Origin of the sequence: Gaetbulibacter aquiaggeris (genome assembly GCF_044003965.1) — a bacterium.
GTDB classification, from domain to species: Bacteria; Bacteroidota; Bacteroidia; order Flavobacteriales; family Flavobacteriaceae; genus Yeosuana; species Yeosuana aquiaggeris.
The window spans coordinates 173,014-355,151 of sequence record NZ_JBAWKC010000005.1; the positions used below are offsets into that span (position 1 = coordinate 173,014).

The window sequence follows — 182,138 nt, forward strand, 5'->3', positions numbered from 1 at the left end:
TTTTTAATATCATTAAAATCTAAAGTAACGGCCTGTTTTTGTGGTAATCTGTCTTGATATTTTTTAACCGCTTTTGTCAATTCTACTTCATCAATCGGTTTTAATAAATAGTCAATGCTATTCAGTTTAAAAGCCTGCAGTGCATACTCATCAAAAGCCGTGGTAAAAATAACAGCACTTTTTATATCAATGGCTTCAAATATTTCAAAAGATAAGCCATCACTTAATTGAATATCTAAAAAAATTAAATCAGGATGTTCATTATTATTAAACCATTGAATACTTTCTTCTACAGAATGCAACATAATTTCTGTTTCCAAATTCAAAGCTGTTAACATACGCTGCAAGCGTCTTGCTGATGGTTTTTCGTCTTCGATGATGATTACGTTCATTGTTTTAACTATTTTTTGCATTAGCAATTAATACTTTATCCTTTTTAGAAGTTCTCAAAAAAGAGTGAACTAAAGGCATACCCCAAAAAGGGAATACCAAAAATATTATTGCCAGTTCTTCTTATCATTATCCATAAACTCCTTGATTTTGCGCTGTTCCCAGTTTTTACCAAACATGAAATCGGGACCAAATACACTAAAAAAATGAAAAAATAATCCTATTCCCCAAAAAATGGGTGTTAAAAAGTTCCCGAAACTCCAGAAATTCCCATTGGCTCTTCCTATCATTAAAATCAGAAATATATTGACGATGACATAGGATGCTAAATGCCAATAAAAACCTATAATTTTTTTGACCTTTTTTTGAGCTCTTATATAAGCTTCTTGACGATAAAAATCGTTTTGACTTTTGTTGTCTTTCTTGCTTATATCTTGATTATCTGTGTTATAATTTGTCATAACTTTAAGTTTTAAGTATTGATATTACGGACTATTGCCATCGTTTTTGTTCTTCTTCCTCACGCATAAATTGTTCTATTTTACGTTGTTCCCATTTCTTGCCCAAGAATCCGTTATTCACAAATACATGATAAGCGTGAAATGATAAGCCCATACCCCATCCAAATACGGGAAACCAAAACCATTGAAATTCCCAAGAAGTTTTATAGTTTATGAAAATTAGAAATGGAATCACCAAAATATAAGAGATCAAATTGTAGTAAAATCCTTTTAATTCTTCCACTTGTTTACGGGCTTTAATATAATTGTCTTCCATGTTGTTGTTTGATTGTGTGCTCATAATTTTAAATTTTTATTTCCAACGTGTATCTTGATTATCATCAGTACCCATATATTGTTTTATTTTACGTTCTTCCCAATTACGTCCAAAAACACCTTCACTGAAATATACTTTAAAAGCATTGATGATGATACCTATGCCCCAACCAATCATTGGGAACCAGAACCATTGAAAACCCCAATACGTTTTATAATTAATATAAATTAAGAAGGGAATAACTAGAAAATATGAAATTATACCATAATAGAATTCTTTAAGGTCATCAATATGCTTACGTGCCCTTAAATAACTATCGTCTATTCGAGAGGTTGTATCTGTTCTCATAATTGATATTTGTTTAGTAAGCATTGGAATTGCCACCGAAAAACTGTTTGTATGTTGATTGATATATACATTCTTGTTTGATAATAAATTGTAGCGTTGTTTTATGTTTTCTAAACCCACACCGCTACTCTTTTTTACTATTTTTTTAGGTTGTAAATTATTTTCAACCACTAAATTGCCATTATCCTCATAAATCTTAATATGTAAAGGCTTGCTCGTTGTTACCATGTTGTGCTTTACGGCATTTTCTAATAATAGCTGCAAAGACAAAGGCACTACTTTACTTTCAGGATTTGTGGCACGATCAGGAATTTCAAAAACAATACTGTCTTCAAATCTCATTTTAAGTAAAGACATATAGGTTTTAGCAAACTCCAACTCTTCATCTACGGTTACTAATTCTTTACTTTTTTGCTCCAGAACATACCTATACACTTTGGATAAAGAGGTTGTGAATTTTTGTGCATTTTCCGGATTTTCTTCAATTAAGCTGGTTAATACATTTAAACTGTTAAAAAGAAAATGAGGATCTAATTGATTTTTTAAAGCATCAAATTTAGCACTGGCTGTTCCGGCAATGACTTTCTGCTCTTTTATTTTATTTTGCTGATACTTGTTGTAAAAGTAAACGAAATGAAAAATAACTACGATGGTTAAGGTTATCCATAATCCAAATTGATAATATTTAAATTTTTCATGTGTGATAAATTCTGTAAACGTTTTACCATTAATGGTCATGGCTGTAAATCCACGTAGAAGAAACAACCCAATCAAGGTTATAATAATCGAACCTACTATTCCAATTAAAATTCGTTTAATCCTATCTTCTTTTTTCCATTTAAGGTGTTCTAAATACTCAAAATAGTACATGTTGGAATACCCTAAAACAAATGAATACAATTGATAGAAGCCAAAATCTATTAAAAAGTCATTGATATTATTATAATCAAATCCCCCAGATAGCAAGTTTCCTATTACAAAAACCGAACATCCAATAATAAAAGTGACAATGATATTTTTAAAAGATTTTGTCATAATATTCTTATAATAAAATAATAATTACTCTTTACAAGATTCTAAAAGCATATCAATTCTTTCTTTACCCCAATTAGGGTGAAATGGCGTTTCAGGTTTAAAGTTAGCAAAAAGATCTAAAGCTCTTTCCAGATCTTTACAAAATGGTTTAGTATCTTGTCCAAAATACTTCGCTCCTCCAATGCCCCATTCTGCCTTACAATAAACTACACGCGGATTACTAGGAGCAATTTGTTCTGCCTGTGCATAAATAGCTTCTACTTTAGGTGACATAGTCATTCCGTAAGCAGCGCCATCATAAGCTACCCAAGCAGTATATAATAAAGCCTGAAGCACTAAAATCTCAGGATTATTCTTTGAAATAGCCGTCGCATCATTAATTAAATCTTGTGCTTTCTTTAATTGAGCCGTTAACTTTTCTTCATCCTTTAACCCAAAGCTATTTACAATATTTACTTGAGCCGCGTAATAAGCAGGTAACCAATTATCTGGTTCTGCATTTGCAATTCGTTCAAACATATTGGATGCTTCTACTGGGTTATTGCCTCCCCAAAGTTCAAAGGCTTTTTGCATACCTTTTTCATAATTCGACTGAGCACTTATAAAGCTAGTTGCAAATGCTACTAAAATGATAACTAATTTTTGCATAATGATTGTTTTTAAATTATAGAACAAATATCCACTTGTTAACTGATAATTTAAAAAGAGATTAACCGAATTGTCAATTTTAAAGGACGAGATGTGAATTTTAAAAGGAAATTAAAAAGCCAGCTTAAAATCAAAGTATGATTTAAGTTGGCTTTAATAAAACGAGTGATATAAACTCTAATTCCTTAAAAAATTCTAACTTGCCATTAATCTAAATACTATTGGCACACTATAAGGCACTTTTACAGGTTTACCTCTTTGTTTACCTGGAATCATTTTAGGCAGTAACTTAATAATTCTTTCTGCTTCTTGCTCTAAAATTTTATCTGGACCTCTAGAACGAATACTAGATACAAAACCATCTTGATCAATTACAAATATTATAAAGACTTTACCTTGGATCCCAAGATCTAAAGCTGGTTCTGGATATTTAAAATTTTTGGCAACATGTTCTTCCATTTTTAATTGGAAGCAATTTCTTTTCTCCGTTTTAGATCCATTTTCACAACCAGGAAAGACAGGAACATCTTCAATTACAGAAAAAGGTACTTCAACATCCTCATCCACTTCTTCTACAGAAACATCTGCAACGGCAATAACTGGTGCAATTTTATCATTTTGATTTGACTCTGTACTTTCTATTATTGTTTCTTCAATTTCAACAACATCTTCAACAATTTTTATTGATTCTTGAATGGCAATTGGCGGTGGCGGCGGTGGCGGGGTATTAATATTAACAATAGGTATTTCTTCTTCAAATTCCTCATCCATATTTAGAATATCAATTGCAACGTCCTTTTTATCATAAGTTTTATATTCTAATAACTGCCAAGAAGCAAACAACATGATATTAAGCCCAATAGCAAAATAAAGACTACTATTTCTTCCAATTTCAACTTGTGGGTTTTTCTTAGATTTCATGACTCTAAGGCTTAGATATATAACATAAAGTTAACTCAAATAAATGTGAAAAAATATGATTTTTGTCATGTATAAAAATGGCTATAAAGCCTTATAATCCTTTCAAATACAGATGTTTTGGCAATTAAATTTTCATTTAAAAATTTAGAAATAAAATTTATAATTTATCCAATTGATTGCTCTTTTTATCTGAACTAATAGTCCAGAAAAAGCCTACAAAAAAGAACTGATCTGCAGCAGGTTGTAAAGCCCGGCTTTCAAAAACCCTATTAGCATTAGTAGTATTAGCATATTGATAGCCATTTATATTTTTAAAACCTAATACATTGTTCACAGAAGCATATAATATTTTTTGCGGACTTATTAAGTAGGCCCAGTTAATACTTAAACTGTTATAGGCTTTGGTTTTTTCATTTAAAAAACCTGATGTATTGGGATTGGTATAGGTTCTTCCTGACGCAAAAGCATAACTAAACCCAACTTGACTTCTCCAGTCATTAATCCAATACTTCCCAACAATAGATAAATTATGTGTATTGGCAAAATTAGGCTGCGCCTCAACTGGATAATTTCTATAATCACGTTTCGTATCTAACAAAGAATAACTCACCCAGTAATCAACATTTTTTATACTTTTACTATCTCGCCAGAACAGATCAATACCTTGCGAAAAACCGTAACCGCTGCTATTATAGTTACTATCATATTGAGTATATTCTGTATCATATTTCACTAAATGTTTATAGTCTTTGTAATAGGCTTCAGCTCTAAATATTTTGCGGTCAGCATTATATTGGTAGTTCAAAATATAATGTGAGGTGTTTTGCGCTCTCAAATCTTGATTAAACTTTAAAATGTCACTTGAAGGATTTTGATAAAAATTGCCATAAGCCAAAGATAATTGACTGCTTTTTGAGGTTTTATAGGCCAGTGAAAGTCTAGGTGCCAGATCAAATGATTTAAACAACTCACTATAATCTGTTCTTAACCCTGCTTTAAATGCTATTTCTTTTGATAAAAATATGTCTGCCTCAACAAATGTGGCTGCAATATTATTATCATATCCATAAATTTCTTGATTTGGATTTGTATCTGAAAATTTCTCTTCAAAATGAGAGGCTAAATATTCAGCACCAAAATTTAGTTTAAATCGATTACTAAAGTGCTTTTTAAATTTTAACTTGGCATGAATCCCTGTTTCACTATCATTAATAATCATATCAATGATGCTTAAGTCATTATTTCCAATGGTGTAACTTAATCCTCCAAACATATTCCAAGTATCATTTAAAGCGCCTTGATATGACCCATTGAAGTACAAATTATTATTCTTTAATTTAAAACTAACGCCTTCAGGTTCATTAATATCTTCCTGAATTAATTCAAAATTGGTGTTATCATAAGCTGTATACAGTTTTAATAAGCCTGAATTATATTTTTTACGATACACTGCTTCACCCGAAAACACTTCAAAAGGTTTAATCCAATTATTTCGATTAGGAAATATCTCATTATAAGGAGCCAAATTAATATAAGAACCGTTGACACTTAAGCTACTATTATTCCATTTTTGAGTATTTCCAAGGGTTGCTCCAAGACTCATTATACCAATATCTGTTTTATCTTGATCTGGTTCATCAATAGTGTTTAACAATAATACACTTGATAATGCCTGACCATATTCGGCAGAATAACCTCCTGTTGAAAAAGTAATACCATCAAATAAAAACGGAGAATACCTGCCTCTTGCAGGTGCATTATTAGTTGTAGGTGTATATGGAGTAAATACCCTTATACCGTCTATGAAAATTTGAGTTTCATCTGCTTCACCACCACGCACAAACAACCTACCATCTTCAGCAACGGTAGTCGTTCCAGGAAGTGTTTGTAAAGCACCTACAAAATCGCCTAATGCGCTTGCCGTTGTAACAACATCCAAAGGTTTTAATACATTTACCTTACTATTATCGCCGGCTTGAAAAGTACCTGCAGAAAGCACTACCGCATCCAGCGTATTTACATCTTCTCTAAGTTTAACCACTAAGTCTTTCATGAATTTCACATCACCAACCATAGTAAATGTTTCAAAAGAAATATAAGAGACTAATAAGGTTTGAGACCCTGTCTCACTTGTTTTAAAATAAAAACCCCCAGTGTCATCAGTGGTACTTCCATCGTACGTGCCTTGCAAATACACATTGGCTCCTGCAATGCAAAGGCCCTTTCCATCTAAAACTTTTCCACTAATTATTGAAGATTGAGCTATTATTTGGCTTGATATGTTTAAAGTGAAAAATAATAATAGTGTTTTCATATTGTAACAAATTGGTTTGTTCGTTTTGATTGATAAGATAAAATTGAACAAAAACTGTTTTATGAAAAACTAATAATAACCGAACTGTAAAATTTTAATGATGAATTGAATATATTTGAAATTATGAGCAAAACACAAAACAAACCAGTCATCCTCTTTTCAATAATTTACAGCATTATTTTAATCTTTGAATTGATTTTTGATAACACTGAAAGTTTAAAATATTGTCATTACCTCTCTAAACCTCTATTGGTTTCCTCTCTTATTATCTTTTTTTTACAACATAATCGGCACAAGGATACTCAAACAAAACAATTAGTTGTATCAGCCTTAATATTCTCTTTGTTAGGGGACATCCTTTTGATGTTTACAGAAATGAATAGCTTATTTTTTATAGGTGGTTTGCTGTCGTTTTTAACAGCTCATGTTATGTATATTTTGGTCTTCTTAAAAAAGAGAAACATTGCTAAAAAAGGGCTGAAATTTATGCTGCCTTTATTGGTTTATACCATTGGATTATTTTATTTGTTAAAAGACGGATTGGGTGATTTATTCATCCCCGTTATAATTTATATGTTTGTTATTTTAATAATGGTTACCACGGCCTTTTTACGTGAAGGAAGTGTTTCAAAAAACAGTTATATTTTAGTTTTTTTAGGTGCTGTTTTTTTTATAACTTCGGATAGTTTATTAGCTCTTAATAAATTTTATAATCCATTACCATTATCCGGAATCTGGATTATGACAACTTATTCCATCGCTCAATTATTAATCGTTATAGGACTTAAAAAGCAATAATAGACAAAATCTATACATTAGACTCATGATGTTTATTATCAATATTTTAAAATAGATATAATAAACCTTTAGTTTAATTAAATTAATGTATAAATAATTAATATGATCTGTTGTTAATTGTAAATTACTTTTAACAAAAAAATACTTTATTTTTACTGAGTTGTAACGTTTTAATTCAATCCGCTACTTACATTATAACTAACTAATCAAATTGAATAAAGAACTAGAACATAGTTTTGTTGAATTGCTTGAAAAGCATCAAAATATCATTCATAAGGTGTGTAGATTGTACACCAATAATTATGATGCACATAATGATTTATTTCAAGAAATAACCATTCAATTATGGAAGGCATATCCTAAATTTCGTGGTGATTCTAAATTCAGCACATGGATGTATCGCGTTGGTTTAAATACCGCCATAACCTTATATAGAAAATCAAAACGTTCAATAATTACGCAAGATTTTGACGGTATTGAATTTAGAATGAAAGCTGAGGATTATGATAATACTGAAGAAGAACAATTAAAAACCTTGTACAAAGCCGTACATGAATTAAATGATATTGAAAAAGCTCTAATCTTTCTTTACTTAGAAGATAAAGATTATAGAGAAATAAGTGAAACAATGGGTATTAGTGAAGTTAATGCACGTGTGAAGATGAGTAGAATTAAAACTAAATTAAAAACCATACTTAATCCGTAAGCCTATGGATGAATTAGAATTATTAAAAAAAGATTGGAGGAAGCAAGACGCCACTTATAAAAAGCTTTCTGCTAAGGAGATTTACCCTATTTTACAAAAGAAGTCTTCTTCTATTGCAAAGACATTATTTTATATTAGTATTGGTGAATTAGTGTTTTGGATATTAATAAATACCATCCCCTATTTTTCATCAGACAGTTATAGAGAACGCCTGGATGCGGTTTACAGTAATGAGTATGTTTTTGCAGGATTAACCCTTATAAGTTATGGGGTCATTCTTCTATTTATCTATTTATTATTCAAATCGCATAAAGCCATCTCCGCTACAGATAATGCAAAAAAATTAATGGAGAGCATATTAAAAACCCGCAGAGTTATTAAATATTATGTTATTTATAATTTAGTTATGGCGTTTATTTCAATGGTTATAGGTACGTATTTCGCCATTATACATGACCCTAAGTTGGCAGATTCTATATCACATTTTAATAACAAACAAATGTCAGTGGCTTATGCCATTGTTATAGGCGCTACAGCATTGCTCATTCTTTGTATTTGGATTTTTTATAAACTTTTATATGGACTATTATTAAAACGCCTTAACAGAAATTATCAGGAACTTAAAAAATTAGAATTCTAAGTTTTCCACCTCAATAACATCTCCAATATTCATTTTATTTAAATGGATATCCCCTACCCTTACTCTAACCAAACGCAACGTTGGATAACCTACCGCAGATGTCATTTTGCGCACCTGCCTATACTTTCCTTCATTTAAAATAAGTGAAACCCATGATGTTGGCCCATGCCTGTCATCCCTTATTTTTTTTGAACGGGTTGGAAAGTCTGGATCTGTCTCCAATTTAAAAGCCTTACAAGATTGGGTGATATATTTTATCCCTTTAAAGCCTATTTCAACACCTCTCTTTAAGCCTTCTATAGCTTCTAATGTAATGTCTCCATTAACCTGAGCATAATATTCCTTATCTACTTTTTGACCGTTTACAACATCACTCATTTTACCATCAGTTGTTATAAGCAATAATCCTTCAGATTTTTCATCTAATCTGCCAATTGCCATAGCATTTTCGGGAAAATCATACAAATCACCCAAAAATTTTTTCTTTTGTTCCTTTTTTGCATTGGTATAAAACTGACTCAAATACCCATAAGGTTTGTAAATAATAAAATGTCTATGAGTATTTTTAGATTGTTCCATTTAAAATATTAATAATAAGATCCTTTGTGGCTTTTTGTCCGTTCATTTTCCTTCTAACATCATCAAAAGATATTCTAAAATCACAACCTTCTTTATAATGACTGCATCCGTAAGCGGCATTTCCTTTCACAATAGTGCCTGTTTTACATTTCGGGCAATTTAGTTGATCTGGCTTGGATTTTACAACTACCTTTATAGGTTCTAATATAAGCCTATAATGGTCATCAAAACGAATCAAGCCATCCACATTGCCGGAATCTGTTTTAAAATCCTTTAAATTAACTGTAGACCCTTTTTGAAGCAATCTAATATATTGTTTCTCAGAAATTTTTTTATCATGAAAGCTAAAAGGCAGCACAAAATTACAACCTATTTTATAAGCACTGCAACCATAAGCCAGTTTTCCTTTAATAAGTTGCCCTTGTTTACATTTGGGACATTTCTCGCTTAAAATACCAACAGCTTTTTTATTAAGAATTTTGACTTCCTTATTTTTTGTTGATTGCTCATAGGAAATATTAGCCCCTTTCGTTTCGCTTCTAACCTCATACACCAAGTTTTCAACCATTTGCTTCATATTGTTTATAAATGCATTAACACTGAAATCGCCCTTTTCAATATCCTTTAACTGCTTTTCCCAAGTACCTGTTAATTCAGCCGATTTCAATAACTCATTTTGAATGGTATCAATTAATTGTATACCAGCTGATGTTGGCAACACTTGCTTTTTATTTCTAATAATATATTTACGTTTAAATAAAGTTTCAATAATATTTGCTCGTGTAGACGGGCGCCCAATACCATTCTCCTTCATGAGTTCACGCAACTCATCATCATCCACCTGCTTACCAGCCGTTTCCATGGCACGCAATAAAGAGGCTTCTGTAAACTGATTGGGTGGTTTGGTTTCCTTTTCCAAAAAAGAAGGTTCATGGGGTCCTTTTTCACCTTTCACAAAAGCAGGTAATATATTGGGTTCTTTTTCTTTGTTATCAGAACTTTCAAAAACAATACGCCATCCTTTTTTTAAAATTTCCTTACCAGTTGTTTTAAATACAACTTGGGCAGCACTTCCAAAAACCGTAGTATTTGACACCAAACAATCATCATAAAATACCGCAATAAAACGTTTTACAATAATATCATAGACTTGCTGCTGATTGTATTGCAATCTTGATTGCATACCCGTTGGAATAATGGCATGATGATCTGTTACTTTTTTATCATTAAAAACTTTAGATGATTTTTTTATTTTTTTACCTAAAAGTGGCTGAGTTAAATTGGAGTAATTGGTCAATTTTTGAAGTATTCCTGATACTTTAGGGTACACGTCGTTTGGCAAAAAGGTGGTATCAACTCTAGGATAGGTTACAAGCTTTTGCTCATATAAAGTCTGAACAATTTTAAGTGTTTCATCTGCCGAAAATCCAAATCTGGTATTACAATATACCTGCAGACCCGTTAAATCAAATAATTTTGGTGCAAATTCATTGCCTTTCTTTTTCTCAATGGCATCTATTTGAAAATCGCTTTCTTTCACTTTGTTAGCCAAAACCTCTCCATCTTCCTTTTTTAAGAAACGTCCTTCTTCATAACTAAACAAGGTCTCACGATACAATGTTTGCAATTCCCAGTATGGTTTCGGCTTAAAATTCTCTATTTCTTTAAACCTATTAACTACCATGGCCAAGGTTGGTGTCTGTACACGACCAACAGATAAAACTTGCTTATATCCGCCATGTTTAACCGTATATAATCTGGTAGCATTCATACCTAGTAACCAATCACCTATCGCTCTTGAAAACCCAGCATGGTATAAATTATCATATTTTTCTGAAGGCTTTAGATTTTCAAATCCTTCCTTAATCGCTTCTGTAGTTAAAGATGAAATCCATAAACGCTTTACTTCACCTTTATAATTGGCTTGATGCATGACCCAACGCTGTATTAACTCCCCTTCCTGGCCAGCATCACCACAGTTAATGACTAATACAGCTTTATCAAACAAACTTTTTACAATTTTAAATTGCTTTTGAATGCCCGAATTGGCCACTATTTTGGTTTCAAACCTTTCCGGTAGCATGGGTAAGTTATTCAAATCCCAGCTTTTCCAATGCGGTTTATAATCATTAGGCTCAAACAGTGTACACAAATGTCCAAAAGTGTAAGTTACGGCATATCCATTACCTTCATAATACCCATCATGTTTAGTATTAGCCCCCAAAACAGACGCTATTTCACGAGCAACACTAGGCTTTTCTGCAATACAAACTTTCACTTATTCTCTTTTAATTTATGACTTGCAAAATAGGAATTTAGACCTGATTTTTATAGGGGAATTGCCAGGAGTTATTAACGATTCTAAATGGGTAAAATAAATTCTCTTTTGTGCTTAAAAAAACAAAATAGTATTTGAAAGACTATCTATCTTTTTTTCCACTCGCGCATTTTATTGAGGGCCTCTAAAGCTTCAAGTTCTTCCTGAGGAACAACTTTTAAAAAAGAAGGATGTTGTTCAATGGCAAACTCTATTTTTTTTACAATTTCTTCAGTCGTATCATTATCATAATCAATTTCTAAGGGCGCTTTAATTTCCATAGATTGTAAAATGTTTTTCTTCTTTATTCTAAGTCCTTTTTTATCAAAAGAGCGTCTGAATCCGTCGATCACAATAGGTATTACAATTGGCCTATAGCGTTTAATAATATGAGCCGTTCCTTTTCTAATAGGTTTAAATGGCGTAGTAGTTCCTTGTGGAAACGTTATAACCCAACCATCATCTAACGCCTTTCCTATATTGGAAATATCACTCATTTTTACCTGCCTGTTTACATCTTTTCCTTCAGCCCTCCAGGTGCGTTCTATACTTATGGAGCCGACGTATGCCAATATTTTTGGTAACAAACCCGCTCTCATAGTTTCTTTTGCAGCTACATAATAAATATTAAGTTTAGGATTCCATAAATAACCAACATTTTTAATGGAATCTACACGTCCACTAAGACTGGCGTTAAATACGTGAAACATAGAAACCACATCAGCAAAATAAGTTTGATGATTGGATATAAACAACACATTAGTATCAGGTAAGTTTTTTATTATTTCAGAACCTTCAATATGCATTTCGTTAAAACCCCGAAAACGTCTATGTGTAAGTACACCTAAGATTCTGATGAGCCATTTTTTTAAAATGAGAATGTGTCCAAAAGGATTTCGTTTAAGCAACGCCATAAATCACGCTTCAATTAGTTAGTTTTTACAAATGTAATAAAACTATAAATTACAACACTTGTTTTAATAAGTCTTTAATTTCACTTAAAATCATTGCAGTTGCTCCCCAAACAACATGCCCATTTAATGAAAACGCAGGCACCTCAACCTCAACTTTATAGGAAGTTGACACTCTTTTTGAAATGACCATGTTATCATCAATAAAATGACCCAATGAAATCTCAATAATAGCTTCAACTTCACTTTCATCTTTTACAAACCTTGGTGTTTTATTTGAAAATCCTAAATACGGCTGTACATAAAAATTGCTTGGAGGTATATAAACTTCTGTCAGTGGAGATAAAACTTCAATATCATGAACGGGCACACCTATTTCTTCAAAGGTTTCTCTAAGAGCAGCATGTTCTAATGAATCATCATCAGGTTCTAGTTTACCACCAGGGAAACCAACCTGAGCTGAATGTACGCCTTCATAACTTTTTCTGAGAATTAAAACCAAATATGTTTTTTGAAATACATCAGGATAAAAAAGAGCCAATACACCGGCCCTTTTAGCAAATTTTATAGCCTCCTTATTTTTTTCTAAAAGCTCCAATCTAAAAGGTGGAGCCATTTTAAACTGAGATACTTGCGCTGGTAGCGGTATATTTTTTACTTTTGAAATTCTAATTAAAAATTCATCAAAATTCATTCTATGAGAATTGTATGGCTATTGGTTGTATTCATTTTACTTTTAAATTGTGAAGATAAACAAACTAAAAACAAAATTAAGCAAGAGAATACTGAAACAGGAATAGAAAATAAAGAAGTTAAAACAGAAACAGATGAGGACAATTCTAAACCTTATCCTGTTTTAGATGGTTTACAAAACGCTATGGAATTCTTTTTAGAATATGATAAGAAACATAAAGAAAATAAAGTGCGGCTAACTACTGATTTTGGTTCTATTGATATTTTATTGTTTAATGAAACTAAATTTCACAGATCTAATTTTATCTATCTTACAAAAAGAGGCTATTTTAACAATACACAATTTTACAGAGTCATTAATAACTTTATTATTCAAGGCGGTAACAGTGATGATAAAAAAACGGCTAACAAAAGAGCAGAAATTGGAAGATACCTGTTACCAACTGATACCAATCGAGGTTTTACCCATGAAAGAGGGGTTATTTCTATGCCAAGTGGTGAAATTGACAACCCTTACAAATTAGCGTCTCCTTTTGAATTTTTCATCATACAGCAACAAGGTGGATCTCATTTTCTGGATGGTGATTATACGGTTTTTGGCAAAGTAATTGCAGGCATGGATGTCGTTGATAAAATTGCTGCAGTAAAAACTGATGAAGCCGACTGGCCACTGCACAATGTATTTATTAGAAAAGCGGAAATAATCAATTAATCTTTATAAATAGTTGGTAATCCAATTTTGAATTTTACAGCCAATATTCTTATTAGAATAACTATTCCAGCTGACAGCAGAAAAACAAAATTATCATCTAATGGAAACATTCTTACCAAAAAGTAAGTGATTCCTCCAACAATACAGGCAGTAGCATAAATTTCCTTCCTGAAAATGACCGGTATTTCATTGCTTAAAATATCACGAATAACACCTCCAAAAGAAGCCGTAATAGTACCCAAGGCAATACAAATAACCGGATGAAGACCTGCATGAATTCCCTTTTCAATACCAACAACTGTGTACAATCCTATCCCAATAGTATCAAAAAGAAAAAGTGAGGTTCTTAAGTAATTAATATAACTTCTAAAGAGCATTGCAAAAATGGCAGATCCCAAAATAACATAGGTATAGGTGATATCTTGCATCCAGCTCACGGGCGTTTGACCTATTAAGATATCTCTAAGAGTACCTCCACCTACGGCCGTGACAAAACCAATAATTAAAATACCAAATAAATCCATTTTCTTATTTATGGCTACAAGAACACCTGAAATGGCAAAAGCAATAGTTCCTAAAATATCAATAGTATAAAACATGCTTCAAAATTAAATGAATATTTTATAGTCCTAAAGATTAAACAAAAAAATAATATATCAACTTATTGAAATTTACTTGTGTGATTAATCAAACATTTAATCTATTATTAATACCTTTTATCATAAATTTTATTGATAGTTTTTGTATTTTTATAGTCTAAATTCATGCTCATGACTATAACACAGTTATCATACGTATTAGCGGTTGCAGAACACCAAAATTTCACCAAAGCAGCTGAAAAGTGTTTTGTCACACAACCCACTTTAAGCATGCAAATTCAAAAACTTGAAGACCAGTTGGATATTTTAATCTTTGACCGTTCTAAAAAGCCTATTGAACTTACCGATGTTGGAAGAAAAATTGTAACACAAGCCAGAAACATTGTCAATGAATCCTATAGAATACAAGATATTGTAGATCAACAAAAAGGATTTATTGGAGGCGAATTTAAATTAGGGATCATACCTACTATTATGCCTACGCTTTTACCTATGTTTTTAAAATCTTTTATTAAGAAACATCCAAAAGTAAAGCTTAAAATAGAAGAACTAACTACTGATGAAATAATATCAAGAATCAATGACGGCCATTTAGATGCTGCCATTGTATCTACACCATTAGAACTTGACACCATCAAAGAACGCGTATTATTTTATGAGCCCTTTGTGAGTTATATACCAAGTAGCCACCGATTACACCAAAATATAAAAATTGAAGTATCTGACTTAGACCTTAATGATATGTTACTACTTGAAGATGGTCACTGTTTTAGAGATGGTGTAATCAACCTTTGCAAAGCTTTTAAAAAGAATACTGAAGAGAAATTCCAAATAGAAAGTGGTAGTATTGAAACTTTAATAAAACTTTCCAACGAAGGATTAGGTATGACCCTTCTACCATATTTACATACCCTCGATATCAAAGAGAATGAAAAACAAAATTTACATTATTTTAAAGACCCAACTCCCGCAAGAGAAGTCAGTATCATTTATCATAAAAGTGAATTAAAGATGCAAATTATTGAAGCTTTACAAAGCGTCATATCAGGCATCATAAGAGGCGCCATCGCATTTCAAAATGTAGAAATCATTAGTCCATTAGCAAAATAAAAAAGAGCGACTAATAGTCGCTCTTTTCTTTATGCATTTAAATAAACCAAAGATTGATTTAATTCGGGGTTCTGCTGCACGAGACTAAGAATAAACAATTTTAATTCTTCAATCTCATAAGGCAATAATCTTTGAACTGCCTTTTGTACTTCTTTACAGAACAAACTTACATCAAAACTAACTTTATGAAGTATTGTTTTGGTGTACTCTAACATTGCTCTTGCCATAATTTAACTATAGGTTTTTGGTTGAAAAAATTTACTAAAGTATAACTATTTTTTAGGCGGATTAATTAAATTAATAACTCGAATTTAAGAAAAATATTGTTACTAATCTAAGTTTAAACAAAATATTAACTGTTAAAATCTGTTATCTCCATCAATTAGATTTCCCAGACCTCCAAGTATACTGCCTTCTCCTTTTTGTTTACCACCTCCTTGAGGGGCTGATGCCAAAACGCGACCAGCTAATCGGCTAAATGGTAAAGACTGAATGTAAACTGTTCCGGGGCCTTGCAGTTTGGCGAAAAATAATCCCTCACCTCCAAAAATGGTATTTTTAATACCTCCAACAAATTCAATATCATAATCAACATCTTGTGTAAAACCGACAATGCATCCTGTATCAACCCTTAAAGTTTCACCACGTTGAAGAACTTTCTTTGCCATGGTGCCTCCAGCATGAACAAACGCCATTCCGTCTCCTTCTAACTTTTGCATGATAAAACCTTCACCTCCAAAAAGTCCGCGTCCTAAACGTTTACTAAATTCTATACCTATGCTCACACCTTTTGCGGCGCATAAAAAAGCGTCTTTTTGACAAATAAATTTACCTCCAAAATCTGTTAAATCAATAGGAATAATTTTTCCCGGATAAGGAGATGCAAAGGATACTTTTCTTTTTCCAACTACATTGTTATAAAAAGCAGTCATAAATAAACTTTCTCCAGTAAGAATTCGTTTTCCGGCTCCTAAAATAGAGCCTAAAAAACCTTCATTTTTAGTTGACCCATCTCCAAAGATAGTTTCCATTTTAATACCATCATCCATCATCATAAAACTGCCGGCTTCGGCAACTACCCCTTCTTGAGGATCAAGTTCAATTTCTACATACTGCATCTCTTCACCATACAGATGGTAATCTATTTCATGTGCATTCATTATTTTAAGTTTATTTGTTAATCTGCTTATTTGTTGATGTGATTATGATTTCGTTACAAAAAAAATATTGTTCAACTTTTAATATCTAGTTTTTAACCTTAATACTCCATTCAAAATTGAAGGTAGACACCACAATACCCTCTTCATTTAGACCTACAGATTGCATCCAAAAGGTTTGTCCTTCACCTGTTGCAATTGTTTTTTTAAGAGCATCATCTATGAGATGACCATCTTTACAAGTAAAGGTGATTTTACCAACCGCCTTTTTAGTAAAAGAAGCGTTATTTGAAGTAACTAACATTGAAATGCGCTTACCAGATTCTTGTATTTTTCCAATAATTAAAGCGCCAGTTGAAAACTCTGCTGCCATGCCTTGCACGGCCCAAAACATAGACTTAAAGGGATTTTGATTAATCCATCGATGCCTGACAGTTACAATACTCTTATCATTATCAATAAACCTGGTTCTGACTCCACATAAATAAGCCGAAGGCAATTTAAATATGGTGTAAGCATTTAGTTTTCTTGGTGTTATATTCATTATATGTTTTTGAATTTTTGACTAAATTATTGAAAATAAATGACATTACCATTTGTTAAATTTATGTTAAATTTTAGTACTATGTGTTACATAATACCTTCTTTTAGCTATATATTTGCATAGGATATTATTATATACTTTGAAATCATGTTAGACAATCATCAAAAAAACATCGCAACCTTTATTCATTTATCAACCTTTAGTAGGTTTATCATTCCGTTAGGGAATTTTATTGGTCCTATTATTCTGTGGGTAAGTAATAAAGATAAATCTGAGTTTGTAGATGCTCATGGAAAGCAAGCTATTAATTTTCAAATTAGTATTTTACTGTACGCCATCATTTTGGGTACCATTAGCATTCCATTTTTCATCTTTAACCTATTTAGTGGTTTTGACTTTATTGATTTTCATGGTTTACATGATTTTCATCTTAACATTGGCAAGCCTTCTCCTCTATTGTATATAGGAGGTGCTTTAGGAGGTCTAGCTATTTTAGGTTTTGTTTTAGAACTGGTATTTATCATTAAAGCGAGTTTAGAAGCCAGAGATGGTGAATTATACCAATATCCTTTTACTATTAATTTCATCAAATAATCAATCATAAATCAATCAAAAAATGAACAGTTTTATAATATTTAAACGCTTTAGAACATGACACGAGCATTGTTAAAATCATCAATCATTCTAAATGTCTTAAATGCGAACTGCATAAGACCTTTAAAAAACATTATCAACGACTTATGAAAATAGAAAACACAAAAGCACAAATGCGTAAAGGTGTGTTAGAATACTGTATACTCTCGGTCTTAAAAGATGAAGATGCGTATGTAGCAGAAATTTTAGACACTCTTAAAGACGCCAAACTGCTTGTTGTAGAAGGAACCATTTATCCGCTACTAACAAGACTTAAAAATGCCGGTCTCCTTAATTACAGATGGGAAGAATCCACCTCAGGACCGCCAAGAAAATATTACGGTTTAACAGAAACCGGAAAACTTTTTCTAAAAGAATTAAATACCACATGGAGCGAATTACAAAACGCCGTTAATCTAGTAACCAGAAAAAAAACAACAAAAAATGAATAAAACAGTCAACATAAATTTAGCAGGTATATTTTTTCATATTGATGAAGATGCGTACTTAAAATTACAGCGCTATCTTGAGGCTATAAAACGTTCATTTACAGATTCTCAAGGTCGTTCTGAAATTATATCAGACATTGAAGCTCGTATTTCAGAACTTTTTAGTGAGCGTGTAAAACACGACAAGCAAGTTATTGGAAATAAAGAAGTTGAAGAGGTTATTTCAATCATGGGCCAACCAGAAGATTATTTGGTTGACGACGAAATTTTTGAAGACGAACCAAAAACGACATATAAAACAAAATCGGCTCCTTCTAAAAAACTTTTTAGAGACACTGACAACTCCTATATTGGCGGCGTCGCTTCCGGCTTAGGTCATTATTTAGGCATAGATGCTGTCTGGATTCGTTTAATCTGGTTATTATTAGCCATTGGTTCTGGTGGAACCTTTATATTCATATACATTCTCTTCTGGGTTTTAGTACCAGAAGCCAGAACGACTGCAGATAAACTTACCATGACTGGTGAGCCTGTAAATATTAGCAACATCGAAAAAAAAATCAAAGACGGGTTTGAAAGTGTTTCTGAAACCGTAACTGATGTCGCCAAAAATGTGTCTGAATCTGTTTCTGGCGCTGCAAAAAATGTTTCTGATGCCGCAAAAAAAGTAGATCTAAAAAAACAAAGCAGTAACATAAAGTCAAGCTCAAAGTCTTTTTTTGATACTCTTGGAGACATAATTATGTTCTTTTTTACGGTGTTTGCAAAATTTGTTGGCATCATTCTTATGATTACCGGAGCCTCAGCTTTAATAGCATTAATAATAGGTTTGTTTTCATTAGGAGTTACTAATATTCTTCATATACCTGGATTAGACTTTGTAGAAATGGCTAATGCTGGCGACACCCCAATTTGGTTAGTATCCCTACTTGCATTTTTCTCAGTAGGTATTCCATTCTTTTTCCTTTTCTATTTAGGATTAAAAATACTGGTTAACAACCTAAAATCAATTGGTAATATCGCGAAGTTTACCTTATTAGGAATATGGATTTTATCCTTTATAGGGCTTATTATAATTGGAATAAGACAAGCCAGTGAACATGCCTTTAATGAACGTGTTACAGAAAAGCAAGAGTTCTTTATAGCCCCTAATGACACCTTACACATTAAAATGGTTAATAATGATAAATATGGCAGTCTTTACAGAAACCATCAATCATTTAAATTTGGTAATAATGAAAAAGGAGAGAGAATTATTTATTCGTCTGATATCGATATTATTGTAAAATCCACAACAGATTCAATTGCTTCTATAAGTATTGAAAAATCTGCCGATGGAAGAGATTATGACAAAGCCATTGAACGTGCAAATAACATTAGTTACAGTTATACTATCAAAGGCAATGACATTTTATTGGATAGTTATTTAATGACTAAAGCAAAAAACAAATTCAGTGATCAAGAAATTGATATCATTTTATATCTGCCAGAAGGCATTATTGCTAACTTTAATACCAATACCAGGAACTTCTTAAATAATCGTATTTATGATGATAATATTGTATCCTCAAAACATGTGAATCATTTTCTAAAAATTAAGACTGATGAGGTGGATTGTTTGGATTGTCCTGTTGAAATTGATATTGATATTGATCATGAAGATGACGGCATTATTATTAATAAAGAAGGTATAGACATTAAGGTAGACAGCAGTAGTTTACGAATTAATAAAAACGGACTAAAAGCTAACAGTCCTGCTGTTAAAGTTAATATTGACAATAATGGCATTCAAATAAAATCAGACGAGAACTAATTCAACAATTCATCAACTTAAATCAACAACTCAGTTATTTATGTTTCCTGTTATTTTAGAGAACATAGATATTTGGATAAGTAATAAATCAAAAAACTAACAATCATGACAACACTAATTAAAATTCTTGTAACCTCTTTATTAAGTTTATCACTTTTCTCATGTAATTTTGATATGAATTTTACTGGAGTGAAGGGAAATGGTAATATTCAATTAGAAAACCGTACCCTTAACCAATCATTTAATACCATTAAAGCCAGCCAAGGACTTGAAGTTTATGTAACACAAGGAAATGAAGAAAGCATTGTTATTGAGGCTGATGAAAATCTGCTTGAACTCATTAAAACTGAAGTTAAGGATAATGAATTACGTATTTATGCAGAAAAAAATATTGGCTATGCCGCTTCAAAAAAAATCATGGTAACCTTCAAAGAGGTTTCGAAAATTACTTCAACCAGTGGTAGCGATGTAATTTCAACTAACACCATTACTTCAGATTATTTAGAATTAAATACCTCAAGTGGTAGTGATATGAAACTTACTGTAAATACCTCAACACTGCATTGTAATTCAAGTAGTGGTAGTGATTTAAAACTATCTGGCAATACAGAAAAATTAGTTGCAGATGCTTCAAGCGGAAGCGATATAAAAGCTTCAGAATTAATGGCTGTTTCCAGTCAGGTTAAAGCCACAAGTGGCGCAGACATCACTGTAAACACCGCCAAAGAGTTAACTGCAGATGCGAATAGTGGTGGAGACATCAAGTATTATGGAAATCCTGATATAATTAATAAAACGGATTCCCATTCTGGTAGTATTTCCAAACAATAATCAACCTGATTACCAACCCATAAAAAAGCTGAAATTAAAACTTCAGCTTTTTTATTAAGCAATATGTCGGGATGACAGGATTTGAACCTGCGACCACACGGCCCCCAGCCGTGTACGCTACCGGACTGCGCCACATCCCGTTTATAATTTCTGTTTTCAAAGAAAACACTTTTCTGTAAATTGTAAAAATAAAAACCAAAGCATTTCTATGCTTTGGTTTTACCAAAGTAAACTATATTTTAATTGTAAGTTGAAGTAGATACCTCAAAATTTGAATCTTTAGCAGCTAAATAGCGTTCTGCATCTAAAGCCGCCATACAACCAGTTCCAGCAGCTGTAACAGCTTGCCTGTAAACATGATCTGCTGCATCACCAGAAACAAAAACACCATCAACATTTGTTTTAGAGGTGCCCGGTTTATTGAGAATATACCCTGTAGCATCTAAATTAAGGTAGTCCTTAAAAATGTCCGTATTAGGCTTATGCCCTATGGCCACAAAAAAACCAGTAGCCGGAATTTCATGCTTTTCATTTGTTTGATTATTAAAAACTCTAACCCCAGTAACCACTTGTCCATCTCCTAAAACCTCATCCGTTTCAGTGTTAAATAAAATTTCAATATTTGGTGTTTTTTTTACGCGTTCAGACATGATTTTTGAAGCTCTGAATTCATCTCTTCTCACAATCATAGTCACTTTTTTACAAAGTTTAGAAAGATAATGAGCTTCTTCACAAGCTGAATCTCCAGCACCAACAATAACGACCTCTTGATTTCTATAGAAAAATCCATCACAAACCGCACAGGCTGAAACACCTCCACCCAATTTTAAATATTTTTGTTCAGAATCTAATCCTAAATATTTAGCAGTAGCCCCTGTAGAAATAATAACCGTTTCACAATGAATCTCTTTAGTATCATTGACCCATACTTTATGAACATCTCCTGAAAAATCAACTTTTGTCACCCAACCATCTCTAATATCAGCATCAAATCTTTGAGCTTGCTGTTGTAATTCAATCATCATTTCTGGCCCAGTAATTCCATTTGGATATCCAGGAAAATTTTCAACTTCATTAGTTGTAGTCAGCTGTCCTCCTGGTTGCATCCCTTGATATAAAACAGGACTCATGTTGGCTCTAGCAGCATAAATGGCGGCGGTATATCCAGCTGGTCCTGAACCAATAATTAAACACTTCACTTTCTCAATAATATCTCCCATAATAAAATTTTATTTAAACTATAACAAAAGTAGAATTTTTATAGGAATACTTACCTTCAATTTATCAAAACTTACTATCCATTTATAATAACTTCTTATACATTTAGTTATTCACTTTTTTTTTGTAAATTAGATATCATTCAACCATAAAATTCTATTATTATGAAAACCATTTTACTCTTCCTTAGCTTAGCATTTATTGTTTCATGTAAGAACAATTCTGAAACCAATATGGATAAAAATGATATGAACACTCCAACCAAAGAATTAACTATAAAAGGAGCCTGGAAACAGATTAGTTTTTATAATTATGCTGATAATATGGTAACAGATACCATTATCGCATCAGAAGCAAACAAACAAATTAAAATGTATTCAGACACAAAGGTGATGTGGAGCAGATTTAGAGACTCTGATACATTAGACTGGTTTGGGTATGGCGATTATACCATAGGCGATAGTACTTTAACTGAAATAATAGATTACGGATCAAAAGCCATGAATGAAGCCATTAAAAAAGAAAGAAAATTCACATTTAAATTAATTTTAGACGAAGATAAATTTTCCCAGATTCAAGTAGATGAAGAGGGTAATCTTATTTATGCCGAAAATTATGTAAGAATTGAATAATTAAGAATTATAATAATTCACTTATTAATTTTGCATGAGTGATCCTTTTCCCTTTATTGCCGCATTAATTGCGTCCATTTTACATGTTATTACTGGCCCAGATCATTTAGCTGCAGTGATTCCATTCGCTATCGAATCGAAAAAAAAAGCCTGGAAAATAGGATTATTTTGGGGTATTGGTCATTTGATGGGAATGTTAGCTATTGGGATTTTATTTTTAATATTTAGAGAACTTATTCCCGTCGAATCCATTTCTGCTTACAGCGAACAATTAGTTGGAATGGTGCTTTTACTCATAGGCGCGTGGTCTTTTTACAAAATATTTAAAGAAGAAAAAAAACACAAACATTTGCACGTACATAGTAATCATACTGTTGCTATTCATAAACATGAGCATGCCCATCATCATGAAACTTCGCACCATCACACACATAATCATCAATTAAAACAGAGTAGTTTTGCCTCATTATCTATTGGCTTTTTACATGGCCTAGCAGGAATTTCACATTTCTTGCTCTTTATACCTGTTGCCAGTTTCAAAAGTCAAATAGATTCAATTTCCTATTTAGTTGGGTTTAGCTGTGGAATTGTTTTGGCAATGACCTCTTTTGCTTTACTTATAGGCAGTATTACTTCATTTAGTAAAAATGAACATAATGACACCTTGTTCAAAGGAATTAGGTTTTCAGGGGGGCTTTTCGCAATAATTATAGGTTTATATTGGCTATTTCCTTAACAAATTCGTGGCAACTGTTCGCCAATTAAAGGGCTCACGATTCTCTTACCACCAATGGCACTTTTCATGACCACTTTACCCGGATGTTCCTGAGTTATTTCTCCAATATAAGCAGCATTTTTACCTTTTGGATCCTTTTTCATAAAATTCAAAACATCATCACAAATTGAAGCATCAACAATAACCATAAAAACACCTTCATTAGCAACATACAATGGATCCAACCCTAAAATTTCACAAGCCGCAGCCACTTGTTTCTCTAATGGAATCTTATCTTCATAAATGACAACCCCTTTATGAATATCCTGAGAAATTTCTGATAAAACACTGGCCACACCTCCTCTGGTTGGGTCTCGAAAAAGATGAATTTTATCTCCAAATTCATTAATCAAATCATTCACCAAAAAATTAAGGTTCGTGGTATCACTGACTATGGTTGATTCAAACTCTAAACCTTCTCTTTGTGACATAATAGCCATTCCATGTTGCGCAACAAAACCATTGAGAAGTATTTTATCCCCATTTTGAATGTGCACAGAAGCAATTTTAGCTTTAGGGTTTACCTCTCCAAAACCTGTTGTGTTAATAAATATTTTATCGCCTTTACCTCTTTCTACTACCTTAGTATCTCCAGTTATTATTTGAACGCCACTTTCATCAGCCGCTTTTTTTATGGAATTAACAATGGCTGCAAAATCCTCAACTTTTAAACCTTCTTCAACAATAAACGCTAATGATAAATATTTTGGCATAGCGCCGCACATAGCAACATCATTTACAGTACCATTAACGGCTAATTCACCAATATTTCCTCCTTTAAAAAAAATGGGAGAAACCACAAAACTATCTGTTGAAATGGCTATTCTCCCATTAATATTAATTATTGAACCATCATGTTTTTGGTCTAAATATGGGTTGCTGAATGATTTGAATATAATTTTATCCAATAAGTCACGTGTCATTAATCCGCCACTTCCATGGCCAAGTTGTATCGTCTCAAATCCTAATTCTTCCTTTTTCATTATTATTCTGCCATTAAATTACTTGAAAAATGATAGTATGCAGCACAGGCTCCTTCTGAAGATACCATTGGTGCACCTAATGGATTAGATGGTGTACATTTTTTACTAAACTGATCACATTGATGTGGTTTTTTTATGCCTTTTAAAATATCTCCTGCAATGCAATTAGGGTTTTCAGGCACTTTAATATGACTGATGCCAAATTTTAATTCAGCATCAAAACTTTTGAATTCCTTTGTTAAAACATATCCACTATTGGGAATCTCTCCTATTCCTCTCCATTCTCTCGCGCCTACTTCAAATACCTGATGAATAACTTTTAAGGCAGCTTTATTACCCTCTTCTTTTACAACTCGGGAATATTGATTTTCAACCTCATAAATTCCCTTTTCCAATTGATTCACCGCCAAATATATTCCTTGAACCAAATCAAGTGGCTCAAAACCTGTTATTACTATTGGTATTTTATATTTTTCAGCAAGCGGATAATACTCTTTATAACCCATAATAGCACAAACATGCCCTGCACCTAAAAAGGCATTGATATTACAGAACTTATCGTCTAAAATAGCTTCCATAGCAGGAGGAACCAACACATGGGAAACTAATATAGAATAATTTTTAAGTCCTTCTTTTTGCGCGTGTAAAACAGAAAGTGCATTGGCTGGTGCTGTCGTTTCAAAACCTACTGCAAAAAACACGACTTCCTTATCAGGATTATTCTTTGCTATTTTTACTGCTTCAATAGGTGAATATAGAATTCTTAAATCTCCGCCGTTAGATTTGGCTTCCAATAAACTTTTTTTACTTCCCGGAACTCTAATCATGTCACCAAAAGAACAGACGATTACCCCATTTTCTACAAGCTCAATGGCCTTATCAATCAAATTTAAAGGCGTTACACACACAGGACAACCAGGTCCATGAATCATCTGAACATATTCCGGCAACAATTCAAGAATACCATTTTTTACTAATCCATGGGTTTGTCCACCGCAAATCTCCATGATTTTCCATGGCTTAGTCGCTGCTTTATGGATCAGGTCTAAATAACTTTTGGTTGCCTCCAAATTTCTATATTCAGTTAAATACTTCATTTATCACTACATTTTAAATAGTACATAATCTGGCCAAAAGAGATGTTTTCATCATTAGGAGCTAAGTTTATGTTAAGATATAATTTATATTCCTTTTCTCCTATTTCTTTAATCATATCTATGAGTATTGTATTTTGAAAAACACCACCACTAAAGGCAATATGCTTATAATGGTATTTCATAGCAAATTGAAAAACTAACGAGGCTAAAGTGTAAAAGAAATTAATAATTATGTTTTCTTTTGAATTACCCTTTTTAAAATCCAAATACAGATTATGAAATAAATCCGTAGTAGGAATCATACCATTGTCTAAAACTGAAGCATAAATAATACAATCATTTATATTATAATCATGTATATGATTTTCCAATAAAATAGCAGCTTCGCCTTCATAGGTATTTAAATCGCAAACCCCTAATAAAGAAGCAACGGCATCAAACAATCTACCAACAGAGGATGTTTTTAATTGATTTTTAAGTTTCAATTTTTGATAAATTTCTAATTCATGCACTTCAAACTTATTCTCCAGAAGATTTTTCATTTCCGGACTTGACAAAGAGACCAATGACAATCTTGGCTCTTTTGACATTTTATCTCCGGCAAGCCAATCAAAATATTCAAAATGAGATATCCGTAATATTTTATTTGAATGGTATTCAAAAAATTCTCCACCCCAAATGTGTCCATCATCACCATACCCAGTGCCATCCCAAATAACTCCCAAGACAGGTTCCTTGGAATCAAATAAACTATGCTCTTCCAATACGCTGGCAAAATGTGCTTTGTGATGTTGAATTTTATATAACGGAATATTTAATTTTACAGACAAGTCCTGACCGTATAGAGTACTTTGATAACCCAAATGGGCATCCACTAAAAGAACTTCTGGTATTTGTTCAAATACCTCTATAAAATTTAAAGCGGTATGTGTAAAACGCTGATAAACATCAAAATTATCCAGATTTCCTATATACTGACTCAAATAAACATAGGAATTAGGAACGTAAGCAACGGTACTTTTTAAATGCGCCCCTAAAGCCATGATTTTCTTATTGGCTTTGATAGAAACGTTAAATAAATTAGGAGCATACCCTCTGGATCTGCGGAATATAATTTCTGAATTATTTTTTTTACTCAACTTTACAACGGAATCGTCCTGTGGATGCACAATTTTTAAATGGTGGTTTAAAAAATAATCTGCCATATGGCTTAGCTTTAAAAAGGCCTCATCAAAATCACTTATTATTGGTGAGCCATGAATGTTCCCGCTAGTTGCTACAATAGGAAACTTTAACTGGTTAGATAATAACTCCAATATGCCTGAGTATGGTAACATAACGCCCAGTTGACTTAGACCTGGAGCAACTGCCTTTAAATTAATTTTACCGTTATAACTAATTGAATCAATGATGTTTATCGGTCTTTCAACAGATTTCAGACTTTCTTCCTGTTCAGGACTTATGACTAATTCACGCTTTAAATGACGCATGGAAGGATATAAAATAGCAAATGGTTTGTTAGGTCGTTGCTTTTTATGCCTTAGTTTTTGAACGGCGCTTTCATTTTCTGCATTACAGCACAATAAAAACCCGCTGGTATTTTTTACGGCGATAATATTTCCTTCTTCTAAAAGCAAAGCGACTTTATAAAATAAATCCGCCTTTTGAACTTTAATATGTTGACCTAAATTGTCTATTAAATACAAATTGATGCCACAGGTAGGGCATGTATTTGTTTGGGAATGAAATCGCCTGTTTGCAGGATTTTTATATTCTTTTTGACAGGCTTCACACATGGGAAATTCATCCATACTTGTATGATTTCTTTCAAAAGGAAAAGTTTCAGTGATCGCCCAACGCGGACCACAATTGACACAGGTAGTAAAAGGATAGACAAAGCGCCTGTTATCAATATCTTTGATATCTTCCTTACAATCATCACAAATAGCAAAATCTGGTGTCAGTATTAAATTAAGTTGACCTTCCTTTTTTGAAGGAACTATATTGAAATCATTAATAAAAATGGACTGAATCTCGGTAATTTTACGCTCTTTAATTTTGGCAACTGGTGGTGGAAAATGAACTAATCTATCATAAAATTTTTTAACGGATTGGTCTGAACCCTGAACAAAAATAACCACACCATTTTCATTATTGGAAACAGATCCTTTTAATGAAAAATCCTTAGCTAAATTATACACATATGGCCTAAAACCTACACCTTGTACTTGTCCGGAGATAAGAATTTTATAGGTTTTCTGCATAAATGTGTTTGATAATCATAAACTTATTTTATCTGAAGATGCAAATTTTTAGCATGTTCATAAATTCTATCAATCAATTCAGGGATTATAGCTTCTACTTCTGCATTTAATTCTATAGTCATTGGATTCATTTCTTCTATTGAAACCGTGAACAAATGGATGTCGGGTACTTTATCCATAAGATACACCGCCTCCACCATGTCTTTTAACCCCACATCATGAACACTTAATGCCGAAGGAAAATCAGACGCGAATTTAGGACGAATTAAAGAAATAGTACCTGCTGGTTTGCCATCCATAGTAGCATCCACAAAAATAATGGTAGGATACACCTGAAAACAACTTAATAATAAAAAACCACCAGTACCTCCATCAAGAATATCTACATATTCTGGAAGTTCCTGCTTTGCCATTTCCTGAATAATGTGCACACCAATACCTTCATCTCCCATTAAATAATTACCAACTCCCATTACTAAAATACTATCCGATTTATCTTTTTCAAAAAAATAGGAGTCACTGCTTATTGCAACAGGTGTTCTTTCTGGAATTTTCATCTGTCTATGTTTCTTGCTTTAGAGGTTAGATGTTATGCTATTTATAATTATTTTCTTAGGTTTAAATTTATTGAATTGGCATTTCATATAATAAAGTAAAAAATAAATTCATTCAAATCCAAAATTGTATGTCTTTGAATGAATTTAAGATTAATTATTTAAATCAATTTGATTTAGAAGCTACAATTCCTTTTTCATCTTTAATTTCTACTTCTTGTTCAGCATGGGCTTTTTTCATCCGCTCATCAGAAACAAACTTATAACCTCCAAATATAGAAGACACTTCGCCTCTTCCTTCTAACCAATCATGATAAAAGACCAAATAAACATGAACCATTGCAAAGAAAATAAAAATCCACATGCTTGTATGATGAATACTTCTAACTAAAAAATCGCCACCGAAAAGTGGAATTACCCAAGTAAACATTTTGGGTAACCACCAGGACGCCATATCGCCATATAAGGCAAAACCTGTTGCTATTTGAACTAAAGCTAAAACAAACATGACTAAATATGAAAGCGTGGCTACGCTGTTATGTCCAATACTAATTTTAGTAACATCTTCTACCTTCTCATTCATTAGCAGGATATCAATTTTCATAACATGCCAAAAATTATTCCAGTTCTTTTTAGTAAACGGCCAAAACGCTCTCCAACTTGCGAATCTGTTGCCCATAAATGACCAATAAACTCTCAATATTAAAACGAATAAAAATATGTAAGCCGCGGTAAAATGCAAAAATCTAATAATGCCAAAAGAATGTAAATTTGTTGCTTCTGAACTAGATAAAATAGCTGGTGGATTGGCAATAATAAAGCCTGTAACAACCAATACAAAAAGAGCTAAAACATTTAACCAATGAAAGATCCTGACTGGTAATTCCCAGACGTATACACGTTTAAAATTTGTTATTTTTTTCATGATCCTTTTTGTTTAGCTAAATTTCACAACTACCGGTATGTTGAACTCTAGAAATGTGATTACCATGTTCATCATATAAATGCACTGCACAAGCCAAACATGGATCAAATGAATGTATGGTTCTAATAATTTCTAATGGTAATTCTGGGTCTGCAACAGGAGTTCCAATTAAACAAGACTCATAAGCTGAACGTTCTCCTTTTGGATCTCTTGGAGAGGCATTCCAGGTTGTTGGTACCACTTGCTGATAGTTCTCAGTTTTTCCATCTTTAATTTTAATCCAATGTGCTAAAGCACCTCTTGGAGCTTCCATATAACCCACTCCTTTTGCTTCTGATGGCCAAGTGGAAGGTTCCCAATTTTCAGTGTTAGCCATTCTCTCATCACCATTTTTTATGTTACTAATTAAGGTATCATAAAATTCCATAGTCCAATTAGCAACTAATTGCGTTTCAATACCGCGAGCTGCTGTTCTTCCTAACGTAGAGAAAAGGGCATCCACAGGAACATTTAAATGTGCTAAAGCAGCATTTACGGCTTCTTGTATTTCCTTATTACCTCTTCCATAGCCTACTAAAAGTCTAGCTAAAGGACCCACTTCCATAGGCTTACCTTTCCATCTTGGTGTTTTTACAAAACTGTACTTTTCGTCAACATTCAAATGCTCATATGGTGGTTTTGGACCAGAATATTTAATATTGGTTTCTCCTTCCCATGGATGTCTTCCAGTATCTTTTCCCTCAGCATAATTATCATACCAGGAATTATTTACAAATTCCTCAATTTCATCACTACTTCTATGGTTAACATCCAGAACATTGGACAAGTCATTATTTAAAATAACACCTTGTGGGAATTTAAAATTAGATTGGTCAGCATAGCCATTAACTGGGAAATCACCATATGACATGTAATTACCAAAACCTTTTCCAATGGCGCCCCAATCTTTATAGAACGATGCAATAGCCAACAGATCAGGAATATATACTTGCTCAATAAAGCGTTTTCCTTCATCAAGAAGCGATTTAACCATGGCCAATCTTTCTGCATTAATACCTCCTGGGTTTTCAGTATTAATAGCGCAAGCCATTCCACCAACTAAATAATTTGGATGTGGATTTTTACCTCCAAATATGGTGTGGACTTTAACAATTTCTTTTTGCCATTCAAGTGCTTCCAAATAATGAGCCACTGCCATTAGATTGACCTCAGCAGGTAATTTCATTTGAGGATGACCCCAATAACCGTTTGCAAAAATTCCTAACTGCCCACTTTCAACAAATTTGGTGATGCGTTTTTTAATATCTGAAAAATATCCTGGTGAGCTTTTTGGCCAATTGGATATACTTTGTGCTAATTCTGATGTCTTTTGTGGATCAGCTTGTAAGGCATTTACAACATCAACCCAATCTAAAGCGTGCAAGTGATAAAAGTGAATGGTATGGTCATGCATATACAAAGCACCTTCCATAATATTTCTTACCATTTCGGCATTTGGTGGAACCGCAATACCTAAAGCGTCTTCTACCGCTCTTACTGATGTCAACGCATGTACAGTGGTACACACACCACAAGTTCTCTGCACAAAAGCCCAGACATCTCTAGGATCTCTTCCCTTAACAATTTCTTCAATGCCTCTTACCATGGTACTGGAGCTATAGGCATCTACTATGATTCCATCTTTAATTTCTGCTTCTATTCTTAAATGACCCTCAATTCTGGTAACAGGATCAACTACTATTCTATCTGCCATAATTCTAATTTTTAAGAGTCAATATTTTTTTCGTTTGATATACCTCGATTAATTCTGCTTGTTAATTCTTTCCTTTTAGAAATGTTGGCTGCAATAGCATGTACAGCTAAGCCACCCGCTAAAATACCTGCTCCAACTTTTCCTATATCATCGGCCAGTCCTTCCTCATGTAGCCCCGGAACTTTGGTTAATCTTTCATAGAATGGTCCATTATCCCAGAAATTTGCTTCACTACAACCAATACAACCATGTCCTGACTGAATTGGATAACTCACACCATTATTCCATTTAATGGTTCCACATGAATTGTAAGTCATAGGTCCTTTACATCCTAACTTATAAAGACAATACCCGTCTTTAGCATTTTTGTCATCAAATGTTTCAGCAAACAATCCGGCATCATAATATGGTCTTCTATAACAACTATCATGTACTCGTTTTGCATAAAATGCTTTTGGTCTTCCTAATCGATCTAATTCTGGTAATCTACCAAAAGTGACTAAATGCACAATAACTCCGGCCATCACTTCCCCAATTGGAGGGCAACCCGGAACTCGTATAATTGGTTTATTTTTTATGATTTTATGAATTGGTGTGGCGTTTGTAGGATTTGGTCTTGCTGCCTGTACACAACCATTAGTTGCACAACTACCCCAAGCAATAATAGCTTTAGCTCCTGCCGCAGATTCAATTAATAAATCTTTAGCTGATCTTCCTCCAATACAACAGTAATTACCATCATCGCCCATAGGCACAGAACCCTCAACACAAAGAATATACTCACCCTTGTATTTTTCCATGGTGGCTTGTTTAGCAGCTTCTGCTTGATGTCCTGAAGCAGCCATTAAGGTTAATGTATAATCTAAAGAAATTTTATCAAGAATAATATCTGCCACAATTGGGTGGTCAGAACGAATAAAAGATTCGCTGCAACAAGTACACTCTTGGAAATGTTCCCAAATTACTGGTACCCTGTGTGTAGTTTCAAGAGATTTTGCCACTTGACCAACCATAGAGTTTTCCAATCCCATATAGGCAGCAATATAGGTGGCAAACTTCATGAAATCTCTTCTACTATAGCCCTGTTTTATTATGCTCTCATAATAAGTTTCTCTTAATTCGTTGTTTTTAGCCATAATGAAAAATTAGATTAAAAAAAATGAGATATTCTATATTTTAAAAAGAATGAATTAAAACTAGAAAATCATTCTAAGAAAAAACATGACATTTGTCATATTATTAATTCTTGTAAATATTTATTATTGTTTTATATATCAATAAGTTAAACTCTAAAAAATATTAACTAAATGCATGAATTATCGATAGCGTTGGGTATAGTTGATATTGCTGAAAAAGAAATAAAAAAAGCTAGAAAAAATAAAGTTGAATTCATTGAACTTGAAATAGGCACTCTGGCAGGAATTGAATTTGATTCTTTAGAGTTTATTTGGCCAGTAGCGGTTAAAAACACCGTTTTAGAAGGTGCTGAAAAAAAAATTAATATTATAGAAGCGGAAGCAAAATGCGGAGAATGTAATCATATTTTTAAAGTTGAAAAAATTTATGATTCTTGTCCTGAATGCAACAGTTACCTTAAAGGCATCATTAAAGGTAAGGAGCTCAGAGTAAAATATTTAGAAGTGTCATAATTTCATCAAAACAATAAGTTAATCGTATTTATTAAAAAATTAAAATAAACTCTTATGTGTGGAACTTGCGGTTGTGGATCAGAAGAAAACGGTGTGACCATTCAAAATCCTAAAGATGTAAAAACTCATGAACATCACCATCACCATGATCACGACCATGACCATTCTCACAGCCATGACCATGAACATAGTCATTCTCATTCTGACAATCATCATCATAAAACGGTTATAGATCTTGAGCAAGATATTTTGCAACATAATGATGTTATGGCGGCCAGAAATAAAGGTTATTTTGAAGCTAAAAATATATTTGCCTTAAATTTAGTAAGTTCCCCTGGTTCGGGAAAAACATCCATTTTAGAAAGAACTTTAACCGATTTAAAAAATGAAAAATCATTTTATGTCATAGAAGGAGACCAGCAAACCTTGAATGATGCCAATAGAATTGATGCTTTAGATATTCCTGTGATTCAAATCAATACAGGAAAAGGTTGCCATTTAGAAAGTGATATGGTTTATGAGGCCGTTAAAAAATTAAATATAAAAGACAACTCTATTTTAATGATTGAAAATGTGGGCAACCTAGTTTGCCCATCTATGTTTAACTTAGGTGAAAATAAGCGTGTGGTAATAATCAGTACCACTGAAGGAGAAGACAAACCCATTAAATATCCTGACATGTTTCACACCTCAGATATTTGCATCATAAATAAAATAGATTTATTACCTTACTTAAATATTGATATTGAAAAGTTAAAGTCCTATGCTTTACAAGTGAATCCTAAATTGAAATTTTTTGAGGTTTCTGCGACTACGGGTGAAGGCATGGAAGCTTGGTATAAGTGGCTAAAAGAAAATTAATTCAAAACAAAGTAATCATGTGTCTTTCAATTCCAGGAAAATTAATAGAAATAACAGGTCAGTTAGATGAAACATTTAGAACAGGAAAAGTATCTTTTGATGGCGTTATTAAAGAAGTGAGTCTTACGCTTGTTCCGGAAGCAAAGGTAAATGACTATGTGATGGTGCACGTTGGCGCCGCTATTAGTGTTGTGGATGAAATTGAAGCTAAAAAAACTTTTGACTTATTAAAGCAATTAAATGAATTGCAGGATTTAGATCCCCCAGAACTAAATTGATACAGTAAAAAAAACATTTTCTGATATTTTCCATTTTACGAAGAATACAAAGAATTTTTCTTAATAAAAGCCTGAGCGTTTCAATTTCTCAGGCTTATTTGTTCTATATCATTAAAATTTTCTTTTCTTAATTCTTTTTAAGCAAATCTTAAGGTAACTTTAATAGTTTTTTGAAATTAAAAAATAATTTTTGCATCATGAAGATATTAATTGTTGAAGACGAAACAGGAATCTCCAATTTTCTAAAACAAGGCTTGGAAGAAGAATCATACTCTGTGGATGTTGCTGACAACGGAAAAACAGGCTTAGAACTTGCTTTGTCTGGTATTTATGATTTGCTACTATTAGACTGGATGCTCCCAGGTATGAGTGGTATTGAAATTTGTCATGAATTTAGAAAAACATTTAATGAAACACCCATAATATTTTTAACGGCAAAAGACACCGTGGATGAGACCATTTTCGGACTACAATCTGGTGCCAATGATTATATTAAAAAGCCCTTCCACTTTGATGAGCTTTTAGAACGTATTAAAGTACAGTTAAGAGCAAAATCCGTAGAACATTCTACATTTACAATTGGAAATATTACCTTGAATATTAAAACACATAGAGTTTTTAAAGCAGATGAAGAGATTATGCTAACTCAAAAAGAGTTTTCTTTATTAGAATATTTGTTAAAAAATAAAGGAGTCGTTTGCACCAGAACTAGTATTATTCAAAATGTTTGGGATATACATTTTGATTATAATACCAGTGTTATTGATGTATACATCAATGCGTTAAGAAAAAAACTGAAGTTAAATCCACAGGAAGATTTTATTCAAACCATAAGAGGTATTGGATATATTGCTGAAGAATTATGAAATTAAGTTTTAGAAATAGAATTGCTTTGAATTATATGATAGCTACTGCCGTCATTATGGCCATCATATTTAGTGTTGTTTTTTTTATAGTTCAAGAAACCATGTATCAAAATATAGATAATAATTTAAATTTTGAAGCATCAAAACATTCTGGTGAAATAAAAATAATTGGTGAGTCTATTCAATTTATTAATAAAGCAGAATGGGAAGAAGTTGAACATAAAGAGATTCAAATAAATCCCATTTTTATTCAGATAATTGATGTTAATGGCAAACTAATGGATAAATCACCCAACTTAAAAAGTGATGTTTTACCATTTAAAAACATCAACGAATACGGCACTCATTTTAATACCAATTTAAAGGACCAAACTATACGGCAAATTCAAAAACCTATTGAAAGCAATGGTGTAACTAAAGGTTATATGTTGGCCGCTATGACCCTGGAACCATCCATGATGGTTCTAAATAAATTAAGAAACACTTTATTAATTTCCTATTTAGTAATGCTTTGTGGTCTGTATTTTATTTCCAGATATCTTGCTGGAAGGAGTATTATACCTATTAAAAATATTACACAAACCACTAACAGAATTACCAAAAATAATTTAAATGAACGTGTTGAACTGCCGGTTTATAAAGACGAATTATATGATTTATCCTCGGGCATCAATCAACTTTTACAACGCATTGAAAATGCCATTGAAAGAGAACGTCAATTCACATCAGATGCTTCACATGAGTTACGAACGCCACTTGCTTCCTTAAGAGGCACATTAGAAGTATTAATTAGAAAGCCAAGAGAGATAAAGGAATATGAAGAAAAAATAACTTATAGCCTTACAGAAATAGATAGAATGACTGAGACCACAGAACAATTATTATTGTTAGCCAGATTAGATGCTAACAACAATGAATTGAATAAGATACTAATTTCACTACCTTCTCTTATTAATGAAATTTTAGTTAGATATGATAAGGATATTCTTATAAAGAATTTAAAAGTTGAACTCCAAATACAAAATAAAACTGAACTTTTAGTTCCAAAATACCATGCCAACCTCATATTGGATAATATTATTAACAATGCCATTAAATATTCAAAGCATAACCAATCTATTATCATCCAAATAATATCCATAGACAACAGCATTCTTTGTAAGATAAAAGATGAAGGCATTGGCATAAAACACGAAGACATTCCAAATGTCTTTAATCATTTTTTTAGATCTGAAGCATTAGAGCATAAACACATTTCAGGAAATGGTTTAGGACTTTCTATTGCACTGAAATCAGCTGAAGCCATTAATGCAATTATCAGCTTAGAAAGTGAACCCAATGCCGGAACTACTTTTAAAATTAATTTTTTAAGCAAATCTTAAGAAATAAATAATAATTTTAAAAAAAAATATTCTTTATTTGCATCATAATTTAAGAGATCATTAATTTTTTAATTAATTTAATTTCTTAAACGGTTGGTTAGGTTCGGGGTGGTTCCCGAACCTTTTTTTTGATTGTAAGTCAACTTCTCCATTTTAAGCAAATCTTAAGGCACTGATTGGATAAATCTTAGTTATACATTTTAAATTTGTAATGTAATTAAATACACCCAGAAATGTTAGAAAAAATTATCCAGTATAGCATTCACCATAAACTTATTGTTTTGCTTTTCACTGCAGGTATTATTGGTTTTGGTTTTTACTCACTAACAAATATTCCTATTGGTGCAGTGCCAGATGTTACTAATAATCAAGTTCAGGTCATTACTACTTCAAGAAATTTAGCTACTGAAGATGTTGAGAAGTTTTTAACCTATCCGGTAGAATTAGAAATGGCCAACTTACCAGGTGTAAAAGAAATTCGTTCAGTTTCAAAATTTGGCTTATCAGTTGTTACAGTGGTGTTTGAAGATAATATTGGGACTTACTTACCAAGACAACTTATTGCAGAAAAAATAAAAAATGCTGAAGAAAAAATTCCTACTGGATTTGGAACCCCTTTTATGGGTCCTGTTTCAACTGGACTTGGAGAAATTTATCAGTATATCATCAATGTTGACCCTAAATATAAAGACAAGTATTCATTAACCGACGTTCGCACCATTCAAGACTGGATTATAAAACGACAACTATCAGGCATTCCTGGAGTAGTTGAAGTAAATACTTGGGGAGGTCATTTAAAACAATATGAAGTCGCCTTAAACCCTGAACGATTAAGAGCCATGAATGTGTCTATTTTTGAAGCGTTTGAAGCGTTGGAGAAAAACAACAGTATCGCTGGTGGTGGTTATATAGAAAAATTAAATGAAAGTTATTTTATTCGTGGTGAAGGTTTAGTTAATTCTTTAGAAGATATTGAAAACATAGTAGTTACCACTAGAGAAAATGTACCAGTTTACATAAAAGATATCGCAAAAGTCGGGTTTGGTTATGCCAATCGTTTCGGTGCTATTACCGGGAATGGTGAAGGAGAAAAAGTGCTTGGTCAGGTAATGATGTTAAAAGACGCCAATTCAAATGCCGTCATCAATGCTGTTAAAGACCGTGTTAGTGAAATTCAATCTTCATTACCTCCGGGAATAAGTATCAATCCTTTTTTAGAACGAAGTGAATTGATTGCAAAAACAACTACCACCATTGCAGAAAACTTAATACTAGGTTGTTTAATCGTCATCTTTGTGGTGGTTTTACTGCTAGGAAATATACGCTCTGGCTTGGTGGTTGCATCGGTTATTCCATTATGTTTACTTTTTGCCTTATCACTCATGTACCTATTTGGCGTAGATGCAAACCTTATGAGTTTAGGTGCTATTGACTTTGGTATTATTATAGATGGCGCTGTAATTATTGTAGAATTCATTGCGTTTAAAATAACAAGTCAACGAGCTCAAGTTTTATCTCTTCCAGAAAATGAAAGACAAGGATTAATTGATAAAATCACCTATCAAGGTGCAACCAAAATGATGAAATCGGCAGTTTTTGGTCAGTTAATCATCATCATCGTTTTTATACCCATATTATCGCTAGTCAATGTTGAAGGAAAAATGTTTAGACCTATGGCCTTGGTGTTCTGTTTTGCACTAATTGGCGCCATGATTTTATGTTTTACATATATCCCTGTAATGGCCTCATTATTCATTAAACCTTCAAATCCAGAAAAGAAAACCATTTCTTCGAGACTCATTACATTTCTTGAAGAGAAATATCAACCCACCATTTCATGGGCTCTTCACAATAAAAATTTGGTACTAAGTCTGTCGGTATCATTGTTATTACTCACCGCATTTTTGTACTCTAAAATGGGTGGTGAATTTGTACCAACCTTAGATGAAGGCGATTTCGTGATTCAGCCTATCCTTAAAACAGGAACCTCTTTAACCAAAACAGTTGAAGCCACCACCAGAATGGAAAAAATACTGTTAAAATTCCCAGAAGTGGAACAAGTAGTAAGCCGCATTGGAGCTGCCGAAGTTCCTACTGACCCAATGTCTATGGAAGAAAGTGATGTGATTATTAAATTAAAACCAAAGGGCGAATGGGTCTCTGCTCAGACTAAAGATGAATTAGCTGACAAATTTAAAGAAGCTCTGTCTGAAATTCCCGGAGTGGACTACGAATTCACACAACCTATTGAGATGAGGTTTAATGAACTTATTACTGGGGTTCGTGCCGATTTAGCCATTAAAATTTTTGGTGAAGATCTAGATGTTCTCTACGAGAAAGCACTTGAAGTAGAAAAAGCGATTCAAAATGTAAAAGGTGCTGCTGATATATCAGTTGAAAAAACAGCTGGATTACCCCAAATGTCCGTTAAGTATAAAAGAAAAAACATTGCTAAATACGGTCTAAACATTCAAGATTTAAACAAAATAATTACAATGGGATTTGCCGGAATGCCTGCCGGTACTGTTTTTGAAGGCGAAAAACAATTTGATTTAGTTGTGAGATATGATGAAAAGCACCGAAAGGATATTCAAAATATTGAAACAGCATCAGTATTACTTCCAAATGGTTATAGCTTACCTTTAAGTGAATTTGCAGACATAAGCTATACTAAAGGACCGGCAAAAATTTCAAGAGACAATACAAAACGGCGTATCGTTGTTGGTGTAAATGTTAGAAATCGTGACTTAGAATCTGTTGTGAAAGATGTTCAAAACATTATTGATAAAGAAGTAAAACTTCCTGTAGGTTATACTGTAAGTTATGGTGGGCAATTTGAAAATCTTAGAACTGCTTCTGCGAGATTAAAAGTAGCCGTACCTATTGCTCTTATTTTAATATTTGTACTCTTATATTTCGCTTTTGATTCAGTGAAAGAAGCCTTAATTATATATAGCGCCATTCCACTATCAGCTATTGGTGGTGTACTACTTCTCTACTTTAGAGATTTACCATTTAGTATTTCTGCTGGTGTTGGTTTTATAGCGCTATTTGGTATCGCGGTTTTAAATGGCATTGTATTAATTGAAGAGTTTAAAGAACTTAAAGCACATGGAATTACCAACATTAATAAACGTATTCTTATGGGAACAAATAACAGATTAAGACCTGTTTTACTTACAGCCGCCGCCGCCGCACTAGGTTTTCTACCAATGGCTATTTCAACCTCAGCTGGTGCAGAAGTTCAACGTCCGTTAGCAACGGTAGTTGTTGGAGGACTTATTAGCGCAACCGCATTAACCCTTGTTGTCTTACCGGTTTTATACGCTATGTTTGACAGAAAAGGGCATGTACCAAAAATAAAAAACAAGGCCTTACCTTTATTAGTTCTTTTATTTTTACCCTTTTTCAGTATCTCTCAAACTAAAGAAATTACAGCAGAGCAAGCGATTGAAATAGCATTAGAAAACAATAACATGCTAAAAGCTTCTGCTAATAAAGTAACCCAATCTAAGCAATTAATGGGCACAGCTTATAATATTGATAAAACTCAGGTTTATTATCATTATGATGAAAATAATATTGCAGAAAACGGACAACCTTTAAAAGTATTTGGCGTGAGTCAGTCCATTCAATTTCCAACAATTTATGGTACACAAAGAAAGGCTGAAAAACAAAAAACAAAATTATCGTTTCAGGAATACAATATCAATGAACGTTTAGTCAAGAAGGAGGTCTATAAAGCCTACTACAATGTGGTTTATTCAAGTAATGTGGTAGAGCACTATAAATATTTGGACAGCCTTTATAATCAATTTTCTAAAGCAGCAAATAAACGTTATGAGGTAGGAGAAACCAATTTGCTTGAAAAACTAACTGCTGAAACCAAACAAAAAGAAATTTCCTTGCTTTTTTTACAAAGTAAAGAAAACGTAACCAAAGCTTACACCCTATTGAATGAATGGCTTCAATCTGATTCTACTTATATGATTTCACAACATCTATCTCCCTTGTTAGAACTTAAAACCTGGAATACCCCAGAACATCCTGGTTTACTTTATTATGAAACTGCAAAAGAGTTATCTCAAACAACCCTTTCATTAGAAAGACAACATCTTTTACCTGATTTAAATTTTTCGGTTTTCCAGGGTACAAATAATGGATTAAATGCTCAAAATTATTCAGGCTTTCAAGCTGGTATATCCATTCCTTTATGGTTTGGTGCCAATACATCAAAAATAAATGCTGCAAAAACACAGACCATGATTATTGACAATGAATATGAAAATTTTAAAATTCAGCTCAATTCAAAATATAAAAGTTTGCTATCAGATCTAAAAAAATATGAAGAGGCTGTTAATTATTATAACACAACTGGTCAAAATTTATCAAAACAACTAAACCTAAATGCCTCCAAAGCTTTCCTAAATGGTGAAGTTGATTTTCTGCAATATGTACAACTTTTAGAGAGCGCCACAAAAATTGAGATAAATTATTTACAGAATCTCTTTGATTATAATTCAACCATTTTAGAATTAAACTATTTAACTTATTAATCATGATAACCATGTTCAACAACTTTAAAAATATAATATCATTAATAGGATTCCTTATAATCGTCTCAGTAAGTCTTGTTTCTTGTAATTCAAAAAATAAAGAAGATGTTATTACTATTGAAACTTCTGAATCTTCAGAAAAAGATATGATAACCATTACAGATGCTCAATTTGTTTCGTCAGAAATGGAACTGGGTAAAATAACAAAACATGAATTTATCACGTCTGTAAAAGCTAACGGTATGTTTGATGTTCCACCAGAAAACAAAGCCACTGTAAGTGCTTATTTTGCGGGTTATGTTAAAAATATTTCTCTATTACCCGGAGATATTGTTAAAAAAGGACAGGTCTTATTTACACTGGAAAACCCTGAATACATTCAAATTCAGCAAGATTTTTTAGAAGCTAAATCCAAATTAAATTATTTGAAAGCCGACTATGAAAGACAAAAAACCTTAGTAGCCGATAATGTTACCTCACAAAAAAATTATTTGAAAGCTGAATCAGACTATAAGGTAACTCTAGCTCAATATCAGTCTTTACAAAAGAAATTAAGTTTGATGAATATTAACTCAAATACTTTAACAGGTGATTCCATTAGGTCTATCATGAATGTAATGTCCCCTATTTCGGGTATTGTAACCTCTATTGAAGTTTCAAAAGGAATGTTTTTAAACCCGTCAGATATTGCAATGACCGTAACTAACACAGACCACTTACATTTAGAATTAAAAATTTTTGAGAATGATCTTCCGTTTGTCAAAGTAGAACAACCTATTAAAATACATCTTCAAAATAACTCAAGCCAAGTATATAATGGAAGCGTTCATTTAATCAATAGAGCTATTAATCCAACAGAAAGAACTATTGATATTCATGGTGATTTAGAAAATCCAGATGATGCTAAACTATTTGCCCCAGGCATGTATTTAGAAGCAGATATTATAACTTCAAGTAATGTATTTGATGCGCTACCAACCGAAGCAGTCATTAATTTTGAGAACACTAATTATGCAATATTAAAACAAAATGTTACCTCATTTAAAAAAGTACCTGTTCAAATAGGGCAATCTTCAAATGGATTTATTCAAATTTTAAATGCTAACGACTTTGATCCTAATTCTGAGTTTATTACAAAAGGTGCATTTAACTTAATAACAGAATAGTCATTTAACCCCATAAGTATTAATAAAAAAACCAAACATTAATATGTTTGGTTTTTTTGTAAGGTTGACAATATTTGTTAAATCAATATCTTATTTGGTTAGACTTCCGCTAAGTGCTATTTTTTCACGCTTATCCTCGATGACCTGAGAGACATATTTTCCGCGGATAGCGTGTATCCAATTTTTTGCCCGGGCATTGAGTTTAAAATCATCAGTCATCATACGACCTCTTGACACTAAAATACCCATATCGGCCCCTTCATAAATATAATCCCCTTTCTTGGAAATATGTAAAAAGAAGGCCTCATTTTCAGTCTCAACGGCTCTTCTATGGGTATCCATTCGGTCAAATTGTATGTGTCCGTTATCGAACATTTTATAAATACCGGAAGCTGGAGCTTCTGAGACATACTCTATAGTATCTTCAGTATGTTTAACAATCAATTGGCTCCATCCATCTATGTTTTCTTGTCTTGCCCATCTCTCATTTAACTCTTTAATGTTTAAGTCATAATCTACATCCATCCATTCTAAAATGTGGAATACAAAAAGAGGTGCATCTGCTAAAGCAAAAACAGCATGGTTAGTTATAGAACTTGCTCCCGTTACCCTAGGATTTAATTCTCCTAAATATACTTCTCCATTATCCTGATCGATTAAAAAATCCAGTTCAAAATACCCCTTGTAGCCTTCTTTTCTTAATTGATTACCGAAAAGTTGCGTGTATTTTATGGCTTTTTCACGTATTTCAGGATTAAATGCATTAGGATAAATTTCATTACCACACCAACCGCCTTTGTAAGGAGTCAATTCTTTAAAACCAACAAGTTCTGTCATTAAAGGAGCTACAATGGTACCATGTCTTGTAACGCAGGCCTCAATAGCCGAGCCTTTGCAATTGATGCGTTTCATTACTTTAACTTCCTTCTCTTTGACAATTTCCTCTTCATATTTTTTAAACTCTTCTTCGTTGGAAATAAAAAAAGTGGTATGACCGGAATCTCCGAAGGGTGTCTGAATCACTAAATCGGTTCCGAGTGATTTTGACACTTTATTCAAGTGAGTATAATCTGTTACAGGAGTTAATACATAGGGCACACAAGGTACACCTGCTTTTTCAGCAATACGGTTGGTATTTACTTTGTTGTCCATTAACGTACGCATCTTGGCTGTAGGGAACATGATCTGTAATCCTAATTTTTTTGCCAGCTTCTCAGTCTTTTCGTCAAACATTAGAAACATGGCTTTACCTGTATTCTTACCTTTTTTTCTTGTTTTTAAATAGTCTTGAACTTCTGGGTGTTGAAGTAGGTAGTTGTTTATATCTTCAATACAAGTAAACTCATCATGGGGAATTTCTTCTTTTGGTGAGAAAACATTAGGATGCTGACCATCAAAACATTCGATATGACAGATAAATTTAAAGCCCTTAATCCATTCATCTGCACCTAACATATTGAAATTGGTAGCACTAATAAAATATAAAGGCACTTCGTTTTTATAAAAATATCTTCTTATATCTGGGACGCCATTAAGTGCTTCGGTTTTTGATGCCTTTTTTACAGGCGTTATTTTTTTGCTAATTGGTTTTGCGGTTTTTTTTGTGTCTATTGTTTTTTTAGTAGTCATGTAAATATTTTTCAATGATTAAATTAATTAATTTTTCTTTTTCCCAATGGACATGCCACCCATTGCAGTGGTAATCTTATGTCTGTTCAATACCTTTTCACTGAATACTCTAAGACCCAAATCGGAACGGTAGCCATGAATTTCACTTACATCGAGTACTGTCATAAAATTGATAATTTCTTCGCTTACCACCTGTCCAGGGACTAATACTGGAAAACCTGGTGGATAGGGAATTACGAATGTTGAAGCAACCAGATTTCTTCCTGTTTCCATTTTAGATAAACATTCCTTTAAGGGTATATATTCATAATTTTCTTCATCGTACGCCAGGAAATAGGCTTCTCGCAAATCACCTCCAGGAACTCCTGGTACAGCTTGAAAGGAATGATGGAAATAGCTAAAATCCGGTAATGGTGGAACCTCTTTTGTTAAAGAATGTATTCTATTATCCCGAATTTCCCTTTCCTTGTTGTTCAAGGCCCTGAACTCATCATCCAATTCATCTGTAATTTTTAAAAGGGCATTAATAAGATAAGTGATACTACCTCTGGTAGTTCCAATATTCGTCATAAATAATACCGTGTTACGAGATGTTTTGTTAATCTGGATATTGAATTTATCCATTAAATATTTGTTTTTGAAAGTATCACCATCAACACCTGTTTTTCCTATATATAAGGTGATTTTGGTAGGGTCTAAAACAAATTCATCTTTCTCCCAAGCTTCGTCCATACGGTTCCAACCTTCATGTTTGGTATAGTATTCTTTAAGTCCGGTTTGACGAAATTTATTTGGAATAAAATCTTTCACCGTCAAAACATCAAAGTATTTACTCAATTGAGGATTATCGTTTACCTTGGCGCGAAGCACCATGGCCATTTCAATACTCTTTTCAACCAGCTCAAATCCTTCAAGTTGCACTTGCCGTCTGCCTACATCTAATGATGCTAACATTTGGTAGTTTGGCGACGTAGACGTGTGCGTCATGTAGGCTTCAAGAAAGGTGTTTTCTGTTTTTCTACGAAAATCTTCATCCCAAATATGAATCATAGAGCCTTGTCTAAAACTACTTAAAGTCTTATGGGTACTTTGGGTGGCATAGACACGTACTCGAACCTTATCAGGATCAGGTAATGAGGATTGGTCTCCATTTTTCAATCCTTTTATATGCTCATTGTACTGCTTTCTATAATGGGTACTTTTATATTTTTCATAAAGCTTGTTTGCAGTGAACATGCCGGTTCGTTGCCTATAATTATATGCAAATCCTGCAAAAGCAAACCAAGCTTCATCCCATAAAAAAACCATATCTGGTTTAATGGCAAGAACTTCTTCCATAACACGCTCCACATTATATACAAGACCGTCAAAAGTACAGTTGGTTAACAGTAACATCTTCACCTTGTCCAGTCTTCCTGCTTCTTTTAATTTTAGTAGTTTGGTTTTAATCTGTTCTAAAGGAACTGCCCCATACATAGAATATTCTTCAATAGGGTAGGAATCCAAATATACTGGATAAGCACCTGCCAAAACCAATCCGTAGTGATGTGACTTATGACAATCTCTATCAACAAGTACCACATCATGAGGTTTAACCAAGGCTTGCATAACTATTTTATTGGCTGTTGATGTTCCGTTGGTCACGAAATAGGTGTATTGAGAACCATAGGCATCGCTTGCCATCTCTTGGGCTTTTTTAATTGGCCCAGTGGGTTGTAACAAGGAATCAAGTCCACCTGTTGTAGCCGATGTTTCCGCCAAAAACATATTGCGACCGTAAAAATCGCCAAAATCATGGATCCATCTTGATTTGAAAACAGAATTTCCACGAGATATAGGCATCGCGTGAAATACTCCTGTTGGCTTTTGACTATATTCAACCAAGGCAGAAAAAAAAGGAGTATTATATCGTTCGGTGATACCATGCATGATAGTTAGATGAAGTTCCTGTATATCTTCTGATTGATAAAAGATACGTCTGAAACCTGTAATGGTATTGTCTTTTAGATGTCCAAGGGAAGAATCAGTAACATAATAGGTGTCTAACTCGGGCCGCAGTTGTTTTGCCAACTCACCAATGATTGGACCGAGATCGGTTTCCGGTTTTGATGAAAAATCATGCTTATTAATTTCTTCGATATATGGTTTTATAAGCGGTGTAATTAGCTCTGAGTGGTAAGGCGGGGCATAACGCACTACAACTGCTTGGATATTATGATTAAAAAGTAAAGTAATCATGGCATCCTGAAAAGAACGTTGCACTACAACCCCATAACTGAACTTGTCGTTTGGAGTCTGTAGGTTTCTTAAATTATGCTTCAATTTATATTCCTCCTCTTTGGAAATATTGTCCACAAACAAAACCTCAAAATGATTTTTTCTAATATTAGTATGTTGCTCATAATCCTCTGCAGTCTCCGCATTTTGTTCATCAAAATCAATCAAGTCAGGTTTGCTTTTATAACTGTCTCCTAACAATTGTCTTGTAGTTTGGGCTACTAAATGAGATAGAGAGGCAAATTCATGACTAGAAAAGGCATTTTCGAGTTTCTGTAACCGCTCTTTTCCTGGGAATGCGAAAAAGCACTCCACTACTTTTAGATCCTTTATTAACTCCTTAATATTTATTTTATGTGCTTTTTCATTCGTAGACCCTTTATAGCAACGGGTTAGTTCAGAGGTTTCCATCTTCAGTTTGTTCCAAAAATCAACCCGAAGCTGTCCGATGTTATAATAAGGAGCACTTTTTGTTTTATTTTTAATCACGTTTAATTTTTTGAGTGTAAAGCCAGTTTGTTTCCTTGAGAATCGATAAAAATGGCAAAATAGCCAGCATCTATACTAATGAGGGTTTTTGGCATTACTATGCGTCCGCCTACCTCTTCAACTTTATTTAACACGTTGTTGAGATCTTTCCCTCCGTTTAAATAGATCAATGGGCCTGTATCAGAAGGAATTGATCCAGGAGCTACAATTACGGCTCCGCCAATACCTGATGTCACTGGAAAAAAGGCCATAGCATTTACATCGGTTATCTTTTGAGCCATATCAATCCCAAATATATGGTTATAGAAATGTACTGCTTGTTTAAAATCAATCGCAGGTATTTCGAACCAACTCACATAATCTTTAATTGCTGTTCCGTTCTTATTTTTACTCATTGGAATTCCACCCATATTTTTTGTTTTAAATTATACCATCCCCTTTATAGTGGATGGGCGTGCTTTGATGCTCTAAAGCGTTTTCTTTGATTTTTAATTCTGTAATTTTATCAAGTCGCGAAGGCTTGATTAGAGGGCCTAAAGAATCTAGATAAGGAGTGGGAATATTGGGTTGATAGATACCAAAATGACTTGATTTCAAATGGTCTCTAAAACTTTTTAAAGGTTGTCCCAAACGAAGTATCCCTAATTCGCGACTTCTTTTTGCTCTTTCAATATTCAATTCAAGCGGAATAATTTCCTCGGTCCCTTCAGACTGGTGCAATATCCGTCCATCAGGTCCGCAAACAATTGAACGTCCGCAACCTCCTGTATCCAAACCATTAACATCAAAGAAATAGCATTGGTTAATTGAAGCCATGGCTCTTACAATTGAAAGTTCAATCTCTCTATCGATAGTTCCTGACATAGTAGGATGCATAATCACTTCCGCACCCATTGTGGCTAACGTACGAATGGTTTCAGGAAACCACATATCATAACAGATAGATACTCCAAATCTTGCTACATTAGGTACGTCAAACACGCAGTAATGCTCTCCCGGTGTCACACCTGTTTCATAAGGATAAAAAGGAAACATTTTGCGGTAACGAGTTACTATTTCTCCTTTGGGATTGATAACCGTAGCCGTATTGTAAATTTTGTCCTCACTTTTTTCAAAAATGGAGCCAGGGAGCAGCCATATTCCATACTCTTTGGCTTTGGCTTGCATTTCTGCTTCAAAATTATTAGGAATGGGTTGTGCTGTATGGGTTAATGGCCCGAAAGCACAAAGTTCACTAAACATAATCATCTCTATCCATGGATAGAGATTCATGGTTATATCAATTTTCAGTTTCATCATTTCCACGTTGGAAGCGACAGCTGATACTTTCATTTGTATTCCTGCAATTGCGAATGGTCTCATAATTATTTTTTTGTAGCTTTTTTAATTTCGTTTTCTAAAATTGTCATTCCCTTATCTAATTGCTGTTGGGTTATTACGAGGGGTGAAAGTATTCTAATAATATTTTTATGCGTTCCTGCACTCAACATGATCAAGCCGTTTTCAAAACAGCCCTCTACCACTCTTGAACATAAATCAGCATCCGGTTGACTAGGATCATTATTTTTTACAAACTCGATTGCGATCATGGCGCCAATGCCTCTGACATCACCAATTTCAGGACAGACCTTCTTCAAATTTTTCAAACGCCCCTTAATAGTCGCTCCTAACACCTTGGCTTTTTGATTAAGATGAATCTTTTTCATGTATTTGATGGTAGCCAAAGCGGCAGCACAACAAACAGGGCTACCTATATAGGTACCGCCAATAGAGCCTGGAGCCGCAGTGTCCATTACCTCTGCACGACCTACGACAGCTGCAATGGGAAGACCCGACCCCATAGATTTAGCATAGGTACTTATATCAGGCTGTACCCCATAATGTTGCCAGCTGGCCCAGTGTCCTGTTCTACAGAAACCACTTTGTACTTCATCCATAATGAGCATAATTCCATGCTCGTCGCAGAATGCTCGCAGTCCTTCTAAATATTTTTGAGGTATGGGGTTAAACCCGCCCTCCCCTTGTATAGGTTCTACAATAATAGCGGCAACACTTTTTACATCGACCAAATTAAGGGCACTTTCATGCAGTCGTTTGAGTTCATCCTTGACAAAGGCCGATCCTCCCCTAGCCCCTTTATAACGGTATACATTTGGAAAAGGAAGCCTATACACTTCAGGAGCAAATGGACCACAATCGTATTTATAGCCTATCTTGCTAGTCAATGTCATGGCCATCATAGTACGCCCGTGATAAGCTCCTGTATAACAAATAACAGCAGGTCGTTTCGTTGCTTGCCTTGCTATTTTTATAGCATTCTCTATTGCTTCTGCCCCGGTACTAACCAGCATTACCTTTGTTTTTTCACCGTGGGGCAAAATTTTAGCCAATTCCTCACATAATTCAATGTACGGTTCATAGGTAACCACATTAAAACTAGTATGCAGATACTTTCCTGCCTGTTCCCTAATCGCCGCAACAACAGGTTCCGGGCAATGTCCGGCATTTACTACTCCAATCCCACCGGCAAAATCGATAAGTTCTCGCCCATCAGCATCAATAATAAGTGCTCCTTTGGCTTCCTTTACTGTAGCAGTGTTAAATACACCCACACCATTGGCCACAGACTCCTTTCTTCGATTAAGAAGTTCCTGTGATTTAGTTAATTTTTCTGTCATTTAAAAAAATCTGTTTTTTTATAGGTTAACTTAAATAATATGGGTTTATGTCTATTTACCCGATTTATAAAAATTATTATCCTTTTTTACAATATTAATAGACTCACAATTTTTTCAGAACCTCCTATAGGATTTAAAAAATGGATCTCAATATTTGGGATTATTCCCAATAAGAAAATACATTAACCACAGGCTTTATTGTCTTGGTTCTTTTTTTTTTATAGATTTATAGAGATGGATATCTATGTAAGTTGTGAATAATAAATGTGATAATGTAACTTACTTCTAGGTCTCAATATAAGTAATTATATATGTTAGAACAGCTACCTAGGTACCACATGGATTAAATTGATCACAAATTATAGCAATGATTTTCAAAAATTAAGAAAGGTATTTTTCTTCAGCGATGGAAATTAGTATTTTTAGATTCTTTACCTTTATTTTTTTTCTGCTCACTGAAATAGCACCACAACGTTTCATTTCTTGAATATGCCTGCTAACAACCGATCTGGTAGTACCAATAAGGCTTGCAATCTCATCATTTGGCAAGTTGTTTATTAATTGCAATTTATTTGTTTTTCCATTGATATTTTTAAGTAGCAAGTTGGCCAAACGCACCAGGGTGCTGTGCAAAGTAACATCAGTAGCGACGTCCATAAGTTGTCGCATGCGCTCACCTAAATAATACAAAATTGTCTTGTGCATGACAGGATATTCATTAATCCATAGCCTCATTTGTTCCATTGGGATTTTTAATACTTCCAATTTCTCTAAAGCTTCCCAATAAACATCGTGTGGTTTAGAATCTAATAAGGAAAGCACATCAAAAACATCTCCATTAGACAAAATAAATACAGTATGCTCTCTGCCTGTTTCGGCATTGGACTTGAACACTTTTAGCTTACCAGAAACAATAAAATAAAAGGTGGTCCCGACTTCTATACTACTTTTAAAGTTTTTTGTTTTCCAATGCTCATTCGTCATTTGGCTTAAAAGTTTTTGCAGAGACTCCATACTGGAATCCTTTAAAAAAGAGGAATTTGTAAGGGCTATTAAATATTTTTGGTAATGAATATCTTGAGGTGTCATTAAATCGAATAAAACCAAAGATACTTAAATTTAACAAGAACCATAAATTATGTAAATAATGAGGAAAATATTAAATAAACTTAGAGTCCTAAAAACAAAAAACACTGCTAATTATATCTTTAACAGTGTTTCACTTTAATCTTAAAGTTAGTATGTCGGGGTGGCAGGATTCGAACCTGCGACCTCCTGCTCCCAAAGCAGGCGCGATAACCGGGCTACGCTACACCCCGATTAAAAAAACGCTCATTTTATAATAACAAAACGTTCTCTTAAACAGAGTGCAAATATAATTTTTTTATATTATTGAAACCTACATATTTCAGTTATTTTTCAATAAAAATCACTTTACTTGTTATTAAATATTTAACAATATTTTTGTTCTAATTGAACCTTTTAAATATTAAAAAATAAGTTTTAAACGATTTAATTAACTTTCCAATTAACTAACTTTGTAAAGTAGATAAAAAATGTTTTTATGCTCATTATAGGAATTGCTGGTGGCACAGGTTGCGGAAAAACAACCGTTGTAAACAAAATAATAAACGAACTTCCCGAAGGTGAAGTTGGGGTGATCTCACAAGATTCCTATTACAAGGACACATCACATTTAAATTATGACGAACGAATAAAAATTAATTTTGACCATCCTAGATCTATTGATTTTGAACTTTTAGTAGAGCATTTGAAAGCATTAAAAATAAATACGCCGGTAAACCAACCCGTATATTCTTTCGTTAAACATAATAGAACCGGAGATACCGTTTTAACACATCCAAGAAAAGTTATGATAGTTGAAGGTATTTTAATTTTTACAAATCCTGAATTAAGGGAAATGTTTGATATCAAATTATTTGTGCATGCTGATACTGATGAGCGTTTAATCAGACGATTAAAGCGCGATATTTCAGAACGCGGCAGAGATCTTGACGAAGTTTTATCACGATATCAAATGACACTCAAACCAATGCATGACCAGTTTATTGAACCCATGAAAGAATATGCAGATATGATCATACCTAATAACAAGCATAATACAGTGGCTATTGATATTGTGAGATCTATTATAACTCAAAAACTATAAATGTCCATTTTTAATTATAAATCAAGGTTTTTAAAACCGTTCAAAAATGTGTTTATCCTCATTTTATTTGTTTTTATTGTTTGGATGCTTTTTTTTGACGCCAATTCCTATCTCATTCATCATGAATTAAATTCAGATATTGATGCTTTGGAAACCGAAAAAGAGTATTATCATAAAGAAATTGAAAAAGACAAAAAAGCAATAAAAAAATTAAGTACAGAAGAAGGACTTGAAAAATTTGCACGCGAAGAATATTACATGAAGCGTGACAGTGAAGAAATCTTTATTATTGAATATGAAGACAGTTTAAAAACAAAAGATAATGAGTAAATTATTATTTAATGAATTTGAAGCTGTGACATCAAAACAGTGGAAACAAAAAATACAATTTGACTTAAAAGGCGCTGACTATAATGAAAATCTCATATGGAAAACCAATGAGGATATTGATGTAAAACCGTTTTATCATTCAGATGAGTTCAAAGAGCTGCCTGCCATTTCAAATACCAAAGCTACCCAATGGCACATTTGTCAGTCAATCTTTGTTGCTGATGCCAATAAATCAAATAAAAAGGCCATCAATGCCATTGGACGAGGTGCTGAAAGCATCAAATTTATCATCCCAAGTGAGACCATTTCCCTTACACAACTCATTCAAAATATTGATACTACATCAATCTCTCTTTATTTTGAATTACAATTTCTGTCAGACAAATACCTCCTGCAGTTTAAAGATCTTATAAATAATGAAAACCTGTTTTTTTATATCGATATTATTGGAAATCTGGCAAAAAATGGCAATTGGTTTAGTTCCTTACAAGAAGATCATCAAAAATTTGAAACAATAGTCAATCAAATTAACACAATTAGTGTTGATATGTCTCTGTATCAAAATGCAGGAGCAAATATGGTACAACAATTGGCTTATGGGTTATCACAAGCCAATGAATACTTAAATCACTTTGATTCCAAACTTGGGAAAGACAAGAAACAGTCTATAAAAATACTTTTTAAAGTTTCTGTGGGTACTAATTATTTTTTTGAGATTGCAAAACTGAAAGCTTTAAGAATTTTGTGGAACACTTTAGCCCCAGAATATGGGTTTAACTCACAATGCCATATTGTAGTTACGCCAACTAAACGCAATAAAACGCTCTATGATTACAACACAAATATGTTGCGCACTACCACAGAATGCATGAGTGCCATTTTAGGTGGCGCCAATACTGTTTGTAACTTAGCATATGATGCCGTTTATCATAAAGACAATGAATTTGGAGAGCGAATAGCACGTAATCAGTTATTAATTTTAAAACACGAAAGTTATTTTGATAAAGTCAATAACCCATCTGATGGTACTTATTATATAGAAAGCTTAACAAATCAATTAGCAGAAAAATCTTTAGAACTTTTTAAAAATATTGAAGCAAATGGTGGCTTTCTTAACCAGCTTAAAGAAGGCACCATACAAAGAAAAATAAAAGAGTATGCCGCTAAAGAACAACAGCAGTTTGATGAAGGGAAAGAAATATTGTTAGGAAGTAATAAATACCCAAATCCCAAGGATACAATGAAGCAGGAACTCGAACTCTATCCTTTTGTAAAAATAAATCAAAGAAAAACCTTGATTGAGCCAATCATTGAAAAAAGACTAGCTGAAAAACTAGAACAAGAACGATTAAAAAAAGAAGATTAAAATGACAACAAAATTTTATTTTATTATTTTATTTATTCTATGTTTTGCAACCAGTTGCAAAAAGGAAAACACCTTCAAAGAATACGAGTTTGCTGACAAGCCAGCTGTTTTAGAATGCAACAACTTAAACTCAAAACTATATAATGAAGCACTTTATAGTTTTGAAAATGACATCTTAAACTTTTATGGTAAAGACAAAAAAAGTTTATTATTGGCCTATTCGCAGTTTATTAGATTATCTGTTTATGGTAGAGTTAATTATAAAAACATAGTTTCAGAACACACATTAAAAGTATTTGAAGCTTTAAAAAACGAATCTGAATTGTGGAATTTGAACAACGCTTCTAGTCATTTAAATTACAATAGTGCTTTAATGAATTGTATTGCTCAAAACATAACCAATCCTAACTTAAAAACGACCCTAAACGCTCTGCTTTCTACTAACAGCATGAGCCCTAAATTATTTGGAGTTCCTTTATCTACTAATTATAGCACAACATTAAGCGATAAATATTTAGCCTCATATGTTGCTTTTGAATTGTTTTATGCCAAACTTTTTGATGTCGATTTTTCACAGGTTGAGAAAGAAAAACAAAAAGTAGATTTCAATATAACTCAGTAAAAAAGCGCCTTAAAAGATGTCAAGAAAAAATCTTCAACATATTACTTTAAAACATCAAACAAAAAAAGGAAAGAGTTTAACACAAAACGCCTTTTTAACTGCTGAAACTATCAATTTAAAGTCTACATATACTCCTGAAGATTTAAAACCAGTGGAGCATTTAAATTTTGGAGCTGGTATTCCGCCATTTCTTCGTGGGCCTTATGCCACTATGTATGTGCAAAGACCCTGGACCATTCGTCAATACGCAGGCTTTTCAACTGCTGAAGACAGTAATGCCTTTTATAGAAGAAATTTGGCTGCCGGGCAGAAAGGATTATCTGTGGCTTTTGATTTAGCCACTCATAGAGGTTATGATAGTGATCACGAACGTGTTGTTGGTGACGTTGGAAAAGCGGGCGTTGCGATTGATTCTTTGGAAGACATGAAAATTCTTTTTGATCAAATTCCACTGGATAAAATGTCTGTTTCTATGACTATGAATGGGGCCGTTCTGCCAATCATGGCTTTTTATATTGTTGCAGCAGAAGAACAAGGTGCAAAACAAATAGATTTATCAGGTACGATTCAAAATGATATTCTAAAGGAATTTATGGTGCGTAACACTTACATCTATCCGCCTACTCCTTCAATGAAAATTATTTCAGATATTTTTGAATATACCAGTAAAAACATGCCGAAATTTAATAGTATTAGTATTTCCGGTTACCATATGCAAGAAGCTGGTGCTACCTGTGACATTGAGTTAGCTTATACTTTGGCAGATGGATTGGAGTATATTAGAAAAGGGCTCGATGCCGGTATGGATATTGACACCTTTGCACCGCGCTTATCTTTCTTTTGGGCCATAGGAATGAATCATTTTATGGAAATTGCCAAAATGCGGGCAGCGCGCATGCTTTGGGCTAAGATCGTGAAGCAATTTAATCCCAAAAATGAAAAATCTCTTATTCTTCGAACCCATTGTCAAACCAGTGGCTGGAGTTTAACAGAACAAGATCCGTTTAATAATGTTTCAAGAACCTGTATTGAAGCTGCTGCTGCGGCTTTTGGAGGCACTCAAAGTTTACACACCAATGCATTAGATGAAGCTATTGCTTTACCTACTGATTTTTCAGCCCGAATAGCAAGAAATACTCAAATTTATTTACAAGAAGAAACTAAAATTACTAAAACGGCTGACCCTTGGGCTGGAAGTTATTATTTAGAAACCTTAACGCATGAAATTGCTCAGAAAGCCTGGTCCCTTTTAGAAGAAGTAGAAGAATTAGGTGGCATGACCAAAGCCATTGAAGCAGGTATCCCCAAATTACGTATTGAAGAAGCTGCTGCCCGAAAACAAGCCAGAATAGATTCTAATCAAGACATTATTGTAGGCGTCAATAAATACAGGCTTGAACAAGAAGACCCCATACAAACGCTTGAAGTAGACAATCAAACAGTGAGAGCACAACAAATAGAACGGTTAAAAAGCATAAAGGCTCTTCGTAATACTGATAAAGTAAATGCTGCCCTGGCAAAATTAACTGAAGCAGCTCGTTCAGGAAACCAAAATTTATTAGCTTTAGCTATTGAAGCAGCTAGAGAAAGGGCCACTCTTGGTGAAATTAGTGATGCCCTTGAAGTTGTATTTGGTAGATATAAAGCACAAATTAAATCATTTAGTGGCGTGTATAGTAAAGAAATAAAAGACGATGCATCCTTTCAAAAAGCGAGAGCACTTGCTGATGTTTTTGCAGAGCAAGAAGGCAGAAGACCTCGTATTATGATTGCTAAAATGGGGCAAGATGGCCATGACCGGGGTGCCAAAGTAGTAGCTACAGGTTATGCCGATGTTGGCTTTGATGTTGATATTGGTCCGTTATTCCAAACACCACAAGAAGCTGCCAAACAAGCAGTGGAAAATGACGTACATATTTTAGGAGTTTCCTCTTTGGCCGCAGGTCATAAAACTTTGGTGCCACAAGTTATAAAGGAACTTAAAAAATACGGTAGAGATGATATTATGGTCATAGTGGGTGGTGTCATTCCAAAACAAGACTACCAGTTTTTATTTGATGCCGGAGCAATTGCTGTATTTGGCCCTGGTACTAAAATTAGTGAGGCAGCTATAAAAATACTGAAAATCTTAATAGATTAAATAAAAACTAAAAAGGCCAGTTTGCTGCAGCAAACTGGCCTTTTATATTAAGATTAGATTTACTGTAATTAATCTTTTTTTAACTCTTGTTAAATTCAAAATTTTCAAAATATCTAACATTTAGTTACTATAAAAAAACAACTTTAATGTTAACAAGTTGGATTTTTATTCCTCATAAATAATTGTATTTTTACCAATCATAAAACCAAATCATTAATGGGTAAAATCATTGCAATTGCCAACCAAAAAGGTGGTGTAGGAAAAACAACAACATCCATCAATTTAGCCGCCTCATTAGGCGTTCTTGAAAAAAAAGTCTTATTAATAGATGCTGACCCTCAGGCAAATGCAACTTCCGGATTAGGAATAAATGTTGACACCGTTGAATTAGGAACTTATCAGCTTCTAGAGCATTCCAATACAGCAAGAGAAGCTATAATAACTACCGATACTCCTAACTTAGATATCATTCCGTCTCATATTGACCTAGTCGCTATTGAAATTGAATTAGTTGATAAAGATGAAAGAGAATATATGCTAAAAAAAGCATTAACTGAAGTGAAAAATGACTATGATTTTATTATCATAGACTGTGCGCCTTCTTTAGGATTGCTTACTTTAAATGCTTTAACGGCTGCTGATGCCGTTATTATTCCCATACAATGTGAGTATTTTGCTCTGGAGGGTTTAGGAAAACTTTTGAATACCATAAAAAGTGTGCAAAAAATTCATAATCCTGATTTAGATATTGAAGGTTTATTGTTAACGATGTATGACTCCAGATTACGATTATCAAATCAAGTGGTTGAAGAAGTTCAAAAACATTTCAACAACATGGTATTTCAAACTATTATACAACGAAACGTGCGTTTAAGTGAAGCTCCTAGTTATGGTGAAAACATAATTAAATATGACGCGAGTAGCAAAGGTGCTACAAATTACTTAAGTTTGGCAAAAGAAATTATCAATAAAAACTCTTAAGAGATTATGGCTAAAGCAAATAAGAAACAGGCTTTAGGTAGAGGCTTATCAGCACTATTAAAAGACCCTAGTAACGACATTCAATCTGTACAAGACAAGAATGCCGATAAGGTGATTGGTAATATTGTTGAATTAGATATTGATTCTATTGAGGTTAACCCGTTTCAACCAAGAACCAATTTTAATGAAGAAACTTTACGGGAATTAGCTTCATCTATAAAAGAACTTGGTGTTATACAACCTATTACTGTTCGAAAATCAGGATTTAACAGGTACCAATTAGTATCTGGCGAAAGACGATATAGAGCCTCAAAGCTTATTGGTTTAGAAACAATTCCTTCATATATAAGAATTGCAAACGACCAAGAGTCTTTGGAAATGGCCTTGGTTGAAAATATACAACGCCAAGATCTAGATCCAATTGAAATTGCACTGTCTTATGAGCGTTTAATTGAAGAAATTAAGCTGACTCAAGAACAAATGAGTGAACGAGTAGGTAAAAAACGCTCAACAATATCAAACTATCTGCGTCTTTTAAAATTAGACCCTATTATTCAAACAGGGATGCGGGATGGCTTTATTTCTATGGGGCATGGCCGTGCTATCATTACTATTGAAGACCAATCTGTACAACTTGATATTTATGAAAATATTCTATCGAATAAACTTTCTGTCAGAGAAACCGAAGAATTAGTCAGAAACATTAATAATCCTGGAGAAGCTAAGACTGCTCCAAAAAGAGAAACTGTTTTAAAAGTACCAAATTATATTCAAGAAGGGATAAAAGAATTTTCCGATTACTTTGGACATAAAATAGACGTTAAAGTTTCTAAAAATGGCAAAGGCAAAATCTCCATTCCATTTCATTCAGAAGAAGATTTTAATCGTCTCAAAAAATTAGTGGAAGGTGCTAAATAAATTATTCATAGTCAATGTATTGTGTTTTCTTTGTTGTGTTTCCATTTATGGCCAAGACGATGAACAAGAAAAAAAAAGTGATACATTAACTGCTGAGATAATAACTGAGGTTTCTGAACCAATTAATCCATTATCTCCGGCAAAAGCGGCGTTTTATTCAGCCGTCTTGCCTGGTTTAGGGCAAGCCTATAATAAGAAATATTGGAAAATACCAATTGTATATGCTGCCTTAGGTTCTGGTATTTATTTTTATACTTCTAACAACAAAGAATACAACCGATACAGAGATGCCTATAAAAGGAGACTTGCTGGTTTTGAAGATGATGAATTTTTTAACAGAGTAACTTTAGACGGATTGCAGCGTGCCCAAAAATTTTATAGAAAAAATAAAGAAATATCGCTATTAGTAACCATTGGTTTATATGCACTAAACATCATTGATGCCAATGTGGATGCCCATCTACTTCAATATAATGTAAACGATAATTTAACCTTAGTACCTCATTTTAAAGTAAATGAACTCGATGCTAAAAGTGATGTTGGATTAACGCTAAATTTTAAATTTTAAATAATGAAAATTGCTTTACTTGGTTACGGAAAAATGGGTAAAACCATTGAACAAATAGCGATACAACGCGGGCATCAAATTGTTCTCAAAGTAGATAAAGATGACCGTGATTATGACATTACAAAGGCAGATGTTGCTATTGATTTTAGTATTCCTTCAGTAGCATTTAGTAATATATCCAATTGTATAAATAATCAAATACCTGTTATTTCAGGAACTACGGGATGGTTAGAAGATTATAACAAAGCCGTTACTCTTTGTAAAGAAAAACAAGGTGCTTTCATTTATGCTTCAAATTTTAGTCTGGGAGTGAACATTTTTTTTGAGCTGAATAAAACCTTAGCACGTATGATGTCTAACCTTAAACAATATAAAGTAAGTGTGGAGGAGATTCATCATACTCAAAAATTAGATGCTCCAAGTGGTACGGCCATTACGTTGGCTAATGATATTATTAAAGAACATTCAAATTACAAAGAATGGAAACTTGAAGAAAGCGATAAAGATGCGATCAATATTACAGCCAAACGCATAGATGATGTTCCCGGTACGCATGCTATTACTTATGAGAGCGAAGTAGATACCATAACTATTGAGCACGTAGCTCATAACAGACAAGGTTTTGCCTTAGGAGCTGTTGTAGCTGCTGAATGGATTATGGGTAAAACAGGCGTTTTTACAATGAATGATGTGTTAAATATTGGTTAAGTTTTTTATAGAACGTAACATTTAATGGCAAGAGACCTCTAACAATAAAAAATTATAATTATGACACTAATACAATGGTTTATATTTTTCTTGGTAATCCAAGGCATTCATGGTTTAGGAACTTGGAAATTATACACAAAAGCGGGTAGACAAGCCTGGGAGGCATTTATTCCAGTTTACAATGCGGTCATACTGATGAAAATAATAAATAGACCTTGGTGGTGGACCATTTTATTATTTCTTCCAATTGTAAACCTTATTATGTTTGCAGTTGTTTGGGTTGAAACAGCAAGAAGCTTTGGGAAAACCTCAAATATTGATACTATTTTAGCAGTAGTAACTTTAGGTTTTTATAATTTCTACCTTAATTATGTAGCAGATTTAAAATATGTAGACAACAGAAGCTTACATCCTAGAACAGGTTTAGGAGATTGGATCAGTTCTATATTATTTGCTATTGTAGCGGCGACAATTGTACACACCTATTTTATTCAACCATTTACCATTCCCACCTCTTCTCTAGAAAAAACCTTATTGGTTGGCGATTTCTTATTTGTCAGTAAGTTTCATTACGGAGCCAGAATACCTATGACAACCATTGCTGCTCCTATGGTCCATGATACCATTCCTGGATTAAAAATAAAATCATATGTATCTGAATATGAATTCCCCTATACTAGGATTCCTGGTTTTCAAAAAATTAAACACAATGACATCGTTGTTTTCAATTGGCCAGTTGATACCATGCTAGATATGAGACATACCGATAAATTTTACTATAAACCTATTGATAAAAAAACCAACTATGTTAAGCGTTGTGTCGGACTTCCAGGAGATTCTTTAGAAGTCAGAAATGGTTATGTATATATTAATGGTAAACAAAATGTTTTACCCGAAAGGGCTAAACTTCAGTTCTCCTATATGATTGAGACAAGAAATGGTCCTTTTAATAATTATCAATTGGCAAGCAGATATAATATTACCGATTTCCCGCAGTATAACCAAGATAGATCTGTAAGCTATTTTCCAGCGATTACTGATGACGATTTAAATAAGTTCAAAAATCACCCAAACATTAAAAGTATTACACCTTTAAAGGAAGAAAAAGGAAAAAGAGATCCAAATATTTTTCCACAGAATCCTGATTATGATTGGAACAATGACTTCTTCGGACCTCTTTATATTCCACAATCAGGCAAGACCATTGACATTAATTTAAATGTATTACCACTTTATAAACGCGTCTTAACAGCTTATGAAGGTAACACCTTAGATATCCAAGGAAATCAAATTTTAATTAATGGGAAAGTTACAACCACTTATACTTTTAAAAAAGATTATTACTGGATGATGGGTGATAACCGTCATAACTCTCAAGACGCACGAGCCTGGGGGTTTGTGCCGTTTGACCATGTTGTTGGTAAACCCGTTTTTGTTTGGATGAGTTGGAACACCAACGGTAAAGGATTTGACAAAATACGTTGGGAACGATTATTTACAACGGTAGGTGGCAGCGGACAACCGGTTTCGTACTTAATTCCCTTTTTAATTGTTGTTGCAGGATGGACTGGCTTTAATAAATGGAGAAAATATAAAAAAGAAAACGCTTAAGTGGCAAATGATTCTTAGAGAAGAAAGTAAGAAGATTAATTAATAAATGAATATTTTAATACATCCAACATACTTTCCTAATATTGCTCATTTTGTGGCTATTGTAAAGGCTGATAAGTTAACTTTTGAGTATGATGATAATTTTGTAAAGCAAACTTACAGAAACAGAACCTACATTTATGCGGCTAACGGAAAATTGCTGTTAAATATTCCTGTGGTTCATTCCCAGAAAGACCGAAAGAAATATAAAGATGTGAAAATTTCACAAGAGACCAGTTGGCAAAGTCACCATTGGAAATCATTACTTTCAGCCTATAGCACCTCCCCGTTTTTTGAATATTATCAAGATGAACTTATTTATTTATTCAAAACCAAAACAAAGTATCTTTTAGATTTTAATTTAAATTGTTTTGAAGCGATTTGTGATTGTTTACAGTTTGATTCAGGGTATTCAAAAACGGACGATTATCAAAAAATAGTTAAAGATACAACTGACTTCAGATATTTAGTTAATGCAAAAATTGAAGACCCTCAATTTGAACCTTACTCACAAGTTTTTGATGACAAACATGGTTTTATAAATAACTTAAGTGTTTTAGATTTGTTGTTTAATGAAGGTCCTAATGCCCTTAGCTATTTAGAATCACAATCTACCTCCATTATTTAATGTTTCAAACGATACTTCATTATGGTAGCCATGCTTTAATTCCTTTAGCAGTCGCTTTGATTGCCTATAAAAATATCTGGTTTAAAGCTTCTTTAATAATGCTTTCAGGTTTATGGATAGATCTGGATCATCTTCTTGCAAATCCCATGTTTGATCCCAACAGATGTAGTATTAATTTTCATCCACTACATACTTATACAGCCATCACTGTTTATATATTGCTTTTGCTTCCTAAAAAAACAAGGCTTATTGGATTAGGCTTAGTAATTCATATTCTGGCCGATACTATTGATTGTTCTTTAATGTGAAAAATATATTACTCCAAACTAAGTGAAGTCATGATGGGATAATGATCAGACAAATGATCATCATAAGTCTTAAATTTATTTACAACGAAGGAATCATCGGCAAAAATAAAGTCGATTCTTACCGGGAAAAACTTAAAATCATAAGTCCTGCCAAAACCAGCACCTGCTTCTTTGAAGGTGTCATTTAAATTACCTTTAATTTTTCTATAAACATAAGAATAGGCCGTATTATTAAAGTCGCCGCAAATAATCATCTTATACGGGCATTGTCTTTTATGAAGCAGAAATAATTCAGACTGAAATTGTTGTCTTTTAAAGGTGGTTCCTGCCAGCTTTAAAAGACGTTCAGAGCCTTCTTCTTTGAGCTTTTCAACGTCAGTATCAATTTTCAAAGATTCCAAATGGATATTATAAATTCTAAAAGTATCTTTATTTTTTACTACATCTGCATATATAGCATTGTTAGCTGTGTTAGGAAATTCAATAGATCCTGAATTTATGATAGGATAGTGTGATAAAATAACCTGACCGTGTCTTGTTGATTTACCGGAGAGCTTTTCATATCGGTATTTAAAAAAGGAGAAATCAATTCTAGAATTTGGATGGTATTCCTGAATACATAAAATATCTGGATTTTCAGATTTAACAAAATTAACTATCTTGAAATCAATATCTTTTTCTTTGATCCAATCATATAAATTAAATAATCTCACATTAAAGTTCATCACCGTAATAGGGTTATCAATCTTAATGTCATTTGAAGTTGAAAACTTATATAAAGAACCATGAAAAACATACCCAATAAAGAGAACTAAAAGAGACAACAACAATTGCCTTTTTATTTTGATTAACCAATATAAAAAAAACAGAACATTGAGCAGAATAAGCAAGGGAACACCCAGACTTAGAACGGAAAGAAAAGAAAATGTTTTTGGCGGTAAGAAAGGCAAAATTAAAGATAAAAGAAGCACTGTAGCAATTATTGCATTAAAAACAAATACAATCTTATCAAATAAATGCAGCTTCTTCATATAATTTATTTACCAGCCCTAAATAAAAATTCCTTTTCTTCAGAAGACAAACTATCATAACCACTTTTACTTATTTTATCTAAAATGATATCAATTTTCTTTTGGTTATTAAAGGTGTCAAAATCTTGTTTGGTATATCCGCCAACTTTTGACTTATTTTTATGTACTGTTTTTAACGGTGCCTTTTTTGACGACTTAAAAAATCCTACAAACGCGTCCATCCAACGTTCAAACCCTTTTCCAATATCATTCCCTTTTCTAAATTGAATAGCATAAAAATACCCTAAGGCCGCACCTCCAATATGAGCTAGATTTCCACCTGCATTGTTTCCAAAAAGGCCTAAAACATCCAATATAACAATACCTAATCCAAAATACCAAAGTTTTAAATTAAAAGTAAAAAACCGAATTTCCTTATTAGGCAAATAGGCACATATAAAAATTAACAAAGCTCTAACAGAAGCCGAAGCACCCACCAATCTATTGCCTGTCAAAAACACTTGAGGAAACAAACTGTAGCAAAGCATAAACAAAAGCCCACCACTTATCGCGCCTAAAAAATAAACGTTTAATGCTAGTTTTGGACTGAATAAATTAAGAAATAATTGTCCGATAACATAAAGCCACAGCATATTAAATAAAATATGCAGAAAATCATAATGCACAAATGCATAGGTTATTAAAGACCATGGTTTAAAAATGAAATCAGAAAACTCACTTGGTAATTCAAACCACATTAAACTAGATTGCTTGACAACTTCTTGAGGTAATTGCAATAATAGTCCTAACAGAAATACTACGACATTAACAACAATAATCTTTTCAAGGACATTAAGTTGTGATAATTTTGATTTTATATCTTGAGTAAGGGTCATTAATACCAACGATTTTTGTTAAACTGGTTCTTTTTCCAGTACCACATGATAAAAAATCCAGTCAATGCTCCTCCAACATGCGCCATATAGGCCGTATTGCTTGGACTGAAGAATGATTGACCTGTAATACCGGAAATTAAATCTAATATAATGATACCTGGAATAAAATATTTTGCCTTTATAGGGATTGGCAAAAAGATCATCATCAATTTAGCTTCAGGATTCATCATCCCAAAAGCCACTAATATACCCATAATACATCCTGAGGCCCCAACCATAGTGGCATTAAATATGGGGAAAATCTTTTGAAGATCTGCAAACTGAGCTTGAGTGACGCCTTTTACAACCTCATTATTAGAAAGCATATGAGTTATTTCATCTGCTGTAATTCCAGAACTTATAAGGTTTTCATAAGAAGGTAAAAAATTAAAATAATAATAAGCCACCTGCAAAGCTACTGCTCCTAACCCTGCAGAGATATAGATAAATAAGAACTTCTTCCCTCCTAAATACTGCTCAACAGGTGTACCAAACATCCAAAGAGCGAACATATTGAACAGGATATGTGTTACACCACCATGCATAAACATATGTGTGATGATCTGCCAGAATTCAAAGGCTGGATTTTTAGGAAAATGAAGGGCGAATAAATCATAAAACAAAGTGCCATTTCCTATAGCCAATGTTCCTATAAACATTAGCACATTAATAATTAATAAATGCTTAACTGTATCTGATATTCTCATCATATCTAAATAAATTTTTTATCTAATTCATCAACACTCATGGTCACAAAGGTGGTTCTATTAGCAGGAGACACATTGGGTTCTTTACATGCAAACAACCTATTAACTAAATGCTCTTGCTCACTTTTTTTTAAAGCTTGACCATTTTTTATTGCCAAACTTTTAGCCAATGATTTTGCTAATAAATCAGTAATACTAAAATTACTATCGGGCACTTCATTTTCAACATCACAAATCAATTGTTCCAAAATAATTGAAACTTCACTTTCGGGTATACTTATTGGTACGCCAGAAATTTCAACAGTTTCATCAGTTAGGTTGGAAAATATAAATCCTGTATATTCCAAATCCTCTTTTAACTGCTTAATTATTTCAATCTCCTGTATTGAAAAATGAAGTTGCAAAGGAAATAATAATTGTTGGCTTGAGGCCCCTTTTACAGTCAAATTCTCCAAAAAATCTTCATATAAAATTCGTTGATGCGCTCGATGCTGATCCATAATCAACATGCCTGATTTAATAGTGCTTACAATATACTTATTATGAAGCTGATACGTTGTTTGCCCGCTATCTATGCTTTTGTCATCCACAAATAATGATTCCGAATGATGATCACTTTCAAAATGGACTTCACTAAAATCATGTTGTGTTTTTGTGCCTTTTGATTCTAAACCTACATATAAGCTTTCCCAACTTGACGTTGGTTCCTTCCTATAAGATGAAGGTTTTACCAAGGTGTTTCTTTCTTCATGAAAAGGGTTAAAACTCCTGTCTACTTCAATAACAGGTGTATCACTTTCTTTTTGATTGTAATTATAAGGTGTATCAAGATTCGGATCGCGCTCAAAATCCAAAACAGGTGCTATATTAAATTGCCCTAAACTATGTTTAACGGCTGAACGCAATAAAGCATATAATGTATGTTCATCATCAAACTTAATTTCAGTTTTTGTAGGATGTATATTGATATCAATACTTTGTGGATCTACATTTAAGTTTAAAAAATAGCTGGGATACCATCCGTTTTTTAACAACCCATCAAAAGCCGAAGCAACCGCATGATTTAAATAGGCACTTTTTATAAAACGATCATTCACAAAAAAATACTGTTCACCCCGTGTTTTCTTAGCAAATTCAGGTTTCCCAACAAATCCTGATATTTTCAATACCTCCGTGTCTTCCATAACAGGCACCAATTTTTCATTGGTCTTGTTTCCAAACAGATTAACTATACGTTGTCTTTGATTACTAACTGGCAAATTAAAAGATTCACTCCCATTATTATAAAAAACAAATGAAATATTAGGATGTGCCAAAGAGACTCTGTGAAATTCATCAATAACATGACGTAATTCTACAGTATTTGATTTTAAAAAATTTCGTCTAGCCGGTATATTAAAAAATAAATTTTTTACAGAAATAGAGGTGCCTTTGGGCGTAACCACTACTTCTTGCGATACAATCTCGCTTCCTTCAATAACTATGCTGGTTCCTACTTCTTCCTGTGGCTGTTTTGTTTTTAATTCCACATGGGCAATAGCAGCAATACTTGCCAATGCCTCCCCACGAAATCCTTTGGTGTGTAAATGAAATAAATCTTCAGCATTTCTAATCTTTGAAGTGGCATGCCGTTCAAAACTCAACCTTGCATCAGTAGAACTCATACCCTTCCCATTATCAATCACTTGAACCAACGTTTTACCGGCATCTTTAATAATCAGCTTAATAACTGTAGCTTCAGCATCAATGGCATTTTCAAGTAATTCCTTAACTACAGAGGAAGGTCTTTGTACAACCTCTCCAGCTGCAATTTGATTTGCTACATGATCTGGTAATAATTGTATAATGTCAGCCATTTATTGTTTTGAAAAGAAAATTGACAAATCAAAATCAATGATAAATAGAAACACTAAAATAAGAATGCATATTATAAAAAGAATTCTTCTATTAGCGGCATAATCAGGGTTACCTTTCAAATCATCAAGCGCATTATTTATTTTAGTTTTTAATCCGTTATTGCTACCAACTGTTTTTCTGAAATCATCAAACTTATGTTTAATTTCAAACGGATTCCCTTCTCCTTTATCATCAAAATGACGAGGTGTATAGCTGAATTTTTTATTTTTTCTTAATTTGAATAGTCCCATAATAACACGTATTAAGTTAATTAAACTTAATATCCAAAATATACATGCATATTAGAATTAAGGCCAAAATTAAAATCAAAAAGGGTAAGGAAAGCCCTTTTTTTATTTTGCGATTACTTAGCCCTTGATTACTCCTCCATTTTGAACCAAAATCTCTATTCTTAGCAAATTCCTTATCCTCAGCATTTAATTCTGTGTCTTTAGAAAATCTAGGTCTATAACTAAATGATTTATTTTTTCGAGGTTTAAACAAAATCTATCTATTGCATATCTTTCAAAAATACTTAAAAATAGACAGAAAGCGCAAAATGAATTGCCAAAAATTGTTAACAAACACTACGAATAATTGGAGATTGAAGGGAGCCTTCAAATCAATTTTAACTACATGTTTTTACGTAATTCAGCCATTTTTATGGCAGCAACAGCAGCTTCAGTTCCCTTATTACCATGCTTTCCTCCAGAACGGTCAATAGCTTGCTGAAGATTATCATCTGTTAGTACACAAAAAATAACAGGTGTTGGATCTAAAACATTGAGATCCTTAATGCCTTGAGAAACGGCTTCACAAACAAAATCAAAATGCTTAGTTTCACCTTGAATCACACTACCTATAGCTATCACGGCATTCACCATTTGCTTTTGCATTTTCTTGCACCCATAAACAAGTTCAAAGCTACCAGGAACATTCCAGCGAACTATATTGCTTGGTAAGACACCATGTTGAATTAAGGTTTGATAAGCACCGTTATAGAGTCCTTCTGTTATGGATGGGTTCCATTCTGAAACAACAATCCCAAACCGAAATTTATTCGCGTTTGGGATTGTTGTTTTATCATAGTCTGATAAATTATGATTTGCCGTAGCCATATATATTAATACTTATTAGCCAATACTTTTGCTTTACCTAATAAGACTTCTACCATGTCCATTTCTGACGCATTTGGATATTTTTCCTTTATAGTTTCAAAATAAGTCAATGCCTTTTCTGCTTTACCTAACTCTAAAGCTAAGGTTCCTGCCTTATACAAATACATAGGTGTTGTATAGTCGTTATCACGCATTTTAGCCGCTTGTTCATAATAATCTAAAGCATCATCCAATTGATTTAATTGCACAAATGCATCTCCAATATTTCCTTTAGCCAATGGTGCCAATATTTCATCATCACTAGAAAATTTATTCAAATGCTCAATAGCTTTTTTATAATCTTTCAATCTTAAATAAGCAGTTCCAGCATAATAATTAGCTAAATTTGCCGCTGGTGTCCCACCGTATTCATCAATAATGTCTAACATACCGAATTTACCTTCTCCCCCATTTAAAGACAATGTAAATAAGGAGTCCTTTTCAACGCCGTTAACTGCTTGATCAAAATATTTCTGGGCTTGAAACATATCATTCATTGCATTTGCCTGTTTTGGTTTTGCAATAAATTCTGAATATCCTAAATATCCCAGAACAACCGCTGCAACCAAACCAATAATAACAAAAATGTATTTTTGATTCTTTTCAACAAAAGCTTCTGTTCTTGAAGCGGATTCATCAAGTTTATTAAAAACTTCAGCAGTAGTTGAACCTGTTTCAATATTATGTTCCTTTTCTCCTTTATTTTTTCCTTTGTATCCTCTTTTATTATAAGTGGCCATATATTCTTTATTAATGCGGTGCAAAAATATAATTTTTCTTCATAAATTAAAGGTTATTTATTTGTTATTTTTGAATAATTTGCACGGTCTTTTATTTCAATTACAATTAAAAAAGACTTTAAGTTACTTTTTGTATGATTTTAAAATCACTTTCATTACTTAATTATAAAAATTTTGATAGTAAAATATTCACTTTCAATGATAAAATAAACTGTATTGTCGGAAATAATGGTATTGGAAAAACCAATGTACTTGACGCTATTTACCATTTATCTTTCGGGAAAAGCTATTTTAATCCGGTTGCTACACAAAACATAAAACATGACGCTGACTTTTTTGTGATTAATGGTGATTATTTAAAACATAATCATCCAGAAAAAATTATCATTAGTCTAAAACGCGGACAAAAAAAAATAATTAAGCGCAATGGTAAAGAATATGAAAAATTTAGTGAACATATTGGTTTTTTGCCCTTAGTAATAATATCACCTGCCGACAGAGATTTAATTATTGAAGGGAGTGATACCCGGAGAAAATTTATTGATAATGTGATTTCACAAAGTAATAAAGCATATTTAATAGATTTAATTAATTACAATAAGATTCTTGCACAGCGCAATGCGTTATTGAAATATTTTGCTTTGAATCACACCTTTAATGCGGATACCTTAGAAATTTATAATAATCAATTAACCGATTATGGAACTAAAATCTTTAAAAAGCGTGAAGACTTTTTAAAAGAATTTATTCCCATTTTTAAATCTCGTTACAAAGCAATAAGCAATGGCTATGAAGATGTAAGTTTAGTGTATCAAAGTGATTTATTTGATAACAGTTTAGATATTCTGCTTAAGAATCAAATCAATAAAGATAAAGCCTTGCAATATACTAGTGTGGGTATCCATAAAGATGATTTACATTTTAATATTGAGGAACATCCAATAAAAAAGTTTGGTAGTCAAGGACAGCAAAAATCATTTTTAATTGCACTCAAATTCGCTCAGTTTGATTTTATTAAGCAGCAAAGTGGAGATGACCCTATATTGCTTTTAGATGATATTTTTGACAAATTAGACGAACAACGTGTTTCGCAAATCATTAAATTAGTAGATGATGAAAATTTTGGACAAATTTTTATCAGTGACACGCATGCCGACAGAACTGAAAATGCTATTAAACAAGTACTTCAATCCTATGAAATTTTTAAACTTGAATAATTATGAAGCGACTGTTAATCTTTCTGTTTATTATTATAAACATAGGCTGTCAAAAGAATAATGAAAGTTATATTAAACACTTAAACGGTTATTGGGAAATTGAAAAAGTCCTATTACCTTCTGGAGAAGAACATGTTTATAATTACAATGAATTTATTGATTATTTTAATGTTAGTGATAGTTTAAAGGGCTTTAGAAAGAAATTAAAACCTGCTTTAAATGGTACTTTTGAAGGCTCAAATGATTCTGAAGAGTTTGTTATCAAAATAGAACAGGATAGTTTAAATATTTATTATCAAACCAACTTTTCAAATTGGAAAGAAACTATTTTATTCGCTAATGAAAAAGAATTAAAAATTATTAATGCTGATAGGAATATTTATATTTATAAATCATATAAGCCTATAAACTTAAACTAATGGCAAAACGCAATAACGATCATGTAAGTATTTCTGATGCTCTTAAAGAATTTGTTCAAACCAATAAATTAGAAACCGGGTTAAATAAAGTTAACGTTGCTGATGCTTGGGCTAAACTAATGGGAAATGGTGTAAACCATTATACAACTGCTGTGCAGCTGGAGAGAAATACATTATACGTGCAGCTTAGTTCAAGTGTACTTAGAGAAGAATTAAGCTATGGTAAAGAAAAAATCATTACCCTATTAAATGAAGAATTAGGAAAAGAAATTATTAAAAAACTGATATTGCGATAATTACTAATAAAAATAAAAATCTAATTATTATAAATATCTTAATAAATAGTTTATCTTTGTCACTTAATTTTTATAATATTTAAACAATGAGTAAAGGTACAGTAAAATTCTTCAACGATTCAAAAGGTTTTGGATTCATTATTGAAGATGGCAACAACAAAGAACATTTTGTACACATTTCTGGATTAATCGATGAAATTCGTGAAGGTGATGCAGTAGAATTCGATTTGCAAGAAGGCAAAAAAGGACTGAACGCAGTAAACGTAAAAGTAATCTAATATATACTTTGACATTTTACAAGTTAGAAGCCTATCCAAGTGATAGGCTTTTTTTTTGGTTCTAATTTTACAAAATAGAAAAGCCTGCAACTACGTTACAGGCTTTTTATAAGTTTTAAAGTTTAAAAATTAAAACATCTCTCTTCCTGAGAAATGAAAAGCACCTTCTATAGCGGCATTGTCATTACTATCACTTCCATGTACTGCGTTCTCACTGATTGAATTTGCAAATAATTTACGAATAGTTCCTTCAGCTGCATCAGCTGGATTTGTTGCTCCTATTAAGGTTCTAAAATCTTCAACAGCATTTTCCTTTTCCAAAACGGCAGCTACAATTGGTCCTCTTGTCATATATTCAACTAATTCTCCAAAAAACGGACGCTCTTTATGAATAGCATAAAATGCTTCTGCATCATGTTTTGTCATTTGAGTTAGTTTCATTGCAACAATTCTAAATCCTGAAACTGAAATTTTTTCTAATATAGCACCAATGTGTCCTTTTTCAACAGCATCTGGTTTTAGCATCGTAAATGTTCTATTTGTTACCATGTGTAATTTTTAATTTAATCTATTTTTTAATAACGTATTCTATGCTTTTAAGAAAACTAAGAAATCAACCCTTTGTTAATTTTCGTGCAAAAGTAATGTATTTCTTATTATAAACAAGTTTATCCAATTTTAAAAAATTGTATATTCGCTACCTATGACACAGACAGAAATTGAAAAAATAAAAAAATTATTAGCTTCTCCAAAAAACATTGTAATTGTTCCTCATAAAAATCCAGATGGTGATGCAATGGGTTCAACTGTAGGATTATATCATTATTTAAAACAACACAACCATGATGCCACGGTAATAAGTCCCAATGACTATCCAAGTTTTTTAAAATGGATTCCAGGCAACAACCAGGTATTAATTCATGATTATCAAACAGAAACAAGTAATGATTTAATAGAAAAAGCAGACCTTATTTTTACTCTTGATTTTAATGCTTTACATAGAACTGGCAACATGGAAGCCGTTTTAGAAAAAAGTAAGGCCATTAAAATCTTAATAGACCATCATCAAGCTCCAGATAATTATGCCCAATACATCTATTCTGATGTGGGTATGAGCTCGACATGTCAAATGGTTTACCAATTTATTCATATGCTGGGAGATACCCATCTCATTGATTCAAATATAGCAACCTGCTTATACTTAGGGATTATGACAGATACTGGTTCTTTTAGATTTCCGTGCACCACAAGTAATACCCATATTATTGTGGCCGATTTAATTGAAAAAGGAGCCAACAGTGCATATATACATAATCAAGTTTACGACACCAACAGCTATGAAAGACTCCAACTGTTAGGTTGTGCCTTAAATAATTTAAAGGTTATTTATGAATTAAGAACTGCCTATATTACATTATCTCAAGATGAATTAAATAAGTATAATTTCAAAAAAGGTGATACTGAAGGTGTTGTAAATTACGGCCTATCCTTGGAAAATATAGTTTTTGCTGCTATTTTTATTGAAGATAAACAAGAAGGTATTATTAAAATTTCATTGCGTTCAAAAGGCAACTTTTCAGTAAATGATTTTTCTAGATTGCATTTTAACGGAGGTGGCCATATTAATGCCGCCGGAGGAAGAAGTGATCTATCATTAAATGATACTGTTAATAAATTTATTACTATATTACCCGACTATTCAAATGCCCTGAATGATGAATAAGATATTTTTATTAGTATTAGCAATGCTATTTTTTGTTGGCTGTAAGTCTCCTGAAGCCAGAAAACCTATTTCAGTTAAAACAGGTTCTTTTATTGATGCTTCAGTAGAACGTAATAAAAAACTTAATGCTAGAGAACAAGCTGAAATTCAAAAAATTCTATCTGAAAAAAAGATAGATTACTTATCATCACAAAGTGGTTTTTGGTATTATTATAATATTAAAACTGATGTTGACTCGTTAAAAACACCTTCATTTGGTAATATTATAAATTTTAATTATGATGTTAAAACCTTAGATGGTGCAACCATCTACTCCAAGGAGGACTTAAAGACTCAGTCTTATGCGATGGATCAGGAAGAAATCTTCACAGGCTTGCGCGAAGGTTTAAAGCTTATGAAAACAGGTGAAACGGTTACTTTTCTTTTTCCATCACAAAAAGCCTATGGTTATTATGGTGACCAAAATAAAATAGGCACGAATGTTCCCCTTATTTGTGAAGTAACTGTTAACTCCATTTCTGAAAAATAGATTCTATTTTATATGGATACAAAAAAATACACATATAAGATTATTCCATTTTTATTTTTAATATTATGCCTTTCATGCCAGAATAAATACCCCGATCTTCCAGATGGCATTTATGCCGAATTTGTAACCTCAAAGGGAGTAATGGTGGCTAGATTATATTATAAAAAAGCGCCTAATACTGTTGCTAATTTTGTGTCTCTTGCAGATGGTACCAACACCTTGGTGGATAGTTTATACCGAGGCAAAAAGTTTTTTGATGGCACTATTTTTCACGTAGTTATTGATAGTTTTATTATACAGGGCGGTGATCCAACTGGCACAGGAAATGGCAATCCTGGGTACTGGTTTGACGATGAATTTGTGCCGGATTTAAAACATGATAAACCAGGAATTTTAGGAATGGCTAATGATGGCCCAAAAACTAATGGTAGTCAATTTTATATTACCGAAATTGCAGATCCTAACTTGGATAATGTTCATTCTGTTTTTGGCGAACTCATTTTAGGTATTGATATTCTAGATTCTATTTCTAAGGTTAAAACTTCAGAGGATGATGACAGACCAATTGAAGATGTGACCTTAAAGGAAGTCAATATTATTAAAGTAGGCGTCCAAGCCAAAGCCTTTGATGCAGCTAATGTTTTTATAAATCATTTTGCTGAATTAGAACGATTAGAAAAAAAACGTCTTCAAAAGGAACAAGCCCTGTTGAAGGCCACAAAGAAAAAATTTAATGCACAGCAAAAGCAATCTACTTTACTTTCCTCTGGTTTACAATTTTTAGTAACTGAAAAAGGAACTGGAAAAAAATTAACGGAAAACTCCAAAGTTTTAATTAATTATACGGTTTATTTTGAAGATGGAAAATTGCTACAAACCAGCAAATTAGACATTGCTGAAACCTTAGATTCAGTCGATGAAGAAAGACAAGCGAATAATGATTATCAGCCCATAAGAGCAGACTTAAGTGCTAATGCCAAAATGATAACAGGATTTAAGGAAGGATTACAAGAGCTATCAGTTGGTGATAAAGCCACCTTATTCATTCCATTTTATTTAGCTTACGGAGAAACCGGAAATGCCATAGTTCCACCAAAATCAAACTTGATTTTTGAAGTTGAAATATTAGAACTTACAAAATAAAAGGATTAATCATTTCTTTAAAACGCATATATGGCGTTTCTAATATATTCAATTTATTATAGGAAACATTCTATAAGTAATACCAATCTATTATCTTTACATAGAAAAATTTAGAACCTATGTATTTATTAAAGTTTGACTGGAATCCGCTAACAGGAATTGAAATTTTAGGTAATTTTAAGCTTCACTTCTATAGCGTCATGTGGATAGTCGCTTTTATGATTGGTTGGTACATTATGAAACGTATTTTCACCAAAGAAAAGGTTTCATTAGAATATTTAGATCCATTATTCATATACACCGTTTTGGCCACTATGATTGGTGCCAGATTAGGCCATGTTATATTTTATCAATCAGAATTAATAACCCAAGACTTCTGGAGCATTTTTCTGCCTATTAGAACGAATCCAAGATTTGAATTTACAGGTTTTCAAGGCTTAGCTAGTCATGGTGCAGCTATAGGTATTATTGTTGGGATGTATTTATACCGAAAAAAGTATAACTACAAATCCTTATTATGGATATTGGATAGAGTAGTTATTTCTGTAGCCTCTGGAGCGGTTTTTATCAGAATAGGGAATTTTATCAATTCAGAAATTATTGGAAAAGTCACCGATTCCAATTTTGGTGTACGTTTTATTCAAGACTACTATTATAAAAGTGAAATTGTTAGGCTTACTGGTATTAAAAATGTGCAAAAAGCCTATAATGCCGTAACTGATAATCCTCAGTTTCAAAATCTTCTGGATGCCGTGCCTTACCGTCATCCGGCGCAACTTTATGAATCTTTTTGTTACATCTTTGTATTCTTAATTCTTTGGTATGTGTATTCAAAGACGAATTTAAAAGACAAAACAGGTTTCCTTTTTGGTTTGTTTTTAATTTTACTTTGGACCATCCGGTTTTTTGTTGAATATGTTAAAGAACCGCAAGGCGATGAATATATTAATTGGTTTGGTTTTAATACGGGACAATGGTTGAGCATTCCTTTTATTATTATTGGACTCTATTTTATGTTTATTTATAAGTCAAAAGCAGAACTTAAATAAAATGTCCATTGACTATTCCATCAAGTTTTTTTTCTTAGTCTTAAGTTGTATCTCTTTGAGTTTTACGTCATGCAAAAAAAAAGTGAAAGCCATCAAACATTCTGAAGTGATTTTTAAAAAAGAAGGTGAATTAACTATTATTAAAAAAACCTCCGATTCAACCAAATTAAACTTAGATATTGAAATTGCTGACAATGACTATGAAATTCAAACTGGCTTGATGTATAGAACTTCTATGAAATCAAATCAGGGTATGCTTTTTATTTTTGATGATATTAGAGAACGGTTTTTTTATATGAAGAACACGAAAATCCCATTGGATGTAATATATATCAATGAAAATAAACACATAGTGAGCTTTCATAAAAATGCCAAGCCCTATGATGAAAGTTCTTTGCCTTCTAAATTACCTGCTAAATACGTGTTGGAAATTAATGCCGGTTTAGTAGATTCCTGGCACTTAAATGTTGGAGACAGTATCTATTATTCTAATTGAATAATTACATTAAACCCTTAGGATCAAACACATAAAGCCATTCTTCCTGATCTTCATTAAAAAGTGATTTTACTTTCCTAAAATCATTTTTTACATAAAAACTATCTAATTTAAGATCTTCAATAGTTAACCAATACTTTTGATTTGGAAACTTTGCTTTTAAATGGTTTAACCAAATGGATCCCAAATTTTGATGTCGCTTTTCTTCGATAACAAAAATAAAACCTAAATACAGATACCCCTTTTCAAACCATTTGTTCGATTCATTGATAGCATAAAACATATCTGGTGGACATTTTGAAAATACCAAGCCACCGGCAATCACCTTTTTATCTTCAATTAATACATAGCATGCCGTAGTTGATTTAAAATCTTTCCAAAAAGTTAGAATATATTCCTTCCAATCTTCTGGTAATATTTTTAAAAACTGCTCATTATTTAAACAAGGTTCAAAAGTCATTTGAATGTAGAAATTTGTAATTTATAATAAACCCCAAGACCAAAGTTTGTCTGAGTCTTCACTCCATCTATCGCCAATATCCGTTCTATAATAGCCGTTATTAATAATCACATTACTGATTCTATTGTACATCATTTTCTGTGCATCCTTCATAGTTTGACCATTCCCAGTTACCAATACAGCAATACCCGTATTACCCGTTATAAGCCATTCATCATTCACCTTCTTTAAATGCATAGGATGCACGCCTTCCCTTCCATTCTTTTTAAAAACTACCACGGCGTCCTTAGAAAACAAATTGAATGTTTTTTTGTCATCATAAGGAAATGGAGGTACTACAATAAACGCCCCCACTTGAAATCCCTTTTTAACGTTAATTTTAAAATTTTGCTTGGAAGCTATTTTTATAAAAAATTCTCCCATGGGTTCATTTATTCCAGCACGTTGAATAAATATTTGAGGATAACCAAATCTAGAAGTGAATTCTAAAGGATATATCCCATTTCCATTCACAATACAATTAATATCGATATGTCCCACAAAATTATCTTTGGCTAATGTGCTTTGAAATTTTAATAAGGTAGCATCAAAAATTGGGGAATCTTTAGTCCAGAACATACTTGTTCCCATTTCACCAGTAGAAACACCCAATTCCTTAGGGAACAGTTTTTTATGTTCAAAAGTAATATTGATAGGATAGATAAATTCTTTTCCGTTAAAAAATGCCGCAATTGAAATTTCAACCCCTTTTACCTTACGTTGCAATTGAAAATTACCAAAATCATTACCCCATGATTTTTCATAGGCTTTAAGTACGCGAATCACATCCAGACCTTCATCATCACTGCCTACAAATAATAACTGCTTTAGTTCTTGAGTTTCACCACAGGGCTTAATAACATAGGTGTTAGGATTGTTTTCAATATATTTTATGGCATCATGAAAAGTTGTAAATTCCTTTGATGGGATGACTTTAATTTTATGTTTTTGTAATTCAGACTGACCAAAATTTCTATCTAATTCTAGTCTATCCGTATACTCTGTTCCTCCAATAACTAATTTACCAGAACTTCTTAATTGACTTGCAATTTTACCATATCCGGTATAATCAAAAATAATAATATCGGCCCAATCAATAAATTTCTCCCAATGAGTTACTTTATCCACAAAACCATAACCTATTTCTTTTGAAGGTTTATCTTCAATATAAAGCTTCACTTCATTCCCTTCTGCGTTAATGGAATTTACAATATCTAATGATTCGCCCCAGCGAGATACAAAAAGAAATTTTCTAGTTTGAGTTTGTTTTTCTTTCAATTGGAAAGTATTATTTAATTACAATTTGTTTGTTGTTGTAAAGTATACAACAAATGTATATAAATAAGAGTTTTGTTGTATACAAGACCTTTCGTATAATTTAATAAAAAAAGCCTATTGATATAAATCAACAGGCTTTATTAAATATTACTTTATAAAGTTATTTTAAAACTTCTTTCTTTTGTGTTTTGCTTGCTTCTCTTCCTTTTCTTTTTTCTGCGCTACTTATAGTGTCATACATCAATGGTGTTGCTATAAATAATGAGGAATAAGTACCAACTACAATACCTACTATTAAGGCGAACATAAATCCTCTTATAGAATCTCCCCCAAAAATAAATATTGCTAATAATACCACTAAAGTTGTTGAAGAGGTATTTAAGGTTCTACCCAAAGTACTACTTAAAGACACATTTATGACTTTACCAAAATTCCAGGACGAATGTTCATTCAGATACTCTCTAATTCTATCAAAAACAATTACGGTATCATTTAATGAATAACCAATTACAGTTAAGATGGCTGCAATAAAAGCTTGATCAATTTCCATACTAAATGGTAAGAACTTATAAGTCAATGAGAACACCCCAAGAACAATTAACACATCATGGAAAACTGCCAATACGGCTCCTAATGAGAATTGCCACTTTTTAAAACGCATTAATATGTAAAGGAACACCACAATTAACGAACCTAAAATTGCCCAGAATGACGCTTGTTTAATATCATCAGCAATGGTAGGTGTCACCTTATAATACTTCATTAAACCAACTGTTTTAGTGTCTGCATCACTTATGAAATCTTCATATGATAAACCGTCTAAATGAGGTTGTAATGCTTTGTATAATTCAATTCTCATTTCTTCATCAACCTCAGCTCCAGTTTCATTAACTTTATACTTAGTAGTTATTTTTAACTGATTGGCATCTCCAAAAGTTTTAGCATCAGCACTACCAAAAGCGTTTGACAATGTTGCGGTAATTTCTGTTGGATTTACATCTTGTGCAAATCGAACCTGATACGTTCTACCCCCAACAAAATCAACACCTTGATCTAAACCTTCAGTTAATAATGAGCCTAAACTAATTAATAAAAATACTCCTGACACGATATAAGCTATCTTACGTTTTTGAAGGAATTCTATATTCAGGTTTCTGAAAAGATTTTTTGTTAATGCTGTTGAAAAAACCAGTTTACCTCCTCTGTTAACATACCAGTCTATTAATAATCTGGTAATAAAAATAGCTGTAAACAATGAGGTTCCAATACCTATTAATAAGGTAGTTGCAAATCCTTTAATTGGACCTGTTCCAAATATGAATAATATTAAAGCTGTTAAACCAGTAGTAATGTTAGCATCTAAAATAGAAGATAACGCATTATTGAAACCATCTTGAATGGCTTCTTTTAATGCTTTTCCTTTAGCAATCTCTTCTCGAATACGCTCATAAATAATAACGTTCGCATCTACCGACATACCAATTGTAAGAACAATACCCGCAATACCAGGCAGCGTTAATACAGCACCTAATCCAGAGAGGATACCAAAAATTAAAAGGATGTTCAATGCCATAGCAATATCAGCAAAACCACCCGCTTTTCCATAATAAATGATCATCCAAACCAAAACTAAGGCTAAGGCAATCATAAATGACAATTTACCATTATCAATAGCTTCTTGACCTAATGATGGTCCTACTACTTCACTTTGAATAATATCTGCTCTTGCCGGTAATTTACCTGCACGCAAAACGTTTGCTAAATCCACCGCTTCATTTAAAGTAAAACTTCCTGAAATAGATGAATTTCCCCCTGCAATTGGACCTGAAGTTACTCCTGGAGCAGAATACACAATATTATCTAAAACAATAGCAATTTGAGTTCCTTGGCTGTATGCACGACCCGTCATTTCTTCCCAAATTTTAGCACCTTTGGCATTCATTTGCATAGAAACCTCTGGCTTACCTGTTGGTCCAAAAGCATTTCTGGCATCGGTTACAACGGCACCACTTAACTCAGGTGTATTATCTCTGTTTCCTATTAAGGCATATAAATCAATTAATTCACTATCTTTTTCTGGTTTACCGAATGCAAATTTTACATATCGCTGTTCTACCGGAAGCAATGCTCTTACTTGAGGCATGTTCAAATATTCGTCTACCTTTGCTTTATCTTTAATTTCAAATTTAGCGATTACTGGTCCTCCAGGATATCCTTGACCTCTTATTAAGTCGAATAAAGGATTAGCCGCTACAGCAGTTGAATCTGTAGTTGTATCTCCTAAAAGTTCGTCGATCTTAGAATCTGTAGCATTTTCCTCATCATCCCCTTCCGCTTTTTGAACTTCTGGTTTTGGATTTACAATCCCCTTTAAAACTTCATTAGCTTGAGATAAAAATGTGAAATAATCCTCTCCTTTATAAGCATCCCAAAATTCTAATTGAGCGGTACTTTGTAATAAACCTGTTGCACGTTCTATATCTTTAACACCTGGCAATTCAACAAGAATTCTACCTGATGTACCCAAACGTTGGATGTTTGGAGAAGTAACCCCAAATTCATCAATACGTTTACGCAATACTTCAAATGCAGAAATAATGGATTCATCAATTTTTGTCTGAATCACCTGTTTTACCTCATCGTCAGACATACTACCATCTATTTCACCATCTAATGCCTTGGTATAAAATATATCAGGAGACGCCAATTTAGTATCACCTTTAATGGCATCAAATGCTTTAAAGAAATCCTCTAAATAAGTATTTTGACTGTTTTTTTGAAGTTCAGAAGCATCGTCTAAAGCCTTATTGAAAATAGGATTTTTGCTATTATTTGCTAATCCTTTTAAAATGTCTTTTACTGATACTTGCAGTATTACATTGATACCACCTTTCAAGTCCAAACCAAGATTCATTGCTTTTTCTTTCACTTCATTATAAGTGAATTTTGCAATACCTAAATTAAAAACAGTATCTGTAGCAATTGATTCTAAATAATTTGCCTCTTCATTACTTCTTTTAGCTCTGTAATCAACTTCAGTGTCGGAAACTTTACTGATAGCAATTTCTTTTGCATTTCTTTCTATTTGATTTGCTTTAAACGTAAAAGACAATTGATAAATACTTACCAATCCAAACAAAACTGCAAATAGCTTTACTAATCCTTTATTCTGCATTATTTATTAAATTAATTAATTTTATTCCTTGATTTTTTTAAAACGAGCAAATATATGATTTACCCATAGAATTGACAATATAATTACGAGATTTATAAAAAAAAAGAGCAACTATTATGCTGCTCTCATTTATTATTATAATTTACGTACTTGTCAATCCGTTTTTGAGCATCTCAAAGTTTGTAATTTTAATCTTTTGCACTGTTATAATTCTAATAGATCATTAACAGCTTTAACAGCTTCGGCGCTCGTTTTCATATTATCCATTTCCGCCTTATTAAGCTCAATGTTTACAATCTTTTCAATACCATTTTTTCCTAAAATTACGGGAACGCCAAGACAAATATCGTTTAAACCATATTCTCCGTCAAGCATTACTGAACAAGGAAACATTTTTTTCTGATCACAAGCAATGGCCTGAACCAAAGAAGAAACTGCCGCACCAGGTGCATACCAAGCTGAAGTACCTAATAATTTAGTAAGTGTTGCCCCTCCAACTTTCGTATCTTCCTTCACTGTATTTAATCGGTCAGCAGATAAAAATTCAGAAACAGGCACTCCATTTCTTGTTGCCATACGCGTTAATGGAATCATACCCGTATCACTATGTCCGCCAAGAACCATACCATCAACATCACTTATTGGTCCGCCTAATGCCTCAGCCAATCTGTATTTAAAACGCGCAGAGTCTAAGGCGCCACCCATGCCTATAATCTTACTTTTAGGCAAACTTGTAGTTTTATGAACCAAATAGGCCATAGTATCCATTGGATTACTAACCACTATAATAATAGTATTTGGTGAATGCTTTATTAAACTTGAAGAGACCGTTTTTACAATTCCCGCATTGATACCAATTAACTCTTCACGAGTCATTCCTGGTTTACGAGGAATTCCAGAGGTAATCACACAAATATCACTATTTACTGTTTTACTGTAGTCATTAGTGATACCGGTTATTTTTGTATCGAATCCGTTCAATGAAGCAGTTTGCATTAAATCCATCGCCTTTCCTTCTGCATAGCCTTCTTTAATGTCTAATAAAACAACTTCTGAAGCGAAATTTTTAATGGCAATATATTCAGCACAACTTGCACCGACTGCTCCTGCTCCAACTACTGTTACTTTCATAATATTTTATATTTAATTTTATTTATTTGAATCCTGTAAAATTACAAATAATAATGCTGTAAATGAAAAAAGTGCAAGATAAAACTTGCACTTTTCACGACTAATTCAAATAAATAAAACTAACTAAAACTAAACACTAAATATATTTTTTAAAAAAGACTAAGCTTCTTAATTTTTATCTAAACCCAAAGTTTACACCAACTGAAAATGCATTAAATTCTGCAAAATGATATTCGGCATTAAGCCTAAAAAATCCTAATTTCAATTTTGTTCCTAGCGTTGCTCTTACTCCAGACACTTCACTAGATACTGAGAAGGGATCTATTATATTTTCAGAGGTTATGATACCATTTGAAACCCTGTAGGTTCCTAATAAATCTGAATCTGCTGTTCCTTTTATATAACCAACACCACCGTAAAAATTAATGACAGGCAATTTAGTTGATGCAATTAATTGAAACAGCCATGTACTAGTAGAAGATTCTAATCTCTGATTTTCACCGCTTATACCTAACGAATTGGTTAGGTCATAAGTGGCATCTAGATGCGTGTAAGCTACCAAACCTGATATTGCCACCGGCCATAATTTATCTGCAGGTAACCATTTAGTAAACTCATGTTGTAATCCAACACCATACATATTTAAAGAAACCTCATCTGTCTTTATTTTTGGTATAAATCGCGCTTTTAATTCTGTTCCTTTAACTAACCCAACAGCTCCTTGAACAAATGCTGTTGGCAGCATATTCACACTAGTACTTCCAATCCCGTTTGGTAATGTTATTTCTTCCGTCTGTTGTCCAAATATTGGATCATCATAGGTTAATTCCACAATAATATCAGGGTTATTTTCTCCTAAGACAGTAGATACTAATTGAGGGTTGCCACCCTGTACGAACGACACATTATTATATAAATCGGTATTCATTAAAAACGATTTGTTTTCAGTACCGACTGTAGCTGCATTAGCAATCAATGAAATTTCAAATCCACCAAGTGGTTTTGCATCAGCTGTATTGAACCAGTTAGCATTCATACTATACATTAACCCATTGGTTCCAGGTGCTAAGTAATCATTAGCAAATCTTTGAGCATCATCAACACCAGCAGCAAGAAGTACATCTAAATCATTTTGAGCCTTTGCAATAATTGTACTTAAGCAAATCAATAATATAATGGTGATTCTTTTCATATATTGATAAATTTGGTTTAACAAATATAGAAAAATATTTTAATAAATTACTTTTTATCGGTAAAAAATTACACTTTAACTGATTTTTAGTGCTTTTTTGTAATAAAAAACCCTGATACTGTTGAGATATCAGGGTTATTAAAATATTTTTGAAATTTTTATTTATGCATCAATATTTGCATAGATTGCATTCTTTTCTATAAACTCTCTACGAGGCGGTACATCATCTCCCATTAGCATTGAGAAAATTCTATCTGCTTCAGAACCATTATCAATTTGAACTTGTCTTAAAATTCTAAAATCAGGATTCATGGTGGTGTCCCATAATTGTTCTGCATTCATTTCTCCAAGACCTTTATATCTCTGAATACCAGCACTTCCTCCCATGCTTTCAACAATTTCATCACGTTCCTTTTCTGACCAAGCATATTGCTTCTTAGCTCCTTTTTTAACTAAATACAATGGCGGTGTTGCTATGTATATATGGCCATTTTCTATAAGCTCCTTCATAAATCTAAAGAAGAAAGTTAATATTAATGTTGCAATGTGGCTACCATCAATATCGGCATCACACATAATAACCACTTTATGGTAGCGCAATTTGGAAAGATTCAATGCCTTACTATCTTCTTCAGTCCCGATAGTAACACCTAATGCCGTAAAAATATTTTTGATCTCTTCATTTTCAAAAACCTTATGCACCATCGCTTTTTCAACATTCAGAATTTTTCCTCTTAATGGAAGAATCGCCTGAAAGGCTCTATCGCGTCCTTGTTTTGCCGTACCACCTGCAGAATCTCCCTCAACCAAGAACACCTCACATTTTGCAGGATCTTCCTCAGAGCAATCACTTAATTTACCAGGTAGACCACCCATACTCATGACTGTTTTACGCTGAACCATTTCACGAGCCTTTTGAGCCGCATGCCTTGCCTGTGCCGCTAAAACAACTTTTTGGACAATAATTCTGGCGTCATCTGGATGTTCTTCTAAGTAATCAGTTAACATTTCAGAAACTGCCTGACTTACAGAAGCAGAAACTTCACGGTTACCCAATTTAGTTTTAGTCTGACCCTCAAATTGTGGCTCTTGAACTTTTACTGAAATAATGGCCGTTAGTCCTTCACGAAAATCGTCGCCGGCTATATCAAACTTTAATTTATCTGTTAAACCAGATGAATCCGCATATTTTTTTAAGGTCATGGTTAAACCACGTCTAAAACCAGAAAGATGCGTTCCGCCTTCATGCGTATTGATATTATTTACATAGGAATGCAAATTTTCAGCATAAGACGTATTATAAATCATGGCAACCTCAACAGGAACCCCATTTTTTTCACCTTCAAAAGAGATGACCGTTCTCATTAAAGGTTCTCTGTTTCCATCCAAAAATCGAATAAATTCCGGTAAGCCTTCATCAGAATAAAAAACTTCTCCTTCGTACTCACCATTTTCCTTCTTACTTCGTTTATCTATTAAATTGATGGTTATTCCTTTATTCAGAAAAGATAATTCACGCATTCTGCTCGCAAGGGTGTCATAACTATATTCAACTGTCTGAGTGAAAATTGTTTTGTCAGGAGTAAATGTTACGGTAGTTCCTCTTTTATCCGATGTTCCAATGGCTTTAACTGGATACATGGCTTTCCCTCTCTCATACTCCTGTTCCCATATTTGACCATCTCTGTAAACGGTTGCTCTTAAATGTTGTGATAAGGCATTTACACAACTCACACCAACGCCATGCAAACCTCCAGAAACCTTATAAGAATCTTTATCAAACTTACCACCGGCACCAATTTTAGTCATTACAACTTCCAGAGCAGAAATCCCCTCTTTCTTATGCATATCAACAGGGATACCACGACCATTATCTTCAGTAGTTATAGAATTATCTTCATTTATAATTACGGTAATAGTATCACAATGTCCAGCCAAAGCCTCATCAATAGAGTTATCTACCACTTCATACACTAAATGATGTAAACCTCTTGTGCCAACATCACCTATATACATGGATGGACGCATACGTACATGCTCCATGCCTTCTAATGCCTGAATATTATCTGCTGAATAATCTTGTTTTTTAATTTCGTCGCTCATACTTTTCAATACTTTTATTTTAATGTTTTCACATAAAAAAATGATGCAGATTGCACCATTTCAGGATACTTACAAAGATAACTATTTATCAATCCATTTAAAAGTATTTTATCGATTAAACCTTAAAATTATCAACATTTGTTAATTAATTAAAAGTGTCTTAAATCGCTTAAAAATAACCTTAAAATTGATTTTAAGTGTTTTTTTTTCTTTCTAAAAATCAAAAAAAGAAATAATTCCTTATACCTCATATTATTACATGAAAAATTATTTTAAAGAACTAAAAAAGGGGCTCAAAATTGATTTTATAATTCCTGTTTTCTTTTTTTAAATTGATTCAGATTCAATTATTTAAACAGACCTTTTATAATTTGATATTATTTTTTCTCTACCTTTATACAAACCAACTAAATAAATAACACATGAAAAAAATTAATTTATTAGTCATTACACTGCTGTTTACAAGTGTATCATTTTCGCAAATTTCTTATTTACAGTATCGACATGTTCCTCAAAGTGAAGACGCAAAATTCGTTGAGAGAGAGACCAAACACTGGTCTAAAGTAGCAAAAGCTGCGATTGATAAAGGTCAACTTGCCGGATGGACCTTATGGCGAAAAATAGGCGTTACCAAAGTTGATGCGCCTAATTATGTTTTTGTAAATTCTTATAACAATTTAAAACAATTAGACGATAACGATGCATGGGGTGATAATTTAAGCGCTTTAGGCGCAGTAAAACCAGGCGAAGTAGAAACGAATTCTTTTACCACGCTCACTTTTGATTATTATATTCAATTGGAAGACTTTGTGGAAGGCGATTACAAGTACTGCATTGTTAATTATGCCAAACCAACTAACGTTGGTGCGTTTATTGAAGAAAACAAAACCCTTTGGAAACCTTTTCATGCCAATAATATTAAAAACGGCAATGGAATGACTGCCTGGGGTATGGCCTCTGTAATATATCCTTCAGGAAATCAAGACAGATTTACAGTAATGACCTGGGATGGCTTTAATAAACTTTCTGATGCTATGGAACAACTTAGATTTATGCCTATGGATGCAACTAATTCTGATAACCCTTGGGCAGACATTTTATCAAAATCTAAGATGAATGACATTCTTCCAAACGGATTTGAATACCGTATTTTATACGAACGCGTGATGACTGTGGAATAAACCATTTTTGTTTTATATAAAATAAAAAAGCCTGTACAAAACAGGCTTTTTTATTTCATAAGTATTAGTTTAAGACTTTACATAAGCATCAGAATGTACTTTTGCAACAGCTCTTCCACTTGGGTCATTCATGTTTTTAAAACTTTCATCCCACTCTAATGCTATTTTTGTGCTACAAGCAACACTGGCTTCCTGCGGCACACATAAGGCCGCTGCATCACTGGGGAAATGCTCATTAAAAATAGAACGATAATAAAATTCTTCTTTACTTGTTGGTGTTTGTAATGGGAATTTATATTTGGCATTTGCTAATTGTTCATCACTCACTTCGTTCGCCACCATTAATTTGAGAGTATCAATCCAGCTATAGCCCACACCGTCACTAAATTGCTCCTTTTGTCTCCAGGTTACACTTTCTGGCAACATATCTTCAAAGGCTTTTCTAACTACCCATTTCTCCATACGCTCCCCATTAATCATTTTATCTTGTGGGTTCATTCTCATGGCCACGTCCATAAACTCCTTATCTAAAAAGGGTACACGCCCTTCAATACCCCAAGCCGCTAAACTTTTATTGGCACGCAAACAGTCATACATATGAAGTTTACTTAATTTACGCACCGTTTCTTCATGAAACTCTCTGGCATTTGGTGCCTTGTGGAAGTATAAATACCCTCCAAATAATTCATCGGCGCCTTCGCCAGATAACACCATTTTAATTCCCATGGACTTAATCACTCTGGCCATTAAATACATAGGCGTGCTAGCACGAATGGTTGTTATATCATAGGTCTCCAGATTATAAATAACATCTCTAATAGCATCCAAACCTTCCTGAATGGTAAACTTAATTTCATGATGTACCGTTCCAATATGGTCAGCTACCTTTCGGGCAGCAGCTAAATCTGGTGAGCCTTCCAATCCTACTGAAAAGGAATGTAATTGAGGCCACCAAGCAGCCTGCGTATCATCAGATTCTATACGTTTTTCTGCATATTTTTTCGCAATAGCTGAAGTTACAGAAGAATCTAATCCACCAGATAATAACACGCCATAAGGCACGTCACTCATTAACTGTCTGTGCACCGCAGCTTCCAATGCGTCTTTTATGGCTTTTATACTGGTTTCATTGTCTTTTACAGCATCAAATTCAGTCCAGTCCCGCACATACCATTTTACAAATTGTCCATCTTTACTTGACATATAATGCCCAGGAGGAAACAATTGTATTTTAGTACAAACCCCTTCTAAGGCCTTTAATTCTGAAGCCACATAAAAAGTACCGTTCTGGTCCCAGCCAATATATAAGGGAATGATCCCCATATGGTCTCGTGCAATAAAATACTCGTCTTTTTCAACATCATAAATAGCAAAGCCAAAAATGCCATTCATTTCATCAATAAAATGAACCCCTTTTTCTTTGTACAAGGCTAAGATAACTTCACAATCACTTTCTGTTTGAAAGTTGTATTTACCCGCGAATTGTTTACGTAATTCACGATGGTTATAGATTTCACCATTGGCTGCTAAGATCAATTTTTTGTCCTCGCTAAAAAGCGGTTGTTTCCCGGAGGCCGGATCCACAATAGCTAAACGCTCATGCGCTAATATGGCTTTTTCATTACTATAAATGCCACTCCAATCCGGCCCTCTATGACGAATCCTTTTTGACATTTCCAATAATTGAGGACGCAAATCTTCCGACTTCTGCTTTAAATCAAATGCGCATACAATTCCACACATAACAATAATTTTTATTTTAATTAGTGATGCAAATGTGCATATATGATAATCATTTAAAAACATTAAAACGTAAAATGATTACATATTATAACTATATTTTTATAATATATTATATTATGTAATCTATATATAAAATCACATTACAAATTCATATAAATTTTAAATTTTTCCTTTTGAATTACTTTTAATAAAACATTAAGAAATTTAAACAAGATTTCATTTAACTTTATCTCTTATAAAAATAAAATCTTATGAAGAAATTTAAACTAATTACAACCATTACATGTGCTTTTTTAATGCTTTTAACTTTGAACGTTAATGCACAAAATTTTAAAGGTTTGGACAAAAGCCCCATGGATGCAGCCTCTTTCCCGTCAGACTATAAAGTATCTGACAAACTCATCAAAATAGTTTATAGCAGACCTCAACTTAACGGAAGAGCCTTAAATGAATTGGCTCCAAATGGAAAAGTATGGCGCACAGGTGCCAATGAAGCCGCCGAATTAACTTTGTATACTGACATGAAATTAGGTGACACTAATGTAAAAGCTGGAACCTATACGTTTTACGTAATTCCTGGAGACACAGAATGGACTGCTATCATTAGTAAGGACTTGAATGTTTGGGGTTCTTATTTTTATAATGAAGCGAATGATGTGGCCAGACTATCTGTACCTGTGCAAAGCGGTGAACCACTGGAAGCCTTTTCAATTGCTTTTGAAGAAGCTGAAGGAGGCTTGCATATGCATTTAGGATGGGGAACTACTAGAATTGCAGTTCCTTTTACGAAATAAATCTGCCTTATTATTAAAAATAAAAACGCCTTGAAATTCAAGGCGTTTTTTATTACGGTATATTTAAATATTTGTGGGTTTGCAGGAATCAATGAAATAGTTGAAATGTCCAAAACATTAGGTGGCAAAAAGAAATTATCAAAAAAAAATATTTGCTAGTAAGTATGCACTCCTGCCGACGTAGCTTTTGCACTAATGCCATTTTAACTAAAGCAACACCATCAGAAGTCATGTTAATATCAGGTCATTCTAGTGTTAAGGTTTTTAATAATTATTAAAAGCTTCAAAATTAGAATTAGTCTAAACTGTGCTTAATAACGACATGTTTAGAACCTAATAAAACAATTTATTAAAGTTGTCCTATTAAAAAGAGACCATTTAAGGTCTCTTTTTAATTTTGCTTACTACGAAGAATAATAAATCGAATATTTTTTATTCTTTAACTACTTTATAAGTTGAAACAATACGTGCCCCGGTAACTATTCTCATTGCTTGATAAACCGGGTAGTCCTGACCGAAACCCCTGAAACTATCTTAACAAAATAAATTCCAGAAGAGTACTCTTTCACGGTAAACTTTGCATAATTGCCGCTTACTTCCTGCCGGTCCAACTGTACTCCGGTCAATCCATATATAGTTACAATTTTATTTCCAGGATTATTACCGAATGATACCGTGAATGCATCAGAAACAGGATTGGGATATAATCGAAAATCCAGAGAGTTAAAATCAACTGTTGTACCTAAACTAGAAACAATATAGGCAATTGAGGCTTCACTCACACAGCCGTATTCTGAGAGCGCAACCACGGTGTAGGATCCTAACTCGGAAACTTCCAGGCTTTTAAAAGTTGCCCCGGTAATGGGTTCTCCATCCTTATACCACTGGTAGCCATAGGCAAAAGCGCTGTCAGCGGTAAGAATCTGCAGATCCGGATCACTCCCTTCTGAGCTGATTACTGGCTGTGCCGGGGTTGAGGACTCATCCAGTATTACCGTAATATTTGCAGTGCAACCTTCCGGGCTTTTAATAACGATATTATAATCCCCTGCAATTAAGCCTGACATGGAATTACCAGCCTGGAAAGTGGCTCCATTGTCAAAACTATAAGTTTCGTTCTCATTTATTACGCCTATCTCGATTGACCCTGCTTCGTTGTCGCAACCTGGCTGTATTACTGTAAGGGGATGAGTTATATCCTCCACAATTACAGCTATGGCTAGCGATGATGTGTTTCCGGAATTATCGGTAACGGTAAATATAACCGTATTGGCCCCAATATTACTACAATCAAAATCCGACTGGCTAAGCGACATTGACTTGATCCCGCAATTGTCAGAACTTCCATTATCTATATCTTCTGTTGAAATGGATGCATGGCCTGTGTTGTCTAAGCGCAGAGTTAAAAATTCGGACTTGCTTATGATCACAGGTGAAAAATAATCTTCCACAAACACAACAAATGAATCCGTTGCCAGGTTTCCGGAATTATCAGTAACACTTAAAATGACCGTGTTAGGGCCCACATTGGAACAATCAAAAACAGTCTGGCTTAACGACATGGAATCAATCCCGCAATTGTCACTGCTCCCGTTATCTATATCCAGTGATGAGATGGGTTCAGAATTACCGGTGGAATCCAGCAGGATAGTAAAATCATTTGCAATGGCAACCGGGGGAATACTTTCCGGGAAGGCTTCATAAATAACGCCAAATGGGATGATATTTTCAATTACACCGCCACATTGATTTACAAAATAACCCAAGCCTTCGACTCCTCCATTATAATCATATACGTTCCGGAAAATTCCGTTATTTCTTAGATTACCCTCGTTTACTAGGACAGGCCCAAAATCAGAATCAAGCTGCATAATGAATTCACCATAATTAATAATATCCGCATCCAAGGTGTTAATTATTCTATTGCTGTTTAAAATATTGCCATAATTTACAATACTGCCCTCGTTGGTAAGGATTCCATCTCCTCTTATCGAATAGGTTACGCCCGGGTTAATAGTAAGGGTCGTCCCGAAAAGAATTGTTGGATTGCCGTCCAGTGTGCACGTCTGTGTAACTTCGTTCCACTGACCACCCAACTGTTGACATGTGGCTTGCTCTTCACTCTCTAAGCAGACAAGAGGCAATGAGTTCGGGTCGCTCGGGTCAATTCCCTTGTATTCTCCACACTGGTTGATGGTGCCATTATCGTTGTTAATGGTGCCACGGTTGTCAATACGTCCATTGTTAAACAGTGTGCTATTTATTTTAAGTGTTACTCCCTCATTCACTATCAGTGAGCGGTCTTCCTTGATTAAGAAATTATCTATGGTGCAGGTATTGGTCGCAGAACTCCAAACACCTCCCCCGTAGATTCCCTCAGTTTTCAGCCAATCCTCGCAAATAGATTGTCCGCCTTCGATATCAGTCCCAAGAAAAAAAGCTGTTTCTACGGGATTAATAAGTGTCTGTTTTCCACCCTTTCCTCTGCCATAATATCCTATTGGGCTGTAAATTGCCCCTTCATTCAGGGTCTCTCCAATGTTAATATACAAACCGGGACTGTTAATAATACCTGCCGGCTTATTTTCAGCAGTAGCATTTTCTCTAATTAATATCTGGCCAAGGTTTACGATCGTTCCAAAGTTTGTGAGGCTGCTTTTTGACTCGATTGTTAACACCATTCCCCGGGGTATGGTCAGCACTACTCCGCTATTTACAATCATCCTGTTACCCATGGAAAGGGTATAGCTGGCTGTGAGGGTTGTGTCTTTTTCAAAAATAACCGGCGGAGCGTTTGGACCACAATATGCTACCGGGAATGGCCGGATAGAAGGTTGATTTTTGACAGTAAATACCTGCTCTTCCAAAGGGAAACAACCCTGGGTATAATAATTGAGTTCTTCTGTAAATGTTGCGGGAGCAGAACTATTACCTTGATGCGTTGCGCCACCCGAAAAAAACGACCAGGACTTACGACAGGCTCCGGATGCGGCATTAGACCCATATTCATTATCGCCATCAACTCCAACGCACCAGACACCTCCTGCATCTACTCCCCATGTTTCAAACAAATCGTCTGGAACTCCACCATCATAACAATTCAGACCGTAACGGGTCTGGCTGATGTATATTTCATCAACCCCAAAACCGTCCCCTTCATCCGGGTTTAGATTTTCCACAATAAAGTGTGTATAGTCCTGGGGCATAGCCCGCATTACTTTCTTAATCTGGAAATATGAGTCTCCCAAACCATTACATCCGGGAACTTTATCAACCTCGCCCATTAGGAATCCTCCATTGTAAAGTTTTACATTAATACGACTGCCTGTTGCGCCACCCTCCCAAACGCTATGGTAACAGTCAATTCCGACCGTTAAATCCACCAGCTTTTCATAAACGAAATTTGTTTTAATAATGCGGTAAATTAATCCTTCACCCGGAAAATCCATAACAATTGTTCCCACAGGTCTGTTACTTCCCAATTCATTTAATGCGTGAAAAGTTCTTTTATTAACCCAGCTAGCTACGTCGTTTGGAACAGGTGCTGCTGGTACAGTTAAATTTATTCCATTTGTCCAATTTTGTACCCAAGACCCGTTTGAAATATGTGTTGGAGCCTCCTTAATGGCTGCAACAACTGCATCTCCTAAATTTGATGCACTTTCTTCATAGGCGTTTTGAAGTTTTACTCTTCCATTCGTAGGGGAATATTGTTGTATAGGAGTTCTTGCATTATCGGCTCCTAATACTCTATCAATCCAAATCTTGCCTCTAAGGTCTTTCAAATCAGGTAGTACGGTTCCAAAGTAATGTTGTCCCGGCGGTATTATATTATAAATAGGAAATAATAGTTGGTCACTATTAGCTCCATTTATTTGAATCTCATCTATACCATTGGTTTCTTTAAAAAGAATTTTTTCAAGTATCTCTGAAAATTTCGTTTTTTGTGCATCAGTTGGATTACTATCAGTTAGACCAACTTCATATAAAATTCTCATAAGTATGGCTTCATCTTTATTGATAGCTAAAAAATCTTTCATCCATGTAAGAATCTGAGTTAATGTAAGTCGGTCACAACTCACCCCTACCGCTCCATAACAATCTGTATCATATCCTTGAGGGTAGTCTCCATGATAAACAGCCAAACTATTATTGGGGTCATCTGGATTGGGCTTTAATCGGATATCAAAATACCGAATTCCTCCATCAAGTTGTTGAAAGATATCCCAACTTTGTGTTTCAGCAGGAGGTCCGCCCCATTGTGCCCCTGAGTCATGTGTACCGGGAATTGACATTTCTCTAATATTGATATCGGGTTTAATTTGCAATAATTTACCCATCCAGCCTCTTACACTATTTTCAAGAGTACTACTTGGAGAACTAAGATTTGCCGATAGACTATTTTCCATATAGGAATTGGTACAATACCCATAGCAACCTGCATCATCACAATGGTGTCCTTCTAATTCATCATTATATTGAAATACGCCATTAGATTGTTGCGCTTTAAGGATATTATTCCCCAGCAGGCTAAACATTATTATTGCAATACATACGTATGTTAGCCTATTATTTTTTATTCTCATCCTTTTTGTATTAGATTATTTATGATAAGTAGTTTCTTTAAATCAACCCGATATAGGATATAGGATAAGAGAGAAATAGACAACTTTAGGTTATAGTAGGTAAATAAAAACAAAATATTTAATATTTCTATATATTTTGTTTCAAATGACATTTTACAAAGACGAAATAACCTTTTTAAAGGTTGCTTTGTAATTTATTGTGAAGTTTCAAATATGGGCATAGTCTTGATAAGTATACAAAAGACCTAAGAATATGACTTTTTTAACATGGTTGACTAAAGGAGAAATAAAAAAAAACCGTAACACTTGGTAAATAAAGTAATTACGGTTTTATTAGGTATATCCTTTAAGGAATATTTAAATACTTATGTGTTTGTAATGACACTTTCCATTTGGGGTGTTTCATCACATAATCAACAATTTCAGGAATGACTTTATCGCGCTTACTCCACTCGGGCTGTAAATACAAAATACAGTCTATATTTACTTTGGCCGCTTGTTCTTCCGCGAAGCGAAAATCATCTTTATTATAAACAATAACCTTAAGTTCATGCGCTTTTTCATAAACTTCTTTTGTAGGTAATTTTAATTTTTTAGGAGACAGACAAATCCAATCCCAAGTTCCGGTGAGTTGATAAGCTCCAGAAGTTTCAATATGAACCTTCATGCCTTCTGCTTTTAATTTAGAAGTCAGAGAGGTCATATCCCACATTAAAGGTTCTCCTCCAGTAATTACTATAGTATCACTGTATTTCTTTGCATTCTCAACAATCTTTGCAACCTCAGTTGGTGGATGCAAATCAGCATTCCAACTTTCTTTAACGTCACACCAATGGCATCCCACATCACAACCCCCTAACCTTATAAAATAGGCCGCCGTTCCTTTATGAAAACCCTCCCCTTGGATGGTGTAAAACTCTTCCATTAACGGAAGCATTTCACCTTTATCAACTAATTCTTTAATCTCTTTATTCATAAGTTTGCAAAGATACTATTTTGCTTACTAAATGTTGATAGTTTTATATATCTTGTTTGTTTGGATTCGTTTGGAATAGTTATTTTTATAAAAATTATGATGATATGGATAAAAAGGAAACATTTTTAAATTATATAAATGAAGGAAATATCACAAAAGGTGACTTTATACCTGTAGGCGCTGCCATGTTAGATGGCGAAACAATTACAGGAGCCATTGTAAAAATTCCTTTAAAAACCTTAAACCGTCATGGCTTAATTGCTGGAGCTACCGGCACCGGAAAAACAAAATCTCTGCAGGTATTGGCAGAAAATTTAAGTGATAAGGGCATCCCTGTTTTACTTATGGATATTAAAGGCGACTTAAGTGGTTTAGCGCAACCAAGTCCTGGTCATCCAAAAATTGACGAACGTCATGCAAAAATTGGGTTACCCTTTGAATCAAAAAGCTTCCCGGTTGAAGTTTTAACCTTATCAGAACAGGATGGCGTAAGATTAAGAGCCACCGTCAGTGAATTTGGCCCTGTGTTATTATCAAGAATATTAGATTTATCGGATGCGCAATCAGGTGTTGTGGCTGTTATTTTTAAATATTGTGACGACAATAAAATGCCGCTTCTTGATTTAAAAGATTTCAAAAAAATATTGCAGTATACCACTCAGGAAGGAAAAGAAGAGTTTGGAGATGATTACGGCCATATTTCAACGGCCTCAACAGGTTCTATTTTGCGTAAAGTGGTAGAATTAGAACAACAGGGTGCTGATTTGTTTTTTGGAGAAACCTCATTTGAAGTCAATGATTTATTACGAATAGACGAAGATGGAAGAGGCTACATAAACATTATTAGATTAACAGATATTCAAGACAGACCAAAACTGTTTTCAACCTTTATGCTGAGCTTATTGGCCGAAATTTATTCAACTTTTCCTGAGCAAGGTGACAGTGAACGTCCTGAGTTAATTATATTTATTGATGAAGCACATTTAATATTTAATGAGGCATCAAAAGCGCTGCTTAATCAAATAGAAAGTATTGTAAAATTAATAAGAAGTAAAGGGGTTGGATTGTACTTTGTCACTCAAAACCCAACGGATGTTCCTGAAGCTGTATTAAGTCAATTAGGTTTAAAAATACAGCATGCCTTGCGTGCTTTTACAGCCAATGACAGAAAAGCTATTAAGCTTGCTGCACAAAACTATCCAGATTCAGAATATTATGATACCACAAAAGTACTAACCTCCTTAGGTACTGGAGAAGCCTTAGTTTCTGCTCTTGATGAGAAAGGAAGACCAACGCCATTGGCCGCCACCATGATGCGGGCTCCTATGAGCAGAATGGATATTTTAACAGATGCAGAATTAAATGCCCTGCTTACCAGATCAAAATTGGTGAAAAAATATAATCAAACTATTGACAGAGAAAGTGCCTATGAAATGCTAAATGAAAAAATAGACCGCGCTGAAGCTGAAGATGCCAAAGAAAAAGCCAGACTAGAAAAAGAAGCCCTTGAAAAGGCAGAATCAAAAGAAAGAACATCTGTATCAGGCTCAAGACGACGAAGTACTGCTATGAATCCTGTAGTTAAGGTTCTTACAAGCGCCACCTTTATTAGAAGTGTCTTTGGTATTTTAACCAAAGTGATGAAGAAATAACCAAATAATATCAATTTTAAACACACCTGATTTTTATATGAATAAATCAATTTTATATCTAACTATTTTATCTTTATTAATTGCAAGTTGCAATAAAGAACAAGACCCATTTCAAATAGACAAACAACATATTGGCTTATTAACCGATTCCACACAAGTGAAGGATCTTGAAGCTATTTATGTGAAAGACTCTATTGCCAAAGGCTTTGACGATACTGAATTTACAAGAAATTTTAATGATATTGAAATTTTTGAAAAGGGTGGAAAAAAATTGTTGAGTATTAGCCCAAGAAACCCATCAGATTCAACTTCATACATTCAAAGTGTCCGCATTTTTGACCCAAGATTTAAAACAGATAAAAAACTTTCTACTGAAAGCAGCTTTAAAGACATTGCTGACAATTATAAAATAACGAGAATAGACAATTTAATAAATTCAGTAGTTGTAACTGTAAATGAAATCAATGCTTCATTTACTATTGACAAAAAAGAATTACCTGCTAATTTACGTTTTGACAGAAACTTAGAAATTGAAGCTACCCATATCCCTGATAACGCCAAAATCAAGTTCTTTTTTATTAACTGGAATAAAACAAATTAATAACTAACAAATGAATCCATTCATCTCAAAAATATTAGTGGATGTTGCCCGCAAAAGGTTAAAAACCAAACAGGGTTCCACTACTATTAGCAAAGACCAAATTGACCCGTTAGTTAACTTAATGCAAGTTGAATTAACGCACGTTATTAAGGATTATATTTATGTTATTATTGGTGTTTTTGCTGCTGGTTTTGGATTAAAAGGCTTTTTACTTCCAAACCATTTTATTGATGGTGGCGCCACCGGTATTTCTCTTTTATTAAGAAACATAACCAATATAGACTTAAGTTATTTATTAATTTTTGTGAATATCCCGTTTTTAATTCTTGCCTCAAAAACTATCAATTTAAAATTTGCCATTAGAAGTATCATTGCCATTTCACTATTGGCTATTGTGGTTCATTATATAGACTATCCCATTATAACTGAAGACAAACTACTGATAGCTGTTTTTGGTGGTTTCTTTTTAGGTTTAGGTATAGGAATGTCCATGCGGGGTGGAAGTGTTATTGATGGCACCGAAGTTTTGGCTATTTATTTAAGTAGAAAATTATCTTTAACCGTAGGAGATGTTTTGCTGCTTATCAATATTATTATATTTTCCTTTGGGGCCTATGTTTTATCCATAGAAACAGCATTGTATGCTATTTTAACTTATTTAGCCGCTGCAAAAACGGTTGATTTTGTGGTGGATGGTGTTGAAGAATATGTTGGTGTCACTATTATATCCAATCACCATGAAGCCATGAGAATGATGCTCATTGAAAAATTGAGAAGAGCTTGTACTATTTATGCTGGAAAAGGAGGCTATGGCGCGCATGGTAATAGCTATGATAAAGATATTATCTACACGGTTGTCACTCGTTTAGAAATTGCAAAATTACAAACAGAAATAGATAAAATAGACAAGAATGCCTTTGTGACTATGGGAACCGTTAAAGATTTAAAAGGCGGCATGATTAAACGTAAACCCATGCAAAATTAAATATGAAAAAATATACCATTCAGAACAATCCATTTATAGTACCGACTAATGATGGAAAAATAATAAAAGAACATTTTGGTTTAGCCACAGACGGCAATTCCAATATTAGCATCGCCCATATGACTGCGCCAGCAGGCTGGAGCGAACCCTTTCAAACCCCAGAATTTGATGAGTTCACCTTCATCATAAAAGGTAAAAAACAATTTATTATAGATGGTGAACAAATTGTTTTAGAAGCCGGACAATCTATTAAAATTGAAAAAAACACGCGGGTTCAATATTCCAATCCCTTTACAGAACCTTGTGAATATTTAGCCATTTGCACTCCTGCTTTTTCTATAAACAGCGTTAACCGAGAAGATTAATGCGAAATATTTTAGTGAAGCTTGTTGGAAAATCCCTTAATAGTATAAGCTACCTCTCAAAATCCTACGCAACGGACAAAGCTTTGTTATTATTTTCAAAACCAAGAAAAGGCCAAATTTCTGGTACTCAATCTACCTTTTTAAAAACAGCTGTTCATGAAACGGTTGTTTATGAATCATTTGAAATCAGGACTTATAAATGGTCTGGTAATAAGCAAACTATATTGTTGGTTCATGGCTGGGAGAGTAATTCAGGAAGATGGATGTCTCTAATCAATCACTTAAAAAAGAATGACTACAATATCATAGCATTAGATGCACCGGCACATGGTAACTCAGGAAGCCCTTATTTTAATGCTCTTTTATATGCAGAGTTTATCTATGAAGTTGCAAAAATACATTGCCCTGAAATCATCATTGGCCATTCTGTTGGTGGTATGGCTTCTGTGTTTTTTCAAAACAAATACCAGTTGGCTTCTATAAAAAAAATGGTATTGTTGGGGGCTCCATCTGATTTTAAAGATGTATTAAAACGCTATACTGATCTGTTAGGTTATAATAGCAGGATTTCAAATCATTTAAATCATATTATTAAAGAACGTTTTGGATCTGAACCAGAAACATTTTCAACAGCCAGTTATGTGAAAACACTGAATGCTCAAGGGCTTATTATTCATGATGAAGACGACCCTGTTATCCCATATAGTGATGCCGTGCTAATCCAATTAAATTTTAAAAATAGCGCATTAATTACAACCAAAGGATTAGGACATTCACTAAATCATAAAAATGTGACATTACATATTTCAGAATTTATTGAGAACTAAAGTTCTTATCTTTGCACAATATGGAAGAACAATTAAAAAGAATCAATAAATATTTAAGTGAAGTTGGATTTTGTTCGCGACGAGAAGCTGATAAATTGATTGAAGCCGGACGCGTTACCATTAATGGCGTAATCCCTGAAATGGGTACAAAAATAAGTACTAGCGACATTATTGAAGTTGACGGAAAACCAATTATTGACTCAAAAGAACCATTTGTTTATCTAGCATTCAATAAACCTATTGGTATTGTCTGCACTACAGACACCAATGTTGAAAAAGACAATATTATCGATTTTATTAAGTATCCAAAACGAATTTTCCCAATTGGGCGATTAGATAAGCCCAGTGAAGGCCTCATTCTTCTTACCGATGACGGTGACATTGTCAATAAAATATTGAGAGCAAGTAATAATCACGAAAAAGAATATATAGTAAAAGTTGATAAACCAATCTCTCAAACCTTCGTTGAACGCATGTCTGGCGGCATTCCTATTTTAGATAGAGTCACCAAAAAGTGCAAGGTTGAAAAATTAAGCACTTATGAATTCAGAATCATTTTAACTCAAGGTCTCAACAGACAAATCAGGCGTATGTGTGAGTATTTAAATTATGAAGTAGAAACGCTTAAGCGGGTTAGAATCATGAATATAAAACTTGATATGCCCGTTGGAGAATATCGTGAATTGAGCACGGAAGAACTCAAAGATCTAAATGCTTTAATTCAGGATTCTACCAAGACATTTAAAGCATCGAATCCTAAACAACAACATCGTAAAAATTAATTAACTATGGCAACAGTTTCTCCTTTTCATTTAGCAATTCCAGTTCACAATTTAGAAGCATCCAGAAAATTTTACAGAGATGTTTTAGGTTGTGAAGAAGGCAGAAGTAGTGATCACTGGGTTGATTTTAATTTCTTTGGGCATCAACTGGTGATACATTACAAGCCAAAATCTGACGAAGTTTTGCATACGAATCCTGTAGACGGTAAAGATGTTCCAGTCCCTCATTTTGGAGTGGTATTACCTTGGGATGATTTTCAAACCTTTTCAGAAGCTTTAAAAACTAAAAACATCTCATTTGTCATTGAACCTTATATTCGTTTCAAAGGATTAGTGGGCGAACAGGCTACTATGTTTTTTTATGACCCTGCCGGGAATGCCTTAGAATTTAAAGCTTTTAAAGATTTATCTCAACTGTTTGCGAAATAGTGTTTTGTTAAAAAAGAACTTGTATTAAGCTCTTACAAATAGATTTTAACTTTATGTGTGAATTGTGGTATTTTCATTTATAATCTTATAACATCAATTCTTAGGATAAATCTAATTTAGCATCATAATTCTAAAAATATGATACGAATATTAGCAATAATTTTAACTATTGGTGGCATGGTAGCCTTAATATTAGGTGTTTTAGGCATCTTTGGAAATAATTTGGTCACTCTAAGCCCATGGGCTTTAACCATTTTAGGTGGGATTTTTTTTGTTTCTGGTGTATCCATGCTAAAATACAGAAAAGACGTACCTCCTACAACAGATTAAAAATCATCAAAACTCACGGAGTTATTTTAAAATTTTTAAACCTTTAAAGATTCGTCTCTACTATAGCAAAATAAATTATTTATAACGCCAACTTGTGAGATCAGCGCCAATAGGTGCTGATTCCAATATGCGTTTCATAATTTTAGGAACATACATGCTGTTATACCGCAATCTGGAAATAGCATTTGGGTTTTCATGGTCTCCATTCCAGCAATGCTCTGCTCTGTCACCATAATCTACTTCTCCATCATAATAAGGATCTGTAGTACTTTCTAAAAAATCCTCCATTAAATAGACAGCATTATTTAAATAATAATTATCCATGTCGCCACAATATATATGTATTTTTCCTTTTAATTTTTCTCCTAATTTATCCCAATCTCGTTCCAGAATGTGTCTTAAATCATAATTCTCTAACCAGTATTGGGCAACATCATGATTTATTTTACCAGACATTTTATCCCATAGCCTGACCGGATAACCATCCTCACCTTGTGGCGAATAGGTTGCTTCCCAAATATCAAACTGACCTCCAGACCTTGATTTATCACCAAGCACTAGTTCTAAATGATTAGACTCTCTTACCGTTGAAGACACATTTCCTAAATAATCTCGATGTGCCGGAACCTCAATTATTTTATGATTACTCTTGGCATAATAAGCATTCTCGTCCTGATAAATATTGGTTAAACAATAAGCTCTAAAATCTATAGGATCCGGACAGGCTGCAAAACAACCATTGTACTCATCAGGATATTTTACCTGTACCGCCAGAGACTCCCAACCACCAGTGGAGCCTCCGTATAAAAAACGAGACCAGCCCGCCCCTTGTCCTCTGAACATTTTTTCAATATAAGGAATCAACTCATAGGTCAATGCATCTCCGTATGGACCTTGACTGGCTGAATTAACCGCATAAGAATCATCATAATAAGGTGTTGGATGTTGAATTTCAATAATTAAAAACCTGGGGAAATCTGGCTCATTCCATCTTTTATAAAAATTATAGGCTTCTTGCTGTTCAGTGATATTGTATCCATCCACATGAAACCTTTCTGAATATTCAGGCTTCAGGTTTTCGTCTGGTGGCGTTGTTCTAAATCCTCCGAAATCTGAAGGAAAATGCCCTTGAAATACCATTAATGGATATTTTGCTTCGGGGTGTTCATCAAATCCTTTAGGCAGTAGAATATGAGCGCCAAGATAGATGTCTCTTCCCCAAAATTCAGAAAGTAATTCTGATTTCATTTTTATATGTTTGATCCACTCCGTATCCTGAGGCTCTTCAATTGCTGCAATAACCTCATCTAAAACAATATCAAAAGATTGCGTTTCTGTTGCTGAAACAGAAATTTTTATTGGTTTTGAATATAAATTCCCAGGTGAGATATTCCAGTGTTGCCCTTCACCGTTATCCATAGGCAACTTTACTTCCTGACCCGTTGATAATTTAAAAGTTTCATATACATGCAACACCGCCTGAATATAATAATCTCCAGGCTTTATTTTTGATAACTGATCATATGGAAACCCAAAAACGGAATCATCAAAAGAAAATTCCCTTTCGCCTGACCAATTTTCCACATTTATTCCAAAAATTGGTTGTGCATTTAAACCTTCACCAACTTGAAAACGTGGTTCCGAATCATTATTATCAGAAAAAATGAGCAACAACCTACCATCTAATTGTTTGGCAGATAAGCTATCAGACAAAACAACATTAACAGTAAGTTTAAGCTTTGTTTCTGTCTTACAGTTATAAAGTGACAGACAAAAAAATAGTAATACCAATTTTAAATATTTCATAAGATGGAAATTTTTAAAAAAGGTAATTAAATAAAACGAATTAAAAAACTCTATTTAAATCTACTGATTAATTAGTGGAGTTTTGGCGTTCTCTGACAAGTAAAGTATTTTTAAGCAACATAGCAATGGTCATAGGTCCAACACCACCAGGAACTGGTGTAATATAACTTGCTTTTTTACTCACGCTTTCAAAATCGACATCACCAGCCAGTCTGTAACCTCGCGTTTTGGTGACATCAGGTACACGTGTAATCCCTACATCAATCACTACCACGCCGTCTTTAACCATGTCACCCGTTAAGAATTCAGAAATACCAATAGCAGCCACAATAATATCGGCCCTACGGGTAATTTCAGGAAGATTTTCGGTACGACTATGAACAACAGTCACAGTCGCGTTTCCAGCCTTTCGTTTCTGGCTCATTAAAATACTCATAGGACGACCAACAATGTGGCTTCTTCCCATAACAACCACATTTTTTCCAGACGTTTCAATATGGTAACGTTCCAGTAATTCTAAAATTCCAAAAGGCGTTGCAGGTAAAAATGAAGGTAAATCAAGTGTCATTCTACCCACATTCGTTGGATGAAATCCATCCACATCTTTATCTGGGTTTATTGCCATTAAAACCTTTTGATCATCAATATGTTTTGGTAAAGGGAGTTGCACAATGAATCCATCAATAGCTTCATCATTATTCAGATTATGAATGTGATTTAGTAATTCTTCTTCAGTTGTATCCTCTGATAAATCAATTAAGGTTGAATGGAACCCGACAAGTTCACAGGCTTTCACTTTTGCAGCAACATAGGTCATACTGGCGCCATCAGATCCCACTAAAACGGCCGCAAGATGTGGTACTTTTTCGCCTTTAGATTTCATTATTTCTACCCGAGCAGCAATTTCTTGTTTTATATCATTACTGATTTTTTTTCCGTCTAAAATTGTCATGTGCCTATTGGTTTTTAATTGAAATAATTTATCTAATGATCATTTTAACGCATATTTTGCATCATTTGCATCATCTTTTTTCCGCCGCCACCTTGCATCATTTTCATCATTTTGCTCATTTGATTAAACTGCTTCATCAGCTGATTTACTTGTTGTACAGAGGTTCCCGAACCTTTACCAATTCTAATTTTTCTGCTAGAATTTATAATGGACGGATTACTTCTCTCTTTGGGGGTCATAGAATGAATAATCGCTTCAATGCCTTTAAAGGCATCATCATCAATATCGACATCTTTAAGCATTTTTCCTGCACCTGGAATCATACCCATAAGATCTTTCATATTACCCATTTTCTTAATCTGCTGTATTTGCTTTAAGAAATCATCAAATCCAAATTGGTTTTTGGCTATTTTCTTTTGAAGTTTTCGGGCTTCCTCTTCATCAAATTGTTCCTGTGCTCTTTCCACTAAAGACACCACATCACCCATTCCAAGAATACGGTCTGCCATACGTGCCGGATAGAAGACATCAATAGCTTCCATCTTTTCACCAGTACCAATAAATTTAATCGGCTTATTAACTACTGATTTGATTGAAATGGCAGCACCACCGCGTGTATCACCATCTAATTTGGTAAGAATAACACCATCAAAATTTAAAACATCATTGAATGTCTTTGCCGTATTAACGGCATCTTGACCGGTCATAGAATCTACTACAAACAAGGTTTCTTGTGGTTGAATAGCTTTATGGATGTTTGATATTTCGGTCATCATAACCTCATCTACCGCTAATCGACCAGCTGTATCTATGATAACCACATTATAGCCATTAGCCTTTGCATGTGCTATACCTGCTTTAGCAATAGCAACAGGATCATTATTTCCTTTGTCGCTAAATACCTCCACATTAATTTGTTCTCCAACAATATGTAATTGATCAATAGCCGCGGGACGATACACATCACAGGCTACTAATAAGGGCTTTTTTGCTTTTTTGGTTTTTAGATAATTTGCTAGTTTACCAGAAAACGTGGTTTTACCGGAACCTTGTAAACCAGACATCAGAATGATACTTGGCGTTCCGGATAAATTGATACCTTCGGCGTCACCACCCATCAGTTCAGTCAACTCGTCTTTAACAATTTTAACCATTAATTGACCTGGCTGTAAAGTTGTTAACACATTTTGACCTAGTGCTTTCTCTTTTACTTTTGTAGTAAAATCCTTTGCAATTTTAAAGTTAACATCGGCATCTAACAATGCGCGCCTTACTTCTTTTAAAGTTTCAGCAACATTGACTTCAGTAATACTTCCATGTCCTTTTAGGACGTGTAGTGCTTTATCTAACTTTTCGCTTAAATTATTAAACATAGTTCCTCTTCAATTTTAAGATGCGCAAATTTAAGGATTTGAAGTTTATTATTGAAGTAAGAAACTATAAAAAAACGCACATAAAAAAAGGCTGCCAAATCAAATGATTTGACAGCCTATACAAAGGAAACTTAAATAACTAACCTAACCAACCGAATTTACCAAAATCCTCCTTTATTTTTTATTGTCTTTCAAGTACTAAGATTCTTTCGACAGTACCTGTATTACTTAAATCTTTCAATTCAATTCTTGTTTCCTTTACAGAAACAATTTTCCATCTATGATTTAATACCTCAAATGGTGGTTCTAATCCAAAATTTAATCCAAGGAATAAACCATTGTTTCTAAAGGACAACCATGATCCATCGATGATACCATTATTAGGATCGGTTACTTTTACCCAACCATTTTCTAAGAAATCTATATTGTACAAATAATAATTCTCAGTTTTATTAACATCACCTTCTTGATACAGAGCTACATTCCAAATGCCTGAATTTAGTATTTGATCAATGTCAAATAAATCACCATCTCCATCTGGGCAATGTCTTTCTAAAACCATTTGACTATTACTAGACTGAAGCTTAATTAAGCCTGATTGTAAGAATGTAACTAACCATTCTAACTGCAGATTAGGTCTGCCTTCAAGATTAATTTGTAAAATAAAACCTGCATTTCTAACACCAATTTCATAAGTACCTTCAACTAATTCACCATTGACTCGAATTTTAACGATATTATTCGGGAAGAATTTTAAAGGCGTACCAATATAATCACCTTCATTATCGGTTCCATTAATATTTAATCTCGCTACTCTCCAGAAACATTCTTGTAAATAACTTTCAATACGTTCTTTGGTTATATCAACAACAATATCACAGTTTTTCTTTAAAATAATTCGGTTTCCTCCTTCTTGATATAGCTTTATTCTACCTGGTTCTAAATCATAAACAAACCATTCCAAAGCAAAATCAACTAAGGTGTCAAACTCTAATTTAATTAAAGCACCACGATCAGTAACTCTAGTAGTCCATCTTCCCGTTAACAGGTCACCATTTCTAGAATGAACTTTAACTACATTATCAGCTTTAAACACCATCACATATTCACGATAAAAATCATTTAAATTATCCTGATTTCTCTCCATTTCATAAACAACCCATGGACAAGTCATAAGAAGCGCATCTAAACGTTCTTTAGTGAAATCATCATCATGGTAATCATTATTATCATCTTCATTACAGGCATCTTTAGCCTCTTCAATGGTTGATTGCAATTCTTGATTATTATTAACAACAATAGTTGTTCCATCAGCTAAAACCATAGTTACCGGGAAATTAATGCTTGCAAAAACTTCACCTTGTCTCACGCGTCTTATAAAACGATGCAATTGCGCGTCATTCTCTATTGTAACTACATCAATTACCTGAAATTGTGTGTTATAGATTGAAAATGAAATAGGATATTGAAAATCAATACATTCAATATCATCATCTTGTTCATTCTCTCCATTACATTGCTGAGCCAGTTCAATCAGTTCTTGACGGTTATTAATAACCATTTCTGTATAATCTGATAATATAATTTTTATAGGAAATATTATTTCCAAATTATCATTATCATGATCAAACTCATTAAAAATAGCTTCAATAACAGCAAAATCTTCTTTTGAATCTATTATAATTTCAACACCGTTTACAACTACGGTAACAGGCAAATCAACTGATAAACAATTGGCTTTATCAATGATATTGTCTGCAGATCCATCTTTTATAGATGTTGAGGCCACTAAACTTGTCAAGGTTGAAGAGGCAACTAAGGCTTCTGCTTCTGCAGGTGCCGTTACATCAACAACTTCCTGCTGACAAGACATTAGCATTAAAAGGGCAAAAAAAGGAAGTAATAATAATTTTTTCATAACTTTTTAATTTAGTTTAACATGAGGCAATTTGAATATAAAACAATTTAGCTTAAGAAATTCCTACCCATTGTTTCCTTTTTTTTTATTTTAGTAGCCAAATCACCAATAATAATGGGGAAAAAACTTCATGATAATATTTGCGAAGAACCAATTTTCTCTTCCTTATTTAATAAATACTCCAAAGACTTGCACAACTTTTTATATTATAAGTTTGGTGAATTATTAAATCCGAAAGATAAAGTTCAGGAAGCTTTTATTAAGCTGTGGGAAAACTGCAGCAACATTTCTCCAGATAAAGCGAAAAGTTTTTTGTTTACTACCGCTAATAATTTAATGTTAAATGAAGCCGCTCATCAAAAAGTGGTTTTAAAACATCAACAAATAAAGCCTAAATCATATACCAATGAAAATCCTGAATTTTTGATGCAGGAAGCTGAGTATCTGCAAAAACTTCAAACAGCCCTTTCTAATTTAACAGAAGCACAACGGGAAGCTTTTATGATGAACAGGGTTGAAGGAAAACGATTTAAAGAAATCGCTGAAATTTTAGATATATCAACCAAAGCCGTAGAAAAAAGAATTTATGGCGCTCTTGAAAAATTAAGACAAGATATTAAAGAATTGTAACGGCCTCAAAATATTTTTTTAAGTGCGGGTAGGAAAAATTAAGTATTAACTGTTATATAGTTGTATTAAAACATCATGGAAAGAGAAACATTAATATCAAAATGGTTAGACAACAATCTAAATGACGAAGAACTTAAGGCTTTTAAAAAGCTTGAGGACTATGATGATTTAGTGAAGTTAGACAGGAATTTGAAAGGTTTTAAAGCAGAAAGTTTTGACCCTGCTGTAGAATTAGAAAGTGTCTTGTCATCTATTAGAAGCAAAAAACAAACATCTGTTCATTGGTTGAAACCTTTTATGAAAATTGCGGCTATTCTTGCCATCTGTTTTAGTTTATATTATTATACAACTACTTTAGACACGACCATAACAACAGCATTCGCTCAAAAAACAACTATAGAATTGCCAGATAATTCAAGCGTTTCTTTGAATGCAAAATCACTGTTGATATTCAATAAAAAAGATTGGAAAAAAGAACGTGATGTAGAACTTGAAGGGGAAGCCTTTTTTAAAGTATCCAAAGGTTCTTCATTTAATGTAATTACAAAAACCGGAACTGTTACGGTTTACGGAACTCAATTTAATGTTAAACAACGGGATACATATTTTGAAGTTATTTGCTACGAAGGTATTGTTGGCGTTACCTATAACTCGCAACTCACAAAACTAAAAGCTGGAGACAGTTTTTTGATTATTGATGGGAAATTGATTGTTACAGAAAAAGAAAATAGCGCAACACCTTCGTGGTTAAATAACGAAAGTCAGTTTAAAAGTTTACCGTACAGTGAAGTTCTTGCTGAGTTTGAAAGACAGTATGGAGTAAGTATTGTAGCTGAAAATATTGACGAAAATCAATTATTTACAGGAAGTTTTTCTCATAAAAACATAGATATTGCTTTAAAATCTATCACATTACCGTTACATATAAAGTATAGTAAAACCAACAATACTATTACGCTGAAACGTGATTAGAAAAGGACTCCTTTTTATTTACACTTTATTATTTTTTTTGAACTTTTCAGCTATCAAAGCTCAAAGTCTTCAAAAAGAAAAGCAACCACTTATTGATATATTAAAAGTCCTCGAAACTAAATATAACATCAGTTTTTCTTTTGCCGATACTACTATAAAAGATAAAACTGTTGCTTTACCTGCGTCCAACTTGAATATTGAAGAAGCCCTAAACTATTTAAAAACTGAAACAGGATTAGATTTTGAAATATTAGACTCCCGTTTTGTGGTTATAAAAAAAGTTGAAGACGTTATTTTTCCTGTGATAACTCAACGATTAGAAGAAGTTGTCATTACAAATTATTTAACCAAAGGTATCATCAAATTAAATGATGGAAGTACTACCATAAAACCAGAAGCTTTTGGCATTCTTCCCGGTTTAATTGAGCCAGATATTTTACAAACTATTCAAGCCTTACCGGGTGTTTTAAGTATTGATGAAACGGTTTCAAATATAAATATAAGAGGTGGTACCCATGATCAAAATTTATTTCTTTGGGACGGCATCAAAATGTACCAATCTGGTCATTTCTTTGGGCTTATTTCAGCGTTTAACCCCTATACTACCAAGCAAGTAAAGGTGTCAAAAAACGGAACCAGTGCCAAATATGGCGATGGCATTTCAAGTGTTATTGATATGCAACTCTCAAATACTATAGATAATAAGTTTAAGACAGGTGCCGGATTTAACCTAATTAATGCCGATGCTTATGCTAAAATCCCATTGTCAAGAAAAACTGAGCTGCAGCTTGCCACCAGGCGCTCTATTACCGATTTAATTGTTACACCTACTTACAACCAATATTTCAAACGTATTTTTCAAGATTCAGACTTAACGAATACTATTGATGATCGTTCTTCCATTTCTCAAAATGAAGATTTTTATTTTTATGATATTACGGCTAAGTTTTTATATGATATTACTACAAAAGATAAAATCAGGATCAATTTTTTAAATGTAAATAACGCTTTAAAATATGATGAGCAGTCTACCATCAATAATAACAACGAGGCTTTAAAAAGTAATTTATCTCAGAAAAATCTGGCTTTAGGTATTACCTATACCAAAGATTGGAATGAACGCTTATCAACTACAGGACAAGTCTATTTATCAAAATATGATTTAAATGCCACCAATTTTGATATCCTAAACAATCAACGTCTTATTCAAGAAAATGAAGTTACTGATGGTTCTGTAAAATTTGATTTGAATTACAACGCCAATCATACCGTTAAAATTAATGGCGGTTATCAATTTTCAGAAATTGGTATCAGTAATCTTGAAGATGTTAACAACCCTGTTTTTAAAAGTTATATAAAAGAAGTTGTTAGAAGTCATGCTATTTATGCTGAAAGTTCTATTCTAACAAATAACGCTTTCACTAATCTGAAAGTAGGGGCACGCCTTAATTATCATGAAAAATTTAATATGCTTTTGTTTGAACCAAGATTAAGCTTTAGTCAACGGTTCTTAAATTATTTCAGGTTAGAAATTCAAGGTGAAATAAAAAGTCAAACCACTTCTCAAATAATCGATTTACAAAATGACTTTTTAGGTATTGAAAAACGACGTTGGATCTTATCAAATAATAAAAACGTACCGGTTATAAAAAGTAAACAAATCTCAACTGGTATTCAATTCAACAAAAATAATCTATTAATAAGTGCCGAAATTTATTTAAAAGATGTGGATGGTATTACCACAAGAAGCCAAGGGTTTCAAAACCAATATCAATTTGTAAATGATATTGGTAGCTATCAAATAAAAGGAATTGATTTATTAATGAATAAACAATTCAATAATGTGATAAGTTCATGGATCGGTTATTCTTTTAGTAAAAACGATTATACATTTGATACTTTAAATAATGGAGCATCGTTTCCTAATAATGCCGATATACGTCATGCCCTTACTGTAGCTGGCACTTATACCTATAACCAGTTTAAATTGGCTTTAGGACTCAATTGGCATTCAGGAAAGCCAGCCACGAATCCAGTGGTTGAGAATGAAGTTGTTGATGAGGCCATTAATTATGAAGCGCCTAACAGTTCTCATTTAAGAGATTATTTGAGAGCAGATTGTTCAGCGACTTATGATTTTAATATCTCCGAAAAAACACATGCCATAATAGGTGCGTCTGTTTGGAACCTTAGTAACAAAAAAAATATCATTAACACCTATTACACTTTAGATAATCAGAATAAGGTAACTAAAGTGGAAAATCAATCCCTTGGGATTACCCCTAATGTGAGTTTCAGATTGCGATTTTAATCTAATATCTTTATATTTATAGAGTTACATAGATTATTATTAACCAACCAATACTTCTTATTATGAAAACTCAATCAAATCTGATTAGATTTAAAACCATCTTTTTACTATTAGTAAACTTAGCAATTGCAGTTAGTTTGCATTCCTGTAAATCTGACAAAAAACAGAATAAAATTGATGATTCTGTCATTGCGAAAGAGAATGTTATTAATATTCTTACTGAGAATATGGATTTTCAAATGGCTGATACCATACCTTCAGGATGGAACACCTTCAAATACAAAAATGCATCAGCGCAGACACACTTTTTTCTTATTGATAAATATCCTGAAGCCATCACTTTAGATAGCGTTAAAGCTAGTGTTTTACCTCCTTTTGATAAGGGTATGAAGTTAATTAATGAAGGCAAAACCGAAGAAGGCTTTGCTGAATTCGGAAAACTCCCCGCTTGGTTTATGGAGTTGAAAAATTTAGGAGGATCCGGTTTAATATCTCCAGGTCTTATTGCTGAAACAACGGTAAAGTTGGATCCCGGATATTATATTATAGAGTGTTATGTAAAAATGAGTAATGGTGTTTGGCATACATCCATGGGAATGGCAAAAGAAGTAATCGTTTCTGAAACTAATTCTGGAAATGTAGAGCCTAAAGCTCAAACTGAAATTACTATTTCAAGTACCGATGGTATCACATTCAATGATACCATAAGTAAAGGGCAACATTGCTTTTCTGTTTTTTACAAAGATCAGATTGCTCATGAAAACTTTATAGGTCATGATATTAATCTGGCTAAATTAGGAGAAAATGCTGATTTAGATGAATTAAATGATTGGATGGATTGGTCTAACCCCGAAGGCCTCATTGAACCAGCTCCAACAGGAGTCACTTTTTTAGGAGGTGTGAATAATATGTCTGAAGGTCAAAAAGGGTATTTTACTGTAAATCTGGAACCAGGTCGCTACATTTTGATATCAGAAGTGCCAAATCCAGCAAGTAAGAATATGCTGAAAACATTTGTAGTTCCAGAGTAATTAAATATTTATTATATGAAACCATTAAAAAAAGAAGATATTAATCAAGACGTTTTTGATTTATACGATGATTATGCGCACAACAAAATAGACAGACGCCAATTTGTAGAAAAACTATCACTTTATGCTATTGGTGGTTTAACTGTTTCCTCGCTCTTAAGTTTTATGTCCCCCAATTATGCAGATAGTATTTTAGTAAAACCAGATGATGAGCGCATAGAATCAGACTACATTACTTATGAATCTCCAAAAGGCGGAGGCACCATTAAAGGATTATTAAGTACCCCAAGTAATACTAGTAAAAAGTTACCCGGCATTGTGGTAGTTCACGAAAACCGCGGTTTAAACCCATATATTGAAGACGTAGGAAGGCGAGCCGCTTTGGACGGTTTTATTACTTTGGCACCAGATGCTTTAACGCCTCTTGGTGGCTATCCGGGAAATGATGATGACGGACGCGCCTTACAACGTCAACGTGACCGTAATGAGATGCTGGAAGATTTTATTGCCGCTTATGATTATTTAAAAACTCATGAAAATTGCGATGGCAATATAGGTGTAGTTGGTTTTTGTTTTGGTGGCTGGATTGCCAATATGATGGCTGTAAGAATTCCAGAGCTTAAAGCTGCGGTTCCTTTTTATGGCGGACAACCAACTGCTGAAGAAGCGGCTCAAATTAAAGCGCACTTATTATTACAATACGCCGGTTTAGACACACGAGTTAATGAAGGCTGGCCAGCTTATGAAGCCGCTCTCAAAGAAAACAATATTGAATATACGGTTCATTTTTATCCTTATGTCAATCATGGGTTTCACAACAATACCACTCCCCGATTTGATAAAGCAGCGGCTGATTTAGCCTGGAGCAGAACCATTTCATTTTTTAAGGAAAAATTGAAATAATCTAATTAAACCTTTTAATAATTATTATCAACTTGATATGCTTAATTTTGAATAAAAGGTGGGGTTATTTTAAAATCCTGTTAAGAAACAAACATGAAGCATGTCGATAGAAAAAAATGAACTCATAAAAACAAGGCTGCATTCTCGAAATAAAAACCGAGAACCCTATGATTTAAGTGCCTTATCTAAAATTTCACCTGAATTGGCAACCTATGTGAAGCCTAATAAATTTGGAGCAGATTCGGTAGATTTTTCAGATCCTGTTGTTGTAAAACTTCTAAACAAAGCCTTGCTGCACCATTATTATGGCATTAAGAACTGGGAATTTCCAGATAATAATCTATGCCCTCCAATACCGGGAAGAGCTGATTACATTCACCATATGGCTGATTTGTTAAGTGAAAACAATTTTGGCAGGGTGCCAACAGGAGATAAAATCACTTGTTTTGATATTGGTGTTGGCGCCAATTGTATTTACCCAATCATTGGCGTTACAGAATATGGCTGGAAATTTATCGGGTCAGATATTGATGCAAAATCAATTACATCAGCACAGAACATTGTCAATGCTAATGCATCGCTTCAAGGTAAAATTGAATGCCGGTTACAAGAAAACAAAAAAGATGCTTTTTACGGTATTATAGGCAGAGAAGAATTGATTGATGTATCCATTTGTAATCCTCCTTTCCATGCTTCAGCTGAAGAGGCTCAAAAAGGAACGCTGAGAAAAATAAAAAATCTATCGGGGAAAACAGAAAAAACACCTCAACTCAATTTCGCTGGTATGAGCAATGAATTGATATGTGATGGAGGCGAACATAAGTTTATTCATAATATCATCAGAGAAAGTAAAAAATTCTCTAAAAACTGTTATTGGTTTTCAACACTTGTATCCAAACAATCCAATTTAAAAGGCATTTACAAATCATTAGAAAAAGAAAGTGCACTAGATGTTAAAACCATTCCTATGGGCACCGGAAATAAATCCAGCCGCATTGTGGCCTGGACCTTCCTGAATAAAGAAGAACAAAAAGTGTGGATAGAAACCAGATGGAAACTCTAGAAAGTTGAATAAAGTTCTACTTAACACCTTCAATCTAAAAGATTAAATTTGTAAGAAAATTTTACTAACTTCGTTTAACTGCTGATATAAACAATTTAAAAAGTTCATATCAATGCATTGTGCTTCATTTTGACCAACCAATAAACATGATAAAATTCTTTAGAAAAATTAGACAAAAGTTAGTAACTGAAAATAAGTTCAGTAAATATCTACTTTATGCCATTGGTGAAATTGTGCTCGTGGTTATTGGGATATTAATTGCGCTTCAGTTAAATAATTTGAATGAGATTGACAAGGTTAAGGATACAGAAATATTATATATAAATGCCCTTCATGATGAATTCTCAAACAACCTCATAGAAGTAGAACGAGTAATGAAACTAAATGCGATAGGTTTGGCGCACGCGAATGCACTTTTAGATAAAATGGGAACTTCTGATCTAGATTTGACTGAAAAGGTATTTGATTCTTTAATGTATCGCACAATTATAGCCGAAATTCAATACCGTCCTAGCCCAGGCACTCTTATTGAGTTGGTCAACTCTGGTAAATTAAGTATTATTTCTAATAGGGAGCTGCGACTAAAACTGGCCTCATGGGATGGAATTCTTGTCAGCGTCTTGTTTCAGGAAGAAGAGCATTCCAAACCTCGGTATAAATTGATTGATTTAATGAACGAATGGGGTAATGGTAGAAAGTCCTTAATAAATGCATTAGCAAATAACAGATTTGTTTTGGAGATTCCTAACAGCCCTTTTAAGTTATCTAGTAAAGTACTACTAAATAATATTGAATTTGACAATCAACTAACCTTCTTTTTTATTACCGGATCTTTTCTGAATGCATCTTTTTATTCTGATTTGAAGAATAATATTGAAAATACGCTGAAACTACTCCAAAGTGAGCTTGATCAAAGAACTAACTGATGCTATTAATTGTGATTTAAACTAATAACGAAAGCACAACACTGTATACAAAAAATTGCTAGTTTTAACTAAACCAAAGTTAGTTGCTCATTTGCTAGCTTCTGATTTTCCTTCGGAAAATGCTCGCACACAAAACGGCACTATTGTTATACATAAACTTAAACAAAATATAAAAATCACTTGAATAATGCTTTAACTTCATCAAAATCCAAACCACCATAGTTACCAGAACTCATTAGTAACAGGGCTTTGTTATTAAAATCTTGAGAGAATAAAAAGTGTTTAAAATCGTCTGGATCAGTATAAATAATTAAATCATCACGTTCAAACGCATGGGCTATTTGCTCATGAGTCACTTTCTCCAATTTCTTAATTTCAACAGCATGTGGGGAATAAAATACCACGGCCAGGTCAGCCGCATCTAATGCGCCTTTGTATTCCTTTAAAAACGCTGCATTTAAACTACTATAGGTATGTAATTCCAAACAAGCCACCAGAGACCTGTTTTCATATTGCTCTTTAACAGCTTTGGTTGTTGCTTCTACTTTACTGGGAGAATGGGCAAAATCTTTATAGGCTACACTAGTTTTACTTTCAGCAATTTTCTCTAAACGTTTGCTGGCTCCTTTAAACGTGGCAATAGCCTCATAAAAATCATCTTCATCAATACCCATATGCTGGCATATCCATTTAGCACCTGCCAGATTATTCAAATTATGAGCACCAAACACTTCAATTGGCAAAGGTCCTTCTGGTGTTTCCAATAGTGTTTGTCCGTTTTCAACGGTATATTGCGGCGTTTGGTAAGGGAGTTTTCTAATGGTGTTTTCAGAGGCCTCTACAACACCTTTAACCTCTAGATCTTCTTCATTATAAGTTATACTACCACCTTTAACAATGGAATCTACAAATAGGCTAAACTGTTCTACATAATTGTCATAAGTTGGAAACACATTAATATGATCCCAGGCAATACCACTTAATAAGGCTATATTGGGTTTATACAAATGAAATTTTGGGCGTCTGTCAATGGGTGAGCTTAAATATTCATCACCTTCCAGTACCATAAAATCATTGTCCTCTGTTAATTTTACCATCACATCAAAACCTTCTAACTGCGCCCCCACCATATAATCAACATCTCTGTCATGATAATGCATCACATGCAAAATCATAGAAGTAATAGTCGTTTTCCCATGACTTCCACCTATCACTACCCGTGTTTTGTTTTTTGATTGTTCATACAAAAATTCTGGATAGCTATAAATTTTCACCCCTAATTCCTGAGCTTTTAATAGCTCTGGATTATCCGCCTTAGCATGCATCCCCAAAACTACAGCGTCTAACGGCTCTGTTATCTTTTCAGGAAACCACCCAAAAGAATCCGGCAGTAACCCTTTTGCCGATAACCTTGATTTTGAGGGTTCAAAAATTTCGTCATCACTGCCTGTGACTTGATATCCTTTATTGTGTAAAGCAATGGCTAAATTGTGCATAGCACTTCCTCCAATAGCTATAAAATGTACATTCATAAACCTGTATTGTAAAGGATAAAGATAAGTATTGAAATCGGAAGTTGAAACCCGAAATTACATAAACTGTATGGTATTTTTTTCTTTTTTAAAAGACTTCGTTTCCGGAGACTCTTTTAAAGCCAAATCAATATACTTTAAAGCCTGGTTTTTATTTCCTTTCAGCTTATAAATTTGAGCTAATCTATAGTTTGCCCAAGCTATAGGCACATCATCTGCCGTAGAATAGTTTTTAATATAAGTCTGCAAGTATTGCTCTCCTTTATTAAGTTCAATATTATATTCGGCTGCCACTTTACCAATTTGATAATGCAGGGCATTTCGTTTGTGTTTCTCCTTAGCCACTTCAATGGTTTCAATCGCTTTTTCAGGTTGCTTTTGCTTTTCGTAAAAGGTAGTCAGTTTATCATAGCAAAACAGGGAACCTCCTTCAGTAATGGCCATTTTATAATATTTTTCAGCAAGTTCAGGTTCTTTATCGTATTCATAAATATACCCTTTCGCTAAATAGCCATCAACTTTTGATAAGTATTGAAGTTCATTAGCATAGTGTAATGCTTTGCTTTTACTACCACCAACAAAGCCGGGCAACTGCATATAGAGTTCTACTAAAGCCCAACGGGTATTGATATGTTTTGGATCTAATTCAGCTGCTTTAGTAAAAGCTTCTTTTACATCACCAATAATTCCCAATGCTTGAATTTTGTTTACAGCCAGTGCTTTCATACCCAAAACACCGCCATATTTAAACTGGTAATTGGCATTATTTGGATTGATATCAACCAGTTTTTTGTAATTATTTATGGCGTCATCCCATTTTTTTTGATGCCCATAAGTATCTCCTAAAAGTTCAACACCCTTTAGGTCATTAGGTGATTTTTTTAAATACTTGATTAATTGAAGTTCCGCTTTATCGAACTGCTTATTTTTTAAAAAATAATCTATACTATCTAACTGAGTTTGACTAAAAGCCAGAACAGGAAAAAGTAGTAGATAAATAAATTTTCTCATAACTCAATTTGTTAATAAATAGCAAAACACTTATTAATTTAAAATAACTAATTTCACCTTGCAAGTAAACTATTCCCTTATTTATTATTTTTTGGAACAACTTTTGAAAGTAAATTAGGTACAAATTTAATCAAATGAAACAATCCCTATTTTTTTTAACAATACTTTTGGTTTCTAGCTTAGGCTATGCTCAAAATACTGATTATAATAGACTTTGGAATCAAGTTGAAAGCTATGAATTAAAAGGTTTGCCAAAATCGGCATTAAATGTGGTTGGAGACATTTCTAATCTTGCCAAAAAAGACAAAAACACCGCGCAACAAATCAAAACACTGCTTTTTAAAAGCAAATTCGCTTTAATTTTAGAAGAAAATGCTCAACTAAGTATTATTAATGAATTTAAAAATGAAATTTCTTTAAGCGATTTTCCAAAGAAAAATATTCTGGAAAATATGCTAGCCAATTTATACTGGCAATATTTTAATCAGAACCGATATACATTTTATAACAGAACAAAAACGGCTGAGAAAGTTGATTCTGAAGATTTTAGAACCTGGGATTTAGAAACTTTGTTTGAGGAAATTCATATTCATTATCAAAATTCTTTAGAAAATGGATTGATGCTTCAATTGGAAACTTTAGGAAAGTATGACAATATTCTTATTATTGCTAAGGATTCAAAGCAATTAAGACCAACCTTGTTTGATTTTTTAAGTCACAATGCTTTAGACTTTTACAAAACCAATGAAACCAGCATCACAAAACCCGCATATAAGTTTGAAATAGATAATCCCGAGTTTTTAAGGGATGCCAAAACATTTTCATTGTTACCTATTGCATCAAAAGACACGACTTCATTACAATTACATGCTTTAAAAATTTATCAAAATTTAATTCAGTTTCACTTAAAAGATAAGGATCCATTAGCTTTAACAGATGTCAATATTGAACGCCTTCAATTTGTAAAGCAACAAGCAACTTTTAATGATAAAGACACCTTACTTTATAAAACACTTGAAACAGAAAGAGATCTAATTAACAAACACGAGGCTTCTGGTTTATATGACTTTGAAACAGCTTCTTTAGGGCATCAACAAGGACTGACCTATCAACCAAAAACAAACATAGAACACCGTTGGAAAACCAAAGAAGCCTTTGATATTTGCAACAATGTTATTACAAAATTTCCAAAAAGTAAAGCTGCCGAGAAATGTGCTGTTTTAAAGCAACAAATTGAGCAACTGTCACTTCAAGTTACGACAGAAGATTTTTTACCTATTAAGCTAGACAGCCGATTATTGATTCGTTATAAAAATATAAACGAACTCAATTTTAAAGTTTTTAAATTAACCCAAAAGGAGTTTAAAACATTCCTTTCTATTTATAACGAAGTTGAACAATTTGCCTTCATAAAAGCGCTTAAAAATCCATTAGAATGGACAAGTACTTTAAAAAATGAAAAGGATTATCAAACGCATACTACTGAAGTTTTACTGCCCAAAATAGACAATGGCAGATACTTGATTTTTGCAACACCAGAAAAAGAAAAGGAAGAAACCTTTGCCTTCAGCACAATACAAGTCACCAATCTAGCTTTGGTTGAAAAAGACAATCTGACAAATCATATTTTTCAAATTATTGATAGAACGAACGGTAAGCCCATAGCAAACACAAAGACTACTTTAAGGTTTTACCAAAACAATTCCAAAAATTATGCTTCAGAAGATTATATTAGCAATTCAAGAGGTGAAATTATCATTGAAAAAGGTAATGAATACTTTAGAGATCTAAGTATTGAAGTGAGTGCCCATAATGACAAGGCCTTTTTTGGTAATTATTATATCAATCGATTAAATAAAACAGAGGAAGAAAAGGCTAACTATAAATCCTTTTTATTTACAGACAGAAGCATTTACCGGCCCGGTCAAACGGTTTATTTTAAAGCCATTGCCATGAAAACCCTTGATGGAAAATCTAAAGTCCTTGAAAAAGAAAACGTAATTATAAACCTACTTAATGTAAACAAGGAAGAAATTTCTAAAATTGAACTTACAACAAATGATTTTGGATCTATTTCAGGAATGTTTATACTTCCTAATGAAATTTTGACAGGAGAATTTAGTATTGAATTTTTGTCTCAATCCAATAAATTTAGAATGTTTAAATATTTCTCCGTTGAAGAATACAAACGTCCAAAATTTGAGACCAAGTTCAGTCCGGTAACTGCTACCCTTAAGGTGAATGATTCCGTCACTGTAAAAGGAAGCGCCTTAGCCTATGCCGGAAGCCAAATCACAGATGCTAAAGTGGTGTATCGCGTGCACCGAAAAATAGAATATCCACGTTGGTATTTTTGGTATCACCCTTGGGTTTATTCCGAACCACAAGAAATCACCCATGGCGAAACGGTTACGGATGATTCTGGTAATTTTGAAATTATTTTTAAAGCCATACCTGACCAAAGTGTCGACATAAATAGTCTACCCGTTTTTAATTATGAAATCACGGCAGATGTTACCGATCTTAATGGTGAAACCCGCAGTGCCATAACGGTTGTGAATGTTGGCTATCATGCCTTAGTAGCGAACCTGTCTGTTGAAAATCAATTGGATAAAACTAAAAAAGACCATAAACTCAGTATAGATACCAAAAACTTAAATGGCGAATTTGTGCCAGCCAATGGTGTTGTTAAAATATACAAATTACAGGCACCTAAGGACGTACTAAGAATCAGACCTTGGGCTGCGCCGGATTATCAAGCATTCTCAGAGCAAGAATTTAAATCACGCTTTCCTCATGATGCTTATGATGATGAGGACAAACCCGATCAGTGGAAAAAAGGCAACTTAGTTTTTGAGCACCCTTTTGATACCGAAAAATCAAAAACACTTGAGCTTGGAAACATTAAAAAATGGGAATCTGGCCAATACACTATTATGCTGGAAACCAAAGATAAATTTGGACAAACGGTTAAAGATGAAATTAAATCAACCTTATATAGTGATGAAGACAAAACCTTAGCAGACCATCAATTATTCAGCATCACAACAAATAAATCGAACTACAAAGCCGGAGAAACGGCCCTTTTAACTTTGGCTTCAGCAGCTCAAAATATGATGGTTACCGTTACCGTTGAAAAAAATCATAAAACAATAAACACGTATATCATTCAACTTAACAATAACAAAAAAACCATTTCCGTTCCTGTTACTAAAGAAGATGTTGGTGGCTTTGGAGTAAACTACAGTTTTGCGGCTTTTAATAGTTATCAATCGGGTACCGAACTTATTTCTGTCCCTTATCTTAATACAGAACTTAATATTGAAACCACCACGTTTCGTGATAAACTGCAACCGGGACAAGATGAAACATGGAGTTTTAAAATTAAAGGACCGCAAGGCGACAAAGTAAGTGCTGAATTATTAGCAAGTATGTATGATGCGTCTTTAGACCAGTTTAAACCACATTCCTGGGATTTCAATCCTATAAACAAACCTGTTTATTATAGCTATAATCAAAGTAATGCCAGCAGAAGCTTTGGAACCAAAAACTTCAGAGTTTACAATGAACCACAGAATAGTGTTTATTATCCTCAACAAAATTATGATCAGTTAAATTGGTTTGGGTTTTATTTTAACAATGGCAGACGATATAATGTATTAAAGGCTTTACAAGGAAGAGTTGCTGATGTACAAATTGTTGAAGATCATAGGGAACTTGAAGAAGTTGCATTTGCTATGAATGACAGCGCAGCATTAGATGAAGTTGTTACTGTTAGTCATGGAATAAAAAAAGATAAAAATCCAGAAGAAGAAAGCAATGAAGAAAATCAAGACTTCAATACTGTACAAATTAGAAAAAACCTTGAAGAAACAGCCTTTTTCTTTCCACAATTGCAAACTGATGAAAATGGCAATATCAGTTTTAGCTTCACAACACCTGAGGCCTTAACACTATGGAAACTGCAATTATTAGCTCATACAAAAAACTTAGAAAGCGCCAATAAAACACTCACTGCAGTAACCCAAAAAGATTTGATGGTGATTCCCAACGCACCACGTTTTTTACGTCAGGGCGATCACATTACCATTAGCTCTAAAATTGCAAATCTCACAGAAAACCCATTATCCGGGCAAGCCATTTTATTATTAACAGATGCTATTTCCGGAAATGCGATTGATTCAAAACTAGACAATACTAATAACACAAAATCCTTTACCGTTGATGCTAAAGGAAATACACAGGTTTTCTGGAGTTTGCAAATTCCGGATGATGTCGATGCTGTTCAGTATAAAGTTATAGCAAAAGCAGGAGATTTTAGTGATGGTGAGCAAAATGCTCTGCCCGTTTTAAGCAACAGATTGTTAGTGACAGAGACTTTACCTATGTGGATTCGCTCCAACCAAACCAGAACTTTTACCCTAGATAAATTAAAAACCAATACCTCAACAACACTTAAAAACCATAAATTAACGTTGGAAATGACTTCCAATCCAGCTTGGTATGCGGTACAGGCACTACCCTATTTAATGGAATATCCATATGAATGCAACGAACAAACCTTTTCACGTTATTATGCCAACGCTTTAGCCAGTCATATAGCCAATTCAAACCCAAGAATTCAAGAGGTTTTTGATCAGTGGAAATCTCAAGATGCATTGATTTCAAATCTTGAAAAAAATGAAGAATTAAAATCCATTTTAATCCAAGAAACCCCTTGGTTACGCGATGCACAAAGTGAAACTGAGCAGAAAAAACGTATGGCTTTATTGTTCGATTTAAATAAAATGACTTATGAATTACAGTCTGCCATCCGTAAACTAGAAAACAATCAAATGGGTTCTGGTGCCTGGTCTTGGTTTAATGGAGGATCCGACAGCAGATATATTACACAACATATCATTAATGGCTTTGGACACCTGAATAAACTGAATGTTGATACTTCTTTAAACTCTAAAATGATTGAACGAGCCATCAAATATCTGGATGATGAATTTATAAAGGAATATAAAGATCTTAAAAAATACAACCCTAAGGTTGACTGGAGTAAAGATCATTTAAGCTACACACAATTGCATTATTTATATATGCGCAGTTTCTATCCAGAGATTAAAAAATCTAAAGAAGTAGAAGATATCATCACATATTATCATTCTCAGATTAAAAAATATTGGTTAAGCCGTTCTCTGTATGCTAAAGGGTTAATGGCCATAATTTCTGAACGATTAGGTGATAAAACGACCTCCACAAAAATTATAAAGTCACTAAAAGAAACCAGCATCACTTCAGATGAATTAGGTATGTACTGGAAAGAAAATGCCAATTCCTGGTATTGGTATCAGGCAGCTATAGAAACTCAAGCCTTATTAATTGAAGCATTTCAGGAAATTGAAAATGACACTAAAACCATCGATAATTTAAAAATATGGTTACTTAAAAACAAGCAGACCAACCAATGGAAAACGACCAAAGCTACCACAGAGGCGGTATATGCTTTATTGCTGCAAGGAAGTGGTTGGTTATCTGTTACTGATATGGTTGATGTGCTTATTGGTGGCCAAAAAATAGAGCCTTCTAAATTAGAGGACGTGAAAATTGAAGCTGGAACTGGTTATTATAAAACGTCTTGGTCTGGATCAGATATCAAGCCAGAAATGGCAAATGTAACGCTCACTAAAAAAGGTGATGGTATTGCATGGGGAAGTTTATATTGGCAATATTTTGAAGATTTAGATAAAATCACTTTAGCAGAAACACCACTCAAGTTGCAGAAAAAACTATTCCTTAAAAAAAACACGGATACCGGTGAACAAATTTCAGAGATAACAACTGAAACCAAATTAAAAGTTGGTGATTTAGTGCGGGTTCGGATTGAATTAAAAAGCAACAGAGCCATGGAATTTATACATATGAAGGATATGCGGGCTTCTGGTTTAGAACCTATCAATGTATTATCACAATACAAATGGCAGGATGGCTTAGGCTACTATGAAAGTACTAAAGATGCCTCTACCAACTTCTTTTTTGACTATTTACCAAAAGGTGTTTTTATTTTTGAATATGATTTACGCGTGAACAATGTTGGAGATATGAGCAACGGGATTACCACTATTCAAAGCATGTATGCTCCAGAATTTAGCAGTCATAGTGACGGAAAACGTATTGTTGTAGAATAAAAAATAAATCCCGCTTTTGCGGGATTTATTTTATTTTGTTGGTGGCATGGTTGGCCTTACCTCAATTTTACTTGGTAAGGTTCTTGGATTCATCTTAATTAAATCAACAACTAATTCACCAATATCTTCACTTTGTATTTTCCAGGCATCACTATCATTTGGTGTATGATTATTAAAATGCGTCGCAACAGAACCCGGCATAATGGTGCTCACTTTAATATCATGTTTGCGCAAATCTAACATCACAGCTTGAGTAAAACCTGTAACACCAAACTTACTGGCATTATATGCCGAACCATTTTCGAAAAAATTAGTACCGGCTAAACTTGAGATTGTGATAAAATATCCCTTTGATGCCTTTAAAGCATCAACACTTGATTTTATGGTATAAAAGGCCCCTGTTAAATTAGTGTCTATAGTTTCTTGCCATTGTTCTACAGTCAAGTCTTCAACACTTGCAAAATGCCCTAAACCTGCATTTGCAATGACAATATCTAATTGTTTAAAATGTTTTAATACGTTTTGAACAGCTTGTTTCTGACTTTCATAATCTCTTACATCTGCTTCAACACCAATAGCCTTTGCACCTGCCTTTGAATTATAATTAAGGGCATCAGCTGCTTTTAGAGCACTCGTTATGTTTCTGCTTGTAACAGCAACATTAATTCCCTGATTGAGGAGTGCATGAGCAATTCCGTATCCAATTCCTTTGGTTCCGCCAGTTATTAATGCGACTTTATTTTGTAATGAATTCATAAATTTAAGTTTTCCCAAAATTACAAAAACTAAACGCAATCACAGAAAACAGACTGTTATGAAAACTATAAAATTTGAAGGATTATTTTTTTGGAGGAAACCCCGAAAACACTTTATCTACAATAGCTATTAATTGTGCTTCTCGCTCTTTCGGTATTCTATTTGGACTGTAATTAGATTCACACACCGCTTGCCAAAATAACTGTTTCAAATTTTCATCAACAAAATCAATTGTAATCTGTCTAATTATACTTGATTGCCCAATAGGAATTCCAAAAGAAACACCGCCACCCATATTCCTTCCAGTACCACCTACTCCAACACCAACCGAACTTTGTTGGTTAGACTGAAATGCCGCACTTTTTATATCAATAAAAAAATCTGGAGTCTCTGAATAAGTAATCCCTAAGGTTTCTAATTTGGCGTCTAATGCTTCTAAAAAACGCTTTGTATCTAATTCGCTTAGACCCGTTTTCATATCACTGTAATAGTTGTAAGTTTTGTATTCAGAAAAATTGGTTTCCCGATCGTAATCATAATTAACTCTAATGGGGGCACAGGAGATGACACCAAAAAGAAAGATTATTATTAATACTCTTTTCATGTTTATTATTTTGATTAAAGTTAATTAAAAAAATAATGACATGACCTCTATTTGACTTTAAGAAATTAATTCTAGATTCAAGTTGATCCTATAGAAAATACTTAATTTAAGTATTAAGCATTTTCCAAAGAGCGTCTTTCAACTCTGTTAAACCTTGCTGAGCAACAGATGAAATAAATAAATAAGGAATAGGTAATTCATTATCGAGTTCGGCTTTCAATTCTGCTTTCAATTCATCATCCAGCATGTCGCATTTAGAAATAGCAATCATGCGATCTTTATCAAGCATTTCCGGATTATAACGACGCAGCTCGTCTAAAAGAATATCATATTGTTTTTTAATATCGACTGCGTCGGCAGGAATTAAAAACAAAAGAATAGAATTTCGTTCAATATGCCTTAAAAAATAATGTCCAAGTCCTCTTCCTTCAGCTGCACCTTCAATAATTCCAGGAATATCTGCCACTACAAAAGTTTGAAAATCACGATATTGAACAATACCCAGATTAGGCTTAAGCGTAGTAAACTCATAATCAGCAATTTTTGGTTTTGCTGATGTGATAACTGATAAAAGTGTTGATTTTCCAGCATTTGGAAATCCAACTAAACCAACGTCTGCTAAAACTTTTAACTCTAAAGTAATATGTCTTTCTTCAAGTGGAATACCCGGTTGGGCATAGCGTGGCGTTTGATTGGTAGACGTTCTGAAATGCCAGTTCCCAAGACCTCCTTTTCCACCTTTCGCAATAATTTTTTCTTCATTATGTTCAGTAATCTCAAAGAGTATTTCATTACTCTCTGTATCTCTTACTACTGTTCCTAGCGGCACTTCAACATAAACATCTTCACCATCAGCCCCAAAACTTCGGCTACTCCCACCATGATCACCATGACCTGCTTTGATATGCTTTTTAAACTTTAAATGAAGTAGGGTCCATAAGTTTGAATTACCCTTAATAATAACATGGCCACCACGACCACCATCGCCACCATCTGGCCCTCCTTTTTCAATAAATTTTTCACGATGTAGATGCGACGAACCTTTACCTCCGTTACCAGAGGAAACAAACATCTTTACGTAATCAACAAAATTTCCTTCGGTCATAATTGAGTTTAAAATTTTAAAGTTTAAAGTATAAAGTTTAAACTCTTTGAAGTATTATAATTTATCAATAACTGCGCTTAAACGCTCAGTAATTTCTTTAATACTACCAACACCATCAACACCATAATATTTTCCCTGTGCAGAATAGTAGTCTTTTAGAATAGCTGTTTTATTATAATATTCAGTAATTCTATTTCTAATGATAGATTCATCAGCATCATCAGGTCTTCCACTGGTTTTTCCGCGCTCTAGTAAGCGTTTCACTAAAACATCATCTTCCACTTCTAACGCAATCATGGCACTGATAGAGGAATCCTTACTTTCCATTAATCTACCTAAAGCATCAGCCTGTGCATTGGTTCTTGGAAATCCGTCAAAAATAAATCCATTAGCATCTGCGTTCTTTTCTACTTCAGCATTTAACATATCAATGGTTACCTGGTCTGGCACTAAGTCGCCTTTATCCATATAAGATTTGGCAAGCATCCCTAAAGCTGTTTCATTTTTTATATTAAATCTAAAGACATCACCAGTAGAGATGTGCACTAAATTATATTTTTCTTTCAAAAAATTAGCTTGAGTTCCCTTTCCTGCACCCGGAGGACCAAATAGCACTAAATTTGTCATATGCTGCGTTTCTTTTATTTGATAAATTTCTGGTAGGTTTCTTCCCAATCCGTCATAATCAAGACCATAACCTACAATGAATTTGTTTGGAATTTCCATACCAACATAATGTAATTTATAGTCTTTTTTATAGGCATCGGGTTTATAAAATAAAGTCGCAATTTTAAGCGATTTAACCTCTTCATTTTTAAATATTCTATAAATTTCAGAAAGGGTATTACCCGTATCAATAATATCTTCTAAAACAATCACTGTCCTACCCTTCAAATCTTGAGTTAATCCAATTAAGCGTTGAATATCTTCAGTAGATTTAACCCCTTCATAAGAAGCCAATTTAATAAATGTCACTTCACAAGGTTTAGGATATTTCTTAACAAAATCACTCACCAACATAAATGAGCCATTCAAAACGCCTACAAATACAGGGATTTCATCGCCTATATCCTGGTAAATATTATTAACCATATGTTCAATAGCCCTATCTATTTCTTGCGCAGAAATAAATGGTTTGAAATATTTGTCGTGAAGTTTAATTTCCATTGTTGTTTTTTTGAAAGTTGCAAAGTTAAGGAATTGAATGACTAATACCGATTTTTTGATTTAGGAATTAGGAAGTAATTTCATATTTAAATGTATTTTTGCATATCCTTAATTGATTTTAGTAAAAAAAGCATGAATTATTTTTCATCAAATTTTAAATTAGGTATTCTTGGCGGTGGTCAGTTAGGCAAAATGTTGCTTTATGACACTAGAAAATTTGATATACACACCTGTATATTAGAAGCTAGTAATGAGGCTCCTTGCAAAATAGCTTGTGATGAATTCCATCTTGGAGATTTAATGAATTATGAAGATGTCTATAACTTTGGAAAACAAGTAGATGTTCTTACTATTGAAATTGAAAACGTTAATGTAGACGCTTTGGAAGATCTTGAAAAAGAAGGTATAAAAGTATACCCCGCCTCAAAAACATTGCGAACTATTCAAAATAAGGCCAAACAGAAATTATTTTATATTGATAATAATTTACCAACGGCCGCATTTTCTCGTTTTGCTTATACGTCTGAAATTAAGGAAACTATAAATCACGGAGGATTAAACTTTCCTTTTGTGTGGAAAAGTGCCCAGTTTGGTTATGATGGTACTGGCGTAAAAGTTGTCAAGTCCTTTGAAGACTTAAAAGGTTTGCCAAACGTAGAATGCATTGCTGAAGATTTGGTTCCTTTTAAAAATGAATTAGCCGTTATTGTTGCCAGAAATGTTTCCGGAGAAACAAAAACCTATCCGGTTGTTGAAATGGAATTTCATCCGGAAGCCAATCAAGTGGAATATGTAATTTGTCCTGCACGGATTTCTGAAGAAGTAGCAAAAAAAGCAGAAGCCATTGCTTTAAAAACTTCTGCAGCCTTTCAACATGTTGGTCTTTTAGCGGTTGAAATGTTTCAAACCGAGAATGATGAGATTCTTATCAATGAAGTCGCCCCAAGACCTCATAATTCCGGACACCATACTATAGAATCAAATTATACTTCTCAATTTGAGCAGCATATTCGTGCCATTTTAGATTTACCTTTAGGTGTCACAGATAGTAAAGTGGGTGGTGTTATGGTAAATCTTGTGGGGGCAGAAGGCTATAGTGGTGATGTGGTTTATCAAAATATAGAAACTATTATGCATATGGATGGTGTAACACCACATATTTATGGCAAAAAACAAACCAGACCTTTTAGGAAAATGGGGCATGTAACCATCGTTCATAAAGATTTAAATGAAGCAAGAAAAATTGCTGAAGAAGTTAAAAATACTATTAAAGTTATTTCAAAATAAAAATTAAATTATGAGTAAAGTAGGAGTTATTATGGGAAGCAAAAGTGATCTTCCAGTGATGCAAGACGCTATAGATATATTAAAAGGTTTTGACATTATTGTTGAAGTTGATATTGTTTCGGCCCACAGAACACCGGAAAAATTATTTGATTACGGTAAAAACGCACATACCAAAGGCTTTTCTGTAATCATTGCCGGTGCCGGAGGTGCTGCTCATTTACCAGGAATGATAGCCTCCTTATCTCCGCTTCCTGTTATTGGTGTTCCAATAAAAAGCAGTAATTCTATTGATGGATGGGATTCTGTGCTTTCTATACTACAAATGCCCGGAGGTGTGCCAGTTGCTACCGTTGCTCTAAATGGTGCTAAAAATGCGGGTATACTTGCCGCTCAAATTATAGGCTCACATGATTCTTGTGTTTTGGATAAAATTCTTATTTATAAAGAAGGCTTAAAACAAATGGTGATTAAATCTTCCGAAAACTTGAAATAAAAAAACCCCGAATAAATTCGAGGTTTCTTTGGCTATTAATTTGAATTAGTCACTTTTCAAAAACAATATTGACAAACATACAAAAAAAAAGTTATGCGCGCATAGCAGATTTAAATTTCTTAAAAAATGATGCAAAATATTTTAGCAAAACCATTTAAAACACCCTTTGGTACTGCCCCGTTTTCAAAAATAAAGAACACCCATTTTCTTCCTGCGTTTAAATCGGCTATTGAAGAAGCTAAAAAAGAGATTGATACTATTGTTAATAATTCAGACGGTCCTACTTTTCAAAACACTATTGAAGCCCTAGATTTTTCAGGAGCACAATTAGATAGAATTTCAAGCGTTTTTTTTAATCTCAATTCTGCAGAAACGAATGATGAAATTCAAAAAATTGCTCAAGAAGTATCGCCACTACTGTCAGAATTCAGTAACGACATTGCCTTGAATGAAACCTTGTTTAAACGTGTCAAATCAGTTTATGACTTAAAGGAATCGTTAAATTTAACTATAGAACAAGCGACTCTTCTGGATAAAAAATATAAAAGTTTTTCCAGAAACGGTGCTAATTTGCCCGAAGACAAAAAATTAAAACTTAGAGAAATTGACAAGAAATTAAGTCAACTAAAACTTAAGTTTGGGGAAAATGTGTTGGCTGAAACCAATAAGTTTGAAATGCTAATAACAGACAAAAGGGAATTGTCTGGGTTACCCGAAGGTACTGTTGAAGCAGCTAAACAACTGGCTGAATCAAAAAATAAAGAAGGCTGGTTATTCACCCTTGATTACCCTAGTTACATTCCGTTTATGACCTATGCTGATAACAGAAAATTACGTAAAAAATTAGCGATAGCATCGGGTAAAAAAGGATTTCATAAGGATGCACTAGATAATCAGGAAAATGTTTTAAATATCGCTAAACTACGTTTTGAAAGAGCGCAACTTTTAGGATATAAAACCCATGCCCATTTTGTTTTGGAAGAGCGCATGGCAAAAACACCAGAAAAAGTAGAATCTTTTTTAAATGAGCTATTAGAAAAAGCAAAACCAGCGGCCTTAACTGAATTTATAGAGTTGGAATCCTTTGCAAAAGAATTGGATGCAATAGATCATTTAGAAAAATGGGATGGTGCTTATTATGCTGAAAAACTAAAGCAAAAGTTGTTTGATTTAGATGATGAAAAATTAAAACCCTATTTTAAATTAGAAAATGTGATAAATGGTGTGTTTAATGTTTCGCAAAAATTGTATGGTTTACAGTTTGAAGAAATTCATAACATTGACAAATACCATGAAGATGTCTTAACATATAAGGTAAGCAATGAAAATGGCGATTTAGTTTCCATATTTTATGCAGATTTTTTCCCAAGACCCGGAAAACGTAACGGGGCATGGATGACTTCTTTTAAGCCACAAAGCATTAAAAATGGCCTAAATGAACGCCCACATATCTCCATTGTATGCAACTTTACCAAGCCAACAAAAAGCAAACCCTCTTTGCTGACTTTTAACGAAGTAACTACGTTATTCCATGAGTTTGGGCATGCTCTTCATGGCATGTTGGCTAATACTACCTACCCTAGTATATCTGGTACCAGCGTATATTGGGATTTTGTAGAATTACCCAGTCAAGTATTAGAAAACTGGTGTTATGAAAAAGAAGCCTTGGAATTATTTGCCACACATTATGAAACAGAGGAAGTTATTCCAATGGATCTAGTTAAAAAGATTAAAGATTCAGCTACTTTTCATGAGGGCATGCAAACCCTTCGTCAAATAAGTTTTGGCTTGTTAGATATGAGCTGGCACGGATTAAATCCTTCAAAAATTAAGGATGTAAAAACGCATGAATTAGAAGCTTTTGAGAATACTAAACTCTATCCGGATGTAGCCGAGAATTGCATGAGCACCTCGTTTTCTCATATTTTTCAAGGAGGTTATTCTTCCGGTTATTACAGCTATAAATGGGCTGAAGTATTGGATGCTGATGCGTTTGAATATTTTAAAGAAGCAGGTATTTTTAATAAAGAAGTAGCAAATAAGTTTAAGGATATCATTCTTTCTCAAGGTGGAACTGAAGATCCTATGGTGCTTTATAAACGATTTAGAGGACATGAGCCACAACCGGAAGCCTTATTAAAACGAGCAGGTTTATTGAAATAATTCATTTTGGTGATAGATGCCTTTTATGCCTTTAAACTTATTGATTATCAAGAATTAATAAGCTATTTTTATAAAAAATTGTTATTTCATGCCAGAACACCTTTTAAATCCTAATAAGTGGATTGACTTATATGCCGATTACTTATTCAACTATACTATTTCTCGTGTTAATGACCGTGAAATGGCTCAGGATTTGGTTCAAGAGACATTTTTGGCTGGTTTAAAATCGATGAAAAACTATAAAGGTGAAGCAAGTGAACGCACTTGGCTGATTTCCATTTTAAAGCGAAAAATCATAGATCACTACAGAAAAATAAATTCTAACAAAGGAAAAGCTGAAGTAAGAATCACGTCGAATAACGAATCTGAAACAGAAGGTGATTGGCTAGAAGAGCATGTGGCAGATCCTTTTGACAAGACTGCTGAAGACACCATGCAAAATACCGAATTAGGTGAAGCCATCCTTAACTGTTTATCTAAATTACCAGAAAAACAAGCTATAGTTTTTAGAATGAAAACCATTGAAGGTGTTGAAACGGAAGATATTTGTAATGAATTAAACATCACTGCGTCTAATCTTTGGGTTATCATACATAGAGCCAGAACTGCAATGGCATTATGTCTTAAAGAAAATTGGTTTTAATTATGAGCAAAAAACTTAAAATAGGGATTCCATGCAGTGAAGCCAGTCTTGTTTGTGATAAATCACAATATAACGAATCTTCTTTCTGGGAAAAAGTTAAGCTAAATTTACATATGTTGTATTGTAAAGCCTGCAGGAACTATGCAAAAACCAACAACAAACTCTCTTCCATAATAGCGCAATCTAAAGTGAAATGCATGGATAAAAAAAACAAGGAGTCACTTAAGAAGACATTCAATAAAGTTTTGAAAGAAGAAAATTTCAATTGACAACAAGCATCAAAAGCAACCATAAAATAGGAATTCCTTCTACCCAGAAAGCAGCATAATATCTGCCTTGTTTTTCTCTCGAAAACCATATTAATAAAACTGTCAAAACAAGGATTGTTAATAACACTAAAACTCTATTTATACACACCTCTTGCTTTAAGAATTCTAAAATCAACATCCCTAAGCCAAGAAAAAAACCTAATATTTTAGTGCGTTTTACACCCAGATTTTGAGGTATGGTATACAATTTCAGGCTATCAAATTGCAAGTCTCTGATTTCAAAAGGCAACATCAGCATAATCACCAGTAGAAAACGCTGGACACTTACTATTACAACCATAGTATCCATTGAAAAATGATTATTTTGCAGTGGAATAAAAACAGTCACACCCACCCAAACAAGCGCAATTAAAAAAACTTTTAATCCACTAATATTTCGTAGGTTACTTTGTTTATTTAAAAATTTTCTTTTCGGTATAAAAGGAATGGTATAAAGAAATGTCAATATGGCAAAAACTGCAATGTATATGATAGTAATTTTTTCAAGATTAAAACTATAATAGCCCATAAAAACAAAACAAATAAGTGAAAAAATTTGTATTAACCTTAGCCATTTTGATAAGCTGCGATGCTGAAATTTTGCGACTTCAAAATATTTAACAAAATTATAGCCTGTTATAGTAGCATAAAAAATAAAATAGAGAACCGCCTTATCATAAGAAATATTAAATTCTAGTAGTGTCATATATGACAATGAAAACACCGCTATAGCAACATGAATACTGCTGTTTATATAAAAATTTAATATATGTTTCAAGCAAATCATCATACAAAAGTAACCAAAGTGTTAATAACGTCATTTTTTGGTTAAAAACTTTCACTTCTATAGCTAAATAAGGTCTAATTATTACGTAATTTTGTGCCTCAATTTCAATAGCATTATACATGAATACAAACGCTTTTGCACTGCGTCATATTGGTCCTAGAGAAGACGACCAAAACCTTATGTTGAAAACTATAGGGGTAGATTCCTTAGACCAATTAATTTATGAAACCGTACCCGATGATATCAGGTTAAAAAAGCCATTAAAACTTGATGAACCTATGTCTGAACATGACTATTTAGTTCATATTCAGGAATTATCAAAAAAAAATAAAGTATACAAAACATACATAGGACTGGGGTATCATCCAACTATTTTACCTGCAGTTATTCAAAGAAATATTCTTGAAAATCCAGGATGGTATACGGCTTATACCCCATATCAAGCTGAAATTGCTCAGGGTAGACTTGAAGCTTTATTAAATTTCCAAACTATGATTACCGATTTAACAGGTATGGAAATTGCCAACGCCTCCCTTTTAGATGAAAGCACAGCAGCTGCTGAAGCCATGAGTTTGATATTTGCAGTACGTGAACGTGATCAAAAGAAAAATAATATTAATAAATTTTTTGTTTCAGATAATATTTTACCTCAAACATTGTCATTGTTGCAAACCAGAGCCAATCCAATTGGTATAGAATTGGTTGTTGGCAATGAAAATACGTTTAATTTTTCATCTGATTTTTTTGGTGCCATCATACAATATCCAGGTAAAGACGGACAAATAGTTGATATCAAAACATTTATAAGTAAAGCCAATGAATCTCAAATCAAGGTGGCAGTTGCTGCAGATATTTTGAGTTTAATAAAATTAGAAGCTCCGGGTAAATTTGGTGCAGATGTGGTTGTGGGCACCACGCAAAGATTTGGAATCCCTATGGGATATGGCGGACCGCATGCGGCGTATTTCGCCACTAAAGAAGCCTACAAACGTGACCTGCCAGGAAGAATTATTGGGGTCACAAAAGATACTAATGGCAACAGAGCCTTACGTATGGCATTACAAACGCGTGAGCAGCATATTAAGCGAGATAAAGCAACTTCAAATATTTGTACTGCACAAGTTTTATTGGCAGTTATGGCTGGCATGTATAGTGTTTATCATGGCCCAAAAGGTTTAAAGTTTATTGCTGACAAAGTACACAATACGGCTTCAACACTTTCTGAATATTTGTCTAAATTAGGTTTTAATCAAGTGAATACGTCTTTTTTTGACACGCTTCAAATTAAAACAGACGCAAAAAAAATTAAAAAAATAGCCAAAGAGAAAAATATCAATTTCTTCTATCCTGATGATGAAACAGTCACTATTTCCATCAATGAAACAACTTCTATAAGAGATATTAATGACATTCTTTCAGTGTTTGCTGAATCGGCTGAAAAGATAACTTTAGTGATTCCTTCTCTTTCAGAATCCAATAATATTTCGAAAAGTATTCAAAGAACTACTGACTTTTTAACACTGGATGTCTTTAACACTTATCATTCTGAAACAGAATTGATGCGTTATATAAAATCACTTGAACGTAAAGATTTATCATTGAATCATTCCATGATTTCTTTAGGGTCTTGTACAATGAAATTGAATGCTGCTTCAGAAATGTTGCCGTTAAGCTCTCCTAACTGGGGAAATATGCACCCATTTGTTCCAGTAGATCAAGCTGAAGGTTATTTGACAGTATTAAAGGAATTAGAAGATCAATTAACTATAATCACTGGTTTTTCGGCCACATCTTTACAACCAAATTCTGGCGCTCAAGGGGAGTATGCGGGTTTAATGGTTATAAAAGCATATCACGATTCTAGAGGTGATCATCATAGAAATATCTGCTTAATTCCTTCATCAGCACACGGTACGAATCCGGCGAGTGCTGTTATGGCAGGAATGACTGTAATTGTTACCAAGTCAACTCATGAAGGTAACATTGATGTGGATGATTTACGTGAAAAAGCAGAATTATATAAAGATAATTTGTCATGTTTAATGGTAACTTACCCATCCACTCATGGCGTTTACGAATCTGCTATTAAAGAAATTACTCAAATAATTCATGATAATGGTGGTCAGGTATATATGGACGGCGCCAATATGAATGCCCAAGTAGGATTAACAAATCCCGGAAATATTGGAGCAGATGTTTGTCATCTTAATTTACATAAAACTTTCGCTATTCCTCATGGTGGTGGTGGCCCGGGCGTTGGACCTATTTGTGTTGCAAAACAACTGGTTCCGTTTTTACCAGGAAATCCATTGGTTAAAACTGGTGGAGAAAAAGCGATTACAGCTATTTCAGCAGCACCTTATGGTTCTGCATTAGCCTGTTTGATTTCTTATGGCTATATAAAAATGTTAGGCGCTGAAGGCTTAACACAATCTACTAAAATTGCTATTCTAAATGCCAATTATATCAAACATCGTTTACAAGGTAGTTTTGATACTTTATATTCTGGTGAGCGTGGCAGAGCTGCTCATGAAATGATTGTTGATTGCAGAGCTTTTAAAGCTAATGGTATTGAAGTAACTGATATTGCAAAACGCTTAATGGACTATGGCTTTCATGCGCCTACGGTTTCCTTTCCGGTAGCTGGAACCCTGATGATTGAGCCCACAGAAAGCGAAAGCAAACAGGAAATTGATCGTTTCTGTGACGCTATGATTTCTATCAAAAAGGAAATTGATCAAGTGTCAAAAGAGGATGAAAATAACGTTTTAAAAAATGCACCACACACCTTAGAAATGGTAACCGCGAGTGAGTGGAAATTTCCTTACTCACGCGAAACCGCAGCATTCCCTTTAGACTATGTAAAAAACAATAAGTTTTGGCCATCTGTCAGAAGAGTTGATGATGCTTATGGTGACAGAAATTTAATATGTACTTGTGCTCCAATAGAGGCTTATATGGAGGCGTAAATGGGGTGTTGAACATCGTAATAATTTTTACAAAATAATTTGCCTTTAATTTATAGTCAGTATTTTTGTAAGAAGACTAAATTAAAGGCTTAATTTTTATTTATGAATATTAAAATTACCGGTACTGGAAGCTATATTCCTGGTACTATAGAGAAAAATGAAAATTTTAACTCACATCACTTTTTAAATACAGACGGCTCACCCATTAATAGTGAAAATACCGTAATCATTGAAAAATTCAAAGCTATTACAGGAATTCACGAACGTCGGTATGCCGAAGAGCATTTAACCTCGTCAGATTTAGGTTTTTTCGCAGCTAAAAAAGCTATTTCAGATGCTAAAATCAACCCAGAAGAATTAGACTATATTATAGTGGCTCATAATTTTGGTGACGTAAAACATAATACCTTACAAAGTGATCTTTTACCTTGTTTAGCTTCTAGAATAAAACATAGTTTACGTATAAAAAACCCGAAATGTGTAGCCTATGACATTTTATTTGGTTGCCCGGGTTGGATTGAAGGCGTTATTCAAGCCCAAGCTTTTATTAAGGCAGGTATGGCCAAAAAGTGCTTAGTTATTGGAACTGAAACCCTATCAAGGGTGGTTGATAAGTACGACAGGGATTCCATGATTTATTCAGACGGCGCTGGTGCAACCGTTATTGAAGCAACAGAGGAAGAAGGAGGTATTTTAGCACATGAAACAGCTAGCTATACTTATGATGAAGCTTACTATTTATTTTTTGGGAATTCTAATAATCAGGAACTTTGCAAAGACACAAGATACATTAAAATGGATGGGCGTAAAATCTATGAATTTGCCTTAACCAATGTGCCAAACGCCATGAAAAGCTGTCTAGAAAAAAGTGGTACATCAATAAACGATATTAAAAAAATTCTTATCCATCAGGCCAACGAAAAAATGGATGAAGCCATTATAAAACGCTTTTACAAGCTATACAAAATGAATCCACCCACAGATATTATGCCTATGAGTATTGATAAACTTGGCAATAGTTCAGTAGCGACCGTTCCTACCTTATTTGATTTAATAAAAAACAATAAATTGGAAAATCATAGCCTTACAAAAGGCGATGTTATTATATTTGCCAGTGTTGGTTCAGGAATGAGCATCAACGCCATTGTTTACAAATATTAATAGTACCGCTTTTGCGGAATTTCATAAAAATGTACGACAAAAGCTATCCAAATAAAAGATATAAACACACGATCCAGTTTTTAAAAAAGCATGTTCCAGAATCTGCAACTATTTTAGACTTAGGTGTTGAAAATCCATTTTCTAACATCATGTCTTCAGAAGGGTTTAAAGTTAAAAACACCAAAGGCGAAGATTTAGATGTAGACACTTCAGCAATTAAAAATTCTCAAGCAGAAATCGTCACAGCCTTTGAAATTTTTGAACATCTTCTTTCTCCTTTTACGGTTTTAAAAGCGATTCAATCGAATAAATTAGTAGCAAGCGTACCATTGCGTTTATGGTTTTCTTCAGCATATAAAAGTAAAACAGATATGCGAGACAGACATTATCATGAATTTGAAGATTGGCAGTTTGACTGGTTATTAGAAAAGACCGGCTGGGAAATTAAAGCGCGTCAAAAATGGACCAATCCAACAAAAAAGATTGGTATCAGACCATTACTGCGCTGGATTACACCAAGATATTATATTGTTTATGCTGAGCGTATCAATAATTAAATTCTAAACTCAAAAACGGTATAAATAGATTAACTTTGAGTATTAAACTTAAAGCTTTGAATTTTTATATTGTTATACCAGCTCATAATGAACAAGATTCTATTGGCCTTACTTTAGATTCTTTAGTTAGACAAACACTTTTACCAAAAAAAATTGTGCTTGTTAATGATAATTCAACAGATAGAACCCAAGATATCATAGAAAGTTACACCAGTAAATACTCCTGGATTCAATTAGTAAATACAAAATCTTCGAATGAGCATTTACCCGGAGCAAAGATTATCAATGCGTTTTATAAAGGTTTTGAAGTTTTAGATAACAACTATGATGTCATCTGTAAATTTGATGCCGATTTAATTTTTCCTCCTAATTATTTAGAACAAATTTCTAAACATTTTAACTCAAATACGCGTTTAGGAATGGTTTCCGGGCATTGTTTTATCGAAAAAAACAATCAATGGGTTTTGGAAAATTTAACAAATAAAGACCATATAAGAGGAGCCCTTAAAACTTACAGAAAAGATTGCTTTATTCAAATAGGAAAATTGAAACCTTCTATGGGTTGGGATACCGTTGATGAGCTTCTGGCAAGATATTACAAATGGACTATTTTAACAGATGAAACGCTTCATGTGAAACATTTAAAACCAACCGGCATCAGCTATAACGAAGCCTCAAAACATTTACAAGGAGAAGCCATGTATAAAATGCGTTATGGCTTTAGAATCACCTTGATTTCTGCTATAAAACTGGCATTCAAAAAACGGAGATTTTCCTTATTTAAAGATTATATAGCTGGCTATTTTGAAGCTAAAAAGAATAAATCACCCTTTTTAGTCACAGAAGATCAAGGCCTCTTTATACGAAGGTTACGATGGAAAGGGATGTTGAATAAATTCAATTGAAACTCCAGTTTTTATAACTGCTAGATGCTTCTAATTGAGATTCTAATGAATCGCCCAATTCTGGAAAAAAATCGATTCCAGTGAGTACTTCAATATCATCAACTGAAACCACAAATTCATAAAGTGCTTTATCAGAATTTTTGTTGGGCATTAAAAAAGCAAGCATTTTCATTTTCCCCTTATTATTATCCAAAATAATTTTATAAAACTGATTGGGTACCGCAACATGCTCTTCACCAATCGTTTTTAGATCTTTTTCAAGCACGCCGCCAGTAACCACAAAAACACCCTCATATTTCACTGCCCAATAGCGCACTTTTTGTTCTAGTGTATTCCAAATGCCTGCATTAAATTCATGTTCTTGGGGACTTATATTACTGGTTAAGAAAGTTTCTTTATAGACCGCTTTACTATAATTCCTATCACCTGCCGGACATAAATGCCCGCGATCATATCCCGAGTTTTTATAGTTGCGCCAATGGGCCGCACCGGTTTTGACAGCTCTATCAATTTCGAAATAAGGTCTTTCAAAATTATAATTAGAAAGCTGCCCTTTTTTTAATTCATAAGCAACCCATTCAGCTTGTTCAAAGAGTTCACTATAGGATAACGAATACCCTTCATGGTGCACAATTTGCCCTGTTGTACTAGTAGGCAAGAAGTACTCGTTTGTTCTAGCTTTTGGATTTTTACCCTCAGTTACAATTTCAGTTTTTTCTTCTTCCTTCAGAAAATGTTCATAACCATAAATACTAAATACAAGAAGTACAGCAATTATTGAATATATGAGTCTTTTATTCAAATTAATCTAACACAAATTCTAAAGGTTGCCCTGCGTTACCATTAGGATAACTTATATTTAATAAGGCAGCCATCGTAGGAGCAATATCTGTTATTTCTGTTTTCTGGAAGGTCTCACCCTGACTTATACCCTTACCAAAAAACAATAGAGGCACATGGGTGTCATAACTATAGGCTGACCCATGGGTTGAACCTGTTTTACCATAAGAAATAACCGCAGGATCTAAAATAAAAACAACATCACCGGAACGCTTTTGACTATAACCATTTTGAATTAATTGCTCTATTCCAAAAGAAAATGAAGTAGTCGACATTATAGTTGCTGTATAGGCCTTATCTATGAATTGATAATCAATAATCTCATTAACTATTGCTTCCTGCACATCATCTAAATCTAAATCTAATTCCTTTATTTTTTTTCTATTTAAAAATATTTGATCATTACTAATGCTTTCTATCAAATTTGAAGATTTATAGGTGTCTTCCATAAAACCGATAATTTTCCTACTAAATTCTCTTGAATTAAAATATCCTGCAGGTATTTTTACACTTTGCAAATAAGAAGGCACATTAATAGCTGCATGGTCAGCTGTTAAAAAAACAGTGTAATTATCCTTACCTATTTTATCATCTAAAGCTTTTAAGAGTCTTTCAATATCCAAATCTAAACGCAAATAAGTATCTTGAATTTCTTTGGAATTAACACCAAAATTGTGACCTATATAATCTGTACTTGAAAAACTTACTGTTAATATATCAGTGATACTATCATATCCTAATTGTTCCGCTTCAATGGCTTCAATGGCAAAATCAGCAGTTAAACTGTTTCCATAAGCGGTTGTTTTTAAAATATCATAACCTCCATTGTCATCTTTTAATTTAGATAAATCATAAGGAAATGTTGCCGTTTCTTTACCATTAAATCCACCTTCAAAATTATTTAAATCCGGACCACTTTCTTGATAACTAGATATATCATACAACGTATTCCAAACCTTTAAATAAGAATCAACAGAATGCTTTTTATTAAAATCCTTTACCCATTTAGGAAGCTCATTCATATAAAATGTACTTGATATCCAATTACCTTCATCTTGTCCTTGAAACCAATATGCTGCATTAGCCGTATGCCCTGCTGGCAAAATAGCGCCTCTATCTTTAATAGCTATTCCAATAGTCTTTCCTTGCATTTGGGTAAACAATCTATTTTCATCAGTAAATGTTGTTGTTTTCATTCTATGTGGAGACATTTGACCTGCGCTTCCAGAGGTACCAACAGATTGTACCGAATCGTCCTGAACACAGTAAACACCCTTTTTTATTTCTTTATCGTACCAATCATTCGAAATGATTCCGTGATATTTTGGTGTAGTACCGGTATAAATTGATGTGTGACCCGGACCCGTATAGGTTGGAATGTAGTTAAAGTGATTATTTTTACAATTAAAACCTTCATTCATCAACCGTTTAAAACCGCCTTCACCATATCTACTATAAAAACGTGTTAAATAATCATACCGCATCTGATCAACTACAATGCCCACTACTAATTTTGGACGTTCATTTAAGTCGAATTTGTTATTAATTGGACTGGTTGAATTACTGTTTTGAGCGTTGCATGAACTTATTGCAATAAAGAATAAGAAAAAGTAAATTAAATGTTTCATTGATGTATGAATATGTGATAAAACAAAAATACTGATTTAAAAACATCTTAATTTAAAATTTAGGTTAAATACCTTTAACTTTTTTTTACTTTAGCGTTAATAAATTTAAACATGACATACCTTAATTATATTGGCGCTTATTTCTTGATGATAGCCGAAATGTTTCGTAAACCAACCAAATGGTCCGTTATGAAACAGTTGATACTAAAAGATATTGACGACTTAATTATTGGTTCATTAGGTATCGTGGCTTTTATCTCCTTTTTTGTTGGAGGTGTTGTAACCATTCAAACGGCCTTGAATATTGATAATCCATTAATTCCTAAATACTTAGTAGGTTTTGCAACCAGACAATCTGTAATTCTAGAATTTGCCCCTACATTTATTTCCATTATTATGGCTGGTAAAGTAGGTTCCTTCATTACGTCTAGTATTGGAACTATGCGGGTAACAGAACAAATAGACGCTTTAGAGGTGATGGGAATCAACTCTCTTAACTATTTGGTGTTTCCCAAATTTATTGCCTTGTTACTATACCCTTTTGTCATTTCCATTGCTATGTTTTTAGGAATTCTTGGTGGGATGGCAGCCTGTGTTTATGGAGGATTTAGTTCACTTGATGATTATATTATTGGCATTCAAACAGATTTTACGCCTTTTCATATCACATACGCATTTATTAAAACCTTGGTATTTGCTTTTATTTTAGCAACTATTCCATCTTATCACGGGTATTATATGAAAGGCGGTGCACTTGAAGTTGGAAAAGCAAGCACCACATCCTTTGTATGGACCAGTGTAGTTATTATCCTTTTAAATTATATTTTAACCCAAATGCTATTGAGCTAATGATAGAAGTTAAAAACATACATAAATCGTTTGATGGCGTTGAAGTTTTAAAAGGAATTACCACCACTTTTGATAAAGGAAAAACCAATCTCATTATTGGACAAAGTGGATCGGGAAAGACCGTTTTTATAAAATGCTTGCTTGGTTTATTTGATTATGAAGAAGGATGTATTTCTTATGATGGTAAGATATTTTCTCAACTGAGTGAGGACGAAAAAAGAAATTTACGTGCTGATATTGGTATGGTATTTCAGGGCAGTGCATTATTTGACTCTATGACCATTGCTGAAAATGTGATGTTTCCATTAAAAATGTTTACAAAACAAAGCAAAAGCGAAATGGAAGATCGGGTTGATTTTGTTTTAAAACGTGTGAATTTAATTGACGCCCATCATAAAATGCCAAGCGAAGCCTCTGGTGGCATGCAAAAACGTGTAGCCATAGCTAGAGCGATTGTAAATAAACCTATGTACCTGTTTTGTGATGAACCTAATTCTGGTCTAGATCCAAAAACAGCCATCATTATTGATAATTTAATTAGGGAAATTACGGATGAATATGATATTACTACCGTGATTAACTCTCATGATATGAATTCAGTCATGGAAATTGGTGAAAAAATAGTATTTTTAAAAGACGGTTTAAAAGCATGGGAAGGATCAAAAGAGACTATATTTAAAACCGACAATGAGGTGGTTACTGATTTTGTTTATTCTTCTGAACTGATGAAAAAAGTACGTCAAATGTATATTGAGGAAAAGCAATAGCCCCTTTAAATCAAGTTATTTTATTTGAAGACTTTATAGAATTATCTTGATAACCCTCAAATTCTAATTTAAATAGCGTATCTTTAAAATTGGATTATTTATCCGTGGATATCAATTATCTCTTCGCAAAAGTCTAGAAGTCAACTTAATGCCTGAGTACTAGAAAATAACCCAAAAATAAAATGTAATATAACGCTTTACTTAACTCATTAATATGTGATTCGTTTTAATTCAAAATAGAATCATATGGCTTTACTTAAAATGGGCGTTATTGGAACTTCAAAAAAAGAAGACGAAAGACGGGTCCCTATACATCCAGAACATTTAAAAAGGCTTCCAGAACATATACGCAGACAACTTATTTTTGAAAAAGGCTATGGCAAACCTTTTAATATTGAAGATGAAGAAATCATTGAGTTGACCGGAGGCATGGCTACACGACATGAAATATTATCTGATATTGGATCAGTCATAATAGCCAAACCAATCCTCTCTGATTTAGAAGAATTAAAAACAGGAGGCATTTTATGGGGCTATCCACACTGTGCCCAGCAAAAGCAGATTACACAAACAGCCATTAACAAAAAATTGACCTTAATAGCTTTTGAAGATATGTATGTGTGGAACCCCAATGGACAAATTGGTAGGCACACCTTTTACAAAAATAATGAAATGGCCGGTTATTGCGCCGTTATACATGCGCTCCAGCTAAAGGGAATAGATGGCCATTATGGAAACCAAAGAAAAGCAATCATATTCAGTTTTGGTGCTGTTAGCAGAGGCGCTATCTATGCATTGAAAGCGCATGGGTTTAGAGATATTACGATCTGCATTCAAAGACCAGATCATGAAGTACGAGAAGAAGTTTTAGATGCGCATTATACCAGAGTTAGAAAAGGAAAAGAAAATGAACCGCGACTGGTTGTTGTAGAACATGATGGCTCCGAAAGACCTTTATTGGATTTAATTCAAGAATCTGAAATCATCATTAATGGTACCTATCAAGATACAGATGACCCCATCAATTATGTCAACGAAAACGAAAAATCGATGCTCAAGCCAGGCACCTTAATTATTGATGTAAGTTGTGATGAAGGCATGGGCTTTTATTTTGCTAAGCCTACTACTTTTAAAAATCCCATTATATCGGTTGATAAAATAGATTACTACGCCGTAGATCATACGCCCAGTTATTTTTGGGAAAGTGCTTCAAGATCCATTTCTGCAGCTATGATTGTGCATTTACCATCTGTAATTGCCGGTCGCGAAAGTTGGCAAGAAAACAAAACTATTGAAAATGCCATCAATGTTAATAAGGGGGTCATTGTAAAAGATACTATTCTTAGATTTCAGAACCGTGAAAAAGCATATCCTCACAAAGTGAAATAATTGGTTTATTTCTGTGATTTTTAGAGGATTCGTTTGACGGTTTGACTATGAGTAGTTGCGTGTTAGCAATTAATTGGCAGGCAGGGTTTACAAGTAATACCAAACTATAAAATCCATTATTAAGTTATTCATAATTATTTAACTTCAAGAGTCTCAGATTCCAACTCTACAATAATCTCATTTTTACGATTAAAAAATTCAAAAGGAGGATTATATCCTAAAAAGTAAAATCGGTTTTTATAAGTTATTCCCTCGGTATCTAAAGCTGATTTTAATTTCTGTTTATACTTTTCTATTTTTTCATCATTAGCCCAACCACCAAATGTTATGGCAGCAACAATTTTTGCCGGTTCTTCCCGAAATTTGATCTGTGATTGGTTAGGTTGTGGAAGCGTTTCTTTTTTAAATTTCTTTGGAACCATAAACATCATAGTCATAGAGTCTTCCAAAGACATGGCCACTGGCGAAGTCATCGCTATTTTTTCATTCTTTTCATTTCCACCAAAAATGTATCCTGCTAAAATCGAGAACCCTTTACTCGAAGCATCTTTATATTTATTACCTGTGAGTTGGACGGAAGTAAACAAACGTGCTTCGTAGCTGCGTATTTCAAACGCATCATGTTTTTTATTGACTGCATAAGGATAGGTTTCAATATTTCTTTGCCCACTTATAGCAAAAAGTTGCACAATTATGAAGGCTATTAAGATTACTCCGATTAAGATGAATAGTGTTTTCATTGCTTAAATTTAAGTATAAAGCTATTTTAGTTTTTAATGACTTATATCAGACGTTAAACGAAATGAGTCTCTTTTTTGTACAAAACGAAACCTTAATTAGCCCGCTTCACCACTAAAGTATCCAATTTCAGCTTTAGTTTTAACCACTGTTCCAGTTTTTTACTATCCTTTTCTCTTCCTTTTTCATTGCTCAAGGAATCGTTCCATTTAACTGTAAATACATTAATAGTATCCATTTTTTTGAAATTGGTATTTATTAAACTGGCATAAGAAAATTGTTCTAAATTTTCATAATTGATTTTCACTTCCTGAGTTAATTCTTCAAATGGAATATAATGGCGCTCTAATTTTGAAAGTTGTTTTACCTTTCCTTCTAGGAAATCTATTTTTTGGGTTTGAGACAATAAATCGAGAGAATCCCTGTAACGTAACTCTTCCATATATCTGAAATTGTCTAAATTTTTTGATATATTTTGATTGAAATTTAAAGTTGTCTCCGTTAAGGAACTATAATCTTTCATTCTACCTTTTAAAATATTTATGGTAGACTCCGGAATTTCATCCAGCCCGAAAGTGTTGATGTCAATTGAAGAAGTCTTGCGGTCAGTATAATTATAAATGGCATTCTTTTTTATGTATTCAAAATGAGGTAATTGAACACATTCATTAGCGACAAATGCCTTAGCATCTCTGCTAAAATTACTTTCCTGTAACACATTAACAAACGTCCAAATAGCAGGGATCATAACCACAATAGCCAACACAGAAGCAATCCTCCCAATGCGTTTACGTTTCGCAGAATTGACATATTTCAACATTGGAAAGCGAAGTACTTTTAAAATTATAAAAGTTGCTAATGCTATAAAAATAGTATTGATGGTAAACAAATACATGGCACCGCCAAAATACATCCAATTACCTTTAGCCAAACCGTAACCAGCGGTACAAAGTGGTGGCATTAAGGCTGTGGCTATGGCAACCCCGAAAATTGCAGACGCAATGGTTCCTTTTTTCGTTCTGGCAATTAATAAAGCTGAACCCCCAAAAAAGGCAATTAGTACATCACGAATATCTGGCTTCACTCTACCTAAAAGCTCTGAAGTATCTTCACTTAAAGGAAATAAATAGAAAAACAAAAAGGCGGTTAATAAACTTAAAACAATCATAATCCCTAAGTTTATTAAAGATCGCTTTAAAGTATCAACATCATTAATGGCAATTGATAGACCTACTCCAAGAATAGGGCCCATAAGTGGCGAAATTAACATGGCTCCTATAACAACAGCCGTAGAATTGGCATTTAAACCAATGGAGGCTACAAAAATGGAACAGACTAATATCCATGCCGTTGCTCCTTTAAAGCCTATATCGTTTTTAATGGCCTCTACAGTCGCATCTCTATCTGTGTCTTCTCTAAAATCTAATAACTCCCGTAAAAACCTTTTAAGACTAACAAACAGCCCTTGAGCTTCCTTTTTTATATCATCTTTAGTCTGATCTACAGCAGATCCCTTTTTGATTTCTTCTTCAGAAGAGTTAGATTTATTTTCGTCCATATCTTTTAAAATAACTTATTGTAAAATCAGCTTTAACTACCTGAAATTTTATGACTTTAAGTAACAAGTTTTCAGCTACAGACTAAGATATAAAATAAATATCTACAATTATATTTCTGTACTATAAATAAAATCATTTCATATTTTAACCGTATTGTTCTCCAAATTTTCCCTTAACTTTTTGAAGGACCTTTTTAATATCTTGTTCCTTCGACTTAGGGTAAATAAGTAAAACATCTTCTTTATCAACAATAATATAATCTTGCAATCCGTCAACAACTACAATTTTATTGTTAGCCGTTCTTATCATATTACCGGAGGCATCTTCTGTTAAGGTTCTGGTATTAACGACCGCATTACCATTAGTATCTTTATCTAGTTTATCATATAAACTTCCCCAGGTACCCAGATCATTCCAGTCAAATTCAGCGGCTATCACATATACATTTATTGAGGTTTCCATAATGGCATAATCCACTGAAATATTTTCAGATTTGGCATAATTTTCTTGAATAAAATCATACTCAAGATCCGTATTATATTTAGGTAGACCAGATTTAAACAACTCATACAATACCGGTTGATTATTTTGAAAAGCAGCAACCACACTTTTTACACTCCACATAAAGATACCGGCATTCCAAAGGAAATTTCCTTGTGATATAAACTCTTTAGCGGTTTCATAGTCTGGTTTTTCTCTGAACTGATTTACCGATTTAATGTCGTTGGAAGTTGTTTTATCAAATTCAATATACCCATAACCAGTGTTTGGAAAGGTGGGCTGAATACCAAGCGTCATAAGTGCATCATTGCTTGAACAAAAATCAAAGGCTTGTTTTACATTATTTGAAAAGGTAGTTTCATCTTCAATCCAATGATCACTTGGCGCTACGATCATAATAGCATCCGGGTTTTCTTTTTGAATTTTTAAGGAGGCATATAAAATACATGGCGCTGTATTTCGCATGGCCGGTTCTAAAACCACTTGTCGTTTTGTAACTGTAGGCAATTGTTCAAAAACCAAATCATTATAGCGTTCATTAGTTAAAATGAAAATGTTTTCCCGCGGAATCAATTTAGCAAGTCTGTTAAAGGTTTTTTGTATAAGGGTATCACCCGTTCCCAACATATCATGAAATTGTTTCGGAAATTCTTCAGTACTTACTGGCCAAAATCTTGAGCCCACGCCTCCTGCCATTAAAATGGCATAATAATTTTTATTCATAATTAAATTAATTCTACTTCAACATTAGGATTGAAAAGATACAACTTTCCTGTTTTTATTTCTATGCACTCATAACGTTTTACCCGTTTGTGCATTTTTTTAAATACTTTACCATTGTATAATTTAAAAGTACCACCCAAAGGTAATTCAAAAACATAGGTTTTATTAGTAGTATCGTCAAATTGCTTAAGGGCATAGGCCAATGCTACGTCAGTATCGCTGGATGCTTTTGGGTTTTTAAAATGCTTAGCCAAAAGTGGCAATAGCTCATTAGGAAAAACTTCCGGATTTAAAAAGGGCAACATGAGGTGCTGAAACGTGCGCTTCCATTCCAACCCATGTGGTTTTATAAATCTTCCAAAGGCTTTATAAGCTTCAAAATGAGCGATTTCATGAATAAGTGTAATTAAAAACCTGTAGTGATTAAGATTTGAATTTACCGTAATTTGATGCTTCCCATTAGGCAAGCGCATATAATCACCATGACGCGTTTTGCGTTCATTTTTAATTTTAACTGTTAAATGGTCATGCTTTAAAAGATTTAAAACCATAGGTATGGCTTGTTGCGGAATATACTCTTGAAGCGTGTTTTGCATCTCACAAAAATAAGAGAATTATTGTAAGTAAAAAGAATTGATTTTTTCCTCTAAAATCGCTAACTTAGGTTGAAATAGAAAATCACCACATTAAATTTCAAATTATCTTTTAATTTGAATTCAAAATGGAACTATTAAATACAATTAGAGATTGGTTTATTGAGCATCCCACCGCTTTAAATATTGTTAAATACCTCATCTGGCTATTCTGTATTTTAATAGTACTTCAATTTATTAAAAAACAATTAAAAAAAAATGTTGCCCATACACCCGCAAGATATAAGTCACAAAAGATAATTGAAATTGTAGGTTATGTTTTGGTGTTTTTAATGACCATCTCTTATTTTACAGGTAACATTAAAGATTTTACCCTGGCCATTGGCTTATTAACTGCCGGCATAACTATTACATTACAAGAACTTATTTTAAGTCTTGCCGGTTCCGTTTTTATATTTTTTGTAAAAGTTTACAAACCTGGTGACCGGATTGAAATAAATGGTATAAAAGGCGATGTTATTGATATTGACAGTCTTTACACAACTATGATGGAAATTGGACAATGGGTGACTAGTGATAATTATAGTGGCAGGATTGTAAAACTAAGCAACGCCTTTGTTTTTAAAGGACCCGTCTATAATTATTCACAAGACTTTCCTTTTATATGGGATGAATTTAATTTACCCATTAGATACGGCTCTGATATAGAATTAGCAAAAACCATTGTCTCAAAAATTGCTTCTGAAACACTTTCTGAATTTGTTGCAGCATCCATTGCTAAATGGAAAGAAGTGGTGGATAAATATTATATTGAAAATGCCCAAGTGGATCCTTCTATAGCTATTAAAATGACTGATAACTGGATTGAATTTAACTTAAGATACATAGTAGATTATAAAAAAAGAAGGCTTACAAAGCATACCTTAAATGAATTAATTGGAAAAGCTTTTGAAAAAACTAATGGCAAGGTTGTTTTAGCATCTGCAACGTTTGAAATTGTTCAGATCCCTACCGTTCATGTTAAAAAGGAAATAGAAAACTTCGATAAAAAGGATTAAATGCTTTTCAAAAAAATCATAAAATCATCCCTAATAAATCATTCATATTATCAAAAGTTTTGGTACACAATCCCTCTAATTCATTATTAGAATCATGTGCGGTAAACCCAAACACATCAAAACCTCCTTTTAGAGCGCCTTTTACACCTATAACACTATCTTCAATAACCACACATTCATGAGGCTCAAAACCCATCGTTTTGGCGGCCCATAAAAATACATCGGGTTCTGGTTTAAATTTTTGAATGGTATAACAGCTAAATAGTTTGTTTTCAAAATGGGGTAATAAACCCACCAGATTTAAATTAAATTTCATCTTAGATTCCATACCACTAGAAGCCACACAAAAAGGCAGTTGTAATTGTTCAATAACTTGGGTAACACCATCTATAGGTTTTAAATGTTTTTCAAATGCCTCTAAACTTCGGCTTCTGTATTCCGCTTCAAAAACTTCTGGAATGGGTTGGGTAACTAATTTTGAAATAATAGCAAGACATTCTTTAAAATGGCTGCCTTTAAAATGGTTCATAGCAAAAGTCAAATCTATGTCAGCGCCAAGATGGTTCGCCATATCCACTAAAATTTGATTACCTATAGGTTCACTATCTACCAAAACACCATCACAATCAAAAATCACACACTTGTATTGACTCATAGATTAAGGCGTAGAGTTTGAAACTTGGAGCAGTTTTCCATTGTAGTATTTATTTCCATTTAATGAAAAATCGAAGATATATTGTGCCATTTCTATAGCTGTAGTTGGCGCTTTATAGCCAGGAAAAGCCTCTTCAAGCATTTCCGTCTGTACAGCTCCCAATGCTAATACATTAAATGACGGCCCTGTTTCTTTATACTCTTCCGCCAACAATTCAGTCAGTGTAATAACAGCCGCTTTACTGGAGCTGTAGGCCGCCAGTCCCGGAAATTTCATACTCCCCTGAACACCACCCATAGAACTTATGGTCACCACATGACTTTCCTTTTTCATGTAAGGCAAAACCACGCGGGTTAACTCTGAAACTCCAAAAACATTGGTTTTATAAATGGTTTCAAAATTATCCATGGTTGTTTCGGCAAATGGTTTGTTCAATAATGCGCCCGCATTATTAATTAATACATCTACCTGTTGCCATTCTGATTTAATGAAGTCTTCAACTTTTTTGTAATCATTTTTATTACTTAAATCAAATGAAAATGCCGTGACGTTTTTAAGTTTCAGGTTATGAATTGGCTTCTCATTACGAGAAAGCGCTAATACCTTGTGTCCTGAATTTGCAAATAACTGTACTAATTCAAAACCAATACCTCTACTCGTTCCTGTTATAATAATATGCTTACTCATGAGTCATTTTTATTTCTTTAGTAGCCGAATTACAAATATTTTGTATTGCTGGAATCATTTTGTTAATCAATTTTGTCATGTGCTCATAATCTAACTTATCAGCTTCATCATCCACATGATGGTAATAATCATAATTTGATAAATCGCAACTTGAAATTGTTTGGCTTGGCACTCTAAAAACTTGATAAAACGCGTAATTATCTGATTGCTTAAATAAATTGTATCTAATTGCAACTTCTGATCTTCCAATATAATTTGAGCCTATAGAGTTATTCATAACCTGAGCCATATTTGATAAATCATATCCCGTTACAAAAGCTTCATAATCTCTATCCTTAAAAGGCACGCCGATCATTTCAAAATTAAGCATGGTATACAGATTTAAATTCCTCTTATTTAACTTTTCAGCCAAATGTTCAGAACCTACAAGCCCCAATTCTTCACCAGAAAATAAAGCAATAATAATACTGCGCTTGTTCATTTTTTCTTTTGCCAAATATTTAGCTAATGCTAAAACAGCAGTAGTTCCCGCAGCATTATCATTAGCGCCATTAGCAATGGAATCATTATCAACTTTAGTTTTAAAGCCTATATGATCATAATGGGCCCCAATAATTACATATTCATCTTTTAACTTTGGGTCATTGCCTTCAATAATTCCAACAATATTATAACCAACAATATCTTTTATATTGAAGGTGTCCCTAAAAGTTTCAAAATAGGGTTTAATATTATTTTTAGTAAATACATTTTCAATATATCGCGCTGCCATTTCAATTCCTGTGGTTCCTGTATTGCGACCTTGCAATGCATCAGATGTCAAAAATTCAACATGTTCTTTCACTTGATCAATAGAAATTTCATTTCTTTTAATTGGGTTATCAACAGATATTTTGCAGCTAATACAAATTATCAAACACAAAACAGCTCCTATTCTCTTCATATAATATTTTTGAGCTTAAAGATAAAAAAAACAAAACGCTACACATTACTTTTATTCTACAATCAAAGATCATTACATTTCAGCAATTCCTTTTTTTTGAATAATACACTAATAATCATTAACTTGTGTAAAAATAGATACTATGCCACTTTACATGGACCGTCATGAAATACCTGAAGGAGTTACTGCAGAACATGTAGCACAAATGCATCAAGAGGACTTGAAAGTGCAACATTTATATGGTTGCAAAGGCATGACTTATTGGTGTGATGAACAGAGAAGAACTGCTTTTTGTTTGATTGAGGCACCAAACAAAAAGGCGCTTCAGGATATGCACAATCATGCCCATGGTGAGTACCCACATAGTATTATAGAAGTTAACGAAACGATAGTAGAATCTTTCTTGGGGCGTATTGAAGACCCGGAAAAATCCCAAAATACGGAGTTAAATATAATAAACGATCCGGCATTTAGAGTTTTAATGGTTATTGAAACGAGTAATTATCTGGACAGACTGGAAGCTAATCAGTTTACAATTTTCACTCAAAAGTTTCATAATAGCGTCGCCAAAAGATTAAATAAATTTAATGGCCGTATTATAAAAAAAGATAATAATAATTATTTAGTGTCTTTTAAATCGGTTACTGATGCCGTTTTATGTGCTCAAAAAATTCATTTTCAATTTAAATATGTCACGCCTAAATTTGACCCTTCAAGTAGAAAACTTAACATTGCATTAAGTTCGGGTACACCTGTAACCACTAAGGAAAATATTTTTGAAGAGGCTATAACTTTAGCAACCCGTATGTGTGATATTATAAAAGAACCCTTTGTAATCACAAATGAAGTTAATGCGCTTTATGAAAGTGAAAACAGAAATGCAACGGTTGATAGAGCGTCTGTAAGAATTTTAAGAGCTACTGATGAAAAATTTCTAACACAGTTAATGGATTTTATAGAAGATAAATGGCATAAATCAGATTTTAATGTCAATTATTTTAGTAAGGCCTTAGGGTATAGCAAATCACAATTGAACAGAAAATTAAAAAATCTTACGGGTCAATCTCCTAATAATTTTTTAAAAGAATTCAGATTACATAAAGCTTTAAAATTATTGTATAAACAACATGGAAACATTTCAGAAATTGCCTTTGAATCAGGTTTCAATAGTCCGGCCTATTTCTCAAAATGCTTTTTTGAAAAATACCACATTCTGCCTTCTAAATATATTCAACAGCACACTATCTAGATTTCATTTATTAAAAATGGCTCAAATTTATAATTGTTTGAATTAAATTTAGCTGTCGTTTCCCCTATTAGTTAATAGCTTTGGTTTATAACCAATACTATAAATAAAATGACTAAAACACTATTTGAAAGACTTGGCGGTCGTGAAGGGATTTCAACAATCGTTGATGATACCGTTGAAAACCATATGAACAACACAGCAGTAAATGCACGATTTCTTCCTTTAAAAGAGCAACCTGAGCGATTGGCTATTATAAAAAACCACACGATTGATTTTTTTGTTGCCGGTAGTGGAGGACCAAATAATTATAAAGGAAAAGATATGGTAACTGCCCATACGGGTATGAATATAAGTCCTACAGAATACATGCACGTAATGGATGATATTTTTATGGCTCTTGATAAAAATAAAATTGATGAAGACTCTAAAAAAGATGTCTTAGCTATTCTATGGTCATTAAAAGGAATGATGATTAGAAAATAAGTAATTGTAACCAACTAAAACCAACCAAATGAAAACATTAGTTAAAAATTTAAAGCCTGACATAATTGAAGGCCTAGCCTCAAAATTAAGAGGTGAACTTATAAAACCATCTGATTCTAAATATAACGAAACCCGAAAAGTGTATAACGGGATGATCAGTAAACATCCCGGACTTTTTGTTATGTGTGTGGATGTAGCCGATGTCATAGCTGCTGTCAATTTTGGAAGAGATAATGACTTATTAATAGCTGTAAGAGGTGGCGGCCATAATGGTGGCGGCTTAGGATTGTGTGACGATGGATTAGTTATTGATTTATCTGGATTAAAATTTGTAAGAGTAGACCTTTCAAATAATACAGTTAGAGTTGGTGGCGGGAATCTTTGGGGTGAAGTTGATCATGCAACCCATCCCTTTGGACTGGCAGTACCTGCCGGTATTATCTCTACAACTGGAGTTGGCGGCCTTACTTTAGGTGGTGGCGTTGGACATTTATCCAGGAAATATGGGTTAACCATTGATAATTTATTAGAAGCCGATATGGTTTTAGCCGATGGTTCCTTTGTCACCGTAAATAAAGATCAAAATACCGATTTGTTTTGGGCCATTCGCGGTGGCGGGGGCAACTTCGGCATTGTAACTTCCTTTAAATTTCAAGCACATCCAGTAAAAACAGTTATTGGAGGTCCAACGTTGTGGCCCATTGAAAAAACTGAAGAAATTATGGCCTGGTATCATAAATTCGTCCATAATGCTCCAGACGAGTTAAATGGATTTATCGCTACTATGGTTATTCCTGGCCCTCCTTTTCCAGATTTTTTACATGGAAACCAATATTGCGGCATTGTATGGTGTTATACTGGTAGCCAAGATAAATTTGATAAGTTAATTAAACCAGCAATGGACTTAGAACCTGTTTTTGCTCACGTTGGAGAAATGCCTTATCCATCTATTCAAACGCTTTTTGATGGATTATTGCCGCCAGGTTTACAATGGTATTGGAGAGCAGATTTCTTTAATGAATTAGGTCCAGAAGTTAGAAAACAACATTTAAAATTTGGCTCTAGTATACCTACACCATTATCTCAAATGCATTTATACCCCATTAGTGGCGCAGCAAGTAGAGTAAAAACGGAAGATACCCCTTGGGCATATCGAGATGCTAAATATGCTGGCGTTATTGTAGGCGTAGATCCGGATCCAAAAAAAGCAGATAAAATTACAGACTGGTGTAAAGCATATTGGGAAGCTCTACATCCTTATTCCTCTGGAGGTGCTTATTCAAATTTTATGATGGATGAAGGACAAGAACGTGTACAAGCTAGTTATAGAAATAACTATGCTCGATTAGTGAAAATAAAAAAGCAATATGATCCAACTAATTTATTTAGAGTTAACCAAAATATCAAACCATAACATTATAATTATGATTACAATATCTAGCTATTTTAATGAAAGAATAGGACTTATAATACTCCTATTTTTATTTTCGTCATTATGTATTGCTCAAAACAATAATGAGCAAATACCAGAGCCATCGGAAATCAAAACAGTCAATAATAAAGACTTAATTTGGCATCCCGCACCAGATTTTTTACCAAGTTGCACATTCACCGTTTTACATGGTGATATGAGTCAACCTAATTTGGATGTCTTTTTTAAAGTTCCTGCAAATACAGAAGTACCCGAGCATTGGCACCATTCTCAAGAACGCATGATCTTAATCTCTGGTGAAATGGAAGTTCAATACGAAGGAGAACCATCCCAACTTATGAAAATGGGTTCTTACGCTTATGGTCCTGCTAAAAAACCACATTCAGCTAAATGTCTTGACAAAGGTGATTGTGTTCTATTTATTGCACTTGTAGAGCCTTTTGATGCCTTCCCCATTGCAATAACAGATTAAACCTAATTTAAACTCCTCAAAAACAAAAAAGCCACTACAAAAATGTAGTGGCTTTTTTTAGTATTATATAAATTACTTAAACCAGCATAGTAACAGGATTTTCAATATACCCTTTTAATGTTTGAAGGAATTGAGCTCCAGTAGCACCATCAACGGTTCTGTGATCACATGCTAAACTAAGCTTCATTGTATTTCCTACAACTATCTGACCATTTTTAACTACCGGCTTCTCAACAATATTTCCCACTGAAAGAATAGCCGAATTTGGCTGATTTATAATAGATGTAAAACTTTCAATTCCAAACATTCCTAAGTTAGAAACTGTAAAAGTACTTCCTTCCATTTCTGCAGGCGTTAGCTTCTTACTTCTTGCTCTACCAGCAAAATCTTTGACTGCAGCACCTATTTGAGGTAAGCTTTGTTCATTAGCAAACTTAACCACAGGTACCACTAAGCCATCTTCAACAGCAACAGCAACCCCAATATGCACATGATTGTTTAAACGCATTTTATCTGCAAACCATTGTGAGTTTACTTGTGGGTGTTGTTTTAAAGCTAAAGCACAGGCTTTAACAACCATATCATTATAAGATATTTTAGTGTCCGGAATGGTATTAAACTGATTACGGAAGGCGATCGCGTTTTCCATATCAAACTCTACATTTAAATAATAATGAGGCGCTGTGAATTTAGACTCTGCCAAGCGCTTAGCTATTACCTTTCGCATTTGTGAGTTTGGTTTCTCATCAAAATCTTCTTGACCAGTAGCTACAAATTTACCCACTGAAGCCACTGAAGAAGCTGCAACCGGCTTAAAATTCTCTACATCACGCTTCACAATTCTTCCTTTCTCTCCAGAACCCACTACTTGTGATAAGTTAATACCTTTCTCCTCTGCCATTTTTTTGGCCAGTGGAGATACATATAATCTTCCATTAGAAGAGGTTTGGACCGGAGTTGATACCACAGTTTTAACTTCCTGCTGAACAATTTCTTGTTTGGGAGATTCTTCTACCTTAACTGTTTCTGGTGCTGCTACAGAGTCAGAATTTACAGAAAAATTAGCTGCAATATTTGAAACATCTGTTCCTGCCGGACCAATGATGGCAAGTAAAGAATCTATTTTTGCCGATTCTCCAGGTTGTATACCAATATATAATAAAGTGCCCGATTGGAATGATTCAAATTCCATAGTAGCCTTATCTGTTTCAATTTCTGCTAATATTTCTCCTTCATTTACCTGATCACCAACTTTTTTTAACCAAGAAGCTACGGTACCTTCTTCCATCGTGTCACTTAGTCGTGGCATAGTTACAACCGTCACACCTTCAGGTATATTTACTTCACTTTTTGTTATAGTTGCTTCAGTTTTTACCTCTTTATCAGATTCTTTTACATCCGCTTTTTCAGTTGAACCCGTCCCTTTTAAAAGGCCAGAAATATCTTCACCTTTTTCGCCTATAATAGCCAACAAAGTATCCACTTTGGTGGTTTCACCTTCTTGAACACCAATATGAAGTAAGGTGCCTTCATGAAAGGATTCAAATTCCATGGTAGCCTTATCGGTTTCAATTTCAGCCAAAATATCTCCTTCACTTATTTTATCTCCCACTTTTTTCAACCAAGTAGCCACAGTACCTTCTTCCATGGTATCGCTTAATCGAGGCATATTTATTATTTCTGCCATAGCTTATAATTTATGTTGTATAAATGGATAGTTTTCTTGCTCATATACCACATCATACATGACATTTTTATCCGGATATGGAGATTCATCAGCAAATTTTTCACACTCATCTACCAAATCTTTAACACGTTTATCAATAATTTTTATATCCGCTTCTGAAGCGTAATTTTTTTCTAAAATTATTTTCTTTACTTGCGTGATAGGATCAATTTTTTTATACTCTTCAACCTCATCTTTAGTACGATAATGTTGTGCATCACTCATAGAATGTCCTCTGTAACGGTATGTTTTCAACTCTAAAAATGTTGGTCCGTCACCACGTCTTGCTCTCTGAATAGCTTCATCAAAAGCTTCTGCTACTTTTATTGGATTCATACCATCTACTGGTCCACATGGCATTTCATAGCCTTTACCTAACTTCCAAATATCGGTATGACTTGCAGTACGCGCCACTGAAGTACCCATTGCATACCCATTGTTTTCACAAACAAAAACCACTGGTAACTTCCACAACATAGCTAAGTTAAAGGTTTCATGTAATGAACCCTGACGAGCTGCACCATCACCAAAACAACATAAAGTAACAGCATCACTACCATGGTATTTATCACCAAATGCAATACCTGCACCTAAAGGAATTTGTCCTCCTACAATACCATGACCTCCGTAAAAACGGTGTTCTTTCGAAAATATGTGCATGGAACCACCTAATCCTTGAGAGGTCCCCGTTGCTTTTCCATATAATTCAGCCATAACACGTCTAGGGTCCACACCCATACCTATTGGTTGAACGTGATTTCTATAGGCTGTTATCATCTTATCTTTGGTTAAATCCATTGCATGTAATGCCCCAGCTAATATAGCCTCTTGTCCATTATACAAATGAAGAAAACCTCTTACTTTTTGTTGGATATAAACGGCTGCCAGCTTATCCTCAAATTTTCTCCAGAAAAGCATGTCTTCATACCATTTTAGGTATGTATTTTTAGTGATTTTTTGCATCGACTAATATTGTGTTTTAATTATGCGAATGACAAAAGTAATACATTGCTTTCTATTGCAAAAACCTAAACTCAAATTAAGTATCAAAAAAATGCAAAAAAGTCTCTAAAATCAATAGAATTGAACTCAAATATCCGTTTTGAAAATAAACTAAGATTTACTTTTTATTACGAAAACGTTATAGCACCGATTTATCAAAAATGAAGGGAAGCAAATTAGCTAAAGAATCTGATTTTGCGATTTTACCTATTTCACCCATAAAATAAATTTCTATTGGCGATTCTTGTTTTACTTCATATTCAGCAATTGCCTGTCGGCAGGCACCGCATGGTGGTATTGGATCCGTAGTTTTATTTTTTTTGGACCCAGCAGTAATGGCCATTCTAACAATTTTATTGTTTGGATACTGCGAGTTGGCATAATAAATAGCGGTGCGCTCTGCACATAATCCTGAGGGATAAGAAGCATTTTCCTGATTACTACCCGTAATAATTTCATTATTGTCTAAAAGCAAAGCAGCGCCTACACTAAAATTAGAATAAGGCGCGTATGCTTTCTCTCTTGCTTCAATTGCCTTATTCATCAACAATATAACTTCTTTTGGTAATTCTTCTAAACTATCAAAAACATAAATAGTTGATTCTATTTTTATTTCTTTCATATAATATTTCCTTAATTAAAGTTAAGAAACAATTTGAAACTAAAAAACTATTGCTCCTTGATAGAACAATAGTTTTTATATTTATTTACATTATAAATTAATACTCGTTATAAGTTCCTGCCCCAATATTAAATGTTAATGAAAAACGCAAGGTATTCTCTAATGGGCTTTGAACCTTAGAAGCAGAGAATAAGTAGGATAAATCAATATTGACAACATTATATTTAAATCCTGCTCCTAATGCTAAAAATTTTCTAGCTCCTTTTTCTTCACTTTCGTTAAAATAACCTGCTCTAAAAGCAAAGGAGTCCTGATATAAATATTCAGCACCTAAAGACCATGTAAATTCCTTCAACTCTTCACTAAATCCACCTGGGGCATCTCCAAAAGATTGAAAAATACCTGATAAAAAATCAACATTTGGATCTTGTCCTTTGTAGATAACACCATTAACTTGAGATATTTGCTCTCCTAGTGTATCAACATTCTCATCATATTGTCCATTACCATTTTCGTCTGTATAGTTAAACTCGGTACCATAAATTGGAGGAGTTGGAACCAATAGCTTAGCCACTTCAGCGGTCACTGATACTTTATTATATTGATCAAAAATAAAATCAAAACCAGCTCCTAACCTCAGGTTTGTAGGTTGAAAATTCTCTTGACCACCTTGATCGTATTTAAATTTAGGACCTAAATTTTGAATGGCGAATCCCATTCTCCATCGGCCATTAAAATCGCCATAAGCATTTTCTTCACTCTGATAATATCCTGAAATATCCACACCAAAAGTACTGGCCGGTGTTGCATCACCATCTACGCCATCTAGTCTTAAATCAGATCGCAAATAACGCATAGCCACAGACATAGCAAATTGATCTGACAATCTTAATGCATAAGAACCGTCAATAGTAAGTTCATTAGGTCGTTGAATCAGGGCTGTTGAAAATTCATCAGACACAAATTCAATATCTCCTAAAGAAAAATACCTTAAGCTCGCTGCAAAAGCACTTCTTTCATCGATCCTATTGAAATAAGTGATATTTCCCAAGAAAATATCATTTACCAATTTACTTAGATATGGGGTATAACTGACCCCAATACCTGACTTGGTTTCAGAAAACACATATTTGGATGAATTCCATTGTTGAGAATACGCATCTACAGAGGTTGCGACACCCATGTCTCCCAAGGAAGCAGCCCGTGCATCAGAAGCTATTAATACAAAAGGAATTCCCGTTGTAATAACTCTACTATCATTTGCATTCGGAATTATGGTTGTTTGAGCATTTACTTTAATAATCAGTAAAAATATAGAAATGGATAATATTAATTTTTTCATGAAGCTAATTTAATTTAAAAATATAAATTTTATTTACAGTATGACAAGTTTCTCAATTTTTTCAACTTTTTTATTTAACAAAGGCGACCTTACTGTTAACTTATATATATAAACACCTTTGCCAATTTTATCCCCAAAATCATCTCTTCCATCCCATACTATGTCTCTTGATAAGCTACTAGTATTATATATTCCCCCATTAGTTTGTCCATTTAAGGTCCTCACCAATTTTCCCGATACAGTAAATATCTGAATAGAAACGTCTAAAACATCAGAACTATTGTGATTAAACCAAAATTCTGTGTAATTCACAAAAGGATTCGGGTAATTTAATACATTATTTATAACCAGCTCTTGATTTTGGTCATATACAATAAATTGAATTTCTGCAGTTGACGAATTGTTATAAACATCCCAGGCTTTAATTGTTAAGGTATGAAGCCCCGGTGCTAAGTCTCTAAAAGGAAAACTTACCACGCCTTTTTGGTAATTATCTAACTCTGTTTGATAATAATCATTTAGGATGAATGGATTTGTTTCATCACCATCTAAAATAGCAACAATATCATGACCAATTCCACTAGCCGTATTGATACCATTGAGGTCCTCTAGTTTAACAAGTAATATTGGCGACTCATTCGTGATGCCTCCTGAAACAAAACTCTCATCATTCATATAAAGCGTTATTAACGGACCAGTATCATCTGCAGGGGCATTTTCATTGACACCTCCAATTTTAACGGTATTAATGCTTGAGCCCGTTTGGTCCTCAAGAGTCACCCCATTTTCAGCATAAAAACTCACTTTTCCAAAGCCAACCGGAACTCCAATATCTTTTGGTACTACAAAATCAAATTCGAACAATCCGTTTGAAACAGTTGCTTTGCCTCTAAAAATAATTTCTCCAAGCGTTGTAAAATCAAGCTTTACCAGTTGACCATTTAACCTTATGCCGTCATTTGCTAAAGTTTGTCTATTGATTTCTTTATCATAAATAGTTGTTGAAAGTGTACCATTATAATTTGTGAGGATATTACCTGAAATATCAGTTACTTCTCCAGCAAGTTTAATATAACTTAAAGCTTTGAGTGTATCAGTAGCCTGCCCAATTGGTATGTCATTAATTTTTGTTAATCTAACATTCGGACTAGGAAATTTCAATTTCATGGCCGGGTCACCAATAAAAAAAACTAATCTCCTTTGGCTTATACTCGAAACCGCCGGATCAATTTTTGTCAACCTTAAAGCTTCAGCCATTGTAGGGTATTCATAATCTTCATAATCATCATCAGGATTATACGAAAATAAATATTTTCCCAATTCATTATTTAATGTGACTCCAGTGGTTACAAAAATTTGTCTTGTTGTTGTTATAAGTCCAATGGACCCGAGATCTTTAAGCCAATAAGCAAATTCACCGGCCGTCTGTCTTAAAGGATTGTCAAATCTTGTAAATTCACAGGTAACTGTTATAAAACAATTCAATTTTAAATAATTTCTAAAACCTAATATGTCTGGTTTTAACAAGATACGTTCACTTGCCAATCCTTCTTCACCTCCATGACCAAAATAATCTATCACCAGTGTACCATTATCTATTGCATTGGCTATTTCCGTATTCACTTTAGGATAGGTATTTCCTCCCGCTGAAGACTCTTGTTTAAAGGAGTCTGAATGAATTTTAACAACATTCATAAAAGGTTTTGATTGTGTCACTTCATTACCAACCTTATCGGTTGTTTCTTGCAATATCCCTTCCCAATCCTGATCTACATCATCTGATACCACAACAAAGTTATTTCTCCAACTACCAAAAGCTTCCTTTACATGATAGGAAGCAATTTTATCAACGAGTTCTTTTGCTCTTTGTGGGGTATCAGCAAGAATTCTTCCAACGGCGATATCCAACTTATCACTATTGGCCATGGTTCCTTCATTGATATCCATCATACCATAAAAATCATCTGAAACATATGAACTTGTAAGACTAAAACTGTTATAAGCGTGCCATGATGGCACAATATTGGTGTTATTGGCTATCCTATCTTTATAATCAAAAGAACCATCACCAAACAAACATAAATACTTAATTCTTTTATCTGAAGAACTGGCATTATCATAAACATATTTGACAAAATTCCTTATGGCACCTACATCCTGATTACCCGTACTAAACTCATTATAAATTTCATTTAAGCTAACTACTTTTACATTTAAGTTGTATTGAACTCTATCAATCTGTGCTAATCTTTCGGCATCATTTAGCATATTATTTGGAGCAACAATAATGTAATCAATATCTTGGAACTGTCCTTGATTATTTAAAAAGATAGTTCCTTTAAGGTCTTGATTATTCAATACCGTATTGGCATCACTTTTAGGTTCAAAATAATCTGATGATGCCACTGCTACATATTCTTTAAGCGTTCCCAGAGCTGAAGTAAAAGTAAAATTAGCCTGACTATCAGTATTTACAGCATTAGTAACATTGTAAATATCAGTCACATCCCAAACTTCAGAAAGTTGTGAAGCATTTGAAATCATATATTCACCAATCCCAGCAGATAATGCAGTTGCTCTATTTTTAAATTGGAACTGTTTTCCATTAAAATTTAATCCCCTAGTAGCTTCGATAGATATATAGTCTAAATAGGCCAGTGCACTCGGATTTCCTGAATTATCATAATTTAGATTTACTGAAATTGTTGAGGATGCCACATTTAAATTTCCATTATATGACGCTTCACTAGCAACACTTGGCTTTGAAGACCCGGAAAGAGACAATGTACTTACAGCATTTCCGTTAACACTTAATTGCATAGAAGATTGTGAGGCAGACACTGCAGCCACATAAACTTTTAAATTAATTGGCTCAGTGGTTTCTAATCCCGGAAAATCAAAACTAAAGGTTTTATTATTTTCAATATCAAATCGATCACCAAACCAGCGCCTGCCCAGAGAAGCAATATTGTAATTGTCTTTTTCATGAAACTGGTATTCTTGATATGAATTAATAGTCATATCAATATTTCCACTTGGCTGAGAGAAAGTTTGAATTCGTTTACCGGAACCAGGACTTATATTAATAAAGTAATAGGTTTTATCTGTATAACAGTTAATATTGGTATTGCTTTCAGCTTGGTATCCTTTAGGGCCCACGGCATAAAATAAAATATAGTCCTCAGTATTAAAAACGCCATCATCTTCACCAACAATTTTAATAGCATTTTCTTGTATGTCTAGAGAGTAAGAAATACTATTGGAATATGGAATCATCTCACCTCCATTTCCATAAAGCTTTAAATTTCTAGGGTCTATGCTATTCACATTAACTCCTAGTTGCTGTAAAAAACTTCTAGAAATTTTAAAAACACCTGTAGTATCTACATAAAACTTATACCATTCACCAGAATTTAAAACTGAATTAGTCAAAACCTTGCTCATTTTATTTACATAGGCTGCATTACTTGGCTTTGTATTATATATAATGGTAAATGAGGTTACTTTTTTAAATATACCATTCTCTTTAATAATAGGAGATAGTTGAAAAAATGCAAATTGTTCATTTCTAGCTTTCGCATTTTTAAGTTTATAAACTAATTTGTTTGGAATCTTGGTAAGGTCTAAATCTTTTAGATCTCTTGCTGACATTACTGAATAAGATACGTTTGTTAAAACGACATTAGTTTCATCAATAGTTGTACCCGATTTCCATTGGGCAACAAATTGTAATCCTTCTTCTAAATCAAAACTAAAATTTTCTTTATTGAAAGCCGGAATGTTAATAGAATAGTTTCCTATTGATAAGTTTTGAAAACCATCCCAGTTAATTTTGTAACTTTTTTGCTGTGAAAAGACAAATAGGCTAATAAAAAATGTAAACAGTAATAATTTCTCTTTCATTGCTAAATAAACGCTATTAATTACTTGTTATTATCAAATAACCAGCAATTTTAATTATTGGCTCAAAAATACAATAATATTTTAGCAAAATAAACGTTATTACATAGCAAAACAACAGCAAAAAACAATAAAAACATCGTTGTAATGTATCAAAAATAGGGTGAAATACACATTTTTTTCGTTAAAATGTGAAAAATCGCTTGCAGTATTCGGTTTAATTCTTATATTGCAGCACCAAAATTTATTAGCTTACTTAAACATATGGATATGAAAAGAGTATTAGCATTCAAGACTTTGTTAGTTTTGACGTTATCTTTAGCCACCGTTAGTTGTAAAAAATCTAGCAGTTCTAAGAACAGTTCTAGAGCAACAGGATGGCAAATAAACAACCGTGAAGGTGGTTTTCAATACAACACAGATTTCAAAGAACAGGAAACCTCTCCAGGACTAGTTTTTGTAGAAGGTGGAACTTTTACAAAAGGTAAGGTTCAGGACGATGTGATGCATGATTGGAATAATACTCCAAATCAGCAACATGTTCAGTCATTCTATATGGATGAAACTGAAGTTACAAACATGATGTATCTTGAGTATTTAGACTGGATAAAAAGAGTATATCCTCCAACGGATGAAAATTTCAGAGCTATTTACCTAGGTGCTTTACCAGACACACTAGTTTGGAGAAACCGTTTAGGTTATAACGAAGTTATGACCGAAAATTATTTACGTCACCCAGGTTATGCCGAATATCCTGTAGTGGGAGTGAGTTGGATTCAGGCAGTTGAATTTGCCAATTGGCGCTCTGATCGTGTAAATGAAGCTAATTTAACAGAAGCCGGTTACATTAAAAGAGATGCCATGATAACAGATGTTAGTGCTGAATCAAATTTCAACACAGACACCTATATCAACGCGCCAACATTAACTTATGGCGGTAATGAAGAGATTATAAATGCCGATGGACGTGGCAGAAGAAACGTAAGAGTAGATGCTGATGGCAACGAAAGTAACATTTACGCCACTCTTGAAACCGGAATCATTTCTCCTAAATACAGACTACCAACAGAAACTGAATGGGAATATGCTGCATTAGGACTTTCTGAAATCCGTAGTTACAACTTATACCGTGGTCGTAAAAAATATCCATGGGATGGGCAGTACACGCGCGCTGATAAAAGAAAAATAAGAGGAGACCAATTGGCTAACTTTAAACAAGGAAAAGGTGACTATGGCGGCATCGCAGGATGGTCTGACGATGGTGCAGATATCACTAATAAAGTAAAATCATATGATCCTAATGATTATGGTTTATATGATATGGCCGGAAATGTCGCAGAATGGGTTGCCGATGTTTACAGACCAATAATTGATGATGAATTTAATGATTTCAACTATTACCGTGGAAACGTTTATACGAAAAATGCATTAAATGATGATGGTACTGTAAAAATAGTAACACCAGAAGATATTGTTTATGATACCTTATCAAATGGTAAAATTATTGCAAGAAACCTACCAGGTGAAATTTTACAAGTTCCAGTGGACGAAAATGAAACCTATTTAAGAACTAATTTTGATAAAAGTGATGAAATAAACTTTAGAGATGGTGACAGACGATCATCTAGAAGATTTGACCAAAGTTTTGGCGACGATGATGAATCAGTTGATAAAAAGGAATCTGAAACTAAAGACATGTATAATTCTCCAAGACACTCAGTTACAAGAGATTCTTTAGGAAATCTTATTAGAGAATATGATAAGAGTAATGAGAGAACTTCCTTAATAAATGATAAAGTGAGAGTTTATAAAGGTGGCTCTTGGAAAGACAGAGAATATTGGTTAGATCCAGCTCAAAGACGTTATTTCCCTCAAGATATGGCAACAGATTATATTGGATTTAGATGCGCCATGTCTAGAGTAGGCTTAAAATCAAAATCAAAAAACAAAACAAAGAATTAAATAATTCTTGATATTATAAAAAAGTCCTAGCAAATGTTAGGACTTTTTTTATACATTTAATTTATGGAAATAAATGAACTACATGCTCTTTTTCTGGAATGTTCTTCAGCCTCAACTGACACCAGAAAAATAACAAAAAACGCCATGTTTTTTGCACTTAAAGGCGATAACTTTAATGGTAATGTATATGCAAAACAAGCACTTCAACAAGGTGCTAAGTATGCCATAATTGATGACGCATCCTATGTGCGCTCCTCTCAAACTATTTTAGTTAAAGATGTTTTAACAACCCTGCAACAATTAGCTTCATTTCATAGATTGTATTTAAAAACTCCCATTATTGCCTTAACAGGCAGCAACGGCAAAACAACCACCAAAGAACTTATCAATGCAACACTTTCAAAAAAGTATCAGACTGTTGCTACTAAAGGAAATTTAAACAACCATATAGGTGTGCCGCTAACCTTGCTTTTAATGGATAAATTTACCGAAATTGGCATTGTTGAAATGGGAGCAAATCACCAAAAAGAAATTGAATTTTTATGTAGTATTGCCAAACCAGATTATGGCCTTATTACTAATTTTGGAAAGGCTCATTTAGAAGGATTTGGAGGTATTGAGGGTGTGATAAAAGGAAAAAGCGAAATTTATGAATTTTTAATCACAAACAACAAAACCATTTTTGTAAATTCTAACGACCCCATTCAGGTAGAAAAAACAAAACAAGCCAATATATTTACTTTTGGAAAGGAAGCTAATGTTGATGTTCAAATTGGCTTTATTGAAGCGCAACCTAATGTAAAGGTACAATACAACCACTTAATTATTAACACCCAATTAATTGGAGAATACAACTTTACCAATATTGCAATAGCCATTGCTATTGCAAATTATTTTAAAGTGGATGACAACTTCATAAAAGAGGCTATTGAAGCCTATATTCCTTCAAACAATCGTTCACAGGTTATACAAACAGGCACTCATAAAATAATCATGGATGCTTATAATGCCAACCCAACAAGTATGCGGGCTGCCTTATTGAATTTTGAAAAACTTAATGACAAAATAAAAGTAGCCATTTTAGGAGACATGTTTGAATTAGGACATGAGGCAGAAAAAGAACATCAAAACATAGTTGATTTAGCTTCTACTCAACTTTTAGATAAAATTATTTTAATTGGCGCTAATTTTTACAAAACCAAAATTGTTTCACCAAAAGTAACAACATTTGAATCTTTTGATGATTTTAAAAATAACTTCAACCTATCAGAATTAGAATTTGCAACGCTTCTCATTAAAGGATCAAGAGGCATGGCACTAGAGAGGGTTTTAGAACTTTTATAAAATAATTTGGACCAAAAAAAAAGTGCCTAACAGGAATTTCTTCCTATTAGACACAATTTAAATTCTCCCTAAGAATTAATTAATAGCATTACAAACATCGAAATAAAAAGTACATTTCACAATACTCAAATTGAGTATTTTTTATTATACTTTTCTATTATAACAACCAATTATAAGACCAGTGAGTTATTGGTTTTTATCATACCTATGAGTTCTCCGGTTGAAGAGATATTTAGCTTTTTTAATATGTTTCGTCTATGCGTGTCTACGGTATTGGAACTAATATTTAATTTTTCTGCAATGTCTTTACTTGAATAGTTTAAAACCAATAACCTGACAATATCCCGCTCTCTGTTACTTATTCCATTGGAAAGTAATTTTTGCGAAAAATTATTAAAATACTTAGTCTCATATTCCTTGTTTGCATTCAACAATTTGGCGGTAGCTGAAACCTGCATATGTATTTTTGAATCTAAAACCGTGTAATGTGCTAATCCTATAATCGGTTTATCGTTTACATCAAATTCTAAAGGGGTGGTGTTTTGTATAACATTAACATAAACACCTTTGGCGTTTTTAATACGATAATTCCAGGTATAGCTCATATTATGCCTGTCTTCCACCTGAAGATTGTTAAGCGTAAAGTTCATTAACTCATTTAAAGCTTGAAGCCAATACTCAACATCATCTGGATGCATTCTGCTCCAAAAATACCGCATGCCTTGAGTTTTCATGATTCCCATATCTAAACCTAAGCAAGAAAACATGTTTTTACTAATGTATTCGAAGGTTAGGTTTTGAGTATTAGTTATACAAAAAAAGGTGGAACTATAAGGCAGATAGGCATCTAGTTCAATAATCTTATTGATATGTTCTTCTAACGAAGGTTTATCATAAGATTTAAAAATATCTTTGTAAACACTTTTAATATCTTTAACAACCATAGCAATTAATTAAACTTGCTGGCAAGATAAAAAAAATATTAAAAAAACAAATTAAAAGTGGGTCATACTTGATTACTAAAGTGATTCAGTGAAAACCACTCCTGCAAATACATTCGCATACACTTTCAGCGTAGCAGGTATTTTTGTTTAGCAAAATTTAAAAGCACTCTTTGAATTTCACTAAACAAAAATCCCAATGCCATGCATTGGGATTGTAATTGATGTGGGTCATACTGGATTCGAACCAGTGACTTCCACGTTGTCGACGTGACACTCTGAACCAACTGAGTTAATGACCCTAATATTCAGTAAATATATTATTTTTTTGTCATGAATAAACTTATATTAAAAAAACAAAAAAGAATCAACCCCTATTTAATTAAACTCATTACTATGAGCAGAATTAATTATATAAAAAACACATAATTAAATAAAAAAACTAATCAACTTCAGCTTTTTCATTTAAATAGTCCAACTTGAGGTGTCGCAAATAATTTATAACAGCAATTCTATTTTTATATTCTGGATTCAAACAATCAGCCATTTCAGCATCCAGAATAGTTATTACAAAATACCAATGACCATATCTGTCAGTTTCTACCTGTGCACCTTCATCATCTGAATTAGCACCAATCAAGGCTTCAAAAATTACGGGAGTAAAATTTAGATATTTTTCTTCAATCACAACTTCATCATATGAAAGGTAATAATCCTCATCTTCAATTGAAAAAGGTATAAATTTTCCAACATTTCCAGAAATCAAGTCATATTTATGATTCATAAAATTATAAAACGCACCCTCCTCTTTAAGGTCTTCAAAAATAAAAGCATACGTTTTAGGGAGTTTTCTCTTGAACTTTTCAGCAACCTTAATCTCATAATCGTCAATTTTGGGTGCTATTCTTGTCGGGATACAGGAACAAAAAATAAAAAACAGAAAAATTACAGCTACTTGCTTCATCTTTTTTCTTTTAATTATTATTTACAATGAATATACCAATAATTTAATCTATTTAAATGTAATCTAAATTTAAGAGATTCTATATTTTTATATAAAGATTTTAGCAATAAAAAAAAGCTTCCTAAATTGGAAGCTTTTTTATTCTTAAGTGGGCAATGAGGAAATCCTTTTTCACACTAATAATAATACAAAAACATACCAAAAATATTTCTTTTATATGTTTTTACTATTTATTTTATATATATCCAGTGTTATTTATATACATTGATATATGCCATTTCGGAAACATGTCGTAAAAAAATAAGTGTCTAAAAATTTGAATTAAAAGAAAATTATATTTGATTTTTCTTATCCGCCTTCTCTGTTAATATCATCTCAATATAGGCATCTAATCTTTTCTCGTTTTGAATATCATCTTTAAGTAGATATTCTTCAATTCTTTGAATCCTTTTTGTATCCAAAGAATAGAATTCCAAAATATGTATTAAAATGTTATTGGTGACTTCTTTTGCATTGAAAGGTTTTGTAGAAATTACATCAATATCTGTGATTGCTTTTAATGGCTCTTCTCTAACTCGCATAATTTTGAACCCTTCAAATTCTAACTTTTCTGTTTTGAGTTTATCCAAATCACGTTTGTCTTTATGCCAATAACTTCCATCAAATTCAATTCCTAATTTAAGTTCTCTAATATAGATGTCTATTGTCCATAATTTACCTTTTACTCTGGTTTTAAACCCTTTTGGGTTTATCTGAAAAAACTTAATCAATTCAAATGTAATAGAAAGTTCTTGTTTAGATTGAGGGGTAAGTGTACAATATGGACACCCTGTTCCGCTTGATCTATGACCAACACTACACTTCCATTCATGGTCATCACCTTTATTACATTTCCACCATACTTTTTTGTTAGTTCCCAGAACTACATCAAAAGGTGTTAAGTCTCCGTTCTTTGTTGGATGCCACTCTTTTGCTAACTCAGGTTTAATTGTTGCTAAACAATTAGATAAAACTATCTTTTGACCTAAGCAAACGGGACATCCTACACCTTTTGATCTGTGAACAATTCTTGAACACCATTCATGGTCATCACCTTTATTACATTTCCACCATACTTTTTTATTTGAACCAGGCGTTACATTATTAGGAGTTAAATCCCCATTCTTTGTTAAATGCCATTCTTTTGCTAATTTAGGTTTAAGTGTTGCTAAACAATTAGATAGCACAACTTTTAAACTCCTACAAACAGGACATCCTACACCTTTTGATCTATTACTGACTGTAGTATTCCACTCATGGTCATTACCTTTATTACATTTCCACCATACTTTTTTGTTGGAACCAGGGACAACATTATAAGGAGTTAACTTGCCGTTTTTAGTTGGATGCCATTCCTTAGCCAATTCAGGTTTAAGTGTTGCTAAACAATTAGATAACACAACTTTTTGGCCTAAACAAATAGGACACCTATTACCCCTTGATCTATCGCTAACAATAGATAACCATTCATGGTCATTGCCCATATCACATTTCCACCATACTTTTTTTCCGCTGCTTACTGTTATATCATTAGGAGTTAAATCTCCATTTTTAGTTGGATGCCATTCCTTAGCCAATTCAGGTTTAAGTGTTGCTAAACAATTTGACAATACAACCTTTCTGCCAATACAAACCGGGCAACCTTTTAATCTTGATCTATTTTTAACCGACGATTCCCATTCATGATCATTACCCATATCACATTTCCACCATACTTTTTTATGTGTACCCAATGAAACTTCAAAAGGAGTTAAATTTCCATTTTTAGTTGGATGCCATTCTAATGCAAGTTCTGGGTTTACTTCAGCGAGTGAATTTCCTTTAATTGGTTTTCTTGTCATTGAAATTACATAGAGAAGTTAGTGGTGCTGTTTACCCCATAGAACCAAATATAAATGTTTTAATAGTTCTGAAAGGTGACTTTTGTCATAAAATACTTTCAATGAGATAGTTATATTAGGTTTTTAATTACATATTAACTAATTAATATAAACAGTGGAATTTTACAATAAACTAAAATATTATAAAGCTACTAAAAAGATATCCTGGAAAGAGATAGGTGCGGTTATTGATAAAGAGGAGGCTACTATTAGGATTGCGGTTAAAAGAGAATCTTTAAGTGATTTAGAAAAGAAAGAATTAGTAAAAATGCTCTCTTTAGAAAAGGTAGGGGAAATTAATAATACTAAATCTGAATTAGAACTATATAATAGTATTTATAAAAAATTTGAAGCGCGTTTTGAAGTACAGGAAGATAAAATACAGAGTCTTAAGGAAAACTTTAAAATGTTGTATGATCAATTAACTTTTTTACAGAACAGTATTCTGGCAGAAAAAAGACGCGATGGTAATATTGATTAAAAATAATCATACCTTTTAATTTAAATTCCCTCGAATATTTTACAATTAAGATGAGTTTTAATATTAAAATATATGATATTACCTACAAATGCTTCTTATTAAAAAATAAAGATGTCGGGAAAATGTCGGGAAAATGTCGGACAGACCTAAAATAAAAACGACCTAACTTATTGATAATCAATAATTTAAGTCGTTAATTAGTGGGCAATGAGGGATTCGAACCCCCGACCCTCTCGGTGTAAACGAGATGCTCTGAACCAACTGAGCTAATTGCCCTCATAATTGGATTGCAAATATAAAGTAGTTTTTATTATTGCAAAAACTTTTTATGTAAAAAATTAAATTATTTCAGCCACCACAAAAGTACTGCCTCCCACAAATATAAAATCAGTAGGTTTGGCATGAGCCAATGCCGCCTTATATGCTTCATCTACTGAGCCATAAGCACTCCCCTGAAGCCCAAAACTAGTTAAAGTTTGCTTTAATATATTAGCATCCAAACCTCTTGGTATGTCTGGTTTACAAAAATAATAAGTGGCCTTTTGGGGTAATATATCAATTATGCTGTTTAAATCTTTATCATTTACTACACCAAAAACGATATGTAAATTCTCAAAAGCTTCATTTGAGATCTGGTTCATCACATAAGTCAATCCCTCTTTGTTATGGCCCGTATCACAAATGACTTTGGGATTTAAATTTAATTCCTGCCAGCGCCCCATTAAACCAGTATTCCTTTTTACAGTTAGCAAACCTCTCTTTAATTGATTTTGAGAAATGTGATATCCCATTTTCTTTAGTTCTTTAATGGTCTGCACAACTGTTATAATATTTTTTAATTGATAATAACCCTGTAAATCGCTACTATATTTTTCTGACGGGTTCTGATCTGCAAAAATTATTTTAGCCCTATTTTTCTGAGCAGTAGCTCTAAAAACAGGCTCCGTTTCAACTTGTGTTTCACCAATAACTACTGGAACAGAAGGCTTTATAATTCCTGCTTTTTCTTTTGCGATGGCCTCTAAGGTAGACCCCAATAATTGCATATGATCAAATCCTATATTAGTAATTACAGAAATTTCCGGAGTAATAATATTTGTAGAATCCAAGCGTCCTCCAAGCCCCACTTCAATAACCGCAATATCTACTTTTTGTTTTGAAAAATATTCGAATGCCATGCCAACGGTCATCTCAAAAAAAGATAAGGTATTAGCCTCAAAAAATGATTTATTTCTGGTTATAAATCCGATAACAAATTGTTTGCTTACAACCTGTCCATTAATCTTAATACGCTCTCTGAAATCTTTTAAATGCGGTGAGGTGTATAATCCAACTTTATAACCCGCTTCTTGTAAAACAGAGGCTAGCATATGACTGGTAGAACCCTTTCCATTGGTACCGGCTACATGAACCGATTTAAATTTTTTTTCAGGAAAATGTAAATGCTCTGATAACTTTAAAGTATTTGATAAGTCCTTTTTAAAGGCTGAATTACCCTGTCGTTGATACATTGGCAGTTGAGAAAACATCCAATCAAGGGTGTCTTGATAAGTCATTCTAGTTGCTTAATTCAAAATTGACGCTAACAAAACCAATTTGTCGGGTAGGTGCTTTAGAATCAGCTGGCCATTTGTGTGACAAAGCAATTTTCTTTGCTGGCTCTAATAGACATGGTGCTGTATTAGTGGTTCCTCTCACTCCAGGTTCGGCACTTACAACCGAACCATTTTTATCGACCTCAATCTTTACTACAACCATTCCAGATTCATTACACTCCTGTTTAAATATTCTCCTAGTTGGTTGCCCTCTTCCATTTAAACCATAACCTACACCACCGCTTCCTGAACCACCAGAACCAAAATAACTTGGCGCATAGGGATCTCCATCCAATTGGCCTTTATCACCGGCCTTATTGTCATTACCTTCCCCTCCGGTAGCCGTACCTTCAGATTTACTAACGCCTCCAATTAAAGCATCCAGTTTTCTTTTCTTCTCCTCCTGCTCCTGTTTTTCTTTAGCAATTCTATCCGCTTCTGCTTTGGCTTTTGCATCAGCAATGGCTTTGGCATTAGCCTCTACCTGTTTTTGCTTTTTTATAGCAATGGCTTCTTCATTTTCTTGTGTTAAAACTGCTTCTTTTGCTTCGGCAGCTTTTGTAGGTTCTGTTTTGGAAACTTCAGGTTGATATGGTTCATTAATTTCCTTTGGCTCTGATTTTATTGGTTTTAATGGCTGAACATCTCCTTTACCAAAGTCCGTGGTTCCAAAATTTACTGCAACCCCATATTCTATTGGTGGATCCATATAAGGAGCGCCGATCACAAATAATAACAGCACCAGTATAACTGTTATTAATGCTGTTAATTTAGCAGAATTCCTTTCATGTTTCGTTTCTAAAAATTTCATCTAACCTTTAATCATTAGGTTTCACTGCCAGAATAACTTTGAATTTATTTCTATTGGCAATATCCATCACCTTCACAACATTTTCAACCGGCACTGATTTTTCGGCACGCAGAATAACGGTCGGTTTTTCTTCTGAAGAAAGTGCAGCGATCAATTCAGATTCTAAAACACTTTCACCCACGCGTTTTTGATCAATATAATAAGTTAAATCTTTCTTGATACTCACAGCAATTGATTTCTTGTTTTCAGTTTTACCACTGGCCTTTGGCAATAAAATATCAATAGCACTCGTTGAAACCAAAGTAGAAGCAATCATAAAAAAGATCAGTAACAAAAAAACAATATCTGTCATAGAAGACATATTGAATTCCGGTGATACTTTATTTCTTCCTCTAATATTCATACTATGATGGTTCGTTTAAATGATCTAAAAACTCTAAAGAATTTGCTTCCATCTGATACACTACTTTATCTGTTTTTACAACCAAGTGATTGAATGCCATAAAGGCAACAATTCCAACTATTAAACCAGCAACAGTAGTAGTCATAGCGGTGTAGAGTCCACTTGCTAAAACATCCATTTGGATGGTACCTCCAGCATTTGCCAATTCAAATATGGCTAATATCATTCCTATTACTGTACCAAGAAACCCAATCATTGGACCAGCCCCAGAAATGGTAGCCAATATACTTACATTTTTTTCAAGCTGATAGATCTCTAATCTTCCAGCATTTTCCAAAGCGGTGTTAATATCTGCTAATGGTTTCCCAATTCTGGAAATGCCCTTCCCAATTAATCTGGAAACAGGTGAATTCGCCTGTGCACATAAAATTTGAGCCGCATCAATTTTACCATGACTCACATGATCTTTGATTTGATTCATAAAATTTGAGTCAATTTGGGTAGCTGCTTTAATTGCAAACAATCGTTCAAAATAAATATAAATAGCCAAAACAAGCATTAAAAACAACACGCCTATAATCAGCTGCCCTGCAAGACCGCCACTACTAATTAATTCAATTATTGAAAGTGTTTTTTCTACTGATTCTCCCTCTTGAAGTATATCAATGCCTTCTTGAGCATTTTGTATTAATGTATTTAACATATAGTATTTAATTTCTTACCGATTATATAACGTCTTAATTATTTTTAAAGTATATTAAAATAATGTTCTTGTAAACATAAATGCTGCGGCACCTACTAAAAACCCTATTAAGGCTAACCAGGAAATCTTTTTTAAATACCAGAAAAAATCAATTTTCTCCATTCCCATAGCAACAACACCTGCAGCTGAGCCTATAATTAACATACTACCTCCTGTACCTGCTGAATATGCTACAAAATGCCATAATTCATTATCCATTGGTTCTGAGAACATCCCTAAACTGGCAGCCACTAAAGGCACATTATCAATAACAGCAGAACCAACCCCTAATAAGAGAATGACTAAATCTGAAACTCCTGAATGATGCAATTCTGTTCCTAACATCGGCATATTTTCTTTTAAAGAATTGGCAAACTCAAACAATATGCCTAAAGATTCCAGAGCGGCAACCGCCATTAATATCCCTAAGAAGAATAAGATACTCGGTAGTTCAATTTTTGATAATGAATGATGCACAGGACTGTGCAATGCATGCGCATCACTTTCTTCTGAATCAAACACAGTCAAACTAAATTTAGAACTGGTATACATTTCAGCAAATATAGCTACTACACCTAAGGAAAGCATCATGCCAACATATGGAGGCAAATGCGTTATCATTTTAAATATTGGAACAAATACAATAGCACCTAAACCTAAATAAAGCATAGTACTACTGAATCTCGATTTCTTTTTTTCTTCAACTTCTTCTCCATGCTCCAATTCCCCTCTGAAAATTGGAAGAAAAGAGGCAATAACTGTTGGTACTGCCATACATAAAAAAGAGGGTACAAATAAATATCCGATTAAATGTCCTGTACTTACTTTTTTACCAATCCACAACATAGTAGTAGTGACATCTCCTATAGGAGACCATGCCCCACCTGCATTGGCGGCAATAATAATTAACCCGGCATAATAAAGACGAACATCTCTGTCTTTTACTATTTTTTGTAGAATTGAAATAAGAACTATAGTCGCTGTTAAGTTATCTATAATGGCTGATAAAATAAAGGCCAGAATTGAAAAAATCCATAAAATTTTTGTTTTCTTTTTGGTTTTAACAAAGTCTTTTATAGTTGAAAAACCATCAAAATAATCAATGATTTCAACAATAGTCATGGCTCCTAATAAGAAGACCAAAATCTCGGCTGTTTTACCTAAATGGTGCAACAAGGTTTCCTCCATGAGATGCAATTTCTCTTCTCCTGACAGGAGACCAAACCCTTCGAGCATGGTATGTTTAGCAGAATCAAACCATTGTGGAAAAGTTTCAATCCCCAACGAAATTAAAGCCCAACAAATAGCCATCATGACCAACGCCGGTATTAGTTTATCTATTTTTAAACTATGCTCTAAAGTAATGGCTAAATAGCCCATTACAAATACCAAAATAATTGCTGCTTCCATAAATTATACTTAAATGAGTTGGTCTAATGCGATTTCAAATGCGGTCTCGCTAATTCCTGTTTTACTATGTTTTTTATTATATACGTTTTCCAATGCTTCTTTGATTCTATTTGAAGTATCATTAAAAATAGCTTCATCTGTCATTTGTACTTTTCGCTCCATAAAATAAGCAAAAACTCTGGCCATTCCACAATTGGAAATAAAGTCTGGTATTAAACTGACTCTATTATCTGTATGCTCCATTATAGGCCCAAAGAAAATTTCCTTATCAGCAAAAGGCACATTAGCACCGCATGAAATTACTTCTAAACCACTATCAATGAGCTCATCAATCTGATTAATAGTAATCAATCTTGAAGCGGCACAAGGTGCAAATATTTCAGCTTCAAGGGACCATATTTTTTTATTTATTTCTTCAAATGAAATTAAATTCTTACTGACTAATGTATTGCCTGTTTTTGCTAAAAATAAACTTTTTATTTCTTCAAATGAAAATCCTTCTTCATTTATTAAGCCGCCCACGGCATCTATAATTCCAACAATTTTAACGCCCATTTGAGACAGGTAAAAAGCTGCAGCTGCTCCAACATTACCAAATCCTTGAACTATTGCGCGTTTTCCTTCTACATTTCCACCATATATAACATAAAATTGCTTTACTGCCTCTGCTACTCCAAACCCGGTAATCATATCAGCCACCGTGTATTTTCTTGAGACACTTGGCGAATATATTGGGTTCTCAATAACTTTTATAACGCCCTGACGTAATTGTCCTATTCTATTTATTTTATCCGCTTCAGTGGGTTTAAAATGCCCGTTAAAGACCCCTTCTTGCGGATGCCAAACACCACTGGCTTCAGTAATTGGAATTACTTCGTGTATTTCATCAACATTTAAATCGCCTCCAGTACCATAATAACTTTTTAATAATGGAGACACCACTTTATACCAGCGCTCTAAAACCTCTTTCTTTCTTGGATCATTAGGATCAAAATTAATTCCCGATTTAGCACCACCAATGGCCGGACCTGAAACGGTAAATTTAATTTCCATGGTTTTAGCCAGTGATAAAACTTCGTTCATATCAAGACCTTTACGCATCCTAGTTCCTCCACCAGCTGCCCCGCCTCTTAATGAATTTATAACTACCCATCCTTCGGCTTCACTTTCAGAATCCTTCCAGTTAAAAACTATCTCTGGACTCTTATTTTCATACTTTTTTAATAATTCTTTCATCAATTAATATTCAAAACAATTTTATTTAATAAGTTATAAGTTCTACACATTAAATATGAAAGGTCAAAGCTGAGTCATCTTGGAAAGTGATTTAATTATTAATATAACAAATATAAAAAACTATCAACCCTAATGGTTTAATTTTTAAAAAATTTTATTCGTGAAATATGTTGCCGGAACTATGATCATGCCGTGCTCCAGTGACTGATTGTAAACAATTATTTTCTCCTCTTAGTTTTAAAACACCTAAAAAACCAAAAATTAAAGCTTCTTTAAATTCAATGATTTCTTTTGAAGGTATCATAATGGTGTTTTTTGAAAAAGTTTTAATTCTTGACATTAAAAAATCATTGTACACACCACCACCAGTAACTAAGGCAGAAACATGAGTTCTTTTATTTATTTCTTTAGAAATTTGTAGCGCAATATGTTCAATAAAGGTTCTCAAAATATCTTTAAACTCCAGATTAAAAGAATCAATTAATGGAATTATAACCGATTTTACCCATTCTAAACCTAAAGATTTAGGAAAGGTTTTTTTATAATAATCCAGATTATTTAATTGCTCCAATAAATCATTATTCGTTTTTCCTGTCAAAGCAATCCTTCCACCATCATCAAAATCATAACCCAATTGCTTTACATAATAATTTAAAACAATATTAACCGGACATATGTCATATGCAATTCTTTGATTATCCATTTCATAAGAGATATTTGCAAACCCACCAAGATTTAAACAAAATTCGTACTGACAAAACAATAAGGCATCACCTATAGGAACTAATGGAGCACCTTGTCCACCCAACTCAACATCTTGAACTCTAAAATCACAAACAATGGTTTGTTCTAATAGAGAAGCTAAAATTGGTAAATTACCTATTTGATAGGTCATTTTTTTATGCGGTTGATGTAAAGCCGTATGACCATGAGTGCAAATAGCATCAATGTCATTAATATTATACCGAACAATAAAATCCTTTATTTTAGAAGCGAGATATCTTGTATAATCTTCATCTATTTGGCGCAATTCAATTTCTGATAATAACACCAAATCTTTAAGGGTAGTATTCCAATACGCACTGTAAGCGAGGGTCTCTGCATAAAGAATTTGAAAACTCCATTTGGTACCGAAATTAAAAGTGGTGTAAACCAGGTCTATACCATCAAGGGAAGTCCCAGACATCACGCCAATTACTTTATATTGAGATTTTATCATATTCAGTAAAATTAATAATACTCATTGAAAAATTCCTATTAAAAACATATATTTGTGTAGGTTTTTTATCAAATTAATAATTTATTTTTTACTTATGGATTTTAATCTTACCGAAGAGCATATGATGATTCGCGACGCCGCTCGTGATTTTGCACAAAACGAATTACTTCCTGGTGTTATAGAACGCGATGAAACTCAACATTTTCCTGATGAGTTAGTAAAAAAAATGGGGGCTCTAGGTTTTATGGGAATCATGGTAGATCCAAAATATGGAGGTAGTGGTATGGATGCTATTTCTTATGTCCTTATTATGGAAGAATTATCGAAAATAGATGCATCGGCATCAGTCATAGTCTCAGTAAATAATTCATTAGTGTGTTATGGCCTTGAGGCATTTGGAACGGAGGCTCAAAAACAAAAATATTTACCCAAATTAGCCACTGGTGAATTTATTGGAGCGTTTTGTTTAAGTGAACCTGAAGCAGGAAGTGATGCTACTTCACAAAAAACATCTGCTATTGATAAAGGAGATTATTATATCCTAAACGGCACAAAAAACTGGATTACTAATGGCGGCCGCTCCGATGTTTACCTAGTCATTGCTCAAACCGATAAAGACAAAGGGTCACATGGCATTAATGCTTTTATTGTTGAAAAAGGAATGGAAGGTTTTCACATTGGTCCAAAAGAAAATAAATTGGGAATAAGAGGTAGTGATACCCATACATTACAATTTAATGATGTTAAAGTACCCAAAGAAAACCGCATTGGTGATGATGGCTTTGGTTTTAGATTTGCAATGAAAACTTTGTCTGGCGGACGTATTGGTATTGCTGCACAAGCCTTAGGGATTGCACAAGGAGCATATGAACTGGCAAGAAAATATTCAAAGGAACGAAAAGCTTTTGGAACTGAAATTTCAAATCATCAGGCCATTGCCTTTAAGTTAGCCGATATGTATACGGATATTACTGCAGCACGTCATTTAGTGATGCAAGCAGCCTGGGATAAAGACCAAGGAAATAATTATGATGTCTCTAGTGCCGTTGCAAAATTATACGCTTCTAAAGTGGCGATGGAACATACCGTGGAAGCAGTACAAATACATGGTGGTAATGGTTTTGTAAAAGATTACCATGTTGAACGTTTAATGCGCGATGCCAAAATTACTCAGATTTATGAAGGTACTTCTGAAATTCAGAAAATAGTCATTTCAAGAAGTATACTAAGAGATTAATTAAATTGTTTTAAAATTAAATTAGTTCCAATTCATATTGGAATAATGCTTCGCTAGATACTCTTTTAAAATTGCAATATCTTCTTTTGAAGTAAGGTCCGGAACATGCTCTGAAATTGGGATGGCATGAACTGATTTTGAATTATCTTTCACCATATTTAATAAGGCAGTTGGAAGCTCTTTTTCATTTCTTATTTCATTAACAGGGCAATTTTCCACATAATCTGTAAACAGGTTTCCATCAAATTTAAAGATGTTCATACTTACCTGAAGCTTACCCAATTTATCTTTATAAAGCTCCGAATCTTCAATTGAAGGTTTTTCAATAATATCTTTCAAAAAGCCGTTTTCATCAATATATACCAAAGCAAATCTCGCTATTCGTTCCATATTAAATTGCAAGGCATCTCTATCGTAGCTCACGAGCGCATTGTTATGCCTAGAATTGCGTAATTTTTCTAAAGCAATCACAGAATACAAATTATCACTATTGCAAACGGTATATGTTTTAGTTCTTAACTCCGGATATTGTTTTATTGCCTGACTCAAAGCATCCGCTGTACCAAAAGGTTTTTCTCTGAACGCAGGAATATATTGAATGGCATAATTAATTATCAGTCCATGAAAATTATTCCCATTTGATTTATCTCCATAAAACTCCTTTATTAAATTTTCATTTTCACCTATTACAATATATATTCTTTTATAGCCTGCCCTTTTTGCGTTGAACAATAAATAATCCATCACAGGTCTCCCTGTAATGTCCAAACTAATAAGTGATTTGGCCCTAGTATTGGCTTGTATGGCCAAATCATCTCCTAACTCAACATCTGTTGAGTTTTTCATTCGTGATGAGGCACCACCAGCCAAAATAATTATAGTATCATGCATATTTACTAATCCATTAACCTTGCTCCCATATCCACATTCACCTTATATGCCGCCTTGCCTCCCGCATTATTTATAGCTTCTATGACTTTTTGTTCCTTTTCCAATGGCGCAACAGCCACAATACTTCCACCACCACCGGATCCTACAATCTTAACGCCATAAGCTCCCGCTTGAATGGCCTTTGATACCATTTGATCAATTAAAGGAACTGTTATTTTAAGAATATCTTTTAAAACCAAATGATGTTCATTCATTAAAGTTCCCAAATAGCGTAGATTGGGTTTTTCCTTTTTAAACTCATTAAAAGCTTTTAAAGTAATGGAATGGTTTTTAAGTGCTGCAAAAAAATAAGGTCTTAATTCAAAAGGAATATCTTTCTCATAATCTTTATATTCTTCAAGAATGGCGGATTTAATTTCAAATTCCGGATTTTTTAATTTTACATATTCAATCGCTTTTAAGGCATTATCCTTTCTGTTTCCTAAAGTATTTATTGTTTCCTTTTTAATACCAGATTCACCCACAATTAATCCATCCATATTTTTCTGAATTATTTCAAAAGAAGCTCTTTCACTAGTATTAATGAATAAAACATTACCCATACTTATGGTATATTGATCCATTATTCCGCCTGGCTCTTTATGCTCTAAAACTTCAGCTTCATAGGCCATTCTAGCAATTAATTCTACAGTTGTTTCATATGTCGACCCAAAAGCTTCCAATAAAAAACGAATCCAAGCAATTATTAATGCAGATGAGCTTGAAAGACCTGCATTTATGGGTAAATCTCCCGTTATTGTGATATCAAATCCTCTGTCCGGGATACAACCATATCGTTTTAATACTTTTAGTGAAGATGCAAAATAATCTCTTTTTTCTAAATGTTTAAAATCATCATAAATGTCGATGAGGCGTTCTTCTCCAATATCCGGCAACTGAATTTTAAACACAGAAAATGAATTTTCAAAAGCATTAAGACTTATATATTTATTTATTGCACAAGCAATTACGGGTAAACCTAGGTAATCCTGGTGATCACCAAATAAACAAGTTCTACCAGGGGATAATATTTTTATTATTTTGTTATTTTTTTTCACGAGATGTCTAGTAAAGATTCTTAAGTCACTTCAAAATTAATAAGTATCCTTAATCCAGTCATAAGGTTTGCGCTTCATCCACAACCCTCTTGTAAAATCCGGAAAATCCTGAGGTTCCCCGTTATTCTCAATGGAAATTTCAGATAAAGGCGTAATGGCGCTCCAGGCGGCTGCATCGTAAACATCCAATGGTGGCGCAATATTTTGTTTCGCGGATTCTATAAAAGCATTCATCACAAAAAAGTCCATCCCACCATGTCCAGCCCCCATAGCATGTTCACCAAACTTTTTCCATAAGGGATGATCATATTTTTCTAACCATTTATCCGCTTCATCCCATTTATGAGGCTCAGACATTCCTTCAATATACATTCTGTTTCCATCCACTTCCCATAAACCGTTTGCTCCCTGAACCCGAAACCCTAATGAATAAGGACGTGGTAAATTACAATCATGGGTTACAATAATGGTTTCTCCCATGGTTGTTTCAATCATTGAAGTTATAACATCCCCTTGCTTAAACTTGATATTAGCATTTGGATGATTAGCTCCACCATTTTTAACAATATAATTATGTAACCCTATACTTTTTGTTGCATTTGAAGTAATTGACGAGAAACGATTGCCTCTATTAATGTTACACATGGTTGCCATAGGACCAACCCCGTGGGTTGGATAAACATCTGCATTTCTTGCCACTGAATGTTGTGTACGCCATTTTGATTCAGAAATCCCATTTTCACCAAATTCTACGCCTTTTCCATAAGCACTTTTACCATCATTCAATTTAACAAAACGCAAATCATGTTGATATCCACATCTAAAATGTACCAATTCTCCAAACACATTTTGTTTAACCATGTTTAGAACAGCCATAATATCTCGTCGGTAATTAACATTTTCCAAGATCATCAGATGCGTTCCTGTCGATTCATGAGTATTCACTAAATCCCAGCATTCTTCCATAGTATTAGCTGCTGAAACTTCAACCCCTGTATACTTTCCGGCCAACATAGCATCTTTTGACATTCTTGTGTGCCATAACCACGGTGTGGAAATAATTACCGCATCAACATTATCTAAGTTTAATAAATTCCTATAATCAAGCTCATTTTTACCAAAAACTTCTGGTTTTGGTTTATTTAAATCCTTAATTAATTGTAAAGCGAAATCAATTCGTTGAGCATCAATATCACATAGCGCGGTGACTAAAACATCATCTCTTAAAAGCACATTACTCAAATGATTGGTTCCTCTTAAACCAACACCAATTAAGCCTAATTTGAGCTTTTCCTTTTTATTATATTCATTACTACCAAAAGTAAAGCTAGGATATACAGATATACCAGTTCCAACTATCGCTGTCTTTCTAATAAAGTTACGTCTTGAATTTTGTGTGCTCATCAGTCTAATTATTTGTTCCTAAAATTATATTTATTAAATATACTAGAAAAGTTGATAGACTTGAAAAGCCATTTATATCTTTTTCATATAAACCAATCAAATTTCAATAATTAGTTTAGAAAATCATTTATGTTTTTTAGAAAATAATCTGTTTTTTATAGTTTTTAGGAAAGTAAATAACAACAAAAAACCCTTCATAAATAAATATGAAGGGTTTCCAAAAAAGGCAACGACCTACTCTCCCA

General features: G+C 33.5%; 162 protein-coding genes and 4 tRNA genes (1 of these 166 running past the window's edge). 78 read left to right on the top strand and 88 right to left on the bottom strand.

Annotation, left to right across the window (positions count from 1 at the left end; translation table 11 throughout):
• From V8G56_RS14165 to V8G56_RS14195, 7 genes are all read right to left on the bottom strand, one after another.
• A protein-coding gene (locus V8G56_RS14165) for a LytR/AlgR family response regulator transcription factor (RefSeq protein ID WP_395439276.1) crosses the window boundary here: on the bottom strand, positions 1-392 show its 5' portion. The gene continues 364 nt to the left of window position 1, outside the view; 392 of the gene's 756 nt are visible here — the first part of the coding sequence; its start codon is at positions 390-392; the stop codon falls past the left edge of the window.
• Between the two features lie 105 nt (positions 393-497).
• Entirely contained in the window at positions 498-851 is a 354-nt protein-coding gene (locus V8G56_RS14170; RefSeq protein ID WP_395439117.1) for a 2TM domain-containing protein, read from the bottom strand.
• Positions 852-882: 31 nt separating this feature from the next.
• Positions 883-1,191, bottom strand: a complete 309-nt coding sequence (locus V8G56_RS14175; RefSeq protein WP_395439118.1) for a 2TM domain-containing protein — start codon at positions 1,189-1,191, stop codon at positions 883-885.
• Positions 1,192-1,203: 12 nt separating this feature from the next.
• Positions 1,204-2,550 carry a histidine kinase gene (locus tag V8G56_RS14180; RefSeq protein WP_395439119.1) on the bottom strand — a complete coding sequence of 449 codons (1,347 nt, stop codon included), beginning with the start codon at positions 2,548-2,550 and terminating at the stop codon, positions 1,204-1,206.
• Positions 2,551-2,574: 24 nt separating this feature from the next.
• Positions 2,575-3,198: a hypothetical protein gene (locus tag V8G56_RS14185; protein WP_395439120.1), complete on the bottom strand. Its 624-nt coding sequence runs from the start codon at positions 3,196-3,198 to the stop codon at positions 2,575-2,577.
• 195 nt (positions 3,199-3,393) lie between these two features.
• Complete coding sequence (locus V8G56_RS14190; RefSeq protein WP_395439121.1) at positions 3,394-4,119, bottom strand: energy transducer TonB; 726 nt, start codon at positions 4,117-4,119, stop codon at positions 3,394-3,396.
• Positions 4,120-4,276: 157 nt separating this feature from the next.
• A complete protein-coding gene (locus tag V8G56_RS14195) occupies positions 4,277-6,433 on the bottom strand; it encodes a TonB-dependent receptor (RefSeq protein ID WP_395439122.1) in 2,157 nt (718 codons plus the stop codon).
• 123 nt (positions 6,434-6,556) lie between these two features.
• Here V8G56_RS14195 and V8G56_RS14200 point away from each other — a divergent pair, with 123 nt between their 5' ends.
• The 3 genes from V8G56_RS14200 (at position 6,557) to V8G56_RS14210 (ending at position 8,577) form a co-directional block, all read left to right on the top strand.
• Complete coding sequence (locus tag V8G56_RS14200; protein ID WP_395439123.1) at positions 6,557-7,231, top strand: lysoplasmalogenase; 675 nt, start codon at positions 6,557-6,559, stop codon at positions 7,229-7,231.
• Positions 7,232-7,442: 211 nt separating this feature from the next.
• Positions 7,443-7,937, top strand: coding sequence for an RNA polymerase sigma factor (locus V8G56_RS14205; RefSeq protein ID WP_395439124.1), 495 nt, complete (start codon positions 7,443-7,445; stop codon positions 7,935-7,937).
• A 4-nt stretch (positions 7,938-7,941) separates the two neighbouring features.
• Positions 7,942-8,577 carry a hypothetical protein gene (locus tag V8G56_RS14210; protein WP_395439125.1) on the top strand — a complete coding sequence of 212 codons (636 nt, stop codon included), beginning with the start codon at positions 7,942-7,944 and terminating at the stop codon, positions 8,575-8,577.
• Here V8G56_RS14210 and V8G56_RS14215 read toward each other — a convergent pair.
• From V8G56_RS14215 to V8G56_RS14230, 4 genes are all read right to left on the bottom strand, one after another.
• Positions 8,566-9,156, bottom strand: coding sequence for a pseudouridine synthase (locus tag V8G56_RS14215; protein WP_395439126.1), 591 nt, complete (start codon positions 9,154-9,156; stop codon positions 8,566-8,568). The two genes, V8G56_RS14210 and V8G56_RS14215, sit on opposite strands and share 12 nt — an antisense overlap.
• Positions 9,143-11,434: a DNA topoisomerase 3 gene (locus V8G56_RS14220; RefSeq protein WP_395439127.1), complete on the bottom strand. Its 2,292-nt coding sequence runs from the start codon at positions 11,432-11,434 to the stop codon at positions 9,143-9,145. Before V8G56_RS14220 ends, V8G56_RS14215 begins: the two co-directional genes overlap by 14 nt.
• Positions 11,435-11,580: 146 nt before the next feature.
• Complete coding sequence (locus V8G56_RS14225; protein WP_331632867.1) at positions 11,581-12,387, bottom strand: lysophospholipid acyltransferase family protein; 807 nt, start codon at positions 12,385-12,387, stop codon at positions 11,581-11,583.
• Positions 12,388-12,436: 49 nt separating this feature from the next.
• Positions 12,437-13,078 carry an NUDIX hydrolase gene (locus V8G56_RS14230; RefSeq protein WP_395439128.1) on the bottom strand — a complete coding sequence of 214 codons (642 nt, stop codon included), beginning with the start codon at positions 13,076-13,078 and terminating at the stop codon, positions 12,437-12,439.
• Positions 13,079-13,081: 3 nt separating this feature from the next.
• On the opposite strand from V8G56_RS14230, the gene V8G56_RS14235 reads away from it, so the two are divergent.
• Positions 13,082-13,789 (top strand): peptidylprolyl isomerase, encoded by a 708-nt coding sequence (locus V8G56_RS14235; protein WP_395439129.1) that lies wholly within the window; start codon positions 13,082-13,084, stop codon positions 13,787-13,789.
• On the opposite strand, the gene V8G56_RS14240 is transcribed toward V8G56_RS14235, so the two are convergent.
• Positions 13,786-14,388 (bottom strand): trimeric intracellular cation channel family protein, encoded by a 603-nt coding sequence (locus V8G56_RS14240; protein ID WP_395439130.1) that lies wholly within the window; start codon positions 14,386-14,388, stop codon positions 13,786-13,788. The genes V8G56_RS14235 and V8G56_RS14240 overlap by 4 nt on opposite strands.
• A gap of 171 nt (positions 14,389-14,559) precedes the next feature.
• Here V8G56_RS14240 and V8G56_RS14245 point away from each other — a divergent pair, with 171 nt between their 5' ends.
• Positions 14,560-15,498, top strand: coding sequence for a LysR family transcriptional regulator (locus V8G56_RS14245; RefSeq protein ID WP_395439131.1), 939 nt, complete (start codon positions 14,560-14,562; stop codon positions 15,496-15,498).
• Between the two features lie 29 nt (positions 15,499-15,527).
• Here the strand turns inward: V8G56_RS14245 and V8G56_RS14250 are convergent, their stop codons facing one another.
• From V8G56_RS14250 to V8G56_RS14260, 3 genes are all read right to left on the bottom strand, one after another.
• Complete coding sequence (locus V8G56_RS14250) at positions 15,528-15,725, bottom strand: hypothetical protein (protein WP_395439132.1); 198 nt, start codon at positions 15,723-15,725, stop codon at positions 15,528-15,530.
• Between the two features lie 132 nt (positions 15,726-15,857).
• Positions 15,858-16,658, bottom strand: coding sequence for a TIGR00266 family protein (locus V8G56_RS14255; RefSeq protein WP_395439133.1), 801 nt, complete (start codon positions 16,656-16,658; stop codon positions 15,858-15,860).
• A gap of 85 nt (positions 16,659-16,743) precedes the next feature.
• Positions 16,744-17,199 carry a DUF4442 domain-containing protein gene (locus V8G56_RS14260; RefSeq protein WP_395439134.1) on the bottom strand — a complete coding sequence of 152 codons (456 nt, stop codon included), beginning with the start codon at positions 17,197-17,199 and terminating at the stop codon, positions 16,744-16,746.
• A 147-nt stretch (positions 17,200-17,346) separates the two neighbouring features.
• Here V8G56_RS14260 and V8G56_RS14265 point away from each other — a divergent pair, with 147 nt between their 5' ends.
• The 4 genes from V8G56_RS14265 to V8G56_RS14280 all read left to right on the top strand — a co-directional run bounded on the left by V8G56_RS14265 (position 17,347) and on the right by V8G56_RS14280 (position 20,925).
• Positions 17,347-17,793 carry a DUF4870 domain-containing protein gene (locus V8G56_RS14265; RefSeq protein ID WP_395439135.1) on the top strand — a complete coding sequence of 149 codons (447 nt, stop codon included), beginning with the start codon at positions 17,347-17,349 and terminating at the stop codon, positions 17,791-17,793.
• A gap of 146 nt (positions 17,794-17,939) precedes the next feature.
• Positions 17,940-18,284 (top strand): PadR family transcriptional regulator, encoded by a 345-nt coding sequence (locus V8G56_RS14270; protein WP_395439136.1) that lies wholly within the window; start codon positions 17,940-17,942, stop codon positions 18,282-18,284.
• Entirely contained in the window at positions 18,277-20,094 is a 1,818-nt protein-coding gene (locus V8G56_RS14275) for a PspC domain-containing protein (RefSeq protein WP_395439137.1), read from the top strand. Before V8G56_RS14270 ends, V8G56_RS14275 begins: the two co-directional genes overlap by 8 nt.
• Before the next feature lie 105 nt (positions 20,095-20,199).
• Positions 20,200-20,925 (top strand): head GIN domain-containing protein, encoded by a 726-nt coding sequence (locus V8G56_RS14280; RefSeq protein WP_395439138.1) that lies wholly within the window; start codon positions 20,200-20,202, stop codon positions 20,923-20,925.
• A 66-nt stretch (positions 20,926-20,991) separates the two neighbouring features.
• Here the strand turns inward: V8G56_RS14280 and V8G56_RS14285 are convergent.
• Together V8G56_RS14285 and trxB are read right to left on the bottom strand one after the other, a co-directional pair.
• Positions 20,992-21,065: transfer RNA gene (locus tag V8G56_RS14285), tRNA-Pro, on the bottom strand.
• A gap of 99 nt (positions 21,066-21,164) precedes the next feature.
• A complete protein-coding gene (trxB, locus tag V8G56_RS14290) occupies positions 21,165-22,145 on the bottom strand; it encodes a thioredoxin-disulfide reductase (RefSeq protein ID WP_395439139.1) in 981 nt (326 codons plus the stop codon).
• A 162-nt stretch (positions 22,146-22,307) separates the two neighbouring features.
• On the opposite strand from trxB, the gene V8G56_RS14295 reads away from it, so the two are divergent.
• On the top strand, positions 22,308-22,775 hold the full coding sequence (locus V8G56_RS14295; protein ID WP_395439140.1) for a hypothetical protein: 468 nt from the start codon (positions 22,308-22,310) through the stop codon (positions 22,773-22,775).
• Between the two features lie 34 nt (positions 22,776-22,809).
• Positions 22,810-23,511 carry a hypothetical protein gene (locus V8G56_RS14300; RefSeq protein WP_395439141.1) on the top strand — a complete coding sequence of 234 codons (702 nt, stop codon included), beginning with the start codon at positions 22,810-22,812 and terminating at the stop codon, positions 23,509-23,511.
• Here the strand turns inward: V8G56_RS14300 and hypE are convergent.
• The 7 genes from hypE to V8G56_RS14335 form a co-directional block, all read right to left on the bottom strand.
• Positions 23,508-24,533 (bottom strand): hydrogenase expression/formation protein HypE, encoded by a 1,026-nt coding sequence (gene hypE / locus V8G56_RS14305; protein WP_395439142.1) that lies wholly within the window; start codon positions 24,531-24,533, stop codon positions 23,508-23,510. The genes V8G56_RS14300 and hypE overlap by 4 nt on opposite strands.
• A gap of 2 nt (positions 24,534-24,535) precedes the next feature.
• Positions 24,536-25,630, bottom strand: a complete 1,095-nt coding sequence (hypD, locus tag V8G56_RS14310) for a hydrogenase formation protein HypD (protein ID WP_395439143.1) — start codon at positions 25,628-25,630, stop codon at positions 24,536-24,538.
• Positions 25,627-27,894 (bottom strand): carbamoyltransferase HypF, encoded by a 2,268-nt coding sequence (gene hypF / locus V8G56_RS14315; protein WP_395439144.1) that lies wholly within the window; start codon positions 27,892-27,894, stop codon positions 25,627-25,629. Before hypF ends, hypD begins: the two co-directional genes overlap by 4 nt.
• A gap of 23 nt (positions 27,895-27,917) precedes the next feature.
• Positions 27,918-28,451: a hydrogenase maturation protease gene (locus V8G56_RS14320; RefSeq protein ID WP_395439145.1), complete on the bottom strand. Its 534-nt coding sequence runs from the start codon at positions 28,449-28,451 to the stop codon at positions 27,918-27,920.
• 163 nt (positions 28,452-28,614) lie between these two features.
• On the bottom strand, positions 28,615-29,373 hold the full coding sequence (gene cybH / locus V8G56_RS14325; protein WP_395439146.1) for a Ni/Fe-hydrogenase, b-type cytochrome subunit: 759 nt from the start codon (positions 29,371-29,373) through the stop codon (positions 28,615-28,617).
• Between the two features lie 16 nt (positions 29,374-29,389).
• Positions 29,390-31,126 (bottom strand): nickel-dependent hydrogenase large subunit, encoded by a 1,737-nt coding sequence (locus tag V8G56_RS14330; RefSeq protein ID WP_395439147.1) that lies wholly within the window; start codon positions 31,124-31,126, stop codon positions 29,390-29,392.
• An 11-nt stretch (positions 31,127-31,137) separates the two neighbouring features.
• Positions 31,138-32,262 carry a hydrogenase small subunit gene (locus V8G56_RS14335; RefSeq protein WP_395439148.1) on the bottom strand — a complete coding sequence of 375 codons (1,125 nt, stop codon included), beginning with the start codon at positions 32,260-32,262 and terminating at the stop codon, positions 31,138-31,140.
• Positions 32,263-32,433: 171 nt separating this feature from the next.
• Here V8G56_RS14335 and hypA point away from each other — a divergent pair, with 171 nt between their 5' ends.
• From hypA to V8G56_RS14370, 7 genes are all read left to right on the top strand, one after another.
• Complete coding sequence (hypA, locus tag V8G56_RS14340; RefSeq protein ID WP_395439149.1) at positions 32,434-32,775, top strand: hydrogenase maturation nickel metallochaperone HypA; 342 nt, start codon at positions 32,434-32,436, stop codon at positions 32,773-32,775.
• Positions 32,776-32,829: 54 nt separating this feature from the next.
• Entirely contained in the window at positions 32,830-33,636 is an 807-nt protein-coding gene (gene hypB, locus V8G56_RS14345; protein WP_395439150.1) for a hydrogenase nickel incorporation protein HypB, read from the top strand.
• Positions 33,637-33,653: 17 nt separating this feature from the next.
• Positions 33,654-33,914 carry a HypC/HybG/HupF family hydrogenase formation chaperone gene (locus V8G56_RS14350; protein ID WP_395439151.1) on the top strand — a complete coding sequence of 87 codons (261 nt, stop codon included), beginning with the start codon at positions 33,654-33,656 and terminating at the stop codon, positions 33,912-33,914.
• 197 nt (positions 33,915-34,111) lie between these two features.
• Positions 34,112-34,780, top strand: coding sequence for a response regulator transcription factor (locus V8G56_RS14355; protein WP_395439152.1), 669 nt, complete (start codon positions 34,112-34,114; stop codon positions 34,778-34,780).
• Positions 34,777-36,162 (top strand): sensor histidine kinase, encoded by a 1,386-nt coding sequence (locus tag V8G56_RS14360; protein WP_395439153.1) that lies wholly within the window; start codon positions 34,777-34,779, stop codon positions 36,160-36,162. The genes V8G56_RS14355 and V8G56_RS14360 overlap by 4 nt, the downstream gene beginning before the upstream one ends.
• Positions 36,163-36,395: 233 nt before the next feature.
• Positions 36,396-40,718 carry a CusA/CzcA family heavy metal efflux RND transporter gene (locus tag V8G56_RS14365; RefSeq protein WP_395439154.1) on the top strand — a complete coding sequence of 1,441 codons (4,323 nt, stop codon included), beginning with the start codon at positions 36,396-36,398 and terminating at the stop codon, positions 40,716-40,718.
• Between the two features lie 2 nt (positions 40,719-40,720).
• Positions 40,721-41,884, top strand: coding sequence for an efflux RND transporter periplasmic adaptor subunit (locus V8G56_RS14370; RefSeq protein WP_395439155.1), 1,164 nt, complete (start codon positions 40,721-40,723; stop codon positions 41,882-41,884).
• A 90-nt stretch (positions 41,885-41,974) separates the two neighbouring features.
• Here V8G56_RS14370 and V8G56_RS14375 read toward each other — a convergent pair whose 3' ends face one another.
• From V8G56_RS14375 to V8G56_RS14405, 7 genes are all read right to left on the bottom strand, one after another.
• Positions 41,975-43,513 carry a biotin carboxylase gene (locus V8G56_RS14375; RefSeq protein WP_395439156.1) on the bottom strand — a complete coding sequence of 513 codons (1,539 nt, stop codon included), beginning with the start codon at positions 43,511-43,513 and terminating at the stop codon, positions 41,975-41,977.
• 27 nt (positions 43,514-43,540) lie between these two features.
• The gene (locus V8G56_RS14380; RefSeq protein WP_395439157.1) at positions 43,541-46,279 is read right to left on the bottom strand and encodes an aminotransferase class I/II-fold pyridoxal phosphate-dependent enzyme; all 2,739 of its coding nucleotides are present in this window, start codon (positions 46,277-46,279) and stop codon (positions 43,541-43,543) included.
• Between the two features lie 2 nt (positions 46,280-46,281).
• Entirely contained in the window at positions 46,282-46,689 is a 408-nt protein-coding gene (locus V8G56_RS14385) for a VOC family protein (RefSeq protein WP_395439158.1), read from the bottom strand.
• A gap of 10 nt (positions 46,690-46,699) precedes the next feature.
• Positions 46,700-47,641 (bottom strand): carbon-nitrogen hydrolase family protein, encoded by a 942-nt coding sequence (locus V8G56_RS14390; RefSeq protein ID WP_395439159.1) that lies wholly within the window; start codon positions 47,639-47,641, stop codon positions 46,700-46,702.
• 2 nt (positions 47,642-47,643) lie between these two features.
• Entirely contained in the window at positions 47,644-48,957 is a 1,314-nt protein-coding gene (locus V8G56_RS14395; RefSeq protein WP_395439160.1) for an aspartate aminotransferase family protein, read from the bottom strand.
• Between the two features lie 381 nt (positions 48,958-49,338).
• Positions 49,339-50,064 carry a Crp/Fnr family transcriptional regulator gene (locus tag V8G56_RS14400; RefSeq protein ID WP_395439161.1) on the bottom strand — a complete coding sequence of 242 codons (726 nt, stop codon included), beginning with the start codon at positions 50,062-50,064 and terminating at the stop codon, positions 49,339-49,341.
• A 137-nt stretch (positions 50,065-50,201) separates the two neighbouring features.
• A tRNA-Pro gene (locus V8G56_RS14405) sits at positions 50,202-50,276 on the bottom strand.
• A gap of 245 nt (positions 50,277-50,521) precedes the next feature.
• Between V8G56_RS14405 and udk the strand changes: the two genes are divergently transcribed.
• The 12 genes from udk to V8G56_RS14465 all read left to right on the top strand — a co-directional run bounded on the left by udk (position 50,522) and on the right by V8G56_RS14465 (position 61,346).
• Positions 50,522-51,127 carry a uridine kinase gene (gene udk, locus V8G56_RS14410; protein WP_331631374.1) on the top strand — a complete coding sequence of 202 codons (606 nt, stop codon included), beginning with the start codon at positions 50,522-50,524 and terminating at the stop codon, positions 51,125-51,127.
• The gene (locus V8G56_RS14415; protein ID WP_395439162.1) at positions 51,128-51,457 is read left to right on the top strand and encodes an FtsB family cell division protein; all 330 of its coding nucleotides are present in this window, start codon (positions 51,128-51,130) and stop codon (positions 51,455-51,457) included.
• Complete coding sequence (locus V8G56_RS14420) at positions 51,450-52,823, top strand: methylmalonyl-CoA mutase subunit beta (RefSeq protein ID WP_395439163.1); 1,374 nt, start codon at positions 51,450-51,452, stop codon at positions 52,821-52,823. The genes V8G56_RS14415 and V8G56_RS14420 overlap by 8 nt, the downstream gene beginning before the upstream one ends.
• Before the next feature lies 1 nt (position 52,824).
• Entirely contained in the window at positions 52,825-53,445 is a 621-nt protein-coding gene (locus V8G56_RS14425) for a hypothetical protein (RefSeq protein WP_395439164.1), read from the top strand.
• Between the two features lie 16 nt (positions 53,446-53,461).
• On the top strand, positions 53,462-55,585 hold the full coding sequence (gene scpA / locus V8G56_RS14430; RefSeq protein ID WP_395439165.1) for a methylmalonyl-CoA mutase: 2,124 nt from the start codon (positions 53,462-53,464) through the stop codon (positions 55,583-55,585).
• Positions 55,586-55,801: 216 nt separating this feature from the next.
• A complete protein-coding gene (locus tag V8G56_RS14435; protein WP_395439166.1) occupies positions 55,802-56,566 on the top strand; it encodes a ParA family protein in 765 nt (254 codons plus the stop codon).
• Positions 56,567-56,572: 6 nt separating this feature from the next.
• Positions 56,573-57,484, top strand: coding sequence for a ParB/RepB/Spo0J family partition protein (locus V8G56_RS14440; RefSeq protein ID WP_395439167.1), 912 nt, complete (start codon positions 56,573-56,575; stop codon positions 57,482-57,484).
• Positions 57,474-58,052, top strand: coding sequence for a DUF5683 domain-containing protein (locus tag V8G56_RS14445; protein ID WP_395439168.1), 579 nt, complete (start codon positions 57,474-57,476; stop codon positions 58,050-58,052). The genes V8G56_RS14440 and V8G56_RS14445 overlap by 11 nt, the downstream gene beginning before the upstream one ends.
• 3 nt (positions 58,053-58,055) lie before the next feature.
• Positions 58,056-58,760, top strand: coding sequence for a 4-hydroxy-tetrahydrodipicolinate reductase (dapB, locus tag V8G56_RS14450; RefSeq protein ID WP_395439169.1), 705 nt, complete (start codon positions 58,056-58,058; stop codon positions 58,758-58,760).
• Positions 58,761-58,820: 60 nt separating this feature from the next.
• Positions 58,821-60,371: a signal peptidase I gene (gene lepB / locus V8G56_RS14455; protein WP_395439170.1), complete on the top strand. Its 1,551-nt coding sequence runs from the start codon at positions 58,821-58,823 to the stop codon at positions 60,369-60,371.
• A 46-nt stretch (positions 60,372-60,417) separates the two neighbouring features.
• A complete protein-coding gene (locus tag V8G56_RS14460) occupies positions 60,418-61,038 on the top strand; it encodes a WbqC family protein (protein ID WP_395439171.1) in 621 nt (206 codons plus the stop codon).
• Positions 61,038-61,346: a DUF6122 family protein gene (locus tag V8G56_RS14465; RefSeq protein WP_395439172.1), complete on the top strand. Its 309-nt coding sequence runs from the start codon at positions 61,038-61,040 to the stop codon at positions 61,344-61,346. Before V8G56_RS14460 ends, V8G56_RS14465 begins: the two co-directional genes overlap by 1 nt.
• Before the next feature lie 8 nt (positions 61,347-61,354).
• On the opposite strand, the gene V8G56_RS14470 is transcribed toward V8G56_RS14465, so the two are convergent.
• The 7 genes from V8G56_RS14470 to V8G56_RS14500 all read right to left on the bottom strand — a co-directional run bounded on the left by V8G56_RS14470 (position 61,355) and on the right by V8G56_RS14500 (position 67,791).
• Positions 61,355-62,377, bottom strand: coding sequence for an endonuclease/exonuclease/phosphatase family protein (locus V8G56_RS14470; protein WP_395439173.1), 1,023 nt, complete (start codon positions 62,375-62,377; stop codon positions 61,355-61,357).
• Between the two features lie 5 nt (positions 62,378-62,382).
• Positions 62,383-63,252, bottom strand: a complete 870-nt coding sequence (locus V8G56_RS14475) for a rhomboid family intramembrane serine protease (RefSeq protein ID WP_395439174.1) — start codon at positions 63,250-63,252, stop codon at positions 62,383-62,385.
• On the bottom strand, positions 63,252-64,001 hold the full coding sequence (locus tag V8G56_RS14480; protein ID WP_395439175.1) for a rhomboid family intramembrane serine protease: 750 nt from the start codon (positions 63,999-64,001) through the stop codon (positions 63,252-63,254). Before V8G56_RS14480 ends, V8G56_RS14475 begins: the two co-directional genes overlap by 1 nt.
• Before the next feature lie 2 nt (positions 64,002-64,003).
• Positions 64,004-65,854, bottom strand: coding sequence for a DNA mismatch repair endonuclease MutL (mutL, locus tag V8G56_RS14485; protein ID WP_395439176.1), 1,851 nt, complete (start codon positions 65,852-65,854; stop codon positions 64,004-64,006).
• Complete coding sequence (locus V8G56_RS14490) at positions 65,855-66,145, bottom strand: riboflavin synthase subunit beta (RefSeq protein WP_395439177.1); 291 nt, start codon at positions 66,143-66,145, stop codon at positions 65,855-65,857.
• A gap of 381 nt (positions 66,146-66,526) precedes the next feature.
• Positions 66,527-67,012, bottom strand: coding sequence for a 6,7-dimethyl-8-ribityllumazine synthase (ribH, locus tag V8G56_RS14495; RefSeq protein WP_395439178.1), 486 nt, complete (start codon positions 67,010-67,012; stop codon positions 66,527-66,529).
• Positions 67,013-67,017: 5 nt separating this feature from the next.
• On the bottom strand, positions 67,018-67,791 hold the full coding sequence (locus V8G56_RS14500; protein ID WP_395439179.1) for a tol-pal system YbgF family protein: 774 nt from the start codon (positions 67,789-67,791) through the stop codon (positions 67,018-67,020).
• A gap of 134 nt (positions 67,792-67,925) precedes the next feature.
• Between V8G56_RS14500 and recF the strand changes: the two genes are divergently transcribed.
• The 4 genes from recF (at position 67,926) to V8G56_RS14520 (ending at position 70,001) form a co-directional block, all read left to right on the top strand.
• The gene (gene recF / locus V8G56_RS14505; protein ID WP_395439180.1) at positions 67,926-69,008 is read left to right on the top strand and encodes a DNA replication/repair protein RecF; all 1,083 of its coding nucleotides are present in this window, start codon (positions 67,926-67,928) and stop codon (positions 69,006-69,008) included.
• Positions 69,009-69,010: 2 nt separating this feature from the next.
• Positions 69,011-69,427, top strand: a complete 417-nt coding sequence (locus V8G56_RS14510; protein WP_395439181.1) for a hypothetical protein — start codon at positions 69,011-69,013, stop codon at positions 69,425-69,427.
• Positions 69,427-69,723: a DUF721 domain-containing protein gene (locus V8G56_RS14515; protein ID WP_395439182.1), complete on the top strand. Its 297-nt coding sequence runs from the start codon at positions 69,427-69,429 to the stop codon at positions 69,721-69,723. The genes V8G56_RS14510 and V8G56_RS14515 overlap by 1 nt, the downstream gene beginning before the upstream one ends.
• 86 nt (positions 69,724-69,809) lie before the next feature.
• Entirely contained in the window at positions 69,810-70,001 is a 192-nt protein-coding gene (locus V8G56_RS14520; protein WP_331633162.1) for a cold-shock protein, read from the top strand.
• A 129-nt stretch (positions 70,002-70,130) separates the two neighbouring features.
• On the opposite strand, the gene V8G56_RS14525 is transcribed toward V8G56_RS14520, so the two are convergent.
• Positions 70,131-70,550, bottom strand: a complete 420-nt coding sequence (locus V8G56_RS14525; protein WP_395439183.1) for a nucleoside-diphosphate kinase — start codon at positions 70,548-70,550, stop codon at positions 70,131-70,133.
• 154 nt (positions 70,551-70,704) lie between these two features.
• On the opposite strand from V8G56_RS14525, the gene V8G56_RS14530 reads away from it, so the two are divergent.
• From V8G56_RS14530 to V8G56_RS14550, 5 genes are all read left to right on the top strand, one after another.
• The gene (locus tag V8G56_RS14530) at positions 70,705-71,724 is read left to right on the top strand and encodes a DHH family phosphoesterase (protein ID WP_395439184.1); all 1,020 of its coding nucleotides are present in this window, start codon (positions 70,705-70,707) and stop codon (positions 71,722-71,724) included.
• The gene (gldI, locus tag V8G56_RS14535) at positions 71,714-72,253 is read left to right on the top strand and encodes a gliding motility-associated peptidyl-prolyl isomerase GldI (RefSeq protein WP_395439185.1); all 540 of its coding nucleotides are present in this window, start codon (positions 71,714-71,716) and stop codon (positions 72,251-72,253) included. Before V8G56_RS14530 ends, gldI begins: the two co-directional genes overlap by 11 nt.
• Positions 72,254-72,265: 12 nt before the next feature.
• Positions 72,266-73,396 (top strand): peptidylprolyl isomerase, encoded by a 1,131-nt coding sequence (locus V8G56_RS14540; RefSeq protein ID WP_395439186.1) that lies wholly within the window; start codon positions 72,266-72,268, stop codon positions 73,394-73,396.
• 119 nt (positions 73,397-73,515) lie between these two features.
• Positions 73,516-74,445 carry a prolipoprotein diacylglyceryl transferase gene (lgt, locus tag V8G56_RS14545; protein WP_395439187.1) on the top strand — a complete coding sequence of 310 codons (930 nt, stop codon included), beginning with the start codon at positions 73,516-73,518 and terminating at the stop codon, positions 74,443-74,445.
• 82 nt (positions 74,446-74,527) lie between these two features.
• Entirely contained in the window at positions 74,528-74,941 is a 414-nt protein-coding gene (locus tag V8G56_RS14550) for a DUF192 domain-containing protein (protein WP_395439188.1), read from the top strand.
• Between the two features lie 4 nt (positions 74,942-74,945).
• Here the strand turns inward: V8G56_RS14550 and V8G56_RS14555 are convergent, their stop codons facing one another.
• The 6 genes from V8G56_RS14555 to gyrB all read right to left on the bottom strand — a co-directional run bounded on the left by V8G56_RS14555 (position 74,946) and on the right by gyrB (position 84,319).
• On the bottom strand, positions 74,946-75,401 hold the full coding sequence (locus tag V8G56_RS14555) for a GNAT family N-acetyltransferase (protein WP_395439189.1): 456 nt from the start codon (positions 75,399-75,401) through the stop codon (positions 74,946-74,948).
• A gap of 21 nt (positions 75,402-75,422) precedes the next feature.
• Positions 75,423-76,718, bottom strand: a complete 1,296-nt coding sequence (locus V8G56_RS14560; RefSeq protein WP_395439190.1) for a phosphoribosylamine--glycine ligase — start codon at positions 76,716-76,718, stop codon at positions 75,423-75,425.
• Positions 76,719-76,878: 160 nt separating this feature from the next.
• On the bottom strand, positions 76,879-79,893 hold the full coding sequence (gene secDF, locus V8G56_RS14565; protein WP_395439191.1) for a protein translocase subunit SecDF: 3,015 nt from the start codon (positions 79,891-79,893) through the stop codon (positions 76,879-76,881).
• Positions 79,894-80,097: 204 nt separating this feature from the next.
• Complete coding sequence (gene mdh, locus V8G56_RS14570) at positions 80,098-81,024, bottom strand: malate dehydrogenase (RefSeq protein ID WP_395439192.1); 927 nt, start codon at positions 81,022-81,024, stop codon at positions 80,098-80,100.
• 175 nt (positions 81,025-81,199) lie between these two features.
• Positions 81,200-82,216: a DUF6588 family protein gene (locus V8G56_RS14575; protein WP_395439193.1), complete on the bottom strand. Its 1,017-nt coding sequence runs from the start codon at positions 82,214-82,216 to the stop codon at positions 81,200-81,202.
• 162 nt (positions 82,217-82,378) lie between these two features.
• Entirely contained in the window at positions 82,379-84,319 is a 1,941-nt protein-coding gene (gene gyrB / locus V8G56_RS14580) for a DNA topoisomerase (ATP-hydrolyzing) subunit B (protein WP_331630526.1), read from the bottom strand.
• A 422-nt stretch (positions 84,320-84,741) separates the two neighbouring features.
• Here gyrB and V8G56_RS14585 point away from each other — a divergent pair, with 422 nt between their 5' ends.
• On the top strand, positions 84,742-85,500 hold the full coding sequence (locus V8G56_RS14585) for a hypothetical protein (protein WP_395439194.1): 759 nt from the start codon (positions 84,742-84,744) through the stop codon (positions 85,498-85,500).
• A 69-nt stretch (positions 85,501-85,569) separates the two neighbouring features.
• Here V8G56_RS14585 and asnB read toward each other — a convergent pair whose 3' ends face one another.
• Positions 85,570-87,243 carry an asparagine synthase B gene (gene asnB, locus V8G56_RS14590; RefSeq protein WP_395439195.1) on the bottom strand — a complete coding sequence of 558 codons (1,674 nt, stop codon included), beginning with the start codon at positions 87,241-87,243 and terminating at the stop codon, positions 85,570-85,572.
• A gap of 251 nt (positions 87,244-87,494) precedes the next feature.
• Between asnB and V8G56_RS14595 the strand changes: the two genes are divergently transcribed.
• Positions 87,495-88,037, top strand: coding sequence for a DUF2911 domain-containing protein (locus V8G56_RS14595; protein ID WP_395439196.1), 543 nt, complete (start codon positions 87,495-87,497; stop codon positions 88,035-88,037).
• 485 nt (positions 88,038-88,522) lie between these two features.
• On the opposite strand, the gene V8G56_RS14600 is transcribed toward V8G56_RS14595, so the two are convergent.
• Entirely contained in the window at positions 88,523-92,575 is a 4,053-nt protein-coding gene (locus V8G56_RS14600; protein ID WP_395439197.1) for a T9SS type A sorting domain-containing protein, read from the bottom strand.
• A gap of 394 nt (positions 92,576-92,969) precedes the next feature.
• On the bottom strand, positions 92,970-93,599 hold the full coding sequence (locus V8G56_RS14605; RefSeq protein ID WP_395439198.1) for a 7-carboxy-7-deazaguanine synthase QueE: 630 nt from the start codon (positions 93,597-93,599) through the stop codon (positions 92,970-92,972).
• A gap of 104 nt (positions 93,600-93,703) precedes the next feature.
• Here V8G56_RS14605 and V8G56_RS14610 point away from each other — a divergent pair, with 104 nt between their 5' ends.
• From V8G56_RS14610 to V8G56_RS14645, 8 genes are all read left to right on the top strand, one after another.
• Positions 93,704-95,251, top strand: coding sequence for a helicase HerA-like domain-containing protein (locus tag V8G56_RS14610; protein WP_395439199.1), 1,548 nt, complete (start codon positions 93,704-93,706; stop codon positions 95,249-95,251).
• A gap of 37 nt (positions 95,252-95,288) precedes the next feature.
• Positions 95,289-95,852 (top strand): hypothetical protein, encoded by a 564-nt coding sequence (locus V8G56_RS14615; RefSeq protein ID WP_395439200.1) that lies wholly within the window; start codon positions 95,289-95,291, stop codon positions 95,850-95,852.
• 10 nt (positions 95,853-95,862) lie between these two features.
• Positions 95,863-96,837 carry a YitT family protein gene (locus V8G56_RS14620; RefSeq protein WP_395439201.1) on the top strand — a complete coding sequence of 325 codons (975 nt, stop codon included), beginning with the start codon at positions 95,863-95,865 and terminating at the stop codon, positions 96,835-96,837.
• Between the two features lie 2 nt (positions 96,838-96,839).
• Positions 96,840-97,202: a cupin domain-containing protein gene (locus V8G56_RS14625; RefSeq protein ID WP_395439202.1), complete on the top strand. Its 363-nt coding sequence runs from the start codon at positions 96,840-96,842 to the stop codon at positions 97,200-97,202.
• A complete protein-coding gene (locus tag V8G56_RS14630) occupies positions 97,202-98,029 on the top strand; it encodes an alpha/beta hydrolase (RefSeq protein ID WP_395439203.1) in 828 nt (275 codons plus the stop codon). Before V8G56_RS14625 ends, V8G56_RS14630 begins: the two co-directional genes overlap by 1 nt.
• Before the next feature lie 20 nt (positions 98,030-98,049).
• Positions 98,050-98,811 carry a 23S rRNA pseudouridine(2604) synthase RluF gene (gene rluF, locus V8G56_RS14635; protein ID WP_395439204.1) on the top strand — a complete coding sequence of 254 codons (762 nt, stop codon included), beginning with the start codon at positions 98,050-98,052 and terminating at the stop codon, positions 98,809-98,811.
• A 6-nt stretch (positions 98,812-98,817) separates the two neighbouring features.
• Positions 98,818-99,240, top strand: coding sequence for a VOC family protein (locus tag V8G56_RS14640; RefSeq protein WP_395439205.1), 423 nt, complete (start codon positions 98,818-98,820; stop codon positions 99,238-99,240).
• Positions 99,241-99,378: 138 nt separating this feature from the next.
• Complete coding sequence (locus V8G56_RS14645; protein WP_395439206.1) at positions 99,379-99,570, top strand: hypothetical protein; 192 nt, start codon at positions 99,379-99,381, stop codon at positions 99,568-99,570.
• 75 nt (positions 99,571-99,645) lie between these two features.
• On the opposite strand, the gene V8G56_RS14650 is transcribed toward V8G56_RS14645, so the two are convergent.
• The 4 genes from V8G56_RS14650 to V8G56_RS14665 form a co-directional block, all read right to left on the bottom strand.
• Positions 99,646-101,376 (bottom strand): alpha/beta hydrolase-fold protein, encoded by a 1,731-nt coding sequence (locus V8G56_RS14650; RefSeq protein ID WP_395439207.1) that lies wholly within the window; start codon positions 101,374-101,376, stop codon positions 99,646-99,648.
• 67 nt (positions 101,377-101,443) lie between these two features.
• Positions 101,444-102,328, bottom strand: coding sequence for a bifunctional methylenetetrahydrofolate dehydrogenase/methenyltetrahydrofolate cyclohydrolase FolD (gene folD / locus V8G56_RS14655; protein WP_395439208.1), 885 nt, complete (start codon positions 102,326-102,328; stop codon positions 101,444-101,446).
• A gap of 44 nt (positions 102,329-102,372) precedes the next feature.
• Entirely contained in the window at positions 102,373-103,701 is a 1,329-nt protein-coding gene (ffh, locus tag V8G56_RS14660) for a signal recognition particle protein (protein ID WP_331628735.1), read from the bottom strand.
• A 181-nt stretch (positions 103,702-103,882) separates the two neighbouring features.
• On the bottom strand, positions 103,883-105,619 hold the full coding sequence (locus V8G56_RS14665; RefSeq protein ID WP_395439209.1) for a hypothetical protein: 1,737 nt from the start codon (positions 105,617-105,619) through the stop codon (positions 103,883-103,885).
• 114 nt (positions 105,620-105,733) lie between these two features.
• Between V8G56_RS14665 and V8G56_RS14670 the strand changes: the two genes are divergently transcribed.
• The 7 genes from V8G56_RS14670 (at position 105,734) to V8G56_RS14700 (ending at position 113,455) form a co-directional block, all read left to right on the top strand.
• Complete coding sequence (locus tag V8G56_RS14670) at positions 105,734-106,249, top strand: RNA polymerase sigma factor (RefSeq protein WP_395439210.1); 516 nt, start codon at positions 105,734-105,736, stop codon at positions 106,247-106,249.
• Positions 106,250-106,324: 75 nt separating this feature from the next.
• On the top strand, positions 106,325-107,221 hold the full coding sequence (locus V8G56_RS14675) for a FecR family protein (RefSeq protein WP_395439211.1): 897 nt from the start codon (positions 106,325-106,327) through the stop codon (positions 107,219-107,221).
• A gap of 37 nt (positions 107,222-107,258) precedes the next feature.
• The gene (locus tag V8G56_RS14680; protein ID WP_395439212.1) at positions 107,259-109,532 is read left to right on the top strand and encodes a TonB-dependent receptor plug domain-containing protein; all 2,274 of its coding nucleotides are present in this window, start codon (positions 107,259-107,261) and stop codon (positions 109,530-109,532) included.
• 62 nt (positions 109,533-109,594) lie between these two features.
• The gene (locus tag V8G56_RS14685; protein WP_395439213.1) at positions 109,595-110,563 is read left to right on the top strand and encodes a hypothetical protein; all 969 of its coding nucleotides are present in this window, start codon (positions 109,595-109,597) and stop codon (positions 110,561-110,563) included.
• A 15-nt stretch (positions 110,564-110,578) separates the two neighbouring features.
• Positions 110,579-111,466 carry a dienelactone hydrolase family protein gene (locus tag V8G56_RS14690; RefSeq protein WP_395439214.1) on the top strand — a complete coding sequence of 296 codons (888 nt, stop codon included), beginning with the start codon at positions 110,579-110,581 and terminating at the stop codon, positions 111,464-111,466.
• Positions 111,467-111,566: 100 nt separating this feature from the next.
• A complete protein-coding gene (gene rlmF / locus V8G56_RS14695; protein ID WP_395439215.1) occupies positions 111,567-112,529 on the top strand; it encodes a 23S rRNA (adenine(1618)-N(6))-methyltransferase RlmF in 963 nt (320 codons plus the stop codon).
• A gap of 146 nt (positions 112,530-112,675) precedes the next feature.
• A complete protein-coding gene (locus tag V8G56_RS14700) occupies positions 112,676-113,455 on the top strand; it encodes a DUF6090 family protein (RefSeq protein ID WP_395439216.1) in 780 nt (259 codons plus the stop codon).
• 176 nt (positions 113,456-113,631) lie between these two features.
• On the opposite strand, the gene V8G56_RS14705 is transcribed toward V8G56_RS14700, so the two are convergent.
• Positions 113,632-114,987, bottom strand: a complete 1,356-nt coding sequence (locus V8G56_RS14705) for a UDP-N-acetylmuramate--L-alanine ligase (RefSeq protein ID WP_395439217.1) — start codon at positions 114,985-114,987, stop codon at positions 113,632-113,634.
• 57 nt (positions 114,988-115,044) lie between these two features.
• Positions 115,045-115,998, bottom strand: coding sequence for a tetratricopeptide repeat protein (locus V8G56_RS14710; protein ID WP_395439218.1), 954 nt, complete (start codon positions 115,996-115,998; stop codon positions 115,045-115,047).
• Positions 115,999-116,132: 134 nt separating this feature from the next.
• Here V8G56_RS14710 and V8G56_RS14715 point away from each other — a divergent pair, with 134 nt between their 5' ends.
• Positions 116,133-122,174 (top strand): alpha-2-macroglobulin family protein, encoded by a 6,042-nt coding sequence (locus V8G56_RS14715; RefSeq protein WP_395439219.1) that lies wholly within the window; start codon positions 116,133-116,135, stop codon positions 122,172-122,174.
• Positions 122,175-122,204: 30 nt separating this feature from the next.
• On the opposite strand, the gene V8G56_RS14720 is transcribed toward V8G56_RS14715, so the two are convergent.
• From V8G56_RS14720 to V8G56_RS14735, 4 genes are all read right to left on the bottom strand, one after another.
• On the bottom strand, positions 122,205-122,930 hold the full coding sequence (locus tag V8G56_RS14720) for an SDR family oxidoreductase (protein WP_395439220.1): 726 nt from the start codon (positions 122,928-122,930) through the stop codon (positions 122,205-122,207).
• Between the two features lie 82 nt (positions 122,931-123,012).
• Positions 123,013-123,534, bottom strand: a complete 522-nt coding sequence (locus V8G56_RS14725; protein ID WP_395439221.1) for a DUF4136 domain-containing protein — start codon at positions 123,532-123,534, stop codon at positions 123,013-123,015.
• A 106-nt stretch (positions 123,535-123,640) separates the two neighbouring features.
• Complete coding sequence (gene obgE / locus V8G56_RS14730; RefSeq protein WP_331628560.1) at positions 123,641-124,639, bottom strand: GTPase ObgE; 999 nt, start codon at positions 124,637-124,639, stop codon at positions 123,641-123,643.
• A gap of 54 nt (positions 124,640-124,693) precedes the next feature.
• The gene (locus tag V8G56_RS14735; protein ID WP_395439222.1) at positions 124,694-125,806 is read right to left on the bottom strand and encodes an adenylate kinase; all 1,113 of its coding nucleotides are present in this window, start codon (positions 125,804-125,806) and stop codon (positions 124,694-124,696) included.
• 132 nt (positions 125,807-125,938) lie between these two features.
• Between V8G56_RS14735 and V8G56_RS14740 the strand changes: the two genes are divergently transcribed.
• The 5 genes from V8G56_RS14740 to V8G56_RS14760 all read left to right on the top strand — a co-directional run bounded on the left by V8G56_RS14740 (position 125,939) and on the right by V8G56_RS14760 (position 130,661).
• Positions 125,939-127,093, top strand: coding sequence for a 5-(carboxyamino)imidazole ribonucleotide synthase (locus V8G56_RS14740; protein WP_395439224.1), 1,155 nt, complete (start codon positions 125,939-125,941; stop codon positions 127,091-127,093).
• A gap of 10 nt (positions 127,094-127,103) precedes the next feature.
• On the top strand, positions 127,104-127,586 hold the full coding sequence (gene purE, locus V8G56_RS14745) for a 5-(carboxyamino)imidazole ribonucleotide mutase (RefSeq protein WP_395439225.1): 483 nt from the start codon (positions 127,104-127,106) through the stop codon (positions 127,584-127,586).
• A 126-nt stretch (positions 127,587-127,712) separates the two neighbouring features.
• Positions 127,713-129,749, top strand: a complete 2,037-nt coding sequence (locus tag V8G56_RS14750) for a M3 family metallopeptidase (protein ID WP_395439226.1) — start codon at positions 127,713-127,715, stop codon at positions 129,747-129,749.
• A gap of 88 nt (positions 129,750-129,837) precedes the next feature.
• Entirely contained in the window at positions 129,838-130,392 is a 555-nt protein-coding gene (locus tag V8G56_RS14755; RefSeq protein ID WP_395439227.1) for a sigma-70 family RNA polymerase sigma factor, read from the top strand.
• A gap of 2 nt (positions 130,393-130,394) precedes the next feature.
• Positions 130,395-130,661 (top strand): hypothetical protein, encoded by a 267-nt coding sequence (locus V8G56_RS14760; protein ID WP_395439228.1) that lies wholly within the window; start codon positions 130,395-130,397, stop codon positions 130,659-130,661.
• Here the strand turns inward: V8G56_RS14760 and V8G56_RS14765 are convergent.
• On the bottom strand, positions 130,654-131,487 hold the full coding sequence (locus V8G56_RS14765; protein ID WP_395439229.1) for a UbiA prenyltransferase family protein: 834 nt from the start codon (positions 131,485-131,487) through the stop codon (positions 130,654-130,656). The genes V8G56_RS14760 and V8G56_RS14765 overlap by 8 nt on opposite strands.
• Positions 131,488-131,606: 119 nt before the next feature.
• Between V8G56_RS14765 and gcvP the strand changes: the two genes are divergently transcribed.
• The 4 genes from gcvP to V8G56_RS14785 all read left to right on the top strand — a co-directional run bounded on the left by gcvP (position 131,607) and on the right by V8G56_RS14785 (position 137,079).
• Positions 131,607-134,456, top strand: a complete 2,850-nt coding sequence (gene gcvP / locus V8G56_RS14770; protein ID WP_395439230.1) for an aminomethyl-transferring glycine dehydrogenase — start codon at positions 131,607-131,609, stop codon at positions 134,454-134,456.
• A 102-nt stretch (positions 134,457-134,558) separates the two neighbouring features.
• Positions 134,559-135,617 carry a 3-oxoacyl-ACP synthase III family protein gene (locus tag V8G56_RS14775; RefSeq protein ID WP_395439231.1) on the top strand — a complete coding sequence of 353 codons (1,059 nt, stop codon included), beginning with the start codon at positions 134,559-134,561 and terminating at the stop codon, positions 135,615-135,617.
• Positions 135,618-135,646: 29 nt separating this feature from the next.
• Positions 135,647-136,174: a methyltransferase gene (locus tag V8G56_RS14780; protein WP_395439232.1), complete on the top strand. Its 528-nt coding sequence runs from the start codon at positions 135,647-135,649 to the stop codon at positions 136,172-136,174.
• A gap of 56 nt (positions 136,175-136,230) precedes the next feature.
• Positions 136,231-137,079: a glycosyltransferase family 2 protein gene (locus tag V8G56_RS14785; protein WP_395439233.1), complete on the top strand. Its 849-nt coding sequence runs from the start codon at positions 136,231-136,233 to the stop codon at positions 137,077-137,079.
• Here V8G56_RS14785 and V8G56_RS14790 read toward each other — a convergent pair.
• Both V8G56_RS14790 and pafA read right to left on the bottom strand, forming a co-directional pair.
• The gene (locus tag V8G56_RS14790) at positions 137,072-137,881 is read right to left on the bottom strand and encodes a DNA/RNA non-specific endonuclease (RefSeq protein ID WP_395439234.1); all 810 of its coding nucleotides are present in this window, start codon (positions 137,879-137,881) and stop codon (positions 137,072-137,074) included. The two genes, V8G56_RS14785 and V8G56_RS14790, sit on opposite strands and share 8 nt — an antisense overlap.
• 1 nt (position 137,882) lies before the next feature.
• The gene (gene pafA, locus V8G56_RS14795) at positions 137,883-139,547 is read right to left on the bottom strand and encodes an alkaline phosphatase PafA (protein WP_395439235.1); all 1,665 of its coding nucleotides are present in this window, start codon (positions 139,545-139,547) and stop codon (positions 137,883-137,885) included.
• Positions 139,548-139,658: 111 nt separating this feature from the next.
• On the opposite strand from pafA, the gene V8G56_RS14800 reads away from it, so the two are divergent.
• From V8G56_RS14800 to V8G56_RS14810, 3 genes are all read left to right on the top strand, one after another.
• Positions 139,659-140,396, top strand: coding sequence for an MlaE family ABC transporter permease (locus tag V8G56_RS14800; protein WP_395439236.1), 738 nt, complete (start codon positions 139,659-139,661; stop codon positions 140,394-140,396).
• Complete coding sequence (locus tag V8G56_RS14805) at positions 140,396-141,163, top strand: ABC transporter ATP-binding protein (RefSeq protein WP_395439237.1); 768 nt, start codon at positions 140,396-140,398, stop codon at positions 141,161-141,163. The genes V8G56_RS14800 and V8G56_RS14805 overlap by 1 nt, the downstream gene beginning before the upstream one ends.
• A gap of 246 nt (positions 141,164-141,409) precedes the next feature.
• Positions 141,410-142,552 carry a N(5)-(carboxyethyl)ornithine synthase gene (locus tag V8G56_RS14810; RefSeq protein ID WP_395439238.1) on the top strand — a complete coding sequence of 381 codons (1,143 nt, stop codon included), beginning with the start codon at positions 141,410-141,412 and terminating at the stop codon, positions 142,550-142,552.
• A 134-nt stretch (positions 142,553-142,686) separates the two neighbouring features.
• Here V8G56_RS14810 and V8G56_RS14815 read toward each other — a convergent pair whose 3' ends face one another.
• From V8G56_RS14815 to V8G56_RS14830, 4 genes are all read right to left on the bottom strand, one after another.
• On the bottom strand, positions 142,687-143,292 hold the full coding sequence (locus tag V8G56_RS14815; RefSeq protein WP_395439239.1) for an SOUL family heme-binding protein: 606 nt from the start codon (positions 143,290-143,292) through the stop codon (positions 142,687-142,689).
• Between the two features lie 92 nt (positions 143,293-143,384).
• Positions 143,385-144,848 carry a DUF389 domain-containing protein gene (locus V8G56_RS14820; protein WP_395439240.1) on the bottom strand — a complete coding sequence of 488 codons (1,464 nt, stop codon included), beginning with the start codon at positions 144,846-144,848 and terminating at the stop codon, positions 143,385-143,387.
• 145 nt (positions 144,849-144,993) lie between these two features.
• Positions 144,994-146,073 carry a mannose-1-phosphate guanylyltransferase gene (locus V8G56_RS14825; RefSeq protein ID WP_395439241.1) on the bottom strand — a complete coding sequence of 360 codons (1,080 nt, stop codon included), beginning with the start codon at positions 146,071-146,073 and terminating at the stop codon, positions 144,994-144,996.
• A gap of 2 nt (positions 146,074-146,075) precedes the next feature.
• Positions 146,076-146,669, bottom strand: a complete 594-nt coding sequence (locus tag V8G56_RS14830; protein WP_395439242.1) for a SprT-like domain-containing protein — start codon at positions 146,667-146,669, stop codon at positions 146,076-146,078.
• A gap of 125 nt (positions 146,670-146,794) precedes the next feature.
• Here V8G56_RS14830 and V8G56_RS14835 point away from each other — a divergent pair, with 125 nt between their 5' ends.
• Entirely contained in the window at positions 146,795-147,724 is a 930-nt protein-coding gene (locus tag V8G56_RS14835) for a mechanosensitive ion channel family protein (protein ID WP_395439243.1), read from the top strand.
• 16 nt (positions 147,725-147,740) lie between these two features.
• On the opposite strand, the gene V8G56_RS14840 is transcribed toward V8G56_RS14835, so the two are convergent.
• Genes V8G56_RS14840 through V8G56_RS14850 form a run of 3 tightly spaced genes read right to left on the bottom strand, consistent with a single transcriptional unit; the run spans position 147,741 to position 150,009 of the window.
• The gene (locus V8G56_RS14840) at positions 147,741-148,379 is read right to left on the bottom strand and encodes an HAD family hydrolase (protein WP_395439244.1); all 639 of its coding nucleotides are present in this window, start codon (positions 148,377-148,379) and stop codon (positions 147,741-147,743) included.
• 3 nt (positions 148,380-148,382) lie between these two features.
• Positions 148,383-149,066, bottom strand: coding sequence for an SDR family NAD(P)-dependent oxidoreductase (locus tag V8G56_RS14845; protein ID WP_395439245.1), 684 nt, complete (start codon positions 149,064-149,066; stop codon positions 148,383-148,385).
• Positions 149,059-150,009: a M28 family peptidase gene (locus tag V8G56_RS14850; RefSeq protein WP_395439246.1), complete on the bottom strand. Its 951-nt coding sequence runs from the start codon at positions 150,007-150,009 to the stop codon at positions 149,059-149,061. Before V8G56_RS14850 ends, V8G56_RS14845 begins: the two co-directional genes overlap by 8 nt.
• Positions 150,010-150,151: 142 nt before the next feature.
• On the opposite strand from V8G56_RS14850, the gene V8G56_RS14855 reads away from it, so the two are divergent.
• The 4 genes from V8G56_RS14855 (at position 150,152) to V8G56_RS14870 (ending at position 153,645) form a co-directional block, all read left to right on the top strand.
• Positions 150,152-151,258: a nickel-binding protein gene (locus tag V8G56_RS14855; RefSeq protein ID WP_395439247.1), complete on the top strand. Its 1,107-nt coding sequence runs from the start codon at positions 150,152-150,154 to the stop codon at positions 151,256-151,258.
• A gap of 108 nt (positions 151,259-151,366) precedes the next feature.
• Positions 151,367-151,741 (top strand): group I truncated hemoglobin, encoded by a 375-nt coding sequence (locus tag V8G56_RS14860; protein WP_395439248.1) that lies wholly within the window; start codon positions 151,367-151,369, stop codon positions 151,739-151,741.
• A 28-nt stretch (positions 151,742-151,769) separates the two neighbouring features.
• Complete coding sequence (locus V8G56_RS14865) at positions 151,770-153,155, top strand: FAD-binding oxidoreductase (protein ID WP_395439249.1); 1,386 nt, start codon at positions 151,770-151,772, stop codon at positions 153,153-153,155.
• 10 nt (positions 153,156-153,165) lie between these two features.
• Complete coding sequence (locus tag V8G56_RS14870) at positions 153,166-153,645, top strand: cupin domain-containing protein (protein WP_395439250.1); 480 nt, start codon at positions 153,166-153,168, stop codon at positions 153,643-153,645.
• A 76-nt stretch (positions 153,646-153,721) separates the two neighbouring features.
• Here V8G56_RS14870 and V8G56_RS14875 read toward each other — a convergent pair whose 3' ends face one another.
• The 5 genes from V8G56_RS14875 to porU form a co-directional block, all read right to left on the bottom strand.
• Positions 153,722-155,332, bottom strand: coding sequence for a pyruvate dehydrogenase complex dihydrolipoamide acetyltransferase (locus tag V8G56_RS14875; RefSeq protein WP_395439251.1), 1,611 nt, complete (start codon positions 155,330-155,332; stop codon positions 153,722-153,724).
• 3 nt (positions 155,333-155,335) lie between these two features.
• Positions 155,336-156,334: a pyruvate dehydrogenase (acetyl-transferring) E1 component subunit alpha gene (gene pdhA / locus V8G56_RS14880; RefSeq protein ID WP_395439252.1), complete on the bottom strand. Its 999-nt coding sequence runs from the start codon at positions 156,332-156,334 to the stop codon at positions 155,336-155,338.
• A 178-nt stretch (positions 156,335-156,512) separates the two neighbouring features.
• The gene (gene cdd / locus V8G56_RS14885; RefSeq protein WP_395439253.1) at positions 156,513-156,995 is read right to left on the bottom strand and encodes a cytidine deaminase; all 483 of its coding nucleotides are present in this window, start codon (positions 156,993-156,995) and stop codon (positions 156,513-156,515) included.
• A gap of 97 nt (positions 156,996-157,092) precedes the next feature.
• Positions 157,093-158,337: a type IX secretion system outer membrane channel protein PorV gene (gene porV, locus V8G56_RS14890; RefSeq protein ID WP_395439254.1), complete on the bottom strand. Its 1,245-nt coding sequence runs from the start codon at positions 158,335-158,337 to the stop codon at positions 157,093-157,095.
• A gap of 33 nt (positions 158,338-158,370) precedes the next feature.
• Complete coding sequence (porU, locus tag V8G56_RS14895; RefSeq protein ID WP_395439255.1) at positions 158,371-162,240, bottom strand: type IX secretion system sortase PorU; 3,870 nt, start codon at positions 162,238-162,240, stop codon at positions 158,371-158,373.
• A gap of 261 nt (positions 162,241-162,501) precedes the next feature.
• Here porU and gldJ point away from each other — a divergent pair, with 261 nt between their 5' ends.
• Together gldJ and V8G56_RS14905 are read left to right on the top strand one after the other, a co-directional pair.
• Positions 162,502-164,199: a gliding motility lipoprotein GldJ gene (gldJ, locus tag V8G56_RS14900; RefSeq protein WP_395439256.1), complete on the top strand. Its 1,698-nt coding sequence runs from the start codon at positions 162,502-162,504 to the stop codon at positions 164,197-164,199.
• A gap of 63 nt (positions 164,200-164,262) precedes the next feature.
• Positions 164,263-165,543, top strand: coding sequence for a UDP-N-acetylmuramoyl-tripeptide--D-alanyl-D-alanine ligase (locus V8G56_RS14905; protein WP_395439257.1), 1,281 nt, complete (start codon positions 164,263-164,265; stop codon positions 165,541-165,543).
• Between the two features lie 170 nt (positions 165,544-165,713).
• Here the strand turns inward: V8G56_RS14905 and V8G56_RS14910 are convergent, their stop codons facing one another.
• The 4 genes from V8G56_RS14910 to V8G56_RS14925 form a co-directional block, all read right to left on the bottom strand.
• Complete coding sequence (locus tag V8G56_RS14910) at positions 165,714-166,487, bottom strand: LuxR C-terminal-related transcriptional regulator (RefSeq protein ID WP_395439258.1); 774 nt, start codon at positions 166,485-166,487, stop codon at positions 165,714-165,716.
• 224 nt (positions 166,488-166,711) lie between these two features.
• A tRNA-Val gene (locus tag V8G56_RS14915) sits at positions 166,712-166,786 on the bottom strand.
• Positions 166,787-166,926: 140 nt separating this feature from the next.
• Complete coding sequence (locus tag V8G56_RS14920) at positions 166,927-167,448, bottom strand: hypothetical protein (protein WP_395439259.1); 522 nt, start codon at positions 167,446-167,448, stop codon at positions 166,927-166,929.
• Between the two features lie 332 nt (positions 167,449-167,780).
• Positions 167,781-169,328 (bottom strand): zinc-ribbon domain-containing protein, encoded by a 1,548-nt coding sequence (locus V8G56_RS14925; RefSeq protein ID WP_395439260.1) that lies wholly within the window; start codon positions 169,326-169,328, stop codon positions 167,781-167,783.
• A 154-nt stretch (positions 169,329-169,482) separates the two neighbouring features.
• Between V8G56_RS14925 and V8G56_RS14930 the strand changes: the two genes are divergently transcribed.
• The gene (locus V8G56_RS14930; RefSeq protein WP_395439261.1) at positions 169,483-169,848 is read left to right on the top strand and encodes a hypothetical protein; all 366 of its coding nucleotides are present in this window, start codon (positions 169,483-169,485) and stop codon (positions 169,846-169,848) included.
• A 201-nt stretch (positions 169,849-170,049) separates the two neighbouring features.
• Here V8G56_RS14930 and V8G56_RS14935 read toward each other — a convergent pair.
• From V8G56_RS14935 to V8G56_RS14970, 8 genes are all read right to left on the bottom strand, one after another.
• A tRNA-Val gene (locus tag V8G56_RS14935) sits at positions 170,050-170,124 on the bottom strand.
• 62 nt (positions 170,125-170,186) lie between these two features.
• Complete coding sequence (locus tag V8G56_RS14940) at positions 170,187-171,404, bottom strand: bifunctional folylpolyglutamate synthase/dihydrofolate synthase (RefSeq protein WP_395439262.1); 1,218 nt, start codon at positions 171,402-171,404, stop codon at positions 170,187-170,189.
• Between the two features lies 1 nt (position 171,405).
• The gene (locus tag V8G56_RS14945) at positions 171,406-172,254 is read right to left on the bottom strand and encodes an energy transducer TonB (RefSeq protein WP_395439263.1); all 849 of its coding nucleotides are present in this window, start codon (positions 172,252-172,254) and stop codon (positions 171,406-171,408) included.
• A gap of 7 nt (positions 172,255-172,261) precedes the next feature.
• Positions 172,262-172,657, bottom strand: coding sequence for an ExbD/TolR family protein (locus V8G56_RS14950; RefSeq protein ID WP_395439264.1), 396 nt, complete (start codon positions 172,655-172,657; stop codon positions 172,262-172,264).
• A gap of 1 nt (position 172,658) precedes the next feature.
• Entirely contained in the window at positions 172,659-173,360 is a 702-nt protein-coding gene (locus tag V8G56_RS14955) for a MotA/TolQ/ExbB proton channel family protein (RefSeq protein ID WP_395439265.1), read from the bottom strand.
• Positions 173,361-173,414: 54 nt separating this feature from the next.
• A complete protein-coding gene (gene nhaD, locus V8G56_RS14960; protein ID WP_395439266.1) occupies positions 173,415-174,809 on the bottom strand; it encodes a sodium:proton antiporter NhaD in 1,395 nt (464 codons plus the stop codon).
• A 9-nt stretch (positions 174,810-174,818) separates the two neighbouring features.
• Positions 174,819-176,045, bottom strand: coding sequence for a Glu/Leu/Phe/Val dehydrogenase dimerization domain-containing protein (locus tag V8G56_RS14965; protein WP_395439267.1), 1,227 nt, complete (start codon positions 176,043-176,045; stop codon positions 174,819-174,821).
• A 154-nt stretch (positions 176,046-176,199) separates the two neighbouring features.
• Positions 176,200-177,264 carry an anhydro-N-acetylmuramic acid kinase gene (locus tag V8G56_RS14970; RefSeq protein ID WP_395439268.1) on the bottom strand — a complete coding sequence of 355 codons (1,065 nt, stop codon included), beginning with the start codon at positions 177,262-177,264 and terminating at the stop codon, positions 176,200-176,202.
• A 94-nt stretch (positions 177,265-177,358) separates the two neighbouring features.
• On the opposite strand from V8G56_RS14970, the gene V8G56_RS14975 reads away from it, so the two are divergent.
• Entirely contained in the window at positions 177,359-178,501 is a 1,143-nt protein-coding gene (locus tag V8G56_RS14975) for an acyl-CoA dehydrogenase (RefSeq protein ID WP_395439269.1), read from the top strand.
• Positions 178,502-178,522: 21 nt separating this feature from the next.
• Here the strand turns inward: V8G56_RS14975 and V8G56_RS14980 are convergent, their stop codons facing one another.
• The 3 genes from V8G56_RS14980 to V8G56_RS14990 are packed head-to-tail and all read right to left on the bottom strand — an operon-like array spanning position 178,523 to position 181,893.
• Entirely contained in the window at positions 178,523-179,392 is an 870-nt protein-coding gene (locus V8G56_RS14980) for a sugar phosphate nucleotidyltransferase (RefSeq protein ID WP_395439270.1), read from the bottom strand.
• 5 nt (positions 179,393-179,397) lie between these two features.
• Entirely contained in the window at positions 179,398-180,489 is a 1,092-nt protein-coding gene (locus V8G56_RS14985; protein ID WP_395439271.1) for a mevalonate kinase family protein, read from the bottom strand.
• A 36-nt stretch (positions 180,490-180,525) separates the two neighbouring features.
• On the bottom strand, positions 180,526-181,893 hold the full coding sequence (locus tag V8G56_RS14990) for a Gfo/Idh/MocA family protein (RefSeq protein ID WP_395439272.1): 1,368 nt from the start codon (positions 181,891-181,893) through the stop codon (positions 180,526-180,528).
• Positions 181,894-182,138 lie beyond the last annotated feature (245 nt).

What these genes read in the sequence shown, in the direction of transcription:
- hypA (WP_395439149.1), top strand. Translation starts at nt 32,434, where the DNA reads ATGCATGAATTATCGATAGCGTTGGGTATAGTTGATATTGCTGAAAAA.
- asnB (WP_395439195.1), bottom strand. Translation starts at nt 87,243, where the DNA reads ATGTGTGGAATTGTATGCGCATTTGATTTAAAGCAGAAGTCGGAAGAT.
- V8G56_RS14690 (WP_395439214.1), top strand. Translation starts at nt 110,579, where the DNA reads ATGAAACCATTAAAAAAAGAAGATATTAATCAAGACGTTTTTGATTTA.
- V8G56_RS14350 (WP_395439151.1), top strand. Translation starts at nt 33,654, where the DNA reads ATGTGTCTTTCAATTCCAGGAAAATTAATAGAAATAACAGGTCAGTTA.
- V8G56_RS14765 (WP_395439229.1), bottom strand. Translation starts at nt 131,487, where the DNA reads ATGATTTGCTTGAAACATATATTAAATTTTTATATAAACAGCAGTATT.
- V8G56_RS14725 (WP_395439221.1), bottom strand. Translation starts at nt 123,534, where the DNA reads ATGAAAAGAGTATTAATAATAATCTTTCTTTTTGGTGTCATCTCCTGT.
- V8G56_RS14700 (WP_395439216.1), top strand. Translation starts at nt 112,676, where the DNA reads ATGATAAAATTCTTTAGAAAAATTAGACAAAAGTTAGTAACTGAAAAT.
- V8G56_RS14330 (WP_395439147.1), bottom strand. Translation starts at nt 31,126, where the DNA reads ATGGCAGATAGAATAGTAGTTGATCCTGTTACCAGAATTGAGGGTCAT.
- V8G56_RS14215 (WP_395439126.1), bottom strand. Translation starts at nt 9,156, where the DNA reads ATGGAACAATCTAAAAATACTCATAGACATTTTATTATTTACAAACCT.
- V8G56_RS14735 (WP_395439222.1), bottom strand. Translation starts at nt 125,806, where the DNA reads ATGGAAATTAAACTTCACGACAAATATTTCAAACCATTTATTTCTGCG.
- V8G56_RS14250 (WP_395439132.1), bottom strand. Translation starts at nt 15,725, where the DNA reads ATGGCAAGAGCAATGTTAGAGTACACCAAAACAATACTTCATAAAGTT.
- V8G56_RS14920 (WP_395439259.1), bottom strand. Translation starts at nt 167,448, where the DNA reads ATGAAGCAAGTAGCTGTAATTTTTCTGTTTTTTATTTTTTGTTCCTGT.
- V8G56_RS14760 (WP_395439228.1), top strand. Translation starts at nt 130,395, where the DNA reads ATGAGCAAAAAACTTAAAATAGGGATTCCATGCAGTGAAGCCAGTCTT.
- lgt (WP_395439187.1), top strand. Translation starts at nt 73,516, where the DNA reads ATGTATTTATTAAAGTTTGACTGGAATCCGCTAACAGGAATTGAAATT.
- V8G56_RS14185 (WP_395439120.1), bottom strand. Translation starts at nt 3,198, where the DNA reads ATGCAAAAATTAGTTATCATTTTAGTAGCATTTGCAACTAGCTTTATA.
- folD (WP_395439208.1), bottom strand. Translation starts at nt 102,328, where the DNA reads ATGACAATTTTAGACGGAAAAAAAATCAGTAATGATATAAAACAAGAA.
- V8G56_RS14200 (WP_395439123.1), top strand. Translation starts at nt 6,557, where the DNA reads ATGAGCAAAACACAAAACAAACCAGTCATCCTCTTTTCAATAATTTAC.
- V8G56_RS14940 (WP_395439262.1), bottom strand. Translation starts at nt 171,404, where the DNA reads ATGACTTATCAAGACACCCTTGATTGGATGTTTTCTCAACTGCCAATG.
- V8G56_RS14705 (WP_395439217.1), bottom strand. Translation starts at nt 114,987, where the DNA reads ATGAATGTACATTTTATAGCTATTGGAGGAAGTGCTATGCACAATTTA.
- dapB (WP_395439169.1), top strand. Translation starts at nt 58,056, where the DNA reads ATGAAAATTGCTTTACTTGGTTACGGAAAAATGGGTAAAACCATTGAA.
- V8G56_RS14230 (WP_395439128.1), bottom strand. Translation starts at nt 13,078, where the DNA reads ATGAATTTTGATGAATTTTTAATTAGAATTTCAAAAGTAAAAAATATA.
- V8G56_RS14470 (WP_395439173.1), bottom strand. Translation starts at nt 62,377, where the DNA reads ATGAAGAAGCTGCATTTATTTGATAAGATTGTATTTGTTTTTAATGCA.
- V8G56_RS14225 (WP_331632867.1), bottom strand. Translation starts at nt 12,387, where the DNA reads ATGGCGTTGCTTAAACGAAATCCTTTTGGACACATTCTCATTTTAAAA.
- V8G56_RS14265 (WP_395439135.1), top strand. Translation starts at nt 17,347, where the DNA reads ATGTTAGACAATCATCAAAAAAACATCGCAACCTTTATTCATTTATCA.
- V8G56_RS14235 (WP_395439129.1), top strand. Translation starts at nt 13,082, where the DNA reads ATGAGAATTGTATGGCTATTGGTTGTATTCATTTTACTTTTAAATTGT.
- V8G56_RS14665 (WP_395439209.1), bottom strand. Translation starts at nt 105,619, where the DNA reads ATGAAAAAATTATTATTACTTCCTTTTTTTGCCCTTTTAATGCTAATG.
- V8G56_RS14805 (WP_395439237.1), top strand. Translation starts at nt 140,396, where the DNA reads ATGATAGAAGTTAAAAACATACATAAATCGTTTGATGGCGTTGAAGTT.
- pafA (WP_395439235.1), bottom strand. Translation starts at nt 139,547, where the DNA reads ATGAAACATTTAATTTACTTTTTCTTATTCTTTATTGCAATAAGTTCA.
- V8G56_RS14420 (WP_395439163.1), top strand. Translation starts at nt 51,450, where the DNA reads ATGAGTAAATTATTATTTAATGAATTTGAAGCTGTGACATCAAAACAG.
- V8G56_RS14245 (WP_395439131.1), top strand. Translation starts at nt 14,560, where the DNA reads ATGACTATAACACAGTTATCATACGTATTAGCGGTTGCAGAACACCAA.
- V8G56_RS14585 (WP_395439194.1), top strand. Translation starts at nt 84,742, where the DNA reads ATGAAAAAAATTAATTTATTAGTCATTACACTGCTGTTTACAAGTGTA.
- porU (WP_395439255.1), bottom strand. Translation starts at nt 162,240, where the DNA reads ATGAAAGAGAAATTATTACTGTTTACATTTTTTATTAGCCTATTTGTC.
- V8G56_RS14370 (WP_395439155.1), top strand. Translation starts at nt 40,721, where the DNA reads ATGATAACCATGTTCAACAACTTTAAAAATATAATATCATTAATAGGA.
- V8G56_RS14685 (WP_395439213.1), top strand. Translation starts at nt 109,595, where the DNA reads ATGAAAACTCAATCAAATCTGATTAGATTTAAAACCATCTTTTTACTA.
- V8G56_RS14720 (WP_395439220.1), bottom strand. Translation starts at nt 122,930, where the DNA reads ATGAATTCATTACAAAATAAAGTCGCATTAATAACTGGCGGAACCAAA.
- trxB (WP_395439139.1), bottom strand. Translation starts at nt 22,145, where the DNA reads ATGGGAGATATTATTGAGAAAGTGAAGTGTTTAATTATTGGTTCAGGA.
- V8G56_RS14320 (WP_395439145.1), bottom strand. Translation starts at nt 28,451, where the DNA reads ATGAAAATTCCAGAAAGAACACCTGTTGCAATAAGCAGTGACTCCTAT.
- V8G56_RS14615 (WP_395439200.1), top strand. Translation starts at nt 95,289, where the DNA reads ATGAATAAATCAATTTTATATCTAACTATTTTATCTTTATTAATTGCA.
- V8G56_RS14755 (WP_395439227.1), top strand. Translation starts at nt 129,838, where the DNA reads ATGCCAGAACACCTTTTAAATCCTAATAAGTGGATTGACTTATATGCC.
- V8G56_RS14835 (WP_395439243.1), top strand. Translation starts at nt 146,795, where the DNA reads ATGGAACTATTAAATACAATTAGAGATTGGTTTATTGAGCATCCCACC.
- V8G56_RS14240 (WP_395439130.1), bottom strand. Translation starts at nt 14,388, where the DNA reads ATGTTTTATACTATTGATATTTTAGGAACTATTGCTTTTGCCATTTCA.
- V8G56_RS14800 (WP_395439236.1), top strand. Translation starts at nt 139,659, where the DNA reads ATGACATACCTTAATTATATTGGCGCTTATTTCTTGATGATAGCCGAA.
- V8G56_RS14510 (WP_395439181.1), top strand. Translation starts at nt 69,011, where the DNA reads ATGAAGCGACTGTTAATCTTTCTGTTTATTATTATAAACATAGGCTGT.
- V8G56_RS14270 (WP_395439136.1), top strand. Translation starts at nt 17,940, where the DNA reads ATGAAAATAGAAAACACAAAAGCACAAATGCGTAAAGGTGTGTTAGAA.
- V8G56_RS14865 (WP_395439249.1), top strand. Translation starts at nt 151,770, where the DNA reads ATGAAAACATTAGTTAAAAATTTAAAGCCTGACATAATTGAAGGCCTA.
- hypF (WP_395439144.1), bottom strand. Translation starts at nt 27,894, where the DNA reads ATGCAGAAAACCTATAAAATTCTTATCTCCGGACAAGTACAAGGTGTA.
- V8G56_RS14465 (WP_395439172.1), top strand. Translation starts at nt 61,038, where the DNA reads ATGTTTCAAACGATACTTCATTATGGTAGCCATGCTTTAATTCCTTTA.
- cdd (WP_395439253.1), bottom strand. Translation starts at nt 156,995, where the DNA reads ATGAAAGAAATAAAAATAGAATCAACTATTTATGTTTTTGATAGTTTA.
- V8G56_RS14540 (WP_395439186.1), top strand. Translation starts at nt 72,266, where the DNA reads ATGGATACAAAAAAATACACATATAAGATTATTCCATTTTTATTTTTA.
- hypB (WP_395439150.1), top strand. Translation starts at nt 32,830, where the DNA reads ATGTGTGGAACTTGCGGTTGTGGATCAGAAGAAAACGGTGTGACCATT.
- V8G56_RS14625 (WP_395439202.1), top strand. Translation starts at nt 96,840, where the DNA reads ATGAAAAAATATACCATTCAGAACAATCCATTTATAGTACCGACTAAT.
- V8G56_RS14780 (WP_395439232.1), top strand. Translation starts at nt 135,647, where the DNA reads ATGTACGACAAAAGCTATCCAAATAAAAGATATAAACACACGATCCAG.
- V8G56_RS14555 (WP_395439189.1), bottom strand. Translation starts at nt 75,401, where the DNA reads ATGACTTTTGAACCTTGTTTAAATAATGAGCAGTTTTTAAAAATATTA.
- V8G56_RS14810 (WP_395439238.1), top strand. Translation starts at nt 141,410, where the DNA reads ATGGCTTTACTTAAAATGGGCGTTATTGGAACTTCAAAAAAAGAAGAC.
- V8G56_RS14845 (WP_395439245.1), bottom strand. Translation starts at nt 149,066, where the DNA reads ATGAGTAAGCATATTATTATAACAGGAACGAGTAGAGGTATTGGTTTT.
- V8G56_RS14500 (WP_395439179.1), bottom strand. Translation starts at nt 67,791, where the DNA reads ATGGCCACTTATAATAAAAGAGGATACAAAGGAAAAAATAAAGGAGAA.
- V8G56_RS14840 (WP_395439244.1), bottom strand. Translation starts at nt 148,379, where the DNA reads ATGAGTCAATACAAGTGTGTGATTTTTGATTGTGATGGTGTTTTGGTA.
- V8G56_RS14775 (WP_395439231.1), top strand. Translation starts at nt 134,559, where the DNA reads ATGAATATTAAAATTACCGGTACTGGAAGCTATATTCCTGGTACTATA.
- V8G56_RS14645 (WP_395439206.1), top strand. Translation starts at nt 99,379, where the DNA reads ATGATACGAATATTAGCAATAATTTTAACTATTGGTGGCATGGTAGCC.
- V8G56_RS14195 (WP_395439122.1), bottom strand. Translation starts at nt 6,433, where the DNA reads ATGAAAACACTATTATTATTTTTCACTTTAAACATATCAAGCCAAATA.
- V8G56_RS14300 (WP_395439141.1), top strand. Translation starts at nt 22,810, where the DNA reads ATGAGTGATCCTTTTCCCTTTATTGCCGCATTAATTGCGTCCATTTTA.
- V8G56_RS14475 (WP_395439174.1), bottom strand. Translation starts at nt 63,252, where the DNA reads ATGACCCTTACTCAAGATATAAAATCAAAATTATCACAACTTAATGTC.
- V8G56_RS14190 (WP_395439121.1), bottom strand. Translation starts at nt 4,119, where the DNA reads ATGAAATCTAAGAAAAACCCACAAGTTGAAATTGGAAGAAATAGTAGT.
- V8G56_RS14980 (WP_395439270.1), bottom strand. Translation starts at nt 179,392, where the DNA reads ATGCATGATACTATAATTATTTTGGCTGGTGGTGCCTCATCACGAATG.
- V8G56_RS14610 (WP_395439199.1), top strand. Translation starts at nt 93,704, where the DNA reads ATGGATAAAAAGGAAACATTTTTAAATTATATAAATGAAGGAAATATC.
- scpA (WP_395439165.1), top strand. Translation starts at nt 53,462, where the DNA reads ATGTCAAGAAAAAATCTTCAACATATTACTTTAAAACATCAAACAAAA.
- V8G56_RS14600 (WP_395439197.1), bottom strand. Translation starts at nt 92,575, where the DNA reads ATGTTTAGCCTGCTGGGGAATAATATCCTTAAAGCGCAACAATCTAAT.
- V8G56_RS14365 (WP_395439154.1), top strand. Translation starts at nt 36,396, where the DNA reads ATGTTAGAAAAAATTATCCAGTATAGCATTCACCATAAACTTATTGTT.
- V8G56_RS14870 (WP_395439250.1), top strand. Translation starts at nt 153,166, where the DNA reads ATGATTACAATATCTAGCTATTTTAATGAAAGAATAGGACTTATAATA.
- recF (WP_395439180.1), top strand. Translation starts at nt 67,926, where the DNA reads ATGATTTTAAAATCACTTTCATTACTTAATTATAAAAATTTTGATAGT.
- V8G56_RS14175 (WP_395439118.1), bottom strand. Translation starts at nt 1,191, where the DNA reads ATGAGCACACAATCAAACAACAACATGGAAGACAATTATATTAAAGCC.
- V8G56_RS14630 (WP_395439203.1), top strand. Translation starts at nt 97,202, where the DNA reads ATGCGAAATATTTTAGTGAAGCTTGTTGGAAAATCCCTTAATAGTATA.
- nhaD (WP_395439266.1), bottom strand. Translation starts at nt 174,809, where the DNA reads ATGGAAGCAGCAATTATTTTGGTATTTGTAATGGGCTATTTAGCCATT.
- V8G56_RS14525 (WP_395439183.1), bottom strand. Translation starts at nt 70,550, where the DNA reads ATGGTAACAAATAGAACATTTACGATGCTAAAACCAGATGCTGTTGAA.
- V8G56_RS14335 (WP_395439148.1), bottom strand. Translation starts at nt 32,262, where the DNA reads ATGGCTAAAAACAACGAATTAAGAGAAACTTATTATGAGAGCATAATA.
- V8G56_RS14460 (WP_395439171.1), top strand. Translation starts at nt 60,418, where the DNA reads ATGAATATTTTAATACATCCAACATACTTTCCTAATATTGCTCATTTT.
- V8G56_RS14355 (WP_395439152.1), top strand. Translation starts at nt 34,112, where the DNA reads ATGAAGATATTAATTGTTGAAGACGAAACAGGAATCTCCAATTTTCTA.
- V8G56_RS14925 (WP_395439260.1), bottom strand. Translation starts at nt 169,328, where the DNA reads ATGACAAGAAAACCAATTAAAGGAAATTCACTCGCTGAAGTAAACCCA.
- V8G56_RS14945 (WP_395439263.1), bottom strand. Translation starts at nt 172,254, where the DNA reads ATGAAATTTTTAGAAACGAAACATGAAAGGAATTCTGCTAAATTAACA.
- cybH (WP_395439146.1), bottom strand. Translation starts at nt 29,373, where the DNA reads ATGAAAAAAATAACAAATTTTAAACGTGTATACGTCTGGGAATTACCA.
- V8G56_RS14670 (WP_395439210.1), top strand. Translation starts at nt 105,734, where the DNA reads ATGGGGAAAAAACTTCATGATAATATTTGCGAAGAACCAATTTTCTCT.
- V8G56_RS14910 (WP_395439258.1), bottom strand. Translation starts at nt 166,487, where the DNA reads ATGGTTGTTAAAGATATTAAAAGTGTTTACAAAGATATTTTTAAATCT.
- V8G56_RS14180 (WP_395439119.1), bottom strand. Translation starts at nt 2,550, where the DNA reads ATGACAAAATCTTTTAAAAATATCATTGTCACTTTTATTATTGGATGT.
- V8G56_RS14955 (WP_395439265.1), bottom strand. Translation starts at nt 173,360, where the DNA reads ATGTTAAATACATTAATACAAAATGCTCAAGAAGGCATTGATATACTT.
- V8G56_RS14970 (WP_395439268.1), bottom strand. Translation starts at nt 177,264, where the DNA reads ATGATAAAATCTCAATATAAAGTAATTGGCGTGATGTCTGGGACTTCC.
- V8G56_RS14210 (WP_395439125.1), top strand. Translation starts at nt 7,942, where the DNA reads ATGGATGAATTAGAATTATTAAAAAAAGATTGGAGGAAGCAAGACGCC.
- V8G56_RS14415 (WP_395439162.1), top strand. Translation starts at nt 51,128, where the DNA reads ATGTCCATTTTTAATTATAAATCAAGGTTTTTAAAACCGTTCAAAAAT.
- porV (WP_395439254.1), bottom strand. Translation starts at nt 158,337, where the DNA reads ATGAAAAAATTAATATTATCCATTTCTATATTTTTACTGATTATTAAA.
- V8G56_RS14855 (WP_395439247.1), top strand. Translation starts at nt 150,152, where the DNA reads ATGCCACTTTACATGGACCGTCATGAAATACCTGAAGGAGTTACTGCA.
- V8G56_RS14650 (WP_395439207.1), bottom strand. Translation starts at nt 101,376, where the DNA reads ATGAAATATTTAAAATTGGTATTACTATTTTTTTGTCTGTCACTTTAT.
- V8G56_RS14385 (WP_395439158.1), bottom strand. Translation starts at nt 46,689, where the DNA reads ATGGGTGGAATTCCAATGAGTAAAAATAAGAACGGAACAGCAATTAAA.
- V8G56_RS14360 (WP_395439153.1), top strand. Translation starts at nt 34,777, where the DNA reads ATGAAATTAAGTTTTAGAAATAGAATTGCTTTGAATTATATGATAGCT.
- gldI (WP_395439185.1), top strand. Translation starts at nt 71,714, where the DNA reads ATGATGAATAAGATATTTTTATTAGTATTAGCAATGCTATTTTTTGTT.
- gldJ (WP_395439256.1), top strand. Translation starts at nt 162,502, where the DNA reads ATGGATATGAAAAGAGTATTAGCATTCAAGACTTTGTTAGTTTTGACG.
- hypD (WP_395439143.1), bottom strand. Translation starts at nt 25,630, where the DNA reads ATGAAGTATTTAACTGAATATAGAAATTTGGAGGCAACCAAAAGTTAT.
- V8G56_RS14530 (WP_395439184.1), top strand. Translation starts at nt 70,705, where the DNA reads ATGACACAGACAGAAATTGAAAAAATAAAAAAATTATTAGCTTCTCCA.
- purE (WP_395439225.1), top strand. Translation starts at nt 127,104, where the DNA reads ATGAGTAAAGTAGGAGTTATTATGGGAAGCAAAAGTGATCTTCCAGTG.
- ribH (WP_395439178.1), bottom strand. Translation starts at nt 67,012, where the DNA reads ATGGCTACGGCAAATCATAATTTATCAGACTATGATAAAACAACAATC.
- V8G56_RS14875 (WP_395439251.1), bottom strand. Translation starts at nt 155,332, where the DNA reads ATGGCAGAAATAATAAATATGCCTCGATTAAGCGATACCATGGAAGAA.
- V8G56_RS14435 (WP_395439166.1), top strand. Translation starts at nt 55,802, where the DNA reads ATGGGTAAAATCATTGCAATTGCCAACCAAAAAGGTGGTGTAGGAAAA.
- V8G56_RS14520 (WP_331633162.1), top strand. Translation starts at nt 69,810, where the DNA reads ATGAGTAAAGGTACAGTAAAATTCTTCAACGATTCAAAAGGTTTTGGA.
- V8G56_RS14260 (WP_395439134.1), bottom strand. Translation starts at nt 17,199, where the DNA reads ATGAATATAACACCAAGAAAACTAAATGCTTACACCATATTTAAATTG.
- V8G56_RS14395 (WP_395439160.1), bottom strand. Translation starts at nt 48,957, where the DNA reads ATGACAGAAAAATTAACTAAATCACAGGAACTTCTTAATCGAAGAAAG.
- ffh (WP_331628735.1), bottom strand. Translation starts at nt 103,701, where the DNA reads ATGTTTAATAATTTAAGCGAAAAGTTAGATAAAGCACTACACGTCCTA.
- V8G56_RS14440 (WP_395439167.1), top strand. Translation starts at nt 56,573, where the DNA reads ATGGCTAAAGCAAATAAGAAACAGGCTTTAGGTAGAGGCTTATCAGCA.
- udk (WP_331631374.1), top strand. Translation starts at nt 50,522, where the DNA reads ATGCTCATTATAGGAATTGCTGGTGGCACAGGTTGCGGAAAAACAACC.
- V8G56_RS14275 (WP_395439137.1), top strand. Translation starts at nt 18,277, where the DNA reads ATGAATAAAACAGTCAACATAAATTTAGCAGGTATATTTTTTCATATT.
- V8G56_RS14255 (WP_395439133.1), bottom strand. Translation starts at nt 16,658, where the DNA reads ATGAATGCACATGAAATAGATTACCATCTGTATGGTGAAGAGATGCAG.
- mdh (WP_395439192.1), bottom strand. Translation starts at nt 81,024, where the DNA reads ATGAAAGTAACAGTAGTTGGAGCAGGAGCAGTCGGTGCAAGTTGTGCT.
- mutL (WP_395439176.1), bottom strand. Translation starts at nt 65,854, where the DNA reads ATGGCTGACATTATACAATTATTACCAGATCATGTAGCAAATCAAATT.
- rlmF (WP_395439215.1), top strand. Translation starts at nt 111,567, where the DNA reads ATGTCGATAGAAAAAAATGAACTCATAAAAACAAGGCTGCATTCTCGA.
- V8G56_RS14595 (WP_395439196.1), top strand. Translation starts at nt 87,495, where the DNA reads ATGAAGAAATTTAAACTAATTACAACCATTACATGTGCTTTTTTAATG.
- V8G56_RS14750 (WP_395439226.1), top strand. Translation starts at nt 127,713, where the DNA reads ATGATGCAAAATATTTTAGCAAAACCATTTAAAACACCCTTTGGTACT.
- V8G56_RS14575 (WP_395439193.1), bottom strand. Translation starts at nt 82,216, where the DNA reads ATGAAAAGAATCACCATTATATTATTGATTTGCTTAAGTACAATTATT.
- hypE (WP_395439142.1), bottom strand. Translation starts at nt 24,533, where the DNA reads ATGAAAAAGGAAGAATTAGGATTTGAGACGATACAACTTGGCCATGGA.
- V8G56_RS14480 (WP_395439175.1), bottom strand. Translation starts at nt 64,001, where the DNA reads ATGATGAGAATATCAGATACAGTTAAGCATTTATTAATTATTAATGTG.
- gcvP (WP_395439230.1), top strand. Translation starts at nt 131,607, where the DNA reads ATGAATACAAACGCTTTTGCACTGCGTCATATTGGTCCTAGAGAAGAC.
- V8G56_RS14710 (WP_395439218.1), bottom strand. Translation starts at nt 115,998, where the DNA reads ATGAGAAAATTTATTTATCTACTACTTTTTCCTGTTCTGGCTTTTAGT.
- V8G56_RS14965 (WP_395439267.1), bottom strand. Translation starts at nt 176,045, where the DNA reads ATGAAAGAATTATTAAAAAAGTATGAAAATAAGAGTCCAGAGATAGTT.
- V8G56_RS14515 (WP_395439182.1), top strand. Translation starts at nt 69,427, where the DNA reads ATGGCAAAACGCAATAACGATCATGTAAGTATTTCTGATGCTCTTAAA.
- V8G56_RS14640 (WP_395439205.1), top strand. Translation starts at nt 98,818, where the DNA reads ATGGCAACAGTTTCTCCTTTTCATTTAGCAATTCCAGTTCACAATTTA.
- V8G56_RS14825 (WP_395439241.1), bottom strand. Translation starts at nt 146,073, where the DNA reads ATGAATAAAAATTATTATGCCATTTTAATGGCAGGAGGCGTGGGCTCA.
- V8G56_RS14820 (WP_395439240.1), bottom strand. Translation starts at nt 144,848, where the DNA reads ATGGACGAAAATAAATCTAACTCTTCTGAAGAAGAAATCAAAAAGGGA.
- lepB (WP_395439170.1), top strand. Translation starts at nt 58,821, where the DNA reads ATGACACTAATACAATGGTTTATATTTTTCTTGGTAATCCAAGGCATT.
- V8G56_RS14905 (WP_395439257.1), top strand. Translation starts at nt 164,263, where the DNA reads ATGGAAATAAATGAACTACATGCTCTTTTTCTGGAATGTTCTTCAGCC.
- V8G56_RS14675 (WP_395439211.1), top strand. Translation starts at nt 106,325, where the DNA reads ATGGAAAGAGAAACATTAATATCAAAATGGTTAGACAACAATCTAAAT.
- V8G56_RS14605 (WP_395439198.1), bottom strand. Translation starts at nt 93,599, where the DNA reads ATGAATAAAGAGATTAAAGAATTAGTTGATAAAGGTGAAATGCTTCCG.
- V8G56_RS14975 (WP_395439269.1), top strand. Translation starts at nt 177,359, where the DNA reads ATGGATTTTAATCTTACCGAAGAGCATATGATGATTCGCGACGCCGCT.
- V8G56_RS14850 (WP_395439246.1), bottom strand. Translation starts at nt 150,009, where the DNA reads ATGAAGAGAATAGGAGCTGTTTTGTGTTTGATAATTTGTATTAGCTGC.
- V8G56_RS14950 (WP_395439264.1), bottom strand. Translation starts at nt 172,657, where the DNA reads ATGAATATTAGAGGAAGAAATAAAGTATCACCGGAATTCAATATGTCT.
- rluF (WP_395439204.1), top strand. Translation starts at nt 98,050, where the DNA reads ATGGAAGAACAATTAAAAAGAATCAATAAATATTTAAGTGAAGTTGGA.
- obgE (WP_331628560.1), bottom strand. Translation starts at nt 124,639, where the DNA reads ATGACCGAAGGAAATTTTGTTGATTACGTAAAGATGTTTGTTTCCTCT.
- V8G56_RS14425 (WP_395439164.1), top strand. Translation starts at nt 52,825, where the DNA reads ATGACAACAAAATTTTATTTTATTATTTTATTTATTCTATGTTTTGCA.
- V8G56_RS14620 (WP_395439201.1), top strand. Translation starts at nt 95,863, where the DNA reads ATGAATCCATTCATCTCAAAAATATTAGTGGATGTTGCCCGCAAAAGG.
- V8G56_RS14740 (WP_395439224.1), top strand. Translation starts at nt 125,939, where the DNA reads ATGAATTATTTTTCATCAAATTTTAAATTAGGTATTCTTGGCGGTGGT.
- V8G56_RS14990 (WP_395439272.1), bottom strand. Translation starts at nt 181,893, where the DNA reads ATGAGCACACAAAATTCAAGACGTAACTTTATTAGAAAGACAGCGATA.
- V8G56_RS14280 (WP_395439138.1), top strand. Translation starts at nt 20,200, where the DNA reads ATGACAACACTAATTAAAATTCTTGTAACCTCTTTATTAAGTTTATCA.
- V8G56_RS14815 (WP_395439239.1), bottom strand. Translation starts at nt 143,292, where the DNA reads ATGAAAACACTATTCATCTTAATCGGAGTAATCTTAATAGCCTTCATA.
- V8G56_RS14715 (WP_395439219.1), top strand. Translation starts at nt 116,133, where the DNA reads ATGAAACAATCCCTATTTTTTTTAACAATACTTTTGGTTTCTAGCTTA.
- V8G56_RS14170 (WP_395439117.1), bottom strand. Translation starts at nt 851, where the DNA reads ATGACAAATTATAACACAGATAATCAAGATATAAGCAAGAAAGACAAC.
- V8G56_RS14490 (WP_395439177.1), bottom strand. Translation starts at nt 66,145, where the DNA reads ATGGGACTATTCAAATTAAGAAAAAATAAAAAATTCAGCTATACACCT.
- V8G56_RS14375 (WP_395439156.1), bottom strand. Translation starts at nt 43,513, where the DNA reads ATGACTACTAAAAAAACAATAGACACAAAAAAAACCGCAAAACCAATT.
- V8G56_RS14830 (WP_395439242.1), bottom strand. Translation starts at nt 146,669, where the DNA reads ATGCAAAACACGCTTCAAGAGTATATTCCGCAACAAGCCATACCTATG.
- V8G56_RS14860 (WP_395439248.1), top strand. Translation starts at nt 151,367, where the DNA reads ATGACTAAAACACTATTTGAAAGACTTGGCGGTCGTGAAGGGATTTCA.
- gyrB (WP_331630526.1), bottom strand. Translation starts at nt 84,319, where the DNA reads ATGAGCGACGAAATTAAAAAACAAGATTATTCAGCAGATAATATTCAG.
- V8G56_RS14295 (WP_395439140.1), top strand. Translation starts at nt 22,308, where the DNA reads ATGAAAACCATTTTACTCTTCCTTAGCTTAGCATTTATTGTTTCATGT.
- V8G56_RS14390 (WP_395439159.1), bottom strand. Translation starts at nt 47,641, where the DNA reads ATGAGACCATTCGCAATTGCAGGAATACAAATGAAAGTATCAGCTGTC.
- secDF (WP_395439191.1), bottom strand. Translation starts at nt 79,893, where the DNA reads ATGCAGAATAAAGGATTAGTAAAGCTATTTGCAGTTTTGTTTGGATTG.
- pdhA (WP_395439252.1), bottom strand. Translation starts at nt 156,334, where the DNA reads ATGCAAAAAATCACTAAAAATACATACCTAAAATGGTATGAAGACATG.